Source organism: Mycolicibacterium brisbanense, assembly GCF_001570425.1.
In the GTDB taxonomy this organism is placed as follows: domain Bacteria; phylum Actinomycetota; class Actinomycetes; order Mycobacteriales; family Mycobacteriaceae; genus Mycobacterium; species Mycobacterium brisbanense.
Map to the genome: position 1 here is coordinate 1 of NZ_BCSX01000040.1, position 224857 is coordinate 224857.

Annotated in this window: 227 protein-coding genes and 3 pseudogenes (1 of these 230 cut by a window edge); 105 read left to right on the forward strand and 125 right to left on the reverse strand. The window is 66.7% G+C overall.

Annotated elements, in window-relative coordinates; all coding sequences use genetic code 11:
• Nucleotides 1–167 precede the first annotated feature (167 nt).
• Together RMCB_RS22520 and ggt are read left to right on the forward strand one after the other, a co-directional pair.
• A pseudogene (locus RMCB_RS22520) lies at nt 168–650 on the forward strand (aldo/keto reductase); the annotation flags it as partial.
• A 20-nt stretch (nt 651–670) separates the two neighbouring features.
• A complete protein-coding gene (gene ggt, locus RMCB_RS22525) occupies nt 671–2257 on the forward strand; it encodes a gamma-glutamyltransferase (protein ID WP_062830555.1) in 1587 nt (528 codons plus the stop codon).
• Here the strand turns inward: ggt and oxc are convergent.
• Nucleotides 2254–3948 carry an oxalyl-CoA decarboxylase gene (gene oxc / locus RMCB_RS22530; protein ID WP_109784391.1) on the reverse strand — a complete coding sequence of 565 codons (1695 nt, stop codon included), beginning with the start codon at nt 3946–3948 and terminating at the stop codon, nt 2254–2256. The two genes, ggt and oxc, sit on opposite strands and share 4 nt — an antisense overlap.
• Before the next feature lie 333 nt (nt 3949–4281).
• Here oxc and RMCB_RS22535 point away from each other — a divergent pair, with 333 nt between their 5' ends.
• Both RMCB_RS22535 and RMCB_RS22540 read left to right on the forward strand, forming a co-directional pair.
• A complete protein-coding gene (locus tag RMCB_RS22535; RefSeq protein WP_062830557.1) occupies nt 4282–5832 on the forward strand; it encodes a FadD7 family fatty acid--CoA ligase in 1551 nt (516 codons plus the stop codon).
• A 114-nt stretch (nt 5833–5946) separates the two neighbouring features.
• Nucleotides 5947–6204, forward strand: coding sequence for a hypothetical protein (locus RMCB_RS22540; RefSeq protein ID WP_072278527.1), 258 nt, complete (start codon nt 5947–5949; stop codon nt 6202–6204).
• 16 nt (nt 6205–6220) lie between these two features.
• Here RMCB_RS22540 and RMCB_RS22545 read toward each other — a convergent pair whose 3' ends face one another.
• Nucleotides 6221–6538, reverse strand: a complete 318-nt coding sequence (locus RMCB_RS22545) for a hypothetical protein (protein ID WP_029366327.1) — start codon at nt 6536–6538, stop codon at nt 6221–6223.
• A 97-nt stretch (nt 6539–6635) separates the two neighbouring features.
• On the opposite strand from RMCB_RS22545, the gene RMCB_RS22550 reads away from it, so the two are divergent.
• A complete protein-coding gene (locus RMCB_RS22550) occupies nt 6636–8258 on the forward strand; it encodes a fatty acid--CoA ligase (protein ID WP_062830559.1) in 1623 nt (540 codons plus the stop codon).
• A gap of 15 nt (nt 8259–8273) precedes the next feature.
• Here RMCB_RS22550 and RMCB_RS22555 read toward each other — a convergent pair whose 3' ends face one another.
• Complete coding sequence (locus RMCB_RS22555; protein WP_062830560.1) at nt 8274–9104, reverse strand: alpha/beta fold hydrolase; 831 nt, start codon at nt 9102–9104, stop codon at nt 8274–8276.
• Between the two features lie 62 nt (nt 9105–9166).
• Here RMCB_RS22555 and RMCB_RS22560 point away from each other — a divergent pair, with 62 nt between their 5' ends.
• On the forward strand, nt 9167–9772 hold the full coding sequence (locus RMCB_RS22560; protein WP_062830561.1) for a TetR/AcrR family transcriptional regulator: 606 nt from the start codon (nt 9167–9169) through the stop codon (nt 9770–9772).
• A 90-nt stretch (nt 9773–9862) separates the two neighbouring features.
• Here the strand turns inward: RMCB_RS22560 and RMCB_RS22565 are convergent, their stop codons facing one another.
• Nucleotides 9863–11053 carry a lipid-transfer protein gene (locus RMCB_RS22565; protein ID WP_062830724.1) on the reverse strand — a complete coding sequence of 397 codons (1191 nt, stop codon included), beginning with the start codon at nt 11051–11053 and terminating at the stop codon, nt 9863–9865.
• A gap of 76 nt (nt 11054–11129) precedes the next feature.
• Here RMCB_RS22565 and RMCB_RS22570 point away from each other — a divergent pair, with 76 nt between their 5' ends.
• Nucleotides 11130–12179 (forward strand): NAD(P)H-dependent amine dehydrogenase family protein, encoded by a 1050-nt coding sequence (locus RMCB_RS22570; RefSeq protein ID WP_062830562.1) that lies wholly within the window; start codon nt 11130–11132, stop codon nt 12177–12179.
• A gap of 3 nt (nt 12180–12182) precedes the next feature.
• On the opposite strand, the gene RMCB_RS22575 is transcribed toward RMCB_RS22570, so the two are convergent.
• Complete coding sequence (locus RMCB_RS22575; protein WP_062830563.1) at nt 12183–13226, reverse strand: zinc-binding dehydrogenase; 1044 nt, start codon at nt 13224–13226, stop codon at nt 12183–12185.
• Between the two features lie 75 nt (nt 13227–13301).
• Between RMCB_RS22575 and RMCB_RS22580 the strand changes: the two genes are divergently transcribed.
• On the forward strand, nt 13302–14162 hold the full coding sequence (locus tag RMCB_RS22580) for a class II glutamine amidotransferase (RefSeq protein ID WP_062830564.1): 861 nt from the start codon (nt 13302–13304) through the stop codon (nt 14160–14162).
• A gap of 30 nt (nt 14163–14192) precedes the next feature.
• Nucleotides 14193–15050: a patatin-like phospholipase family protein gene (locus RMCB_RS22585; RefSeq protein WP_062830565.1), complete on the forward strand. Its 858-nt coding sequence runs from the start codon at nt 14193–14195 to the stop codon at nt 15048–15050.
• A 1-nt stretch (nt 15051) separates the two neighbouring features.
• On the opposite strand, the gene RMCB_RS22590 is transcribed toward RMCB_RS22585, so the two are convergent.
• On the reverse strand, nt 15052–16035 hold the full coding sequence (locus RMCB_RS22590; RefSeq protein ID WP_062830566.1) for a patatin-like phospholipase family protein: 984 nt from the start codon (nt 16033–16035) through the stop codon (nt 15052–15054).
• Between the two features lie 29 nt (nt 16036–16064).
• Nucleotides 16065–17693, reverse strand: a complete 1629-nt coding sequence (locus tag RMCB_RS22595; protein WP_062830725.1) for a SulP family inorganic anion transporter — start codon at nt 17691–17693, stop codon at nt 16065–16067.
• Nucleotides 17694–17742: 49 nt separating this feature from the next.
• On the opposite strand from RMCB_RS22595, the gene RMCB_RS22600 reads away from it, so the two are divergent.
• Nucleotides 17743–19470 carry a SulP family inorganic anion transporter gene (locus RMCB_RS22600; RefSeq protein WP_062830567.1) on the forward strand — a complete coding sequence of 576 codons (1728 nt, stop codon included), beginning with the start codon at nt 17743–17745 and terminating at the stop codon, nt 19468–19470.
• Here RMCB_RS22600 and lpqV read toward each other — a convergent pair.
• A complete protein-coding gene (lpqV, locus tag RMCB_RS22605) occupies nt 19467–19919 on the reverse strand; it encodes a lipoprotein LpqV (RefSeq protein ID WP_062830568.1) in 453 nt (150 codons plus the stop codon). The two genes, RMCB_RS22600 and lpqV, sit on opposite strands and share 4 nt — an antisense overlap.
• Before the next feature lie 121 nt (nt 19920–20040).
• Here lpqV and RMCB_RS22610 point away from each other — a divergent pair, with 121 nt between their 5' ends.
• Nucleotides 20041–20565: a cysteine dioxygenase gene (locus RMCB_RS22610; protein ID WP_029366340.1), complete on the forward strand. Its 525-nt coding sequence runs from the start codon at nt 20041–20043 to the stop codon at nt 20563–20565.
• Between the two features lie 2 nt (nt 20566–20567).
• Entirely contained in the window at nt 20568–20936 is a 369-nt protein-coding gene (locus tag RMCB_RS22615) for a rhodanese-like domain-containing protein (protein ID WP_029366341.1), read from the forward strand.
• Here RMCB_RS22615 and RMCB_RS22620 read toward each other — a convergent pair.
• Genes RMCB_RS22620 through RMCB_RS22630 form a run of 3 tightly spaced genes read right to left on the reverse strand, consistent with a single transcriptional unit; the run spans nt 20933 to nt 24459 of the window.
• Nucleotides 20933–22633, reverse strand: coding sequence for an alpha/beta hydrolase (locus RMCB_RS22620; RefSeq protein WP_062830569.1), 1701 nt, complete (start codon nt 22631–22633; stop codon nt 20933–20935). The genes RMCB_RS22615 and RMCB_RS22620 overlap by 4 nt on opposite strands.
• A gap of 9 nt (nt 22634–22642) precedes the next feature.
• Nucleotides 22643–23416: an enoyl-CoA hydratase gene (locus RMCB_RS22625; RefSeq protein ID WP_029366343.1), complete on the reverse strand. Its 774-nt coding sequence runs from the start codon at nt 23414–23416 to the stop codon at nt 22643–22645.
• 11 nt (nt 23417–23427) lie between these two features.
• Complete coding sequence (locus tag RMCB_RS22630; RefSeq protein ID WP_062830570.1) at nt 23428–24459, reverse strand: enoyl-CoA hydratase/isomerase family protein; 1032 nt, start codon at nt 24457–24459, stop codon at nt 23428–23430.
• Nucleotides 24460–24634: 175 nt separating this feature from the next.
• On the opposite strand from RMCB_RS22630, the gene RMCB_RS22635 reads away from it, so the two are divergent.
• Both RMCB_RS22635 and RMCB_RS22640 read left to right on the forward strand, forming a co-directional pair.
• On the forward strand, nt 24635–25468 hold the full coding sequence (locus tag RMCB_RS22635; RefSeq protein ID WP_029366345.1) for a Bax inhibitor-1/YccA family protein: 834 nt from the start codon (nt 24635–24637) through the stop codon (nt 25466–25468).
• A 324-nt stretch (nt 25469–25792) separates the two neighbouring features.
• The gene (locus RMCB_RS22640; RefSeq protein ID WP_062830571.1) at nt 25793–26650 is read left to right on the forward strand and encodes a DUF559 domain-containing protein; all 858 of its coding nucleotides are present in this window, start codon (nt 25793–25795) and stop codon (nt 26648–26650) included.
• Nucleotides 26651–26804: 154 nt separating this feature from the next.
• On the opposite strand, the gene RMCB_RS22645 is transcribed toward RMCB_RS22640, so the two are convergent.
• Nucleotides 26805–28022 carry an acetyl-CoA C-acetyltransferase gene (locus RMCB_RS22645; protein ID WP_062830572.1) on the reverse strand — a complete coding sequence of 406 codons (1218 nt, stop codon included), beginning with the start codon at nt 28020–28022 and terminating at the stop codon, nt 26805–26807.
• 33 nt (nt 28023–28055) lie between these two features.
• Nucleotides 28056–29042 (reverse strand): SGNH/GDSL hydrolase family protein, encoded by a 987-nt coding sequence (locus RMCB_RS22650; protein ID WP_062830573.1) that lies wholly within the window; start codon nt 29040–29042, stop codon nt 28056–28058.
• 194 nt (nt 29043–29236) lie between these two features.
• Between RMCB_RS22650 and RMCB_RS22655 the strand changes: the two genes are divergently transcribed.
• The 5 genes from RMCB_RS22655 to RMCB_RS22675 all read left to right on the forward strand — a co-directional run bounded on the left by RMCB_RS22655 (nt 29237) and on the right by RMCB_RS22675 (nt 34965).
• Nucleotides 29237–30274 (forward strand): alpha/beta hydrolase, encoded by a 1038-nt coding sequence (locus tag RMCB_RS22655; RefSeq protein WP_029366349.1) that lies wholly within the window; start codon nt 29237–29239, stop codon nt 30272–30274.
• 29 nt (nt 30275–30303) lie between these two features.
• The gene (locus RMCB_RS22660) at nt 30304–31698 is read left to right on the forward strand and encodes a cystathionine beta-synthase (protein ID WP_062830574.1); all 1395 of its coding nucleotides are present in this window, start codon (nt 30304–30306) and stop codon (nt 31696–31698) included.
• Between the two features lie 245 nt (nt 31699–31943).
• Complete coding sequence (locus RMCB_RS22665) at nt 31944–32978, forward strand: DUF2189 domain-containing protein (protein WP_029366351.1); 1035 nt, start codon at nt 31944–31946, stop codon at nt 32976–32978.
• An 85-nt stretch (nt 32979–33063) separates the two neighbouring features.
• Nucleotides 33064–33798, forward strand: coding sequence for an Rv1078 family RDD domain-containing protein (locus RMCB_RS22670; protein WP_063979659.1), 735 nt, complete (start codon nt 33064–33066; stop codon nt 33796–33798).
• A 12-nt stretch (nt 33799–33810) separates the two neighbouring features.
• Complete coding sequence (locus RMCB_RS22675; protein WP_029366353.1) at nt 33811–34965, forward strand: cystathionine gamma-synthase; 1155 nt, start codon at nt 33811–33813, stop codon at nt 34963–34965.
• 113 nt (nt 34966–35078) lie between these two features.
• On the opposite strand, the gene RMCB_RS22680 is transcribed toward RMCB_RS22675, so the two are convergent.
• The 3 genes from RMCB_RS22680 to RMCB_RS22690 form a co-directional block, all read right to left on the reverse strand.
• Nucleotides 35079–35744, reverse strand: coding sequence for a GOLPH3/VPS74 family protein (locus RMCB_RS22680; protein ID WP_062830576.1), 666 nt, complete (start codon nt 35742–35744; stop codon nt 35079–35081).
• A 36-nt stretch (nt 35745–35780) separates the two neighbouring features.
• Nucleotides 35781–36275, reverse strand: a complete 495-nt coding sequence (gene greA, locus RMCB_RS22685; RefSeq protein WP_029366355.1) for a transcription elongation factor GreA — start codon at nt 36273–36275, stop codon at nt 35781–35783.
• A gap of 215 nt (nt 36276–36490) precedes the next feature.
• Entirely contained in the window at nt 36491–36913 is a 423-nt protein-coding gene (locus RMCB_RS22690; RefSeq protein WP_062830577.1) for a DUF4307 domain-containing protein, read from the reverse strand.
• 90 nt (nt 36914–37003) lie between these two features.
• On the opposite strand from RMCB_RS22690, the gene mca reads away from it, so the two are divergent.
• From mca to RMCB_RS22710, 4 genes are read left to right on the forward strand one after another with little or no spacing between them, the layout of a single operon-like run.
• Nucleotides 37004–37870, forward strand: coding sequence for a mycothiol conjugate amidase Mca (mca, locus tag RMCB_RS22695; RefSeq protein ID WP_062830578.1), 867 nt, complete (start codon nt 37004–37006; stop codon nt 37868–37870).
• Nucleotides 37870–38172: a hypothetical protein gene (locus RMCB_RS22700; RefSeq protein ID WP_029366358.1), complete on the forward strand. Its 303-nt coding sequence runs from the start codon at nt 37870–37872 to the stop codon at nt 38170–38172. The genes mca and RMCB_RS22700 overlap by 1 nt, the downstream gene beginning before the upstream one ends.
• On the forward strand, nt 38156–40165 hold the full coding sequence (locus tag RMCB_RS22705; RefSeq protein WP_062830579.1) for a thioredoxin domain-containing protein: 2010 nt from the start codon (nt 38156–38158) through the stop codon (nt 40163–40165). Before RMCB_RS22700 ends, RMCB_RS22705 begins: the two co-directional genes overlap by 17 nt.
• 10 nt (nt 40166–40175) lie before the next feature.
• Nucleotides 40176–40550 carry a nuclear transport factor 2 family protein gene (locus tag RMCB_RS22710; RefSeq protein WP_062830580.1) on the forward strand — a complete coding sequence of 125 codons (375 nt, stop codon included), beginning with the start codon at nt 40176–40178 and terminating at the stop codon, nt 40548–40550.
• An 8-nt stretch (nt 40551–40558) separates the two neighbouring features.
• On the opposite strand, the gene trhA is transcribed toward RMCB_RS22710, so the two are convergent.
• Nucleotides 40559–41329, reverse strand: coding sequence for a PAQR family membrane homeostasis protein TrhA (gene trhA, locus RMCB_RS22715; protein ID WP_062830581.1), 771 nt, complete (start codon nt 41327–41329; stop codon nt 40559–40561).
• A gap of 82 nt (nt 41330–41411) precedes the next feature.
• On the opposite strand from trhA, the gene RMCB_RS22720 reads away from it, so the two are divergent.
• From RMCB_RS22720 to RMCB_RS22735, 4 genes are all read left to right on the forward strand, one after another.
• Nucleotides 41412–42203: a (2Z,6E)-farnesyl diphosphate synthase gene (locus tag RMCB_RS22720; protein ID WP_062830582.1), complete on the forward strand. Its 792-nt coding sequence runs from the start codon at nt 41412–41414 to the stop codon at nt 42201–42203.
• A 21-nt stretch (nt 42204–42224) separates the two neighbouring features.
• Entirely contained in the window at nt 42225–43595 is a 1371-nt protein-coding gene (locus RMCB_RS22725) for a hypothetical protein (RefSeq protein WP_062830583.1), read from the forward strand.
• A 118-nt stretch (nt 43596–43713) separates the two neighbouring features.
• Entirely contained in the window at nt 43714–44142 is a 429-nt protein-coding gene (locus RMCB_RS22730; protein ID WP_062830584.1) for a hypothetical protein, read from the forward strand.
• Nucleotides 44143–44238: 96 nt separating this feature from the next.
• Nucleotides 44239–44643: a hypothetical protein gene (locus tag RMCB_RS22735; protein ID WP_062830585.1), complete on the forward strand. Its 405-nt coding sequence runs from the start codon at nt 44239–44241 to the stop codon at nt 44641–44643.
• Between the two features lie 71 nt (nt 44644–44714).
• Here RMCB_RS22735 and coaA read toward each other — a convergent pair whose 3' ends face one another.
• Nucleotides 44715–45653 (reverse strand): type I pantothenate kinase, encoded by a 939-nt coding sequence (gene coaA / locus RMCB_RS22740; RefSeq protein ID WP_029366366.1) that lies wholly within the window; start codon nt 45651–45653, stop codon nt 44715–44717.
• A gap of 30 nt (nt 45654–45683) precedes the next feature.
• Between coaA and RMCB_RS22745 the strand changes: the two genes are divergently transcribed.
• Genes RMCB_RS22745 through RMCB_RS22755 form a run of 3 tightly spaced genes read left to right on the forward strand, consistent with a single transcriptional unit; the run spans nt 45684 to nt 48935 of the window.
• Nucleotides 45684–46931: a hypothetical protein gene (locus RMCB_RS22745; RefSeq protein ID WP_062830586.1), complete on the forward strand. Its 1248-nt coding sequence runs from the start codon at nt 45684–45686 to the stop codon at nt 46929–46931.
• 9 nt (nt 46932–46940) lie between these two features.
• Nucleotides 46941–47447: a hypothetical protein gene (locus RMCB_RS22750; protein WP_062830587.1), complete on the forward strand. Its 507-nt coding sequence runs from the start codon at nt 46941–46943 to the stop codon at nt 47445–47447.
• 24 nt (nt 47448–47471) lie between these two features.
• Nucleotides 47472–48935: a glycine hydroxymethyltransferase gene (locus RMCB_RS22755; protein WP_029366369.1), complete on the forward strand. Its 1464-nt coding sequence runs from the start codon at nt 47472–47474 to the stop codon at nt 48933–48935.
• 7 nt (nt 48936–48942) lie between these two features.
• On the opposite strand, the gene RMCB_RS22760 is transcribed toward RMCB_RS22755, so the two are convergent.
• Nucleotides 48943–49203 carry a hypothetical protein gene (locus RMCB_RS22760; protein ID WP_062830588.1) on the reverse strand — a complete coding sequence of 87 codons (261 nt, stop codon included), beginning with the start codon at nt 49201–49203 and terminating at the stop codon, nt 48943–48945.
• 132 nt (nt 49204–49335) lie between these two features.
• Here RMCB_RS22760 and RMCB_RS22765 point away from each other — a divergent pair, with 132 nt between their 5' ends.
• The 6 genes from RMCB_RS22765 to RMCB_RS22790 all read left to right on the forward strand — a co-directional run bounded on the left by RMCB_RS22765 (nt 49336) and on the right by RMCB_RS22790 (nt 56057).
• Nucleotides 49336–50163 (forward strand): acyl-ACP desaturase, encoded by an 828-nt coding sequence (locus tag RMCB_RS22765; RefSeq protein ID WP_062830589.1) that lies wholly within the window; start codon nt 49336–49338, stop codon nt 50161–50163.
• Nucleotides 50164–50372: 209 nt separating this feature from the next.
• Entirely contained in the window at nt 50373–51686 is a 1314-nt protein-coding gene (locus tag RMCB_RS22770; RefSeq protein WP_029366372.1) for an RNA 5'-3' helicase PhoH2, read from the forward strand.
• Between the two features lie 74 nt (nt 51687–51760).
• Nucleotides 51761–52636, forward strand: a complete 876-nt coding sequence (locus tag RMCB_RS22775; protein WP_062830590.1) for a polysaccharide deacetylase family protein — start codon at nt 51761–51763, stop codon at nt 52634–52636.
• Nucleotides 52637–52704: 68 nt separating this feature from the next.
• Nucleotides 52705–53685, forward strand: a complete 981-nt coding sequence (locus RMCB_RS22780) for an Acg family FMN-binding oxidoreductase (protein WP_062830591.1) — start codon at nt 52705–52707, stop codon at nt 53683–53685.
• A 50-nt stretch (nt 53686–53735) separates the two neighbouring features.
• Entirely contained in the window at nt 53736–54371 is a 636-nt protein-coding gene (dosR, locus tag RMCB_RS22785) for a hypoxia response regulator transcription factor DosR/DevR (protein ID WP_029366375.1), read from the forward strand.
• A gap of 9 nt (nt 54372–54380) precedes the next feature.
• A complete protein-coding gene (locus tag RMCB_RS22790) occupies nt 54381–56057 on the forward strand; it encodes a GAF domain-containing sensor histidine kinase (RefSeq protein ID WP_062830592.1) in 1677 nt (558 codons plus the stop codon).
• Nucleotides 56058–56081: 24 nt separating this feature from the next.
• On the opposite strand, the gene fdxA (RMCB_RS22795) is transcribed toward RMCB_RS22790, so the two are convergent.
• The 3 genes from fdxA (RMCB_RS22795) to glpX form a co-directional block, all read right to left on the reverse strand.
• The gene (gene fdxA, locus RMCB_RS22795; protein WP_062830593.1) at nt 56082–56426 is read right to left on the reverse strand and encodes a ferredoxin; all 345 of its coding nucleotides are present in this window, start codon (nt 56424–56426) and stop codon (nt 56082–56084) included.
• Nucleotides 56427–56575: 149 nt separating this feature from the next.
• Entirely contained in the window at nt 56576–57991 is a 1416-nt protein-coding gene (locus tag RMCB_RS22800) for a class II fumarate hydratase (protein ID WP_029366378.1), read from the reverse strand.
• 38 nt (nt 57992–58029) lie between these two features.
• Nucleotides 58030–59058, reverse strand: a complete 1029-nt coding sequence (gene glpX, locus RMCB_RS22805) for a class II fructose-bisphosphatase (RefSeq protein WP_029366379.1) — start codon at nt 59056–59058, stop codon at nt 58030–58032.
• A gap of 53 nt (nt 59059–59111) precedes the next feature.
• On the opposite strand from glpX, the gene RMCB_RS22810 reads away from it, so the two are divergent.
• The gene (locus RMCB_RS22810; RefSeq protein WP_029366380.1) at nt 59112–59765 is read left to right on the forward strand and encodes a DUF4245 domain-containing protein; all 654 of its coding nucleotides are present in this window, start codon (nt 59112–59114) and stop codon (nt 59763–59765) included.
• A gap of 16 nt (nt 59766–59781) precedes the next feature.
• On the forward strand, nt 59782–60615 hold the full coding sequence (locus RMCB_RS22815) for a dienelactone hydrolase family protein (RefSeq protein WP_062830594.1): 834 nt from the start codon (nt 59782–59784) through the stop codon (nt 60613–60615).
• Here the strand turns inward: RMCB_RS22815 and RMCB_RS22820 are convergent.
• Together RMCB_RS22820 and RMCB_RS22825 are read right to left on the reverse strand one after the other, a co-directional pair.
• Nucleotides 60590–61786: an AI-2E family transporter gene (locus RMCB_RS22820; protein WP_062830595.1), complete on the reverse strand. Its 1197-nt coding sequence runs from the start codon at nt 61784–61786 to the stop codon at nt 60590–60592. The two genes, RMCB_RS22815 and RMCB_RS22820, sit on opposite strands and share 26 nt — an antisense overlap.
• Before the next feature lie 100 nt (nt 61787–61886).
• Complete coding sequence (locus tag RMCB_RS22825; protein ID WP_062830596.1) at nt 61887–62957, reverse strand: cholesterol dehydrogenase/isomerase; 1071 nt, start codon at nt 62955–62957, stop codon at nt 61887–61889.
• A 397-nt stretch (nt 62958–63354) separates the two neighbouring features.
• Here RMCB_RS22825 and RMCB_RS22830 point away from each other — a divergent pair, with 397 nt between their 5' ends.
• Nucleotides 63355–63630 (forward strand): hypothetical protein, encoded by a 276-nt coding sequence (locus RMCB_RS22830; protein WP_029366384.1) that lies wholly within the window; start codon nt 63355–63357, stop codon nt 63628–63630.
• 3 nt (nt 63631–63633) lie between these two features.
• On the opposite strand, the gene RMCB_RS22835 is transcribed toward RMCB_RS22830, so the two are convergent.
• The gene (locus RMCB_RS22835; RefSeq protein WP_062830597.1) at nt 63634–64827 is read right to left on the reverse strand and encodes a cytochrome P450; all 1194 of its coding nucleotides are present in this window, start codon (nt 64825–64827) and stop codon (nt 63634–63636) included.
• 166 nt (nt 64828–64993) lie between these two features.
• On the opposite strand from RMCB_RS22835, the gene RMCB_RS22840 reads away from it, so the two are divergent.
• Nucleotides 64994–65545 (forward strand): TetR/AcrR family transcriptional regulator, encoded by a 552-nt coding sequence (locus RMCB_RS22840; RefSeq protein ID WP_062830598.1) that lies wholly within the window; start codon nt 64994–64996, stop codon nt 65543–65545.
• On the opposite strand, the gene RMCB_RS22845 is transcribed toward RMCB_RS22840, so the two are convergent.
• The 5 genes and pseudogenes from RMCB_RS22845 to RMCB_RS22865 form a co-directional block, all read right to left on the reverse strand.
• The gene (locus tag RMCB_RS22845) at nt 65542–66783 is read right to left on the reverse strand and encodes a DUF1214 domain-containing protein (protein ID WP_062830599.1); all 1242 of its coding nucleotides are present in this window, start codon (nt 66781–66783) and stop codon (nt 65542–65544) included. The two genes, RMCB_RS22840 and RMCB_RS22845, sit on opposite strands and share 4 nt — an antisense overlap.
• Complete coding sequence (locus RMCB_RS22850) at nt 66780–67658, reverse strand: formylglycine-generating enzyme family protein (protein ID WP_029366388.1); 879 nt, start codon at nt 67656–67658, stop codon at nt 66780–66782. Before RMCB_RS22850 ends, RMCB_RS22845 begins: the two co-directional genes overlap by 4 nt.
• Nucleotides 67651–68544, reverse strand: coding sequence for an HAD family hydrolase (locus RMCB_RS22855; protein ID WP_062830600.1), 894 nt, complete (start codon nt 68542–68544; stop codon nt 67651–67653). The genes RMCB_RS22850 and RMCB_RS22855 overlap by 8 nt, the downstream gene beginning before the upstream one ends.
• The gene (locus tag RMCB_RS22860; RefSeq protein ID WP_062830601.1) at nt 68545–70086 is read right to left on the reverse strand and encodes an arylsulfatase; all 1542 of its coding nucleotides are present in this window, start codon (nt 70084–70086) and stop codon (nt 68545–68547) included. It lies immediately after the preceding gene.
• Between the two features lie 53 nt (nt 70087–70139).
• A pseudogene (locus tag RMCB_RS22865) lies at nt 70140–70318 on the reverse strand (arylsulfatase); the annotation flags it as partial.
• A 162-nt stretch (nt 70319–70480) separates the two neighbouring features.
• Between RMCB_RS22865 and RMCB_RS22870 the strand changes: the two are divergent.
• Complete coding sequence (locus tag RMCB_RS22870; RefSeq protein ID WP_029366392.1) at nt 70481–70756, forward strand: dsRBD fold-containing protein; 276 nt, start codon at nt 70481–70483, stop codon at nt 70754–70756.
• A 2-nt stretch (nt 70757–70758) separates the two neighbouring features.
• On the opposite strand, the gene RMCB_RS22875 is transcribed toward RMCB_RS22870, so the two are convergent.
• The 4 genes from RMCB_RS22875 to RMCB_RS22890 all read right to left on the reverse strand — a co-directional run bounded on the left by RMCB_RS22875 (nt 70759) and on the right by RMCB_RS22890 (nt 73978).
• Nucleotides 70759–71874: a 3-beta-hydroxysteroid dehydrogenase gene (locus RMCB_RS22875; protein WP_062830726.1), complete on the reverse strand. Its 1116-nt coding sequence runs from the start codon at nt 71872–71874 to the stop codon at nt 70759–70761.
• Between the two features lie 63 nt (nt 71875–71937).
• The gene (locus tag RMCB_RS22880) at nt 71938–72150 is read right to left on the reverse strand and encodes an exodeoxyribonuclease VII small subunit (RefSeq protein ID WP_029366394.1); all 213 of its coding nucleotides are present in this window, start codon (nt 72148–72150) and stop codon (nt 71938–71940) included.
• Nucleotides 72147–73400, reverse strand: coding sequence for an exodeoxyribonuclease VII large subunit (gene xseA / locus RMCB_RS22885; RefSeq protein WP_062830603.1), 1254 nt, complete (start codon nt 73398–73400; stop codon nt 72147–72149). Before xseA ends, RMCB_RS22880 begins: the two co-directional genes overlap by 4 nt.
• Entirely contained in the window at nt 73397–73978 is a 582-nt protein-coding gene (locus RMCB_RS22890; protein ID WP_062830604.1) for a lipid droplet-associated protein, read from the reverse strand. The genes xseA and RMCB_RS22890 overlap by 4 nt, the downstream gene beginning before the upstream one ends.
• 53 nt (nt 73979–74031) lie before the next feature.
• On the opposite strand from RMCB_RS22890, the gene RMCB_RS22895 reads away from it, so the two are divergent.
• Nucleotides 74032–75033 carry a 4-hydroxy-3-methylbut-2-enyl diphosphate reductase gene (locus tag RMCB_RS22895; protein WP_062830605.1) on the forward strand — a complete coding sequence of 334 codons (1002 nt, stop codon included), beginning with the start codon at nt 74032–74034 and terminating at the stop codon, nt 75031–75033.
• A 6-nt stretch (nt 75034–75039) separates the two neighbouring features.
• Here the strand turns inward: RMCB_RS22895 and RMCB_RS22900 are convergent, their stop codons facing one another.
• Complete coding sequence (locus RMCB_RS22900; protein ID WP_062830606.1) at nt 75040–76248, reverse strand: DUF6542 domain-containing protein; 1209 nt, start codon at nt 76246–76248, stop codon at nt 75040–75042.
• Nucleotides 76249–76332: 84 nt separating this feature from the next.
• Here RMCB_RS22900 and ychF point away from each other — a divergent pair, with 84 nt between their 5' ends.
• Nucleotides 76333–77403 carry a redox-regulated ATPase YchF gene (gene ychF / locus RMCB_RS22905; RefSeq protein WP_062830607.1) on the forward strand — a complete coding sequence of 357 codons (1071 nt, stop codon included), beginning with the start codon at nt 76333–76335 and terminating at the stop codon, nt 77401–77403.
• 224 nt (nt 77404–77627) lie between these two features.
• On the forward strand, nt 77628–78374 hold the full coding sequence (locus RMCB_RS22910) for a DUF5131 family protein (RefSeq protein WP_062830608.1): 747 nt from the start codon (nt 77628–77630) through the stop codon (nt 78372–78374).
• Here RMCB_RS22910 and tcmP read toward each other — a convergent pair.
• From tcmP to RMCB_RS23005, 21 genes are all read right to left on the reverse strand, one after another.
• Nucleotides 78371–79399: a three-Cys-motif partner protein TcmP gene (tcmP, locus tag RMCB_RS22915; RefSeq protein ID WP_062830609.1), complete on the reverse strand. Its 1029-nt coding sequence runs from the start codon at nt 79397–79399 to the stop codon at nt 78371–78373. The genes RMCB_RS22910 and tcmP overlap by 4 nt on opposite strands.
• 102 nt (nt 79400–79501) lie before the next feature.
• Complete coding sequence (locus RMCB_RS22920; protein ID WP_084388582.1) at nt 79502–81016, reverse strand: terminase large subunit domain-containing protein; 1515 nt, start codon at nt 81014–81016, stop codon at nt 79502–79504.
• A complete protein-coding gene (locus RMCB_RS22925) occupies nt 81013–81282 on the reverse strand; it encodes a hypothetical protein (RefSeq protein WP_062830610.1) in 270 nt (89 codons plus the stop codon). Before RMCB_RS22925 ends, RMCB_RS22920 begins: the two co-directional genes overlap by 4 nt.
• A 79-nt stretch (nt 81283–81361) precedes the next feature.
• The gene (locus tag RMCB_RS22930; RefSeq protein WP_062830611.1) at nt 81362–81964 is read right to left on the reverse strand and encodes a hypothetical protein; all 603 of its coding nucleotides are present in this window, start codon (nt 81962–81964) and stop codon (nt 81362–81364) included.
• Between the two features lie 28 nt (nt 81965–81992).
• Nucleotides 81993–82154: a hypothetical protein gene (locus RMCB_RS36080; protein ID WP_165606310.1), complete on the reverse strand. Its 162-nt coding sequence runs from the start codon at nt 82152–82154 to the stop codon at nt 81993–81995.
• A complete protein-coding gene (locus tag RMCB_RS22935) occupies nt 82151–82372 on the reverse strand; it encodes a hypothetical protein (protein ID WP_062830612.1) in 222 nt (73 codons plus the stop codon). Before RMCB_RS22935 ends, RMCB_RS36080 begins: the two co-directional genes overlap by 4 nt.
• Entirely contained in the window at nt 82369–83202 is an 834-nt protein-coding gene (locus tag RMCB_RS22940) for a hypothetical protein (protein ID WP_234792215.1), read from the reverse strand. Before RMCB_RS22940 ends, RMCB_RS22935 begins: the two co-directional genes overlap by 4 nt.
• Entirely contained in the window at nt 83199–83453 is a 255-nt protein-coding gene (locus RMCB_RS22945; protein ID WP_062830613.1) for a hypothetical protein, read from the reverse strand. The genes RMCB_RS22940 and RMCB_RS22945 overlap by 4 nt, the downstream gene beginning before the upstream one ends.
• Nucleotides 83454–83632: 179 nt before the next feature.
• A complete protein-coding gene (locus RMCB_RS22950; RefSeq protein ID WP_062830614.1) occupies nt 83633–84322 on the reverse strand; it encodes a recombinase family protein in 690 nt (229 codons plus the stop codon).
• Nucleotides 84323–84355: 33 nt separating this feature from the next.
• A complete protein-coding gene (locus tag RMCB_RS36085) occupies nt 84356–84514 on the reverse strand; it encodes a hypothetical protein (RefSeq protein WP_165606311.1) in 159 nt (52 codons plus the stop codon).
• A 2-nt stretch (nt 84515–84516) separates the two neighbouring features.
• Nucleotides 84517–84696 carry a hypothetical protein gene (locus tag RMCB_RS22955; protein ID WP_062830615.1) on the reverse strand — a complete coding sequence of 60 codons (180 nt, stop codon included), beginning with the start codon at nt 84694–84696 and terminating at the stop codon, nt 84517–84519.
• Between the two features lie 13 nt (nt 84697–84709).
• Complete coding sequence (locus tag RMCB_RS22960) at nt 84710–85243, reverse strand: hypothetical protein (RefSeq protein ID WP_062830616.1); 534 nt, start codon at nt 85241–85243, stop codon at nt 84710–84712.
• The gene (locus RMCB_RS22965) at nt 85240–85689 is read right to left on the reverse strand and encodes a hypothetical protein (protein WP_062830617.1); all 450 of its coding nucleotides are present in this window, start codon (nt 85687–85689) and stop codon (nt 85240–85242) included. Before RMCB_RS22965 ends, RMCB_RS22960 begins: the two co-directional genes overlap by 4 nt.
• A 504-nt stretch (nt 85690–86193) precedes the next feature.
• Nucleotides 86194–88620, reverse strand: a complete 2427-nt coding sequence (locus tag RMCB_RS22970; RefSeq protein WP_062830618.1) for a bifunctional DNA primase/polymerase — start codon at nt 88618–88620, stop codon at nt 86194–86196.
• A 126-nt stretch (nt 88621–88746) separates the two neighbouring features.
• Nucleotides 88747–88962 carry a helix-turn-helix transcriptional regulator gene (locus RMCB_RS22975; protein WP_062830619.1) on the reverse strand — a complete coding sequence of 72 codons (216 nt, stop codon included), beginning with the start codon at nt 88960–88962 and terminating at the stop codon, nt 88747–88749.
• A gap of 121 nt (nt 88963–89083) precedes the next feature.
• Nucleotides 89084–89422, reverse strand: a complete 339-nt coding sequence (locus RMCB_RS22980) for a hypothetical protein (protein ID WP_062830620.1) — start codon at nt 89420–89422, stop codon at nt 89084–89086.
• Nucleotides 89419–89688 (reverse strand): hypothetical protein, encoded by a 270-nt coding sequence (locus RMCB_RS22985; RefSeq protein WP_062830621.1) that lies wholly within the window; start codon nt 89686–89688, stop codon nt 89419–89421. The genes RMCB_RS22980 and RMCB_RS22985 overlap by 4 nt, the downstream gene beginning before the upstream one ends.
• Nucleotides 89689–89833: 145 nt before the next feature.
• Nucleotides 89834–90040 (reverse strand): hypothetical protein, encoded by a 207-nt coding sequence (locus RMCB_RS22990; RefSeq protein WP_062830622.1) that lies wholly within the window; start codon nt 90038–90040, stop codon nt 89834–89836.
• A complete protein-coding gene (locus RMCB_RS22995) occupies nt 90037–90633 on the reverse strand; it encodes a hypothetical protein (RefSeq protein WP_062830623.1) in 597 nt (198 codons plus the stop codon). Before RMCB_RS22995 ends, RMCB_RS22990 begins: the two co-directional genes overlap by 4 nt.
• The gene (locus RMCB_RS23000; RefSeq protein ID WP_062830624.1) at nt 90630–90935 is read right to left on the reverse strand and encodes a helix-turn-helix domain-containing protein; all 306 of its coding nucleotides are present in this window, start codon (nt 90933–90935) and stop codon (nt 90630–90632) included. The genes RMCB_RS22995 and RMCB_RS23000 overlap by 4 nt, the downstream gene beginning before the upstream one ends.
• 283 nt (nt 90936–91218) lie before the next feature.
• Nucleotides 91219–92706: a recombinase family protein gene (locus RMCB_RS23005; protein WP_062830625.1), complete on the reverse strand. Its 1488-nt coding sequence runs from the start codon at nt 92704–92706 to the stop codon at nt 91219–91221.
• A 156-nt stretch (nt 92707–92862) separates the two neighbouring features.
• On the opposite strand from RMCB_RS23005, the gene RMCB_RS23010 reads away from it, so the two are divergent.
• The gene (locus RMCB_RS23010; RefSeq protein ID WP_062830626.1) at nt 92863–93204 is read left to right on the forward strand and encodes a DUF1801 domain-containing protein; all 342 of its coding nucleotides are present in this window, start codon (nt 92863–92865) and stop codon (nt 93202–93204) included.
• Between the two features lie 25 nt (nt 93205–93229).
• Here RMCB_RS23010 and arr read toward each other — a convergent pair whose 3' ends face one another.
• Both arr and RMCB_RS36300 read right to left on the reverse strand, forming a co-directional pair.
• Entirely contained in the window at nt 93230–93640 is a 411-nt protein-coding gene (gene arr, locus RMCB_RS23015; RefSeq protein ID WP_062830627.1) for an NAD(+)--rifampin ADP-ribosyltransferase, read from the reverse strand.
• A 9-nt stretch (nt 93641–93649) separates the two neighbouring features.
• Nucleotides 93650–93832 carry a gamma-glutamylcyclotransferase family protein gene (locus tag RMCB_RS36300; RefSeq protein WP_201028337.1) on the reverse strand — a complete coding sequence of 61 codons (183 nt, stop codon included), beginning with the start codon at nt 93830–93832 and terminating at the stop codon, nt 93650–93652.
• A 260-nt stretch (nt 93833–94092) separates the two neighbouring features.
• On the opposite strand from RMCB_RS36300, the gene RMCB_RS23025 reads away from it, so the two are divergent.
• Nucleotides 94093–94491: a VOC family protein gene (locus RMCB_RS23025; RefSeq protein WP_062830729.1), complete on the forward strand. Its 399-nt coding sequence runs from the start codon at nt 94093–94095 to the stop codon at nt 94489–94491.
• Nucleotides 94492–94804: 313 nt separating this feature from the next.
• On the opposite strand, the gene RMCB_RS23035 is transcribed toward RMCB_RS23025, so the two are convergent.
• A complete protein-coding gene (locus tag RMCB_RS23035) occupies nt 94805–95185 on the reverse strand; it encodes a nuclear transport factor 2 family protein (RefSeq protein ID WP_062830628.1) in 381 nt (126 codons plus the stop codon).
• A gap of 64 nt (nt 95186–95249) precedes the next feature.
• Between RMCB_RS23035 and RMCB_RS23040 the strand changes: the two genes are divergently transcribed.
• Together RMCB_RS23040 and RMCB_RS23045 are read left to right on the forward strand one after the other, a co-directional pair.
• Entirely contained in the window at nt 95250–95615 is a 366-nt protein-coding gene (locus RMCB_RS23040) for a hypothetical protein (RefSeq protein ID WP_062830629.1), read from the forward strand.
• A gap of 49 nt (nt 95616–95664) precedes the next feature.
• Nucleotides 95665–96411: a class I SAM-dependent methyltransferase gene (locus RMCB_RS23045; protein ID WP_062830630.1), complete on the forward strand. Its 747-nt coding sequence runs from the start codon at nt 95665–95667 to the stop codon at nt 96409–96411.
• Nucleotides 96412–96419: 8 nt separating this feature from the next.
• On the opposite strand, the gene RMCB_RS23050 is transcribed toward RMCB_RS23045, so the two are convergent.
• The 3 genes from RMCB_RS23050 to RMCB_RS23060 form a co-directional block, all read right to left on the reverse strand.
• A complete protein-coding gene (locus RMCB_RS23050) occupies nt 96420–97001 on the reverse strand; it encodes a DUF4232 domain-containing protein (RefSeq protein WP_084388583.1) in 582 nt (193 codons plus the stop codon).
• A gap of 71 nt (nt 97002–97072) precedes the next feature.
• Nucleotides 97073–97597 carry a sigma-70 family RNA polymerase sigma factor gene (locus tag RMCB_RS23055; protein ID WP_062830632.1) on the reverse strand — a complete coding sequence of 175 codons (525 nt, stop codon included), beginning with the start codon at nt 97595–97597 and terminating at the stop codon, nt 97073–97075.
• Between the two features lie 105 nt (nt 97598–97702).
• On the reverse strand, nt 97703–98398 hold the full coding sequence (locus RMCB_RS23060; protein WP_062830633.1) for a hypothetical protein: 696 nt from the start codon (nt 98396–98398) through the stop codon (nt 97703–97705).
• A 26-nt stretch (nt 98399–98424) separates the two neighbouring features.
• Here RMCB_RS23060 and RMCB_RS36090 point away from each other — a divergent pair, with 26 nt between their 5' ends.
• On the forward strand, nt 98425–98592 hold the full coding sequence (locus RMCB_RS36090; protein ID WP_165606312.1) for a hypothetical protein: 168 nt from the start codon (nt 98425–98427) through the stop codon (nt 98590–98592).
• A gap of 63 nt (nt 98593–98655) precedes the next feature.
• On the opposite strand, the gene RMCB_RS23070 is transcribed toward RMCB_RS36090, so the two are convergent.
• Complete coding sequence (locus tag RMCB_RS23070) at nt 98656–99438, reverse strand: adenylate/guanylate cyclase domain-containing protein (RefSeq protein WP_062830634.1); 783 nt, start codon at nt 99436–99438, stop codon at nt 98656–98658.
• Nucleotides 99439–99492: 54 nt separating this feature from the next.
• Nucleotides 99493–99789, reverse strand: coding sequence for a DUF4193 domain-containing protein (locus RMCB_RS23075; protein ID WP_062830730.1), 297 nt, complete (start codon nt 99787–99789; stop codon nt 99493–99495).
• Between the two features lie 239 nt (nt 99790–100028).
• Here RMCB_RS23075 and RMCB_RS23080 point away from each other — a divergent pair, with 239 nt between their 5' ends.
• Nucleotides 100029–100733 (forward strand): PAS and ANTAR domain-containing protein, encoded by a 705-nt coding sequence (locus RMCB_RS23080; protein ID WP_062830635.1) that lies wholly within the window; start codon nt 100029–100031, stop codon nt 100731–100733.
• A gap of 18 nt (nt 100734–100751) precedes the next feature.
• Here the strand turns inward: RMCB_RS23080 and RMCB_RS23085 are convergent, their stop codons facing one another.
• Both RMCB_RS23085 and RMCB_RS23090 read right to left on the reverse strand, forming a co-directional pair.
• Entirely contained in the window at nt 100752–103685 is a 2934-nt protein-coding gene (locus tag RMCB_RS23085; RefSeq protein ID WP_062830636.1) for an aminotransferase, read from the reverse strand.
• Nucleotides 103682–104542 carry an alpha/beta fold hydrolase gene (locus RMCB_RS23090; RefSeq protein ID WP_109784396.1) on the reverse strand — a complete coding sequence of 287 codons (861 nt, stop codon included), beginning with the start codon at nt 104540–104542 and terminating at the stop codon, nt 103682–103684. Before RMCB_RS23090 ends, RMCB_RS23085 begins: the two co-directional genes overlap by 4 nt.
• Before the next feature lie 116 nt (nt 104543–104658).
• Here RMCB_RS23090 and RMCB_RS23095 point away from each other — a divergent pair, with 116 nt between their 5' ends.
• The 5 genes from RMCB_RS23095 (at nt 104659) to RMCB_RS23115 (ending at nt 108491) form a co-directional block, all read left to right on the forward strand.
• A complete protein-coding gene (locus RMCB_RS23095) occupies nt 104659–105096 on the forward strand; it encodes a VOC family protein (protein WP_062830638.1) in 438 nt (145 codons plus the stop codon).
• Between the two features lie 104 nt (nt 105097–105200).
• Entirely contained in the window at nt 105201–105806 is a 606-nt protein-coding gene (locus RMCB_RS23100) for an Rv1363c family protein (protein WP_062830731.1), read from the forward strand.
• Complete coding sequence (locus tag RMCB_RS23105) at nt 105803–106321, forward strand: hypothetical protein (protein ID WP_062830639.1); 519 nt, start codon at nt 105803–105805, stop codon at nt 106319–106321. Before RMCB_RS23100 ends, RMCB_RS23105 begins: the two co-directional genes overlap by 4 nt.
• Nucleotides 106318–107232, forward strand: a complete 915-nt coding sequence (locus RMCB_RS23110; protein ID WP_062830640.1) for an alpha/beta fold hydrolase — start codon at nt 106318–106320, stop codon at nt 107230–107232. Before RMCB_RS23105 ends, RMCB_RS23110 begins: the two co-directional genes overlap by 4 nt.
• Nucleotides 107232–108491: a WS/DGAT domain-containing protein gene (locus tag RMCB_RS23115; protein ID WP_062830641.1), complete on the forward strand. Its 1260-nt coding sequence runs from the start codon at nt 107232–107234 to the stop codon at nt 108489–108491. Before RMCB_RS23110 ends, RMCB_RS23115 begins: the two co-directional genes overlap by 1 nt.
• Here RMCB_RS23115 and RMCB_RS23120 read toward each other — a convergent pair.
• The 3 genes from RMCB_RS23120 to RMCB_RS23130 all read right to left on the reverse strand — a co-directional run bounded on the left by RMCB_RS23120 (nt 108481) and on the right by RMCB_RS23130 (nt 110581).
• Nucleotides 108481–109212, reverse strand: a complete 732-nt coding sequence (locus RMCB_RS23120; RefSeq protein WP_062830642.1) for a DUF899 family protein — start codon at nt 109210–109212, stop codon at nt 108481–108483. The genes RMCB_RS23115 and RMCB_RS23120 overlap by 11 nt on opposite strands.
• 8 nt (nt 109213–109220) lie before the next feature.
• A complete protein-coding gene (locus RMCB_RS23125) occupies nt 109221–109877 on the reverse strand; it encodes a maleylpyruvate isomerase N-terminal domain-containing protein (protein WP_062830643.1) in 657 nt (218 codons plus the stop codon).
• 104 nt (nt 109878–109981) lie between these two features.
• Nucleotides 109982–110581 (reverse strand): TetR/AcrR family transcriptional regulator, encoded by a 600-nt coding sequence (locus tag RMCB_RS23130; RefSeq protein ID WP_062830644.1) that lies wholly within the window; start codon nt 110579–110581, stop codon nt 109982–109984.
• Between the two features lie 24 nt (nt 110582–110605).
• Between RMCB_RS23130 and RMCB_RS23135 the strand changes: the two genes are divergently transcribed.
• From RMCB_RS23135 to RMCB_RS23145, 3 genes are all read left to right on the forward strand, one after another.
• Nucleotides 110606–111355 carry an SDR family NAD(P)-dependent oxidoreductase gene (locus tag RMCB_RS23135; RefSeq protein WP_029366431.1) on the forward strand — a complete coding sequence of 250 codons (750 nt, stop codon included), beginning with the start codon at nt 110606–110608 and terminating at the stop codon, nt 111353–111355.
• A 22-nt stretch (nt 111356–111377) separates the two neighbouring features.
• Nucleotides 111378–111899 carry a DoxX family protein gene (locus RMCB_RS23140; protein WP_062830645.1) on the forward strand — a complete coding sequence of 174 codons (522 nt, stop codon included), beginning with the start codon at nt 111378–111380 and terminating at the stop codon, nt 111897–111899.
• Between the two features lie 105 nt (nt 111900–112004).
• A complete protein-coding gene (locus RMCB_RS23145) occupies nt 112005–113735 on the forward strand; it encodes a DUF3556 domain-containing protein (RefSeq protein WP_062830646.1) in 1731 nt (576 codons plus the stop codon).
• Between the two features lie 18 nt (nt 113736–113753).
• Here RMCB_RS23145 and RMCB_RS23150 read toward each other — a convergent pair whose 3' ends face one another.
• On the reverse strand, nt 113754–114545 hold the full coding sequence (locus RMCB_RS23150; protein ID WP_029366434.1) for a FadR/GntR family transcriptional regulator: 792 nt from the start codon (nt 114543–114545) through the stop codon (nt 113754–113756).
• 239 nt (nt 114546–114784) lie between these two features.
• Between RMCB_RS23150 and RMCB_RS23155 the strand changes: the two genes are divergently transcribed.
• The 3 genes from RMCB_RS23155 to RMCB_RS23165 are packed head-to-tail and all read left to right on the forward strand — an operon-like array spanning nt 114785 to nt 117864.
• Nucleotides 114785–115933 carry a thiolase family protein gene (locus RMCB_RS23155; protein ID WP_062830647.1) on the forward strand — a complete coding sequence of 383 codons (1149 nt, stop codon included), beginning with the start codon at nt 114785–114787 and terminating at the stop codon, nt 115931–115933.
• Complete coding sequence (locus tag RMCB_RS23160; protein ID WP_062830648.1) at nt 115930–116718, forward strand: crotonase/enoyl-CoA hydratase family protein; 789 nt, start codon at nt 115930–115932, stop codon at nt 116716–116718. Before RMCB_RS23155 ends, RMCB_RS23160 begins: the two co-directional genes overlap by 4 nt.
• 3 nt (nt 116719–116721) lie before the next feature.
• A complete protein-coding gene (locus RMCB_RS23165; RefSeq protein WP_062830649.1) occupies nt 116722–117864 on the forward strand; it encodes an acyl-CoA dehydrogenase family protein in 1143 nt (380 codons plus the stop codon).
• 78 nt (nt 117865–117942) lie between these two features.
• On the opposite strand, the gene RMCB_RS23170 is transcribed toward RMCB_RS23165, so the two are convergent.
• Both RMCB_RS23170 and RMCB_RS23175 read right to left on the reverse strand, forming a co-directional pair.
• On the reverse strand, nt 117943–118677 hold the full coding sequence (locus tag RMCB_RS23170) for a fasciclin domain-containing protein (RefSeq protein WP_029366438.1): 735 nt from the start codon (nt 118675–118677) through the stop codon (nt 117943–117945).
• 141 nt (nt 118678–118818) lie between these two features.
• The gene (locus RMCB_RS23175; protein ID WP_062830650.1) at nt 118819–120138 is read right to left on the reverse strand and encodes an MFS transporter; all 1320 of its coding nucleotides are present in this window, start codon (nt 120136–120138) and stop codon (nt 118819–118821) included.
• A gap of 38 nt (nt 120139–120176) precedes the next feature.
• Here RMCB_RS23175 and RMCB_RS23180 point away from each other — a divergent pair, with 38 nt between their 5' ends.
• Together RMCB_RS23180 and RMCB_RS23185 are read left to right on the forward strand one after the other, a co-directional pair.
• A complete protein-coding gene (locus RMCB_RS23180; RefSeq protein ID WP_062830732.1) occupies nt 120177–121136 on the forward strand; it encodes a GlxA family transcriptional regulator in 960 nt (319 codons plus the stop codon).
• A gap of 43 nt (nt 121137–121179) precedes the next feature.
• Complete coding sequence (locus RMCB_RS23185; protein ID WP_062830733.1) at nt 121180–121692, forward strand: gamma carbonic anhydrase family protein; 513 nt, start codon at nt 121180–121182, stop codon at nt 121690–121692.
• A gap of 79 nt (nt 121693–121771) precedes the next feature.
• On the opposite strand, the gene tet(V) is transcribed toward RMCB_RS23185, so the two are convergent.
• Both tet(V) and RMCB_RS23195 read right to left on the reverse strand, forming a co-directional pair.
• A complete protein-coding gene (gene tet(V) / locus RMCB_RS23190) occupies nt 121772–123043 on the reverse strand; it encodes a tetracycline efflux MFS transporter Tet(V) (protein ID WP_062830651.1) in 1272 nt (423 codons plus the stop codon).
• 53 nt (nt 123044–123096) lie between these two features.
• A complete protein-coding gene (locus RMCB_RS23195; RefSeq protein WP_029366443.1) occupies nt 123097–123924 on the reverse strand; it encodes an enoyl-CoA hydratase in 828 nt (275 codons plus the stop codon).
• Nucleotides 123925–124043: 119 nt separating this feature from the next.
• Here RMCB_RS23195 and RMCB_RS23200 point away from each other — a divergent pair, with 119 nt between their 5' ends.
• Genes RMCB_RS23200 through RMCB_RS23210 form a run of 3 tightly spaced genes read left to right on the forward strand, consistent with a single transcriptional unit; the run spans nt 124044 to nt 126966 of the window.
• Complete coding sequence (locus tag RMCB_RS23200; protein WP_062830734.1) at nt 124044–125129, forward strand: CaiB/BaiF CoA transferase family protein; 1086 nt, start codon at nt 124044–124046, stop codon at nt 125127–125129.
• 53 nt (nt 125130–125182) lie between these two features.
• A complete protein-coding gene (locus tag RMCB_RS23205; protein WP_062830652.1) occupies nt 125183–125935 on the forward strand; it encodes a 3-hydroxyacyl-CoA dehydrogenase in 753 nt (250 codons plus the stop codon).
• Nucleotides 125936–125952: 17 nt separating this feature from the next.
• Nucleotides 125953–126966 (forward strand): NAD(P)H-dependent flavin oxidoreductase, encoded by a 1014-nt coding sequence (locus tag RMCB_RS23210; RefSeq protein WP_062830653.1) that lies wholly within the window; start codon nt 125953–125955, stop codon nt 126964–126966.
• 94 nt (nt 126967–127060) lie between these two features.
• Here RMCB_RS23210 and RMCB_RS36865 read toward each other — a convergent pair whose 3' ends face one another.
• On the reverse strand, nt 127061–127192 hold the full coding sequence (locus RMCB_RS36865) for a hypothetical protein (protein ID WP_018598896.1): 132 nt from the start codon (nt 127190–127192) through the stop codon (nt 127061–127063).
• Nucleotides 127193–127307: 115 nt separating this feature from the next.
• Nucleotides 127308–127841 carry a DoxX family protein gene (locus RMCB_RS23220; protein WP_062830654.1) on the reverse strand — a complete coding sequence of 178 codons (534 nt, stop codon included), beginning with the start codon at nt 127839–127841 and terminating at the stop codon, nt 127308–127310.
• Nucleotides 127842–127999: 158 nt separating this feature from the next.
• Here RMCB_RS23220 and RMCB_RS23225 point away from each other — a divergent pair, with 158 nt between their 5' ends.
• From RMCB_RS23225 to RMCB_RS23235, 3 genes are read left to right on the forward strand one after another with little or no spacing between them, the layout of a single operon-like run.
• The gene (locus RMCB_RS23225) at nt 128000–130276 is read left to right on the forward strand and encodes an MMPL family transporter (RefSeq protein ID WP_062830655.1); all 2277 of its coding nucleotides are present in this window, start codon (nt 128000–128002) and stop codon (nt 130274–130276) included.
• Complete coding sequence (locus RMCB_RS23230; protein WP_062830656.1) at nt 130266–130964, forward strand: TetR/AcrR family transcriptional regulator; 699 nt, start codon at nt 130266–130268, stop codon at nt 130962–130964. Before RMCB_RS23225 ends, RMCB_RS23230 begins: the two co-directional genes overlap by 11 nt.
• The gene (locus RMCB_RS23235; RefSeq protein ID WP_062830657.1) at nt 130961–131599 is read left to right on the forward strand and encodes a class I SAM-dependent methyltransferase; all 639 of its coding nucleotides are present in this window, start codon (nt 130961–130963) and stop codon (nt 131597–131599) included. The genes RMCB_RS23230 and RMCB_RS23235 overlap by 4 nt, the downstream gene beginning before the upstream one ends.
• Here RMCB_RS23235 and RMCB_RS23240 read toward each other — a convergent pair whose 3' ends face one another.
• From RMCB_RS23240 to RMCB_RS23270, 7 genes are all read right to left on the reverse strand, one after another.
• Nucleotides 131600–132472 carry a PfkB family carbohydrate kinase gene (locus tag RMCB_RS23240; RefSeq protein WP_062830658.1) on the reverse strand — a complete coding sequence of 291 codons (873 nt, stop codon included), beginning with the start codon at nt 132470–132472 and terminating at the stop codon, nt 131600–131602. It abuts the gene before it with no gap.
• 3 nt (nt 132473–132475) lie between these two features.
• The gene (locus RMCB_RS23245; protein ID WP_062830659.1) at nt 132476–133363 is read right to left on the reverse strand and encodes an arginase family protein; all 888 of its coding nucleotides are present in this window, start codon (nt 133361–133363) and stop codon (nt 132476–132478) included.
• Nucleotides 133363–134808, reverse strand: coding sequence for a purine-cytosine permease family protein (locus RMCB_RS23250; protein WP_062830660.1), 1446 nt, complete (start codon nt 134806–134808; stop codon nt 133363–133365). Before RMCB_RS23250 ends, RMCB_RS23245 begins: the two co-directional genes overlap by 1 nt.
• A 22-nt stretch (nt 134809–134830) precedes the next feature.
• Nucleotides 134831–135595, reverse strand: coding sequence for a glutamine amidotransferase (locus RMCB_RS23255; protein WP_062830661.1), 765 nt, complete (start codon nt 135593–135595; stop codon nt 134831–134833).
• A gap of 18 nt (nt 135596–135613) precedes the next feature.
• Nucleotides 135614–136438 (reverse strand): N-acyl homoserine lactonase family protein, encoded by an 825-nt coding sequence (locus tag RMCB_RS23260; RefSeq protein ID WP_062830662.1) that lies wholly within the window; start codon nt 136436–136438, stop codon nt 135614–135616.
• A gap of 48 nt (nt 136439–136486) precedes the next feature.
• Nucleotides 136487–137500 carry a LacI family DNA-binding transcriptional regulator gene (locus tag RMCB_RS23265; RefSeq protein WP_062830663.1) on the reverse strand — a complete coding sequence of 338 codons (1014 nt, stop codon included), beginning with the start codon at nt 137498–137500 and terminating at the stop codon, nt 136487–136489.
• A gap of 90 nt (nt 137501–137590) precedes the next feature.
• Complete coding sequence (locus RMCB_RS23270) at nt 137591–138304, reverse strand: NAD-dependent deacylase (RefSeq protein ID WP_029366457.1); 714 nt, start codon at nt 138302–138304, stop codon at nt 137591–137593.
• 37 nt (nt 138305–138341) lie between these two features.
• Between RMCB_RS23270 and RMCB_RS23275 the strand changes: the two genes are divergently transcribed.
• On the forward strand, nt 138342–138707 hold the full coding sequence (locus RMCB_RS23275; protein ID WP_029366458.1) for an Rv1152 family transcriptional regulator: 366 nt from the start codon (nt 138342–138344) through the stop codon (nt 138705–138707).
• Here RMCB_RS23275 and RMCB_RS23280 read toward each other — a convergent pair.
• A complete protein-coding gene (locus RMCB_RS23280) occupies nt 138683–139897 on the reverse strand; it encodes a PucR family transcriptional regulator (protein ID WP_062830664.1) in 1215 nt (404 codons plus the stop codon). The two genes, RMCB_RS23275 and RMCB_RS23280, sit on opposite strands and share 25 nt — an antisense overlap.
• 130 nt (nt 139898–140027) lie before the next feature.
• On the opposite strand from RMCB_RS23280, the gene RMCB_RS23285 reads away from it, so the two are divergent.
• The 3 genes from RMCB_RS23285 (at nt 140028) to RMCB_RS23295 (ending at nt 145632) form a co-directional block, all read left to right on the forward strand.
• Nucleotides 140028–141542, forward strand: coding sequence for a flavin-containing monooxygenase (locus tag RMCB_RS23285; RefSeq protein WP_062830665.1), 1515 nt, complete (start codon nt 140028–140030; stop codon nt 141540–141542).
• Nucleotides 141543–141591: 49 nt separating this feature from the next.
• Nucleotides 141592–144744, forward strand: coding sequence for a bifunctional cytochrome P450/NADPH--P450 reductase (locus RMCB_RS23290; RefSeq protein WP_062830666.1), 3153 nt, complete (start codon nt 141592–141594; stop codon nt 144742–144744).
• Nucleotides 144745–144810: 66 nt separating this feature from the next.
• Entirely contained in the window at nt 144811–145632 is an 822-nt protein-coding gene (locus RMCB_RS23295; protein ID WP_201028339.1) for an MBL fold metallo-hydrolase, read from the forward strand.
• A gap of 32 nt (nt 145633–145664) precedes the next feature.
• Here RMCB_RS23295 and RMCB_RS23300 read toward each other — a convergent pair whose 3' ends face one another.
• The 4 genes from RMCB_RS23300 to RMCB_RS23315 are packed head-to-tail and all read right to left on the reverse strand — an operon-like array spanning nt 145665 to nt 148356.
• On the reverse strand, nt 145665–145991 hold the full coding sequence (locus tag RMCB_RS23300) for a hypothetical protein (protein WP_062830667.1): 327 nt from the start codon (nt 145989–145991) through the stop codon (nt 145665–145667).
• 19 nt (nt 145992–146010) lie between these two features.
• Nucleotides 146011–146526: a DUF1697 domain-containing protein gene (locus RMCB_RS23305; protein WP_062830668.1), complete on the reverse strand. Its 516-nt coding sequence runs from the start codon at nt 146524–146526 to the stop codon at nt 146011–146013.
• Between the two features lie 4 nt (nt 146527–146530).
• Nucleotides 146531–147487, reverse strand: a complete 957-nt coding sequence (locus tag RMCB_RS23310; protein ID WP_407662139.1) for an alpha/beta hydrolase family protein — start codon at nt 147485–147487, stop codon at nt 146531–146533.
• A 47-nt stretch (nt 147488–147534) separates the two neighbouring features.
• Nucleotides 147535–148356 (reverse strand): class I SAM-dependent methyltransferase, encoded by an 822-nt coding sequence (locus RMCB_RS23315; protein ID WP_062830669.1) that lies wholly within the window; start codon nt 148354–148356, stop codon nt 147535–147537.
• Nucleotides 148357–148387: 31 nt separating this feature from the next.
• On the opposite strand from RMCB_RS23315, the gene RMCB_RS23320 reads away from it, so the two are divergent.
• Nucleotides 148388–148831, forward strand: coding sequence for a PPOX class F420-dependent oxidoreductase (locus RMCB_RS23320; protein ID WP_029366812.1), 444 nt, complete (start codon nt 148388–148390; stop codon nt 148829–148831).
• Nucleotides 148832–148848: 17 nt separating this feature from the next.
• A complete protein-coding gene (locus tag RMCB_RS23325) occupies nt 148849–149019 on the forward strand; it encodes a DUF5302 domain-containing protein (protein WP_109784387.1) in 171 nt (56 codons plus the stop codon).
• A 9-nt stretch (nt 149020–149028) separates the two neighbouring features.
• Here the strand turns inward: RMCB_RS23325 and RMCB_RS23330 are convergent, their stop codons facing one another.
• A complete protein-coding gene (locus tag RMCB_RS23330) occupies nt 149029–149721 on the reverse strand; it encodes a TetR/AcrR family transcriptional regulator (RefSeq protein WP_165606313.1) in 693 nt (230 codons plus the stop codon).
• A gap of 182 nt (nt 149722–149903) precedes the next feature.
• On the opposite strand from RMCB_RS23330, the gene RMCB_RS23335 reads away from it, so the two are divergent.
• Both RMCB_RS23335 and RMCB_RS23340 read left to right on the forward strand, forming a co-directional pair.
• The gene (locus RMCB_RS23335) at nt 149904–151322 is read left to right on the forward strand and encodes an APC family permease (RefSeq protein ID WP_062830671.1); all 1419 of its coding nucleotides are present in this window, start codon (nt 149904–149906) and stop codon (nt 151320–151322) included.
• Complete coding sequence (locus tag RMCB_RS23340) at nt 151322–152758, forward strand: serine hydrolase domain-containing protein (RefSeq protein WP_062830672.1); 1437 nt, start codon at nt 151322–151324, stop codon at nt 152756–152758. Before RMCB_RS23335 ends, RMCB_RS23340 begins: the two co-directional genes overlap by 1 nt.
• A gap of 8 nt (nt 152759–152766) precedes the next feature.
• Here RMCB_RS23340 and RMCB_RS23345 read toward each other — a convergent pair whose 3' ends face one another.
• The 9 genes and pseudogenes from RMCB_RS23345 to RMCB_RS23385 all read right to left on the reverse strand — a co-directional run bounded on the left by RMCB_RS23345 (nt 152767) and on the right by RMCB_RS23385 (nt 162031).
• Entirely contained in the window at nt 152767–154095 is a 1329-nt protein-coding gene (locus tag RMCB_RS23345) for an acyltransferase family protein (RefSeq protein WP_062830673.1), read from the reverse strand.
• A gap of 35 nt (nt 154096–154130) precedes the next feature.
• The gene (locus RMCB_RS23350; protein ID WP_062830674.1) at nt 154131–155354 is read right to left on the reverse strand and encodes an MFS transporter; all 1224 of its coding nucleotides are present in this window, start codon (nt 155352–155354) and stop codon (nt 154131–154133) included.
• A gap of 68 nt (nt 155355–155422) precedes the next feature.
• Entirely contained in the window at nt 155423–157054 is a 1632-nt protein-coding gene (locus RMCB_RS23355; protein WP_062830675.1) for a monocarboxylic acid transporter, read from the reverse strand.
• A complete protein-coding gene (locus tag RMCB_RS23360) occupies nt 157051–157398 on the reverse strand; it encodes a DUF485 domain-containing protein (RefSeq protein ID WP_029366475.1) in 348 nt (115 codons plus the stop codon). The genes RMCB_RS23355 and RMCB_RS23360 overlap by 4 nt, the downstream gene beginning before the upstream one ends.
• 226 nt (nt 157399–157624) lie before the next feature.
• Complete coding sequence (locus RMCB_RS23365) at nt 157625–159355, reverse strand: sodium/solute symporter (protein ID WP_062830676.1); 1731 nt, start codon at nt 159353–159355, stop codon at nt 157625–157627.
• On the reverse strand, nt 159352–159663 hold the full coding sequence (locus RMCB_RS23370; protein ID WP_109784388.1) for a hypothetical protein: 312 nt from the start codon (nt 159661–159663) through the stop codon (nt 159352–159354). The genes RMCB_RS23365 and RMCB_RS23370 overlap by 4 nt, the downstream gene beginning before the upstream one ends.
• Nucleotides 159664–159736: 73 nt before the next feature.
• Nucleotides 159737–160516, reverse strand: a complete 780-nt coding sequence (locus tag RMCB_RS23375) for a LytR/AlgR family response regulator transcription factor (RefSeq protein WP_062830678.1) — start codon at nt 160514–160516, stop codon at nt 159737–159739.
• The gene (locus RMCB_RS23380; protein ID WP_062830679.1) at nt 160513–161694 is read right to left on the reverse strand and encodes a sensor histidine kinase; all 1182 of its coding nucleotides are present in this window, start codon (nt 161692–161694) and stop codon (nt 160513–160515) included. The genes RMCB_RS23375 and RMCB_RS23380 overlap by 4 nt, the downstream gene beginning before the upstream one ends.
• Nucleotides 161695–161728: 34 nt before the next feature.
• Nucleotides 161729–162031 (reverse strand): annotated as a pseudogene (locus RMCB_RS23385) (DUF732 domain-containing protein).
• Between the two features lie 98 nt (nt 162032–162129).
• Between RMCB_RS23385 and RMCB_RS23390 the strand changes: the two are divergent.
• Entirely contained in the window at nt 162130–162708 is a 579-nt protein-coding gene (locus RMCB_RS23390; RefSeq protein ID WP_062830680.1) for an HhH-GPD-type base excision DNA repair protein, read from the forward strand.
• A gap of 95 nt (nt 162709–162803) precedes the next feature.
• On the opposite strand, the gene RMCB_RS23395 is transcribed toward RMCB_RS23390, so the two are convergent.
• Entirely contained in the window at nt 162804–163457 is a 654-nt protein-coding gene (locus RMCB_RS23395) for a nitroreductase family protein (RefSeq protein WP_029366484.1), read from the reverse strand.
• 35 nt (nt 163458–163492) lie between these two features.
• On the opposite strand from RMCB_RS23395, the gene RMCB_RS23400 reads away from it, so the two are divergent.
• Nucleotides 163493–163642: a DUF1059 domain-containing protein gene (locus RMCB_RS23400; RefSeq protein WP_063827611.1), complete on the forward strand. Its 150-nt coding sequence runs from the start codon at nt 163493–163495 to the stop codon at nt 163640–163642.
• Nucleotides 163643–163729: 87 nt separating this feature from the next.
• Here RMCB_RS23400 and RMCB_RS23405 read toward each other — a convergent pair whose 3' ends face one another.
• Together RMCB_RS23405 and RMCB_RS23410 are read right to left on the reverse strand one after the other, a co-directional pair.
• Nucleotides 163730–164812 (reverse strand): Rv1157c family protein, encoded by a 1083-nt coding sequence (locus RMCB_RS23405; RefSeq protein ID WP_029366485.1) that lies wholly within the window; start codon nt 164810–164812, stop codon nt 163730–163732.
• 43 nt (nt 164813–164855) lie between these two features.
• On the reverse strand, nt 164856–165515 hold the full coding sequence (locus RMCB_RS23410; protein WP_029366486.1) for a hypothetical protein: 660 nt from the start codon (nt 165513–165515) through the stop codon (nt 164856–164858).
• 276 nt (nt 165516–165791) lie between these two features.
• On the opposite strand from RMCB_RS23410, the gene RMCB_RS23415 reads away from it, so the two are divergent.
• A complete protein-coding gene (locus RMCB_RS23415) occupies nt 165792–166985 on the forward strand; it encodes a mannosyltransferase (RefSeq protein ID WP_062830681.1) in 1194 nt (397 codons plus the stop codon).
• Here RMCB_RS23415 and RMCB_RS23420 read toward each other — a convergent pair.
• Nucleotides 166930–167214 carry a 4a-hydroxytetrahydrobiopterin dehydratase gene (locus RMCB_RS23420; RefSeq protein WP_062830682.1) on the reverse strand — a complete coding sequence of 95 codons (285 nt, stop codon included), beginning with the start codon at nt 167212–167214 and terminating at the stop codon, nt 166930–166932. The two genes, RMCB_RS23415 and RMCB_RS23420, sit on opposite strands and share 56 nt — an antisense overlap.
• A 27-nt stretch (nt 167215–167241) precedes the next feature.
• Here RMCB_RS23420 and RMCB_RS23425 point away from each other — a divergent pair, with 27 nt between their 5' ends.
• Together RMCB_RS23425 and RMCB_RS23430 are read left to right on the forward strand one after the other, a co-directional pair.
• A complete protein-coding gene (locus RMCB_RS23425; RefSeq protein ID WP_062830683.1) occupies nt 167242–167634 on the forward strand; it encodes a (deoxy)nucleoside triphosphate pyrophosphohydrolase in 393 nt (130 codons plus the stop codon).
• 215 nt (nt 167635–167849) lie between these two features.
• A complete protein-coding gene (locus RMCB_RS23430) occupies nt 167850–168293 on the forward strand; it encodes a pyridoxamine 5'-phosphate oxidase family protein (RefSeq protein ID WP_029366490.1) in 444 nt (147 codons plus the stop codon).
• On the opposite strand, the gene RMCB_RS23435 is transcribed toward RMCB_RS23430, so the two are convergent.
• The 4 genes from RMCB_RS23435 to RMCB_RS23450 all read right to left on the reverse strand — a co-directional run bounded on the left by RMCB_RS23435 (nt 168280) and on the right by RMCB_RS23450 (nt 172576).
• Entirely contained in the window at nt 168280–169608 is a 1329-nt protein-coding gene (locus RMCB_RS23435) for a helix-turn-helix domain-containing protein (protein WP_234792219.1), read from the reverse strand. The genes RMCB_RS23430 and RMCB_RS23435 overlap by 14 nt on opposite strands.
• A gap of 43 nt (nt 169609–169651) precedes the next feature.
• Entirely contained in the window at nt 169652–170977 is a 1326-nt protein-coding gene (locus RMCB_RS23440) for a metal-dependent hydrolase family protein (protein ID WP_062830685.1), read from the reverse strand.
• A 3-nt stretch (nt 170978–170980) separates the two neighbouring features.
• Nucleotides 170981–172159: a polyamine ABC transporter substrate-binding protein gene (locus tag RMCB_RS23445; RefSeq protein WP_062830686.1), complete on the reverse strand. Its 1179-nt coding sequence runs from the start codon at nt 172157–172159 to the stop codon at nt 170981–170983.
• A gap of 153 nt (nt 172160–172312) precedes the next feature.
• Nucleotides 172313–172576 (reverse strand): hypothetical protein, encoded by a 264-nt coding sequence (locus tag RMCB_RS23450; protein WP_029366495.1) that lies wholly within the window; start codon nt 172574–172576, stop codon nt 172313–172315.
• 306 nt (nt 172577–172882) lie between these two features.
• On the opposite strand from RMCB_RS23450, the gene typA reads away from it, so the two are divergent.
• Together typA and RMCB_RS23465 are read left to right on the forward strand one after the other, a co-directional pair.
• Complete coding sequence (typA, locus tag RMCB_RS23460; RefSeq protein WP_029366496.1) at nt 172883–174796, forward strand: translational GTPase TypA; 1914 nt, start codon at nt 172883–172885, stop codon at nt 174794–174796.
• Nucleotides 174797–175012: 216 nt separating this feature from the next.
• On the forward strand, nt 175013–176857 hold the full coding sequence (locus tag RMCB_RS23465; protein WP_062830687.1) for an ABC transporter family substrate-binding protein: 1845 nt from the start codon (nt 175013–175015) through the stop codon (nt 176855–176857).
• A 67-nt stretch (nt 176858–176924) separates the two neighbouring features.
• On the opposite strand, the gene RMCB_RS23470 is transcribed toward RMCB_RS23465, so the two are convergent.
• The gene (locus RMCB_RS23470) at nt 176925–178184 is read right to left on the reverse strand and encodes a hypothetical protein (protein ID WP_062830688.1); all 1260 of its coding nucleotides are present in this window, start codon (nt 178182–178184) and stop codon (nt 176925–176927) included.
• 524 nt (nt 178185–178708) lie between these two features.
• A complete protein-coding gene (locus RMCB_RS23475) occupies nt 178709–179944 on the reverse strand; it encodes a chloride channel protein (protein WP_062830689.1) in 1236 nt (411 codons plus the stop codon).
• A gap of 86 nt (nt 179945–180030) precedes the next feature.
• On the opposite strand from RMCB_RS23475, the gene mshB reads away from it, so the two are divergent.
• On the forward strand, nt 180031–180897 hold the full coding sequence (gene mshB, locus RMCB_RS23480; protein ID WP_109784400.1) for an N-acetyl-1-D-myo-inositol-2-amino-2-deoxy-alpha-D-glucopyranoside deacetylase: 867 nt from the start codon (nt 180031–180033) through the stop codon (nt 180895–180897).
• 120 nt (nt 180898–181017) lie between these two features.
• Nucleotides 181018–181467 (forward strand): hypothetical protein, encoded by a 450-nt coding sequence (locus RMCB_RS23485; protein ID WP_029366505.1) that lies wholly within the window; start codon nt 181018–181020, stop codon nt 181465–181467.
• A 1-nt stretch (nt 181468) separates the two neighbouring features.
• Here RMCB_RS23485 and RMCB_RS23490 read toward each other — a convergent pair whose 3' ends face one another.
• Nucleotides 181469–182767 (reverse strand): hypothetical protein, encoded by a 1299-nt coding sequence (locus tag RMCB_RS23490; RefSeq protein ID WP_131805567.1) that lies wholly within the window; start codon nt 182765–182767, stop codon nt 181469–181471.
• Nucleotides 182768–183014: 247 nt separating this feature from the next.
• Between RMCB_RS23490 and RMCB_RS23495 the strand changes: the two genes are divergently transcribed.
• Both RMCB_RS23495 and RMCB_RS23500 read left to right on the forward strand, forming a co-directional pair.
• Nucleotides 183015–185585 carry a bifunctional FO biosynthesis protein CofGH gene (locus RMCB_RS23495; protein WP_062830691.1) on the forward strand — a complete coding sequence of 857 codons (2571 nt, stop codon included), beginning with the start codon at nt 183015–183017 and terminating at the stop codon, nt 185583–185585.
• A 487-nt stretch (nt 185586–186072) separates the two neighbouring features.
• Nucleotides 186073–186621 carry a YceI family protein gene (locus tag RMCB_RS23500; RefSeq protein WP_029366511.1) on the forward strand — a complete coding sequence of 183 codons (549 nt, stop codon included), beginning with the start codon at nt 186073–186075 and terminating at the stop codon, nt 186619–186621.
• 158 nt (nt 186622–186779) lie between these two features.
• Here RMCB_RS23500 and RMCB_RS23505 read toward each other — a convergent pair whose 3' ends face one another.
• A complete protein-coding gene (locus tag RMCB_RS23505; protein WP_201028342.1) occupies nt 186780–188795 on the reverse strand; it encodes an NADPH-dependent 2,4-dienoyl-CoA reductase in 2016 nt (671 codons plus the stop codon).
• A gap of 19 nt (nt 188796–188814) precedes the next feature.
• On the reverse strand, nt 188815–189372 hold the full coding sequence (locus tag RMCB_RS23510) for a PadR family transcriptional regulator (RefSeq protein ID WP_029366514.1): 558 nt from the start codon (nt 189370–189372) through the stop codon (nt 188815–188817).
• Nucleotides 189373–189623: 251 nt separating this feature from the next.
• Between RMCB_RS23510 and fdxA (RMCB_RS23515) the strand changes: the two genes are divergently transcribed.
• Together fdxA (RMCB_RS23515) and dapC are read left to right on the forward strand one after the other, a co-directional pair.
• Complete coding sequence (gene fdxA, locus RMCB_RS23515; protein WP_029366515.1) at nt 189624–189947, forward strand: ferredoxin; 324 nt, start codon at nt 189624–189626, stop codon at nt 189945–189947.
• A gap of 26 nt (nt 189948–189973) precedes the next feature.
• Nucleotides 189974–191074 carry a succinyldiaminopimelate transaminase gene (dapC, locus tag RMCB_RS23520; protein ID WP_062830693.1) on the forward strand — a complete coding sequence of 367 codons (1101 nt, stop codon included), beginning with the start codon at nt 189974–189976 and terminating at the stop codon, nt 191072–191074.
• Nucleotides 191075–191113: 39 nt separating this feature from the next.
• Here dapC and RMCB_RS23525 read toward each other — a convergent pair whose 3' ends face one another.
• The 3 genes from RMCB_RS23525 to RMCB_RS23535 form a co-directional block, all read right to left on the reverse strand.
• Nucleotides 191114–192559 carry a gamma-aminobutyraldehyde dehydrogenase gene (locus tag RMCB_RS23525; RefSeq protein WP_062830738.1) on the reverse strand — a complete coding sequence of 482 codons (1446 nt, stop codon included), beginning with the start codon at nt 192557–192559 and terminating at the stop codon, nt 191114–191116.
• A 14-nt stretch (nt 192560–192573) separates the two neighbouring features.
• The gene (locus RMCB_RS23530; protein ID WP_062830694.1) at nt 192574–194514 is read right to left on the reverse strand and encodes a primary-amine oxidase; all 1941 of its coding nucleotides are present in this window, start codon (nt 194512–194514) and stop codon (nt 192574–192576) included.
• 107 nt (nt 194515–194621) lie between these two features.
• Complete coding sequence (locus RMCB_RS23535; RefSeq protein ID WP_084388586.1) at nt 194622–195812, reverse strand: serine hydrolase domain-containing protein; 1191 nt, start codon at nt 195810–195812, stop codon at nt 194622–194624.
• Nucleotides 195813–195872: 60 nt separating this feature from the next.
• Between RMCB_RS23535 and RMCB_RS23540 the strand changes: the two genes are divergently transcribed.
• From RMCB_RS23540 to RMCB_RS23560, 5 genes are all read left to right on the forward strand, one after another.
• Nucleotides 195873–197111 carry a serine hydrolase domain-containing protein gene (locus RMCB_RS23540; RefSeq protein WP_165606314.1) on the forward strand — a complete coding sequence of 413 codons (1239 nt, stop codon included), beginning with the start codon at nt 195873–195875 and terminating at the stop codon, nt 197109–197111.
• Between the two features lie 374 nt (nt 197112–197485).
• A complete protein-coding gene (locus tag RMCB_RS23545) occupies nt 197486–199069 on the forward strand; it encodes a biotin carboxylase (RefSeq protein WP_264029569.1) in 1584 nt (527 codons plus the stop codon).
• Between the two features lie 346 nt (nt 199070–199415).
• On the forward strand, nt 199416–200768 hold the full coding sequence (gabT, locus tag RMCB_RS23550) for a 4-aminobutyrate--2-oxoglutarate transaminase (protein ID WP_062830696.1): 1353 nt from the start codon (nt 199416–199418) through the stop codon (nt 200766–200768).
• 24 nt (nt 200769–200792) lie between these two features.
• Nucleotides 200793–202238: an aldehyde dehydrogenase family protein gene (locus tag RMCB_RS23555; RefSeq protein WP_201028340.1), complete on the forward strand. Its 1446-nt coding sequence runs from the start codon at nt 200793–200795 to the stop codon at nt 202236–202238.
• The gene (locus tag RMCB_RS23560) at nt 202235–203341 is read left to right on the forward strand and encodes a CaiB/BaiF CoA transferase family protein (RefSeq protein WP_062830698.1); all 1107 of its coding nucleotides are present in this window, start codon (nt 202235–202237) and stop codon (nt 203339–203341) included. The genes RMCB_RS23555 and RMCB_RS23560 overlap by 4 nt, the downstream gene beginning before the upstream one ends.
• Here the strand turns inward: RMCB_RS23560 and RMCB_RS23565 are convergent.
• Nucleotides 203338–204894, reverse strand: a complete 1557-nt coding sequence (locus tag RMCB_RS23565) for a PucR family transcriptional regulator (RefSeq protein WP_062830699.1) — start codon at nt 204892–204894, stop codon at nt 203338–203340. The genes RMCB_RS23560 and RMCB_RS23565 overlap by 4 nt on opposite strands.
• 110 nt (nt 204895–205004) lie before the next feature.
• Here RMCB_RS23565 and RMCB_RS23570 point away from each other — a divergent pair, with 110 nt between their 5' ends.
• Nucleotides 205005–206201, forward strand: coding sequence for an acyl-CoA dehydrogenase family protein (locus RMCB_RS23570; RefSeq protein WP_062830700.1), 1197 nt, complete (start codon nt 205005–205007; stop codon nt 206199–206201).
• A 15-nt stretch (nt 206202–206216) separates the two neighbouring features.
• Here the strand turns inward: RMCB_RS23570 and RMCB_RS23575 are convergent, their stop codons facing one another.
• Nucleotides 206217–207797 (reverse strand): PucR family transcriptional regulator, encoded by a 1581-nt coding sequence (locus tag RMCB_RS23575; RefSeq protein WP_029366530.1) that lies wholly within the window; start codon nt 207795–207797, stop codon nt 206217–206219.
• An 84-nt stretch (nt 207798–207881) separates the two neighbouring features.
• On the opposite strand from RMCB_RS23575, the gene pruA reads away from it, so the two are divergent.
• Entirely contained in the window at nt 207882–209519 is a 1638-nt protein-coding gene (pruA, locus tag RMCB_RS23580) for an L-glutamate gamma-semialdehyde dehydrogenase (RefSeq protein ID WP_062830701.1), read from the forward strand.
• A 1-nt stretch (nt 209520) separates the two neighbouring features.
• On the forward strand, nt 209521–210504 hold the full coding sequence (locus RMCB_RS23585) for a proline dehydrogenase family protein (RefSeq protein ID WP_062830702.1): 984 nt from the start codon (nt 209521–209523) through the stop codon (nt 210502–210504).
• A 103-nt stretch (nt 210505–210607) separates the two neighbouring features.
• Here RMCB_RS23585 and RMCB_RS23590 read toward each other — a convergent pair whose 3' ends face one another.
• Nucleotides 210608–211093 carry an Rv2253 family sensor-like surface protein gene (locus tag RMCB_RS23590; protein WP_407662140.1) on the reverse strand — a complete coding sequence of 162 codons (486 nt, stop codon included), beginning with the start codon at nt 211091–211093 and terminating at the stop codon, nt 210608–210610.
• 13 nt (nt 211094–211106) lie between these two features.
• Complete coding sequence (locus RMCB_RS23595; RefSeq protein ID WP_029366537.1) at nt 211107–211652, reverse strand: NUDIX domain-containing protein; 546 nt, start codon at nt 211650–211652, stop codon at nt 211107–211109.
• A 50-nt stretch (nt 211653–211702) separates the two neighbouring features.
• On the opposite strand from RMCB_RS23595, the gene RMCB_RS23600 reads away from it, so the two are divergent.
• From RMCB_RS23600 to RMCB_RS23610, 3 genes are read left to right on the forward strand one after another with little or no spacing between them, the layout of a single operon-like run.
• Entirely contained in the window at nt 211703–213109 is a 1407-nt protein-coding gene (locus tag RMCB_RS23600; protein ID WP_062830703.1) for an acyl-CoA synthetase, read from the forward strand.
• A complete protein-coding gene (locus RMCB_RS23605) occupies nt 213100–213447 on the forward strand; it encodes a VOC family protein (RefSeq protein WP_062830704.1) in 348 nt (115 codons plus the stop codon). The genes RMCB_RS23600 and RMCB_RS23605 overlap by 10 nt, the downstream gene beginning before the upstream one ends.
• A 43-nt stretch (nt 213448–213490) precedes the next feature.
• A complete protein-coding gene (locus tag RMCB_RS23610; RefSeq protein WP_062830705.1) occupies nt 213491–214735 on the forward strand; it encodes a glycoside hydrolase family 27 protein in 1245 nt (414 codons plus the stop codon).
• 538 nt (nt 214736–215273) lie between these two features.
• Here the strand turns inward: RMCB_RS23610 and RMCB_RS23620 are convergent.
• The 5 genes from RMCB_RS23620 to dapD form a co-directional block, all read right to left on the reverse strand.
• Nucleotides 215274–216704 (reverse strand): 9-bladed beta-propeller domain-containing protein, encoded by a 1431-nt coding sequence (locus RMCB_RS23620; RefSeq protein ID WP_131805568.1) that lies wholly within the window; start codon nt 216702–216704, stop codon nt 215274–215276.
• 39 nt (nt 216705–216743) lie between these two features.
• On the reverse strand, nt 216744–217247 hold the full coding sequence (locus RMCB_RS23625) for a hypothetical protein (RefSeq protein WP_062830707.1): 504 nt from the start codon (nt 217245–217247) through the stop codon (nt 216744–216746).
• 25 nt (nt 217248–217272) lie between these two features.
• A complete protein-coding gene (locus RMCB_RS23630; protein WP_062830708.1) occupies nt 217273–217602 on the reverse strand; it encodes a type VII secretion target in 330 nt (109 codons plus the stop codon).
• A 29-nt stretch (nt 217603–217631) separates the two neighbouring features.
• Entirely contained in the window at nt 217632–218633 is a 1002-nt protein-coding gene (locus RMCB_RS23635) for an EspA/EspE family type VII secretion system effector (RefSeq protein WP_062830709.1), read from the reverse strand.
• 187 nt (nt 218634–218820) lie between these two features.
• Nucleotides 218821–219765 (reverse strand): 2,3,4,5-tetrahydropyridine-2,6-dicarboxylate N-succinyltransferase, encoded by a 945-nt coding sequence (gene dapD / locus RMCB_RS23640; RefSeq protein WP_062830710.1) that lies wholly within the window; start codon nt 219763–219765, stop codon nt 218821–218823.
• Nucleotides 219766–219799: 34 nt separating this feature from the next.
• On the opposite strand from dapD, the gene dapE reads away from it, so the two are divergent.
• On the forward strand, nt 219800–220867 hold the full coding sequence (dapE, locus tag RMCB_RS23645) for a succinyl-diaminopimelate desuccinylase (protein WP_062830711.1): 1068 nt from the start codon (nt 219800–219802) through the stop codon (nt 220865–220867).
• Here the strand turns inward: dapE and RMCB_RS23650 are convergent.
• Nucleotides 220852–222003, reverse strand: coding sequence for a DmpA family aminopeptidase (locus RMCB_RS23650; RefSeq protein ID WP_062830712.1), 1152 nt, complete (start codon nt 222001–222003; stop codon nt 220852–220854). The two genes, dapE and RMCB_RS23650, sit on opposite strands and share 16 nt — an antisense overlap.
• Complete coding sequence (locus tag RMCB_RS23655; protein WP_029366551.1) at nt 222000–222683, reverse strand: TetR/AcrR family transcriptional regulator; 684 nt, start codon at nt 222681–222683, stop codon at nt 222000–222002. Before RMCB_RS23655 ends, RMCB_RS23650 begins: the two co-directional genes overlap by 4 nt.
• Before the next feature lie 102 nt (nt 222684–222785).
• Between RMCB_RS23655 and RMCB_RS23660 the strand changes: the two genes are divergently transcribed.
• From RMCB_RS23660 to RMCB_RS23670, 3 genes are all read left to right on the forward strand, one after another.
• Nucleotides 222786–224228: an APC family permease gene (locus tag RMCB_RS23660; RefSeq protein ID WP_062830713.1), complete on the forward strand. Its 1443-nt coding sequence runs from the start codon at nt 222786–222788 to the stop codon at nt 224226–224228.
• 66 nt (nt 224229–224294) lie between these two features.
• Nucleotides 224295–224660: an Hsp15 family ribosome-associated heat shock protein gene (locus tag RMCB_RS23665; RefSeq protein ID WP_029366554.1), complete on the forward strand. Its 366-nt coding sequence runs from the start codon at nt 224295–224297 to the stop codon at nt 224658–224660.
• 163 nt (nt 224661–224823) lie between these two features.
• A protein-coding gene (locus RMCB_RS23670; RefSeq protein WP_062830714.1) for an ABC-F family ATP-binding cassette domain-containing protein crosses the window boundary here: on the forward strand, nt 224824–224857 show its start. The gene runs 1577 nt beyond the window's last position; 34 of the gene's 1611 nt are visible here — the first part of the coding sequence; it begins with the start codon at nt 224824–224826; its stop codon lies off the right edge, out of view.

The window sequence follows — 224857 nt, forward strand, 5'->3', positions numbered from 1 at the left end:
GACACCCCCTGCGCGGCAAGCCACCCGCGCTTCTGCCCATGAGGCTGCAGGTGATACCGATCGACAAACGCACGAACCTCCGCCGCCGAAAACCCCGGGCTGATCGACATAACCCTCCATCCCAAACAGGTAGATGAATGACTCACAACCAGCCTGGCAAAGAGGGGACGTGGCACGTACTGGAGGAATTCGCCAAAGACGGCCGCGCCCGCAGCATCGGGGTATCGAACTTCCAGCCGCCACACCTGGAGCGACTGCTGAAGGAGTCCGACACGGTGCCGTCGGTCAACCAGATCGAGGTGCATCCGTACTTCACCAACGAAGAGGTCCGCGCGTACGGGCGCGAGCACGGTATCGCGACCGAAGCCTGGTCGCCGATCGCGAAAGGCCGGGTGCTCGACGATCCGGTTGTCACGAGGATCGCCGACGCCGTGGGCCGGTTTCCCGCACAAGTCGTGCTGCGCTGGCATATTCAGCGTGGGGACATCGTGTTTCCGAAATCGGTTTCGCCAGAACGGGTCAGATCCAACTTCGAGCTGTTCGACTTCGAACTCACCGACTCCGACATGGAGGCGATCTCGGCCCTCGACCGCGGCGAACCCGGACGGACCGGTCCCAACCCCGACACCTTCGACCGGATCCCATCCTGACGCGGGCCTAGCGTGCGAACATGAGCGTGCCGTTCTCCTGGGATCTGCCGTACGCCTGGCCCAGAAAGCCTGTCCTGGCGCGCAACGTCGTCTGCACCTCGCAGCCACTCGCCGCGCAGGCAGGCCTGGCGATGCTCGCGGAAGGCGGAAACGCCGTCGACGCGGCTGTCGCGACGGCGATCACGCTTTCCCTGGTGGAGCCCGTTTCCAACGGGATCGGCTCGGATGCTTTCGCAATCGTCTGGGACAGTGGGCAATTGCACGGCTTGAATGCCTCCGGGCGCTCGCCCGCGGCGTGGACACCCGAGTACTTCCGCGGCGTGCAGATTCCCGCGCTGGGCTGGAATGCGGTGACCGTGCCGGGCGCGGTCGCGGCCTGGGTCGCGTTGCACGACAGGTTCGGCAGGTTGCCGTTCGCGCGGCTGTTCGAGCCGGCAATCCCCTACGGCCGCAATGGGTTTCTGGTCTCGCCGACTGTCGCAGGACAATGGGCGGCGCAAGCACCGGTACTCGCATCGCAGCCCGGCTTCGCCGCGGCGTTCTTGCCGGGTGGCCGGGCACCGGCGCCGGGCGAGCTGTTCACATTCCCCGAACACGCTGCCAGCCTTGAGCTCATCGCCGCAACGCACGGCGAAGCGTTCTACCGTGGCGACCTCGCCGAGAGGATGGTGGCGCACTCGGACGCCAACGGCGGCGCGATGGCCACCTCCGACCTGGCCGCGCACCGCGTCGAGTGGGTCGACACGATCGATGTCGACTACCGCGGTTACACGGTCCACGAGATCCCGCCGAACGGTCAGGGCATCGTGGCACTCGCGGCGCTGGGCATCCTCGAGAACTTCGACATGGCTTCGCTTCCCGTCGATTCGGTCGAGAGCGTGCACCTGCAGATCGAGGCGGTGAAACTCGCGTTCGCCGACGCGCTTTCCCATGTGGCCGACAGCGAGCACATGACACTGCCGCCGAGCGAGCTTCTCGACGCCGAATACCTGCGGGAGAGAGCGGGGCTCATCGACCGCGCCAAAGCCCAACATTTCACAACAGGGCGCCCACCCGCGGGAGGCACGGTTTACCTGACCGCCGCCGACGACTCGGGAATGATGGTCTCGATGATCCAGTCGAATTACCTCGGTTTCGGCTCGGGTGTGGTGGTGCCGGGTACCGGGATCTCGCTGCAGAACCGCGGCACTGGCTTCGTCCTGACCCCGGGGCATCCCAACCGCGTCGGGCCGCGAAAGCGTCCGTTCCACACCATCATTCCCGGCTTTCTCACCAAGGCCGGTGCTCCCGTGATGAGCTTCGGCGTGATGGGCGGGACCATGCAACCACAGGGCCATCTTCAGGTCGTGGTGCGGATCGCCGACTACGGGCAGAACCCGCAGGCCGCGTGCGACGGACCACGCTTCCGCTGGTTGCAGGGCACGCGAGTGTCCGTCGAGGACGGTTTCCCGGCCGCGACGCTGGCAGGCCTGCGCGACCTCGGCCACGACCTGGTCACCGTGGGCGACTACCAACAATTCGGTAGCTGCCAGGCGATTTGGCGACTGGGTGACGGGTATCTCGCTGCGAGCGATCCGCGCCGGGACGGCCAGGCTGCCGGCTTCTAAGCCCCGTGACCGATACCGACCGGGTTGAGATGGGTCAGGTGACCGCTCTCGGTGCCGTCGGTGGGATCGATGACACAGTCGATGAGTGACGGCCCACGGGAGGCAAGGGCGTTGCGCAGCGCAGCCTCGAGTTGTTCCGGTGTGCTCACGTGATACCCGACACCGCCGAACGCGGTGATCAGCCGGTCGTGGCGGGCTGTGGGCATGAGAGTGGTGGGCGAGGGGTCGGTCGACGCGGGATTGGCCCCGTCGCCCCGGTAGACGCCGCCGTTGTTGAGCACGACCACGACGACGGGAAGCCGATAGCGGCAGATGGTCTCCAGCTCCATGCCGCTGAAGCCGAAGGCGCTGTCGCCCTCGATCGCCACCACCGGGTCGCCGCTTTCGACGGCCGCTGCGATGGCGTAGCCCATCCCGATACCCATGACGCCCCAGGTGCCGCTGTCGAGCCGGTGTCGCGGCACCGTCATGTCGATCACGTTGCGCGCCAGGTCGAGCGCATTGGCGCCTTCGTTGACCACATACACCTCGGGGCGGTCGCGCAGCACGTCGCGAATCGCGCGCAGCGCCCCGTGGAACCGCATCGGATGCGCCTGCTCGCCAAGTCGCTCGGCCATCGCCGCGGTGTTGCGCGCCGAACGTGCGGCGAGCTGGTCGCGCCACGACGACGGTGCCGTGATCTCACGGGTCCGCCGGGCGAGTGCGGTCATCACCGAGCCGATATCGCCGAGCAGGGGTGCCGCGATCGGTGCGTTGCTGTCCAGCTCGTTCGGGTCGATGTCGACCTGGATGAACTTCACGTCCGCGCTCCACTGTGGTGGCTCGCCGTGCCCGAGCAGCCAGTTCAGCCGTGCGCCGACGAGCAACACCACGTCGGCGTTGCGCAGTGCCAGCGACCTCGCCGTGGCGGCCGACTGCGGATGGCCGTCGGGTAGTAGGCCTTTCGCCATCGACATCGGCAGGAACGGTATGTCGGTGTTCTCGACGAACGCGCGAATCGCGTCGTCGGCCCGGGCGTACGCGGCACCCTTACCGAGCACGACGAGCGGACGCTCTGCCCCGGCGAGCAATTCGACGGCGCGGTCGATCGCAGCCGGTGACGGGACCTGGTCGGGAGCCGCGTCGACCACCGTCCGCAGTGACGCGCGCGCCTGGTCGCCATCCATGACGTCACCGAGCACTGCCGCGGGAATGTCCAGGTAGACGCCACCGGGGCGGCCGGAGGACGCGATGCGGACGGCGCGCGCGACGGCCAGGCCGATGTCCTGGACCCGGTTCACCCGGAAGGCGGCCTTGGTGTAGGGCCGCGCGGCGGCGAGCTGGTCGAGCTCCTCGTAGTCGCCGCGTTGCAGGTCGACGATGTGGCGCTCACTCGATCCCGAAATCTGCACCATGGGAAAGCAATTCGTGGTCGCGTTGGCGAGGGCGACCAGCCCGTTGAGAAAACCGGGTGCGGACACCGTGAGGCAGATGCCGGGCTTCTTGGTGAGGAACCCGGCTGCCGCCGCAGCGTGTCCGGCGTCGCTCTCATGGCGGAATCCGATGTAGCGCAGGCCTTCCGCCTGGGCCACGCGGGCGATGTCGGTGACGGGGATGCCGACCACGCCGTAGATCGTCTCAATCCCGTTGAGTTTGAGTGCCTCGACCACCACGTGATACCCGTCGGTGGCCGTGGCGGTCGAGGATGCCATCGCGGCTGCCGTGCGCTGTTGTTCGATGGGAGGTGCGGAAGTCATGTCGGAATTCCTCTCGACGCTGGTGATCTCACTGCCATCGTCGTCGCCCGTGGTGATCGCCGTCAGCAGCGCTGGCGCCCATTGCCCGGTTGGGGCAGTGTCACCACCGCCCCCCTGCTAGCTGCAAAATCGCGGCGAAACCGAGCAGCGGACGCGACGATCGGGGTCATCCCGCCTACCATGCGAGATGACCGCATTCGAGATGTGCGGCAAATCTGTTGTCAGACAACAGCATTGATGCGTTCAAGGCGGAGCGCTCGACTCACACACTGCAAGAAGGTGATTGCCATGATCACGATGACCGGATTGTCCGACGTGCTCGACGAGCAGCTGCGGATCGCGCCATGGGCTACCGCACTGGTGGCCACCGCCGAGCGCATCCCGGTGAGCTACGGAACGTTGTCCGACCTGGTGGACCAGATCGTCGTGGGCCTGCGCGATGCGGGTTTGCGCCGAGGGGATGCCGTCGGGCTCGTGGGCGCCAACACCGTCGAGTTCGTCGTGGGACTGCTCGGCGCGGCACGGGCCGGTCTCGTGACGGCCCCGCTGGACCCGGCGCTGCCCGCTGCGGAACTGAGAGATCGGCTCGACCGGGTCGGTGCCAGGGCCCTGCTGATCGGTTCGGCGGCAACGGATCAGACGCCGGTCGACGCCGGCCCCGGCCGTGCGGGCATGCGCGTGCGCGTGGAACTCGCCGGTCCGACGGCAGGGACGGCGTGGCTCGAGTTCGGCCCCGCATCGGGTGCCCTTGGCGACCACGCGAATCCCGGCCTCCGACCCGAGGATGCGCTGGTGCTGTTCACCTCGGGCACCACCGGCCAGGCCAAGATGGTGCCTCTGACGCATGGCAATGTGGCCGCCTCGGTGCGGGGAATCTGTGCGACCTACGACCTGGGCCCCGATGACGCGACCGTGGCGGTGATGCCGCTGTTCCATGGCCACGGGTTGGTGGCCGTGCTACTCGGCTCGTTGGCCAGTGGGGGACGAGTGCTGCTCCCGGCACGCGGGCGGTTCTCTGCGCACATGTTCTGGAACGAGATGCGATCCGTCGGCGCCACATGGTTCAGCGCGGTGCCCACCATCCACCAGATCCTGCTGAATCGCCCCGCCGCGGATGTTCCCGGCCCGGACGTGCTGTCGCTGCGATTCGTCCGCAGCTGTAGCGCTCCGCTGGACATCACCACCGCCCGCGCCATCGAGCGGGCCTTCGGCGCGCCCCTCCTGGAGGCCTATGGAATGACCGAGACCACCCACCAGGCGGCCGGCGAGCAGATCCGCGCGCGGACTCCAGACGAACTCGGCTCGGTGGGGCGCGGCACGGGCGCGGTGCGGCTGCGAATCGTCGACGGTGCCGGAAACCCTTGCCCGCCCGGTGTGATGGGTGAGGTGTGGGTGAGCGGCTCCACCGTCGCCCGCGGCTATCTCGCTGATCCGGTTGAGACGGCCAAGAGCTTCGTCGACGGCTGGTTCCGCACGGGTGACCTGGGCATCGTGGATGTCGACGGACGACTGCATCTGACCGGCCGGATCAAGAACATCATCATCCGAGGCGGCGAGAACATCTCTCCCGAACATGTCGAAGGCGTCCTCACGGGGTGTGACGGCGTCGTGGAGGCGGCGGTGTTCGCGATTCCCGACGATACGTTCGGCGAACGGGTCGGCGCGGCTGTGGTGCTCTCCGGCCGACGTGCCGGCGGACCCGAACAGATCGCCCTGGAATGCCGCGCCAAGCTGCCTGCCTTCGAAGTCCCCGAGCGGATCGACGTCGTCACGGCGCTGCCGCATACCGCCAAGGGCGCCATCGACCGCAATGCCGTCAAGCAGCTCTACGCGCATTGACCGGGATTGCAGCTGGCAGGTATCGGCGATTGGAGGTCAGCGCCAAGGATCCCGAGCCTGTGTCGGCGGATCGTGAAAGGGCAAGGACCACAACACTTTCCAAGGAGTGACACCATGCATCGAACAGTCAAGCGCGTTGCGGCCGCAGTGGTGGCGGCCGTCGTCACAGGCGCCGTCGTCGCCGCACCCGCGGCCGCGGCAGTGGACAGCACACCCGCGGAACCCACCCACTCGGTGTCAGCGGCACCGGATCAGGTCGTGCATGCATCCGACGCCGGATACCACGGCTGGCACGGAGGCTGGGGCGATCGCGGCTGGCGCGGAGACTACGGCTGGGGCCATTACCGCCACTGGGGGCCGTGGGGCTGGTGAGCCGAAGCCGGCGTACTCAGCCCTGGCAGTTCAGTGACACCGACACCGTCTGGCTGGTGACCACCTGCACCAGGACGCGGTCGTTGCCGTTGCCGCGGCCCGGGCCGGTATAGGGCACCCACTGCTTGACCTGCTGCGGGTTGCGGACGCTGGTGACCACGCACTGGTCCAGCGGTGCGGTGCCGACGCGATCGATGTTGACGGTATAGCCCTGCGATTGCAGCCGGCTGATGGTTTCCTGCGCTGTCTCGTCGGCGGAGGCAAGGCCCGCGGGGGCGCCCACCAGCCCGATCACAGCCACTGCGACCGCACCCATGGCCCACTTCACCCGCATTGTCGTGCCTCTCGTTCAGCTACTTCACATCTTCCTCTCCTTACATCGTTTCGGGAACCGGATTCGTTCCCACCGGCACCCCGATAGCATCGCGCCCGTGGACAGCACCATGCAGAACTGGCCGTTGACCATCACGGCGATCCTGCGGCACGCCTGTGGCGCCAACGGCGACCGAACCGTCACCACCGCCACCGGTCAGGGTGGATACCGCACCAGCACCTACCGAGAGATCGGCGAACAGGCCGCCCGACTGGCGCACGCACTGCGGGGCTTCGGCATCACCGGCGACGAGCGGGTGGGCACGTTCATGTGGAACAACGCCGAACATCTGGTTGCCTATCTGGCGGTGCCCGCGATGGGGGCGGTGCTGCACACCCTCAACATCCGGTTGTCCCCGGAGCAGATCGCCTACATCGCCAACGAAGCGCAGGACCGGGTGATCATCGCCGACGCGTCGCTGGTGGCGCAGCTGGCTCCCGTGCTGCCCCTCTTGGAGACCGTGCACACCGTGATCGTGGCCGGGGACGGTGACGTCAGTGCGCTGAGAGGGGTCACTGTCGTGCGGTACGACGAGATGCTGGCGGCTCAGCCCGCGCAGTTCGACTGGCCGGATATCGACGAGAGTTCGGCTGCCGCAATGTGTTACACGAGCGGCACCACGGGAAACCCCAAGGGCGTGGTGTACAGCCATCGGTCGAGCTATCTGCACGCGCTGTCCACCTGCACTGCCAATGCGCTCGATGTGGGCACCGGCGATGTGGTGTTGCCCATCGTGCCGATGTTCCACGCGAATGCCTGGGGGTTGCCGTACGCGGCCCTGATGGCCGGGGCGCATCTGGTCATGCCGGACCGGTTCCTCGACGGTGCGTCGCTGATCGAGCTGATCGAATCGCGGCGTCCCACGGTGGCAGGCGCCGTGCCCACCATCTGGAACGACGTGATGCACTGCCTGGAAAAGGCTCCGGGACATGATATTTCGTCGTTGCGACTGGTCGCATGCGGCGGTTCGGCGGTACCGGTCTCGCTGATGCGGACGTTCCAGGAGCGCTACGGCGTGTACATCCAGCAGGCGTGGGGGATGACCGAGACATCGCCGCTGGCGACGGTCGCCAAACCGCTGCCCGGAGTGTCCGAGGAACGGCACTGGGCGATGCGCGCCACCGCGGGGCGAGCGATGTGCGGCGTCGAGGTCCGCATCGTCGACGACAGCGGTGCGCCCATGCCCGCCGACGGTAAAGCCGTGGGGGAGCTGGAAGTACGCGGTCCGTGGATCACCGGTAGCTACTATCGCGGGCGCGACGCGGAGAAGTTCGACACCGGGTGGTTGCGCACCGGCGACGTGGGCTGCATCGACGAGGACGGCTACGTCACCCTCACCGACCGGGCCAAGGACGTCATCAAATCCGGTGGCGAGTGGATCTCTTCGGTGGAGCTGGAGAATCTTCTGATCGCCCATCCCGCGGTGTTGGAGGCCGCCGTCGTCGGCGTGCCCGACGAGCGCTGGCAGGAACGCCCGCTCGCCGTTGTGGTGCTGCACGAGAATGCCACGGCCAGCCCGGCGGAACTACGAGAATTCTTGGCGGACAAGGTGGTTCGGTGGTGGCTTCCGGAGCGCTGGACGTTCATCGATCAGGTACCGCGCACCAGCGTCGGCAAGTACGACAAGAAGACGATCCGGGCCCGGCATGCCGACGGTGCCTACGAGGTGGTCACCATCTAGGACTCGGGGAGGAGATCAGGCGCGGACGGCGATGGTCGACAGCAGATCGGCCAACCGATCCGGCCGGTCGATCATCGAGAAGGTGCGGGCGCCGTCGATCACTTCCAGCCGCGCGTTCGGGATGGTCTGCGCGAGCCGTTCGCCGTCGCCGAGTTCGAAGAACACATCGTCGGCCGACCACGCGATCAGCGTCGGCTTGTCGAATTCGGGGAGCCGTGCGGCCACGCCGGTGGTGACCTCGGTGCGCAGCGACAGGGTGAATTGCCGCAGGTCCTCGGCGATTGCCGGATTCGACCGGGTGGTGTGTACCCATTCCCGAGTGAGGACATCGATGTTCGCGTGAGCCAGGCCCGCGTAGGCCCGCTTGCGCACAGCGGGGATCCGTACCGCCTGAGCGACGCCGCGGAACAGCGCCTTGGAGTGTGCGGCCCGGATCAGCGGTTTGAGGATGGGCGGTGGAAAGTGTTCGAAGGCATCGCAACTCGTCAACACCAGGGCGCCGATCCGCTCGGGGTGATGCACCGCCACCAGTTGCGTGACCACCCCGCCGGTGTCGTTGCCGACCAGTACGACGTCGTCGAGATCCAGCGCGGTCAGGGTGTCGGCGACGATGTTCGCGACGCCGCGGATGCTGCGGTCCGCGCTCGGCCGTAACGGTTCGGGGTGTGCGCCCAACGGCCAGGTCGGGGCGATGCAGCGCAGGCCACGCGCCGCCAGGCGCGCGCTGACCTGTCGCCACAGCTGCCCACCCATCATGTACCCGTGGACGAAGACGACCGGCCTGCCGTCCTTCGGTCCGAATTCCTCGAAATGGACGGTTCCGGCGCTAATCTCAATGATCGACATGGATGACTCCCGGCTCGATAGACATTTACGAACAGTCTGCCGGTAACTTACCAACAGGGTGTATGGAAAACAAGAGACGTACTCAGGAAGAGCGCTCCGCGGCGACGCGGGAAGCGTTGATCGCGGCTGCCCGGCGACTGTGGGGCGAACGTGGATACTCCGAGGTGGGGACGCCGGAGATCGCCACGGCCGCCGGGGTGACCCGCGGCGCGATGTATCACCAATTCGCCGACAAGGCAGCGCTTTTCCTTGCTGTGGTGGAGGTGGTGGAGCAGGACGTGATGGCGAGGCTGGCGACCGAGGTGGCGGCGTCGGGAGCGACCACGCCGGCCGACGCGATCCGTGCCGCCGTCGACGCGTGGCTGGAGGTCTCCGGTGATCCCGAGGTGCGCCAGCTGATCCTGCTCGACGCCCCGAGTGTGCTCGGCTGGGCAGGGTTCCGTGATGTGGCCCAGCGCTACAGCCTCGGCATGACCGAGCAACTGCTCGCCGAGGCAATCAAGGCCGGTCAACTCGCGCGTCAGCCCGTGCGGGCGCTGGCTCACGTGCTGATCGGCGCCCTCGACGAGGCGGCCATGGCCATCGCCACCGCCGAGGATCCGAAGAAGGCCCGCCGCGAGATCAAGCAGGTGTTACGCCGGCTGATCGACGCGATGTTGACGGGCTGACATTCCCGCGACTTTCTCCCACGAGCAGACAGCAGGGTACGCGAAATGCGGCGTGTCGGGTACCCGCACGTCTGCTCGCGAGAAGAAGTCTTACCGCTCGGCGCGCTGGTAGGCCGTCACGACGGCGGCGCCGCCAAGGCCGATGTTGTGCTGCAGGGCAGCGGTGACGCCCTCGACCTGACGCTTGTCGGCGGTGCCGCGCAGTTGCCAGGTCAGCTCGGCGCACTGGGCCAGGCCCGTCGCGCCCAACGGGTGGCCTTTGGAGATGAGCCCGCCGGACGGGTTGACCACCCAGCGGCCGCCGTAGGTGGTGTCGTTGTTGTCGATCAACCGAGGGGCGTCGCCCTCACCGCACAGACCAAGGGCCTCGTAGAGCAGCAACTCGTTGGCGGAGAAGCAGTCGTGCAGCTCGATGACCTGGAAATCCTCGGGGCCGAGGCCCGACTGCGCGTAGACCTGTTGGGCGGCTTGCACATTCATGTCATACCCGATGATGTTGGCGGCGCTGCCGTCAAAGGTCGAGGCGAAGTCGGTGGTCATGGCCTGCCCGACGATCTCGACAGCTGCCGACGCCAGACCGTGTTTGTCCACGAATGCCTCGCTGGCCAGGATCGCCGCACCGGAGCCGTCGGAGGTCGGGGAGCACTGCAGCTTGGTCAGGGGATCGGAGATCATCTTGGCAGCCAGGATGTCGTCGAGCGTGTACTCGTCCTGGAACTGCGCATACGGATTGTTGACCGAGTGCTTGTGGTTCTTGTAACCGATCTTCGCGAAATGCTCGGCCGTGGTGCCGTACTTCTTCATGTGTTCGCGGCCGGCCGCGCCGAACATCCACGGCGCCACCGGAAATGCGAATTCGTCGATCTCGGCCAGTGCCTTGACGTGGCGGCCCAGCGGCGATTCCCGGTCCTGGGCACCGGCCTGAAGCGAGCCGGGCTGCATCTTCTCGAAGCCGAGCGCGATGGTGCAGTCCGCCAAGCCGCCCCGGATGGCTTGTGCGGCAAGGTAAAGCGCCGTCGACCCGGTAGAACAGTTGTTGTTCACATTGACGATCGGGATGCCCGTCATGCCGAGCTCGTAGAGCGCACGCTGACCCGAGGTGGAATCTCCCGAGCAGTACCCGACATAGCCCTGCTGGACTTGGTCGTAGGAGATCCCGGCGTCCTCGAGTGCCTTGGTGCCCGACTCGTTGGCCATCTGCGGGTAGTCCCAGCCTTCCCGACGGCCGGGCTTCTCGAACTTCGTCATCCCCACGCCGACAACGAATACTTTGTTAACCATGTCGAGAAACATACATATCGCGGCGCGCTTAGTGTAGAGATAAATAGAACACGTTCTAGTTCGTCGAGGAGGCGTCGTGGCGTTGCGCGTGGTGCAGTGGGCGACCGGCGGAGTCGGCGTGGCCGCCATCAAGGGCGTGCTGGAACACCCGGACCTGGAACTGGCCGGATGTTGGGTGCACTCGGACGCCAAGAACGGCAGGGACGTCGGAGAACTCATCGGTACCGGGCCTATCGGCGTCGTCGCGACCAACAGCGTCGACGAGATCCTCTCGTTGGATGCCGACGCGGTGATCTACGCGCCGCTGGTGCCCAACCCCGACGAAGTGGCGGCGCTGCTGCGGTCCGGCAAGAACGTCGTCACCCCGATCGGCTGGTTCTACCCGTCGGACAAGCAGGCCGAGCCGCTGCGGGCCGCCGCGCTCGAAGGCGGTGCCACGCTGCACGGCACAGGCATCGCACCCGGCGGCATCAGTGAGAAGTTCCCGCTGCTGGTGTCGGCGCTGTCCACGGGCGTGCGGTTCGTGCGCGCCGAGGAATTCTCCGACCTGCGCACCTACGAGGCGCCCGACGTGGTGCGTCATGTGATGGGCTTCGGCGGTGAGCCGGACAGCGCGCTGAGCGGACCGATGCAGAAACTGCTCGACGGCGGCTTCATCCAAGCCATCAAATTGGTGGTGGACCAGGTGGGGTTCAAGGCCGAGCCACGCATCAGGGCCACCCAGGAGATCGCCGTCGCGACCGCGCCCATCGAGTCGCCGATCGGCGTGATCGAACCGGGTCAGGTCGCCGGGCGAAAGTTCCACTGGGAAGCCCTCGTAGGCGACGAACCCGTTGTCCGGATCACCGTCAACTGGCTGATGGGCGAGGAAAACCTCGACCCGGCATGGACTTTCGGGCCGGCCGGGCAACGCTACGAGATGCAGGTCCGGGGTAATCCGGATTTCACCATGGTCATCAACGGATTTCAGGGCGTCGTCGGCGAGCAGGGTCCCGAACCCGGCGTCGTCGCCACCGCGGCGCACTGCGTCAACTCGGTGCCCGCGGTGTGCGCGGCGGCACCCGGCATCGCCACCTATCCCGATCTGCCGTTGATCAGTGGTAAGGCGGCTCCGGATCTGCGGTGATCGCTAGGGCTGCACCAGGATTCGGATGGGATTACCCTCCTGGCGTTCCAGCCTCTCGATGCCCGTCGCGATGTCTTCCAACGAGACGATGCCGCTGATCGAGCGGGACAGGTCCAGCCTGCCCAACGACACCAGTGTCGCCAACGTCGAGATGTCGACGTTCTGATAGCCGAGATGGCCCAGCACCTGCTTCTGGGTCAGGCCGAACATCGACGTCGGCCCAACCGTCGGCTCCTGTGCGCTCATGCCGACCGATACGAGCCTGCCGCCAACGGTCAACTGTCCCAACGCTTGTTCGAACGTCGACTTGAGCCCTACCGCGTCGAACGCCACGTCGAGCCCGCGGCCGCCCGTCACCTCCGCGATCTTCTCGCCGAGGTGTTCATCACGGGAATCGAACGCGTAGTCGGCGCCGAGTTCCAGTGAGCGGTCGAGGACTTCGGCTTTGATGTCGACGGCGATCACCGGTACGGCGCCAACCAGTCGTGCCAACTGCGCGATATGGGTGCCGACGCCACCGAGCCCCCACACCCCGACCGACTCGCCGATCCCGACCTTGCCGGTGCGCACCACCGCGCCGTACGGCGTCGACACCGCATCGGCCAGGATCGCGGCCTGCTCCAACGGCACGTTGTCGGGTACGCGGGTCAGCCCGAATGCCTGCGCGACGGTGTACTCGGCCCACGCGCCGTCATAGGCGAACGCCATCAACTGGATCCGCATGCAGTTGGCGATGTCCCCGCGCCGGCAGTTGGCGCACGTCAGGCAGGGCCTGCCCGCCGCGACGATCACCCGGTCACCCTCGGCCCACCCAGTCACCCCGGGGCCGAGTTTGGCGATGGTGCCCGACGCCTCGTGCCCCTGGGTCACCACCGGGGCCTGCGCCGGGAACGTGCCGTTGATCAAGCTCAGATCCGAGTGGCAGATGCCGCAGAACGCCACCTTCATCAGAACTTCACCCGGACCGGGCTCGGGAATGGGAACATCTTCCACGACAACCGTTTTGGTGTCGGCGTAGAAGCGCTCGGCCCGCATCGTCGCGGTCATCTCGGTTCCCTTCGTCCGGCGGCTACTATCGGCATCATGTCGCAGTCGCCGGTCGTCGAGCAACGACGCTGACCGATGTGTCGGTTGTTCGGACTGCACGCCGGCCGGCACGCCGTCACGGCGACCTTCTGGTTGCTGAACGCGCCGGACAGCCTCGCCGCCCAGAGCAGGCACAACCCGGACGGCACCGGACTGGGCGTGTTCGGGCCCGACGGCGCACCGCAGATCTACAAGCAACCCATTGCGGCGTGGCAGGATTGCGCCTTCGCGACGGAGGCGCATGACCTCACCGCAACCACGTTCATCGCGCATGTCCGGTACGCGTCGACCGGTGCACTGGAGGTCCGCAACACCCATCCCTTCCTGCAGGACGGGCGGATCTTCGCCCACAACGGCGTGGTCGAGGGACTCGACGTGCTGGACGCGCGGCTGGACGAACTCGGAGTGGCCGACCTGGTCGGCGGCGAAAGCGATTCCGAGCGGGTGTTCGCGTTGATCACTGCGGAGATTCGCAGCGCCGACGGCGACGTCACCGCCGGACTGCACTCTGCCATCGGCTGGCTCGCCGACACGGTGCCGATTTACGCCCTCAACGTTCTGCTGAGTACCGCCACCGGCCTGTGGGCCCTGCGCTATCCGGCGACCCACGAGCTGTACTTGCTGGACCGCCGTGAGCCGGCCCAGGGCCAGATGCGGATGCGCAGCCACCGCATCGCCGCGCACTCCGACGAGCTGTCGCGGCATCCGGCGGTGGTGTTCGCCAGCGAGCCGATGGACGGCGAACCCTGGCAGCCGCTCGAGGCTGGTGAACTCCTGCACGTCGACGCCGATCTGAACATCCACCGCGAGGTGGTCTTTCCCGATCCTCCCAAGCATCTGCTGCGACTGGCCGATCTCACCGAGAAGGCCGCAGCATCGCAACACCCCGCCGGGTGAGCCCGCACCTGGCTGGCACACTGGAATCCCGTGGCAACCAAACGCGCACTGGTCCTGGCAGGTGGCGGCATCGCGGGGATCGCATGGGAGACCGGCATTCTGCGCGGCATCGCCGACGAATCGCCGCAGACGGCCGAGGCCCTGCTGGACAGTGACGTTTTGGTCGGCACGTCCGCCGGTTCGACGGTCGCCGCGCAACTCGGCAGCGGGCTGAGCCTCGACGAGCTCTACCAACGTCAGATCGGCGCGAAATCGGCTGAACTGGACCCCGGGGTCGGCATCGACAGTGTCGCCGACCTGTTCCTCGACGCCATGCTCACGCCGAACACCGACAAGGCCCAGAAGCTCCAGAAGATCGGGCAGGTCGCGCTGGACACCCCGACCGTGTCCGAGGCCGTGCGCCGCGAGGTGATCTCCGCGCGGCTGCCGTCTCACGAGTGGCCGCAGCGGGTGCTGCGGATCTCGGCGGTCGACATCGATCGCGGCGAGCTGGTCGGCTTTGACCGGGATTCCGGCGTCGGGCTCGTCGACGCAGTCGCCGCAAGCTGCGCGGTCCCGGGTGTGTGGCCGGTGGTCACGATCGGCGATCGGCGCTACATGGACGGCGGGGTGAGCAGCAGCGTGAACATGGTGCTGGCCGCCGACTGCGATGTCGCGGTGGTGCTGGTGCCCTCGGGGAAGAACACCCCGTCGCCGTTCGGGGCCGGGGTGAGCGCCGAGATCGACGGTTTCGCCGGCGCATCGCTGGGCGTCTACGCGGACGACGACGCGGTGGACGCGTTCGGCGCGAACCCGCTCGATCCGGCCTGCCGGGTGCCCTCGGCGCAGGCCGGCCGCAGGCAGGGGCAGCGCGTCGCCGCGGCGGTGGCCGCATTCCTAGCCGGCTGAGTCAGCCGTCGAGGGCGCGGGCGGCCAGCTCCTGCCCGATCCCGATCACCTCGCCGGCCCGGTGAAACTCCAGGCTGCGGCACACCGTGCGGGGCACCTCGATCAGCAGATCGGGCGGATAGGCCGCCAGCGTGTGACGGGCCAGCGCGGCCTGCGCGATATCGATGGTGCGGTACATCACCTCGAAGCTGCCCAGCCGCGGCGCTTCCGCGGTCTCGGGGACGTCGTCGGTGGACTCGGCCTCGGCGAGCTCGGTCTCCGGAATCTCCAGCTCGGGAATCGTCGCCCCGAACCGGCTCAGCACCGCGCGGGCCGTCGGCCGGTCCAGCATGCTGCGCACCGACGCCGTATCCAGAACCCCCGACGTGCTGCGCAACATGCGGTTGAGCCATTCGGCGCTCGGCCGTGGCTCGCGATCCTCCGGGGCGGCGGCCGTGCCGGGGTCACCGCCGGACACGCTCACCGCGATGGTCAGGTCGGCGTTGACCGCGGCAATCGGCGCCATCGGCAGTGGATCGAGAATGCCGCCGTCGCCGAGCAACCGGCCGCCCAGCGCGTGCGGGGCGATCACGCCCGGGATGGCGATCGATGCCCGGATCGCCGCATCGACCGGGCCGTGCTGCAGCCACACCGACTTCCCGGCGATCAGATCTGTCGCGACCGCGGTATAGGGGATCGGCAGATCCTCGATGGTGGCCTCGCCGAGGATGTCGCGGACGGCGTCGAGGATCTTCTCCGCGCGCATGATCCCCGCGGCGGTGAGCGACGGATCGAGCAGCCGCAACACCGCACGCTGGGTCAAAGTGCGCGCCCACTCGGCGAAGTCGTCGAGCTTGCCCGCGGCGTGCAGCCCACCGACCAGTGCCCCCATCGAGGATCCGGAGACCCCGACCACCTCGTAGCCGCGTTCGCGCAGTTCGTTGATGACGCCGATGTGCGCGTAGCCCCGCGCACCGCCGCTGCCGAGAGCCAGCGCAACTCGCATGCGTCCATTCTGCCGTGCCGACGGTGACGTCACACCTGGCGGTAGCGCTCCTCGCGTTCGACGTCCTGCCACCACGGCCATCGCCGCGCGAGCGCCAGCGCCGCCGCGGGCATCGCGGCGAACTCCACGCGCACACCCGCCGCAGCCAGGTCGCCATCCAGATCGCGCAAGCCGTCGAGGATCGTGGTGCTGATGGTCAATTGCCGGGAAAGGTCCACTACCAACGTCTTTGGCGGCGGATCGGCCGACAGCGCCATGATGCGGATCATCCTGGTGTTGGCCCGCAGGTTCGCGGTATAAAGCGCCACCTGGGGCCGGAGCACGAGAGGATCGGCCGGGTGGACGAGTTCGCCTTCCGGTCCGTCGGTGCTGATGCCGACGTGGTCGACGACCTGGACCACATGCGGCTGATTTGCGTTGTGCAGCACCGCGTACAGCGTCAACAGCACTCCGACGGCGACGGCAGGCAGCAGGCCCACGGTCAGCGCGACCGTCATCACCAGGATCGCCAATGTGAATTCGCGATGGCTGAACGTCCACAGCTGCCGCAGCGCCCGCACGTTGATCAGCCCGAGCACCGGAACCAGGACCATGGCGCCGAGGGTCGCTTCCGGCAGCTTGGACAACACCGGCGCCAGCAGCAGGGCCACCACGACCGCCAGGGTCGCGGTCACCAACCCCGACACCTGGCTGCGGGCGCCCGCCCTGGTGTTCACCTGACTCTGCGAGAAGCCGCCCGACGGTGGCAGTGCGTGGAAGAACGCGCCCGCCACCGCGGCCAGCCCCAGAGCGCTGAGCTCCCGGTCCGGCTCGATCTGTGCGTCTTCGCGGCGGCGGATGCCGCGCGCTGCCGACACCGTCTCGAGGAATGCCATCATCGCTATCGCCAATGCCCCGGGCAGCAGGTGGCCGACCTGATCGAACGCCGGCCATCCGGGAACCGGAAGTCCTTCCGGCACAGCCGGTATCAACGTGACGCCGAGTCCGGTCAAGCCGCCGAACGTGGCACCTGCGATACCCAGCCCTGCGACCACCAGCGGTCCGGGAACCTTCGGGTAGGCACGGCCGATGAACCACAGCAGCCCGATGCTGGCCAGTGAGAGCACCACGGTCATGACATGGGCATGGCCCAGTTGGCGCAGCGCCGAGGCGAGTACCCGGAAGAAGCCTTCATGGTTCGGATCCGGTGTCACACCGAGGAGTTTCGGTAGCTGACCGGCCGCGATGGTCAACCCGACACCGGCCTTCAGGCCGAGCAGGGTGGCCTCGTTGATGTTCTCCACCACCGATCCCAGCCGCACCACCCGAGCGACCAGCAGGATCACCCCGACGAGCAGTGTCAAGGTCATCAATTCCGAAGGGGCATGCGGTGATCCGGACAATACGCCCGCACCGAGCATCGTCGACGCGGTCAGCGTCGCGACCGTCGATGTGGTGCTGACGCTGACGCTGCGCGAACCGCCCATGAACGCGTAGACCACCATCGGCAGCATGCAGCTGTAGAGGCCGAACTCGACGGGCATGTTGGCCACCGTTGCGTACGCCATCGCCTGCGGGATGACCACAGCGCCGGCCGCGAGTCCGGCGAACACGTCGCCGCGCAACCATTGTCGTTGGTAGGGCACGAGCCCGGGGCTTGGCGCAACGCGAAATCGCACGGCGCAAGTATGGCGCGCGCAGACCGCTGCCGTGGCAGGGTTGTTGACCATGAGTGCGCCACCGGCTTCGAAAGTGTCGGGGGCGGTGCGCAGCCTCGGCCGTCCCAGCCCACGCGATATCGTCGCGGGCCTGGTGACCGGGCTGTTCTCGATCCCGGAAGGCATGGCTTACGCCAGCATTGGCGGATTCAACCCTGTGGCCGGGCTCTACGCGGGCGTGGTACCCGGCATCATCGGTGCCCTGTTCGCCCGCACGGTGCTGATGGTGACGACGTTGACCAGTGCCATCGCGCTGTCGTCGCGCAGCGTCCTCAAAGAAGCCGGGCTGGACCCGCAGGATCCCGCCAACGTCGCGGCCCTGGCGCTCGTCGTCGGTGTGGTGATGCTGCTGTTCGGACTGCTGCGGTTCGGCACGATCATGAACTTCGTCTCCAACGCGGTGATGACGGGCTTTTCCACCGGCATCGCGCTGCAGATCGTGGCGGGCGTGCTAGGTGACGCCACCGGTTACAAGCCCCAGAGCGGCAACACCATCGGCAAGTTCATCGACTCGCTGGCGCACATCGGGTTGTGGCACGGCACGGCCGTCGCTGTCGCGGTCGGAACCGTCGCGGTGTGGGCGGTGTTCCACTTCGTCAAGCCGCTGGAATCGTTCGCCACGCTGATAGCGCTGGTGGTCGTCACCGCCGTCGTGGCCGTCGCGCACATCGACGTCGAAACCGTTGGCGATATCGCGTCGATCACCAATTCCCTTCCCCCGCTGACCATCCCGAATTTCTCCGCGGTGCCGGGCCTGCTCGTCGGCGGTGTCGCCGTCGCGCTCGTCGCGCTGGCCCAGGCGGCGGGAATCTCGGCCGCGGTCCCCAATCCCGACGGCAGCCGCACCAACATGAACGGCGACTTCCTGGCCCAGGGCGCGGCCAACTTCGCCGGCAGCTTCTTCGGTGCGCTGCCGACCGGAGGTTCGTTGTCGCGCACCGGGGTGGCCACCTCCGCAGGCGCGCGCACCCGCTGGACCGGAATCTTCGCCGGTATCTGGCTGGCGGTGCTGGTCCTGGTCGCAGGCTCGGCCGCCGAGATCATCCCGATGCCCGTCATCGGTGGGCTGATCCTCGTGATCGGCGCCGAGCTGGTGGTGGGCCGGCTGCCCGACATCAAGCTGGTGTTGCGGGTCGCGCCGCTGTCGGCGGTGGCCATGCTCATCACCTTCGCCGCCACCACGCAGCTGCCGCTGCACACCGCCATCCTGATCGGTGTCATCACATCGCTGGTGCTGTACTGCGCCAAAGCAGCACAGGCCGCGCAGCTGGTGGCGCTACAACCGGCGCCCGATGGTGGGTGGCAGGAGGCGCCCGTGCCTGCGCGGTGCGCCAGCGACGACGTCACCGTGCTGCACTACGCCGGCGTCGGGCTGTTCGCGGAAGTGGCCCGCATCGACGAGACCTGGCCGCGGGCCGACGGCACCACCAACGCCGTCGTGGTGCTGAGCCTGCGCTCCTTGCCCGACGTGCCGTCGTCGGTGACCATCAAGGCGCTGCGCCGATGGGCCGGCCAGCTGTCCGCGAACAACGGGCGGCTGATCATCTCCGGGGTCAACCCCGGCACCGCGGAGGTGCTGCGGCGCGGCGGACTCGACGACGTGCTGGGCGACGACGGCATCGTGGGCGCCACCGACCGCATCTTCGGCGCACTCGACACCGCCGTCGCCCGCGGACGTGCCTGGGTGGCCGCCCAGCGCGGCGAGAGCGGTGGTTCGGCGCAGCCTGATTCGAACTAGCCGCAGAGCTGATCGGCCGCTGCGCGGACCGCGACGATCACGGCTGCCTGACGGCCGGGCTCCAACTCCGCCCAGGCCTTGTTGTAGGTGCCGGGCCCAGGGATCGCGCCCGGGGTTTGCAGAGACGCCAGATACGGTTCGATCTGCGCCTTGGGGTCGCCGCCCTTCTGGTCCATCCACACCTTGGCGGCATGGCAGGCCTGGAAATACTCCTCTTCGGAGGACTGCGCGTCGGCTCCCACCGCGGTGGTGACCCCACCCGGCGAGACCGCCGCTTGGCCCGGGGCGGCGGTAGGTGTCGCCGTGCGGGTGGAGGCGGTCGAGGGTGTCGCGGAGGACGCGGACGGCTGCCCCTGATCGCCGGACGACGAACATCCCGTCAACAACGTGAGGCCGGTTGCGGCGACGGCGCCGATCGTCCATCGCACGGCCCAGGTGTTACTGCGCATGACGCCAATCTATGCAACACTGGCCGCCGTGACGGAACGGACCAGTTCTCTGCGGTGTTGTCGGGCTCGCTAGCGCGCCCTCGACCCATCCTGTCCGCACGTCATTTCTGGAGTTTCCCGCATGGTTTCCACCCTTGCCCCTGCCGTGGTGCCCGCCGTGTCAGCACCGACCCGGCTGCGCCTGCCCGATCTGCTGCACACCACCGACCGCGCCGCCGACGACGTCCTGTCCGGCCGCTACGACCGGCTGCTGCGCGGCCTACCGCATGACGAACGCTGGTACACCCGGCTCGCCGGCGACGACGAGTTGGACATCTGGCTCATCAGCTGGGTACCGGACAAGTCCACCGAGCTGCACGACCACGGCGGATCGCTGGGGGCGCTGACGGTGGTGTCCGGTGCGCTCACCGAAACCCGTTGGGATGGCGAGGCATTGCGCCGCCGACGGCTGTCGGCCGGTGCGCAGGCCGCGTTCCCGCTCGGCTGGGTGCACGACGTGGTGCGCGCACCCGCGCCGATCACCGGCCCGACATTGAGCGTGCACGCCTATTCGCCGCCGTTGACCGCCATGTCGTACTACGAGGTGACCGAACGGAACACGTTGCGCCGCAACCGGACCGAGCTGACCGACGCGCCGGAGGGATGAGCATGAGCCGGATCGACGCAGTCCTGGCGGCCGCGCGGGAGCGCTTGCAGCGGCTGCCCGCCGACGAATTGCCCGCCGCGCTGGCGGCAGGAGCGGTACTCGTCGACATCCGGCCCGCCGCGCAACGAGCCGTCGAGGGTGACGTGCCGGAGGCCCTGGTGATCGAGCGCAACGTGCTGGAGTGGCGGTGTGACCCCACCAGCGATGCCCGGATTCCGCAGGCCGTCGACGACGACGTGTACTGGGTGATCCTGTGCTCGGAGGGCTACACCTCAAGTCTGGCCGCCGCGGCCCTGCTCGACCTCGGGCTGCACCGCGCCACCGACGTCATCGGCGGCTACCAGGCCCTGAAAGTGGCTGAGCTGGTTTAGGCGTTCTCGTTGTTGTTCAGCAGCGGGCGCAGTCTCTCGGTCTTGTCCGGGGTCCAATCCGGCGGCTGCAGGACCTTGGCCCACCCGTTGGCGACATCCTTGACGTACACGTGGCCGTGCCCGTCGGGCACGTCGACCGCGACCGCCATGTCCGCGGACACCTGCAGGAACGTCACCACCGGGATCCACTGCATACGTCCCGAAACGTCGTACCCTCGCGGCTCCTTGAGCCAATCCGGCTCGGAGAACAGCAGATCCGGGTTCCACCACGCGATCGGGTCGGATGCGTGCTGCAGGTAGACCGCGCGCGGGTTGAGCCACGGATCGGCAGGCCGGTCCAGGTTCTCCGGGCGCGCGGCGAACCGTACGTAGTCGCCCTTTTCGTAGATCGGCAGCCACTCCGGTGAACCGGCGTCGCGGTTGCGGGTCAGATCCGTCCAGATGGTGTTGTTGAACGTCGGGCCCGAGAACAATGCGCCGTCGGTGCGGGCGATCAGGTTGTTCAGGCTCAGGAACGGCGCCTCGCCACCGAAGGAGCCCAGGCTCTCGCCGAACACCACGAGCTTGGGGCGCTTGCCTTCCGGCCGCTGCTTGACCAACTCGTCGACGGCCTCGAACAAGGCCTGCCCGGCCTGGCGTGCGTTCTCCTTGTCCACCAGGAACGAGATCCAGCTGGGCAGGAACGAGTACTGCATCGACACGATGGCGCTGTCGCCGTTGTACATGTATTCCAGTGCCGATGCTTCGGCTTCGTTGATCCAGCCGGTGCCGGTGGTGGTGGCGACTGCGACGACCTTGCGGTCCAGCCCACCGGTACGCAGCAATTCCTGCGCGGCCAGCGCTGCGGTGGCACGGATGCCCTGTGCGGAATGGAGCCCGGCGTAGGCCCGGATGGGCGGCATCGCCGGTTTGCCGTTGAACTTGCTGAGCGCTTCGACACTGGGCCCCGACGAGACGAACACCCGGCCCTGGTGGCCCAGCGTCGTCCACTTCGCCAGCGACCCGGGGCCGCCGGAGCGCAGATTGGATGTGGGAGCGGCGAAGTCGGGGTTGTCCTCGTTGTTGATGTTCGAGAACGTGCTGTTGATCTTGTCCATCGCAACCCGGACCACGACGCCGTTGAGTAGCGCGATGCTGAACGCCAGCAGCAGCACCACCACGACCACCGCCGAAACCCGGGGCGGTGCAAAACGATTGAGTTGACGCACCAAAAACCGGACGAGCCTGCCGATGAGCTGTCCGATCTCGACGAACACGAACAGCAGCACCACCGACAGCACGGCTGTCAGCGGGTGATCCCAGAACGACAGCCGCGGCACACCCATGAGGTCACGGACCTCGTCCTGCCACACGTGGAAGTACACGATCATCAGGATCTGGCCGACGATGCCGACCGCCACCAGCCCGATCCATGCCCACTTGGGTGCCTTGGGGCTGGTGTCCCTGGAGCCCATGTACCGCACCAGCCAGACTCCGAAAACGCCGAGGCCGTATCCGATTGCGCCGGCGGCTCCACTGACCAGACCCTGAAACAGGGGACCGCGCGGCAGCAGCGACGGCGTCATGGACAGCCACAGGAACACCAGGCCGACCGCCGTCCCGAAGAACGTGTAATGACGCTGCCACCAGTCGGGCTTGTCCGTGTCGCGTGACTGGGCTTCAGGCGTCTCGGCTTCGGGCTCGGCGGTCTCGGTCACCCGTTGACTTTAACGATGCGTGAAGTTGGGGGCGCGCTTCTCGGTGAAGGCCGCCATGCCTTCCTTCTGATCGGCCGTGGCGAACGCCGAGTGGAACAGCCGTCGCTCGTAGAGCAACCCCTCGGTGAGCGACGATTCGAAGGCGCGATTGACGGCTTCCTTGGCCATGCGCGCCGCCGACAGGGACATCCCCGCGATCGTCTCCGCAACGGCGAGAGCCTCGTCGATCAGTGAGTCCGCAGGCACCAGCCGCGACACCAGCCCGGCCCGCTCGGCCTCGACCGCGTCGATGGTGCGCCCGGTGAGGATCAGGTCCATCGCCTTGGCCTTGCCGATCGCACGCGTCAGCCGCTGACTGCCGCCCATCCCCGGCAGCACGCCCAGCTTGATCTCCGGCTGACCGAACTTCGCGGTGTCCGCGGCGATCAGGATGTCGCACATCATCGCCAGCTCACAGCCGCCGCCCAGGGCGTACCCGGCGACCGCAGCGATGGTCGGGGTGCGGGTGGCGGCGAACTTCGACCACTGCTCGAAGAAGTCGGCCGAGTACACGTCGGCGAACGACAGCTCGGCCATCTCCTTGATGTCCGCGCCGGCGGCGAACGCCTTCTCGTTGCCCGTGACGATGATCGCGCCGATGCCCGGGTCGTTGTCGAGTTCGGCTGCGGCCGTGGTGACTTCGTTCATCACCTGGCTGTTGAGCGCGTTGAGCGCCTTGGGCCGGTTCAGGGTGATGGTGGCGACGCGGTCGACGCGGGTCACCAGGATCGTCTCAAAGCTCATCGAATGTCCTCTCAGAACGTCAGGTCAGGATCCGCCGGAACAAAGTATGCGTCGACATCGGCCTGGGTGACCTCTGCATTCGACGCCGGAGACCACTGCGGGTTGCGGTCCTTGTCCACGAGCTGGGCGCGGATGCCTTCGACGAAGTCGTGCGAGCGCACCGATGCGCACGAGGTCCGGTATTCCTGCTGGAGAACCTCTTCGAGGGTGTCCAGCTTGGCGGCCCGGCGCACTGCTTGCAGGGTCACGGCCAGCGAGACGGGCGAGCGGGTGGCGATGAGATTGGCGGCATCTCCGGCGGCGGTGCCGTGCTCGCGCAGCGCGGCGAGGATGTCGGCGACCGTGTCCCCGGCGTAGCACGTGTCGATCCAGTCCCGTTGTGCCAGTAGGGGACTGGCCGGCGGCTCGATGGCGTGGGCGGCCAGGGCATGCTCGACGCCATCGTTGACGACGGCCTCGGTGAACTCGGCCAGGCTGTCGTGGGGTACGTAGTGATCGGCGAAGCCCATCGCGATCGCGTCGGCTCCGCTGAACGGCGCCCCGGTCAGCGCGGCATGCAGGCCAAGAGCACCCGGAGCGCGCGACAGCAGATACGTGCCGCCGACGTCGGGGATGAAGCCGATGCCGACCTCGGGCATCGCCATCATGGTGCTGTCGGTGGCCACCCGGACGCTGCCGTGGGCCGCGACCCCTACGCCGCCGCCCATCACGATGCCGTCCATGAGGGCCACATACGGCTTGGGATAGCTGCCGATGCGGGCGTTGAGCCGGTATTCGTCGTACCAGAACCTGCGGGCGTCGGCCCCGCCCACCTTGGCGCTGTGATAGAGCGCCACGACGTCGCCGCCTGCGCAGAGACCGCGCTCGCCCGCGCCGGTGAGCAGAACGGTGTGCACGGTGTCGTCGTGCTCCCACGCGTCGAGCGCCGCGGCCATGCCCGACACCATGGCCTCGTTGAGCGAGTTGATCGCCTTCGGCCGGTTCAGGGTGAGGATGCCGACGCCGTTGCGGACGTTTACTAGGATGTCCTCGTTTTCGGTCACGGATGCAATCTAGTTCGGTGCCCGTCGGCCGCTTTCGCCGGGTAGGGTTTGCCTCGATATCCAAACCTGTACGTTTCCTGGGAACTCATTCGGTTTTGCGGGAACCTGTGCAGATCGCCGAACGTTGACCCAGTAGTTCACTGCCGAACAACGGCACATAGGAGAGGACCCGACGGTGCGCGAGACCAGCAACCCGGTATTCCGGTCTCTGCCCAAGACGCAGGGCGGATACGCACAATTCGGTACCGGAGCCGCCGGATACGGCGCTCAGCAGGTACATGCACAGCCCTATACCGAGTACCCCGAACAGCGGCAGACCGGTGTGTCGCGTCCGCTCACCATCGACGACGTCGTCACCAAGACCGGTATGACGCTCGCGATCGTGTCGATCGTGGGTGTGCTTTCCTACTTCTTCGCCGCCGCCAACCCGGCGCTGATGTTCCCGATGTTCATGGTCGGCAGCATCGGCGGCCTCGTGCTGGTGCTCATCGCCACGTTCGGGCGTAAGCAGGACAACCCGGCCATCGTGCTGTCCTACGCGGCATTCGAGGGCGTGTTCGTCGGCACCGCGTCGTTCCTGTTCGCCAACCTGGTGTCCACCGGCGGACCGGCCATGATCTTCCAGGCCGTGGTCGCCACCTTCGGCGTGTTCTTCGGCATGCTCGTCGTCTACAAGACCGGCGCCATCCGCGTCACCCCGAAGCTCACCCGCATGATCGTCGCAGGCATCTTCGGCGTCGTCGCGCTGGCCATCGTCAACATCCTGTTCGCGATCTTCACCGGCAACGCTCCGCTGACCGACGGAGGCCCGCTGGCCATCGGCTTCTCGCTGCTGTGCATCGGCCTGGCCGCGTTCAGCTTCCTGATCGACTTCGACGCCGCCGACCAGATGATCCGCGCCGGCGCGCCGGAGAAGGCTGCATGGGGCATCGCCCTCGGCCTGACTGTCACCCTGGTCTGGCTGTACATCGAAATCCTGCGACTGCTGAGTTACTTCAACAACGACTAGCAGTCCTACCCGAGAAGGGCGTCCGCGATTGCGGGCGCCTTTTTCTTTTGTGTTGGCTCTGCGGTGAGGGCGCTGGCGGCGTTGGCTCTGCGGTGAGGGCGTTGGCTTCTCGGGCGTTTGCGCCGTGGGTGCAGTGTCAATGCGCTGCCGAGTTGTCCCGTGGTTGGCTCTGCGGTGAGGGTGTTGGCTTCTTGGGTGTTTGCGCCATGGGTGCAGAGCCAGTGCACGGCTGAGTTATCCCCAATCCAAGGTTCATCCACAGTCGGCTGCCTGGCGTGTCTCGGAGCGGCACAACTCGTCGGTAGTGGAAACCAGCCTGTCGCCATGGAGATTGGTTACGAACCGTTCATCGGCAGCGAGGCTCTGGCATGCGGGGCATTGAACCGCTACGAGCTGCGTCGTTACTACCGGCCGATGATGCCAAATGTGTACCTGGACAAACGGATTGCCCCGACACTACAGCTGCGGACACAAGCGGCATGGCTGTGGTCACAGCGACAAGGCGTCGTCGCAGGGCTCTCCGCATCCGCGCTGCACGGGGCGAAATGGATTGGTGACGATGCTCCGATCGAGTTAATCTGGGCGAACGCGAGAGCGCCGAAATCCGTGATCACCCGTGCCGAGCTGTTGTTGCCGGGGGAGTGTCAACGACTCGACGAACTCAGCGTGACGACGCCCGAGCGGACGGCCTTCGACCTCGGCCGGCGCGGTTCACTGGGCGAGGCGGTGGCTCGGCTCGACGCGCTCGGTAACGCGGCGGAGTTCAAAGCTCTTGATGTTTTGGAGTTGGCCGAGCGTCATCGGCATGTGCGCGGGCTACGCCAACTCGAATCTGCGCTAGACCTCTACGATCCCGGTGCTCAGTCGCCCCAAGAAACATGGCTTCGGCTGATGATCATCGATGCCGGATATCCGCGGCCGCAGACGCAAATTCCAGTGCTGGGCCCAAACGGCCAGCCGCGGTACTACCTCGACATGGGGTGGGAGGAGTACAAGCTCGCGGCCGAATACGACGGTGCACAGCACGCCGATGCGCTTGGTTACGACATCATCCGCCACGAGTACATCGCTCAGCTGGGTTGGACCACGATCCGGGTGGCGGCCGGACACCGTCGGCCGGACATCATGCGGCGCCTTCAGCTCGCATGGGATCGGGTTGCCCCGCCATTGGCTCTGCGGTGAGGGTGTTGGGTTCTCGCACTTGTGCGCCTCACGCGCAGAGTGAATGTGGGATCGGGTTGCCCCGCCGTTGGCTCTGCGGTGAGGGTGTTGGGTTGTCGCACGTGTGCGCCTCACGCGCAGAGTCAACGCGGGAGCAGAGTCAACGTGGGAGCAGTTAGGAGAGCCGCTCCACGACCATGGCCATACCCTGGCCGCCACCGACGCACATGGTTTCGATGCCGAAGGTCTTGTCGTAGGTCTGCAGGTTGTTCAAAAGCGTGGCGGTGATGCGGGCACCTGTCATGCCGAACGGGTGGCCCAAAGCGATTGCGCCACCGGAGACATTGAGCTTGTCGGGGTCCATGCCCAGCGCGCGGGCAGAGCCGAGCACCTGCACGGCGAAGGCCTCGTTGATTTCGTAGAGGTCGATGTCGCCGATGGTCATGTTGGCGTTGACGAGCGCCTTCTTGACGGCCTCGATGGGGCCGAGGCCCATGATCTCCGGCGACAGGCCGGACACACCGGTCGACACGACGCGGGCCAGCGGTGTGAGTCCGAGCTCGCGAGCGCGCACATCGCTCATGACCACCAGCGCGGCGGCGCCGTCATTGAGCGGGCAGGCGTTGCCGGCGGTAATGGTGCCGTTGGGGCGGAAGACCGGTTTGAGCTGGCTGATCTTCTCGTAGGTGGTGCCGGGCCGCGGGCCGTCGTCCTTGGAGACCACGGTGCCGTCGGGCAGGGTCACCGGCACGATCTCGCGCTCGAAGAAGCCGTTGTTGATGGCCTCCTCGGCCCGGTTCTGCGACCGGACACCCCAGTGGTCCTGGTCTTCGCGGCTGATACCGGTGTGCAGTGCGACGTTTTCGGCGGTCTGGCCCATGGCGATGTACACGTCGGGTAGCAGGCCGTCTTCGCGGGGATCGTGCCACTCCTCGGCACCGGTGGCCGCCTGGTCCGAGCGGGCCATCGCGTCGGCGTAGATCGGGTTCTTGGTGTCGGGCCAGCCGTCGGCGTTGCCCTTGGCGAACCGGGACACGGTTTCGACGCCCGCGGAGATGAACGCATGGCCCTCACCGGCTTTGATCGCGTGGAACGCCATGCGCGTGGTCTGCAGAGACGACGAACAGTAGCGGTTGACGGTGGTGCCGGGCAGGAAGTCGTAGCCGAGCTGAACCGCGACGGCGCGACCGATGTTGAACCCCGCCTCACCACCGGGTTGGCCGCAACCCATGATCAGGTCGTCGATGTCGCGGGGATCGAGAGCAGGCACTTTGTCCAGCACGGCCTTGACCATCTGTGCGGCCAGGTCGTCGGGACGCATGTTGACGAGTGAGCCTTTGCCTGCGCGGCCGATCGGCGAGCGGGCAGTGGCAACGATGACAGCTTCAGGCATGGCAGGCTCCTAGATCGTGTTCTAGAAACGAACCTAGCCCGCAGGCACCACGATGGGTGCGGGCACCCCGGTCGGTCGCCGCCAGAGCCTGCTCACACCGCCCAGCCGCGACAGCAGCGACGTGTCGTCCGCGGACCCCGTTTCCAGGGCTTCGGCACCGTCCCAGTCGCCCAGGGCATTACAGAGCGCGGGCAAGAGCTGGCTGGCCGCAAGCGCATATCCCGCTGCGGACGGGTGGAACATGTCCTGCGAGAACAGCAACTCCGGGGCCTTGTAGAAGTCCGGCGCCAGCAGGTCTGAGAAGGGAACCGGCACGCCGCCCGCGGCACGCACAGCGCCGGCCTGCGCGCGGGCCAGCCGCAACCCGCGGCTGCGGGCCACCATGCGCAGGGGCTGGGGTATCGCGGTGATGACCCCGAAGTCAGGGCAGGTGCCGACGACCACGACCGCGCCCGCCGACCGCAGCCTGCGCACCGCGGCGCCCAGGCGTCGCGCCGACGGGCCGATGCCGTTCGGTTTGGTGATGTCGTTGGCCCCGATCATGATGACGGCCGCGTCCGGCGGTGGGCCCGCAACGAACATGGCGTCGATCTGACCGGACAACCCCTTCGAGGTGGCGCCGACAATTGCCTTGGTACTCAGGCGAATCCGCTTGCCGAACTGCTCGGCGACGCCGCGCGCGATCACGACACCCGGTACCTCGTCGGCCTCATGGCAGCCGTATCCCGTTGCGGTCGAATCTCCGAACACCATCAGGTGGATGTCGAACGGAACCCCGCGCTCCCAACGCTGCACCGGCCCACCGCCGGGCGAGTACACGCCATCGGCACGCGGCGGGATGTCCCAGGATTTTGGAATGACTCGGCGGGCCTGGTCGGCCTGCCCGGACAGCAGATTGCGTGCTCCGATGTAGGCCGTGCCGGTTGACGCCAGCGTCGCAGCGGCCGCCAGGGCGACGGTGGCTCGACGTGGCGCCCGACTACGGCTGCGGACGCGAGGAGCATCGCTACTTAACCCCACACCGCAAGTTTAGGTGCGACACACGGGGTTTTGCGCGCGGCGAACGCGGATCAGCGATTACGTTGCGGTATCAAGTCCGGTATCAATTCAGATTATTTGATTGTTGAACTGATTGGCCGTGTCAAGCTAAGTTACCCGGGTTGTCTGAGTGACGTAGCACACCTAGCACTACAAAGACGTAGGAAGTGGTGGCGATGACTGCACCGAGTAAGGTCTCGAGGTCCCATCGTGCTGGGATAAGCCCAGCTAGCCTGCACCGCGCGCGCAAGTACCCGGTCAGTGACCTGGCACCGGTAGAGATCCTTGAAGATGGCCCGAGCCTGGGTGGCCGACTGGCTTCGCTGGCGGCCATGCTGACAATCCGACCGGTGCTGGCAATTGGTAGCCATGCTCCACGTCTGCCGTGGCCATTCGGCATGGTCGAATTCGCGGCTCGGACGCTGCGTCCGTCTCCCGGCACCATCCGGGCGACGATCGGGTTGCCGAACTGCACTGCCCAGCTCGTGCGGGCAAACGGGGTGCTGCCGGCCGACGGCAAGCGCAGCGTCGTCCTGTATCTGCACGGCGGCGCGTTCATCGCGTGCGGTGCGAGCACCCACTCCGGCATCGTGTCGTCGTTGTCGCAGTACGCCGACAGCCCGGTGCTCGTGGTCAACTACCGGATGATCCCCAAGCATTCGGTGGGCACCGCGCTGGACGACTGTTACGACGCCTACCACTGGCTACGGCTCACGGGTTACGAGCCCGACCAGATCGTGCTTGCGGGCGATTCCGCAGGCGGCTATCTGGGCCTCGCGCTGGCCCAGCGGCTGCTGGCCGAAGGCGAAGAGCCGGCGGCCCTGGTCACCATGTCCCCGCTGTTCGAGATCGACAACCTCACGCGCGCCAACCATCCGAACATCCGGCGGGACGCCATGTTCCCGGCCCGCGCGTTCGAAGCTCTGGTCGAACTCGTCGAGCACGCGGCAGGGCGCAAAGACGAAGAAGTCTACGAACCGCTCGACCATATCGAGCCGGGCCTGCCGCGCACGCTCATTCACGTGTCCGGTTCCGAAGTTTTGATCAGCGATGCGCGGAAAGCCGCCCGCATGCTCGCCGCTGCCGGTGTTCCGGTGGAGGTTCGCGTTTGGCCCGGTCAGATGCACGTCTTCCAGCTCGCGTCGCCTCTGGTGTCCGAAGCGACGCGCTCGCTGCGCCAGATCGGCGACTACATTCGAGAGGCCACCTGGTAACCCGCGCGCGGGCCTGAGACGATGTGACTATGCGCATCGCCAAGCACGTCAGTGAGCTCATCGGCAATACCCCTCTGGTACAGCTGAACTCGGTTGTCCCAACAGGTGCGGGCTTGGTGGCCGCCAAGATCGAGTACCTCAACCCGGGTGGGAGCGCCAAGGACCGCATCGCCGTCAAGATGATCGACGCGGCAGAGGCCAGCGGCGAACTCAAGCCCGGGGGCACGATCGTCGAGCCGACGTCCGGTAACACCGGGGTGGGGCTGGCCTTGGTGGCTCAGCAACGCGGCTACAAGTGCATCTTCGTGTGCCCCGACAAGGTCAGCGAGGACAAGCAGAATGTGTTGCGCGCGTACGGCGCTGACGTAGTCGTGTGCCCGACGGCGGTGCCGCCCGAGCATCCCGACAGCTACTACAGCGTCTCCGACCGGCTGGTCAGGGAGATCGACGGGGCGTGGAAGCCCGACCAGTACTCCAACCCGATGGGGCCCGCCAGCCATTACGAGACGACGGGCCCGGAGATCTGGGCCGACACCGAAGGCAAGGTCACCCATTTCGTCGCGGGCGTCGGCACCGGAGGCACCATCACCGGGACCGGCCGGTACCTCAAAGAGGTGTCCGGCGGGAAGGTGAAGATCATCGGAGCCGATCCCGAAGGGTCGGTGTACTCCGGCGGAACCGGCCGTCCGTATCTCGTCGAAGGTGTCGGCGAAGACTTCTGGCCCAGCGCCTACGACCCCACCGTGCCCGACGAGATCATTGCGGTCTCCGACGCGGATTCCTTCGACATGACCCGCAGGCTGGCGCGGGAGGAAGCTCTCCTCGTCGGTGGATCCTGCGGGATGGCCGTGGTGGCCGCCATCGAGGTGGCTCGCAAAGCCGGGCCCGACTCGGTCGTGGTGGTGCTGTTGCCCGACGGCGGACGTGGTTATCTCTCAAAGATTTTCAACGATGCGTGGATGTCGTCGTACGGCTTCCTGCGCAGTCGCCTGGACGGCTCGATCGAGCAGTCGACCGTCGGAGATGTGCTGCGCGGCAAGTCCGGTGCACTGCCCGACCTGGTGCATACGCACCCGTCGGAGACCGTCCGCGATGCCATCGGGATCCTGCGCGAATACGGGGTGTCTCAGATGCCGGTCGTCGGTGCCGAGCCACCCGTGATGGCCGGCGAGGTTGCCGGCAGTGTGTCGGAACGTGAACTGCTCTCGGCGGTATTCGAAGGCCGGGCCAAACTCGCCGACGCCGTCTCCGAGCACATGGGCCCAGCGCTGCCGCTGATCGGCGCGGGAGAGTTGGTGAGCACGGCGGCGAAGTCGCTGCGGGACAGCGACGCGGTGATGGTCGTCGAAGACGGCAAGCCCGTCGGCGTGCTGACCCGTCACGACCTGCTCGGGTTCCTTTCGGAGGGAAACGCGCGGCACTGAACCGCAGGTGAGAAGCGCTGCAATCGACCACTTCTCGGGTAGTGTCAGCGAGCGCTAACCAGCAAACTCGACTGCGGAGGGGGTCCGCGACCGATCTACTGATACCGCCTTTGTCGCGACGGGCATGTGAACACGCCCTGTGGTGCGTAATCTCCCCAGTGAGCCGTTCCGCTCGCTGTACATCTAGGTGCTGGCAGTCAGTGGTGACCGGGTGACGGTCGCTACCCGAGATAGGAGCCATCAACGTGAGTAATCAACCGCCGCCCGGAAACTACCCGCCGCCTCCGCCCGGAGGATTCCCGCCGCCGCCTCAGGGCGGTGGCGGCTACCAACCGCCCCAAGGTGGTGGCTACCAGCCGCCGCAGGGCGGTGGATTCCAGCCACAGGGTGGTGGGTTCCAGCCCCAGGGTGGTGGCGGCTATCCGCCCCCTCCGCCTCCGCAGCAGGGTGGCTATCCGCCGCCTCCCCAGGGTGGTTACCCGCCGCCTCCGCCTCCGGGCGGACCGGGCGGCTACCCGCCACCGCCGCCTCCCGGTGCGCCGGGCTACCCGCCGCCGGGTTACGGCCAGCAGGGTGCTGCCTACAGCGTCGGTGAAGCGTTCTCCTGGGCGTGGAACAAGTTCAGCAAGAATGCGGCCGCCCTGATCGTCCCGACGCTGGTGTACGGGTTGATCGTCGGTGTGATCGCCGGCGTCGCGTACGGCCTGGCCATGGCGATGGCCACGAGCAGCACGTCGTCGTACGGCAGCTACGGTTCGGACTACGAATACTCCGCGAGCTACAGCCTCGGTGCGGGCAGCATCGCAGTTCTGCTGCTCGGTGGTCTGATTCTCATCGTGGTCATGGCCGTGGTGTCATCGGCGTATCTGAGCGGTGTGATCGATATCGCGAACGGGCAACCGGTGACCATCGGTTCGTTCTTCAAGCCGCGTCAGCTCGGCAATTTCATCATCGCCGGTCTCATCGTCGGTGTGCTCAGCGCGATCGGCTCGTTCTGCTTCATCGGCAGCATTGTGGTGGGCATCTTCACGTTGTTCACGCTGCCCGCGATTCTGGACCGCAACCTGTCCGCGATCGACGCCATCAAGACCAGCTTCGAGCTGGTCAAGTCGAACTTCGTCAACGCTCTGGTGGCCTACATCGTCATCTTCGTGACCATCTTCGTCGGCGAACTCCTTTGCGGCATCGGCCTGCTGGTCGCTGCACCGGTCGCGGCGCTGTTCCTGATCTACACCTGGCGGCGGCTCACCGGCGCCCAGGTTGCTCCGCTGACCCCGTAGTAATCGTCAACAACACTGTGCCCACGGTGCACCCGGCCGACAGGTCCGCACCGTGGGCACCGTGCTCCCATGGCATCATCTGGCAATGACCGCGATGCCGCCCAACCCTTACGGACCCGGATACGGCGCTGGCCAGCCCGGCCCCGGACAGCCGAATTATGGGCAGCCGGGCGCACCACAGCCGAGCTATGGCCAACCCGGTTACGGTCCTCAACCCGGATTCGGCTCACCCCAACCGGGTTTCGCGCCGCAGCAGGGTTATTACCCGCAGGTGCCCAACCCGAATTCCTACACGCCCTGGTCCGACCGCGCGGTGGCGTTCCTCATCGATCAGCTGCCCATCGCGGCCATTCTGGTGGTCGCCTACGGTGTCGTGCTGATCGGTGGACTGGCACTCGTCGGAACCTCCCAGCCGCAGTGCACCAGCACCGGCAGCTATGTCGACTGCTCCAGCAACACCGGGCCCTCGGGAGCCGTCGCGGTCGTGATGGGGCTCGTGACGCTCGTGATGTTCACCCTGCCGCTGGTCTTCGCGATATGGAACTACGGTTACAAGCAGGGCACCACCGGCCAGAGCATCGGCAAGAAGGTGATGAAATTCAAGGTGGTCTCCGAAAGCACCGGCCAGCCAATCGGTTTCGGCATGTCACTGGTTCGTCAGATTGCCCACATTGCCGACAGCGCCATCTGCTACGTCGGTTACCTGTTCCCGCTGTGGGACGCCAAGCGTCAGACTTTCGCCGACAAGATCATGTCGACGGTCTGCGTACCGGCGAGTCCCGCACCGGTCGCGGGACGATACCCGGGATGGTCCGGATAGGCTCAACGGGTTATGAGTGAACAGCGCAAGTGGCACGGCCTGGCCACAAAAGCCATCCACGCCGGTTACCGTCCCGACCCGGGTACCGGAGCCGTCAACACCCCGATCTACGCCAGCTCGACCTTCGCCCAGGACGGCGTCGGTGGGTTGCGCGGCGGGTTCGAGTACGCACGCACCGGCAATCCCACCCGCGCCGCGCTCGAAGCGTCGCTGGCCGCGGTCGAGGAAGCCGACTACGGGCGGGCGTTCAGCTCAGGCATGGCCGCCACCGATTGTGCCCTGCGGGCGGTACTGCGGCCCGGGGACCACGTCGTGATCCCCGACGACGCCTACGGCGGCACGTTCCGACTCATCGACAAGGTCTTCTCACACTGGGGCATCACTCACACCCCGGCGCCGCTGTCGGACCTCGACGCCGTCCGTGCGGCGATGACTCCGCGCACCCGGATGATCTGGGTGGAGACGCCCACCAACCCGCTGCTGTCCATCGCCGATATCGCGGGGATTGTGCAGATCGCCTCGGCATCGGGGGTGAAGGTGTTGGTGGACAACACATTTGCTTCACCGGCATTGCAACAGCCGCTGCTGCTCGGCGCGGATATCGTGCTGCACTCCACCACCAAGTACATCGGCGGGCACTCCGACGTGGTGGGTGGTGCGCTGCTGACCAACGACGAGGAACTCGACACGGCATTCGCGTTCCTACAGAACGGGGCGGGCGCGGTGCCGGGCCCGTTCGACGCGTATCTCACGATGCGCGGGCTCAAGACGCTGGTTCTGCGCATGCGTCAGCACAGTGAAAACGCTGCCCTCATCGCCGAATTCCTCGTCGGCCATCCCGCCGTCGAATCGGTGCTGTACCCGGGATTGGAGACACACCCCAACCACGACGTCGCTGCGCGGCAGATGAGCGGTTTCGGTGGCATGGTGTCGGTCAGGCTGCGCGGCGGCCCGGATGCTGCACGTGAATTGTGCTCGCGCACAGAGATTTTCATCCTCGCTGAGTCGCTCGGGGGAGTGGAGTCGCTGATCGAGTACCCCGGTGCCATGACGCATGCTTCGACGGCGGGTTCGCAGTTGGAGGTGCCGGACGACCTGGTGCGGCTGTCGGTCGGTATCGAACATCCCGCCGACCTGCTGGCCGACCTGGAGCAGGCGCTCGCCTGATATCGCGAGCAGACATAGGGGTTCGCGAACTCCGGCGTGTCGCGTACCGCAGTGTCTGCTCGCGGGGAAGGTGACCTGACGCGGGGCAGGTGACCTGTCGCGGGGGAAGGTGACTAGCTCGTCAAGGCTGGGCGCAGGGTCGACGTCGTCACTGCCAGGTTCATCTCGGGTAACCCGGCGGCGGTGTCGTCGATCCATGCGCCCGTGGTGATTTCGGTTGCCCGGGCATGCACCCAGCGCCAGCCCCGCTCGTTGAGGCTGAGCACGGCGCCAAGCCCGTCGACCGCGTGCAGCAAGCAGATGATGGCGGCGATCGTCGGCGCCGGGCTCTGCCCGTCGAACAACGCGCCCAGCAGCGCTGCGCGGGCCAACCCGGCACGTTCCCGATTGGCCAGCGGCCAGCAGTATGTGGCGCGAAAACCCTTGCCCGGCATGCGAACCCGGTGGATCTGGCCAGTTTTCTCCAGGTGCAGTTCAAGCGCGGGCTGGGTTGACTTGCCGAGCTTGGCCAGCGCCGACTCAGGCGAAAGCGGACGTCGCCGCAACAGCTGGAATGCCGGGTCGGTGACCGGATCGGCCGGCCAATTGCCTTCGAGGGCGATCAGCAGACCCGGCTCGATGGGCTCGTCGGCCAGTGCCGGACGGATCCGGCAGGCGTAGGCAAGGTCGAGGAGGACGGCGGCGGCCAAGACTCGTTCACGGCGCCGCCGGTCCAGACCAGGCTGCGCGGAGGCATTGTCCAGCAACAGCAGAAAGAGATCTTCGGCGATTTGCGCCATTGCCCCGACTGTAGTGCTTCCCCCGCGAGCCGTACGTTACGAGTGGTACGGCTCAGCGCTGACGAGCGTGACCTTGACGGTGTTGCCGTTGGGCACGGTGTAGGTGCGGGTCTCGCCGACCTTGGCGTCGATCAGGGCCCCACCCAGTGGCGAGTTGGGCGAGTACACCTCGAGCTTGCCGTCGCTGATGCCCTCCTGGCGGGTGGCGATCAGGAACGTCTCGGTGTCGCTCTTGTCGTCGTCGTAGTAGACCTTGACCACCGAACCGGGCAGCGCAACGCCGGACTGCTTGGGGGCCTCGCCCACCTTGGCGTTGTTGAGCAGTTCCTGCAGCTGGCGGATGCGGGCCTCCTGCTGGCCCTGCTCTTCGCGGGCAGCGTGGTAGCCGCCGTTCTCGCGCAGATCGCCCTCTTCGCGGCGGTCGTTGATCTCGGCGGCGATGATCGGCCGGTTCGCGATCAGCTGATCCAGTTCGGCCTTCAGCCGGTCGAAAGCTTCCTGGGTGAGCCAGGTGACCTGGGTGTCGGTCATGTCTTCGCGCTCCTGTCGTTGTTGCCTCGCATGCGAAAGCCTCGGTTTCGGGCCGGGAGTGTTCCGCGTGTATTGCCGCTAGCGCAAGTGATTTCTGCGGGCTAATGCAGCAATACACGGCCCCAGCGCGGAACCGTGTATCCGACCAGCTTAGCACCGAACAGACAGCCGATCTTCATGTATTCGCAGTTCGGCGTTTGTTGCGGCGGCTCAAATCAAGGCGCTACCAGGTACGATGGCACGTCCGTCCCACAGCCGTAGACATCACCGACGACGGGCGGTTTGCTCGATTTCACCACCGCGGTGACCTGAACCGTATTCTGCGTCGAAGGACCCACCAGGATTTCGCGCCTGCCGGTCTCCCCGCCGTCGATCGAACGGGCCCGCACTATGCAGACCACCGGCCGCGACGGGTCAGGACGGGTCACCCCGATGGTCACCGAGACGGTGTCGTCGCCGACCAACTCGTAGGCTGTGAGCTCGCCTTTCACGTCGTTGTTGGCGAATTTGTGCCATGCGGCGACCGCGAGAGCGACGCCGGCCACCACCACGAGAGCGACGAGGGCGGCAAGGATCCAGCGACGGTTCCGGCGGGGCATGGACTGCCGTCCGTACCGGGCGGCGGGGCGTTCGATCATCAGAACTGGAACTATAGGCGGGGACAGCCTTCGGCCAACCGGCGCAGGCATTGGATTACACAAGAGGTCGCCGTAGTTAGATGAGACGAAATGAGTGAACTGCGGTTGATGGCGGTGCACGCCCACCCGGACGACGAGTCCAGCAAGGGTGCGGCGACCACCGCGCGCTATGCGGCCAAAGGTGTGCGCGTCATGGTTGTCACACTGACCGGCGGCGAGCGCGGAGACATTCTGAACCCGGCGATGGACATCCCGGAGGTGCACGGCCGGATCGCCGAAGTCCGGCGCGACGAGATGGCCAAGGCCGCCGAGATCCTCGGCGTCGAGCACCACTGGCTGGGCTTCGTCGACTCCGGACTACCCGAGGGGGACCCGCTGCCGCCACTGCCGGAAGGTTGCTTCGGCCTGGTGCCCCTCGAAGAGCCGGTGTCCCGGCTGGTGCGGGTGATCCGCGAGTTCAAGCCGCACGTGATGACCACGTACGACGAGAACGGCGGATATCCGCACCCCGACCACATCCGCTGCCACCAGGTGTCGGTCGCCGCATACGAGGCCGCCGCCGACTACATGCAGTTCCGCGATGCCGGTGACCCCTGGAGTGTATCCAAGCTGTACTACAACCACGGGTTCCTGCGGGAGCGCATGCAACTGCTGCAGGACGAGTTCGCCAAGAACGGCCAGGAGGGTCCGTTCGCCAAATGGCTCGAGCATTGGGATCCCGAGCACGACGCGTTCGCGGGCCGGGTCACCACCCGGATCGAATGTTCGGAGTACTTCAGCCAGCGTGACGACGCGCTGCGTGCACATGCCACCCAGATCGACCCCAACGGTCACTTCTTCCACGCGCCGATCGAATGGCAGCAGCGGTTGTGGCCGACCGAGGAGTTCGAGCTGGCCCGGTCCCGGGTGCCGGTGAGCCTGCCCGAGGATGATCTGTTCAGTGGGATTGAAAAGTGATGGACACCCTGACGGCCGTCGTGACGTTTCTGGCCGACGAGCCCCGCAACACCGGACCGGATTTCGGTAAGGCCAGCCCGTTCGGCCTCCTGATCACGGTGGCGCTGCTGGTCGGGACGTTCGCCCTGGTCTGGTCGATGAACCGGCACCTGCGCAGGCTGCCGGAATCGTTCGACCCTGAGCATCCCGAGCCGGACCAGGCCGTCGACGACGGTACGGTGGAGACCACGGAAGACGAACAATCCGACGACACCTCGGAGGAGAGATCCGACGACCGCCAGCCCCGTGAGTCCGGGGGGTAACACCCTCGCGGGGGCCACCAGCCCCTACCTGCGCCAGCACGCCGACAATCCGGTGCACTGGCGACAGTGGTCGGCCGAGGCACTGGCAGAGGCGGCCGCACGCGACGTCCCGATCTTGTTGTCGATCGGCTACGCGGCATGTCATTGGTGCCATGTGATGGCCCATGAATCCTTCGAGGATCCCGAGGTTGCGGCTGCGGCGAACGACGGATTCGTCTGTATCAAGGTCGACCGCGAGGAACGCCCCGACCTCGACGCCGTCTACATGAACGCGACCGTGGCGTTGACCGGGCAGGGCGGCTGGCCGATGACATGCTTCCTGACCCCTGACGGGCGGCCGTTCTTCTGCGGTACCTATTACCCGAAGCTGGGTTTCCTGCAGCTGCTGGCGGCGGTGGCCGAGACCTGGCGCGACCGCCGAGACGAGGTCGAGCGGGCGTCGGAGCAGATCGCGACGGAGCTGCGGTCGATGTCGGCCGGGCTGCCCGGTGGTGGTGCGCCGGTGGGACCCGAACTGTGCGATCACGCGGTGGCCGCGGTGCTGCGCGACGAGGACACCGCGCACGGCGGATTCGGCAAGGCGCCGAAGTTCCCGCCGTCCGCGCTTCTGGAAGGCCTGCTGCGGCATTACGAACGCACGGGATCCGACGCGACGCTGCAGGCGGTCGCACGCACCGGTGCGGCCATGGCCCGCGGCGGCATCTACGACCAGCTGGCAGGCGGGTTCGCCCGGTACAGCGTGGATCCGTACTGGGTGGTGCCGCACTTCGAGAAGATGCTCTACGACAACGCGTTGCTGCTGCGGGCGTATGCGCACTGGGCGCGGCGCACCGGTGATCTGTTGGCGCGCAGGGTGGCCGATGAGACGGCGGGCTTCATCATTGCCGGGCTCGGGGCCGCCGGGATGTTCACGTCCTCACTGGACGCGGATGCGGCCGGTCGCGAGGGCCTGACGTATGTGTGGACGCCCGGTGAATTGGCCGAAGTGCTCGGTGACGACGACGGAGATTGGGCGGCTTCGGTTTTCGCTGTCACCGCCGACGGGACCTTCGAGCACGGCGCGTCGGTGCTGCAGCTGCCCGTCGACCCCGACGACGCCGCCCGGTTCGCATGCGTGCGCTCGAAGTTGTTGGCGCACCGCGGTTCCCGTCCGCAACCCGCACGCGACGACAAGGTGGTCACGGCGTGGAACGGGCTGGCCATCACCGCGTTGGCCGAAGCCACGGTGGCCTTGGACAACCCCGAATACCTCACTGCCGCTTCAGAATGCGCACGCCGGCTGCTGGACCTGCACGTCGTCGAAGGGCGGCTCCGCCGGGCGAGCCTCGGCGGCCGGGTGGGGGACAGCGCGGCGATCCTCGAGGACTACGCCGCACTGGTGACCGGGCTGCTGACGCTGTATCAGCTCACCGGATTGTGGCTACCGGAGGCGCTGGGGCTGCTGGACACCGCACTGCGTCACTACGCCGATCCGCAACGGCCGGGGCGCTGGTTCGACACCGCCGACGACGCCGAGCAGCTCATGGTGCGGCCCGCCGACCCCGTCGACGGCGCAACGCCGTCGGGTGCGTCGCTCATCGCGGAGGCGCTGCAACTCGCTGCGCATCTGACCGCGTCGGAGACCTACGCGGCGGCCGCGCAGGACACGCTGGCTTCGGCGACACCGATCCTGGCTCGGGCGCCCCGCTCGGGTGGACACTGGCTGACGGTGGGCGAGGCGCAGATCCGTGGCCCTATCCAGGTCGCGGTGGCGTGCGACGCGTCGTCAGCCGAATTGCTCACCGCCGCACGCGCGCTGGCGCCGGGCGGGGCCATCGTCGTCGGCGGCCCAGCGAACTCGTCCACCTTGCTGGAAGGACGTGACCGGGTCGACGGAGCCGACGCGGCGTACGTGTGCCGCGGCCGCGTGTGCGACCTGCCCGTCACCACGGTCGGGGATCTCGCAGTCTCACTGGCCGGTCAACCCGAGGACGGCCGACGCGGTGCCGTGTAGCCTCGCGGCCATGCCGAACGTCGAGCACATCACCCAGACCGTCAACCGCTATCTCGAGCTGGTCGCCAACGGAAGTGCTGATGAGATCGCCGAACTCTACGCGGACGACGCGACTGTCGAGGACCCGGTGGGCGGCGGCGAGGTGCACATCGGGCGGGCCGCCATCCGCGGGTTCTACGCCAACGTGGAGAACATCAAGAGCAAGACCGAGCTGGTGACCCTGCGGGTGGCCGGCCACGAAGCCGCGTTCCATTTCCGGCTCACATTGGACTTCGGCACCAGCGGCATGCGGATCGAGCCCATAGACGTCATGGTGTTCGACGCCGACGGCAAGATCTCTGCGATGAAGGCCTACTGGTCTCCGGCTGACACCGTCAAGCTGTAGGCCGGGGCTCAGAACACCGCGAACCACATGGCGATGTAGTGGCAGATCGCCGCCACCGCCGTGCAGGCGTGGAAGAACTCGTGATGGCCGAACGTCGTCGGCCAGGGGTTTGGCCATTTCAGTGCGTACAGCACGCCACCGATGCTGTACAGGGCACCGCCGACGATCAGCAGTACCACCGCTGCCACACCTGCGCCGTTCATGATCGGGCCGATGAACCAGGCCGCCACCCAGCCCAGCAGGATGTACAGCGGTACACCCAGCCAGCGGGGTGCCGACGGCCAGAACATCTTCAGCAGCACACCCGCGATGGCCCCGCCCCAGACGATCCAGAACAGCACCATGCCTTTGGATTCCGGAAGCGCCAGCAACGCGAACGGGGTGTAGCTGCCCGCGATGAAGATGAAGATCATCGAATGATCCGCGCGCTTCATCCATTTGCGCGCGTTGGCCGACTTCCAGTTCACGCGGTGATACGTGCCGCTGACCGTGAACATCGCCACGATGGTGAAGGTGTAGAGCAGAGTCGCCAAACCGGCGCGGGTGGATTCGACCGACCACGACACCGACACCAATGCGGCGCCGGCGATGAACGCGACGACCGCCGAGTAGACGTGAATCCAGCCGCGAGCGCGTGGCTTGCCGAGGAACTGTGCGACACCGTCGGCAACCGCGGCGGGCAGATCTTCGGCGGGCCGGTTCACTGCTGCCGCTGAGCGGTAGGGCTTGGTGGCATCGATCGGCGGGGCCTGATCGGTGCTCGTCGCGTCCGCGGTCATATTGGAGCTCCTCGCGTCCGCGGTCATCTCACCTCCGTTAACAGCGATGGGTTCCCTGGCTATGACAGTAGTCTGGATTCTCGTGGACATCATTCCCCCGCGCCTCAAAGAACCGGCCTACCGGCTCTACGAGATGCGGTTGCGTCAGGAGTTGGCGCAGTCCAAAGCCCAACTGCCCCGCCATATCGCGGTTCTGTGCGACGGCAACCGGCGGTGGGCGCGTGAGACAGGTCACGACGACGTCAGCATCGGCTATCGCATGGGCGCGGCCAAGATCGCCGAGATGCTGCGGTGGTGTCAGGCCGCAGGCATCGAGATGGCGACGGTGTACCTGCTTTCCACCGAGAACCTGCAACGCGACCCCGAAGAGTTGTCCGGGCTGATCGAGATCATCACCGACGTGGTCGAGGAGATCTGCGCGCCGGTCAACAAGTGGAGCGTGCGCACGGTCGGCGATCTGTCGTTGCTCGGCGACGAACCGGCCCGCCGGTTGCGTGAGGCAGTGGAGAGCACCAACGGCAACGGCGGCAAGTTCCACGTCAACGTGGCGGTGGCCTACGGCGGCAGGCAGGAGATCGTCGACGCCGTGCGGTCACTGCTCAACAAAGAGCTGGCCAACGGCGCCACCGCCGAGCAGCTCATCGATGCCGTCACCGTCGAGGGCATCTCGGAGAACCTCTACACCTCGGGCCAACCCGATCCCGATCTGGTCATCCGGACCTCGGGGGAGCAGCGGTTGAGCGGATTCCTGTTGTGGCAGAGCGCCTATTCGGAGATGTGGTTCACCGAGGCGTACTGGCCCGCGTTTCGGCGCGTGGACTTCCTGCGCGCGCTGCGTGATTACACCGCGAGGCACCGCCGCTTCGGCAAGTAGGCGCGTGCCACACTGGGATTCATGGCTGCGCTGTCGGCGGTGGTCTTCACGCTCAGCTGGTGGCTGGGGCTCTACCTGCTTGCCCGCGACCCGCGCAAACCGGTCCTGGTGTGCGCCGCGATCGGGCTGACCAGCTTCGCCGTCGTCGTCGCCCTCGATGCCGTGCGGCTCGTCAGCGGGTCGGACGTGCTCAGCCGCGTCGAGATCTATCTGGTCGCGCTGCCGGGCATCGCCTGGTTCGCGGTGATGATCGAGCTGTCCCGGCCGAGTGACACGTGGCGCGCCAGAGCCGGGGAGTTCGCCGCGATCTTCGCCGTCGCAGTGGCCGCTTTCGCCGGGGCCGCACTGGCCGGCAGTGTCGTCGGGCCGCTGCGCCCAGGGCACTGGGTGATGTTCGCCGTGATATCCCTGGCCTCGCTCGGCGCGATGATCAAGGCTGTCGTCGGCGGGGCCAAGCCCGGATCCGTGGTGGGCTTCATCATCGTCGCGACGCTGTTCTTCGCACTCGGCAACGCGATCATCGTCATCCCGCTCGGGCTGCTCCCCAGCTGGCTGGCATTGGCGTCCACCGGTTTTGACGTCGCACTGCTGGGTATCGCGGTGGCCATCTGGGACGCGTTCGACGAAGGACAGGCACTGCGCGCCGACATGCGGCGGTCGATTCTCGGGACATTGGTGATCGCGGTGCCGTTCGGTGCCCAGGCGCTCATCGGGGCGGCCGTGCTCGCCGGAAACGGCCGGGTGGCCATGACGGTGCTGTTGTTCACCAGCCTCGCCGTCGCCGTCGCGGTGGAGGTGCTCGCCGATCCGCTGGCCGGGTTGCTCGACCGGCTGGCGTTCTCGCGCTCGCCGGCCCTGCGCGCCGATCGCGAGGCGCTGCGCCGGACGGAGGCCGCGCTGCCGCTGCGCTCGGGCAGCCCGCTCGACGATGTCGACGACGACGCGTTCGCCCGGCTCACCCGCCGCGCGCTCGGGCATTACGGTGACCTCTCCAAGCTGATGGCCAGCCCGCTCACTGCGCTGCCCGCCATCGACGCCCGGTTGGCCGAACGGGGCGCGGCCGATCAACCGCTCGAGCGGGCAAACGAACTCAAGGCCCTGCTCGCCGATCGCATCGCGGCCCTCAAGCCCCGCGACGGCGGTGACTTCGGCACCACCGAGCAGTGGCGGCACTACAACTCGCTGTACTTTCCGTACGTCGTCGGAGTGCGTGCCTACGCGCAGAACGCCACTGCGGCAGGCCTCGACCCGGTCGCCCGGCAGGCCTGGCAGTGGTTGGTCACCGAAGTACCTCAGCGGTCGTTGCACAACTGGCAGAATGCCGCGGCCAAGGTGATCGCCGCAGACCTGCGCGGGAGCTTGGTCCCCGCATCGGGCCAGGCGGCGCAATAGGGCCTGACCTGCGGTTGGCAGTACTTGGCAGCGTCCGGCGTCGATCTGGCAGTGCGCCATGAGCAATGTCGGAGGTGTTCGAAAAGCTCGACACCGCCTCATTGCCGAGGAGCCAGCCATGACCGCCTTCGCGACCCGACCACTTCACGAATCCGCCCGGACAGGCGGTACCGCGGACACCGCGCTGCTGCGGTTCGCCCTGCGCGCCGATGCCACGGTGTGCGCGGCGGTGGGCCTACTCGGCGCCATGGTGGCCGATCCACTGGCCCGGCTTGCCGGCCTCACCGCGACAGCCGGTTGGCTCGTCGGCGCCGCCCTCGTCAGCTACGGAGCACTGCTGTACGCGTTGGCCGCGCTACCCGACATCCGCCGCGTCGGCACCGCGGTGTTCGCAGGCAACGTCGCGTTCGGGGCGGTGGCGGTCACAGCGGTCCTGGCCGGATGGCTGCCGCTGACGGCGCTGGGCACGGATCTGCTGCTGGGGTTCGTCGCCATCACGCTGGGCCTGGCCTGGCTGCAATACCGCGGAGTGCGCCGTCTGGCGTGACCCGTTCCAGCCGGTGCGGGGGTCGCATCCGTAGAGGTTGCGGCTGTGGTCCTCGCACCGTGCTCACCCTCAACACCCACCATCGAAGGAGAGAACATGACCGCCATCAGTACGCCCCGTACCGCGAGCGCATCCGATAGCCTGCTGCGGCTGGCCATGCGGGTCGACGCGATCTTCGTCGGCATCACCGGCATCGTCCTGCTCGCCACCGCCGGGTGGTTCTCGGATCTCACCGGCCTGCCGAAGTCCATCGAATACGGCGTCGGCATCTTCTCCGTCGGCTACGGCATCGTCGTCTTCGCGCTCGCGGCCATGGATCGGGTGCGCCCCGCGGGGATCGGCACCGCGGTGGCCAACGCGCTCTGCACGGTGATCGCGGTGGCCGCCGTGCTCACCATGACCCTCACCACGGCAGGCGGAGTGATCGTCATCGCCACCGGTATCTACACCGCGGTGATGGCGGAATGGCAGTTCATCGGGGTCCGCCGCATCCCGGCGTGACACACACTGCCCAGTGGCCCGTTGTCGCACGCGAAGCGCGAGAATGCGTGCGGCAACGGGCCTTTCGGCGGTCAGAGTTTCCGCAGCCGCAGCCGGTTGATGGCGTGGTCGGCGTCCTTGCGCAACACCAGGGTCGCGCGCGGCCGGGTCGGCAGGATGTTTTCGATCAGATTGGGCCGGTTGATGGAATGCCAGATGTCGCGCGCTGCGAAGACGGCCTGCTCGTCGGTCAGCGTCGAGTAGTGGTGGAAGTGCGACGCCGGGTCGGCGAATGCCGTCGAGCGCATGGTCAGGAATCGTGAGATGTACCACTTCTCAATATCTTCGATGCGTGCGTCGACGTACACCGAGAAGTCGAAGAGGTCCGACACCATCAGCGCAGGCCCGGTCTGCAGGACGTTGAGCCCCTCCAGGATGAGGATGTCGGGATGGCGGACGACCAGCTTCTCGCCGGGCACGATGTCGTAGAGCAGGTGCGAGTAGACCGGTGCACAGGCCTCGTCGGCCCCTGACTTCACCGCGGTGACGAACCGCATCAACGCCCGGCGGTCGTAGCTCTCCGGGAAACCTTTGCGGTGCATCAGGTTCCGGCGGTTGAGCTCCTTGTTCGGGTAGAGGAATCCGTCGGTGGTGACCAGGTCGACGCGCAGATGGTGTTCCCAGCGGGCCAGCAGTGCCTGCAGTACACGCGCGGTGGTGGACTTGCCGACCGCCACGCTGCCCGCCACCCCGATCACGAACGGCACGGGCCGGTCCGGGTTCTGCTGCGGCTCACCGAGGAACTCGGCGGTGGCGGCGAAAAGCCGCTGACGCGCCGCGACCTGCAGGTGGATCAGTCGGGCGAGCGGCAGGTAGACCTCTTCCACCTCGAGGAGGTCGAGCTTCTCGCCCATGCCGCGCAGGCGCACCAGTTCATCCTCGGTGAGTTTCAGCGGCGTCGACATGCGCAGCGAACGCCATTGGATTCGGTCGAACTCCACATAGGGGCTCGGCTCGCTGGGCCGCGGCATTCGGTCAGTCTTACATTTACGGTTGAGGGCATGGACTCCGGTATCGACATAGGGGCGCCCTCAGATGCGTTCATCCGCGAATATCTGCTGCTCGGTTTGCGCTTCGACCGCGTGGAGGAGGGCTACGTCGACTCGTTCACCGGCGACCCGGCGTTGCGTCGCGCCGTCGAGAACGAGCCCGCGCCCGACCCCGCGGACCTGGCCCGGCAGGCGGACCGGCTGCTCGGTGAAATACCGCAGGATCTGGGCGCCGACCGCGCCCAATATCTCGCCGCGCACCTGCGCGCGCTGAACTGTGCGGGGCGCAAGTTCGCCGGTGAACAGGTCGGCTTTGTCGACGAGGTGCAGGCCTACTTCGACGTCCGGATCACCAAGGGCGATCCCGAGCGGTACCGCGAGGCGCACGCCAAGCTCGATGAGGCGCTCGGTGGGACGGGCCCGCTGGCCGAGCGCATCCAGGCGCACCGTACCGGCGACGAGATCCCCCCGGAGCGTCTCGAGGAGTGCATCCATGCGTTCTCCTCGGCGCTGCGGGACCGGGTGCGTGCCGAATACCCGCTGCCCGACACCGAAACCATCACCTACGAGGTGGTCACCGACAAGCCGTGGTCGGGCTTCAACTACTACCACGGTGACTATCGCTCGACGGTGGCCGTCAACGCCGACCTCAAGCAGCAGATGGCCAACCTGCCCCGGTTGGTCGCCCACGAGTCCTACCCCGGTCACCACACCGAGCACTGCCGCAAGGAGGCCGGGTTGGTGGAGCGGCAGGGCCAGCTGGAACAGACGATCTTCCTGGTCAACACCCCGCAGTGCCTCATGGCCGAGGGCCTGGCCGATCTGGCGCTGTACGCCGCGATCGGGGATGGGGCGAGCGCAGCGACGGGGAAGAAGCATGGTTGGGGCGCCTGGGCGTCGGAGATCTACGCCGACTTGGGCCTGCGCTTCGACGGCGAGCGGGCAGAAGCCGTGTCGGAGGCGATGGCCGGGCTGGCCGATGTGCGTCAGGACGCGGCGCTGATGCTGCACGACGAGCACCGCGACGTCGACGACGTCGTCGCATTCCTCAAGCGGTGGCTGCTGGTCAATGACGAGCGGGCCCGGCAGATGCTGCGATTCCTGTCGTCGCCGCTGTGGCGGGCGTACACCAGCACCTACATCGAGGGCTACCGGCTGCTGCGGGCGTGGCTCGATGCCCGGCCCGATGGTGTGACACTGACTTCGCGGTTCGGCAGGCTGCTCGATGAGCCGCTGATCCCGTCGACGTTGCGGGCTTAGGCTCGGTAGGTGTCAGAACTTCGGCAGGATATCCCTGCGCTGGCGATGCCTCTCAACGTGCTCTTGGTGCTGTGGATGATCGTGGGTCGGGGGCTGTTCGTGCCGATGGGCTGGATGGTGATTTTCGGCGTCCTCGCATCGCCGATACTGCTCTTCCTCCTGTGGCTGACGACGCGGCTGATGCGTGAGCGTGGCCGCCGGGAGCTCACCTCCGGGCAGGCCTGGGCTCAGATGGTGTTGTGGGCAGCGATGTTGGTGTTCGGACTCACCTGCGTCGACGCAGGCGACAGCCCCATCCCGTTTCCGTCGGTGCTGATGAAGATGTTCGGCGAGGGGCCGGGCATGAAGACCGTCAGCGACGTGCTGTCTGCCGTATCGGTTTTCGTCGGGATCGGCGCGTGGATCGTGTTGCACGGCAAGCTGACCAAGGACATCGCGACGGCGACACCGGCTCAACAGCCGTATCCGTATCCCGGTTACCCGCCGGGCCAGCCCGGCCCGGGACCGTTGACCTGACCCGCCACGACTAGGCTGAACGCCATGGCAGCAGACTCGTCCTCCACCTTGCCGGCGGCTTCGGGCGCCGATTACGCCGACACCGCCAGCGCCGCCTATCAGGCCGCACTGCAGGTGATCGAGTCGGTTGAGCCCAGAGTGGCCGCAGCCACCCGCAAAGAGCTTGCCGATCAACGGGATTCGCTCAAGCTGATCGCGAGTGAGAACTACGCGTCGCCGGCCGTGCTGCTGACCATGGGTACCTGGTTCTCCGACAAGTACGCCGAGGGCACGGTGGGGCACCGGTTCTACGCGGGCTGCCAGAACGTCGACACCGTCGAGGCGCTGGCCGCCGAGCATGCGCGCGAGTTGTTCGGCGCGCCCTACGCCTACGTGCAGCCACATTCCGGTATCGACGCGAATCTCGTTGCGTTCTGGGCGATCCTGGCCACCAAGGTAGAGGCCCCCGAGCTCGCCAACTTCGGCGCCAAGCACGTCAACGACCTGTCCGAAGCGGACTGGGAAACCCTGCGCAACAAGCTGGGCAATCAGCGGCTGCTCGGCATGTCGCTCGACGCCGGTGGCCACCTGACCCACGGCTTCCGGCCCAACATCTCCGGCAAGATGTTCCACCAGCAGAGCTACGGCACAAACCCGGAGACGGGGTTCCTCGACTACGACGCCGTGGCCGCAGCGGCCCGCGAGTTCAAGCCGCTGATCCTGGTCGCCGGATACTCGGCGTACCCGCGCCGCGTGAACTTCGCCAAGATGCGGGAAATCGCCGACGAGGTGGGCGCGACGCTGATGGTCGACATGGCGCACTTCGCAGGTCTGGTGGCGGGCAAGGTGTTCACCGGTGACGAGGATCCCGTGCCGCACGCGCACGTCACCACCACCACGACACACAAGTCCCTGCGCGGTCCGCGGGGCGGCATGGTGCTGGCCACCGAGGAGTTCGCACCCGCGGTCGACAAGGGGTGCCCGATGGTGCTCGGCGGCCCGCTGTCACACGTGATGGCCGCCAAGGCCGTCGCGCTGGCCGAGGCCCGCCAGCCCGCGTTCCGCGCTTACGCGCAGCAGGTGGCCGACAACGCCCAGGCGCTGGCCGACGGCTTCACCAAGCGCGATGCCGGGCTGGTCACGGGCGGTACCGACAACCACATCGTGCTGCTCGACGTGCGCTCGTTCGGGCTCACCGGCCGTCAGGCCGAATCAGCGCTGCTGGACGCCGGCGTCGTCACTAACCGCAACTCGGTCCCCGCGGACCCGAACGGCGCCTGGTACACCAGCGGTGTGCGGCTGGGTACCCCGGCGCTGACCAGCCGCGGATTCGACGCCGATGATTTCGACCGGGTCGCCGAGTTGATCGTCGAGGTGCTGTCCAACACGCAGCCCGACGGCTCGTCCAAGGCCAAGTACAAGATGGCCGACGGCACCGCCGAGCGTGTGCACGCCGCATCGGCTGAGCTGCTCGATGCCAACCCGCTGTACCCCGGACTGACGCTCTAGGAGTCGGTCAGCGGTGACCGCCGCCCCCGCCGCTGTGGCCGTTGTACCCGGGCTGGGCGATCTCGTCCTCGGTGAGCTGATCGCTGGTGTCGGGGATCATGGTCGGCACGCAGGACAGGGAGTAGCTGTCCTGCACGTCACTGGACGTGCAATCGTCGGCGAGGGCGCGCGGTGGCGAGCCCGATACGGCGGCGGTGACGGGCACGAGGACGAGGCCTGCGGCTGCGGTGGCGACAAGCATCCGGCGTGCTTGCAGTTGGAGTGTCATGGTTCAGCGTAGAGCGCATTTACGCAGCTAGATTGCATAATCAGGAGACTCACAGGAGCTGTCGGCGTGGTGTGCGACACGCCGTCCGGCCCCAATTTCAAGGAACCTGTGTACTAGGGTTACAGTTACTTCATGGCACAGAAACCTGTCCCTAATGCGCTGACCCTCGAGCTGGAGCCGGTGGTGAGCGCCGAGCTGCGTCGTCACATCGATTCCGAGGATCTCTGGTATGCCCACGATTACGTGCCGTTCGACCAGGGCGAGAACTTCGCATTCCTAGGTGGACGGGACTGGGATCCCTCCCAGGTGACCCTGCCCAAGAAGGTCACCGATGCCTTGGAGATCCTGCTGATCACCAAGGACAACCTCGCCGGGTACCACCGCGAGCTGGTCGAACACTTCATCCTGGAGGAGAAGTGGGGCCGGTTCCTCGGCCGCTGGACCGCCGAGGAGCATCTGCACGCAGTCGCGCTGCGCAACTACCTGGTGGTCACCCGTGAGATCGACCCGGCCGCCAACGAGGACGTCCGCGTCGAGCACGTGATGAAGGGCTACCGAGCCGACAGCTTCAGCCAGATCGAGACGTTGGTGTTCATGGCGTTCTTCGAGCGGGCCCACGCGGTGTACTGCCGCAACTTGCAGGCGCAGGTCACCGAGCCGGTGCTCGCATCGTTGTTGGGCCGGATCGCCGGTGACGAGGAGCGTCACGAGGAGTTCTTCGCGAACCTGGTTTCGTTCCTGCTCGAGGGGCACCGCGACGAAACCGTCGCCGCGATCGCCGCCCGCGCGGCCGAGCTCGACGTGATCGGCGCGGATATCGACGCCTACGGCGACAAGGTGGCGCTGGTGGCCGAGGCCGGCATCTTCGACAAGGCCGCACTGCGCAAGGTGATCGCCGATCGCATCGCCGCGTGGGGTCTGGCAGGCGAGGCCGAGCTCCAGCAGTTCATCAACACTTAACGTGCCGGCGGGTTAGCTACGGCGCGCCTGTCAGGCGCATTCGGCGCGGCGGGGGTAGCGTCGATTCCGATGGCTAGCGACATGCTCTGCTGTCCGGGCGGTACCGATCGTATCGATTGCGAGAGGACCGGCCCCGGTCCTGGTGCCGCAGCGTCCACCGAGAAGTTCGTGTGGGGCCGCGTAACGAGCTTCGCCTCTAGGAGCGCCACGTGACTGATTCGCCTGTCCGTACCTACGTGCTCGACACCTCCGTGTTGCTGTCCGATCCCTGGGCCTGCAGCCGGTTTGCTGAGCATGAAGTGGTGGTTCCGCTGGTTGTCATCAGCGAACTGGAAGCCAAACGGCACCACCACGAGCTGGGCTGGTTCGCCCGGCAGGCACTGCGGATGTTCGACGATCTGCGTCTCGAACACGGACGGCTGGACCAGCCGATTCCGGTTGGGACACAGGGCGGGACGCTGCACGTCGAGCTGAACCACAGCGATCCGACTGTGCTGCCGCAGGGCTTCCGTACCGACAGCAACGATTCCCGCATTCTGACCTGTGCGGCCAACCTGGCCGCGGAGGGCAAACGAGTCACGTTGGTGAGCAAGGACATTCCGCTGCGGGTCAAGGCCGGCGCGGTGGGCTTGGCCGCCGACGAGTACCACGCCCAGGATGTCGTGGTCTCGGGTTGGACCGGGATGACCGAGATGGATGTCGCCGCGGAGGACATCGACGCGATGTTCGCCGAGGGTGAGATCGACTTGGCCGATGCCCGGAACCTTCCGTGCCACACGGGAATTCGTCTGCTCGGCGGAAACTCGCATGCGCTGGGACGGGTCAACGCCGACAAGCGGGTGCAGCTGGTCCGTGGTGATCGCGAAGTGTTCGGCCTCCGGGGAAGGTCAGCCGAACAACGCGTCGCACTGGATCTGCTGCTCGACGAATCCGTCGGCATCGTCTCGCTGGGCGGCAAGGCAGGCACCGGCAAGTCGGCGCTGGCGCTGTGCGCGGGCCTGGAGGCGGTGCTCGAGCGCCGCACGCAGCGCAAGGTCGTGGTGTTCCGTCCGCTCTACGCCGTCGGTGGCCAGGATCTCGGCTACCTGCCCGGCAGTGAGAGCGAGAAGATGGGCCCGTGGGCGCAGGCCGTCTTCGACACGCTGGAGGGCTTGGCCAGTCCGGCGGTGCTCGAAGAGGTGCTGTCGCGCGGCATGCTCGAAGTGCTGCCGCTGACCCACATCCGTGGCCGCTCGCTGCACGATTCGTTCGTCATCGTCGACGAGGCGCAGTCGCTGGAGCGCAACGTGCTGCTGACCGTGCTGTCGCGGCTGGGCGCCGGCTCACGCGTGGTGCTCACCCACGACGTCGCACAGCGGGACAACCTGCGGGTCGGTCGCCACGACGGCGTCGCGGCGGTCATCGAGAAGCTCAAAGGCCACCCCCTGTTCGCGCACATCACTTTGCAGCGCAGCGAACGCTCGCCGATCGCCGCGCTGGTCACCGAGATGCTGGAGGAGTACAGCCCCGCTGCGCTTCCCTGAATGATTCATGTGCACCTCCCGTGACGGTGGGCGTCACGGGAGGTGCACAAATCCTCAGCCGGTAGGCTGCCGGAGTGGTGAGACTCCCCAACAGCCAGGCGTGGCGATGGACCGTGATCGGCATTTTCGTCGCCGTCGTGGTCGTCGTGGCTGGTGCGGTCACCGGGCACATCCGGCGCGCGTCGGCCGACGACGTCAACTGCGCAGTGGAGAAGTGCGTCGCTCTGACGTTTGACGACGGCCCCAGTCCGTACACCGACCGGCTGCTGAAGATCCTGCAGGACAACGACGCCAAGGCGACGTTCTTCGAGATCGGCAACAAGGTCGCCGCCAACCCCGAGGGGGCCAAGCGGGTGGTCGAGGCAGGCATGGAGCTCGGCCAGCACACCTGGGAACACCCCAACATGACGACCATTCCGCCGGAGGACATCCCGTCTCAGCTGTCCAAGGCCAGCGATGCCATCGAGCAGGCGACGGGCCAGCGGCCGAAACTGCTCCGCACCGCGGGCGGGCTGATCAACGACCAGGTATTGTCGGAGGCCAAGAAGCAGGGTCTGGCCGACATCAACTGGGACGTCATCCCGTTCGACTGGGCCAACGACTCGAACACCGCGGCCACCCGGTACATGCTGATGACCCAGATCAAACCCGGCTCGGTGGTCTTGTTCCACGACACCTACTCGTCCACCGTCGATCTGGTGCAGCAGTTCATCCCCGTGCTCAAGGCCAACGACTACCACATGGTGACGGTCAGCCACCTGCTCGGCCCGCGCGAGCCCGGCACGAGTTACGGCAGCCGCGAGAACGGCCCGCCGGTCAACGGCCTGCAGGACATCCCGCCCGCCAGCATCCCGACGCTGCCGCCCACACCGTCGCCGCCGCCCATGCCGAACTTCCCGATCAAAGACATCCCGGGCGCCAACTCCGGTGGAGTGAACAACGGGGCGTGACGCGCGTCGCGCCCGGTTGAGGACCAAAGACCCTAACCGGATAAGCCTTGCGGGACGACGCTGGTGGCATGCCCGACACCATGTTCGACAGCGCCACCATCACCACAGCCGTCCAGCTGGCCTCGCGCGCACCGTCATTGCACAACACCCAGCCCTGGCGCTGGGTGTACACCGACGAGGCCTTGCAGCTGCACCTCGATCCCGAACGCGTCGTGCGTGCCACGGACCGGTCGGCGCGTGAAGCGGTCATCAGCTGCGGTGTGATGCTCGACCATGTCGTGGTCGCCATGGCCGCCGCGGGCTGGAACAGTGACGTCGAGCGGTTCCCGGACCCCAACCATCCCGACCACCTGGCGACGCTGCAGTTCAGCCCGCTCTCCTTCGTGACCGACGCGCACCGCAGGCGCGCCGACGCGATCCTGGCGCGCCGCACAGACCGGCTGCCAATGGCCGCGCCTGCTGACTGGGAGTCCTTCGAACCGTTGATGCGGGCCTGGCTGGCCGCCGGGCCGGTGCACCTCGACGTGCTGACCGACGAGATGCGCCCGCAGCTGGCCGAAGCGGCCATGCTCAGTGAGTCGCTACGGCTGTACGACTCCGGATATCACGCCGACCTGGCTTGGTGGACAACGCCTTTCGCGACAACCGACGGGATTCCGCAGAGCGCGCTGGTGTCCGCGGCGGAAAGCGACCGGGTCGCGGTGTCCCGAGCGTTTCCGGTGACCGCTCACACCGACCGTCGTCTGGCGATCGGCGACGATGCCGCGCGCATCGTCGTGCTGTCCACCGACGGTTACAGTCGCGCCGACGCGCTGGATGCCGGTGAGGCGTTGTCGCAGGTGTTGCTGGAGGCCACGATGGCCGGCTTGGCGACCTGCCCGGTGTCACAGGTGACCGAGCTGCACGCCAGCCGGGACATCGTCGCCAACCTGATCGCGCGGGACGCTTGCCCGCAGGTTCTGGTGCGGATCGGGCTGGCTCCGGCCCTCGACGACGTGCCGCCGCCCACCCCGCGCCGGCCCGTCAGCGACTTCCTCACCATCGCTTAGGGATTGGTGATGTGTTTGCGCTCGACGCCGACTGCGGCGAGACTCAGGAGATGATCAGAGTTTTCCTGGTCGACGACCACGAGGTGGTCCGCCGCGGCCTCATCGATCTGCTCAGCGCCGACCCCGAACTGGACGTGATCGGCGAGGCCGATTCGGTGGCCCAGGCGCTGGCCCGGGTGCCCGCGAGCGCACCCGATGTCGCGGTGCTCGATGTGCGGCTGCCCGACGGCAACGGCATCGAGCTGTGCCGGGAGTTGTTGTCGCGCATGCCCGATCTTCGGTGCCTGATACTCACGTCGTTCACCTCCGACGAGGCGATGCTGGACGCGATCCTCGCAGGCGCCAGCGGCTACGTGGTCAAGGACATCAAGGGGATGGAGCTCGCGCAGGCCATCAAAGACGTTGGGGCCGGCCGGTCACTGCTGGACAACCGGGCCGCCGCGGCGTTGATGGCCAAACTGCGCCACGACGCCGAGCATGCCGACCCGCTGTCGGGGCTCACGCAGCAGGAGCGGGTGCTGCTCGAACTCCTCGGTGAGGGCCTGACCAACAAGCAGATCGCGGCCAGGATGTTCCTGGCCGAAAAGACCGTGAAGAACTATGTATCCCGGCTGTTGGCCAAGCTCGGCATGGAGCGCCGGACTCAGGCTGCGGTCTTCGTCTCCAAACTCGACCGTCCCGGCTAGGTTGAGCCGGTGGCCGACGATCTGCGAGGGACGCTCTCGCAGTTGCGATTGCGCGAATTGCTGACCGAGGTGCAGGACCGGGTCGAGCAGATACTGACCGGACGTGATCGGCTCGACGGACTGGTCGAGGCGATGTTGGCGGTCACCTCGGGCCTCGAACTCGACGTCACGCTGAAAACCATCGTGCACACCGCGATTCAGTTGGTCGACGCCCGCTACGGTGCGCTGGGTGTGCGCGGCGAAGGCCATGAGCTGACGCAGTTCGTCAACGAGGGCATCGACGACGCCATGCGGGAGAGCATCGGGCACCTGCCCGAGGGGCGCGGCGTGTTGGGTGTGTTGATCGACGATCCGAAACCCATTCGGCTCGATGACATCCGGCTGCATCCGGCGTCGGTGGGCTTCCCGCCGAATCATCCGCCGATGCGCACATTCCTCGGTGTTCCGGTGCGCATCCGCGACGAGGTGTTCGGCAATCTGTACCTCACCGACAAGACCAACGGCCAACCGTTCAGCGAGGACGACGAGGTGCTGGTGCAGGCGCTTGCGGCGGCCGCGGGCATCGCCATCGAGAACGCCCGCCTCTACGAACAGTCCAGGGCTCGGCAAGCATGGATCGAGGCCACCCGCGACATCGGTACGGAACTGCTCGGCGGTACCGACCCGGCCAGGGTTTTCCGGCTGGTGGCTGACGAAGCACTCAAGCTGACCGGAGCCGACGGCACGGTGGTCGCCGTGCCGGCAGACGCCGACGCCGACCGCGGTGATGTCGCCGCGCTCATGGTGGCTGCCACCGCGGGGACGGTGCGCGACTGCGGCACCACGTCGATCCCGGTGGCGGGGACGTCGGTGGGCGAGGTCTATCGCGCGGGCGTCCCGCAGCGTCCCGAAGAACTGGAGCTGTGTGGGTTCACCGGACCAGCACTGGTGCTTCCGCTGCGGGCCACCGACACCGTGACCGGTGTGCTGGTGGCGCTGCGCACCCAGGGCGGCCGAGCCTTCACCGACGAGCAGCTGGACATGGCCGCGGGGTTCGCCGACCAGGCCGCCCTGGCCTGGCAGCTGGCCAGCTCGCAGCGCCGGGTGCAGGAACTGGAGATCCTCTCCGACCGTGAGCGCATCGCGCGTGATCTGCACGACCACGTCATCCAGCGGTTGTTCGCCGTGGGATTGTCGTTGCAGGCCACCATTGCGCGGGCCCGCTCAACGGACGTGCAGCAGCGGTTGGCCGGCAGTGTGGATGATCTGCAGGCGGTCATCCAGGAGATCCGCACCGCCATATTCGACCTGCATGGGCGTTCGGCAGGGACGACGCGGTTGCGGCAACGGCTCGATGAAGTGCTCACGCAGTTCGCCAGCAGTGGCCTACACACCACCACCCAGTTCGTCGGCCCGCTGTCGGTTGTCGACGCCGTGCTCGCCGACCACGCCGAGGCAGTGCTGCGCGAGGCGGTCAGCAACGCGGTAAGGCACGCAGCGGCAACAGAACTCGTCGTTCGCGTGGAAGTGGCCGATGATCTGAGCATCACGGTGACCGACAACGGCAGCGGCATCACCGGTGCGGTCACCGAGAGCGGGCTGGCGAATCTGCGTGACCGGGCCAAGGCCTCCGGTGGGCAGCTGAGTGTCGAAAGCCGTTCCGGCGGTGGCACAGTGGTGTGCTGGACGGTACCCCTGCCGGCTTAGACCCGCAGCGTCACGTTTGGCCGGTCAAGGGTTTCGTGGCGCCAGGGCACTCACCAGTGGCGTGTCCACGCCCAACCGGCCGAGTGCGGTGGCACCACCTGGGGAACCGATCGGTGCGTCCCTGCCCGGCAAGATCTCGCTGAAGAATGCGGCGTTGTCTGCCAGGTGCGGGAGTTGGTCGTCGGGAAGATCGGTTTCGTAGTAGATCGCGCCCGCGTCGCACTCCAGCCGGCATGCACCGCAATCCACGCACTCGTCGGGATTGATGTACAGGGACCGTGCGCCCTCGTAGATGCAGTCCACCGGGCATTGCAGGACACAAGCTTTGTGCATGACGTCGACGCATGCTGTTCCGATCACGTACGGCATGGTGACACCGTACGTAATCAGACGTAGCGAGGGCGTCGGGCGAAAGTCCTTGTCGCAGAGGACCAAAGTCACTTTCAGTGCCGCGTTCGGCGCGAGGTCCCCGGCGAACACTCCCCCGCTTGCGGGGGACTGCTCGCGGAAGGGAAAAGTTACTCGCCGTCCTTGACTTTCGCCATGGCGAGAACGTCGAGGCGCTTGTCGAGTTCGGCCTCCGAGAGCTTGTCGCCGATGAGACCGCGGTCGATCACGGTCTGGCGGATGGTCTTCTTCTCCTTGAGGGCCTGCTTGGCGACCTTGGCGGCCTCCTCGTAACCGATCGCCGAGTTCAGCGGGGTCACGATGGACGGCGAGGACTCGGCGAGCTCGCGCAGATGCGCCTCGTTGGCCACCAGGCCGTCGATGCAGCGCTCGGCGAAGAGCCGGGACACGTTGGACAGCAGCGTGAATGACTCCAGCAGGTTGCGCGCCATCATCGGGATGTAGACGTTGAGCTCGAATGCGCCAGAAGCACCGCCCATCGCGATGGCGGCGTCGTTGCCGACCACCTGGCAGGCCACCTGCGTAACCGCCTCGGGCAGAACAGGATTGACCTTGCCCGGCATGATGGAGCTACCCGGCTGCAGGTCGGGCAGCTGGATCTCGCCGAGACCGGTCAGCGGCCCGGAGCCCATCCAGCGCACGTCGTTGGCGATCTTGGTGAGCGACACCGCGATGGTGCGCAGTGCGCCGGACGCTTCGACCAGCCCGTCGCGCGCCGCTTGAGCCTCGAAAGAGTCGACGGCAGTGCGCAATTCAGCAAGGCCGGTTTCGTTGACCAACACCTCGACCACCTTGGCGCCGAAACCGTCGGGCGCGTTGAGGCCGGTGCCGACGGCGGTGCCGCCGATGGCGAGCTCACCCAGGCGGGGGAGCGTGGCCTTGACCCGCTCGATGCCGGCCTCGACCTGGCGGGCATAGCCGCCGAACTCCTGGCCCAGGGTCACCGGCACGGCATCCATCAGGTGCGTGCGGCCCGACTTCACGGTGGTCCGCCACTGCTTGGCCTTGGCGGCCAACGATGCGTGGAGCACTTCGAGTGCCGGAATCAGATGGCGCACAGCGGCTTCCGTTGCCGCGATGTGCGTGGCGGTCGGGAACGTGTCGTTGGAGCTCTGCGACATGTTCACGTCGTCGTTGGGATGCACCGTCACACCGTCGCGCGCGGCGATCGACGCGATCACCTCGTTGGTGTTCATGTTCGAGCTGGTGCCCGACCCGGTCTGGAACACGTCGATGGGGAACTGGTCGTCGTGCAGACCGTCGGCGATCTCACCGGCCGCGGCGATGATCGCGTCGGCCTTCTCCGGTGCCAGCAGGCCCAGGTCCTTGTTCACCTGGGCGCACGCGGCCTTCAGCAGGCCCAGCGCCCGGATCTGGGTGCGCTCCAGCCCGCGGAACGAGATGGGAAAGTTCTCCACCGCGCGTTGGGTCTGCGCCCGCCACAGGGCGTTGATCGGCACCCGGACTTCGCCCATGGTGTCGTGCTCGATTCGGAATTCACCTTCGACTGCGCTGTCGGCGGACATGTGCTCCCTTTTGTGTGCGGTGGAGTTGTTCGGGTGGATTACGGCAGGGGTCGGACGGCGGACGCGTCACCGATGAAATCGATGGAGGAGTATTCGTTGAGCTTGGAGAGCCGGTGGTAGGCCTCGATCATCCGGACGGTGCCGGACTTGGACCGCATGACGATCGACTGCGTGGTGCACCCGCCGCTGGCGTAGCGCACGCCCCTGAGCAGGTCACCGTCGGTCACGCCGGTGGCGCAGAAGAAGACGTTCTCGCCGGACACCAGCTGCTCGGTGGACAGTATCGCGTCGAGGTCATAGCCACGGTCGAGGGCCTTCTGCCGCTCGTCGTCGTCCTTGGGCGCGAGTTTGGCCTGAATCGCGCCGCCCATGCAACGGATGGCGGCCGCGGCGATGATGCCCTCGGGGGTGCCACCGATACCGGCCAGGATGTCGGTGCCCGAGTCGGGCCGGCAGGCCGCGATCGCGCCGGCGACGTCGCCGTCGGTGATCAGCCGGATCCGGGCGCCGGCCTCGCGGACATCGGCCATCAGCTTCTCGTGGCGGGGCCGGTCGAGGATGCAGACCGTCACGTCCTCGACCGAGAGGCGCTTGGCCTTGGCGACCTTGCGGACGTTCTCACCGATCGGGGCAGTGACGTCGATGACGTCGGCAGCTTCGGGGCCGACGGCGATCTTGTTCATGTAGAACACGGCCGACGGGTCGAACATCGCGCCGCGCTCGGCGACCGCCAGCACGGAGATGGCGTTGGGCAGGCCCTTGCTCAGAAGGGTGGTGCCGTCGACCGGGTCGACCGCGAAGTCGCAGTTGGGGCCGTCGCCGTTGCCGACTTCCTCCCCGTTGTAGAGCATCGGGGCGTTGTCCTTCTCGCCCTCGCCGATCACCACGACGCCGCGCATGGAGACCGAGTTGACCAGCTCCCGCATGGCGTCGACGGCGGCGCCGTCACCGCGCTCTTTGTCGCCGCGGCCGACCCACCTACCTGCGGCCATGGCTCCCGCCTCGGTTACCCGGACAAGTTCGAGGGCAAGGTTGCGATCCGGGGCTTCGCCGCGAGTGGGACTCATGGGCTGATTCTCCCAGAACCGGCCGGCGCTGTGCGAGCTGGGATACTGCAACCATGACCACCCAGCCCACCCCGGTTCCACGCAGGCCCGAAGCCGCCGGCAGGCCGGCACCGGCGGCCAAGTCGCGCCTGCTGCAGGACGGCCGGGACATGTTCTGGTCGATGGCGCCGCTGGTACTGGCGTGCGTCGTCCTTGCAGGCATGCTGGGCATGTGCTCGCTGGCGACCGACGGGCCGGGCCGCGGACCTGCGCCGGTGTATGACGCCCCGGCTGGGCTGCGTGCCGACGCCGACGCGCTCAAGATCCCGCTGCGAGTGCCCCAGTTGCCAGCCGGCTGGCAGGCCAACTCCGGTAGCCGCGGCAGCATCGACGGCGGCATGACCCTGCCCGACGGGCAGCGCGGGCGTGCGGTGTGGTCTCGGGTCGGCTACCTCACACCCACCGGCGCGTACCTGAGCCTGACCCAGAGCAACGCCGACGAGACCGCATTGGTGTCCTCGATCAAGGCGGGCGGGTATCCCTCGGGTACCCAGAACGTCGACGGGGTGACCTGGGTGGTGTACGAGAGCGAGAGCCCCGAGTCGGTGTGGACGACGCGCCTGAGCGGTCCGGTGCAGATCGCCATCACGGGAGCCGGTGGTACGGATGAGTACCGTACGCTGGCGGAAGCGACGCAGAAGCAGTCGCCACTTCCCGTCAAGCGATAACGGATGGAGCTGGTCAATGACCGCACCCAAGCCCAATCTCGCCGCCGGAGCGGCTCCGGCAGCTGATCTCACCGGTTGGACCGTCGCACCGTTCTCGGCGGCCGACCAGACCTACGACGTGTACCGCAAAGGGGAGGGGCCAGGCGTCGTCCTGATCCCGGAAATCCCCGGCCTTCATCCCGGCGTGCTGGCGCTGGGTAATCACCTGGTGGACAACGGGTTCACCGTCGCCGCCCCGTCACTGTTCGGCACCCCGGGGGCGCCCGCGGTGCGTCCTGGCGCGGTCCCGGTGATGCTGAAAGCCTGTGTGACAAAGGAATTCGCGGCCTTTGCGACCAACGCCGACCGACCCGTCGCGCACTACCTGCGGGCGCTGGCCCGGGATCTCAACGCGAGCACACCCGGCAAGGGCGTCGGAGTGATCGGGCAGTGTTTCACCGGTGGGTTCGCGCTGGCCGCCGCCGTCGACGACAGTGTGCTGGCCCCGGTGCTGAGCCAGCCCTCGGCGCCGATCGCGCTCACCGCGAAGATGCGCCGGGATCCCGGGCTCTCGGAGGACGAGCTCAAGATCGTCGAGCAACGCGCCGCCAACGACGGCCTGTGCGCTCTGGGCCTGCGCTTCAGCGAGGACCGCATGGCACCTGGGGCGCGGTTCGGCACACTCAAGTCACGGCTCGGCGATGCGTTCGAAGTCATCGAGATCGACTCGAAAAAGGGCAATCCGCACGGGATTTCGCCGATGGCCCACTCGGTGCTCACCGACCAGGTCCGCGAGGTCGACGGGCATCCGGCCTACGAGGCGCGCAAGCGAGTGGTCGAGTTCCTCAAGACTCGTCTGACGGCGGCGTAGCGGGGCCGGTGGCCGGGGCCGTCTCCTCAGGCGCAGCGGCGGTCTCGGTGGCGCGGGTACGGAACCGGGACCACAACCGCTTGCGGGGCGCCTCGGCCTCGTACGCCTCCAGCTCGACGCCCTTGTAGACCGCCAGATAGACGCTCACGGTGGTGACGATGATGATCATCAGCACCGGGCCGATCACCAGGCCGAAGAAACCGAACATCGAGATGCCTGCGAAGACCGCCAGCAGCATCAGCGCCGGGTCCAGCCGCGCGGTCTTCGGTACCAGGAACGGGCGCAGCACGTTGTCGATGTTGGTGACGACCAGCAGATGCCACGCCACCACGAAGATGCCGCCGGTGACATTGCCGAAGAACACCATCCCGATGCCGAACGGGATGGTGACGATGCCGCCGCCGAGCGGGATCACCGACAGCGCGGTCAGCAGGATCGCGAAGATGAAGAACCCTTCGTGGAAGCCGCCGATGTAGATCGAGATCGCGCCTGCGACGCCTTGGCACAGCGCGATGACGAACTGGCCTTTGACCGTGCCCTTGACCATGGCGCCGGTCTTGGCCAGATACAGGTCGGTGATCTCCTCGCCGAGCGGGTTGAGCCGGCGGATCAGCGTGAGCACGCTGTCCTGATTGACCAGCAGCGATATGAACACGTACAGGAAGATGATCGACGACGTGATGGCGCCGACCATCCCGCCGACAGCGCCCTGCAGGACGCTGAGCAGCCATTCGCCGATCCGCTGCGACAGCGTGACGATGGTGCCGCGCAACGATTCCGCGGTGACGTGGATGTGCAGGAACGGCACGCGCTCCAGCAGGGAGTTGACCAGGTCGAGGGTGCGGGTGCCCAAGGTGCTCAGATCGGTCGCGCCCACCCAGTTGCTGACTGCGTTGACCATCTGGGTGACCTGCACGATGCCGAGAAAGACCAACAGCGACACCGGCACGATCAACAGCAACAGTGCCCACAGCAGCGTCAGCGTGGCCGACAGCCCGGTACCGAACCGGCGCAGCAGTCGGTGATACAGCGGCGAGAACAGGTAGGCGCCGACGGCGGCCATCACGATCAGGATGAAGAAACTGCGCAGGAAGTAGGCGCCGAGCACCAGTGCGATGACGGTGGTGACCGCCAATGCGCGTCTCTGGGTGAGCGTGAATTGGTTGTCCATGCCGCCTTTCCCGCCGTTGCGCTGACCTTATCGTCCGGCGGGCTCGTCGTTCGGCGGCTACGCTCCGGCGAGTTTCATGACATGGCCCGGCATGGCGGGGTCACGCATCGGCCATGTCCGGACTCGGGTCGCCCCACTTCTTCGCTATCGCGTTCCACACGTCGGCGTACCGGCCGGGATAGTCCTTGTATGCCGACTTCGATCGCAGGAAACCGCGGATCAGCGGTGCGGCCACGCCGATCGGCACGCGTTTCCATCCGGCGTTGGCCCGGGTATCGGCCAGCAGCCGGCTCCACGAGTGATGCTGGAAGCCGAGCACTTCCTGCGCGCGGTCGGTGTCCATCCAGTCGGTGGCGAACCACGCCGTGTCACTGTCGGGGTCGCCGGGCCGGCCGATCGGCAGGCCGCCCCTGATTCCCATGGCGGCGGCCGCCTGGGAGCCCACTGCCGACTGGGTGTGCCGATGCGTCGGATCGCCGCCGATCAGCAGGACTTCACGGTTGGCGTCCACGGTGGTGGCCTTTGCGAACGCCTCGGCGACGTCGCGCACGTCGACTGTCTGCAGCCGTCCGTCGGCGGGCAGCACGCTCTCGAACGAGATCAGGTCGACGTCGATGTCCAGACTGAACTCGCAGCTCATCACCCCGCCCAGCCGCAGGATCAGCCAGTCCAGGGTGGAGGCCCGGACCAGGGATTCAGCCTCGACCTTGTGGGCGCCGTAGATGTCGGAGGGGTTGGTCGGGGTGTCCGCGGTCAGCACATCGGCGATCCGATGCGGATTGCGGGCACCGTAGACCGCGACGCTGGAGGCCTGCACGAACCGTGGCGGTTGGGCCTGCACCTCGGCCGCTCGCAGCAGTGCTGCGGTGGCCTCGACGTTGACCTTGCGGGCCAGTCCGCGGCGCATGTAGCAGAACGGCGGGATGATCGCCGCGAGGTGGATGATCGCGGCGGGGGAGATCTCGGCGACGAGGGAGTTCACCGCCGCCGCGTCGGTCAGATCGGCCCACCGCAGGCGCACGTTGGTAGGTAGCTGAGCGGCGGCTTTCCGGTTGGCCGGTATGTCGAGATCCGTTGCCACGACCTCGCGTCCCGAGGCGGCCAGCGTCTGTACGACCTTCGACCCGACCAGCCCGAACGCTCCGGTCACAAGAACGGTATCTCCCGACATGGGTCTCCTCGTTAGAACGTGTTGCAACAGTAGCGAACCGTGCTGTGGTGCGCGTCACCGCCGATGGCGCCGATTCGGCGGAACACCGAGCAGCCATTCGCTTGCCCCTCGGCAGCAACCTGCCGACATGGACTGGGCTGGGTGGGAGATGAGTACGGCGAATGCTGCTGGGGTTGCCAACCTTGCGTGAGATCTAGATCACTTTCCGCGCCCGGATGTGATGGTCGATCCTTCGGCGGCGTTTCTGTGACGATTTGCCCGACGACCATTCATATTTCGATTTGTCAGTTTGCCTGAGGTGTCTGCATTGTGGCTGTGGAGAAGAAAAGAAAACGAGCAGATCGCAGGTGATTGTGATGTACTCGGTTGCACTCGTCGACAATTGGGGAGGTGCGGAATGTCAGAAGATGTCGTAGCGGGGGTTAACGACAGCGGATCGGAACAGGTTGCCGGTCAGATAGCTGTGGGCACACCGGTCACGGTGTATCCCGGAACCGACGATGCCCTACATGGGGTCGTCGTCGAGGACTTCGCGGATCTGGCAGGCACCGCCGTCGAGATCGCCGGCGAGCGGATCGTGGGGCCGGCCCGACGCTGGGCCGTCAACCTCGATGACGGTGGCCTCGTGTTCGTCGACGACGACAGCATCGCCGCCGACCCGCAACGGGCCTGAGCCTCACCGCACAGTCAGTGGCAGCCGGCTCAGCCGGCGCACCAGCAGGCTGGGGAGCCACTCGGGGTCCCCGGTTGGCTCGATGACGCTTCCGGCCGCCAGCAACTGCGATATCACGACCCGCGCCTCAAGCCGCGCCAGCGCGGCGCCCACACAGAAGTGCGCACCCCTCCCGAACGCCAGGTGGCCCTTGGCGTTGGCACGCTCCATTCGGAATTCATGCGGATTCTCGAACGTCGCCGGATCCCTGTTGGCCGCACCCCACAGCAGCAGGAGATGAGATCCGGCCGGCATGGCCGTCCCCGCCAGCGCCGTATCTGCCAGCACGTGCCGGAAATGGCCCCGAAACGGTGACTCGTACCGCAGCACCTCCTCCAGAAACACGGGGAGCAGGCCCGCGTCGCGGCGCAGCCGGTCTGCGACCTCCGGCCGTTGCGCCAGGATGTGCACAGCGCTGCCGATCAGCGACGCCGTCGATTCCGCGCCGGCGCTGACCAACTGGATCAGCATGAACACCGCGGTGTCCGAACCGAGCCGCTCCGCCGCGCAGTAGGTGGCGAAATCGCCCAGCAGGTCGTCTCCCGCTTTCGCCGAAGCGCGCCCGAACTGTTCGACCAGGTAACCCCCGAGCTCGACCGCCGCGATACCCGACGCCGTCAGCTGGTCCGCGTCGACCAGACCGTCGAGCAACTGTGTGCTGGCGTATGCCCAGGTGACCAGCTGATCGGCATCGGCGGCCGGCAGCCCGAGCAGGCGCGCCACCACCAGCATGGGCAAGCGATCGGCGATGGTGGCCATCCAGTCGAAGTCTCCGGTCGGCAGTAGGTCCGCCGTGGTCGCGGCGACGAACGGCTCAAGTTCGCGGATTCGTTTGGCCGCCAGGCGGGGCAACACCAGCTTGCGGTGGGCGGCGTGGATCGGATCGTCGGCGGTCGCCAGCACGTGCGTGGCACCGCCCGGGCCGTCCATGGCGAACTCGGTGATGGTGCCGTCCGGTTGATGCCACATGGCGGCGGTGAGATTCGACGAGAAGTCTTGCGGGCGACCGGTGGCCTCGACGACGGCTTCGAATGACGTCGCGGCGTAGAAGGCCGATTCACCGATGCGAGTTACGGCGTTTTCGGCGCGCATCCGGTCGTAGAGGGCGTAGGGGTTCTGCAGGTAGGCCCGGTCGAAGAGGTCGTGTGCCAGGAGCATTCGCCCAGGTTGTCGGGCTGTTCCCGGCGTCGTCAACGGGCTGGGCCGAAGTTGACATGCCGGTTCGGCGACGGGCAGCGGCCGCCGTCTCAGCAGGGCGCGGTACGCTGCGGCGATGCTGAGATAGAAGTCTGTTTTTGTCTCAAGATGAGATACGGTAGCTATTGTGTCTCCGCGCGGTGACGACTGGTTGGTCGGTGGTGACCGGCGTGCGCACGCCGCTGAGCGCATCTATGCCGCGGCCACGGAGTTGGTGGCCCGCGACGGTCTGGACTCGCTCGACATCGACGCCATTGCCGCGCGGGTGCACTGCTCGCGCGCGACGGTGTACCGGCATGCGGGCGGCAAGTCCGAGATCCGCGACGCTGTGTTGTCCCGGCTGGCGGCCAGGATCGTCGAAGAGGTCCGGCGTCAGGTGGACGGGCTCTCCGGGGCGGACCGGGTGCTGACGGCGGTCGTCGTGGCGCTGCGGCTCATCCGGTCGGATCCCATGGCCGACCTGCTCATGACCTCGCTGCGCAGCGGTAGCGGAGGCGGGTTGACCGAATCGGACGCGGTCACCGGTTTTGCGACCGAGCTGGCCGGGTTGGCCGATGGCGACGGTGCGGCCGCGGACTGGATTGTGCGCGTGGTGTTGTCGATGTTGTTCTGGCCGGGCGCCGACGAGGCGTCGGAGCGACGGATGCTGGATCGCTTTGTCGCGCCGGCGTTCGGCTAGGGCGACCGCACGATGGGCGGCGGCGCCCACTGCCCTGTCCGGACGATGTCCTTGGGCACGTATGCGCGGAATGTCAGAGAGAACCGCTCACCGGGCTGACACGGCAGCCAATTCGATTCCGCCACTCCTGCAGGCACGTTCGCGCCGAGGCCGATCCTGAGTGAGCCGTCGGTCTCGACGGCCAGATCGGAGTGGCTGTTGAAGTTGTAGCGGTTCAAGTGGTTCGGGACGACGCGGAAATCCGGGACCGATACGAGAATCACCGACCAGTAGCCGTCGACGGCGGAGGCTGGCAGCGCGTCGGCCGGGAAGTTCAGGACGTAGCTGCCCGCACCGTCGAGTGGTTTGCCGTCGGCGTCGAGACTGCCGCTGAAGTAGATCACCTCGGATGGGCTGTTGGCCCACAGGCCGATGAGGTTGGCCACCGTGCGTTTGGTGTAGTCGGCGCCGTAGTGTCCGCCCGTATCGCCGACAATCCAGTTGTTCACTACCCGTGCGCTTTTGGTGTACGCGTAGTCGCGGAATTCAGGGATCACGATCTCGGTCAGCAGACGGTCCACCTCGGCGCGGTTTGCGGCACTGCCCGCGACGTGGTCGGCCACCGCGCCCGCCTGCAACTGCATGCCGGCTGCGGCCGGGGACACATCCAGTGCCGACGGCACTACGGTGCGGGCCAAGTCGAAGATCTCCACGCCCAGCAGCGCGGTGTTGTCGAAGCCGGGAACCGGTGGGGGAGCGGGGACGGTGATGTCGCCGAGCGGGGTCAGTGTGAACCGTTTTTGCAGCGCGACCGCGATGTCAGGGTCGTCGCCCAACTCGATGCGGCCGAGCAGTTTGGCCTTGCCCGAGTGCAGGTCGATGCGGCTGGCTCCGGGTGGAATACTCACGGTAGAGCCGGGTTTCGTGAATGCGAACGTGCCCGACGGCTTGACCGGGGTGGCCCGCTCGTTGATGTTGACGATCACCTCACCCCACTCGTCGAGGACTTGGGCGGTGTAATAGCGGCCGGTGATCTCCGGAACCTCGAGCAGCACCGCGGTGTCGTCGTCGACCGCGATCCACGCCTCGAGATACGCGACGTCGAAATTGGGGTTCACGAAATCCGCCGACCCCAACGGGTTGTAACGGACTGTGTTGTAGGCGAATCCGTCGCCGGCGCGGTCGGTCATCTCTTGCCGGATGACCAGCATCCTGCCCAGCAGGTAGATGTACGCGTCGCGGATGCTCTCGTCGTTCATGCCGTTCCCTCCATCTTGACGCAGCGAAAACCGATGTGGCTCATGCCGGTATCCACCATCTGCGGGCGCCGTGCCGCAGGCCGGTACCGCATGCAGTAGCTGTCGGCGCACAGGAACGATCCGCCCTTGATGACCTTGCGGGGAATCCCGAACTGCGGGTCGCGGCTGTCTGCTGCGCAGCAGGGGGTGGTGGCGCGGTCCTCGCCGTACCAGTCTGTGGTCCACTCCCACACGTTGCCCGCCATGTCGAACAAGCCGTAGCCGTTCGGCTCGAAGCTGCCTACCGGTGTGGTTGTGCCGTAGCCGGTTTCGGGTAGGTATGGAAACTCGCCGTGCCAATAATTGGCCATGCGTCGACCCGGCGATTCAGGCTCATCGCCCCACGTGTACGCCGTCCCGGTCAACCCGCCACGCGCCGCGGTCTCCCATTGGGCTTCGGTGGGCAGGGCCAAACCGGCCCAATCCGCGTATGCCGCAGCGTCTTCGAAGGCGATGTGCACCACAGGGTGTTGCTCACGGCCTTTGACCGAGGACCGGGGGCCGCGCGGGTGGTTCCAGCATGCGCCAGGTGTCCAGGTCCACCATTGACTGAGATGCCGTAGGTCGACCGGTCCCGGGGTGCGGTGGAACACCATCGACCCCGGCACCAGGTTTTCCGGTGGGGCGCCGGGGAAGTCGTCGGGATTCACCGGCCGCTCAGCGACGGTGACATAGTCGGTGTCGGCCACGAACTCCGCGTACTGGGCGTTGGTCACCTGGTGCGGCTGGATCCAGAAGCCGTCGACCGACACCTCCCGCGCCGGCGCTTCCTCGGGGTAATGCTGGTCAGATCCCAAGACCGTGGTCTGTGGCGGGATCCATATCAGTTCAGTCAAAGACCCGCGCCCAGTCGTCGCGCATGCTCGCCACCGTCCAGCCGCGGTCAGCGGCCAGCGCCAATGCTCTCTCGGCGCCTGCGGTGTAATCGAATTCGCGCTCAGCGTCGTCGTGGCGCAGCAGCATGCTCAACGACGGGCCGGCACCTGCGCTGGTGTACTCGAGCATCTCGATGTCGCCGTTGGAGTTGCCTGCCGCGAAGATCGGGCGCCTACCGATACGGCCCCAGATACGTACCGGCTTGACCGGACCGTCGTCCAGGAACTCCGGTGTCGCCGTGGTTTTGAGGTGGCCGTCGGCGAAGTCGAGCCCGACCGAACTGCCGATGACCCGTTCCGGTGGGATGCCGTACATCGCGGTGGTGACCGGACGCATGAAGTCGCGGCCGCCGCCGGATGCTATGTAGGTGGTGAAGCCGTTGGCTTCGAGGTAACGCAGCAACTCGACCATCGGACCGTAGCCACAGGAGGTGTACGGCCGCTTCAGTGTCGGATGCTGCGCGTCGGCGAAGAACGCCTTGACACACTCGGCGTGGTCTTCGACCGGCAAACCGGCATATGCCGAAAGGATGCCTCCGGCAAGGACTTTGAGTGCCGAGTCGTCGCCGTTGTAGTGCTTGGTGACGGCGTCGCCGAACCAGTCGAGGTCACCGGATGCGGCTGCGGCGTACGGCTGCCTGGCGGCGAGTGCCGGGTCGGCCGCGGCCTGTTCGGCCAGCCTGCGCACCAGGAAATCCAATTGGATATAGGCGGGTTTCTCACACCACAGCGTTCCGTCGTTGTCGAACACCGCAACCCGTTCCTCGGGGGCGACGTCGGCGGTGGCCCGGCCGGTGAAGTCGACGATCGCCTGCTTCACCGGCCCGTCCTTCCAGGACTCCAGCATCTAGTCGGCCGCCAGGAATGCGTGCAGTTTGGCGACGGCCTGGTTGATGGTGAACGACGCCGCCTCCTGGCGCGGCGGAAACTCCTTGAAGGTCTCGAGGAACTGCGTCACGATGGCTCCCGCGTAGAACGCGATGTAGTCGTGATCGAGCCACCAGTCGTAGTACGTATTGGACGTGATGTCGCCGCGCTCATAGGGATCGGTGCGCAGGTTGTAGATCTTGGGTGCCCGCAGCGGCGTGAACGGCTCGGCCCAGATCTGCAGCGTCCCTTGGCAGCGTTGCTCCTGGAACACGACTTTCCAGTTGTGGAAACGCAATCCGAGCACGTCGCAGTCGTCGGAGAAATAGATGAAGCCTTTGCGTGGGCTCTCGTCGACCTCCCCGGTGAGGTACGGCAGCAGATTGAAGGCGTCCAGGTGGACCTTGAACTCCTTGTCCCCGGCCTTGTGGCCTGCCTTGAGCTTGTCGATGATGTCGGGTTCCCCGGCCGCGGCGAGGAACGTGGGGAACCAGTCGTGGTGCTGGATGATCTCGTTGGAGATGCTGCCCGCCTTGATCTTTCCGGGCCAGCGGATCAGTTCGGGGATGCGGAACGCGCCCTCCCAGTTGGTGTTCTTCTCGCTGCGGAACGGGGTGGTCGCACCGTCGGGCCAGGTGTTGGCATGCGGACCGTTGTCGGTCGAGTAGATGACGATGGTGTCCTCGGCGATGCCCAATTCGTCGACGAGATCGAGCAGCTTTCCGACATGGCGGTCGTGATCGATCATCGTGTCGTGGTACGGCGACTGCCATACACCGGCCTGGCCGAGCGATTCCGGCTTGGTGTGCGTGCGCAAGTGCATGTGGGTGGTGTTCATCCACACGAAAAACGGTGTGTCCGCTGCGACTTGGCGTCGGATGAAGTCGACGCAGGCATCGGTGGTGTCGTCGTCGATGGTCTCCATCCGCTTCTTGGTGAGCGGGCCGGTGTCCTCGATGCGCTGCTTGCCCACCGGGCCGTACTTGGGATCGTCGGGCTCGGTGGAGACCTCGTCGGTGGCCCAGGAGTGGATCACGCCACGGGGCCGCTGCAGATCGGCGAGGATCGGGAACTGTTCTTTCTTCGGGTAGTCCGGGAGCTCGGGCTCCTCCTCGACGTTGAGGTGATACAAGTTGCCGAAGAACTCGTCGAACCCGTGCACCGTCGGCAGGTACTTGTTGAGGTCGCCGAGGTGGTTCTTGCCGAACTGGCCGGTGGCGTACCCCAGCGGTTTGAGGCACTCGGCGATGGTCGGGTCCTCGGCCTGCAGGCCGACGTCGGCTCCCGGAAAGCCGACCTTGGACAGGCCGGTGCGATAGACGCTCTGCCCGGTGATGAACGCCGAGCGGCCGGCGGTGCAACTCTGCTCGCCGTAGGCGTCGGTGAACAGCATGCCCTCTTTGGCGAGACGGTCGATGTTGGGCGTCTGGTAGCCCATCAACCCCATGCTGTAGCAGCTGAGGTTGCTGATCCCGATGTCGTCGCCCCAGATGACCAGGATGTTGGGTTTTCCGTTGGGCATTCGAGGTTCCTCTCCGTCAGTCCTTGGCCAAATACTCGTGCAGTTTCTCGACCACCGGGTCGATGCTGAAACTCGCCGATGAACACCGCCCGACCGGCCGTGCAGCTTTGCTCGCTGTATGAGTCGGTGAAGCCGTCCGGTAGCCCATCAGCCCGTCGCTGTAACAACTCAGGTTGCTGATGCCGATGTCGTCGCCCCCGATCACCAGGATGTTCGGTTTGCCGTCAGGCATGAAAGCCCCCTCGCCACGGATCAACCTGTGTCCGTTGGACTTTATGCGGTGCGGGCGGCCAGCGCTGCGGGTTGGGGAGCACTGGCGGAGAAATTTACGACAATGTCCACTCTGGCGTTGCGGACGACGACGGCGCACGCTGGAATGCGGAGGTTGATCGACATGTACGACAAAGATCTGTCCAACAAGTGGTTCGTCGAAATCGAGTTTTCCGAGGACGACATTCACACCCACGCATCAGCGCACGCACAGCTACATGACGGCGTCATCACAACCACCGGAGATGCCTACCGTAATCCCAAAGACCCGAGCGCGCCGACGGTCGGTGAGGACATCGCGGCGGCCCGTGCGCTGATCGCGCTGGGTACCGAGCTGCTGCACCTGGCGTCAGCTCGCATCGAGCAGGGCACCCACCATCCGGTGCACCTGTATCGCTGAGGTCAGGCGAGGGCCGGCTGCTTGGCCGGGCCGGCCTCCATCTGGCGGAACAACTCGACGTAGTACGGCATGCTCGCCGACATCGCCTGCTGCGTGGTGAACAGCGGCTCGTATCCCAGGTCGCGCTTGGCTTTGGCGATCGAGAAGTAGTTGTTGAGGTAAAGCCGTTCCACGGCAAGGGGTTCGATCAACGGCTCGGGGATGCCGAACTTGAAGTGCAACCGTTGCCACAGCGTCATGGCCTTGTGCACGAGCCGTCCCGACACCCGGACGTTGGGAAGCCTGCGCCCGCACGCCGCGATCACCGGGCGGGCGAACTCGAACATGTTGACCGGATCGCCGTCGTTGATGAAGTAGGCCTGGCCGGGAGCCGTGCCGCCGGGCACCAGATGTTCGGCGGCCAGGATGAAACCGTGAATCAGGTTGTGCACGTACGTGTTATCCAGCTTGATGTTCTTGTTGCCGACCAGCACCTTGACGTGCCCGGCCAACACGTTCTCGAAGACCTTGCGGAACATGGTCTGGTCGCCGCGCCCCCAGATGCCGCTGGGGCGGATCGAGCATGTGAGCATGCCGTGCTCGCCGTTCTGGCTGAGCACGAACTTCTCGGCGACGACCTTGGTCTCGGTGTAGAGGTCGTTGAACCGCTGGGTGTACGGCAGGGTCTCGTCGCCGTTGACGATGTGCTGGCCACCCATGACCACGCTGTTGGATGCCGTGTACACGAACCGTTTGACGCCGGCCGCTTGTGCTGCATGGACCAGGTTCTTGGTGCCCTCGACGTTGACGGCGAAGCTGCGGTTGCGGTATTCGTCGGTGACCGAGGCGCCGCCCATGAGATCGATGATGGCCGCTGTGTGGAACACCGTGTCGATGTCTTTGACGGCCGCCGCCACCGTTTCCGGATCGCAGATGTCGCCCTGCAGCACCTCCAGGCCGGCGTGGTCGCCCAACGTCGACGGCGCCCGATCGAAGGACCGGACGGTGTACCCACGGTCGAGCAGTTCGCTCACCAGGTTGGCGCCGACGAAGCCGGAGCCGCCGGTGACCAGCACCCGGCCGAGATTGCGGACGTGAGGAGCAGAGAAATCCCCGGTGTTGAGAGATGCGTCACCCATGGCGGAGAGCATAACTGAAACATGTTCCAGTTTCGACTGCGTGCCGCAACTTCACTTGCCCGATCAATCGTCGTCACCATCTCTGGCGGCGAGTGCCTGCTCTACTCTGTTGCGAGCTCCGGCTAAGTGTTCTTCGCAACGTTTGGCCAGTTCTTCGCCTCTTTCCCAGAGATTCAGTGAAGCGTCGAGATCGAGGCCTCCCTGTTCCAGTTGCTGCACGACGGCAATCAGTTCGTCGCGGGCCTCTTCGTATCCCAGCTCACTAATGGGCTTCATTCCGATCCTTCTGCCGTGCTCTTCTCGGGGCCTTCGCTCACCGCGGTCACCACGCCGTCGGACACCCGCACCCGCAGCTGCGTGCCCCGCGGGGCGTCATCGACCGAACGCAAAACCGAGGGTGCGCCCGAGGTGGGCACGGTCTGCACCACTGCGTAACCGCGCGCCAGCGTTGCGGCCGGGCCCAGGGTGATCAGCCGGGCGGACAGGTGGCCGATGGTCTCGCTCTCCGCGGAGATCAACCGGGTGATGTCGCGTTGTGCGGTAGCCCGTGCCCGCTGGATCTCGTCCTCGCGGGCAGCCAGTGCGGCTAGTGGCAGAGCCAGTACCGGGCGGCTGCGCAGCTGGTCGAGGTGGTGCTGTTCGCGATGTACCCAGTTGCGCAACGCGCGGGCGCTACGCCTGCGCTGGTCGGCGACCAGGGCCTGCTCTGCTGCGGCGTCGGGCACGATGCGCTTGGCGGCGTCGGTCGGTGTGGCCGCGCGCAGGTCGGCGACCAGATCGCACAGCGGGTTGTCCGGCTCGTGGCCGATCGCACTGACCACCGGTGTGCGACAGGCGGATATGGCGCGGCACAGGGTTTCGTCGGAGAACGGCAGCAGATCCTCGACGCTGCCGCCGCCGCGGGCCAGCACGATGACGTCGACGGCGGGGTCCCCGTCGAGGGCCGCGAGTGCCTCCACGATCTGCGGCACGGCGTTGGGGCCTTGCACGATGGTGTTGCGGACGGCGAACCGTACGGCGGGCCATCGTCCCGCCGCGACGGTGGTGACGTCGTGCTCGGCAGCCGACGCGCGTCCGGTGATCAGCCCGATGGTGTTGGGCAGGAAGGGGATTGGCCGTTTGAGCCGCGGGTCGAACAACCCTTCGGCGTCCAGCAGGCGGCGCAGCCGGTCGATGCGGGCGAGTAGCTCACCGATGCCGACGGCGCGAATCTCGCTGACCCGCAACGAGAATGAGCCGCGGCCGGTGTAAAAGTTGGGCTTGCCGCAGATGATCACCTGGGTGCCCTCGGTGAGTCTGACCGGGGCGTTGCGCACCAGATCGCGCGGGCAGGTCAGGGTCAGGGACATGTCCGCGGCCGGGTCGCGCAGCACCATGAACACGGTCTTGGAGTCGGGGCGCACCTTCAGCTCGGTGAGCTGACCCTCGACCCACACGGCACCGAGCCGGTCGATCCACTTGGCGACGCGGGTCGCGACGGCGCGAACCGGCCATGGGTTCTCCGGTGACTGGCCGGGTTCGGTCACTTCGCGTTCGCGCGGGTGATCCTGTTGGTGAGCAGCGTGACGAACGGTGCGCGGGCCCGACCAGCCTCCTCATAGGCCAGCAGAGCCTCGAGATCGGCGACGCGCAGCGAGGTCAGCCGAGCCCGCAGCTGCGCGAGCGTCAGGGCGTCGTAGTCCACCTCGCCGACGATCGCGGGCGCGGTGCCCGTCGCGGCCGGCTGGGGGGCGCCCGCCCGGCCATTGCCCGCGACGCTGCCTGCGCCCGGCTCACCCGTGCTGTACAGAGCGAACCTGCCCTCGGTCCGGCGTTCGCCTTCGGTCTGCGGGGCGGAGTCGTCCTCGCTACCGGTGTCGAGGTCTTCGTCGAACGTGGCCCACTCGGGCTGTTCATCCTTGGGAGGAAACAGCTGCTCGAGAGTTTCGTCCCCCTTGATCACCAGCTCGGCGAGGTTCTGCTGCACGTGCATGAAGAGGTTGGCGGCCTGGCTGGCCACGGTCATCGGGTACGTGAGAATGGTGTGGGGCAGCCTGCGGGTCTCCTCGATCGCCGTCACCGCCGCGCCTACGAGCAGCCGGACCCCATACGGTGCAGTTCCCATGGCCACCAGACTACGGCTGGCTCACTCAAGGCGGCTCCCCGTACCCTGGTGACATGCCGCCAACAGTGAATATGGGTATCCCGGGTGCCTCCAGCTCGGTGAGTTCCGGCGTGGCAGGCAAGCGTGTCCTGCTGGCCGAGCCGCGGGGCTACTGCGCAGGCGTGGACCGCGCCGTGGAAACCGTCGAGCGGGCGCTCGAAAAGCATGGGGCGCCGGTGTACGTCCGCCACGAGATCGTGCACAACGTGCATGTGGTGCAGACCTTGGCCAAGGCCGGCGCCATCTTCGTCGACGAGACCGACGAGGTGCCGGAGGGCTCGATCGTCGTGTTCTCGGCGCACGGTGTCGCGCCGACCGTGCACGAGTCGGCTGCCGACCGCGACCTCAAGGTCATCGACGCCACCTGTCCGCTGGTCACCAAGGTGCACAACGAGGCCAAGCGGTTCGCCCGCGACGACTACGACATCCTGCTGATCGGCCATGAGGGTCACGAGGAAGTGATCGGTACCGCAGGCGAGGCGCCCGACCACGTCCAGCTCGTCGACGGCCCCGACTCGGTGGACAACGTCACCGTCCGCGACGAGGACAAGGTGATCTGGCTGTCGCAGACCACGCTGAGCGTCGACGAGACCATGGAGACCGTGCAGCGGCTGCGGGAGAAGTTCCCCAAGCTGCAGGATCCGCCGAGCGACGACATCTGCTACGCCACGCAGAATCGCCAGGTGGCGGTCAAGGCCATGGCACCCGAATGTGAGTTGGTCATCGTGGTCGGCTCGCGGAACTCGTCGAACTCAGTGCGGCTGGTCGAGGTGGCGCTCGGCGCCGGCTCCCGCGCCGCTCACCTGGTGGACTACGCCGAGGACATCGACCCGAGCTGGCTGGATGGCGTCACCACGGTCGGCGTCACCTCCGGGGCGTCAGTGCCCGAGGTGCTGGTCCGCGGTGTGCTGGAGCGGCTCGCCGACTATGGCTTCGACACCGTCCAGCCGGTCACCACGGCCAACGAGACGCTGGTGTTCGCACTTCCACGCGAAATCCGTCCGCCGCGCGCCTGAGCGCCTTCAGCCGTCGTATTCCCAGGTGCTGTCCCGGCCGCGCGTTGATGAGCGCGGCCGGCTCCTGTACTCCCTGCGCTCGTCTTCGTCCTCGGCGCCGCGGTAACGCACCCGCGAGACCGGGTGGTGAGTCGGGCGGCCATTCGAACTGCCGTTGCCGTTGCGGGGCGCTTCGAACGGGTCCTCGAACGGCTGATAGTCGTCGAAGCGACGCCGACGCGGCTGTGCGGCACTGTTCCGCTCCGGCGGAGGCTGTTTACGAGGCTCACGCGGCTGGGTACGCACCCTGCGGCGGGCGTCGGTCGGGGGCACCAGAGGCGGCTCGGCGGTTCGCGGCGCCCGTGGCCTGCGGGGCCGCTCAGGCAGCGGCTCACCGAACTCGTCGAGCGGCGGACGGCTGGGTCGAGGTCGCGGCGCGGTGGTCCGCTTGGTCGCCCGGCGCTCAGTGCCGGCCTCCTCGGCCGCCGCCGCGGGACGTCGCCGCCTGGGCCGGTCGGTGCGGTCGGGCCGCTCAGGTCGGTCGGCGGTGCGGTCCGCACGGCTGGTTCGGCTTGCACGATCAGGCCGCTGCGAACGGTCAGCGGGCCGCCGCCGCGGTGGTGCCTCATCGGCCGACGCCTGCGCCGACGATCGTCGCGTCGCGGGTTTGCGGAGTATCAGGCCTGACAGCTTCGTTGTGACAGCCGCCACAATTCCGGTTTTGGCCGCGGCGACGGTCGCTTTTCGCGTGTTCGCGCTCTCCGTGCCGTCGGCCTTCTCGGCCTTCGCGGCGCTGTGTCGGGTCGCGAGGGCGAAGTACCAGCGAGCCAGGCCGATCAGCAACACCGCAGCCGTGGTGAACAGCATCAACGGGAAGCGTTCGATCAGCGGGTAACCACAGTTGATGGCCAGGTCCTTGACCCCGCCCAACTGGCCGCCGTGGAACAGGAAGTAGGACCCGGGTACCGCCACGAACAGGATCAACGGCGGCTGGATCACCGCCGTGAACACCCCGGATTGCCGCACCGCGAGCACGGCGCCGAGGCAGCCCAGGACGTAGCAGACCGCGAAGAATGTGCTGAGTTCCCGGTCACCGGATCCGGCGTCGAACGCGAAGCCGATCGCGGTAGCCGTCACAGCCAGCAGCACAGCACCCCACCACGGCACACCAGGCCATTTGGGGTACACAGAGCGGTGGTCAGCCGGCACTGCCGACTGTGCGCGCTGTCCGGACACAGGTAGACCGTACCGGCTCGATGGCACCGCGCGCCGCCAGCGCGCGCTGGCGTGCCCCCGACACTCTGGCAGACTGTGGTTCCTGTGAGCCTGAACCTGGGAATCGTCGGTTTGCCGAACGTCGGTAAGTCGACTCTGTTCAATGCCCTGACACGCAACAACGTGTTGGCGGCCAACTACCCCTTCGCGACCATCGAACCCAACGAGGGTGTGGTGCCGCTGCCGGATCCGCGCCTCGATGAACTCGCGAAGATGTTCGGCTCGGAGAAGCTGGTTCCGGCGCCGGTCACGTTCGTCGATATCGCCGGAATCGTCAAAGGCGCGTCCGAGGGTGCGGGGCTGGGAAACAAGTTCCTGGCCAACATCCGCGAATGCGACGCGATTTGCCAGGTCGTCCGGGTGTTCACCGACGACGACGTGGTGCACGTGGACGGACGCGTCGATCCACGCTCGGATATCGAGGTCATCGAGACCGAGCTGATCCTCGCCGACATGCAGACGCTGGAGAAGGCGGTGCCGCGGCTGGAGAAGGAAGCCCGCACCCACAAGGACCGCAAGCCCATCTACGACGCCGCAGTGGCCGCCCAAGAGGTGCTCAACAGTGGCAAGACACTCTTCAGCGCGGGCGCCGACGCCGCGCTGCTGCGTGAGCTCAATCTGCTCACCACCAAACCGTTCCTCTACGTGTTCAACGCCGACGAGGGTGTCCTGACCGACGAGGCCCGCAAGAACGAACTTCGTGAGCTCGTCGCTCCGGCCGACGCCGTGTTCCTCGACGCCAAGATCGAGGCGGAACTGCTCGAGCTCGACGACGAGTCCGCTGCCGAACTGCTGGAGTCGATCGGCCAGACCGAACGCGGGCTCGACGCGCTGGCCCGGGCCGGGTTCCACACGCTGCGCCTGCAGACCTACCTGACCGCAGGGCCCAAAGAAGCACGCGCCTGGACGATCCACCAGGGTGACACCGCACCCAAGGCGGCCGGCGTCATCCACAGCGACTTCGAGAAGGGCTTCATCAAGGCCGAGGTGGTGTCCTTCGACGACCTCGTCGCGGCCGGTTCGATGGCTGCGGCCAAGGCCGCCGGCAAGGTCCGCATGGAAGGCAAGGACTACGTCATGGCCGACGGGGATGTCGTCGAGTTCCGGCACGGATAAACGTCTACTAGCGACGGCGGCTCAGGGCCGCTGCATATCCGGCTTAGTCGGCACAATGATGCCGCGCGTGTGAGCCTGAGGCCCCACTTTTTGCGGCGATTGATGGAAGAGTCTTGGCGCGTACGGTGCTTGACCGGGGCGGTGTGTCGTGACCTGCAGTTAGTCTCCGAGCACGTAGGGTATCGAACGAGCGTTCGAGTTACTAGTGAGGCTGGTGTGACCTGATGGCGGACCGATCAGCAATCGAGTGGACCGAGGCGACGTGGAACCCGGTTACGGGGTGCGACCGGGTTTCCGCTGGGTGTGACCACTGCTACGCAATGACGCTGGCCAAACGGCTCAAAGCAATGGGGTCGGCGAAGTACCAGAACGACGGCGACCCGAGGACGTCCGGCCCAGGCTTCGACGTCACCATCCATCCTGAAGCCCTTGACGAACCCACCCGCTGGCGCGCTCCGCGTGTCGTGTTCGTCAACTCGATGAGCGACCTGTTTCACGCTCGGGTACCGCTCGATTTCATCCGCGATGTCTTCGATGTCTGTCGAGACACTCCGCAGCACACGTACCAGGTACTCACGAAACGCAGCCTGCGCCTTCGTCGTGTGGCCGAAAAGCTGGACTGGCCTAGCAACCTCTGGATGGGCGTTTCCGTCGAGAACGCCGCCACGCTGCAGCGGGTCGATCACCTTCGTGACGTGCCCGCTGCTGTCAGGTTTCTATCCTGCGAGCCACTACTTGGGCCGTTGACGGGCTTGAACCTCGACGGCATTCACTGGGTTATCGCAGGGGGCGAATCCGGACCTAACCACCGCTTCATCGACGCCGACTGGGTCCGCGAGATCCGTGATGCGTGTCAGGACGAAGGTGTCGCATTCTTCTTCAAGCAGTGGGGCGGACGCACGCCCAAAGCACATGGTCGCGTGCTTGACGGTCGACGCTGGGATGACATGCCGACCTCAACGCTCGTCTAGTGGCCGAACTCGTCATAGCCGTAGAATTCTGGCACCTGGGGCGGCCCGAGTAGCTCGATCTCGGTCGTCCGATCGGCCTTGCCGATCGCCTCATCCGGCGTCAGGTCGAACAGACCGGACTGGCCGGTCGCTGCACCGAGCTTGTCCGCACGCGCCAAAACGTCGCGCGCTTTCCGAAGCCGAACCATTCTGTCGAGAGCACCGGTCGACGCCTTGAATATGTGGCGCATGATCTTCTCCCCGACAGGGTGATCGGTTGCGAATATGACCGTGTAGAGGCCGCCGCCGCGCTCGTTGATGAACTCGAGCGGGACCGTGACGGCGTACCCGAGTTCTTTTTCGAGTTGCCAACGCATCAGGTTGACCAGCTCAGCCTTGAGGGTCTTGCCGGAGATCACGTCATCATCGCGAGCCTGTTTGATGTAGCGCCAGTTGGGGTTGCCGTACATGCGGTCGATCCGAGCGGCGATTGCCTCGGCCTCGCCGGGCTTCTTCGATCCGAGGCCGCGTGGGATGAATGAGTCGCCGAAGTACAGCCACAACTCCGTCTTGCGTTCGGGCCGATCTGGTGCTGAGCGAAGCCGGTGACTGGCCAGCGCGCAGATGCTATCCCAGTGGACCTCCGCCATGAACTGGTCGATCATGGCGAAGGTCGGCTTCTTGCGCCAGTAGACGTCCATGCCCTTGAGCACTGCGGGCGCGGTGAGGTTGCAGTCGCCGGGCGTGATGACGATGTCGCGGCCGGGGAATTCACCGCGCAACTTCACTTCCAGCTGCTTGGCGGTTCGCTCCTGCTTCTCGAATCCATAGACCTTGCTGAAAGGCGGTGTGACGCTGAGAGCGCGGTACGGGGAACCCATTATCGGTGCGCCAGTCAGCCGGTCGGTGTTGGAGAAGGCACCCGCGAACAGATCGAGATACACGGTGCCGTTCGCGCGCTGCGACGCCTTCGTAAACGCGCTGAGGTAGTCCTCAAGTGCGTCCAGCTTGATCTGTGTCCACGGACCCCACCCGCGAGCGGCCATCGCAGCCCTCCCACGACGACTCGTTGGGCACTCACCGTCGAGGCCCGGTCAATCCATGACAGCACATCGGACAGACGTTCGATGTGTTTGACGCGCCGCCACTTAACCGCCCAGACGGCGAGTCATCCACGCCGGAGGCGGCGCACCCCGCCCTTCACGCATCCGGCGTTCGGTGTCGATCGGCGAGACGAAGCGGGCGACACCCGCCCCGGCGGCGAGCACGTCGTGAGCCACGACCGCCGCCGCGAGGCTGTCGGGCTGGTGCTGCCCGCTCTGCCACGCGACCGCCTGCGCCTCGAACGACGGGAGATGTCCGGCGACGCGGCATGTGCCGACTTCGAGGGCCTGGCGCAGCGCGGCGCTGCGGGCCTCGGCGTCGCCCTTGCCGCGCCCTGAACCCTTGGGAGGCCAGGCGGTTACGCGGATCGGGCGGTCGGGACGCATCCGCTTGATGACGTCGGCGACGACTGCGCGGTACGTCGTCCCGGCGGCGAACGACTCGATCGCGATTTCGGATGCTCCCGTGCTGATCGCCAGCTCGACCGCCCGCCGCGCCCACCGCTCGGAGGTCATCGGCTCGGAGACGTCGGCGATGAGCACGACGGTGCCGTCGGCGTAGGACGATGCGGCGATGAGCCCGCAGCTGTCGCCGCTGCCGGAGTCGGACGGGTCGACCCCGATCACGGTTCTGATCGGACCCGCCGGGGCGACCGGCAGACGCCAGCTCTCGATCCACGAGGCCTTGATCAGACCGCCCTCGGGGGTGGTCGGATTGCCCATGTACAGCGCGTACCAGGCACGCTCGCCGGAGGTGCGGCGGTTGGCGGCGTAGTGCTCCGGCGTGAAGCCGAGCGCGGAGATCATCGCCACGCCCGGCGCACGACCCAGCGCGTCGGGTATGCCGGTCTCGGAGACGGCGGGAATGTTGGTGCGGGTCCACACATCCGGTTCGCTGTCGATCAGCTCCCCGGCCAAGTCGGCGGGATGCCACCGCGTCATCACGAGCAGCGTCGACCCGCCGGGGTGAACGCGCGGGGCGAGGGTCGAGCGATATTCGCTGGCGACGCGGCGACGGTGCGCGGCGGAATCGGCCTCCTGCGCATCCTTCACCGGGTCGTCAATCACGAGCAGGTCGGCACCGAAACCTGTTACGCCGGAGTTGATGCCGGTCGCGAGCAGCCCGCCTTTGCGTCCCTCGACCTGCCACCGCCCCACCGCTCGCGCGTCCTGGCTGAGGCGGATACCGAGGTAGTCGGCGTGTTCCTTGATGATCTGCCTCGCAGCGCGGCTGTGCGCCTGGGCCAGCTCATCGGAGTAGGAGACGATCACCACTTCGAGGTCGGGATTCCGCGACAGCGCCCACACCGACGTCCAGATGGCGAGTAGCTGCGACTTGCCGGTGCGGGGCGGGGTGGTGACGATGTCGCGTTCGTCGGGTTGTTCGACGGTGCGTACCGCGATGTCTGACAGCAGCCGAATCGTCGGGGTGATGACGAATTTCGGGTCGAGCCGCCGCGCCAGATCGGCGGGCGAGGCGGGCTTCTGACGGTCCCGACCGGCCCGCAGCGCACGGGCAGCGGTCAGGGCGTGGATCGGGACGAGAGTCGCGGCGCTCATGCGGCAGTCCTCCGTTGCTTGGGACCGAACCCGGCCTCCTGCGCGCCCCACAGGTCGGTGCGCGTCCACTGGTGCCCGCAGCCGTCGCAGCGGTACTCGCAGCTCGCGAACCGGCCACCGCCCCACCGGACCTCGGTCGGCTCGGTCAGCGAGGCCATCCGAACGGGGCGGTCGGCCTGGTCGCCGAGGGGGTTGCAGTGCGGGCAGTAGTCCGGCAGGTAGTCGATGCTCCGGCTGCCGGGTCGGCGGTCGATGGTGGTGATCATGAGGGTCTCCTCGGCGTTGGTGTTGCGTCGTTGGGGAGGTTGCGGGGGAGGCCTTCGTGGTTGTGGACGGTTGAGGGGGTTATGCGGGCGGGCTGATCGGGGGCACGCGGCGCAGACCGGCCTTGAGGCTGGCGAGCTGCGAGCTGCCCGGCCCGCCGCCGTCGGTGATGCCGAGAGCGGCGAGGACATGCTCGTGGCGGGCCTCGCCTTCGCGATGGACCACCTGGGCGAGGTTGATCACCGCAGGCCAAGCGCGGTCCAACAGCGGCGGCACGCGTCGGCGGGCCTCTGCTGAGGTGTTCCCGGTGCCGTACACATCCGCCGACGCCGCAGCCGCGCAGAGCGCCCGATGGTCCCCGCCGCCGCTGCCGCGCATCAGGGCGAACATCAACCGTTGGGAGGGGTGTCGGCCTCCTTCAAGCCAGCGAGCCTCACCGTACGGCCCCGCATAGGCGATCAGAGGCGCACTATCCCTGGCGGTCTCCTCGAACGTCGTCAGACCGTTGACGCCGAACATGCGCCCGACTGACAACACCGCCGACCGGACCCGACCGCCGAGCAAGGTGCCGACGATGGCGTGCGAACTCTCGTGGACAGCGGTACGCAGCCCCATTTGTTCGCGGGGGGTCAGATCACCGAATGTCAACGGGTGCTTGGACTTACGGGCATTTGTGACGGTCATGTCTGGTCCTTTCGGGTGGTCATTACGGTCATGTCCTCGGATTCGCCGAGGCCTCCCCCGGCGGGGTGACGTCGGGACGGTGCTGCGGCACATAGCGCAGGTCCAGCACCGCCCCGACGGTTACCACCGAAACGAGGAACGTTGTTGTGAAGAGGGCGACGAACTGCACCGGGCTGTCAACAGGGCTCACGGGGTCGCCTCCCGCCGCTTGCGGGCCATTCGTTGCCGGTCGACCCGCTCGTGCTCGTCGGCCCGCGCCGCCGCCTCGGCGAGGTGGGCGTTGATGCAGGCCGTGCACGTGTAGCCCCAGACGTCGCCCTTCCAGCGGATGCACGGGCCTCCGCAGCTCCGGCAGCGCGGACCGTCGTAGGCCTCAGCCTCGGCGCGAGATGTGGTGTCGGCGCTCATATCTCGACTCCCATCGCTTCCAGCTCGGCGCGCGCCGCCTCAGCCTTGGCGAGGGCGCTCGGCTTCGCGGCCTCGCGGTCGGCACGATCGAGACGGCGAACAAGTTCTGCCACCGGACGGTCGAGCGAGTCGCGAAGTAGCTTTTCCAGTCGCTCCGACCTCGACAGCGCACCCCGCAGCTCAGGCGCGCCCGGCGGATAGGCGCGGCGGAGCAGATCAGCCAGCGGACCATCCAGCGGCGCAACCATCTCCGTCAGCGCCGCCGCCCACGAGCCGTCAGCGATCATCGCGTCGGTCACCTCGGGCAGCGCCGGGCGCGGAGCCAGGTCGCACAACGTCGTCATCGCGTACCGCCGCTTGCCGGGATCGGCGGCGAGGTGCTTGGTCTTGGCGCGGGCATCGGCCTCGGCGAGCCAGCCGGTGATGTCACCGGCGATCTCGTGGACGCCCTCGACCAGATCGTGGACGCCGACCTGCGACCCTCGCCAGGAGAACCGCCCAGGCCGCTCGGCGGCAGCGATGCGCTTTGCCAGCGGTCCGATCCGCTCGGCGACCTCGGCGACGGTCGACCACCCGCCGCTCACGCTGCCGTAGTTGACCGTCGGGAGACCGGCGAGCCGACGGCGACGGGTCTCGGCCTGCGAGACGGGCAGAGCACCACCCGGCTGCGGACGCTGCGCCGCTCGACCGGCGGGCGTGTTGTTGGGGATCACGAGGCGCTCCGGCTGGCGGTCGTGGGGCTCCTCGATGCGTCGCCGGAGCTGATCAAGCTGAGCGTCCGAGACGCCGGGCTGAGGCTGCTCCGCGTGCGAGACCTCGGGCGCGCTCATCGGGCCACCGCCTCAGCGGCCTCCGCTGTCTGCTGCGGGTAGATCACTTCAAGCAACGACTCACCGCGTTCCTCGCCGAACTCGTTGACCAAGAACTCTCGGGCTCTCCACCACGACAGCGCGGCCTTGGCTTCGGCGACCCTCGGGCCGTCGGTCTCGCCCGCAGAGGCGAGCAGGCCCAGACGGGCGCGCCAGCCCTTGGCCGAGCGGGTTCGAGGGTCAGCGTGCCGATCGGGTGCAGCGGTAGTCATGCCGCCGACGATACCCCGCTTAGGTGCAAGCGCTTAGCCGTAAGCGCTTGGGGTGCAAGGGATTACGGTATAACTTGCTATCCCGGTTATACGGTCGAAACGGTCTCGGGCCAGGGCAAACGCAAAGACCCCGGTCGACTAGAAATTGACCGGGGTCTGTCGGGCGCGTCGCGTCGCGGTTAGGCTGCCGCGCGCTTGTGGATGCGAGCGACTGTGTTGGGGAACCACTTTGAGCCGCCCTGGCCGGTGGGGGTGCCGTCGGCGTTGAGTCCGTCGGCGATGGCTGCCCAGGTTGCGCCTGCAGCGCGCTCGGAGGTGATGCGCTCGACCACCGACTGCGGGACGGTCGTCGGACGACCGAGGCGCACGCCCTGCGCCTTGCGGACGGCGAGCGCGGCCTTGGTCCGATCGCTGATGAGTCCGCGCTCCAACTCCGCGACGCTGCCCATGATCTGAGTCGTGAACCGGCCTGCCGCCGTACTGGTGTCGACCGTCCCATCGACGGCGACAACCACGCCGCCCGCGCGCTCGGCGCGGTCGATGACGTGCAGCAGTGTGCCCAGGCTGCGGGCCAGCCGGTCGGACTTGGCGACCATAAGCACCGCCGCCTCGGACGACTCCACGGCGTCGAGCGCGGCGGTCAGGGCCGGGCGTGCGTCGAGCGCCTTGCCGCCGCTGACGCCCTCATCGGCGTGCCAGCCGACCACGGTCCAGCCTCGACGCTCGCACTCGGAAGTGATTGCGGCGCGCTGCGCTTCGAGCCCGGCACCGCTGGCGGCTTGCTCCTCGGTGGAGACGCGGATGTAGGCAACGACGGTGCCAGCGGGCGCGGTCTGAGTGCGTCGGCGGCGGGTGCGGGGCGCGGTCATACCCCGATCTTATAACGCAATCGACCGTTTGGGTTAAACGGCTGGTGCGTCTCCGGCGAGCGCGTCGAGTGCAGCCGCCGCGCCCTCAAGCCGGGTGCGCTCGGTGGCGCTGGCCTCCAACTCACCCCGCTCGATCGCGCCGAGGATCAGCCTCAGTTGGCTTGCCGTGGCGGCGATGTCGGCGCGCTTCACGGTCAGCGGGTCGGACGCCAACCCGGCGCGCCCGTCGAGGCGGGCGGAGCCGTGAACGCCGACGTCGAGGCGTTCGGTTGCCAGTCGGTGCCGAGGTCGGCGGTCGGCGGAGCCGTCGAGCCGAGGTTCGGGCGCGAGGCGCGCCAGGGGGTGGTGTCCAGACCGCTGTCGTTTCCAGCCATGTGATTGATCCTCTCAGAGTCGCCGGGTGTTGCCCGGCTGCCAGCCGCGCGTCGCGTCGTAACCCTCACCGCTGGGCTGCGGTGCGGGGGTCGGGGTCGGCTCCACGTGTGCCTGTTGGGCGGCGGAGGCGAGCGCGGCCAGAGCCGTCACAATCGACACGCCCTGCAGCGGAGCAGGTTCGGCGTCGTCAGCGGCCTCCGCGTCACCGGAATCGTGGCTCTCTGCCTCGCTCGCCAACGATTGGGCCGGCAAGGGGTCATCGTGAGGGCCGGACGGTTCTAGCGGCTCTCCGGCCCGACGGCGCATGACAGCGGCCCACTCGGTGAGTTCGTCGGCGCTGAGTGCACCGAGGCCGACAGCTTGCCGGGCGACGTTGGCGTGCAGCTCCCAGAGCGGGTCGCCTTCGCCGACGACGGTGCCGAACAGCTCGCGCAGCTCGGAGACCGCCTGAGCCTCAAGGTCGCTCGGCGACAGTCGGCCCTCGGCGACGTCGTCGGCCAGCGACATCGCCGCCTCGACGGCATCGCGCTTGGTCATCGTGGTCATCGTTCGATCTCCTTCTGGTCGACTACCTCGGCGTCGAGCACCGCCAGCAGACGCTCGCGGTTCTCGGCGATCACCTGCGGCAGGGACGTGGTCACGTTGACGTTGACGGTCTCGCTGCCGATACCGAACCACTTGGCGAGGTCGGCATCGTTGGCGGCGAGGGCGCGGATCAGGGTTGCGACGGTGGAGTATTCGCGCGCCGCCATCGCCCGTTCCAACGCGAGCGTGCCCTTCTGGGTCCGGTACTGCTGGCGATCGCGCAGCCCGGCGAGCACCGCCTCACCGCCCGGCAGGGGGTTGCGCTTCTGGTGGGACTTGTAGGCCTGCTGCACCGCGCCGATCGAGCGGAACCCGAGTTCGTCGCGGATCACCGACCACGAGGCTCCCGCGACGTTGCGGAGGTACGCGACGCGCTCGGCGCGAGCCTGGCTGTCGGCGCGAGGCATGACGGGGGGCATACCTGATGACTACCTGATTTCGGCCCGTTCCTCTAGTACCCGACGCCGTCGGGTAAGTCGTTGAGCGGCAGTCCTTCTCGCCGCTCTCGCAGCTCTCCCGGCCCCGCTCCGCGACAGCGCGCCGAGGTCGAGAGCGGGAGCGAGACGGTCGCCGACCTCACCGCTCCCGCCCTGGTCGGTCTCGCGCACGCGCGCGCGACCCCTTTCCGTTAGGGGTTTAGGTTTTCTCCGAGGGCAAAAACCACTTCTGAGCTGTGTGAACAGGCAAATCTCGGAGAAAACCTCGGAGAAAACCTCTGACCGGGGCTTTTGCTTCGCGACCTGGGGAAATGCGCGGAAGCTCGGAGAAAACCTCGGAGAAAACCTCCGATACCTAGGGGTCGAGGTTTTCTCCGAGGGGCAAGACCGCCTCCGACCAGCGGAAACAGCGCCGACGACAAAACCTCGGAGAAAACCCCCTGCCGAGGTTTTCTCCGAGGTTTTCTCCGAGGCTCAGCAGGCCTCATCGCGCGGGCCGAAGCTGTCGGGGCACCCGTTGCCCAGCCATCGTTTGGCAGCTGCACGCGGTGCGGGGTTGTCGGTCACCTCGATCGTCTGCAGCGCCGCCTTGATGCTGGGCTTCTTGTCGAACTTCCCGTCGCGCTGCGCCTCGACCAGCAGCCGGTACACGCGGGAGTCCTCGGCGATGTACTCGGCGGAGCCGTCGACCGTCTTGCCGCCCTTGGGCCGACCGCCCTTCCGCGGGTCGGGCATGTCCACCCCGCCCGGTGCGCCGTGCAACCCCTTGGGCGGGCGGATGGTCCACGACAGCGACTCCGCCGCGTACCCTTCCGCGTCGCGCACCAGCACGCCCTCCGCGTCGTGCACGGGCGTGCTGGTCATCTTGAACACGCCCCACCGCCGGAGGTTGTCGCGCTTGATCTCGGCGTCGTCAGCGTCGTCGGAGTCCGGCGGGGCGGTCTCCCGGCGTACCGCACCGGGCCGGTCCTTGTGCACCCACAGCGACGACACCCCGCCCTCGCCGGGGGTGAACTGCTCGACGCGGAACACCCGAACCATCGCCCCGTTGAAGATTCGCGTCTTGCCGTACGCACCGACCGGCCCGAGCCGCCGCGAGTCGGCGTTCTTGGCGAGGTGGTCGATCAGCACCACCGCCGCCCCGGCCTTCGCGAGCGCCCCAGCGGTGAAGTTGAACGCGGTCGTCACCTCGTCGTTGCTGTTGCTGTTCAGGCCCATCAGCGGCAGCAGCTCGCCGACGCTATCCAGCAGCGCCACACCGGGACTCCACCGCTCCAAGTAGCCGATCACCTTGCCGAGGTGTTCTTTGTCCTCCGGCTCGACGTAGAGGAATCGGCTCGGGTCGGCGAGCAGCTCGGTCGGCACGCCCATCATGCGCAGCCGCTCGATAGTGGTGTCGACGCCGTTGTGGTCCATGTCGATGAACACGAACCGCCCACCGCTGCACAGCTCCTCGGCCCCGGCGGCGAGCGCAATCCACGTCTTGGCGGTCTCGGGGTCGCCGAACAACAGGTTGGTCTTGCCCCGGTAGAACAGGCACTTGCCGTCGCTGCGGGTGAGCACGCTCGGCACGGCCTTGGGCGCTCCGCCGCCCCGCAGCAGCGCGCCGACGTCCACGAACAGCCCGCCGCCCGGCCCCGCGTCGGTCTCGTCGCCGACGTCGGCGCTCTCCGCCTTGGCCTTGCGGTAGGTGTCGAGGAACGCGACCTCGGCGGCATCGTCCAGCGCCAGCGTGTCGTGGGCGTCGCTCAGCGCGGCCATCGCAGCCCCCAGGTTGTTGTCGTAGTGAATCGAGGTAACGGCCTGCAGCCGCGAGACCGGGAACGAGGCCTCGCCGCCTCTGCGCCACTCCTCGAACGGGTCGGCGTCGTGGTCGGTCCACACCTGCAGGTGCGGGTCGGGCGAGTCGTTGAAAGCGCAACCCGGCTCATGCGCGGTCGCCGATTTCGTGCTGGCGTGGGTGCCCGGCGCGGTCCACGTCTCGCAGCCGCAGCCGTCGGTCTTGCCCGTCGGGGTCCACTCGGTCGCCGCCAGAATCTCCGCCCAGGTGGTCTGCGCGCCCCACTTCTGCACTGAATCGCCGCCGCCGAGACCGGCCCGGCTCCGGTCGGCGCGCTCGGCACGCAGCCGTCCGGCATCGGTCATCGCCTCAGCCAGCCAATCGGGCAGGCCGTAGACCTCGCCGGTGACGGTGTACGGTCCCTCGGCGCGCACGCTCGGCGGAATCAGCGCATACCGGCGGTTCCACAGCACCGCGAACCCGTCGTCGTCACCGGCCCACGTCATCGCGCCGGGATTGTCGGGCAGCTCAACACCATCCGGCACGACGAACCAGTAGTGCCCGCCGTCGCTGTGCACCATCGTCCCGTCCGGCCCGATCTGGCCGGGGCTGCGCACCGTGGGCGCAGTGTCGGGGTCGACCTCGGCGACCCCGAACCACCGTTCCATCTGAGCGGCGGTGTCGCAGTCGACCACCACCAGCCCCGACCCGCCGACCTCCACAGCCAGGTTCACCGGCACCCCGTCGGGGTAGCGCGACGCGAACACCTTGACGTAGCGGGCCAGGCAGCCGTCGAGCGTGTCGACGTCGGTCGTCGCCAGCGCCAGCCCGGCGGGCGAGCGGACCTGCTTCCAGTCGCGCCGTCCTGCCTCGCGAGCCGCCTCCTGAGCCGCCCGGTCGTCGGCGTTGCGCCGCTGCGGCGTGCGCATGTCGGCGGGCAGCTTCGAGCCGGGGACGATGAACAGCACGGCGCACCCGGCCTCGGCCAGGCGGCGGATGAACTTGCCGACGGCCTCGTGGTCGGTGGCGTCGGCGGGCGCGTCGCCCAACAGCGCCGTCAGCTCAGTGGCTCGATCGGCACCCTTGCCGGTAGAATCGGCCTCGTTCTCCTTGGGAGACATGGTGTTGCTGCCTTTCTGAATTGGTGACTCGGATAGGTGCGCGGAGGCCTTCGTGGTTGTGGGCAGTCGCGAGCAGTTTGGAGACCCGCCCCTACCCCGAGGGGCGGGTCTCGCTGCATCTAGGGGTCAGTCACGTTGGGGAACAACGGTGTTCGCGGCGAGGTACGCCTCAATGTCGGCGACGCGGTACCTGATCCGGTGGGCGATCTTGACGTACGGGAGGCCGACACCCCGGTGCCGGTCGCCCCGCAGCGACGTCTCTTTCACGCCGATCTTGGCGGCGGTCTGCTTCTCGTCCAGGTACTCCGGCGCAACGGCGGCGGTTGTGGTTGTGGTGGTCACGGTCGGTGTCCTCTCGTGTTTGGCCGAACGGGGTTGTGCTATCTGACGTTACGTGTCGAGGGTGCAGACCTCCGCCGGGTCGGGCCGGAGTCACCCGACCTCGACGGGGTTGTGCGAGTGGCTATTTCGAGGGCAAGGGCTGCCCGGCGATGGCCGGAACCATCAGGTCACCAAGGTCGACGGCTGTGGTCACGCGGTAGACGCCGGGCGGTACGCCCTGCGGATTGCCCGGCCCGCAGATGTGATCGCCGTGGCGGCGGCAATCGAACGCCGGGTCACCCTCGACGGGCTCGGTGCCAGTGGCGGCGAACAGCAGATCGGCAAAGGTCAGCGACGTGCCGGTGCTGTGCTCGACGGCGGGTGCAGCCTTGCCGGTGTCGATGGGTGCGGCGATCAGCACGCCGACGGCAACACCTGCGGCGACAGCTGCGGTGGTGAGAATCGCGGCGCGGGCGCTCATCGTGCACCGCCGCTCTGGGCCTCGGCGGCGTAGAGGGCGGCCTCGTCAGCGGTGACCAGCCACGGACTGCCGGTCCCATGTTGTTCGGCAGCCCAGTCCGCAGCCCGCACGAGGTGGCACCCCTCGACGTCGGCCACCAGCGCGAAACCCTGGGCGTCCCAGGCGAGGACGGGCGTCTGATGGACGTAGGTGCTGTCCAGCCTGACGCAGCACGCCACGGTGCCGTTGGACTCATCGATTATCGGACGGGTCGTGTTACCGGCCATGATGTTGATACCCTTCTGTTGCTGGGGCGGGTGGTCTATCCACCCGCCTCTTCCCTTTGCCAGCCAAGGTGTCTCGGCTGATCGCGCCCGATCGGGGAGTCGAACCCCGGTGCCGCTCTGACCATCTCGGGCGGTCGAACTCGGCCTATGGAGCGGCCTCGGGGTCTGTCGGCAGCACGCCGCCGGGCGCGTCGTAGCGGGCGGCGAACTCCGCGTGCACCTCGGGAAACGCGCTGCGGAGCCGGGCGGCGTTGTGGGTGTCGGCCTTGCGGATGGCAGCCATGATCAGCGAGTAGAACGGCGGGTCGGTCGCGCCGATCTGCCGGGACACCTCGTAGTCGTAGAGGCTCATCGGGCACCGCCGCTCAGCACGGTGACGTTGTGATCACTCAGGCCGGAAGGGTCCACGACGTACTCGGATTCGCCCCGGCCACTCCGCTCCCCGATGTAGGCCAGCAGGTGCTCCGGAGCGACGACGGCGGTATAGACCTGCCCCTGCGCACGGCCTCTCAGACCGCCGTACGCGAACCGGCGGGCCATCTCCACGTCAGAGGTCCATGACATGCCGAAGCGGCCTTCGTGGGTGCATCCCCGGTACAGGACGACCGACTCGGTGGGCCGGTCGGCCTTTTCGCCGTCGTGGCTGTAGCCATTGGCGACGAACAGGTGCGTCCATATCTGCGGGTCATCGAACGCCCGCGCGGGGTACTCCGCATCCGACCACACGTCAGCCACGACGCCCGCCATGTCGGACCGGGACAGATCGAGCGTGCGACCGAAGTACAGGTCAAACAGCAACGCCGGGCCGTCGTTCCGGCCTGCACGGCTCACGGTCCGGTCGAACGCCGTGCGGGCGAGGGGCCGGTATGTGCGGCGATACCGGGCGAGATTGCGTTCACTGGTGTCCAGCAGGGTCGTGATCAGCTCAGCGGTCAGCGCGCTCATCGGGCACCGCCACTCAGCACGGCGCGGATGCGCGCGGCCTGGTCGTCGGTCAGCTCGGGCGCGGCGTCGACCAGGCGTTTGATCGCGGCGCGGTGATCGTGCGGTGCAGGCTGGCCGTCTCGTCGGGCGGATAGCCAGGCGTCGACCTCGACAGGATCGAAGTGCAGGCGGCGCTTCACGCGGTGCGCGGGCAGGCCTTCATGGGCGACCCAGATACGGATGGTCTGTTCGGACCGTCGCAGCCGCCGAGCGAGGTCGGCGGTCGTGAGGTAGGCGGGGATGTCAACGGTTGCGGTGGACACGCGGAACTCCGATTGCTCGGTACGGTTCCGCGTGCTTTACCTGGCTCGGCCCCCAGCACAGGCCGACCTCGGGAACACGCGCGGACACCCTCGGGTGCCCCTGAGTCTGAGGCCTCCGCGTCGCCGCATCTGACGGCTTCGCGGAGGCGTGCCGCTGGCTGCTGGGCGGCGTTGTAACGCGGCACGCTAGCGACGACTATAGCTCGCTATCGTTGAGTGCGTCTAGTCGAAAACTGTTGCACCGCAGACAATCCCGACGACGTCGGGATTCTAGTCGTCCTAACTATCGACGCCACTCGACGCGAACGGTGTTGGGGTCAAACGTCTTTGAGCCGCGCGTACCTCGGCGCAGCCTCACCTCGGCGAGCGCCTCGATGACGCTGCGGCGGGCCATGAGTGACGCCGACAGGAACGCCTCGGCGGGGTCGGGCGCGGCCAGCACGTCACCGAGCGCACCGCTGCCCGGCGTCGCAGCCTTGATCTTGCGGTCGACCTCGCTGAGTTGCGCGTTGACCTTCTCCTTGGCGGTGCGCCAACGGAGACCGTCGATGATGCCGTCGTCGTACTCGGCGTCGATCGTGTCCAGACGTGCCCGCAGCCGGTCCTGCTCGGCCCGTAGCGGTGCGGTGTCGACCTCCGGCGGGGCCAGCAGCTCGGCGGCATCGGGACGGCTCAGGCGCTCGGTGACGACCGCCGTGACGAACTCATCCACGCCGCGCGCCAGCGGGGCCTCGTGGTCGTCGTCGGCGACGATCCGCCGCACCCGAACATTGTCGACCGGGCCGTGGGCGCGGTTGACGCACGCGGCCTTGCAGCGATACCGGCCACCGCTGAACGACACGACCGGCTGGCTGCAGACGTCGCACACGAACAGTCCCGAGCCGAGGTGCTTACGGTCGGTGCCCTGCTGGGTGCGGCGGCGAGGGTCGGTGAGACGCGCCTGCACCGCGTCGAACACGTCGTCGGAGACCAGCGGCTCCCAGGTGCCAGGGGTCACCGTTAACGGCTCCACTGTGTCGCCCTTCCGGCGGGCCTCGCGAGCGTCGCGGACGGCGGCGTGGCGGTTGTAGGTCGACCGGCCCGCGTATCGCGGGTTGCTCAAGATGCCGTGGACGCTCGACGGGTTCCACGGCTTGCCGCTGCGGGCGGTGAGGCCTTCGGCCGTGAGCGCGGCGGCGATGCCTCGCAGCGACTCGCCGGAGTGGAACATCTTGAAGATGCGCCGCACCAGCTCGGCCTCGTCGGGCACGGTCTCACCCTTGCCGGTGTATCCGGTCGCTCGCACACCCAGCGGCGGGCGACCGAGCTTGGCGCGCTGCACGGCGGCGACCTTCTGCCGCGCGCTTTTGCGCTCGACCTCGCCGCGCGCGAACGCCATGCGCACACGGACGAACGTGCGGCCCGCGTCGGTCGTCAGATCGGCCTCGCCGTTTGCGGTCACGAGGTCCAGGCCGCGTTGCTCGGCGGCGTCCAGCCAGTCCTCCATCTGCCGGGGCTGGCGGGTGAGCCGGTCCATGTCATAACAGATCAGCGCGTCGAACTCGCCCGCCTCGTAGGCCTTCACCAGAGCGTCGTAGCCGGGCCGGTTCTTGCGGGCGTCGCTGGCACTGATCGAGTTGTCGACGTACTCGCCGACGACGCGCCAGCCGCGTTGCCGGGCGATGCGCTGGCACTCCTTGCGCTGCCGGTCAATTGCCAGCCCTTCGCCGGTGTGGTCGAGGGAAATGCGCAGGTAAAACACGGTACGGCGCGGTGCGGCGGTCGAGGTCATGCGATCAACTATAACGTTTATCGACGCGGTAATTTGGTGGAGTTCCGCTTCAACGTGTAGGACGCCGAGTGTGCAGAAGATGGCGAGAATTTCGCGAAATGTCGCAATCTTCTTCACGTTCGATGTCGGCCAGGTGTGCCTAGTACATTGACGGCTGTGAGTGGGGATTGGCGCAGCGAGCGGGTCGACGAGCTCCGGTCATTGATCAAACAAGCCGAACCCGATGTTGTCGAGGAGACGAAGTGGCGCAAGCCGTCGAACCCTGACGGCGTGCCGACGTTTTCCCTGGACGGCCTGATCTGCACGCTGGAGACGTACAAGGACAAGGTCAAGGTGACCTTCGCCAAAGGCGCGTCCTTGGACGACCCAGATCATGTGTTCAACGCGAGTCTCGACGCGGCAGTCCGGCGGTGCATCGATCTGCACGAAGGCGACGAAGTGGACGCCGACGCGTTCAAAGCACTCATCCGCGAGGCAGTGCGCGCCAACCGCGATTGACGCGCTGCGGTGAATCGCTTGAGGCTCAGTTGATGATCTCGCCGCGGCTGTCGGCATGGATTGCGGCCAGCCTGTCTCGCCACATTTGGAGAGCCTCGGGCGTCAGTCGCGTCCAATCCGTCACCTCGCCGACGATCCGAAGTGGCGCGCTACTGCGGTAGGACCGCGTGGGATTGCCAGGGAACTTCTTGTCGGTGACGTTGGGATCGTTCTCGAATTCCCCGGTCGGTTCCACCACGTAGACCCGCGGTTCACCGTCGCCGGGCGCGAGTTCAGCAGCGAGGCCCGCGCCGTCGCGCAGCGCGGTGAAGTAGATGTGGTTCATCACGATCTCGGGTCGGTAGTTGGACCGGAAACCGGCGGTGAGGTGGTCGCCCACCTGCAAATCCGCCTTTGTGCCGTGAAAGAAGGGTCCGTCGTCCAAAGGCTCGGCCATTCCGACAGGCTACAAACTGGATTGCCGTGACGTTTGTCCCGGATCGTCGACCAGCGCGTACACGTAGGCGCTCACTTCGCCGGCCTCGCTGCTCACCGAAACCGGGACGCGTCGATAGCCGGGCCCCTCGAATTCGTCGAGTCGCCGCCAGTGCGCCGGCAGGTCGGGGGAGACGAAGACGTGTACGGCCACCTCGGGCCTGAGTCGTCCAACACGATTCCCGGGTAGATGCGCCAGCCAGGCTCGTGCAGGTGCCCTCTGACCGATCCGCGGGTCCAGGTCCCGGAGAGCTCCTCGAGCACGTGTGCGTTCGAGCGGCCCGGGGCGAGCGTGCCGTATGTGGCCAGGCGGTGTTCCAGTCCGAGTCGGGCGGCAGGGCTCATCGCACGATTGTCGCCTGCCTGCCGATGGACCGGCAGGGCATGTCAGTGGTCGGGTCTAGCGTGCGCGGCATGAGATTTGTTTCGACCCGGATCATCACCGCCGATGTGTTGCAGCTGGTGACCTTCTACGAATTGGTGACGGGTTCCACGGCGGTATGGGGCAATGAGCTTTTCGCGGAAATCCCCACGGCTGTAGGAACTTTGGCGATCGGCAGCGACAAGACCGTGCCCCTGTTCGGAGCCGGGTCCGCCGAGCCTGCGGCCAATCGCACGGCGATCATCGAATTCATCGTCGACGACGTGGACGCCGAGTACGAACGCCTTCGCGGACAGGTTCCCGAGGTGGTGACCGAGCCGACGACGATGCCGTGGGGCAACCGCGCACTGTTGTTCCGGGATCCAGACGGAAACCTCGTCAATCTGTTCACCCCGGTCACCGAAGCGGCACGCGCAAAGTTCGCGGTCTAGCAGGCAGCCGAAACGGTGAACGCCCAACGCGGGCACTCCGCAGTTTGCGGCGCGCCGACCGCTGGACCTGGCCCGCAGCCACGAAGACCAGCAACGCGACGGCCTGCTGTCCCAGCGCAGACCGAGGTGTGCGCCGCCACCAGGGCGGAGAAGGCGTCACGGTGCGGCGGCCCAGCCGATAGCCGAGCCACATCGCTGCGGCCGCGACGCAGATCAGTTCGAGGGCCACCATGACGTGAGCCTGTCGGGTCACGGTCGCAGGAAGGTCACAGACGAGGCACACCTTGATGCCCGTTCGCGAGCAGCGACCCCGTCATTCGAGGTGTTCGACCCATTGTGCGCGCGATGGCCCTGGTTCGAACGGATCACCGAAATACTGTGTCTCCCGGACAACTTCGCCGTCTTCGAACTCCATGACGCTCACCACGTAGAACGGCTGACCGTCGTAGGTCAAGACGAGTTCGCTGACCCAGAGATCGCCGCCACCGAGGATGCGTCGGACCGTGAAACGTTTCGCGTTCGGCTGGGCTTCGCGCGAGGACTGGATGTTCTCGCGACCTCTGATCCGTTCGCCTGACTGCGGATACTCGAGCACCGCGTCGGCTCGGTAGATCCGGTGCTCGGCGTCGAAGTCGTTGACGTCCGAGGCTGACCAATGGGCTTCGAGTGCGCGCCGCACGTCGGTGTTGTTCATGACGGCAAGTCTCCCGCGGAATGTGAAAACGTCCATGTGACGGCCACGGGGCTATGGTTGAAGTGTGGTTGACGACCGCGCCCGCACGTCTGCTGAGGTTCGACGCGAGTCCGCTGCGCTTGATGAGCGCGAGGAGGCTCTCGATCACCGTGAGGCGGAGGTCAGAAGGCGTGAACTGCTTGCCAACAGGCGAGATTGGATCGCTGACGAGCGGGAACGGATCGCCGACGAGCGTGAACAGTTGGCTGATGATCGTGAGCAGCGTGCCGACGAGCGCGAAGGTACACCCGCAGAGCGTGAGATCAGTCGGCAGCGACGCGTCGACGAACGGCAGGATCGCGACGAGGCCGCGGCCCGGCGCGAGCAAGCCGACATCGACCGGGAGACGGCTGAGACCGAGGCTCTGGTGAATTTCGTTGACACTGACTAGGTGTTGCATCTGCCCCGTCGTGGCGTCATCGGCGACGTAGCATTTTTCGATGGGCTTTGACGTCTCGCCGGAGGCCTACGGACGTTACATGGGCCGCTACGCCGAGCCGCTCGCGGAGGTTTTTGGTGCCTTCGCCGGGGTCGTGGCGGGTACCGCGGTGCTCGACGTGGGGTGCGGTCCCGGGGCGTTGACGGCTCGGTTGAAGGCAATCGGTGCCGATGTCATGGCGATCGATCCGTCGCAGTCCTTCGTAGACGCGATACGCACGCGGTTTCCGGACGTCGACGCGCGTCTCGGCACCGCCGAGCAATTGCCTTACGACAGTGGCACTTTCGACGCGGCACTCGCACAGTTGGTGGTGCATTTCATGTCTGATCCGGTGGGCGGGATCAGACAGATGGCACGGGTGACGCGGCGTGGAGGCGTGATCGCGGCGTGCGTGTGGGACGGGCCGACGGGCGCGTTGGCGCCTTTCTGGGACGTCGTGCACACGATCGACCCTGCTACTCAGGATGAAGCGCTACTGTCCGGGGCGCACAGGGGGCACCTTTCCGAACTGTTCGACGCCGCAGGACTGCGCGACGTAACGGAGGACCCCATCTCGGTCGACGTCGTGCACCCCAGCTTCGAGGAGTGGTGGGAGCCCTACACCTACGGCGTCGGTCCCGCCGGCGACTACGTTCAACGACTCGACGATGACGGCCGAACACGGCTCGCCACCGTCGCCCGTGAACGCCTGGGTGATGGGCCGTTCACCGTGACGGCCACCGCCTGGGCCGCCCGCGGGACGGTGTGAGACGACGCTCAGTCGACCGAACTGACCGTCGCACTGCAGATGGGCAATGCGGCGTTGAGGGTGTGGGGGACATCAATGCCCGGTGCGGTGACCACCACGGTGCCGATACGCGCGCACGATTTGCCGGATGCCGTGTCGATGGCGGACGCCTGGATGTCCGCATTCGCGGTATCACCAGGGTTCAAGGTCAGTCGGTGTGCCGCCGCTGCGGGACGCCGGTCGACGTGAACCAGGACGCCGCCGGCCGCGGTCACCAGATCGACTCCCGGGTAGCCGACGAGGGTGCACGGGTGCGTCGACGTGTTCTTGAAGGACACGGCCAGCCGGCGCATGGTGTCGGCCGATTCGACGTCTCCATTGGCGATCGCGAGATCGGCGTCGGTGCACAGGCCGAGTTCTGCGGGCACGTTGGTCGCAGATGAAGCCGGTGGGGCCGGTGTCGAAGTCGCCGGAGAACTCGCCACAGTCGTAGTCGCCGCGGATTCCGACGAGGGCGACGACGTCGATGAGGTTGGCGTCGGGGTGTTCTGGGGCGACGCCGAACAGCCCGCGATCAGAACGAGCGTCAGCAGGGGCAGCAACCGATTCATATCCCACTCCAGGCCGCGGTTCCGTCGGGTCCGGATGAGTATGTACCTTGCGCGGCTGTCGGGAGCCGGGTTCAGGTGTTGGTGCCGCACCCCATCTCGAGCAGAATGAGCCGCAGCCGCCGCAGGGCGTAGTGCAACCTCGATTTCACGGTGCCCTCGGCGATGCCAAGGTCGTCGGCGATCTGCCGGGTGGTCCAGCCGAGATAGAAGGAGCGGCTGAGGACGGCACGGTGGGTTTCGGGCAGTTGCGTCAGCGCCTCGGCGAGCAACATTCGGTCCAAGGCGGCGTTCACCTCATCGGCTCCCAGTTCATCGGGCAGCTCCGGAACCTCGGGAGAACTGATCTCACAACGAAATCGGGCCGTTCGGCTGCCGTCGATGACGATGTTACGGGCGACAGTGAACAGCCAGGCTCCTACGGGTGGCCCGCCCTCGGTGGACAACATGTGACGCCAGGCCCGCAGCAACGTTTCCTGCACCACGTCCTCGGCCCTGGTGTGATTGTTGGTGAGGCGGAAGGCATAGCGGCGCAACGGGGCGGCGTGGTGATGGTAGAGCTGCATCATCTGATCGCTCGGGCGCTCGGCAGTCAGCATCCGACACCTCCGGTTGGGTTGCTGAACCCAGCCTTCCCGCGGACACGGAGGAATTCCTCGGTGCTGGCCGCAATCCGCTATACCTGCCAGCAGGTATAGCGACGCTCAGTCGAGAGTGACGGAGATCTCATCGCCGAGTTGATAACCGCGCGTGAGCGGCAACCGGTCACCGCTCCAGAACGAGCCCGGGTCGAAATAGTTCTCCCGCTTCTCGGTGTTGATCAGGCCCATTTCCTCGTAGGTGATGGCGACGGTCTCCGCGCAGTACGCGGTCTCCAGACCGGCTTCGCGTTTGCGCGCTTTGTCCCGCTGAGCTGATTCGCGAACTTTCTTGTGCACGAACGGCATTCCACGGGTGAAGTCGCTCACGATCGGCAGCCGCCCACGCATCCACCGGCCCGTCAGCCGTGCGGTGGTCGGAAACGCGGTGCCGTTCATCCGGGCCACCACCTTGAGCAGTCGGTCTTCCTGCTCGCGGGTGGCGAACGGCGTGAGCTGACGCAGCCAGCAGCGCTGCCCGTAGTGGTTCATCCACTGCTCGACCACCTCGCGGGCGTCATTGAGCTGCACACCGCGGTGATGGGTGCCGGTCCAGAGGTCCACCAGCTTCTGGCCGAGTTCGGCATGCCAGATCAGCGGCGGGAGATCGTCGATGGCCACCGTCATCCCGACGTGATTCACCGGGGCGTTGGTCAGCGTCTGGATGGCGCGGTCCGGCCCGGAGCCGCCTCGGAACAGCCAGATGTCGCCGGTCCGCGTCTCCTGCAATGCCCGGCTGAGGGAGACCGTGTGTGCGTTCACCCGGGCAGCTTATGCAGAATCTCGTCATGAAAAGTCTTTGGAAGTGGATTGGTCTGGCCGGTGTCGCCGGAGTGGTGGCCGGCGGCGTGCTGGTCGTCCGCGACCAACGCAAGCGCAACGCTTACACGCCCGACGACATTCGGGCCCGGCTGCATCAGCGGTTGGCCGACGTTGACGCCCCGCCGGCGAGCTGAATCCAAACCGTGAGTTGCGTTCAGGCTGAACCTAACTCACGGCGTCGCAACCGGAGCTGCCGTTCAACCGATGGCATATAGCCGGTGTTGCCCGGCGAAGCCTTTCAGCTCGACGTCGCGACCCTCGGCGAGCGCGATATCGTCGTGGCCGGCAAGGGCGTCCCGGACCGCTTCGCTGACGAGCGTCTCGCCGCCCTGCGCCTGCGCGGCCACCCGTGCGGCCATCGCCACGTTGCGGCCGAACAGATCGTCGCCGCGTCGCACTGACCGGCCGCTGTGGATGCCGATGCGGACGCGGATGCCGTCTGGCTCCCGCCGCATGGCGCGTTGCAGGTCGACGCCACAACGCACGGCCTCGACCGGCTGGGCGAACGCGATCATGTACCCGTCGCCCTGGTTCTTGACCACATGACCGGAGTGGTTCTTGACGCACTTCTGGACCAGTCGGTCGTGCCGGCCCAGTAGTCGGACCCAGGCCCGGTCGCCCATTTGTTCGTTGAGTGCGGTGGAGCCCTCGATGTCGGAGAACAGGATGGTCACCTTGCCGTTGGGCGCCAGCCGGGCCAGGTCGGGCCGTTCGACCTCGGCCCAGTCGGCCAAATCCTCGATGGACGAGCGCACCGCGGCGCCGAACCCCTCTTTGCGCAGGATGTTCGCGGTCTGCCAGACGGTCTTGACGGCTTCGCGGCTGCCGGACAGCAGCATCGCTCGGGTGTCGGTGCGTCGTCGCAGCGCCTCGGCTTCCTCACGGCTGCTCTGCAGCCGCCGCCAGACCATGATCAACGCAACGGCTTCGGCTGCCGCGACAAGGCCGAGTACGACGATGGCAATGAGGGCGAGGCTCACCGCATCAGTATTGGATACCGGAGTGTGCCCGCCGACCAACGGGCGGGGGTGTCGCTACGCGACGCAGTCCCGGCAGATCGGCCCGGCGAGCCCACTGCGGGCGAGCCGGCTGCGGTGTTGCACGAGAAAGCACACCGCGCAGGTGAACTCGTCTTCCTGGATGGGAACGACGTGGACCGATAGTTGCTCGCCGGACAAATCGGCGCCGGGCAGCTCCAACGGTTCCACAGCCTCGGATTCATCTAGATCAAGTTCGCGTCCGTGTGGTGCCGGCCCCGGCAGGAATTCGGGTAGGGCCTGTTCTGAGCCGCCGGCGGTGTCTGCCCGTCGTGCGTCGTAATCGACTGCCATGGCCAATCCCATCTTCTCCATGCCCCAGCTACGGGGCAATCACGCGCCGACCCAACGGGTACCCCTTTTGGCGGAACGGAATCATGGGCCATTGAATCCCGACCCCAAGCGGCGTAAACCGTATGGCAGGGGCTGGCCGCGCGCAGTGGCCGCAGGTGGTGGCGCGCAACGCGTAGGCAGCGTGTGTCTCTCCGAGAAGGGGGCGTGACGTGGGGGCCACCCGACAGCAACTACCCGGTATGTCTGACCCCGGCCCGGGGATTCCTGTCGAGCGGATCGCGGCGCAGGACGGGAACTCACCCCGCGTGGGCCGGTTCTCGTTCTACTTCACCGACGAACGCTGGGAGTGGTCGCCCGAGGTGGCCGCAATGCACGGCTATCCGGCCGCCATCATGACCACGACGACGGAAGTGGTGCTCTCCCACAAACATCCCGACGACTACGAGCATGTGGCGGCCACGCTCGACGCGGTGCGCCACGGCCGTCAGACCTTCAGCTCCCGCCACCGCATCATCGATACGCGCTCCCAGGTGCACCACGTGGTGGTGATCGCTGAACAGCTGACGGATGACACCGGCGTGGTGATCGGCAGCACCGGCTTCTATGTCGATATCACCGCCGCGCTGCAGCAGCAGCAGCGCGAGCAGCGCATCGATACTGCCCTCGCCGCGATCGTCGAGCACCGCGAGAGCATCGAACAAGCCAAGGGCATGCTGATGCTGGCTTACGGGGTGAATGCCGATGCGGCCTTCGACCTGCTGCGCTGGCAATCGCAGCAAAACAACGTCAAACTGCGCCCGTTGGCCGAACAGATCGTGGCCGACTACCTCGAACTGGCCCAGTCCCAGCCACGCCCAGACCGGGCGGACTATGACCGTCTGCTGCTGACCGCACACCAGCGAGTCGGCACCGCTTCCCAGGGGGCCGACCGCCTCCTCGACTAGGCCACCCTGCCGAGTCGTCTACCAGCCTTCGGTCAACACCCGGTCCAGGGCGTCGGCGTAAAAGTCCGCGCCGGCAATGTCAATGCACAACGGAGGCTTGGTTTTCAGGATGTTCTGGTGATCGCCGGTGGGTTGGATGATGACGCCGAGCTCGAGCATGCGATTGCAGATCAGCGTGGTTTCCTCGGTGGCGGGTTCGAGGGTCTCGGGGTCCCGGATCATCTCGACGCCCAGGTACAGGCCGACGCCGTGCACGGTGCCGATGATCGGATGCTTGGCGGCGAGGGCCTGCAAGCGTGACTTGAGATGGGCTCCGACGTCAACCGCGTTCTGCTGCAAGCCTTCATCGTGAAGCACGTCGAGCACCGTCATGCCGATGGTGCACGACAGTGGGCTTCCGCCGGTAGAGGAGAAGAAGTAGCCCTGACTGCGGAACGCCTCGGCGACCTCGCGGCTGGTGACGACCGCCCCCAGTGGATAGCCGTTGCCGAGTGACTTCGCCATCGACACGATGTCGGGCACGACGCCTTGCTGCTGGAAGCCCCAGAACCAGTGGCCCAGACGGCCGTAGCCGACCTGCACTTCGTCGGCGACCGCGTAACCGCCGTTCGCCCGGACCGCGCCGTAGACCTTCTCCAGATAGCCGTCCGGCAGTGCCATGCCGCCGGCATTGCCGTAGACCGTCTCGCAGATGAACGCCGCGGGCGCTCGCCCGTCGCCGGCCAGCTGTTCGATCTGGGCCACCGCCTCGTCGGCGTACCGTCCGACGTCAGCACCCCGGTACTTGCCGCGGAAGCTGTTGGGCGATTCCACGGTGTGCACCCAATTAGGCCGGGTGGCAAGCGCATTCGGGTTGTCGGCCGTCGACGTCGAGACGGCGTCGGTGCCGTAGGTCCAGCCGTGGTAGGCCTCGCGCATCGCCACCACGTCAGGGCGGCCCGCTGCCGCGATGGCCAGGCGCAACGCGAGGTCGCTGGCCTCCGAGCCGGAGTTCACCAGGAACACGGTGTCCAGGGGTTCGGGCAACAGGCCGGCCAGGCGCTCACTGAACTCGACGACGGCGGCGTAGTTGAAACGTGAGTTGGTGTTGAGCCTGCGCAACTGGCGCCCGGCCGCCGCGGCGATCCGCGGGTGGGCGTGCCCGAGCACCGTGACGTTGTTGACCATGTCGAGGTAGCAGCGACCGCTGGTCGCCATCAGAAAGTGCCGCCAACCACGTTCGATCTGCGGCGGCCTGCGGTAGTAGTGCTCCTGCACCGGCGCGAACGACTGGTCGCGACGCGCGATCAGGTCGCCGTCCGTCGAGGCGGCCAGCACGTCCAAGCCCAGGAGTGGACGCGGGTCACGGCTCAGCGCCAGCCATCCCGGTGCGAGGGCCGGTGTGGTCAGCGGCGGTGCCTCCGGTGCTCCGACCGGCCGGACAGCCAACTGCACCCATCGGCCGGCCTCGGCGATGCCCAGGGTGCCGTCGTCGGCCGGGGCAGCGATCCCCGAGACCGTCAACTCGACGTCGCGGCCGCGCAAAGTCACGGAATCCGGTGTGCGGGCAACGATTTCACCGTCGAACGGGGAGGCCAGCGGTACGGATTCGGCGGCCCACAGGCTGATCCCGGTCGGCACCACGGCGGGCTCGGCCTGGCTGAGGGCGGGGGCCCGGGTGATCCGGGGCTGGCCGAACTGGGTGAGCACCAGTCGGGCCCCGTCGGCCACTGCGGCCCTTGCGAGTTCGTCTTCGAGGTCGGGCCGTAACCACGCGCCCGGTACGAATCCGGAATCGAGCGCGTCCGAGGTCACCGACAGGTCCAACGTGGTGACGTCGGCCGGATCGAGTCCGGCGATCAGCGGCGTGGCGGTCTGCAGCGGGGCGACCGGGGCGCTGAAACCCAGATCGGCCTTGATCAGCTCGGTCATCACGTCCATGGGTACCGAGATGGCCTGCTCGAACATCCGCCATTCACCGTCGGATTGCTCGGTGATGTAGGCGTTGTCGGGGTCGAGCGCCGCCTGCTGCGCGCCGCTGACGATCAGGACCGCCGTCCGCAGAACGAGCAAGGGCCACAAGACTTCCGCCTCGGCGGCAGTCAACGGGCGGATCCGGTGGAATGCCCGCACGCCCGGCAGGATGTGCGTCGGGCCGTTGCCGGGATGCTGCAGCACCGAGGACAACGTGATCGCCAGTTCACCGACCGCCCAGCTGTGGGTCAGGTCGCCGAGGTCGATGATCCCGTCCGGACGCACGGTCCCACCGGGCGCGTGCGACACCACCACGTTGGCGTCGGTCAGGTCCATGTGAATGGCTTGTCGGGGCAGCGCGTCGACGTGCGGTTCGACCCGGGCCCAGGCGGATTGGGCCGCGGCGAGGATGCGATCGCGGGCACTGTCGTCGGCGACGTGGGAGGCCAGCGTCGTGACCACCTCAGCCGCGTAGCGCAGGTCCCACTGCAGGATGCGGTCCAGGCCCGGGTGGTCGAACCCGGCCAGCGCGCGGGTGACGCGGGCGGCGACGTCACCCAGTTCGGCGATGGTGTCCGGGGACAGGTAGCCCGCCTCGATCAGTGCGCCTCCGGGGAGGTAGCGCAGCAGCCGCACGTACGCCGTACCCTCGACCAATCCGGTTACCTCAGTGCGTATCTCGCCGCGGATGTTGGGCACGGGGACCGCAACCCTCAGTCCCGGCTCGGTCGTCGCGATCAGGTCGGCTGCAAGATCTTGAGCGGTCAGCTCGGTCTCGTTGAATGCCGGGTTGGCGATCTTGAGCACGCCGACAACAGCGTCACCCTTAGTCACCAGGAAGTTCTTGTCCTGTTGGCTGCCCAGCGATTTCGCCTGTGCCTCGATGCCGAAGTGGGTTGCGAGCAGCTCCTCGGCCTGCGCGTCGGTGACCTGGGGCGCGGGCAGCCCGGACTCGGTCAGGAAGTTGAATCCGACGGTGTTCACACGCTCAGTGGTCATCGGTTCACGAACTCCACGACAACTTCGGTGAACGCGTCGTTGTCGTCGCCTGCGGCGGTGTGCCCCGCTTCGGAAAGCTCGGTGAACTCCGCGGCGGGCACCTTCTCCAGGAAGTCCTGGACCCCTTCGGTGCTCACCACATCCGACAGCTTTCCGCGGATCAACAGGATCGGGACGGTCAGGTTCATCGCTGCATGCTCCAGTTTCTCTACCCGCATGAACGGGTCGTCTTCGGGTTTGGTCAAGAATGCGGGATCCCAGTGCCAGTACCATCGGCCGTCGCGCAGCCGCAGGTTCTTCTTCAGTCCTTCGGCGCTGCGCGGTTTGGTGCGGTGCGGCAGATACTCGGCGACGGCGTCGGCCGCCTGCTCCAGCGAGTCGAAGCCGTGCACGTGGTTGAACATGAAATCGCGGATGCGGGCGCTGCCACTTTTCTCGAACCGGGGCACCACGTCGACGAGCACCAGCTTGGTCACCAGGTCCGGCCCTGCCTCGTGCGCGGCGAGGATCCCCGTCAACCCACCCATGCTCGCGCCGATCAACACCACAGGCCGGGCCAGCTGATTGAGGATCTGCACCACGTCGCCACACAGTGCTTCGATCGAATAGTTCGCGCTGGGGGAGCGGTCACTGTCGCCGTGGCCGCGCGAATCCAGAGCGATGACACGCAGTCCCTGGTCAGCCAGGATCTGGCCGGTGTTCTTCCAGGAGTGCCGGTTCTGCCCGCCGCCGTGCAGCAACAGCACGACTGGCCGGTCGGGGGGTGCGTCGGCGTTCCATTCGTCGCCCACCAAGCTGAGGTCGTCGACCCCGCGGAACGTGACGACGCGTGATTCGCTGTGTTTCCCGGTGCTCACGGACATTCCTCTCGGCCGCCCCCGTGCGTACGTTACCCAGGGCCGCGGTGAGTTTCGGCCGCAGGGAGGGTCTGTTCCGGAAACGACACCCGCCGAGCATGCCAAGGAGAGCTCAAATGCCACCCATCACGCCCGCCCTCTGGTTCGACGGTCATCTCGCCGAAGCCGCCGAGTTCTACCTCTCGGTGTTCCCCAACTCGTCGATCGAAGAGCTCAACGACGTGTCGGTGGTTTTCGTGCTGGACGGCCACCGGTTCATCGGCATCAACGGCGGCCCGCAGTTCCCGTTCACCGAGGCGGTGTCGTTCATGATCGACTGCAAAGACCAGGACGAAGTCGACTACTACTGGAACCGCCTCACCGACGGCGGGGAGGAATCGCAGTGCGGCTGGCTCAAGGATCGCTACGGGTTGAGCTGGCAGGTTGTCCCGGACCGGCTGTTCGAACTGATCGGTGATCCAGATCCGGCAAGGGCGCAGGCCGCGACCAAGGCGATGATGGGCATGCGCAAACTCGTGGTCGCCGAGTTGGAGGCGGCGGCCGACGGCGCATAGCTCCGTGCGCCGACAGCCGCCCACCGGGCACGACGCTGCGGCACGTTACGTTGGACGGCGAGTGTGTGAACTTGCACACGTGGCTGTCCCGCGGAGGAGCGTTCATGGCAGACGACGGCACCGACGAGTCGGTCGAGTCGGCTGAGGCCGAGCAGAAACCCGACCGCGAACCGGAGCCCGAGACCGAAGACTCCGAGCCCGCAGATGCCGGCATGAGCGCGCGGCCGCGGTTATCGCAGGTGCGGTTGGCGGCCCTCGCCGGAGCGGCAGTGGTGGTCGTCTTGGCGGCGGCCACCGGGTGGCTCGGGTTTCGCGCTGTACAGACTCATCTGGCCGACGAGAAGCGCCAGATGTTCCTCGACGCCGGCCGGCAGGCGGCGTTGGCACTGACCAACGTCGACTGGGAACACGCCGACGACGACGTAGCGCGGGTGCTCGACTCGGCCAGTGGTCAGTTCTACGACGATTTCGAGAGACGGTCACAGTCGTATCTCGCGGTCGTCAAGCAGGCCAAATCGAAGTCCGTCGGCACCATCACCGGTTCAGCGCTGGTGTCCGCGTCGGACACCGACGCGCGGGTGATGGTGGCGGTGACGGTCAACTCGAGCAATGCCGGCGTGGCCGATCGGACGCGGTACTGGCGGATGGTGCTGACGATGCAGCAGAACCCGGGTGCGCCGAAGGTGTCCAACGTGGATTTCATCCAGTGACCGGCAAACACGCTTTCGAGCCGACGAGGCGCTCGCGGATCCTGGTGCTCGGCGTGCTGCCTGCACTCGCACTGCTGCTCACGGTGGCCGCCGCAATCTTCAAGTGGCAGGTTGCCGCATCGACCGGGGCCGAGCGGGCCCGCACCGAATCCGTTCAGGCGGCACGGGATATCACCGTCGAGATGCTCTCCTACCAGCCCGACACAGTCGAGCAGCAACTCCACGCCGCGCGCGAGAAGATGACGGGACAGTTTCTCGGCATCTACACGGCGATGATCGAGAACGCCGTCATTCCGGGGGCCAAGTCGCAGGGCGTCACCGCGGTCGCCGAGGTGCCGCAGGCCGGTTCGGTGAGCGCCAGTCCCGACCATGCGGAGGTGCTGCTGTATCTGAACCAGACCGTCACCGTCGCCCAGAAACCGCCGCAGATAACGTTGTCGACGGTGCGGGTCACCATGGTGAACGAGGGCGGGCGGTGGTTGATGTCGAAGTTCGAACCGGTGGTGCCACAGTGACCGAGCCCCGCTGGTGTGACGTCAGCACCCCCGCCGTCCAACTGCGGGCGCTCGTGTGGGGCCCGCAGGACGGGCCGATCGCGTTGTGTCTGCACGGTTTTCCCGACACCGCCTACGGCTGGCGCACGGTCGCTCCCACTTTGGCCGCTGCCGGCTGGAAGGTGGTGGCACCGTTTCAGCGCGGCTATGTGCCGTCGGGAATCCCGGCAGACGGCAGCTACCACGTCGGCGCATTGATGGATGATGCGCTGCGCGTACTCGAATCGGTCGGGCCGACGGGGCGCGACGTGGTCATCGGGCACGACTGGGGGGCCATGGCGGCCACCGGGCTTTCGGCGTTGCCCGACGGACCGTTTGAGCGCGCCGTGATCATGTCGGTACCGCCGTTTGCGTCGTTCCAGCCGCTGGGGCGTGTGCCCGACGGTGCCAGGCTCGCGGCCCAGTTGCCACGTCAGCTCCTGCGTAGCTGGTACATGTTGTATTTCCAATTGCCCTGGCTGCCTGAGCGTTCCGCATCGTGGGTCGTGCCCCGGCTCTGGCATTGGTGGTCGCCTGGATACGCCGCTGACGACGATCTGCGGCACGTCGACGCCGCGATCGGTGCGCCGGCGCGGTGGCGTGCGGCGATCGGCTACTACCGGGCGATGCTCCGCGGAACCACGCCCCCGGCCCGGTACGCGAGCCTGCACCAGCACTGGATGTCCCCACCGCTGATCCCGTCGCTGTACCTGCATGGAGCCGACGATGGTTGTGCCACACCGGATTACGCGCGATGGGTGGAGAGGATCCTGCCCGAGGGCAGTGACGTCGGCATCGTCGCGCGGGCCGGGCACTTCCTGCAGCTCGAACAGCCCGACGCGGTCGCCGGACACATCCTGGACTTCATCGGCACCGCGCGGGCGCCGCAGTAGTGCGTAGGCTGGCGGCGATCGACGCCCAGAACTACTGGATGTCGGCCGCGATTCCGAATAATCAGTTTCTCCTGTACGGGTTCGCCGGTGCGCCAACAGATCTGGATGCGGCGGTGCGTGACGTGCGTCAGCGCGCCCAGTGCTGCCCCGAACTGGGTCTGCGGATCAGAGACGACCACCGGCTGAGATACCCGGTGTGGGAACCCCGCCACGTCGGCGACGACCAGTTCGTCGTGCACGATCTCGGCGAACCGGGCTTCGACGATTGTCTTTCCGCGCTGACTGCTTTGGCCGGTGACCAGCTCGACGCGGCTCGAGCCACCTGGCGGGTGCACGTTTTCCCTCGGGTCCGCGACATTCCCGCGGTCACCGGCGTGGGGACGGTGATCGTCATGCAGACGGCGCACGCGCTGGCCGACGGTGGCCGGTCGGCGGATTTGGCGGGGTTGATGTTCGGCAGGCCGGGCGGTGTGCGTGCCGTCGAGGTGCCCCGCTTGGTGACCGCCAGGCTGCCCTGGCGCGCCGCGCAAGCAGCGCGGTGGCACCGAGTGCTGGTGCGCGACGAGGAGGATGGCCGGGTCCCGCGGCAGGCGGATTCCCGTGCGGCGCTGCGTAGTAACGCCGCACCCGCCGGAGCGATATCGGTGCGCACGATCGTCCGTAACCGCGATGAGCTGGGCGGTCCGACCGTCACGGTCGCGGTGCTCGCCGCGGTGTCCGCGGCCCTCGCTGAGCACCTACGTGAGCTAGGCGACGATCCTGCGGATCTGGGTGCGGAGGTGCCGATGGCCAAAGCCGGTCCCCGCACGGCGAACAACCAATTCGGCAATGTCGGCATCGGGCTGTATCCGACGCTGGACCGGGACGCCCGCATCGGACGGATCGTGGAGGATCTCGCCCAGCGGCGTCGTCGTGCGCAGCATCCCGCGATGCTCGCCGCCAGCCGGGCCTACGCCGCCACGCCGGCCCCGTTGTTACGTTGGGGTGTAAGACAATTCGATGCGTCGTTGCGTTCGCCCACGGTGACCGGCAATACGGTGGTGTCCAGCGTCAACCGCGGTGCGGCAGATCTGCGCTTCGCTGGCACGCCGGTGGTGATGACGGCCGGATACCCGGCGCTGTCGCCGATGATGGGCCTGACGCACGGTGTGCACGGCATCGGCGCCACCGTGGCGGTCAGCGTCCACGCGGCCGAGTCGGCGGTCGGCGATGTCGATGCCTATGTGGCCCGGCTTGAGCGGGCGTTGACTAGCCGCTGAGGTCGTCGGACCGGCCCGCGGCCAACCGGGACCACTGCGGTATCGGCCTGCCGTCGATGCGTGTGTTGGAACCGTCGACCTGCCAGTGCTGCGGCCAGCCCTCAGGTGAGTCCTCCCACGGCTCTTGACGTCCGTACACGGTGAGGTCCATGAGCGCGTAGCTGTAGTCCATCGCTTCCACGCCGCGGCGCGTGGTCCAGTACGTCTCGAAGACCCGGTCACCGTCGCGCAGGTAGCAGACGATGTGCATCATCCCGACGCTGCGCCCGACCAGGAGGGTGTCCAGTGCGGGCAGGGCGGAATACCAGGGCACCTGCCAGCCCATGAACTCGCGGTACCGCGCCGTTTCGGGGTACGGGCCCTGCGCGAAGACCGCGTAGGTGATGTCTCGGGAGTGCAGGTAGGACAGCTCGGCGACCTGCGTCGTCACCCACGTGCATCCCTCGCATTGCTCCGGTGCGGGATGTCCGGTGTGCCACATGAAGTGATACACCAGCAGTTGGCGCCGGCCTTCGAAAGCGTCGAGCAGCGTGGTCGGGCCGTCGGCTCCGATCAACTCCGCTGTCGCATCCACCTCCACCATGGGCAGCCGCCTGCGCGCGGCTGCGATCGCGTCGCCTTCACGGGTGTGCGCCTTCTCGCGCACCCGCAGTGCGGCGAGGTCGACTTCGAACACCGAGCGGTCCACAATCACCGGCCGGCTTGATGTTTCGCTGTTCACAGGTCCTCCTACTCGGTCAGGTCAGCGTCGGCGGGACCGAACAGGTACAGGTGTTCGAGTACCGGGGTGGGATCGGCCGACCAGTCCATGGCTGCGAGTTGACCGCGGCTACGTCGCCCGGTGCGCCACCGCAAAACCTCGAATCGGGTGGTGCGAAGGCCTATCTCGCCGCCGCCCTGCGGGCCGGTGCGGTAGTCCCCGTCCTCGACGGTCACCCGCAACGGCATCGGAGTCTTCAGGATGTTGAGCAGTTGATCGGAGGTTTGCGACACGGCGGCGTCGTGGCGGGCGCCGGGGGCGGCGAGGGCACCCCGGATATCGTGCTCGTGCACCACGATGTCGCCGAGCGGGGGAGCGGTTCCCCGCTCGGCGAGGCGGTGCAACCGGGTTGCCGCGGCGTCCCAGGCGGCCAGCACATCGGTGGTGTCGTGTCCGTCGAAACGTGCTATCTGCGCGGCGGTTTCGGCGTCGGACGGCGGTGGCGTCAGCGTGCCGGCAGCCCAGTCTTCGGCGACCGCGGTCATGTGCGCGACGACATCGCGTACCGACCACAGTGGGCAGGCCGGCACGTTGACCTCCCACGCGTCCTCGGTCATCAGGTCGACGATGCGCTGCCGCGTATCGCGGTAGAGGGTCCAGACGTACACGGGGTCGGCGGTCGTCATGAGCCATCCCTTTCAGTCGTTAAACAAATCTGTTGAATATTTCTCCAGCACATCACGGCGCACGGAAATAGTCAACAAAGTTGTTGAACGATTGTCGGGTTCGCTCAGCCGCGCAGATTCTCGATGCCTAGGTCGAGAGCGGTCTCGAGATACGAGATGTCGCCGGTGGCCAGCAGGATGCCGACGCCGCCCTGGATTCCGGCCAGCAGGGCCGCCGCCGCACGGCCCGCGTCGATGTGTGCCGAGATCTTGCCCTGAGCCTGCATCGCGGTGATCCCTGCTGCGATGTCGTCGTGCCAGCGCCGCACGAGTGTCGCCGTGACGGCCTGCGCGCCCGGGGTGGTGCGCCCGATCTCCGACATCAGCATGCTCATCGGGCAGTTCTGGCCCTGTCGGCGGTAGCGATCGACGACGGCGTCGCGCCAGCGTTGCCACGCCGCCCACGAGGTCAGCGCGCCGAGGTGGGGTTGCTGATCGGCGAGCACCTGATCGGCTTCATGCGACGCGACCTCGAGTAGCAGCTGCTCCTTGCCGCCCGGGAAGTAGTGGAACAGTTGGCTTTTGGAGGTATGCGTGCGGGCCCGGATATCGTCGATCGTGGTCTCGGCGACCCCGCGGCTGCGGATCTCGGCTGCGGCGCCCTCGATGATGCGCTGCCGGGTCGCTTCACCCTTGGCGGTGAATTTCTGGACTTGCAGGTCCATTTTCATGGCAGTACACCTGGACTCATGAGTCCAAAGAGTACGCGGTTGCACGGTCGAACAGCACTGGTCACAGGGTCCACCGGGGGGCTCGGCGTCGCCATCGCCAAAGCGCTGGCCGCCGAGGGCGCCCGGGTCATCGTCACCGGCAGAAACAAGGTGCGGGGCGACGCCGTCGTCGCCGGCATCCGGTCCGCGGGCGGGGCCGCGGACTTCGTCGCCGCCGACCTCGGTGCGGGCGAGGACGAGGTCCGTCGGCTCGCGGCCGCAGCAGGCGACGTCGACATCCTCGTCAACAACGCAGGCGTCTGGTCCATCCCCGAACCCACCGCCGACATCTCCGAAGCCACGCTGCTGGAGTCCTACCGCGCCAACGTCGTCGGCCCGTTCCTGCTCACCGGCGCGCTGGCACCGGGCATGGTGGCGCGCGGCCGCGGCGCCGTCGTCAACATCGGATCCATCACGGGCCTGATCGGCGGGGACAAGTCCGCGCTGTACAACTCGACCAAGGCGGCCGTGCATTCGCTGACCAAGTCGTGGGCCGCCGAGTATGGCCCGTCCGGGGTGCGGGTCAACGCCGTCGCGCCGGGCCCGATCGCCACCGAGCGCGCCGCCGAAGCCGCCGACCATGTCGCACCGGTGCTGGCCCGCATCCCGTCGCGGCGCATGAGCACACCTGAGGAGGTGGCGGCAGCGGTCGTCTTCCTGGCGGGCGACGACGCCGCCAACATCCACGGCGCGATCCTCAGCGTGGATGGTGGCTGGGCGGCCGTTTAACAGATGACCTAGATTCTGTTACATGGCTAGTGACGTTGCGATCCTGATTCTGCGGGTGGTTCTCGGGCTGACCATGGCCGCCCACGGCTACAACAAGTTCTTCGGTGGGGGCCGGATCGCCGGAACCGCGCGCTGGTTCGAGAGCATCGGCATGAAGCCGGGGACGTTTCATGCGCGGGTCGCGGCCAGCACCGAGCTGGCCGCCGGCCTGGGCCTGGCGCTCGGTCTGTTGACGCCCGTCCCCGCGGCCGGGTTCGTCGCGCTCATGTTGGTGGCGGCCTGGACCGTGCACCGGCGCAACGGGTTCTTCATCGTCAAGGAGGGCTGGGAGTACAACCTGATCCTCGCGGTGACCGCGGTGGCGATCGCAGGCACCGGCGCCGGGCGCTACAGCCTGGACTACGCCCTGCTCCACACCTCCGGGTTCTATCACCTGCTGCACGGTTGGTGTGGGCTGGCGATCGCCGTGGTTCTCGGGTTGGCCGGTGGCATCGGACAATTGGCCATTTTCTTCCGCCCGCCGGTCAACGCCGGCACCCCGTAGCGCCCACACTACGGTTTCTGCTGCAATTCCCGCGTTTTCGCGGCAAAAACCGTAGTTTGGGCGTTCGCGTGAGGGCAGACTAGAACACGTTCTAGTCTTGCCGGCATGGGATTTCTCAAACAGGACACCCCACAGATCGACTTCGAGCAGTGGAGCAAGGGCACGCGGGCGGAGAAGATCGTGCCGATGGCCCGGCACTGGGCCGAGGTCGGCTTCGGCACCCCGGTCGCACTGCACCTGTTCTACGTCGCGAAGATCGCCGCCTACATCCTGGTGGCCTGGCTGGTCGCACTCAGCACCGACGGCATCAACGGCTTCACCAACGTCGCGCACTGGTACGCCGAACCGATCGTGTACCAGAAGGTGGTTTTCTTCACGATGCTGTTCGAGGTCGTGGGATTAGGCTGCGGCTTCGGCCCGCTGAACAACCGGTTCTTCCCGCCGATGGGCTCGGCGCTGTACTGGTTGCGCCCCAAGACCATTCGGTTGCCGCCCTGGCCCAACCGGATTCCGCTCACCGCGGGGGACAGCCGCACGCCGCTGGATGTGCTGCTCTACGCCGCACTCCTGGTGGTGCTGTTCGTGGCGCTGTTCTCGCAGGGCACCGGCCCCATCCCGGAGCTCGGGACCGAGATCGGCGTGCTGCCGGTCTGGCAGACCGCGGCCGTCGTCGGGCTGCTCGCGGTGCTCGGCCTACGCGACAAGGTGATCTTCCTGGCGGCCCGTGGTGAGGTGTACGGCTCGCTGGCCGTGTGCTTCCTGTTCACCGGTGCCGACATCGTCATCGCCGCCAAGCTCGTCTGCCTGGTGATCTGGCTGGGCGCGGCTACCTCCAAGCTCAACAAGCACTTTCCGTTCGTCATCTCGACGATGATGAGCAACAATCCGGTGTTCCGGCCCCGCTGGATCAAGCGCAAGTTCTTCGAGCACTTCCCGGACGATCTGCGGCCGGGTCTGCTGTCGCGCTGGTTGGCGCATTTCAGCACGGCGATCGAGGGTCTCGTGCCGTTGGTGCTGTTCTTCTCCGGTGGGGGTTGGCCGACGTACGTCGCGGCCTTCGTCATGCTCTGCTTCCACTTCGGCATCTTGTCCTCGATCCCGATGGGTGTGCCGCTGGAATGGAACGTCTTCATGATGTTCTCGGTGCTGGCCTTGTTCGTCGGCCACGCCGGCATCGGGCTCGGTGACCTCACGAGTCCCTGGCCGCTCGTGCTGTTCGCCGTCGTCGCGGGCACGGTGGCGCTGGGAAACCTGTTCCCGCGCAAGGTGTCCTTCCTGCCGGGCATGCGGTACTACGCGGGCAACTGGGACACGTCGTTATGGTGTATCAAACCATCGGCCGACGAGAAGATCAGCAAGGGCATCGTGGCGATCGCCAGCATGCCCGCCGCGCAACTGGAGCGGTTCTACGGCAGCAAGGAGGCCGCGCAGATCCCGCTCTACATGGGATATGCCTTCCGCGCGTTCAACACTCATGGCCGGGCACTGTTCACCTTGGCGCACCGCGCGATGGCCGGGTTCGACGAGAACGAGTACACGCTGACCGACGGCGAGCGGATCGTGTCCACCGCCATCGGCTGGAACTTCGGCGACGGGCACATGAGCAACGAACAATTGGTTGCCGCGCTGCAGAAGCGGTGCGGGTTTGCGCCCGGCGAAGTCCGCATCGTCATGCTCGACGCGCAACCTATCCACCGGCAGACGCAACGGTACCGGCTCGTCGATGCCGCGACCGGCGAGTTCGAGAGCGGGTACGTCAAGGTCGCCGACATGGTGACCCGTCAGCCGTGGGCCGACGATGTGCCGGTGTACGACGTGAAGTCGTCAGTGCCATGAGGCTGGACCGTGCGGCGCTTAGCGCATGACGTCGCGAACCTTGACGCTCTCGATGTCCTTGAGCATGAGGATGCGCGCGGTGTCGAGATGCTTGCGCCAGTGTGCCTCGGCAGCGTCGCCATCGCCGGAGCGGATGAGTTGAATGAGCTTGCGATAAGAGCGCATCAGCTTGTCGTAGTCGTTCTTGGCGACCGGCCTGCGCTCCTTGAACAGGAAGGCGTGGTGGCGCACGGTGATCTCGTGCAGCATGCCGGCGATGATGCCCAAGGTGGCATTGCCCGACAGCTCCACCACGCGGCGGTGAAAATCTCCGGTGGTCTCGGCCAGACGGTCTGACTGGTAGTCCTTCGGGATGTGCTCGTCGAGCATTCGTTCCAGTTCGGCGATAGCCTCCTCGTCGCCCTTCTCGGCCAGCAGTCGCGCGGCCATCGGCTCGATGGCCGCACGCCCCACCAGCAGATCGGCGATGTCGGCGCCGGAGAGCTCGAGCAGCAGACCCGCCGGGCGCGCGACGATCTCGGGGCCGGGCACCCGGACCCGGGCACCGGTGCGGGAGCCGCGCCGCACCTCGACCAGCCGTTCGGATTCCAGCACGCGCACGGCCTCGCGCAGTGTCGGCCTGCTGACCCCGAAGTGCTCCATGAGCTCGGCTTCGTTGGGCAGGTAGTCGCCTTCTTTGAGCTGGCCGTCGACGACCATGCGGCGCAGGGTGCCTGCCACGAGCTCGGCGGTCTTCGGGGAGCGGACCGGGGTGTGCGGCGTCATCGAGTCCGGCCCGATCATCGGCGCCAGCGGTGTACTTCCAGCCACAACGGTCTCCTGCGAACTCTCCCGGTAACACTGAACGACCCGGCCGCTGCGGCTAGGTATACAACTCAGTAAACCATGTGGAGGGCGGTAGCCGCGGCAAACGGAGCAATCACCGTACCCGAAACCGCAGGCTATGGCCGTCTACCAACCAGTAGGTTGACCTAGTAAACCTTCTGTTCTACGTTCACTTGTAATACAGAGTCTTCGTCAACACCAACCCATCTTCGAAGGAGAAGTCCATGGCTGAAGCTGTCATCGTGGAGGCGGTGCGCTCCCCGGTCGGCAAGCGCAACGGCGCACTGTCGGGCGTGCACCCCGCGGAACTCTCCGCCCAGGTGCTCAACGCGCTGGTGGAGCGGGCCGGCGTCGACCCCGCCCTTGTCGATGACGTCATCTGGGGCTGTGTCATGCAGGCCGGTGAGCAGGCGCTCGACATCGCGCGTACCGCGGTGCTGACGGCCGGCTGGCCCGAGACGGTCCCCGGCGTCACCGTGGATCGCCAGTGCGGTTCCAGTCAGCAGTCGCTGCACTTCGCCGTCGCCGGAGTGATCGCCGGGCACTACGACGTCGTCGTCGCCGGCGGCGTCGAGTCCATGTCGCGCACGCCGATGGGTTCCTCGCTGGCCAATGGCGGACACCCCTACCCTGAGGCCTTCCAGGCCCGCTACGACCACAAGACGCCCAACCAGGGCATCGGTGCCGAGATGATCGCCGAGCAGTGGGGCCTTTCCCGTACCCAGCTCGACGAGTTCTCGCTGCGATCGCACGAAAAGGCCGCCGCTGCACAGGATTCCGGTGCGTTCAAAGACCAGATCGTGGCGATCAAGGATCAGGATGGTGGCATCGTTCTCGAGGACGGCGGCATCCGGCGCGGCGGCACGGTCGAGTCCATGGCCGCCATCAAGCCCGCGTTCAAAGAAGACGGAGTGATCCACGCCGGCAACTCCAGCCAGATCTCCGACGGATCAGCCGCGCTGCTGGTCATGTCGGCCGAAAAGGCAAAAGAGCTGGGGCTCAAGCCGATCGCGAAGGTGCACACCGCAGTGCTCGCCGGTGCCGACCCGGTCATCATGTTGACCGCGCCCATCCCGGCCACCGAGAAGGCGCTGAAGAAATCGGGTCTGAGCGTCGACCAGATCGGTGCGTTCGAGGTCAACGAGGCCTTCGCCCCGGTGCCCATGGCGTGGCTCAAGGACATCGGCGCCGACGAGAACCGCCTGAACCCCAACGGCGGTGCCATCGCGCTCGGCCACCCGCTCGGCGGATCCGGCGCCCGCATCCTCACCACACTCGTGCACCACATGCGGGACAACAACATTCAGTACGGCCTGCAGACGATGTGCGAAGGTGGCGGCCAGGCCAACGCGACCATCCTGGAGCTGCTGTGAGTGACGAGGGCGCCCTTGTCGAGCGCAGAGGCAACGTCCTGCTCATCACCATCAACCGGCCGGAGGCGCGCAACGCCGTGAACTCCTCGGTGAGCATCGCCGTCGGCGACGCGCTCGAGCAAGCGCAGCAGGATCCGGAGATCCGCGCCGTGGTGATCACCGGATCGGGTGACAAGTCGTTCTGCGCGGGCGCCGACCTGAAGGCGATATCGCGCGGGGAGAACCTCTTCCACCCCGACCATCCCGAATACGGATTCGCCGGATACGTCAGCCATTTCATCGACAAGCCGACCATCGCCGCGGTCAACGGCACTGCCCTGGGCGGTGGCACCGAACTGGCTCTGGCCAGTGACCTCATCGTGGCCGAGGAAAGTGCGAAATTCGGTCTGCCCGAGGTGAAGCGGGGCCTCATCGCGGGCGCGGGTGGCGTGTTCCGCATCGCCGAGCAGCTGCCGCGCAAGGTGGCCAACGAGCTGCTGTTCACCGGTGAGCCGATGTCCTCGGCGGACGCGCTGCGGTGGGGCCTCATCAACCAGGTGGTGCCCGACGGCACCGTGGTGGACGCGGCGCTCAAGCTGGCCGAACGGATCACCGGCAACGCACCGTTGGCCGTGCAGGCCAGCAAGCGGGTGGCCTATGGCGTCGACGACGGCGTCATCACCGCGGACAAGGAAGGCTGGCGGCGCACCAACCGCGAATTCAGCACGCTGCTGCAAACCGAGGACGCCAAAGAAGGACCGCTGGCTTTCGCGCAGAAGCGCCAACCTGTCTGGAAGGCAAAGTAATTCATGAAGCGACAGATCTACACGGCCGAACACGAGGCGTTCCGCGAGACCGTCAAGGAGTACATCGACCGCGAACTGGTCCCCAACAGCGAGAGGTGGGAGGCCGAGCGCATCGTCGACCGCTCTGCCTACACGGCCGCGGGCAAGTACGGCGTCATCGGCTTCAACATGCCCGAGGAGTTCGGCGGCGGCGGTTCGGACGACTTCCGGTTCAACGCCATCATCGACGAGGAGATCGCCAAGGCCGGTGTGCACGGCCCGGCACTGAGCCTGCACAACGACGTCGTCGGCCCGTATTTCAAGGAGTTGGCCAACGACGAGCAGAAGCAGCGCTGGATGCCCGGCATCGCCAGCGGCGAGCTGATCATCGCCATCGCGATGACCGAGCCCGGCGCCGGCAGCGACCTGGCCGGTATCCGGACCTCCGCGGTGCGCGACGGCGACGATTGGATCATCAACGGCTCCAAGACCTTCATATCGTCGGGCATCAACAGCGACCTCGTCGTCGTGGTCGCCCGGACCGATCCCGAGGCCGGGCACAAGGGCTTCACGCTGTTCGTGGTCGAGCGGGGCATGGAAGGCTTCACCCGCGGCCGCAAGCTCGACAAGATGGGCCTGCACAGCCAGGACACCTCCGAGCTGCACTTCGAGAACGTCCGCGTGCCGAACGCCAACCTGCTCGGTAAGGAAGGGCGCGGTTTCTATCACCTGATGACGAACCTGCCCTCGGAGCGGCTCGGCATCGCGATCTCGGCGATCTACGGTGCGCGCGCGGTTTTTCAGGAGACGCTGCAATACGCCAAGGACCGCAAGGCCTTTGGTCAGCCGATCGGCAGCTTCCAGCACAACCGATTCCTGCTCGCCGAGATGGAGACCGAGCTGGAGGTCACCGAGAACTACATCGACCGCTGCCTGCAGGGCGTGGTCGACGGTGAGCTGACGGCCGTCGAAGCGGCCAAGGCCAAGTGGTGGGCCACCGAGGTGGCCAAGAAGGTGGTCGACCAGTGCGTGCAACTGCACGGCGGCTACGGCTACATGATGGAATACCGGGTCGCCCGGGCCTATGTCGACGGGCGCATCCAGACGATCTTCGGTGGTACCACCGAGATCATGAAGGAGATCATCGGCCGGGATCTCGGCGTCTAGTTTCTTCGGCGAGCAGACGCGAAAGCCCCCCAAATCACGTGATTTGGGGGGCTTTCACGTCTGCTCGCGCAGGAAAGGTCAGCCGATCGGCGCGTCGGCGGCAGGCGTCGCGGTGGGCGACGGCTTGGGAGCTTCGCTCGAGAGCGTCGTCGGGGTCGTGGACGTGGTGCTGACGCCGGTCGGGGTGAACGGCTCCGGCGGAGAGTTGGGGTCGAGCACCGCGTCGATGATGTAGATCCGGGCGTTCTGGGCCTCGATGCCACCACACACGATCTTGGCGGTGTCGTTGACCTTGATGTCGCCGCCCTTGCCGGTCACCTTGATCTCAGCGCCCTGCTGGGTGGGCCGCTGGCCCTTGACGTCGTCCGGGCCGAGCAGGCCGAGGAACGCGTGGTAGTAGTCCAGGCTGGTGAGCGCGGCGACGTTGCCCTTGAGCGCATCGAGCTTGCCCGGTTCCATCGCGGCGAACGCGTCGTTGTTCGGGGCGAACACCACGTACGGGCCGTTGTCGAGGACCGCGGTGATGTTGACCGCCGGATTCATGCCACCGGCGACCGCGGAGTTGAAGGTGCTGATCTCGGGGATGCTCGCCAGGACCTTGCTCACGGGCTGCTTGGACAGCGCCTTCCAGTCCGGCATTTCCTTCTTGAAGTTGTCGCAGCCGGGGCCCTGCGGGTCCGGGATCTCGACGGTGATGGTCTCTGTCGTCGTCGGTGCTGCCGGATCGGCGTTGGCGGTGATCGACAACGGCAGCGACGCCGCGATGGCGGCGACCGCCGCGGCTGCGCCAAGAGTCTTGGTGCGAGTCTTCATAGGTGGGTTTTCCTCCCGCTCATGCCTGGCCTGTGGTTCGTCGGCAGCCGGTGGCGCGCGTGCCCCATGGGGACACGCGAAGATACGACGGCCTCGGCGTTCCCCGCGGCGCCGCATCGGATGGTAAAGGTAACCGTGCGGTTACGGCAAAGCAGAAGTGTCTACTGCCGCCGGCTCGACTCTACCGACCTGCACCTTTCTGATGCCCGCCGAGAACGCCGCGGCGACGAAGCACAGCCCCGCAGCCAGGTAGAACGCCACGTCGTAGCTGCCGTTCACATCGCGTATCCAGCCCGCGCCTGCTGCCGCGACGGCTGCGCCCAGCTGGTGCGACGCGAAGACCCATCCGAACACGACGGGGGAGCGCTCGCCGAAGTACTCGCGGCACAGCACGATGGTCGGCGGCACTGTGGCCACCCAGTCCAGGCCGTAGAACAAGATGAACACCCACGTGCTCGGCTCGGCGTGTGGCGAGAGCAGTGACGGCAACAGCAGCAGCGAGACGCCCCGGCCGGCGTAGTACACGAGCAGCAGCAGCCGGGGATCCACGCGATCGGTGAGCCAGCCGGAGAACACCGTGCCTGCCACGTCGAGGACGCCGATGGTGGCCAGCAAGCCGGCAGCCACCGTGGTCGGCATGCCGTGGTCGTTGGCCGCGGGGATGAAGTGGGTGCCGATCAGACCGTTGGTGGTCATGCCGCAGATCGCGAAGCTGCCCGCCAGCAGCCAGAAGGCGGGCACCCGCGAGCCGATGCGCAGTCCGTCGATGGCCGCGCTGAAGCTGCCGGTAGCCAGCGGCGTGGGCGGTGCGATGGCGTCGGCGCCGTAGGGGGCGAGGCCTTTGTCGCTGGGGTAGTTGCGCATGAACAGTGCCACCAGTGGTACGACGGCCAGCGCGGCAGCCGCGACGATGAGCGAGGCCCAGCGCCAGCCGTGAGCGGTGGTGACGGCTGCGACGATCGGCAGGAAGATCAATTGGCCGGTCGCGCTGGCGGCCGTGAGCACACCGGTGACGAGGCCGCGACGCGCGTCGAACCAGCGGGTGGCGATGGTGGCGACGAAGCCCATCGAGATCGAGCCGGTCCCGATGCCCACCAGCACGCCCCACAGCAGGACCAGTTGCCAGCTCGCGGTCATCAGGGTGCTGACCGCTGAACCGGTCGCGATCAGCAGCAGCGACACCGTCAGCACCGGCCGCACACCGAAACGGTCCATCAGCGCTGCGGCGAACGGCGCGGTGAGGCCGTACAACGTCATGTTGACCGACATCGCCAGGCCGACCGTGCCGTGCGACCAGCCGAACTCGTGATGCAGCGGATTCATCATGACGCCGGGGATCGAGCGGAAGCCTGCGGCGCCGAGGATCGCGACAAAACTGATCGCCGCCACCACCCAGGCCCAATGGACGCGGATTTTCACCCGACCACTGTGTCCGACGGGCGGCGACCCGGCCAGTGGCATAAATGCCAGCATTCATCAAAAACATGCCAGAATCGGGTATGCACCGCGTGGCCGTCCTGCTGCTGGCGCCGGTGGTCGGCTTTGACGCGGCCATCGCGCCGACACTGTTCGCCAACGCCGTCGATGCCGTGGGCACACCGCTCTACGACGTCGTGATGTGTGGTCTGGGCACCGGACCGGTGCCCGCCACCAACGGTTTCGCGATCGTGCCCGCGGCCGGGTTGGAGGCGCTGGATACCGCAGACACCGTGGTGATTCCGGGCACCCGCTACGCACCGGCGCGCATCGACGGTGTCCTGGACACCGAAGTGTCCGAGGCGCTGGACCGCATTCGTCGCGGCACGCGCCTGGTGTCGATCTGCACCGGGGCGTTCGTGCTGGCCGCTGCGGGCCTACTCGACGGCAGGCCCGCCACCACGCATTGGCGTTTCGCCGCGGACATGCGGCGGCTGCATCCCGCGGTGCGACTCGACGAGCACGTGCTCTTCGTCGACGACGGGGATGTGCTCACCTCCGCGGGCCTGGCTGCGGGAATCGACCTGTGCCTGCACATCATTCGCAGCGATCACGGGGCCGCGGTGGCCAACGGCGTGGCGCGCTACTGCGTGGTGCCACCCTGGCGCGAGGGCGGTCAGGCACAGTTCATTGCCCCGGTCGCCGAGCCCGATGCACCGCACGCGTCGACCGCCGCCACGCGCCAGTGGGCGCTGGCGCACCTCGACGAGGAGCTCACCGTGCAACGGCTGGCGCGGCACGCCCACATGAGCGCCCGCACGTTCAGCCGCCGGTTCCTCGCCGAAACCGGCCAGGCACCCGGAGCGTGGATCCGCAGCCGGCGCGTGGACCGAGCCAGGGAACTGCTGGAATCCCATGATCTTTCGGTTGATGAGGTGGCTCGCCGGGCCGGGCTCGGCAGCGCAGGCAACCTGCGTCATCACCTGCGCCGCGGGCTCGGCATGTCACCGTCGAGCTATCGCAAGGTATTCCAGGGAACGTGAGGCGCACGCGGACATCGGTGGCCGTCTGATTACCATGGCCGTCATGCCTGAGCCGCTCATCGCGTCCGTCGCCGGTCATACCCCCACAGTGGATCCCGACGCCTGGATTGCGCCCAATGCCAATGTGATCGGCCAGGTTTCGCTCGCGGCCGGGGCCAGCGTCTGGTACGGCGCCACGCTGCGCGCCGAGTTCGAACCCATCGTGGTGGGTGCGGGCAGCAACATTCAGGACGGCGTCACCGTGCACGTCGACCCCGGGTTCCCCTGCCGCATCGCGGGCGGGGTGACGGTCGGCCACAACGTGGTGTTGCACGGGTGCACTGTCGAGGAGAACAGCCTGATCGGTATGGGGGCCGTGGTGCTCAACGGTGCCGTGATCGGCGCGGGGTCACTGGTGGCGGCGGGCGCGGTGGTACCGCAGGGCATGGTGGTACCACCGCGGTCGCTGGTCGCGGGCGTGCCGGCCAAGGTGCGCCGCGAGCTCAGCGATGACGAGGTGGGCCACAACCAGCTCAACGCTCAGGCATACCTGCATCTCACGGGCCTGCACCGATAGCTCCCACCATTGACTCTGCGCCTAGGGTGCGAACGTGCGAGTGGGGCCCGCCGTCGGCGCAGAGCGAAACGTCGGCGTACTAACCCAGCGGGTGGGCCAGCTCATCGCGCGGCATGCGAGCCGCGACGAGGGCCACGGTGGCCAGCAGCACCGGTGCCACCCCCGCCACCAAAAAGATCGTGTGCATCGGCACCACCTTCGACAGCGGCCCGACGATCGCGAACGACAAGGGCATGAAGGCCAGCGACACGAAGAAGTCCAGGCTGGACACCCGGCCCAGCATCGCCGTCGGCACCCGACGCTGCAGCAGCGTCCCCCAGATCACCACCGCGGCTCCGTCGGTGACGCCGATGACGAACGTCGCGGCGGCCATCAAGGGGAATGACGTTGTCATGCCGACGATCACGAGAGGGATCGCGCCGAGCCCCCACATCATCATCAGCATGGTCAGATAGCGGCGCGGCATCTGTCGTGACGACACCGCCAAAGCGCCCAGCGCACTGCCGAACCCGAAGAACGCCAGGATGAAACCGTACATGCGGGCGCCGTCGGCGAACCGGTCCTTGGCGATGAACGGCAGCAACACCTCGATGGGGCCGACCACCACCAGCACATAGATGCTGGCGAACAGCAGCGTCCACAGCAGCCACGGTGTACGCACCATGAACCGGAAGCCGTCGCTCAGATCGCGCAGCACGTGCGGCCGCTGATCCGCTTGCGGCGCAGCCGAATCGGTGGCACCGCGGGTGGCCACCAGCAGCACCAGGCCCAGGCCGAACAAGCACGCGACAGCTACTGCGCCGATCGACGGAAGCGTCGCACCCACCACCATGCCTGCCACCGCCGGCCCCACCGAACGCTGGAACACCGGCCGCACGACACCCTCGACGCCGTTGGCGGCCAACAGTTGTTCGGCAGGCAGGACGCGGGGCAGTAGGGCGCTGTATGCGGGGAAGAAGAAGGCCGCAGCGATGCCGAGCACGCCCGCAGCGACCGCCATATGCCAGATCCGAAGGGCGCCAACGAGTCCGAGGACAGCGACGGCGGTGACCGTGAGCAGGTTGACCGACTCGACGGCGATGATGATGGCACGTTGATTGATCCGGTCCGCGGCGATGCCGCCGACGAGCACGAACAGCACCAGCCCACCACCGAGGCAGGTGGCGACCAGTGACAGTGACGCCGGATCGTTGTCCAGGGCGATGACCTGTAGCGCCATCACCACCGACCACATGCCTTCGGCGAAGATCGACAGGCTCACCGCCCCGATCAGCAGCCGGTATTCCCGCACCCGGAACGGGGCGAGCACGCGCCATCGGACCGGTCGGCCGGTGTCAAGCTGCGTACTCATCCCTCGATGGTCGCGGACGGATACCGCCCGCGTCCAACGATTTTCGCCGGGCGTCAGGAGTCGGTGAACTCCGCACGCCGATTCTGCTGGAACGCGCGGGTGCCCTCACGGAAGTCGTTGGACGCCAACAGCCGAAGCTGCCCTTCCCGCTCCAGTGCGAACGCGCTGTCGAGCTCGGTCAGGGTGGCCGCATTGATGGCGTGCTTGGTCTTGCGCAGCGCCACCGCCGGACCCGAGCGCAGTTTGCCGATGACCTTGTCCACCTCGGCGTCCAGCTCGGCAGCCGGGTAGACACCGCCGATCAGGCCGGCGGCGTACGCGTCGGCGGCGCTGAGCCGCTCGGCCAGCAGCGCCATCCGCATCGCGCGGCCCCTGCCGATCGACGCGGCGACCAACGCCGACGCGCCACCGTCGGGCATCAGCCCGATCTTGGTGAAGGCCAGCAGGAAGAACGCCGCATCGGAAGCCAGCACCACATCACCGGCGAGGGCCAGCGAGACCCCGACTCCGGCGGCGGGGCCCTGCACCACGACGACGACGGGCTTGGGCAGCGCCACGATGGACCCGACTGCGCGATTGGCCGCGTCGAGAACGCCTGCGGCGTCGAAGGATTCGGCGCTCTGGTCGTCCTCGCTGATGCCCGCGCCTGAGCTGAATCCGCGACCGGCTCCACCCAGTCGCACCACACGGACCGCGGGGTCGCCTGCGGCGAGATCCATCGCGTCGGCGATGGCGACCAGCATCTCCTGGGTCAGCGAGTTGAGGCTCTCGGGCCGGTTGAGCGTCACCGACAGCACACCGTCGGCCAGGCTCACCGACAGGTCGTCGATGCTGCGGTACTGCGTGGTCGACGGGGCTGCGCTGGTGTCGGTGGATGTCATATCTGCACCTTCGGTCTGGCAGGCGAGGGCCCGCTGTAGGCTACGGCCGGTTGAGAAGGTTATACAAGTAAGCTATGTCGGCGGTCAACCAACGCCGAACACGCGGAGGGCGGATGAGCATGGCAGGACCATTGCAGGGTTTGCGCGTTGTGGAGTTGGCGGGCATCGGCCCAGGCCCGCACGCGGCGATGATTCTCGGCGACCTGGGAGCCGATGTGGTGCGTATCGAGCGCCCGAGCAAGGCCTCCGGCACGCCGAGCGCCGACGCCATGCTGCGCAATCGCAGATCGGTCGAAGCCGACATGAAGAGCAACGAGGGCCGCGAACTGGTACTCACGCTCATCTCGAAGGCCGATGTGCTGATCGAAGGCTTCCGCCCGGGGGTTACCGAGCGTCTCGGCCTGGGGCCCGATGACTGCGCGAAGGTCAACGAGCGCTTGATCTATGCGCGGATGACCGGCTGGGGCCAGGAAGGCCCGCGGGCTCTGCAGGCCGGGCACGACATCAACTACATCTCCCTCAACGGTCTGCTGCATGCCGTCGGGCGGCACGGCGAGCGGCCGGTGCCGCCGCTGAACCTGGCCGGCGACTTCGGCGGGGGCTCGATGTTCCTTCTGGTCGGCATCCTTTCGGCGCTGTTCGAGCGGCAGACTTCCGGCAAGGGTCAGGTGATCGACGCCGCGATGGTCGACGGCTCCAGCGTGCTGATGCAGATGATGTGGAGCTTCCGGGCCCAGGGCATGTGGAGTGACGAGCGCGGCGTCAACATGCTCGACACCGGTGCGCCCTACTACGACACCTACGAGACATCGGACGGAAAGTACATCGCGGTCGGCGCGATCGAGCCGCAGTTCTACGCCGAGCTGCTCAAGGGGCTCGGCCTCGACGCGGCCGACCTGCCGGCGCAGAACGACGTCGCCCGCTGGCCCGAGCTGCGCGAGATCTTGACCAAAACCATTGCGGCACATGACCGTGACCACTGGGTGTCGGTGTTCGACGGCACGGACGCGTGCGTGACGCCGGTGCTGTCGTTCGCCGAGGTGCTCACCGAACCGCACATCGCCGAGCGCGACACCTTCTATGACGACCGCGGCAACCTGCAGCCGATGCCTGCACCACGGTTTTCCCGCAGTGCTCCGGTTCAGCCGACGCCGCCGGGTGCGCGCGGCGCTGACACCGAAGCGGTCTTGCGCGACTGGGTATAGTCCCAACCAACTAGTTGGCCGGTAACGGGCCGGCCGGGAGAGGAATGCGGTATATGGAGATCAGGGATTCGGTGGCCGTTGTCACCGGCGGGGCTTCGGGTTTGGGGTTGGCCACGACGAAGCGGTTGTTGGATGCGGGGGCGTCGGTGGTGGTGATCGACCTCAAGGGTGAGGAGGTGATCGCCGAACTCGGCGAACGCGCCCGGTTCGTGGGCACCGATGTCACCGACGAGGCGGGCGTGACCGAGGCATTGGATGTCGCGGAATCGTTGGGCCCGGTGCGGATCAACGTCAACTGTGCGGGCATCGGCAACGCGATCAAGACCCTCGGTAAAGACGGGCCGTTTCCGCTGGCGGGGTTCCGCAAGGTCGTCGAGGTCAATCTGATCGGCACGTTCAACGTGATCCGGCTGGCCGCGCAGCGCATCGCCGCGACCGAGCCGGTCGGTGAGGAGCGCGGGGTCATCATCAACACCGCCTCGGTGGCGGCGTTCGACGGGCAGATCGGGCAGGCCGCGTACTCGGCGTCCAAGGGCGGTGTGGTCGGCATGACGCTGCCGATCGCCCGGGACCTCTCGCGGGAGCTGATCCGGGTGTGCACGATCGCGCCCGGCTTGTTCAAGACCCCGCTGCTGGGGTCGCTGCCCGACGAGGCCCAGAAATCGCTGGGCGCTCAGGTGCCGCACCCGGCCCGGTTGGGTGATCCCGACGAATACGGCGCCCTGGCCGTGCACATCATCGAAAACCCCATGCTCAACGGCGAAGTCATCCGCCTCGACGGCGCCATCCGCATGGCACCGCGGTAATCAAGAAAGGCGAACATATGGCATTGAAGACGAAGTTCACCGAGACGTTCGGGGTTGAGCACCCCATCGTGCAGGGTGGTATGCAGTGGGTGGGCCGCGCCGAACTCGTTGCGGCAGTGGCCAATGCGGGTGCGCTGGGTTTCCTGACGGCGCTCACTCAGCCGACGCCTGCGGATCTGGCCAAGGAGATCGCCAAGACCCGCGAACTCACCGACAAGCCGTTCGGGGTGAATCTGACCATCCTGCCGACGATCAACCCGCCCCCGTACGACGAGTACCGCCAGGTCATCGTCGACGCCGGTATCAAGATCGTGGAGACGGCGGGCTCCAACCCGGCACCGCACCTGCCGATGTTCCATGACAACGGCATCAAGGTGCTGCACAAGTGCACCTCGGTACGCCATGCGGTCAAGGCGCAGAGCCTGGGTGTGGACGGCATCAGCATCGACGGGTTCGAATGCGCGGGGCATCCCGGTGAGGACGACATTCCGGGTTTGGTGCTGATCCCAGCGGCGTCGGCCAAGATCGACATCCCGATGATCGCCTCGGGTGGGTTTGCCGATGCGCGTGGGCTGGTCGCCGCGTTGGCGTTGGGTGCTGACGGGGTCAACATGGGGTCGCGGTTCATGTGCACGGCGGAGTCCTCGATCCATCAGAACGTCAAGGAAGCCATCGTGGCCGGCTCTGAGCTGGATACCGAATTGATCTTCCGCCCGCTGCGCAACACCGCGCGCGTCGCCAGTAACGCGGTGTCGCGGGAAGTGGTGGACATCCTCAACAAGGGCGGGCAGTTCCCCGACGTCAAGGATCTGGTGGCCGGTGTGCGGGGCAACAAGGTCTATGAGCTGGGTGACCTGGACGCCGGAATCTGGTCGGTCGGGACCTCGATGGGCCTCATCAACGACATCCCCACAGTGGGTGAGCTGGTGTCGCGGATGGTGACCGAAGCCGAGGCTCTCATCACGGGGCGCCTTTTGGACATGATCGGCGCCGATGAGACTGACCTTGAGAAAGAAACAGTCCCCGCATAGCGCGGGGACTGGCCATCACGGCATGAGGTGCTGAGAAGCGCCCTCGCCGGGCAAACTCAACATGGGAAGCGCGCGCCGCGAGGCGCGCGCTTTCTCATACCGCGGTACGGAGCGGCTGGAAGTCGTCAAACTGCTCCGACGTATCACCCTCGACGAGGACATCGCCGTGGTAGAGAGCGTCGAAGTCGACCTTGATGACATCTGCACTGGTGTCGTCGATCCACATGTACTGAACAGTAGGTGTCACCATTAAGGAATCTTTGAGTCACGATTCGGAAAATGGTGGCAATACTTACTTCGCGGTAGGTTTCCGGCCGGTTCGGCGGCTGTGAGGCGGGTTTTCAGCTCCTGCTGTGGGTGAAATGGATCGGATTGGTGCCGTTGAGCGCGATCCAGGTCACGATCGCAACGACGACGCCCGCCACCAACATGGCGACGGCGATCGACCGCGTGCCGCGGGCCCGGCCGAAGACCCGATGATCGATCGACAGGGTTCCGGCGCCGGTGAAGAGCAGGGCCGCGGCGGCGAAGGCCACCATGAATGGAACGTTGAAGGGCTGCGACCAGAACGCGCCGCCCGACACATTCACCGCCCAGGCGTCGACCATCGCCGAGATCACGGCGAAGGCCGCCAGCGGCGTCAGCACTCCGAGTAGCAACCCGATGCCGCCCAGGGTCTCCGCAGCGGTCACCATGAACGCTGCCAGCGGCGGCAGTCGCCAGCCGTCGCTCTGCATGAATCCGGTGACCGTGCCGAAGTCGAAGGCCTTGATCAGGCCCGCCTGCAGCATCGTGGCGCCGGTGGCGACGCGCAGGATCAGCAGACCGATGTCCGTCGTCGTGGTTTCTGTGCGGAGCGCTGTGGTGGTTGTCATGACTAATAGACCCGTCGTCGGCCGGCAATTCATCTCGTGCGCATCAAGTGTGAACGTTTCGCGGTCCTGCGCCGTATGAATCAGCGAGGCCGGTGTTGACGTCCCTAAGTTATCGGAGTTAAGTTAACGTCGGCAATGGGTCGTGGGAAGGAACCGACGTGCTGAACCGGATTGCTCATCTGGCCATCGCCGCGCCCAGGCGCATCCTCGTCGTCGCCGCATTGATGATGGCCGCAGCCGCGATCTTCGGTATCCCCGTCGCCAAGAGCCTGTCCGCCGGCGGCTTCCAAGACCCGTCGTCGGAGTCCGCCCGGGCTGCCAAGCTGCTCTCGGACAAGTTCGACCGCGGTGACATGCAGCTGGTGATCAGCGTGACCGCCGATCACGGCGTACACAGTGCCGCCGCGACGGCTGCGGGCACCGACATCGTCACCGCGCTGCGGAGCTCCCCGGATGTGACGCAGGTCAGCTCGGCCTGGACGGCACCTCCGCCTGCCGCGGCCGGCCTGATCAGCAAGGACGGCCGGACGGGACTCATCGTCGCGGGCATCAGCGGTGGTGAGAGCGGGGCGCAGAAGCACGCCAAGGAACTGACGGACCGTCTCGTGCACGATCGCAACGGTGTGACCGTGCGCTCCGGTGGCGAGGCCATGATCTACGTCCAGATCAACGGGCAGAGTGAGAAAGACCTGTTGATGATGGAGTCCATCGCCATCCCGCTCAGCTTCGTGGTGCTGGTCTGGGTGTTCGGTGGGCTGCTGGCGGCCGCTCTGCCGCTGGCCGTCGGCGGGTTCGCGATCCTGGGATCGCTGGCGGTGCTGCGCGGCTTCACCATGATCACCGACGTGTCGATCTTCGCGCTGAACCTCACCGTCGCCATGGGATTGGCCCTGGCCATCGACTACACCCTGCTGATCATCAGCCGGTATCGCGACGAGCTGGCCGACGGCGCCGCGTCCGAGCAGGCCCTGGTGCGGACCATGACGACCGCCGGACGCACCGTGCTGTTCTCGGCGATGACCGTGGCGCTGTCGATGGTCGCAATGGTTCTGTTCCCGATGTACTTCCTCAAGTCGTTCGCCTACGCGGGCATCGCGGTGGTGGGCTTGGCGGCGCTGGCCGCCATCGTCATCGCCCCCGCGGCGATCGTGTTGCTCGGCGACCGACTCGACGCCTTCGACGTCCGTCGTTTCGCCCGGCGCATCCTCGGCAGGCCCGAACCGGTGCGCAAGCCGGTGGACCAGACGCTCTGGTACCGCATGACGAAACGCGTTATGCGGCGGTCGCTTCCGATCGGTGTCACGCTGGTCGCGGTGCTGCTGTTGCTGGGCGCGCCGTTCCTCGGGATCAAATGGGGTTTCCCCGATGATCGGGTGCTGCCGCAGTCGGCGTCGGCACGCCAGGTGGGCGACGAACTGCGGACGGCCTTCGCGGCCGACGCGGCCACGACGGTGACCGTCGTCCTCCCCGATGCCGCCGGCCTCACGCCCGCCGATCTCGACCGGTATGCCGGTGCGTTGTCGACGGTCACCGACGTGACCTCGGTGTCCGCCCCGGGTGGCACGTTCGTCGGAGGGCGGCCGGTGGGGCCGCCGTCGGCGGCGACCGGGCTCAAAGACGGCAGTGCCTTCCTCAGCGTCGGCAGTAGCGCACCACTGTTCAGCGCCGCGTCCGAGAAACAGCTCGACGCGCTGCGGGCCGTACCTGCCCCGGCCGCGGTGCAGTTGACCGGCACCGCACAGACCAACCGGGACAGTTCCGTGGCCATCACGTCGCGCCTGCCGCTGGTTCTCGGCGTGATCGCGGCCATCACCTTCATCCTGCTGTTCTTGCTCACCGGCAGCGTGGTCCTGCCGCTGAAAGCGTTGCTGCTCAACGTGTTATCCCTGTCCGCGGCGTTCGGCGCTCTGGTGTGGATCTTCCAGGACGGCCATCTGGGCGCGCTGGGCACCACATCCACCGGAACGCTCGTCGCCAACTTGCCGGTGCTGCTGTTCTGCATCGCCTTCGGGCTGTCGATGGACTACGAGGTGTTCCTGGTGTCGCGCGTCCGCGAGTACTGGCTCGAATCCGGCGAGACGTCTCCACGCGCACGGAACGACGAGGCGGTGGCACTCGGCCTGGCCCGCACGGGCCGCGTGATCACCGCGGCGGCACTGCTGATGTCGATATCGTTCGCTGCGCTGATCGCGGCCCAGGTCGCCTTCATGCGGATGTTCGGGCTCGGGTTGACGTTGGCCATCCTCGTCGACGCGACCCTGGTCCGCGTCCTGCTGGTCCCCGCCTTCATGCATGTGTTGGGGAAGTGGTCCTGGTGGGCGCCTGCCCCGTTGGCCCGCCTGCATCGTCGGATCGGCATCAGCGAATCCGGTGCTGCGCCGGCCAAACCCGTCGAACGGGAATGCGCCGCCGCCGGCGTGGCGGATGCTGGGTGATGTGATACAGCCCCTCAAGCGCCGACGCGCCCCGCGCGGTTCCGGCGAGCAACTGCGCGAGGAGATCCTCGACGCCGCCACCGAACTGCTGCTCGAAACGGGTCACGCCAAGGCCGTGTCGATCCGGTCGGTTGCCCAGCGGGTGGGCGTCACGCCGCCGTCGATCTATCTGCATTTCGCCGACAAGGACGCGTTGCTGGACGCCGTGTGCGCACGGTACTTCGAGAAGCTCGACGAGCAGATGCAGGCGGTCGCCGACCAGCCGTCGGCGATCGAGGTGCTCCGCGCCCAGGGCCTGGCCTACGTCCGATTCGCCCGGGAAACCCCCGAGTTGTACCGCATCGCCACCATGGGCGAGGGCAGGCCCGGCAGTGATGTCGACCTGACACTCAACAGTTCGGCGTTCATGCACCTGCGGACCTCCGTGGAAGCGCTCATCGCCGAAGGCGTCTACCCGCAGGGCGACGCCACCGCGATGGCGCTGGAACTGTGGACCGCGGCGCATGGTGTCGCGGCCATGCTGGTCGCCAAGCCGTATCTGCCGTGGGGAGACGCCGACGAATTCGCCGACCGCGTACTGCGCGCGGTGTGTCTCGGGCAGATCGTCGCGGGCATGATCGGAACCGACGTGGCGCCGAGCGACACCGTCGCCCGGTTGAAGGACTTCGCCGAAGGGATTCACCAATGAGCACTCCGACCATCGTCGACAACCCGTTCTTCGCCCGGGTGTGGAAAACGCTGTCGAGCTACGAGCCGGACGCGCTGCGCAGGCTGCGCGCCGAGAACCTGTCCGGGCTCACCGGCCGGGTACTGGAGGTCGGCGCGGGCACCGGCACGAACTTCGCGCTCTACCCCGACACGGTCACCGAAGTCGTCGCCATCGAACCCGAACGCCACCTCGCCGAGGTGGCGCAGCAAGCCGCGGCCGCCGCGTCGGTACCCGTCGCGGTGACCGGTGAGACCGCCGAACAGTTCGCGACCGCCGAACCGTTCGACGCGGTGGTCTGCTCGCTGGTGCTGTGTTCCATCGATGATCCGGGTTCGGTGCTGCGACAGCTGTATTCGGTGCTGCGCCCCGGTGGGCAACTGCGTTACCTGGAGCATGTGGCCAGCTCCGGCTATAAGGATCGGCTGCAACGGATCGCCGACGCCACCGTCTGGCCGCGGCTGCTGGGAAACTGCCACACGCATCGAGACACCGAGCGCACCATCGTCGAGGCCGGATTCGTGATCGACGGGGCCCGGCGCGAATGGGTGCTGCCCACGTGGGTGCCGCTGCCGGTTTCGGAATGGGCGATCGGACGTGCGGCGCGGCCGGCCTGACTATCGGCGGGGTGACGACGCCCTGCGCTCCAGGTAGCACTCGAGCTTGTCCAGACGCGGTTGGGAGCACGGGTCTTCGACCGCGACTGCTGCGACACGGCAGGCGATTTCGAGCGCGGCCCGACGCGGAACAGCCCGGGCGAGGGCACAAGTCAGAGCCGCAAAGAAAGCGTCACCCGCGCCGACTGTGCTCACCACTCGGCTGACCGGGAAGGCCTCCAGCGCTTCGGTTTTGCGTCCCCGCTCCCAGAGTTCGGCTCCTTGCGCGCCCAGCGTCACCGCCACCAGCGCGGCGTCGGCGAGTTCCGGCATGTCCCGGTACTCTTCGGCGTTCACCACGAACAGGTCGGCGCGCTTGAGGAGCGACTCCGGGATACGTTGGCTCGGCGAAGGGTTGACGGCGACGAAGCCCTCGAATTGGTCTGCGGCGCGGACAACTTCCTCGATCGGGATCTCGAACTGCAACATGAGCGCGTCGGCGTCGCCAAGGGTGCTACGCGACGCTGCGGCGTGTGCGTTGGCACCGGGAACGACGATGATGCTGTTCTCACCGACCCGGTCGACGCCGATCAGCGCCATACCGGAAGGAAGCACGTCGTCGAACTCGACGGCGCTCACGTCGACACCGAAGCCCTCCAACTGCTCGCGCAGCCAGATTCCGTCGGCATCGTCACCGACCGCACCGATCATCCTGCTACGGCCGAGCAGCTGAGCGGCGGCGGCGGCCTGGTTGGCGCCTTTGCCGCCGAGCCCACGGACGACGCGATGAGCCAGCACAGTCTGCCCAGGCCTCGGCAGGGTCTCGACCTCGACAGTCAGATCGAGGTTGATACTGCCCAGGACGGCGATGAGTGGTTCGGGGCCTGTCGGCATGGTCTATTCCGCCGACCTTCCGCTGCCCGCGAGGGGTAGCCCGCGCAAGATCGAGCGCAGCGCGACGGCTTCTCGCGGAACGAATTCGGCGACCGTCAGTCCGACCAGATCGAACTCTTCCGCGATGGCCGCAATGGTGCGCAGCGCCGTGGCCTTCGAGATTCCGCCCTTCTCCCATGCCATTCCGAAGGCGAGTTCATCACTGTCGATCACGTCCAGGTCGAAGTGGACCGCCACGTGGCGGACTCCGCTGTCGCGGATCCACCCGAGCACTGCGCCGACGAATGGCTCGGTGTCGGCGGGCGGCATCAGGCGCAGCCCCCAGGACTCATGGGTGTGGCTGTCTTGATCGTCCCACGCGTGCACCCCTGCAAGCAGGATCCGATTCGACGGCAGGGTGGCCGGCATGCGCTCGAGGACATCGTTGTCGCCGCGCCCCGACAGATGGCTGACCACCATGGTGTTGAAGCCCCGGTTCGGGCCACCGGGCAGGTTGCAGTCGGCGTGACTGTCGAGCCAGATGACGACAAGGTCGTCGGCGTACCGTTCGGCGAGGTAGCCGAACGGGGTCAGGCTGACCGCGCACGTGCCACCGAGAGTGAGGATGCGCTCGGCGTCCGCATCGCGAATGTGCGACAGCGCTTCCGCGTGCTGGCGGAGCACCTCGTCCTTGCCGACGATGCCGTCGATCTCAGGGAGGTCGTGGCTGTAGTCGGGCACCTCGACGCGGGCGGTGGGGCCATCGTGCCTGGGAGCCAGCGCGGCTGTCAGTTGGCCGCCGAGGCCGTAGACGGTACGGCTTTCGGCTACGTCGAGGCCGGGGGTGTAGTGGGCCACGGCCTGCGGCTCGCCGCCCTGCCACTGCGGCCATTCCAGTCTCAATGTGGTCATCATCGACCGCCCACCGGGCTGGATGTCGCGGTCACCCGGGTGTCGATGGTGTTGATGGCCGAACGTGCGACCAGTCGGTATTCGGCTTCGCGATCGAAGTCGCGGCTCAGGAACAGGTACAGCCCGCCCGATACGAAAAGCCCTACGGCGAAGGAGAAGTCAGCGCCGCCGATTGCCGCAGCGGCGGGACCAACCCAGACGCTGGTGCTGAAGAACGGGATCATCGCGATGAATCCCACTGTGTAGCTGATCATTCCCGAGCGCCCCCAGCGCCCGTAGATGCCCCCATCGGTCTTGAGGATGTCACTGATGGAGAGAATTCCCCGACGAACGATGTAGTAGTCGATGAGGTTGACGGCGGTCCACGGGATGAGGAAGTAGGTCAGGATCGCCAGGAAGACGCTGAACGCGTTGAGTGCGTTCTCCGGCACGAACAGGCTGGCGAAGATGGCGATCGAGCCGAGCGACACGATCGCTGCCGCCCTGACCTTGAAGGTCGAGGTGAAGCGGCGGAAGCCCTCGACCGCCGTGAGAAACGCGATGGATCCGCTGTAGAAGGCCACCGCGACGGCATTGAGGCAGGTCAGCAGTGACACCACCATCATGACGCCGGCCAGCGCCGGGGACATGTTCCCGGCGAGTTGGTCGAAACCGGCGACCGTGCTGGCATCGGGGTAGGCGATGGCCAGGATGGCGCCGAGAATCTCGATCCAGATCGCCGAGAGCAAGGTGCCGCCGAAGACGGTGGCTGACACCTTCCAACCGGATATCCATTCGGGCAGATAGCGGGTGTAGTCGGAAACCACTGGTGCGACCGCGATCTGGAATGTTGCCGACGCGGCGAACTGCAGCAGGAACGGCGCGAGTCCGAAGTCGGCGACGCCGAGGTAGTTTCCGATGGGCAGATAGCTGAACGCGCATACGCTCAGCACGACCAGCGCGGCGAGCATCAGGTAGGAGACGGTCTTCTCCGCCCGAAGCACCACCTGGTAGCCGATGGTGGCCACCAGCAGCGCGACGACGCCGACACCCAGGGAGAGGACCGGCAGCGCAATCCCGGTGGTGATGACATGAATTGACGCCGCACCGGTCTGCACATAGAAGATCGCGAAGCCGAACTGCACGAGAGTCGCTGCCACGAGCGGCAGTACGGCACCGCGCGTGCCGAACTGCGCCCGGGACTGAATCATCTGGGGCAGCCCCATGCGCGGGCCTTGGGCCCCGTGAAAGGCCTGGAACAGCGTGCCGAAGACGCTGCCGAGCACGATCGCCGTGATCGACCATCGCAGACCGAGGCCGGCAAGCGACCCGAGTGCGCCGGTGGACGCCGTCAGGAACGAGGCGTTGATCATGAACCACAACTGGGTCTGCGACCAGAGGCTTCCCGTTCGTGCCGAGGGCGGCACATAGTCGAACGAACGGTCTTCGACGAGTTCTACGGCCATTGTTTGTCCTTGGTTGCTGTCGTTACCGGGCGTCGACGGTGGTGCGGTCCGCCGCCCATGCCATGAGCGCGAGCCAGAGCGCGGTGTATCCCTCCCAGGCCACGAATGACGGTGGCGCCCAGTGCGGGGACATGTCGGAGGTGAATGCGACTGAGCGACCGGCCTTGACCGAGCGGACCGCGACAAGGGGAGAGCCGTTGATCTCGGCCAGCACCTCGGAATCGGGATGCGGGTTGGTGCGGTTGAAACCGAGCAAGGCGGGCCAGGTTTCGCCGGTGCCGGCGAGGGCCGGGTGGCTTGCCGCGGTCACCGTCGGCACAGCGCCCTCGGGGGTCTCGGCACGGTCGTCGGTCAGCAGGGGCGCCACGGCGAGGATGTCGCCGATCGGGCTGTTGGCGTAGTTGGCCTTGGCGTCGACTCCGGAGAACGACAGATATCCGCCGATCATGGCCAGTCCGCCACCCGACTCGACGTATTCGCGAAGGGCGGCGAGGCGATTGGGCTCGGCCTGACTCCGATTGAACACCGCCCGGGTCAGCAGAAACGTGTTGGCTCCGACATCGCTGATCACGACGACGTCGTACTCGCCGAACTCGGCCGCCGAACGCGGGCAATCGGTTTCGATCTTGTGAGCCGGGACGTGCGTGACGTCCCACCCACCTGAGCGCATGGCGGCGATGAATTCGCCAGCGCCCTCGACATATTCGGTGGTGGTGAAGGTATCGAACCCTTTTTGGTGGATCATGTGGGTGGTCCAAGACTCACCGAGCAGGAGCAAACGTGGCATGGCAGAGGTCCTATCTGATCAAGAGATGGTTCCGGAGGGAAAGTGCTGCAGGAATTTCCAGTCGTGTTCGGGGACGATGATGTCCGCCGAATTTCGGATTCTGTCGTAGCCCGCCATGAGCTCCGGCAGATTCCAGAATGAGCCCATCGGCCAGTTGAGCTCGAGATTGACGTAGTTGTACATCACATCGCTGGTCAAACACACTACGCCCGAGCCGGTTTCGGCCAATACCACCATACATCCCGGGGTGTGACCGCCGATCTTGAGCAACCGGATTCCGTCGGCCAGGTCGTAATCGCCGTCGATCACGCGCAGTCGGTCCCGGATCTGATCAACCTTGTACACGTACTCCGGGTAGTAGAACATGCAAAAATGTGGTGGCGTGGTGGCTTGTGGCAACTCGTCCTTCTGCACGAAAAATGTTGCGTTAGGGAAGAGTTCGTTGTTTCCCACGTGATCGAAGTGCAGGTGGGTCAGCACGACGATGTCGATGTCCTCAGGCTTGACGCCGTAGCGGGCTAGCCCGGCCCGCAGATCCTGATCGTGGCTGCGTGACGCGACGAAGTCGACGCCGTAGCGGTGCTGCATCGCGGCGACTTCGTCGACGTCACCAAGCCCGGAGTCGATGAGGATGGTCTTGTCTCCACCGAGGATGAGCCACACGGGCACGGGGACCATGACGCCTTCGTGTACCGAACCATCAAGGCGCACAATGTCATCGCGGAAGCCGTAGAGAAGTGCCTTGTTGTCGGGGATGTCGGGGTGAATTCCGCTGTTGAGAATGGACACCGACAACGAGCTTTCGAGTTCGCCGGTGACGATGTGGTGGATCTGAAGAGACATGCTGTTCCTTTGTTCGCTGCGGGTCAGCCCGCACAGCTACGACGCCGGTCAGTCGGCGTCGGTCATGCACAGTGACGTCGTGCCACGCACGATCAGTTCCACGGGCTGGACGTGACGTTCGGCCGGTGGCGGGCACGAGGTGTCGATCGAGGCGATGAGTGCCTCCGCGGCACGGAATCCGAGCTGCCACACATCTTGTCTGACGGTCGTCAGGCCCGGATTGGTCATGCCGGCGATGTTGATGTCGTCGAACCCGACGACCGAAACATCTTGCGGGACATGCAAACCGATCTCCATCAGCCGCTTCATCGCGCCGAGCGCCATCAGATCGTTCGTCGCGAAGACGGCAGAGAAATCGATGTCGTGCAGCGGGCCGACGGCTTTGGCCAGCGCCGCGTACCCGCCGTCGTAGGTGAAGTCGCCGCCGATCACGACGGGCTGCGGGAGATCGTGTGACACCCACGCGTCCGAAAAGCCCTGCGCGCGGTCGTCAGAGCTGGCGAGCCCGGCCATGGACAGGATGACTGCGTCTGTGTGACCGAGTCCGATGAGGTGCTCGGCGGCAAGCCGACCGCCTTCGGCGTTGTCGGAAACGAACGAGCAGGTGCTCGACCCGAGCACCTCTTCGTCGACCAGCACCACCGGGATGCTGCCGAGGGAATCGGCCATTTCCCGGTGGGTGGTCGGCGAACCCGCGGCGTAGACCACGCCGTCGACCGCGCGCGAGCGGATGGTCTCCAGGTAGAGCAGTTCGCGGTCGTGATTGAACGCCGAATTGCAGAGCACCATGTTGTACCCGGCATCGATCGCCGCCTCTTCGACGCCTTTGGCCAACTCGGCGAAGAAGCTGTTCGAGATGTCCGGCACGATCAGGCCGAGCAGTCGGGTGCCTCCGGTGGCCAGGTTCTGAGCGGCCCGGCGAGGGCTGTAGCCGAGCTGGTCCATGACCTCCTGCACCCGGCGTCTGGTCTCCTCCGACACCGCGCGCCGACCGCTGAGCGCATGCGACACCGTCGTCGGGCTGACGCCCGCCAGCCGCGCGACTTCAGCGATCGTGGCCATCTTCAACTCCTATGCAAAGCGCTTTGCATGACGCAGATCGCAATCTAGCGCGGACGAACCATCGAGTGCAATAGCGGAACTGCTGCGGCTCTAGCCCAGGAGCGTCGGCAGGCGCTGCAGCAATCCGGGCAGCGCGCTCACCGCGGTCTCCCGCAACGACACCGTCGCGCTGTCCGACAGCGGTGTGCGCTGCGGATTGACCTCGATGACGGGGATGCCGTTGGCCAGCGCTGCCTCGGGAAGACCGGCGGCCGGGTACACGATCGAGCTGGTCCCCACCACGATGACGAGGTCGGAACTGCCCACCGCGGCCACTGACTGGTCCCAGGCCCGCTCGGGCAGCGGTTCGCCGAACCAGACCACATTCGGCCGGATCAGCCCGCCGCAGAAGCACAGCGGCGGCTCGACGGCCTCGACTGGCTCCGGCATCTGCGGCAGCACTCCCTCGAACTGCGATCCGCAAGCATCACAGCGGAATTCGAAGAGACTGCCATGCAGGTGGTGCACGTGGGTGCTACCGGCGCGCTCATGCAGGTTGTCGACGTTCTGGGTCACCACGTGCACGTCGGCGTAGTCCTGCCAGGCCGCCACGGCGCGGTGGCCGGCGTTCGGTTCGACCGCGTCCATCATGTAATGCCGCCACAGATACCAGGCCCACACGCGCTCCGGGTGCCGCTGCCACCCTTCCGAACTGGAGATCTCGTAGGGGTCGACCTTGGCCCAGAGACCCGTCTCGACGTCGCGGAAGGTCGGCACGCCACTTTCCGCCGATATCCCCGCACCGCTGAGCACTGTCAATCGCACGTTCACCAACGTAGCGGCTTTGGGTGATACTGAGCACGTGACCGAGTTGGGGGATTGGGTCCGGGTAGATCCGGATGCTGACAGGCCGTTGTTCGATCAGTTGAGAATCCAGATCATCGACGGCATCAGAGACGGACGACTTTCGCCGGGTACCCGGTTGCCGACGGTCCGGGAACTGGCGGGCCAGATCCGGCTGGCGGTCAACACCGTGGCCAGGGCCTACCGCGAACTGGAGGCGGCAGGCGTGCTGGAGACCCGGGGGCGCTACGGAACGTTCGTCGCCCGGGCCGATCCGGCGGATGCCGCGATGGCCGCGGCCGCGAATTCGTTTGCCGAGGCTGCCCGGGCGCTGGGCATCGGCAAGGTCGACGCGCTGCGCTACCTCGACGCGGCATTCGACTGACCCCGCCAACGCACCACGTCGAGGGCCACCGCGACATCCACGGCGGACTCGGCAAGTGGGCGGGGCAGGAGTTCGTCGGCGCGGGCCAGCCGGCGCAGCAACGTGTTTCGGTGTGTGTAGAGCGTTGCTGCCGCGCGTGACGCGTTGCATTGCTGCTCCACGAAAGTCCTTACGGTTTCCTGTAATTCGGTGCTTGCCGTCTCGAGATCACCCAGCACGCGGCTGACGAAGGCCGCGGCGCGGTCGGCATCGGCGGTGATCAGCGCGACCAGTTCGATCTCGGTGAACGTGGCGATCTGTTGAGGTGAGTGCAGCCGCGCCATCATGTGCTGGGTGGTGAGCGCGCCGAAATGGCTGCGCCGGAAGCCGTCTACGCCATCGGCGGTCGGTCCGATGGCGATCCGGATGTCGGGATCCGCGCGGATGTGCTCACCCAGCGCTGCCACGTCGATGGTGCTGTGTGTCCACACCCAGCGCGTGGCCACGCTGGCCAGCAGGCTCAGGGGGCGCGTCGCGCCGAATGCCTCGGCGGCGCGGTCCAATCGGACCAGGTCGCTGTCCGGGCGTTCGGTCCAGATCACCGCCGCGGTGTGCGCGCCGGTCAGTGCGTAACCGAGTCGCGTCTCGGCGCGCTGGCGCGGGATCGGGGCCCCGTCGAGGATCAGCGCGACGGTCTCGCGACGTTCGGCATGGGTGCCCCGGGTGAGCTCGTCGCGCTCGAGCTCGATCTGCGCGGCAATCCCGGACAGCGTCGCATCGATGAACGCGCTGATCGACCGTGAGCAGACGTCGAGCAGTTCGTGCAATTGCCCGGCGTCCGATGTCAGTTCGAAGGCGATTTCCATGAGGCGCCGCCACGCGACACCCTCGCCGACCCGGTAGGCGTCGAGTGGGAACCCGGTGATGCCGCGCCGCACCATTTCTCGCGCGATGCTCAGTGGTTCGGGACCGGTGTTCGGCGGCACCGGTGCCCCGGGGTCCCGGACATTGGCCGCACCCCAGAAGAACAGATTGGCGCGGTTGCTACGACTGACCGCACCGGCGAGTTCGGGATCCGCCGCGATCACCGGGCTGGCGGCCAGCACGGCTTCGTCGAGCTCCTCCAGCCATTCCGGGCGGGCGTTGACGACGATCTGCGCGCACTGTCGGATCAGGTCCCGCACCGGCGGTGACGGCAGTTTCCACGTCATTCGGCCAGCCTAGGGCGGTGGTGCACAGTGCATCATCGACTCTCGGAAATGGGTTGTTTTGACCTTGGTGGCGCTCTCCGAAACCGCGACGATTGAACACATCTCCACCACACCACCCACGGGAGCCCGAATGACCCACACCGAGCACGTTGACGTCCTGATCGTCGGGGCCGGGATCTCCGGCATCGGCGCGGCCTACTACCTGCAGCAGGAGCACCCGGGACGCAACTTCGCGATCCTCGAGGCCCGCGGCGCGACCGGTGGCACATGGGATCTGTTCCGCTACCCGGGAATCCGCTCGGACTCCGACCTGCACACCTTCGGCTACGAGTTCAAGCCGTGGCGTGACGAGCACGCCATCGCCACTGCCGACAAGATCCTGGCCTACCTGCGCGAGACGGTGACCGAGAACGGCATCGACCGCAATATCCGGTTCCACCACAAGGTGCTCGGCGCGGCCTGGAGCTCGACCGACGCCCGCTGGGTCGTCGACGTCGAGCGCACCGACGAGAGCGGTGAGGACATCGAACTGGTGCAGATGTCGGCGAACTGGCTGTTCTGCGCGGGCGGCTACTACCGCTACGACCAGGGCTACACGCCGTACTTCGAAGGGCAGGAGCGGTTCACCGGTCAGATCGTGCATCCCCAGCACTGGCCCGAGGATCTCGATTACACCGGTAAGAAGGTCGTCGTGATCGGCAGCGGCGCGACCGCGGTGACACTGATTCCGTCGATGGCGCCGACGGCAGGCCACGTGACCATGCTGCAGCGCTCGCCCTCATACGTGCTTCCCGTTCCGGCCAAGGACTCTTTCGCCAACGCGGCCAAACGGCTGCTGGGCGATCGCCGCGGCTACGCCCTGACCCGGCGCAAGAACATCATCAAACAACGTGCCGTCTACACGCTGTGCCAGAAGTACCCCACCGCCGCGCGCCGCCTGATCCGCAAGGTCAACGCCAGCCAGCTGCCCCAGGGATATGCCGTCGACGAGCACTTCGCGCCCCAGTACAACCCGTGGGACCAGCGCTTGTGCGCCGTGCCCGACGGCGATCTGTTCAAGGCCATCAGCAACGGCACCGCCTCGGTGGTCACCGACCGCATCGCGACCTTCACCGAGCGCGGCATCCTGCTCGAGTCGGGCCGCGAGCTCGACGCGGACATCATCGTCACCGCAACGGGTCTCAACGTCCAGCTGTTCGGCGGCATGACGCTCACCGTCGACGGTCAGCCGGTGAATCTGGCCGAGACCGTCGCCTACAAGGGCATCATGCTCTCGGGCGTGCCGAACTTCGCGTTTGCCTTCGGTTACACCAATTCGTCGTGGACACTCAAGGTCGGGCTGCTGTGCGAACACTTCTGCCGACTGCTGAAGTACATGGACGACAACGGCTTTGACTCGGTGTCCCCGGTGTTCGACAATCCGGGTATCGCGACGCTGCCGCTGCTCGACTTCGCCGCCGGCTACGTACAGCGGGCCGCAGACCAGCTGCCGCGGCAGGGCGTCAGCGGACCCTGGGTGATGTCGATGAACTACACCTACGACGCGGACATGCTGCGCAACGGCCCGGTGGTCGACCCGAGCCTGCGGTTCGGATCCCGCCGCGCCCTCAGGAATTCGGCACAGACTCCACAGCTCGTTCTCTGAGATTCGTTCCTCACGGTTCAGCGGCGTCCGGTGGCTATGCTCGGCGCACATGGAGATGTTCTCGCCGGCGCTGCCACCGGACATCGACGACGTGCCCTCGGCCGTCGGCGCCGAACTGCCACCGGGACCAGTGCCCGGTCGGCCCTACGCGCTGCCCGCGGATGTACTCGCCGAGCAGTACGGACCACTGTTCTACGCGGACTTCACCGGCAGCCGACGGCTGTACGCGTGCTCGCTGGCGCTGGTCGACGAACTCTGCGACGAGAGCCGGTTCACCAAGGGCATCACCGATCGACTCGACCGCTTCCGAACCCTCGTCGAAAACGGGCTGTTCACGTCGTATCCCGGTGAAAATGGTTGGCAGCAGGCGCATGACGTCCTGATCCCAGGTTTCAGCTTCAGCGGGCTGCGCAGCTACCACCCGGCCATGCTGGACATCAACCGTCAGCTGCTCGCGCAATGGGACGCGGCCGCGGGGCGGCGCGCCGTCGACGTCGCGGGAGATCTCGCCAAACTCGCCATGGACACCGTCGGCCTCGCCGGATTCGGCGCGCGGTTCGACTCCTACCACCACGACGGGCTCGCCGATATCCCGGCGAGCTTCGCGGCCGCCCTGGCCCAGATCCTCGCCCCGGGCGGTGGCGACCGGACGGTCTTCGCCGCGGAGCGCGACAAGCTCTACGCCTTCATCGACGACCTCATCGCCGGGCACCGCGCGGGGGCAGTTGACCTGGACGATCTGCTGGCGCTCATGCTCGAACCGGACGCCGACGGTCGGCCGCGTCTCGACCACGACGCCGTCCGCAACCAGATCCTGACCTTCCTCATCGCCGGGCAGGACACCACCTCGACGCTGATGCCGACGGCGATGTACAGCATCGTCAAGCACCCCGCGGTGCTGCACCAGGCGTGTCGCGAGGTGGACGCGCTGTTCGGTCCCGATGACGACCATGTGCCGGCATTCGACGAGATCGGCAAACTCACCTACATCCGCCAGATCGTCGACGAAACGTTGCGGCTGTCCCCACCGGTCCGCGAGATCGACCGGATGGCCTTGGCGGACACCGTCATCGGGGGCCGTTATCCGATACCCAAGGGCACCGTTGTCACCATCACCACCTCGGCACTGCACCGCCAGCCCGAGTGGGGGGACAACGTCGACACCTTCGATCCGGACCGGTTCGGTGCCGAGCAGGCGGCCGGGCGGCCGGTGAACCTGTTCAAGCCCTTCGGCACCGGAGCCCGGTCCTGTATCGGTCGGCAGTTCGCGTTGCACGAGGCCACGATGGCGTTGGCGACCCTGCTGCACCGGTACCGCTTCCTCGACGTCGACCATTACCAGCTGCGTACCCACAGCGACCTGCTGCGCAAACCGGTCGGATTTCGTCTTGAGTTGGCGCGCCGGACGCCGGCAGATCGCCGGCACGCAGGTCCCGCCGCGCCGTCGGCGCCCGCGGAACGGCCCCGCGCGGTGGCTGCGCCGGGTTCGAAAGTGACTGTGCTGCATGGGTCCAACCTCGGAAACTGCCGGGCCTTGGCGCAGCAGTTGGCCGACGAGGCCACCGATCTCGGGTATCGGACGACCGTGGCCGCGCTCGACACGGCAGCCGGCGCACTGCCCGGCGAGGGGGCACTGGTGGTGGTCGCCGCGTCGTACAACGGCCAGCCCACCGACGACGCGCGGCGCTTTGTCGAGTGGCTCGATGACGCGGGCACGCCGGCGCAACCGGCCATTCCGTATGCCGTTCTCGGTGTCGGAGATCGCAACTGGGCCGAGACCTACCAGTCCGTCCCGAAGCGTATCGACGAGCGTTTGGCGGAACTTATTGGTCCACCGGTGATTCCGCGTGGCGAGGCGGACACGTCAGGTGACTTTGCCGGCACTGTCGAGGACTTCTCGGCGGCGCTGTGGCAAGCGCTCGCGCCCGCATCGGATACCGCAGCGCTCGACGCCGCCGACAACTCCGAACTGCTCTACGAGCTGCGCGCCATCGACGGGCCGGTCACCTCGGCGATCGACGCGCGCTTCGAGGTGCAACCGGCGACCGTGCTCGACAACGTGGCGCTGGTGGACGTCGATGACGGCGACATGGGAAATGGCAAGCGGCTCATCCGGATTGCGCTGCCCGACGGCGTCGAATACCACACTGGTGACCACGTGACAGTGCTGCCCGACAACAGCCCCGAGGTGGTGCAGGAGGTCGCCGAACTGCTGGAGTTGCGGCTCGACCGCCGCATCTCGGTCAATCCGCGACGCAGCACCCGGCGCGCCATCGCCATCGACCGCGAAGTCAGCGTGCGCGAATTGCTCACCCATTTCATCGAGCTGCGCAAGGCCGCCAGCCGCAGCCAGCTGCTGAAGCTGGCCATGGCCAACCCGTGCCCGCCCGAGCGCGCGGCCCTGGCCGAACTCGCCGAGAACCCAGAGGACCGAGCGCTGAGCGTCACCGAGTGCCTGGCCGAGTTCCCGGCCACCGAGCTGTCGCGTGCCGAGCTGCTCGAGTTGTTCGAGCCGATGGGAACCCGGCACTATTCAATCGCCTCGTCAGCGCGCCGGTCGGCGCGGGAGGTCGAGTTGGTGGTCAGCGTGCTGGAGGGCCCGGCACGCTCCGGGTACGGCGTGTTTCGCGGCGTCTCCTCGAGCTACCTCGCCGATGCCGCACCGGGACAACAGATTCGGATGCGAGTCGACTCCGCGCGTAAAGCGTTCCGGGCCGGTGCCGAACCGGCGAAGAACGTCATCATGGTCGGCGCCGGAACAGGCGTCGCCCCGTTCCGCGGCTTCATCGGAGACCGGCTGGCAGCGCAGGCGGCAGGCGAGCCCTTCACCTCGGCGCTGTGCTTCTTCGGGGTCCGGCACCCGGACGTCGACTACCTTTTCCGCGACGAGTTCGAAGCGGCCGAACAAGCCGGCGTCGTGCGCATGCGCCCGGCATTCTCGCGGCGGCCCGAAGACGAGATCCGGTACGTACAGGACCGTATCGCCGCCGATGCCGAGGAAGTGTGGGCGATGCTGGGTGACCCGGGCGCGGACGCACACATCTACGTATGCGGGGACGGCGCCCGGATGGCTCCCGCCGTGCGCGGTGCTTTCCGCGACATCTACCGTCGTTTCACCGGGGCCGACGAGGAAACCGCCGCACATTGGCTTGCCGACCTGGTGAACACCGATCGCTACGTCGAAGACGTGTGGGCGCAGTGACGATTCCGGCTTAGCGATGCCGGACACGGGCGGAATATGCTGCTGCCCATCAGTGTTCGGTGTGCTGTGTCCTGTGCAGCTGGCCCATCGCCTGTCAGTGTCGGTGACCTCACCGTCATCCCTCTCGTCGACGGTGTGGGGGTCGAGGTCGCCCGCGACATCCTGTCCCGGCCGGGCACGCCCGATGCGTGGTCCTGCTATGAACATCACCTCGGCGAGTCGGGGACCATCGACCTGCCCGTGGGTGGCTTCCTGATCCAGGCCGGCGATCAACTGGTCCTGGTCGACGCCGGAGTCGGCGACTTCGACAACGGCGCATATACCGGAGGGAGCTTGCCGACTGCGCTGCGCACCAACGGCTTCACCGCCGACGATGTCACCGACGTGGTATTCACACACCTACATTTCGACCACATCGGCTGGGCCAGCCATCGGGGACACCCATTTTTCCGCAACGCCACGTACCGGGTGCATCGAGCGGATTGGGATCACTTCGTGTCGACGTCCAACGCAGACGAGCACACGCTGCAAACGCTGACTCCGATCGAACCCCAACTGGAGTTCTTCGACGGAGACACACCGATAGCCCCGGGCGTGGACGGAATCTTCACCCCGGGACACACACCGGGCACAACGATAGTCGTGGTCTCATCACGGGGAGCACGCGCGCTCCTACTCGGTGATGTCGTCCACTCGATTGTTCAGTTCTCAGAACGAGACTGGGAAGTCGTATGGGACACCGACCCCGTGGCCGCCTCCGCTGCCCGCAACCGCATCGCGGACGAGATCGCCGACTCCGCCGACATTGTCGTCGCCGCGCATCTTCCCGGAATGAGATTTGGACGCGTCGTCACGACCGGTGGGCCACGGCGGTTTGTCGGCCTGTAGCCGGCGATGGGCTGATTGCAGGGCTCTGCGGCCTAGTGAGCGACCGCGACAGCAACGATCGCCAGCAGTAGCAGCGCGAGGTAAACGGCTGTCTCGCTGGCTATCCCGTATCTGATCCGGCACGCGACGGCGAGGGCGGCGCTGACGACGATCCAGCCGAGCGCGACGTATCCGAGTCCCGCGGCGACCTGCGTGACGAACGCGTCTTCGGTCGCTGCCATGTCGAGCCGGTTGTGCTCGATGAAGAGTCGGCACATCTGTGCGATCACCGAGAAGCTGATGCTGATCCCGGCGGCGACGTCCGCTATCCACCAGGCGGTTCGGCGGGCCGCTCTCAGGGCGTCCTCTCCATCGGTCACTGCTCGATCCTCTCGACTCTCACCGCAGCACTTTCTCCACGGTGCGCAGGTTGCGCGTGGTGGTCGATGACTTGTACCGCTTCTTGCCCATGGTCTTGCCGATGGTGCTGTCGAGGGTGGCGTTGCGGGCCACCTGCCAGTACAGCACGCCGTCGCCGCGCTGCATCTTCTCCTCGGGCCCCGGTTCGAGGGCCGCGAGTTCGTCGAGCAAATCGGGATCGCTGACGAACGTGATGTACGAGTGGTGGCCTTCGACTTCCCGCTCGAACGGGTAGTTGTCCGACACCGCGCGCAGCTCGTCGACGTCGTACACCAGCACCCAGGCCTCGTAGCCGAAGGCGTCGCGCAGCGCCCGCTCGGCGGCGGACCGGATGGCCTTGGCGCCGGATCTACTGTCCAGCAACACATTTCCGCTGGCGAGGATGGTCTTGACGTTGTCGAAGCCCGCGTCGGTGAAGGTCTTGGCCACCTCGGCCATCTTGAGGTTCACCCCGCCGACGTTGACGCCGCGCAGAAAGACCACATATCGGGGCATGGGCTTACTCCTTGAGCAGGGTGGCCAGTTCCGCCTGTGACGTCGTGGTGATGACGTGCAGGACGTGCTGGTAGTTGGGGGAGCGCGTCGACACGATCGAGGTGTGCGTGTCGCCGTGCAGCAACTCGACCGCGGCCCGCCCGCCGCGCCGCTTGACTGCGGCGACGTAACGCTCGGAGTTGGCGGGGGCGACGACCGTGTCGCGCGTCCCGTGCAGTGCGATCACCGGAACCGTCGGATCGATGTTCTGGATCGGGTCGACGGATGCGTAGCGGTCCGGAACCTCAGTGGGGCGCCCGCCGAGCACCGTGACGATGTGGTCGTCACCGTGGTTGGCGGCGTACACCATGTCGAGCGGCCCGGCCAGCGAGATGACCCGCGTCGGACGGAAAACCGGCCGGGAGCCCTCTTCGTTGGCCTTGAGGTTTTTGCGGGTGCTTGCCCATACCGCGAGTTGAGCCCCTGCGCTGTGGCCGACGACCAGTTCGTCGTCGGTGGTCAGCTGGGGATATTTGCGGTCGACCTCGATGATGTTGTCCAGAGCGTGCGCCACGTCGCGGAAGGTGTTCGGCCACCCGCCGCCTGAGCCGATCCGGCGGTATTCGACGTTGTAGACCGCGAAACCGCGGCCCGCGAGTTCGCGGGCCAGGCCCTCGAATACGTTGGCGCCGAGGGTGCTTTGCCAGGCGCCGCCGTGGATGAGCACCACCAGCGGGATGCTGTCGACCCGCTGCGGGCCTGCGGGCAGGTACAGGTCGGCCCAGTTCTGGCCGGTGTCGGCGGCGGACCCGGGTCGCTCGTCGACGGGGTACCAGAACCGTTCGACCGTGATCTCGGCGAGGCTGACCAGTTCGGGCGCGGGGGCCAGGGCCTTCGGCGCGACCGGACGCTCCGCACACGACGGCGCTATCGTCACCGCCAACACCGCGCCGAATACGGCGGCCAGTTCCCTCCGACGCAATGCCCTCTCCCTTTGCCTGACACCATATTCGGCGCGGGCGGTCGGGGCTAGGCGAATTCCAGAAGCGTGATGCTGGGCCGCGCCCGGTGGAACGCGCCGACCCGGTCCAGCGGCGGCCACGCGGTCACCTTGAACAAGCCGCGTCCAGGCGGCAGCGCGATGTCGTGGGCCGCGCGGACGCCGGGAATGCGCTCGGCCAGGGCCTGGCCTTCGTCGGCGGTCATCCCGAACGGCATCGGTGGCGCGACATATCGGTTGGACAGCCGCAGACCTTTGACGGTCCGGCGGCTGAACCAGTGCGGGACCGAATCGAACATGAACCGGCCACCCGGAAACCGCGCGGCACAGTCGGTGATCAGGTCGATGACGTCGTCGGCCTGCAGGTACATCAAGAGGCCCTCGGCCGTGATGAACACCCCGTGCGACGCGTCGACGCGGTCCATCCAGCTGCGGTCCAGCGCCGATTGGGCCAGGGCCACGATGCGCTCGTCGGCGGGCAGCAGCTGTTCGCGCAACGCCATGACCGGTGGCAGATCGACGGAGTACCAAGTCAATTCGTCGGCAAGGCCGGCCTGTGCCAGCCGCCAGAAGCTGGTCTGCAGGCCTTCGGCCAGCGCGACCACCGCGGCCCGTGGGTGGGTCGACAAGTAGTCGCTTGCCGCGGCGTCGAACGCGCGGGCCCGCAACCCGTGGGACTGGTTGGGCCTGCCGAACTTGAGGTAGTCGTAGTCGATGGCGTCGAGCAGGGTGACCGCCCATGGGTCCCTGATCACGCCGTCGGAGCGCTTGGCCTCAGTGCCGCGGTTGTGCAGGGTCCACAGCGTGGTGGCCGAGACCCCGTCGAGGATATTGCCGTCAATCACAGTCATCGAGTCGATAGTAAGGACGTACGCTCGGTTTATGGGGCGCCACGTATTCGACGACAAGCTCTTGGCACTGATCAGTGGCAACTCGCTGGGCGTGTTGGCCACGATCAAACAGGACGGGCGGCCGCAGCTGTCCAACGTGTCGTACTACTTCGACCCCCGTGCGGTGGCCCTTGAGGTGTCGATCACCGAACCGCGGGCCAAGACGCGTAACCTGCGCCGCGACCCGCGGGCGTCGATCCATGTCAGTTCCGACGACGGCTGGGCGTACGCCGTCGCCGAGGGTGACGCGATCCTCACTCCACCCGCGGCGTCGCCCGACGACGACACCGTCGAGGCGCTGATCGCGTTGTATCGCAATATCGCCGGGGAACACCCGGACTGGGACGACTACCGGCGGGCCATGGTCGACGACCGGCGCGTGAAGCTGACCCTGCCCATCTCACACCTGTACGGAATGCCGCCTGGCCTCCGCTGATTGGCTAGGCTGGCGCCATGGCGGAGACACCGGAAGCAGACGACACCAAGGCCAAGTTCCGGGAGGCGCTGGAACGTAAGAAGGCCCAGGCAACCGGCGGATCGGCGCACAAGGACGGCGGCAACAAGCAGCCCCGTGCGCACGGCCCCGTGGAGAACCGCAGGGAGTTCCGCCGCAAGAGCGGTTAGCGTTGCGCGTCAAACACGTTGCTGGGCAACGTGTTGACCGCGTTTTTCGATGGCGTCGAGTAGAACTTCGACACTGAACTCGAAGACCTCGGCGGTATCCGGGTAGATCGTCGGGGCCACGGTCGCCGACGCCGGGAATCGGCGCGGGTCCAGCGCGGCGTACTGGCGGCGCTGCTCGTCACGCAGGTCGATGTCGGTGAGCCACGGAGACAGAGCCGCGACCAGACCGTTTCCCACCGTGTGGTTATAGATGGTCTGGTGGTACAGGCCCAGCTCGTCCGTACTGACGCCGGCTCGGATGAGCTCGCGGACAGTCCATTCGGTGAGGTGGAAGAGCTGCGGCTCATCGTCGGGTTGACCGGCCATGGCTGCGGCCAGGCCCTCGTGCCGACGATAGATCTGCCACCACTGGATCATCAGCTTGCGCAGGTTGTCACGCCAGTGTCCTTGCGGATCCGGTTCATCGACTTCGATCCGGAACAGCTCGTCGATGAGCGCGGAAATCAGCTCGGCTTTGTCCCGGAAATGCCGGTACATCGCGGTGGCGTCGACGCCGAGTTCGTTCCCGAGCCGCCGGAGGGTTAGCGCGCTGAGGCCGTCGCGGTCGCAGATCTCCTGCGCCGCTCGCAGGATCACCTGACGATCCAACCGAATGGCATCACTGCGGGTGTGCGATGCCCGTGCGCGTCGGTTGCTGTCCACGCCGCCCAGCATCGCACGTGCGGCCCGCGTCGATGCGCAAGCCGCGTCAACACTGCGGACAACACCGTTGTCATCGCTGTTGACATCGCCTCGAAATATCGCCAAGATCACACCGTCCGGTTGCATCCGGATCGCCGACAACGTCGGCGCACCCTTCCAGGTGGCCGTGAGAAAGGCGCCGAATGAGCGAATCGAAGCCCGGCAGTCCCAGGGCGTACAAGCAAGAGCTGAAACGCGATCTCAGCTTGTGGGAGAACACGTCACTCGTCGTCTCCGCAACTACTCCGGCCACCGGTGCGTTCATCATCGCTCCGGTGCTGTTCGGGTTGAACGGCACGGGCGCAGCCATCACGTTCTGCATCGCCGCAGTACTGGGCCTGTCGCTGGCCTACTGCTGGGCGGAGTTGGGCGCGGCCTATCCGATCGCCGGCGGCGACTACACCTTCATCGCCCGCATCCTGGGGCGCGCACCCGGTTTCGTCTCGATGTTCATCACCGGACCCGTCCAGGCGGTGCTCATCCCCGCGGTGGTTGCGCTCGGGATGGCGGAGTATCTACGGGTCGTCATCGACGTGAATGCGAACGTTCTCGGCGCCGTGATCATCATCGGCGGTGCCGTGATCGCATTGTTCGGGGTCCGGCTGAACGCAATTACCGTGACCATCCTGCTCGTGGTGGAGATCCTGGCCGTCGTCCTGGTCGCCGTGGCCGGTTTCATCAACGTGCAGCGACCGGTGACCACGCTGCTGCATCCTCAGGTGATCGACGCAAGCGGCGTCGCCAGTCCGCTCACCCTGAGTGCACTGGTCGCAGGCATCGCGGTAGGCAGCTTTGCCTACAACGGCTTTCAGGGCGCACTCATCTTCTCGGAGGAAACCGTCGGCGCCCGCCGCAACGTGGCCCGTGCTGTGTTCATCGCTTTAGGTGTCGCTGTGGCCTGCGAGGTTTTCCCGGTGGCCGCCGCCACCCTCGCCGCCCCGTCATTGGCTGAGCTGTCGAACTCCGGCAATCCCTGGCGGTATGTCCTCACTGCCATCGGCGGCGACACGTTCAACACCGTGATCAGCCTCGGTATCGCGGTCGCCGTGCTGAACGCCGTCATCGCTCTCATGCCGTACTACGCCCGGATCCTGTACAGCACCGGCCGGGACATGGCGTGGCCGGGCCCGATCAGCCGCGCACTCGATGCGGTGCACCCGAAATACGGAACACCGTGGCTGGCAACGATTTTGGTCGGGATCGGCGGGGCCGTGATGATCCTGTCCTCGGATGTCGCGACCCTGACCACATGGACGGGAGCCCTGCTGGCGGTTGAGTTCATCCTTGTTGCGGCGTCCGCCCTGGTGAGTCGGCTCCGCAACCCCGGCCTCGACCGTCCCTACCGAATGCCGCTGTGGCCGCTATGGCCCGTCGTCGCGATCATCATGTCCATTGCCGTGCTGAGCCAGCAGGTCCGCGCCGACCTCGTCGTCGCCGGGGCGTGTGTTTTGCTCGCCCTCGTCTACTACGTCTTCTATCTACGGCCACGGGGTGAGACCCACTTCCTGATGCTTGCGCCGCCCGACGAGGATCGCCGCGAGTCGGCAGCGGAAAGAGCGTGATGAACATCGACTTCACCGTCGCAGATGACATCGTCCGGCAGTTCCATGATCGTGGGCACGCCCCCGGCCTGCAGCTATGTGTCCTCTCGGACGGCAGGGTGGTGCATTTCGCAGGCCACGGAGTCACCGATCGCGAAACCGGCGCCGCACCGGCGGCGGATCGGGTCTTTCGCATCGCGTCGATGTCGAAGAGCTTCACCGCGGCCGCGATCCTGCAGTTGCGTGATCACGGCATGCTGGGGCTGGACGATCCGGTGGTCCACCACCTCGCAGGGGCGACGGGACTGAGCGGCCCGACCCTCGACTCGCCGGAAATCACTGTGCGCCACTGCTTGACGATGAGTAGCGGGCTGCCCAGTGACGATCCGTGGGCTGACCGGCAGGAGGAGATGACCCAGGCCGAGTTCGATGATCTGCTGAGCCGGCCGGTGGGACGGGCCTGCGCCGCGGGCACCGCGTTCGCGTATTCCAACCTCGGATACGCCATCCTCGGCCGCGTCGTGGAAGCGATCATCGACCGGCCGTTCGTCGATCACGTGACAAGTGAACTCCTGCGACCGTTGGGCTTGGGGGAGACCACCTACGACTACCGCACGGTGCCGGCTGGGCGTCTGGCACGGGGATATCGGCCGACCCCGACCGGGCAGTGGGAGGCGCAGAAGTTCACCGCGCCAGGGAGTTTCTCCGCCATCGGGGGTCTGCTGAGCACCGTGAACGACATCGCGAGGTGGACCGCCTGGCTCGCAGACGCCTTCCCTCCGCGTGACGGTGCCGGTGATGGCGTGCTCGCCCGGGCCTCTCGACGGGAGATGCAGCAACCGCACCGCCTGCTGCCGTTCGCCGTCGCCGAGGGCCCGAACCGGTTGACAAGCAAGGGCTTTGCCTGGGGACTGTCCGGCTACGGCTATGGCTTGTTCGTGGAGATCGACCCGGACCTAGGGGCGATCAGCCAACACCTGGGCGGGTATCCCGGTTTCGGTTCGTACATGGGCTGGCATCAAGACAGCGGTCTTGGTGTGGTGGCATTCGCCAACGGTACGTACGCGCCGGTCGCAGCACCCGCCCGGGCTGTGCTCGGTGCTCTGCTGCGCCAGCGGCGATGCGGCCCGGCCGAAGTTCGGCCCACGGAATATCTGCGGTCGGTCGTCCCGCTGGTGGAACGCGTTATCGCGGACCCGTCCACCCTTCAGGAATCGGTATTCGCCGACAACGTGCTCCTCGACATCCCGCTGGCCGAGCGGATCGCCGTCATCACCGCTGCCCGGCACGCGCTCGGCGAGCGGGATGGCCAGACCGAACTGGAGCTCCGCTCGCCGACCGAGGCGATCTGCCGTATGCCGGGCACGCGCGGGCGGCTTGACGTCACGGTCGCGTTCGCCCCAACGGACCCGCCGCGCATCCATACCTTCGCCGTGGAATCCGTGCGCACCGGTTAAGGCCGGCGTCACCGAGCACTACGCGGTGTTGCCAGCCAGCGGGCAGCGGCCAGCGCGGCCAGCATCACCGCGACGCAGTACAGGCCCTGGTCCTTGAGCCCCCACGCGACGGAGGTGAGGGTGGCGGCACCCGCTGTGCAGAGCAGCAAACCGACTGTGGCGCTGCGGATTCCACGGTGGCCGACCGATCCGCCGTCCCACAGCGGCAGCGGCGAGTTCTCCAGCGGCCGCAGCGCGACGAACGCCATCGCCACCACCGCGGCCATGAGCACCAGCTGCAGCACGGACAACGCGACGAAGCCGGGGGAAGCCGGGTCGTACCGGTCGAAGCCCAGGTAGTCGAACACCAGGTGCATGCCCAGCAGCAGCGGCATGTGCCACAGGTACAGCGTCATCGCGCCGGAGTTGCCGATGGCGGCCAGCCACCACACCCGCGGTCGCCGCGCCCACCGGGCGATCGCGGGCGCCGCGGCAATTGCGAACGCGCACATCATGATCGCGTGCCCGGCCAGCAGCAGCGACGGCGGCGTCATGTTCTTCAGATGCTGGCTCTCGATGCCGACCAGGCTCAATTCATAAGGGCCGAAGACCAGCAGCGCCAGGTTCACACCGAGCATGCCGATGCCGATCGTCAGCGCTGACCGGCCGGGCAGCAGGTTGCGGCGGTAGGCAACGCCGAACATGCCGGGGATCAGCCACACCACGGTGTTGAGATAGCCCAGCGTGGCGTAGCCGTGGACGTTGATCCGGATCGCGTCGATCACGGCGATGAACACATAGGTACCGATCACGGCGGTGGCCAGCTGTGCCGTCGTGGTGATCCGGGACAGCAGTGGCACTGCGGCGAGCACCAGGACGTAGGCGCCGAGGAACCAGAGCAGCTGAATGGAGATACCGGCGACCGGCTCGTACACGTGCACCGGAAGCACGAAGCGCAGCACCGTCAGCGTCACGCCCCAGAACGCGAGGTAATAGAACACCGGCCGGTACAACCGGGTGCAGCGCTTCAGCAACCAGCCGCCCCACGGCTGCCCGGGCCGCCACGACCCGACCGATGCCGCGACCCCGGCGAAGAAGAACAACGGCATGATCTGGAACACCCAGGTGAGCGCCTGGAACACGGTCGAGGCCGTGAGCAGGTTGCTCCAGATGAAGACATCGTCACGGATGGTGCTGGTGGCCATGACGGTGTGCCCGAACACCACGCCCACCAGGGACACGATGCGGATGACGTCGATGGCCCGGTCACGGCCGGCCGGGGTGGCCGCCTCGACTTCGGCGGGGCTAGGGAACAGCGATGCGGCTCTGGCGGCCGGTGTCGCGACAGCACTGGTCATGGCAGTAACGCTAAGGGCGTGACGGCCGCGCCGATCTAGGTAATTGCACTCAATTCAGCCTCGCGGGCCTGCCGGGATTCCTGCCACAGGATGGCTGCCAGACAGATGACGGCAAGCACGCCGATCGCGATGGCGAACGCCACGCCCGCGGTCCGCAGACCCCAGACGCGGGCTGCCAGACCCTCGCCGACCACGGGCAGCGAGATGGCCACATAGGCGACGACGAAGTAGGTGGAACTGACCTCGGCGCGCCGTTCGGGTGGCGTCAGCTCGGCGACCGCGGCCAGCCCGCGGCTGAAGCTGATGCCCTGCCCGACGCCCGCCACCACAGCCGCGACGATCAGTCCGAACAACGACGAAAAGTACAGCGCGACAGCCAGAACGGCCATGCCCGCCGCGAGGATCGCGCAGCCGATCGCAACCGCGCGTTGCGGCGGGATGAGCGTCGCGGCGATCTGCGCGACGGCGGATGCCGCGAAGATCGAGCACGCGATGGCACCCGCGATCGCGTGGTTGTCGATGCCGACGACATTGGCGAGAAACGACGGCGCCACCGCGGTATAGAGACCGGTGACGGCGAAACCTGCGAACGCCGCCAGTGCCGCGATGACGAACACTGCGCGCACCTCGGCTGGAACGGACAGGCGCTGCACACCGATGCTGCCGCTGCGTTCCGAGGTCTCGGGAACGACCAGAACGGCGATGCCCGCGATGACGGCGAGCACGATATGGATCAGGAACGGCAGCTGCAGCGGATGCGGTGCGTACTGCACCAGCAGGCCTGCCAGCAGCGGGCCTGCTCCGAGCCCGCCGATGTTGGCAACCGTCGCAATCGTGGCGGCACGCGTGTGCCAGCGCGGCGGTGCGGCCTCGATGACGGCGGCGGTGGCGGTGCCGGTGAACAGACCCGCCGACAAGCCGGACAGCACCCGGCCGATCAGCAGCACCGGCACCGAGTCGGCGACCAGGAACACCACGGCGCTGGCCAGAGCAGCAATTACCCCGGCCAGCAACATCGGTCGTCGGCCCACCGCGTCGGACCACCGTCCGAACACCAGCAGCGCGAACAGCACGCCGCCCGCGTAGGTCGCATAGATGACCGTCGTGGTGAGCACCGCGAAATGCATACGCTCGCCGTAGAGGGCATACATCGGGGTGGGCAGCGTCGTGCCGATCATGATGGCCGCGAACGCATAGGCGAGCAGGCCGAACGCGAATGCGGAACGGTTACGTGGCTCGGTACGGCGGGAGTCGGACATGCGCCAGTTCAACGTTGCCGAGGCGGTTCGCCATCCCCGAATCGGGCTCGGGGATGGCGAAAGGCACCTCAGTGTGCGATGGCCTTCTCGGCACCGACGCCGGTCAGCGACCGCACCTCCATCTCGGCATTGAGTTCGGGATTGCCGCGGTCGGACGAGGTCAGCGTGCCGACGACGCCCAGCAGGAACGCCAGCGGGATGGACACGATGCCGGGGTTGGCCAGTGGGAACCACGCGAAGTCCAAGTTGGGGAACATGGCTTTCGGAGTACCCGATACGGCCGGGGAGAACACGATCAGCACGATGGTCGACACCAGCCCGCCGTACATGCTCCACAGCGCGCCGCGGGTGTTGAACCGGCGCCAGTACAGCGAGTAGACGATGGTCGGCAGGTTGGCGGCGGCCGCGACGGCGAACGCCAGCGCGACCAGGAACGCGATGTTCTGCCCGTTGGCCAGGATGCCCAGCACGATCGCGAACACGCCCAGGACCACCGCCGTGATCCGGGAGACCCGCACCTGTTCTTCTTCGGTCACCTTGTGGGACTTGAGTACCGAGGCATACACGTCGTGGGCGAACGACGCCGACGCGGTGATGGTCAGCCCGGCGACCACGGCCAGGATGGTCGCGAAGGCCACCGCGGAGATGATGCCGAGCAGCACCACGCCACCCAGCTCGAGGGCCAGCAGCGGGGCCGCGGAGTTCTCCTTGCCCGCGGCCGACAGGATGCGGTCGGGACCGACGATGGCCGCCGCGCCATACCCCAACACCAGGGTGAACAGGTAGAACGCCCCGATCAGCGAGATGGCCCAGACGACGGAGCGGCGTGCCTCCTTGGCGGTGGGAACGGTGTAGAAGCGCATCAACACGTGCGGCAGGCCCGCGGTACCCAGCACCAGCGCCAGGCCCAGCGACAGGAAGTTGATCTTGGACGTGGTCGACCCGCCGTACTGTGCGCCGGGGGCCAGAACGTCTCGGTTGGCGACACCTTTGGTGGTGGCATCGGAGATCGCGGACTGCGCCGAGCCCAGGATTTCGGAGAAGTTCAGCCCGAACCTTGCCAGCACCATGAACGTCATCAGCGCAGCACCCGTGATCAGCAGCACGGCTTTGATGATCTGCACCCATGTGGTGCCCTTCATGCCGCCGACCAGCACATAGATGATCATCAGCACGCCCACCACGGCGATCACGAGGGACTGCCCGGTCTTGCTGTGCACGTTGAGCAGCAGCGCGACCAGGCCGCCGGCACCGGCCATCTGGGCCAGCAGATAGAACAGCGACACCGTCAGCGTCGTGGTGGCCGCGGCCAGCCGCACCGGGCGCTGCTTGAGCCGGAAGCTCAGCACGTCGGCCATGGTGAATCGGCCGGTGTTGCGCAGCAGTTCGGCGACCAGCAGCAGCGCCACGAGCCACGCCACGAGGAAGCCGATGGAGTAGAGGAAACCGTCGTAGCCGTAGACGGCGATGGCCCCGGCGATACCGAGGAAGCTGGCCGCCGACAGGTAATCCCCGGCGATTGCGATGCCGTTCTGCGGGCCGGAGAAGGCCCGCCCGCCGGTGAAGAACTGGTCGGCGGAGCGGTTGTTGCCGCTGGCCCTGATCACCACGAACATCGTGATGACGACGAAGGCGCCGAAGATCGCGATGTTGGCGATCGGGTTGCCGACCGCATCCGCCGCTGCCGTGAGCGTGGTCACTGGTCTTCGCCTTCCAGTTCGGCGCGGATCGCCGCGGCCCGGGGGTCGAGCTCGCGGTTGGCGAACCGGACATAGACGCCCGTGATGACGAACGTCGTGACGAACTGGCCCAGACCCAAGAGCAGCCCGACGTTGACGTTGCCGAACACCTTGGTCGCCATGAAGTCGTGTGCGAAGGCGCCCAGTACGACGTAGAGGCCGTACCAGAGCAGGAAGAACGCCGTCATCGGGAAGACGAACCGGCGCAGCTTGCTGCGGAGCTCCTGGAACTCCGGACTGGCCTGGGTGGCGAGGAATTGTGCGCCGCTGGGCGCGACGCGTGGCGGAAGGTCGGTTTCGGGCACCAGGGCTCCTTGAGGTTGTCTGTGAGGCAGCTGGGAATCGAACCTAGATGAGATGTGAGTCACAATCGAGGCGATACGCCGAAGCCGGGTGTCGGTGCGCCGAGTGGTCGGTCGGCCACGGTGAGCGGTGCGTCCCCCTCTCCCGCCGAGCAGACACGCGGGTACGCGACACGCTGCGGTTGGCGGACCGCGATGTCTGCTCGGCAGGAAAATCAGCCTGGAGAAATCAGCCCCGCGGCACGCGCTCGACGCCCATGCCGAGGCGTTCGGGCACATGCATGCGGGCGAAGATCTGCGCGACGTTCGGCGTGGCCCGCGTGAAACGGCTGACCACGACCATCGTCAGGAACGCCAATGGCACGCTGACGGCGGCGGGGTAGCCCACCATGACGGCCGGCCAGCCACCCAGCACGTCCTCGTCGACGCCGCCGGCGATGGCCACCGTCACCGCGCCGCCGCACACGCCGCCGCCCACCACCAGCCCGCATGCGGCGCCGGTCACCGTCAGCCCGCGCCACCAGATGCCGAGTACCAGCAGCGGGCACAGCGTCGACGCCGCGACCGCGAAGGCCAGGCCGACGCTGCGGGAGAGCTCCAGTCCGGACACCACCAGCGACAACGGGATCGGGATCAGCCCGCCGATCACCGCGGCCACCCGGAAGTCCCGCACCCGCCCGCGCAACACATCGGTGGCCAGCGCGCCGGCGATGCTGACCAGAAGTCCCGACGACGTGGCCAGGAAGGCCGCGATGGCCCCGGCCGCCACCAGGGCCGCCAGCAGCTGTCCACCGACGCCACCGATCGCGGCGCCGGGCGCCAGCAGCACCGCCGCGTCGGCGGTACCCGTGATGAGCAGCTGCGGAACATACAGCCGGGCGAACACGCCCAGCAGCGTCGGGAACAGATAGAACAGCCACAGCAGCGCGACCACCGCAAGCGCGGTACGCCGGGCCGCCCGGCCGTCGGGGTTGGTGTAGAAGCGCACGAGCACATGCGGCAGGCCCATGGTCCCGAGGAACGTGGCGACGATGATCGACACCACCTGGTAGAGCGGATGACCGCCACCGAGCCCGCCGCCGGAGGCGATCCATTCGGTGCCGGTGCTCGGGGCGCCTGCCACCACCGGGGTCGCGGTGCCTGCGGCCAGGGTGAGCGTGGTGCCGGCGCCGACGGTGTGCTCGCCTGCGTGCCCGATCGCGACGGCCTCGACGGGCCTGCCGTCCAGCGTGCCCGTCACGGTGATGCCTGCCGGTTCGGCGACGTGCACCACGACATCGGTGTCGACGGCAACGGTCGTCTGCTGATGCACGGTCGGCGGCAACGGGCCGCCGAGTTCGCCACCACCGCCGACGAACAACCCCAGCAGGGCCAGCGCCGGGACGGCGATCGCGGTCAGCTTCAGCCAGTACTGGAAGGCCTGCACGAACGTGATCGAGCGCATGCCACCCGCCACCACGTTCGCGATCACGATCGTGCCGACCAGCAGTGGCCCGACCCAGACAGGAACTCCCAGTAGGGTTTTCAGAGCGAGACCGGCGCCCTGGTATTGCGGCGCCAGGTAGAACACGCAGATCACCACCACCACGAGCATGGCCAGCTTGCGCAAACGTGCTGAGCCGAGCCGGAATTCGGCGAAGTCTGGCACGGTGTACGCGCCGGAGCGGCGCAGCGGCGCCGCGACGAACAGGAGTAGGCCCAGATAGCCCGCGGTGAAACCGACCGGATACCACAGGGCGTCGGCACCGTATTTGGCGATCAACCCGGCCACACCGAGAAACGATGCCGCCGAAAGGTATTCACCCGATATGGCGGCGGCATTCCACTGTGGGCCGATGCTGCGGGAGGCCACCAGGAAGTCGGAAGTGGTGCGCGACAACCGCACTCCGTAGGTACCGATGGCGACGGTGGCGACGGCCGCAGCCAGCAGCGCGGCGGCGGTGAGCGGCGAGCCGGTCATGGTTCGCTGTCGACGACGCGGACGAAATCACGTTCGGCCTGTTCGGCCAGCCGCACGTAGAGCCGCCCGATGCTGTACAACAGGGGATAGGCCAGGCCCGCCAGGATCAGCCAGTTGAGGCGAATGCCGAACACGCTGTGCGCGGTCAACTCTGGGACCGCCGCGGTGATCACCAGCAGTGCCACCGCGACGGCCACCACCACCGCGGCCAGTCGCAACGCCAGCCCGAGCTGGGCTCGCACCAGGCCGCGCACCAGTGCGTCACCGACCTGGGTCTGCTCCTGCACCTCGACGCGGGTGCGCACCATGCGCGCACCGCGGCGGTGGGCGAGTACGACGCGCTGTCGTGCGCCGGCGGGCCGCCCAGCGGGCCCCGGCCGGTCACTCATCGGCCGGTTTCAGGTTGCGCATCGGGTCGCGTACCACTCGGTCGCGAAGCTCACGGGCCTGGCGGCGACTGACCGGCAGCTCGACCGCGGGCGAGGAGCCGTTGGCGCGCAGCCGGACGAGCACGGCACCGTCGGCAGTGCGCAGCCCGGTGACCATCCGCAGCGATACCAGGTATGACCGGTGGATGCGTTGAAAGCCGTGGTCGCGCCAACGGGTTTCCAATGTGCTCAAGGGTATTCGGACCAGATGTGCGCCCGTCGCCGCATGCAGCCGGGCATAGTCGCCTTCGGCCTCGACCCAGCTGATGCTGTCGCGGCGCACCAGCTGGGTGATCCCTCCGAGCTCGGCCGGGATCACGTCGGAGTCCTGGTCGTCTTGCGATGTCTCAGCGGGTCTGGAGACGACCCCCTCGGCGACGCGTCGCACCGCCTCATCGAGCCGGTTCTGCCGGATCGGTTTGAGCAGATAGTCGACCGCGCCCACGTCGAACGCCGCCACAGCCTTGTCGTCGTGCGCGGTCACGAACACCACCGCCGGCCGGTTCGCGAAATTGGTGAGTACGCCGGCCAGTTCGATTCCCGAGAGCCCCGGCATGTTGATGTCGAGGAACACGGCGTCGATGGGGTGCCGGTTGAGTTCACGCAGGGCCGAGGTGGCGTCGCCCGCGGTGTACACGTCGCCGACGCACGGGTGACGGCCCAGCAGATACGCCAGCTCGTCGAGTGCGGGTGCCTCGTCGTCGACCGCCAGCACCGTCAGCGTGCGGCTCACGCGCGCACACCCGAGCGGAACTTCGGTACCCGCATCATGACCTTCGTGCCTGCCCCGATCGCCGTCTCGACCACCAGACCGTAGTCGTTGCCGAATGCGGCTCGCAGCCGATGGTCGACATTGGTCAGCCCGACGTGCGCGGACTCGTCGACGCGGTGTGCCAACGCATCGCCGGGCCCGGCCCGAAGCGTCTCCGGGTCCATGCCTGCGCCGTCGTCCTCGACGGTGATCACGCAGTCCGAGCCTTCGTCGCGAGCGATGATCTCGATCGATCCACCGCCCTGACCGGCCAGCCCGTGCCGCACCGCGTTCTCCACGAGAGGCTGCAACGCGAGGAACGGCACGACCACGCTGAGAACCTCGGGCGCGACCTGCAGCCGGACGGTCAGCGCGTGGCCGAACCGGGCCCGTTCCAGGGTCAGGTAGCGGTCGATGTTGCGGAGCTCCTCGGCCAGCGTGGTGTACTGGCCGGCCGCGCGGAACGAGTACCGGGTGAAATCGGCGAACTCCAGGATCAATTCGCGGGCCCGGTCGGGATCGGTGCGCACGAACGAGGCGATGGTGTTCAGCGCGTTGTAGATGAAGTGCGGGCTGATCTGGGCGCGCAGTGCGAGCACCTCCGCGCGGTCCAGCCTGGCCCGGGACGCGTCGAGTTCGGCCAGTTCGATCTGGCTGGCGGCGTAGCGGGCGACCTCGCCGACCGCGCCGAGCATGCCGGGACCCGGCGTGGTGCCGGTGACCACGACGAGAGCACCGAGCACCTCACCTCCCTCGGTCAGCAGCGGCTGCGCGACGATCGTCGTGGTCTGGATCCTTCTGAGCACCCTCCGCTGGCCGGTGATCGACTCGGCGGCGATGGCCGTGCAGCTGTCGATCACGTCGGCAGTCCAGACGGGTCCATCGGCCGGGTCCCGCGACAGCGGCGCCCCGTCGCCGTCATAGAGCGCGACTCCGGCGGCCCCGGTGAGCTCACGCAAAAACGGTGCGGCGGTGTGTGCGGATTCGCTGTCGAGGCCGCGGCGCAGGGCCCGCGCTGCCTGGGCGGCGGTGTGCAATGTGGCGTGCACTGCGCGCTCGGTGGGCGTGGCGACCACCCGGCGGGTACGCACGACCACGACCGCCGCGACTGCCGTCAGCATCAGCGCCAACGTCAGCGCTATCGCAACCTCGCCGGACATCGTGCGGCCAACCTTAAACCGGCGAAACCGCCGATCACTGAACCGGGCAGGCGTACTTTCTGGCGACGTCCATCACGCGCTGTTGTGCTCCCGGGCCGATCACCCCTTGTGCGGCCAGCTCCAAACCGATGTATCCGGGGATGCCGCCGATGCAGGCCTAGTGGGCAACGCGCCACGCGGTGTCGGGATTCAGGTGGTAGCCATTGCGATCGAGCCCCTGCATGTACTCGTCGAACGCCGGGGTGCCCTGGTCCGGCACTGCATTGGCGGTGGCGGCCAGGGCAATCGCGGCGAGCACCGCTGCGAATAGAGGTGCAACCACACGTCTCATGTCCATCTCCTATGGGCATATCCACCGGTCAACGCGTACACGTTTGCACACTGCACCGACAGAGACGGCAAAATCCCGGCATCGTCTGGTCTTAAACTGGCGAGGTGGCGAAACTGCAGCTAGTTCAAGACCCGGCCGCCGATGCCCTGCTCGAGGAGAATCCGTTCGCGTTGCTGGTCGGCATGCTGTTGGATCAGCAGATCCCGATGGAGACCGCGTTCGCGGGGCCCAAGAAGATCGCGGACCGTATCGGCGGCGTCGACGCCGTCCAGATCGCCGAGTACGACCCGGAGGCGTTCGTCGCACTGTGCTCCGAAACGCCTGCGATCCACCGGTTTCCGGGGTCGATGGCCAAGCGGGTGCGGGCTCTGGGACAGGCCATCGTCGACGAGTACGACGGTGACGTGACCAAGCTGTGGACCGCGGGCGATCCGGACGGCAAGGAAGTGCTGCGTCGGCTCAAGGCGCTGCCCGGATTCGGCGATCAGAAGGCCCGGATCTTCCTGGCGCTGCTCGGCAAACAGTACGGTGTGACACCGAACGGCTGGCGCGCCGCGGCAGGCGACTACGGCAAGGCAGGCACCCACATGTCGGTGGCCGACGTGGTCGACGCCGGATCGCTGCAGAAGGTGCGCAGCTATAAGAAGGAAATGAAAGCGGCAGCCAAGGCCGCCAAGGCCTGAGCATCGATTTCCCGTTGGCCCTGCGGCTATGGCGCGGAAGCGCGAGCAGGGAGTGCCGTCACCGCAGAGTCAATGCGGACGCCCAGCGGAATGTACTAGAACGGTTCACCGTCGAAGCGCTCGCGGGTGGCGATCTCGGCGACCGGTCTGCGGGTGAGCTTGGTGAACTGACGCACCGGCTTGCCCATGGGCACCACCGCGGCGACCGCGAACTCCTCGGGTATGCCGAGCAGCGCCTTGACGCGCGGCTCCTCGGGCACCGCCATGGTGGTCAACACGCCGCCGAAGCCTTCATTGCGGGCGGCCAGCAGGATGTTCCACACGAACGGGTACACCGACGCGCCGGACACCACGCCGATCCGGTCGAGGTTCTGATCGAGCGCGGCCACCACGCCGAGGTCGACACAGACCACCAGCACCACCGACGCTTCGAGTAGCTGGGTGGCAGGCGGCACCTCGACAGCCGCGATCTCTTCGTCGGACACGCCGGGGGAGTGCAAAGGGTTCCAAGGGTTTTCGCCGTTGCGCTGTTGTGCGATGTAGCGGCGCGCGCCTGTGACGCTGAGATCGGAGAGCGCCTCGCGGGTGTGCCGGTCGCGGATCACCACCACGCGGGTGCCCTGCCGGTTGCCGCCGCTGGGGGCGAACCGGGCGTTGTCCAGTATGCGTTCGAGCACCTCATCGGGCAGTGGTTCGCCGGTGAACTGACGGGTGGCGCCGGTGGTGCGCATGACGTCGTAGATCTCCATGCCTACATCTAACTCATCTATGCGATGGTGTTGATATGGCGAAGACACATCTCAACTGCCCGTGCGGCGAGGCGATCACGGGAACCGACGAGGACGACCTGGTCGAGAAGGCCCAGGCGCATCTTGCCGAGGCACACCCGGGCCGCGAGTACGACCGGGAAATGATTCTCTTTATGGCCTACTGAGGGGTCAAAAGGGGCCAAACAAAATTCCCGGCCGCCAGCAGGTAGCCGGCGACCGGGAATTCCGTTTCCCCATTTTTCGTGATGTTGTCAGGGCACCACCGTCGACCCGATGGTGGGCATGAACTGGCACTGCTTCTCGGTGGTAGAAACCTGCCCGAAGATCGTCGAGATGATGCTGCCCGAGCCGGTGTCGGCGACGGCCGTCAAGGTGGTCGGGCCTTGCGGGTTGATGTCCGAACGCGGCGTGAGGGTCGCGCTGCCCGACTTCCCGGTGGTCAGGTTCACCCAGGTGACGTTCAGCGGCAGCTTCTGCTCGGCTGCGGGGCCCGGCGTGCCGATCGCGGTGAAGACGTAGGCGGTCTGGCCGGGGCCGGGTCCCGGGGTCGGGATCTTCGCCGGACCGGCAACCGAAATCGCCGTCGCCAGAACGTTTCCGCCGTCCTTCAAGCATCCGTTGCTGATTGACGGATACATGAAGTCCTGGGTGACCGGACTGTCCGGCCCGAATCCCGGGGTGGCTGCCGCGGCGGGAGCCGCCGCCGGTGGCGCCGCAGGATCCGCGGGGGCAGGAGCGGGTGCGGGGGCAGGAGCCGGTGCAGGAGGAGCAGCCTCCGGAGCCGGGGCCGGCGGCGGTGCGGCGTCAGGCGCCGGAGCGGGTGCAGCCGCCGGGGCGGGAGCGGGAGCCGGGGCAGCCGCCGGAGCGGGAGCCGGCGCCGGTGCAGCTTCGGGAGCCGGTGCCGGCGCTGCAAGTGGCGCCGCCTGGGCCGGCCCGACGGCATTGGCCGGGTCGATGCCCGTCGGCAGGTGTGCCTCGGGACCCGCGCCCGCGCCCGGCACGTGGGCCGCCGGCGCCGCTGCTGCCGGTGCCGCTGCGGCAGGCTCGGCGACGAAATGGTTGACCGCTGTCGCGACGTTGCGGGAGTCGTCGGGTGCCGACTTGTTCGCCGCGAACGCCTGCGCCGCCGCCATCAGCAGTTGTGCGGCACCCGCCGGGTCGGCGGCGGCCTGCTGGATGACGGGGCTCAGGCTCTGTATCGCCGACAGCCCGGGCGCCTGTGCACCGTCGATCGGCAGTGGCGCTGGATCAGCGTGGGCGATCCCGCTGCCGAGCAGCACGACGGCCGACGCTGTGATTGCAGCAGCGGTGGCGAACAACGTTTTCGGTGACATGGCTCTCCCTAGGGCGTGTCGGACGGTCAGACCGGGTCGGTGATCAGGGCAGGCCGGCGGTCAAGAGCGGTGCCAGAGCCATCGGCGAGATCGCCGGAGCGGCCGCGGCCGGCGCGGCAGCCACCGGGGCCAGCGCCGGCGCGGTGGCGGTTGCCGCGTGCGCCGCCGCCGGTGCCACATTGGCCACCGAGCTGGCGGCGGGCATCAGCCCGGCCAGGTCACCCGGGATGCTGACCTTCTGGGGCAGCGGGATCGGCATGCCCGGCACCTGCGGGATGTTGATGTCGGCCGACGGAATCAGCGGGTTGGCGGGGGTTGCGGCCGGCGCCGCCGCCGGTGCGGCGGGTGCCGTCAGCGGAGACGGGAGCAGCGGCGAGGTCAGCGGCGACGTGGCGGCCGGTGCGGTGGCGGGCGCGGTGCCCGGCATCTGGGGCAGCGTCACCGACGCGGTCGCTGCGGGGGCCGGAGCAGGCGCCTGCGCGGCGGGGGCTCCTCCGGTGAGTGTCGACGTCACGCCCTGCAGCAGCTGCGGGGCAAGGGCCGGCACGCTCGCCAGCTCGTTGACGATCGGCAGGTTCGGCACTGCGGGCGCCGGCGCCGGAGCCGGATCGGCGGCCGCAGTGGCGCTGAGCGCCAACGCGACCGGGACCGCGCCCGCCGCGGCGATCATGCTGGTGGAAAGTGCTTTCCAGGTGAGCTTCATGGTTCTCCCAATCGGTTGACTGCACGTCTGTGCCCGAAACTATCGAGTTACTGGTGTTACTCAAGTGACACGTGTGGCGGTTATTCAACCGTTACGGCAGTGACTGGAATCGGTTATCGGAGCCGACGCGACTGCGCCCGGCAAACGCGGACGGGAGGAGCGCACCACCGCGGGGGTTGCCGTGCGCCGTCACGCTGCCCTGCCTCAGAAGGGGTGAACGCTAGAGTCAGGGCGGTAGACACGACACCTGACACAACCGAACCGGCCGCATCGAGCATGCGGCTGTACCGCTACGCGTGGTTACTGCTGGCGCTCAGCGTCGCGGCCCGCCTGGCCTTCTCCTACCTGGTGCCCAACGGCACAAACCTCGTCGACCTGCACGTCTATCTCGGCGGTGCGGCGTCGCTCGACCATCCCGGCACGCTCTACCAGTACACGTACGGCGACAAGACACCCGACTTCCTGCTGCCGTTCACGTATCCACCGTTCGCCGCGATGGTCTTCTATCCGCTACAGCTGTTGCCGTTCAACCTGGTTGCGTTCTTCTGGCAGATCGGCACCATCGTCGCGCTCTACGGGGTGGTGCGAATCAGCCAGCGAATGCTGGGTCGGTACACCGATCCGCGGCTCGCTCTGCTGTGGACGGCCGTCGGCATCTGGATCGAACCTCTGCGCGGCACGTTCGACTACGGGCAGATCAACGTGATCCTCACGCTCGCGGTGATCTACGCGGTCTATTCCAACCGGTGGTGGGTGTCGGGGCTGCTGGTCGGCTTGGCTGCCGGGGTAAAGCTGATCCCGGCCGTCTCGGGCTTGTACTTCGTCGGCGCGAGACGCTGGGCCACCGTGGCGTTCTCGGCGGTCGTGTTTGTCGGCTCGGTGGTGTTGTCGCTCGTGGTCGTCGGTGAGCAGGCCCGGTACTACTTCACGGATCTGCTCGGCGACGCCCGGCGGGTCGGACCGATCGGAACGGTGTTCAACCAGTCGTGGCGCGGTGGGATATCACGCATCCTGGGCCATGACGCGGGGTACGGCCCGGTGGTGCTGATCGGCATTGCGGTGACTGCCGTGCTGGCGTTGCTCGCATGGCGGGCCATCGGCGGCAGCGACGGCGACCGGCTCGGCGCCATCATCATCGTCAGCCTGTTCGGCCTGCTGCTGTCACCGATCTCGTGGACGCACCACTGGGTGTGGCTGCTCCCGCTGATCATGTGGCTGTTGCATGGTTCGCTGCGGGATCGGCGCGGGGCGCAGATCCTGGGGTGGGGCTGGCTGGTCCTGACGTTGATCGGCGTGCCGTGGCTGCTCAGTTTCGCGCAGCCGACGATCTGGGAGATCAGCCGGCCGTGGTATTTGGCCTGGGCGGGTCTGATCTACATCGTCGCGACGTTGGCGACGCTGGGGTGGATTGCGACTACAGGCCCAGGATCCGGTCGATTTCGCCCGCCATCTCGACGTCCTTCTCCGTGATGCCGCCGGCGGAATGTGTCACTAATGCGAAAGTGACTGTCCGCCAACGGATGTCGATATCGGGATGATGATCCTTCTGTTCGGCGAACTCCGCGACGCGGCGCACCGCGTCAATGCCGTCGAGGAAAGCCGGAAATTTGACCGATCGGCGCAGGGCGCCTGCCGCACGTTCCCAGTTCGGCAGATCGACGAGTGCGGCGTCAACCTGGTCGTTCGTTAACACAGCCATGCCTTCGACCGTATACCGTCGGGCGCGATGGATGAGCAGATCGTCGTGGCAGGGGCATTGATCTCGCAGGGTGCGCTGCTGGTTGCCCAGCGTGACCGGCCCGCGGAGTTGGCCGGCTTGTGGGAACTGCCCGGCGGCAAGGTCGCACCGGGGGAGGACGACGGCGTCGCGCTGGCCCGGGAGTTGCACGAGGAACTCGGTGTCGAGGTTCGCGTCGGCGCGCGGATCGGCCAAGCCGTTGCCCTGAACGCCACCATGACGTTGCGGGCGTATCGCGTCGCGCTGACCGCGGGCAGTCCGCGGCCGCACGACCATCGCGCGCTGCGCTGGGTCACCGCCGACGAGCTGACCGGCCTCGACTGGGTGCCGGCCGACCGCGTCTGGATCGCCGACTTGGCTGCGGCGATGCGATCCGAATGACCCGTCGCATCTGGGTTGCTCGACGCGAACCGCGGACGCGTACTTCCGTGATCACGCTGTTGGTAGCCCTAGCGAACTAGGGACTTTCGGCACTGTCTGAGCAGGTGGCCGCAGGCGCACAGTAGTTGCATAGAGCAGTTGACGGCACTGGACGCGGGATTCCTCGACCACACGCCCATGGGAACGCTCGAACTCGTACAAGGAGGTTGATCAGCATGACCAAGGGATCTGAACTCGATGTCCTGACCCGTCGACAGTGCCTGGACCTACTGCAGGGCCCGCGGGTGGGCCGGCTGGTGTTCACCGAGGACGCCCTGCCCGCCGTGCAACCGGTCAACTATCGGATATGGCGCGACCAGGTGGTGATCCGGGTGGCCGGTGGGGCCAAACTGGCGGCCGCGACCCTGCACCAAGTGGTGGCGTTCGAAGCCGACGACCTCGACCCCGACCTACGCACCGGCTGGAGCGTGACCGTCGTCGGCCATGCCGAGCCCATCACCGATGTGGATGAACTCGTCGCGGTGGCAGGGACTTTCGTGGAGCCATGGGTCGAGGGGCGGCGTGAGCACTTCGTCCGGATCACGACCGAGAAGGTGACCGGGCGGCAATTCCGCAGTCGCGCCGTGCCGCACTACCAAGGCGCTGTCACGGCATCATGATCGGCTGCACTGTGACGCCGTGCTCGCTGCGCATCGCCGCGACCACTTGGTCGACACCGCTGCGATCATGAAAAGTGCTGTAGGTCAGCCAGATCGGTGGATATCCGGCTGAATCGGATGCCAGGCGGTGCAGGATCGTCCCGAGCAGTTCCCGGGTTGCCGGAACCGAGCTGTACTCGAGAACCAGGCAGGGCTGCGCGGGGACCTGCCGGAACGATGCGAGCCCCTCGACCAGGAAACCCTGGTCCAGATCGGATTTGGTGACCCGGATCGGCACGAGATGCACCGGGTTGCCGGGTCTGTCGCCGACGGGCTGGTTGGCTACGGCGGTACCGGAGCCGGCGGCGAAACCGTCGAGTCGTGAGCCCAGGTTCTTCAGCAACAGCGGCGTGACGCTCAGTCGTGGGCCGTCGGTGGCGGGGGAGGCCACCTGCTGCCGTTGTCGCTGCACCAGCGCATCGATCGTCGATCGGTCGACGGCGTCGAAAATGCTGTCGCACAAAGTATCCGGTTGGTAGCGGCGCCGGTAGTCTGCCGGTGAGAGGTGGAACCAGTCGACGAAAGTCCGGGTGAAGTACTTGACGTCGGAGAACCCGCACCGGGTGGAGATCTCCAGCATGGTGGCATCTGTTGCCAGCAGCTGGTGCTCGGCGTCGGCCACCCGTAGATAGCCGAGCAGATCGCTGAAGCCGACCCCGGATGCTTCTTTGAAGTAGTGCGAAACATACGATTTGGAGTAATGCTGGTCGGCGGCCAGTAGACCCAGGACATCCCGCTGGGTGGCATGTTCCCGGAGGAATCGCAGCATCGCACGGAACCGTTCGCGCTGTGCCGACGACAGCGCGGCGGTGCGGTTGTAGTAGTTCTCCAATGAGTATCCGGCGCAGAGCAACTCCATGAGTTCACGACCCCGGCGTGCAATATCGGTCTTGCCGTCGACGAGGTCGAGGAGCAGCCCGCGCAGCAGCGCTTCCTGACCGCGATGACGGGCCAGATCGAAGGACTCGCACGCGAAGATGAGATGTTCGACGTCGGGGTCCACAGAGCGGTATGCGGACGGGTCGATGTGCACGACGGCGGTGACGGCTTTGTCGTCCGGGCCGGTCAGCTGGTGCGGGTCACCGCGGTTGAGCACCACGAAATCGCCCGCGCGGAGGTCGAACTCCTCGCAGCTGACCCTGACGTGCAGTTCGCCGGACAACACATAGACGATTTCCACAGCGTTGGGGTGCCGGTGCACGTTGGTGCGCCGGATCGACGTCACCTGCGTGCGCACCGGAGCCGATGCACCGAAATCGACGAGTGCTTCGAACATGTCCACGCCAGACGCCTCCCACAGGTGCGCCCAGCGTAGACCGTCACCACACGAAGACGCCGTCCTGCACGGTCAGCCGCCCGTCGCAGAAGGTCAGGTACAGATTGGCGACGTCGTGCACGACCATCGGGTCGACGGTCGGATCTTTGCGCAGCACCAGAAGATCTGCCAGCTTTCCGGGTTCGACGGTGCCCAGCACGTGCGACAACCCGACCGCCTCGGCGCCCGTCATGGTGGCCGCCGAGATCGCTTCGGATGGCGTCATGCCGTACTGCACCATGGCCGCGAGTTCCAGCGCGCTGTACTCGCCATAGGTGGTCAGCGGCTCGTACACGGTGTCCGAACCGAGTGCGATCTTCACACCCATCGCCTTGGCGGTCTGGAAACTGCGCACCGCCTGATCGCTGTAGCGGTCGGCGAACGTGTGGTCGTGGGGTTGCAGAGCATCGCGGTACAGGAACGCGTCGGGCCGGGCCTGGCTGCGTCCACCCGGCTCCATCGGCATGAAATCCCTGTGCCAGTTGACGATCAGTTGCAGTGTCGGGACCAGGATGGTACCGCGTTCGGCCATCTTCGCGGCCAGTGGCTCATCGATGTCCTCACCGTGTTCGATTGTGTCGCAACCGGCTTCGACGGCCAGCTCGATCGCGGCACGGTTCTCGGCGTGACACATCACGATGGTGCCGCGCTGACGGTGCGCCTCCTCCACACAGGCACGGATTTCGTCGAACGAGTAGTGCACGTCGTCGTTGCGGTCATGGGGCCAGTTGTCGCCACCGCTGGCGAAGATCTTCACCGCATCGGCGCCCTCGCGTAGCACGAACCGCACCGCCTTGACGATCTCGTCGGGGCCGTCGGCCAGGATGCCGAAAACGCCGTGGCCCTGCACGAAATCGGCGGGGAACTGGTGCAGGTCGGCGTGCCCTCCGGTTCGGGTGAGCCCGGGCCCGCAGGCCACCACCTTGGGCCCGGGGATGCCACCTTCGCGGAACAGCCGCTTGAGGTAGAGCCCGTTCCACGACACATCGCGTACGGTGGTGAACCCGCGTTTGAGGATCTTCTGCGCTTCGTACACCGAGCGCACGGCACGCATCAGTTTCGGTTCGGCGATGACGCCCATCTCCTGGTCGGTGATGTCGGCCCGGCCACCGGCGAGGTGTACGTGTGCGTCGATCAGGCCGGGCATCACGTAGTGCGAATCGAGTGGCACCTCCTGGACATCGGACGCGCGCCGGTATCGAGCCATCGGTGTCACTGACTCGATGCGGCCATCGGTCACCAACACGGCGTGATCGTCCAGCGGAGCTCCGCCACGGCCGTCGATCACAGAGACCGACAGCAACGCAAACTTGTTGCCGATATTGCGCATTGGTCAGCTTCCGGTCACGGCAGCGTAGGCGGAGGTGTACTCCTTGGACTGCTCGTCGCTCAGCGCCGGCCACTGCTTGACCCGGGCCATCACATCGGCGGGCGGATTGATCAGTGGATTGGCCGCTGCGGTCGGATCGACCTTGTTCAGCGCGTCGGTCATATCGGTCAGCACCGGGATATAGCGGGTGAACGCCACCAGTTTGGCGTAGTTGGCCCGGTCGTAGACGTAGTCGATCCACGCCTCGGCCGCCTTGTGATTCTGTGTCGTATAGGGGATGACCATGCTCTGCAATGTCATGGTGCCGCCGGCGTCGGGAATCACGAACTTCAGGTCGGGGTTGTCAGCCTGCAGCTGCACGACATCGCCCGAATATGCCTGGGCTACAGCGAGATTCCCGGCAGCAAGATCGTTGGAGTAGTCATTGCCCGTGAATCGTCGAACCTGTCCCTTGTCCTTCTGTTCGCGCACCACATCGATCGCCTTCGTGACCGTCGCGGAAGTCGGTTGGGCCGGGGAATTGCCTTGGGACAACATGATCATCCCGAGACCGTCCTGGGCATCGGCGAGCATGCTCACCTTGCCCGCGAACTTCGGGTCCCACAGGTCGTCGATCGTGTGAATGTCGCGGCCCGTGACCTTGCGGTTGTAGGCCAGGCCCACCAATCCGGACATGTACGGCGCCGTGTACTTGCGCCCTGGGTCAATGGCAGCGTTCAGCAGTGTGGGTTGCAGGTTGACTTTGTTCGGCCAGCGTTCCGGGCGGATCTCGTTGAGCCATCCCAGCCGCATCAGGCGCGCGTCGATGGTTTCGGACGGGATCACGAGGTCGCAACCGATGTCCTGTCTGCGTGACAGCGGCTCTTTGTTCTTGGCGAACCACTCCTCGTCATCGTTGTAGTTCTCTTTGTAATCCACCGTCAGTCCGGTGGCCTGCTGGAATGCGGCCACGAAGCCGTCGGCGATGTACAGCGGCCAGTTCGACACCCTCAGCGTCCCGGAGGCGGGGGTGCCGTCGTCGGGTGCCGCGGACGTGGCGCCGGGCTGTGGCGCCGAGCCCGAACCGCACGCGCTCAACGCCGTGGAACCGAACGCGAGGGCGGCCGCTGCGGCGCTACCGCCGAGCAGAAATCGCCTGCGGGACGTCTGGAAGCGCTCGCGCGGGTCTGCGGCGGCTGTCATGCGGTGGACCCTTTCGACTGTCGGCAGTGGCTAGTCCAAGACTGGACTGCGGCACGCTGCCGCGACATGTCGAAAGGGCTGTACCGGCATGACGATCACGCTGGGCCTGCCCGAAGGTATGCCCGACGACGGAGAGCTACAGAACAGGAACTGTCAGTAACGCAGGCGGTCGCCGACCACCCGCACCATTCCGGGGTGCTGCGTGGTGTAGAGCGGATGCAGGATCATCGGGTGCCGGCAGTGTGCACAAGACGATTGCGGTTGATTCACCGATGCAAACGTCAGGTGATGGCACTCACTGCATCGGACGACGTAGCAAGTGCCGACCCAGTTGGCCAGTCCCACATAGATGGCGACTGTCGTCCCGGCCGCCAGCACCATGATCAGTGCAATGGTGAGCACTTCGTAGATCTCCATGACGGGTACCTCCGATCACGATCCCGTGGGATACCTCAAAGGTAGCTCGCGTTGCTTACGCATTCCTGGCTCTTTTGAAGACCTTGTCCAGTTCTTTACCGCGCAATCCGGCGTGCTCGGCCTTGCGGACCTTGTGCAGCACGAGCGGGCAGCGCTTGCAGCGCGGGTTGCTCCGGCAGCACTTCTTCTTGGGCTTCAGACCCGCGATCTTGGCGGACTTCAGTTTGATCGCTCCTCGCGTGCGCAGAACGTGACGGGGCTCTCTCGTTTTCGTGATCGACCGGCCGAACTGCGAGAATCTGGGGTGTGGATTCACGGCCCAGTTTCAGAAACGTCGCCATCGTCGCTCACGTCGACCACGGCAAGACGACCCTAGTCGACGCGATGCTGCGGCAGTCGGGTGCCTTGACGCACCGCGGCGACGACGCCGTTGAACGCCTGATGGACTCCGGTGACCTGGAGAAAGAAAAAGGCATCACCATCCTGGCCAAGAACACCGCGGTGCACCGGCACCACCCGGACGGCACCATGACGGTGATCAACGTCATCGACACCCCGGGCCACGCCGACTTCGGCGGTGAGGTCGAGCGCGGCCTGTCCATGGTGGACGGCGTGGTGCTGCTGGTCGACGCCTCGGAAGGGCCGCTGCCGCAGACCCGCTTCGTGCTGCGCAAGGCGCTCGCCGCGCACCTGCCCGTGATCCTGGTGGTCAACAAGACCGACCGTCCGGACGCGCGGATCTCCGCCGTCGTCGAGGAAAGCCACGACCTGCTGCTCGACGTCGCCTCCGATCTCGACGAGGAAGCCCAGGCGTCAGCCGAGAAGGCCCTGGATCTGCCCACCCTGTACGCGTCGGGCCGGGCCGGCATCGCGTCGACGACGCAGCCTGCCGACGGCCAGAACCCCGACGGGGAGAATCTCGATCCGCTGTTCGACGTGCTGATGGAGCACATCCCGCCGCCGTCGGGTGATCCGGAGGCACCGCTGCAGGCGCTGGTCACCAACCTTGACGCGTCGGCGTTCCTGGGCCGCCTCGCCCTGATCCGCATCTACAACGGCCGCCTCAAGAAGGGCCAGCAGGTGGCCTGGATGCGTGAGGTCGACGGATCGCCGGTGATCACCAGCGCCAAGATCACCGAGCTGCTGGCCACCGAGGGGGTCGACCGCAACCCGACCGAGGAGGCCGTGGCGGGCGACATCGTCGCGGTCGCCGGCATCCCGGAGATCATGATCGGCGATACCCTCGCCGACCCCGATCACGCGCATGCCCTGCCCCGTATCACCGTCGACGAGCCGGCCATCTCGGTGACCATCGGCACCAATACGTCGCCGCTGGCGGGCAGGGTGTCGGGGCACAAGTTGACCGCCCGGATGGTGAAGAACCGGCTCGACCAGGAGCTGGTCGGCAACGTGTCGATCCGCGTCGTCGACATCGGCCGGCCCGACGCCTGGGAGGTGCAGGGCCGCGGTGAGCTGGCGCTGGCCATCCTCGTCGAGCAGATGCGCCGCGAGGGGTTCGAGCTGACCGTCGGCAAGCCCCAGGTGGTGACCAAGAACGTCGACGGCAAGCTGCACGAGCCGTTCGAGGCGTTGACCATCGACTGTCCGGAAGAGTTCGTCGGCGCCATCACCCAGCTGATGGCCGCCCGCAAGGGCCGCATGGAGGAGATGACCAACCACGCCGCGGGCTGGGTCCGGATGGACTTCATCGTCCCCAGCCGTGGCCTGATCGGGTTCCGCACCGACTTCCTCACCGAGACCCGCGGCACCGGCATCGCCAACGCGGTGTTCGAGGGCTACCGGCCGTGGGCCGGCGAGATCCGGGCCCGGCACACCGGTTCGCTGGTGAGCGACCGCAGCGGTTCGATCACCCCGTTCGCGATGATCCAGCTGGCCGACCGCGGGCAGTTCTTCGTCGAACCGGGTGAGGACACCTACGAGGGCCAGGTGGTGGGGATCAATCCGCGTGCCGAGGACCTCGACATCAACATCACCCGTGAGAAGAAGCTGACCAACATGCGGTCGTCCACCGCCGACGTGATGGAGACCCTGGCCCGGCCGCTGGTGCTGGACCTGGAGCAGGCGATGGAGTTCTGCGCGGCCGACGAGTGTGTCGAGGTGACACCCGAGATCGTCCGGGTGCGCAAGGTCGAACTCACGGCGAGCCTGCGGGCCCGGGCCAAGGCGCGGGCCAAGCAGGAACAGGGTGCCAAGGCGTAACAGTTCGCGCCGAGTGGCCAGTTCTGCACCCGTTTTTCGGGTGTGACGTGTAGCAGGTGGCCACTCGGCGGACGACCGCGACTTGTCTGCCTTTATTGGTCTTGGGGGAGGGATGTGCGCAAGCTTCGGCGAGCGTCTCGTGCGGTGCGCGACACCGGAACGGCGGTAGCGGTCGATACCCTGAGTGGCGTGCCGTCACCCTCCCGCCGTGCCCGAATGACCGTCGGCGTGCTTGTTTCGGTACCGTCTCTGCTGCTCAGCGCCTGTACGGTCAGTCCGCCGCCCGCGCCGCAGAGCACTGAAACCACGCAGGTAACGCCACCGCCGCCGGCCAAGGCGATGCAGGTGATCATGGCGATCGACTCGATCGGCCCCGGTTTCAACCCGCATCTGCTGTCTGATCAGTCGCCTGTCAACGCCGCGATCGCCGCGCTGGTGTTGCCCAGCTCATTTCGGCCTGTACCCGACCCCAAGTCACCGACCGGTTCGCGATGGGAACTTGACACGACACTGCTGGAATCGGCAGACGTGACGAGCCAGAGTCCCTTCACGGTCACCTACAAGATCAAGCCCGAGGCGCAGTGGACCGACAACGCGCCGATCGCCGCAGACGACTACTGGTATCTGTGGCGGCAGATGGTCGGGCAGCCCGGTGTCGTCGACCCGGCCGGTTACGACCTGATCACCGGCGTTCAGTCGGTCGACGGCGGCAAGCAGGTCGTGGTGACCTTCTCGCAGCCGTATCCGGCGTGGCGTGAGTTGTTCAACGACATCCTGCCCGCCCACATCGTCAAGGATGTGCCCGGCGGGTTCGGCGCAGGGCTGGCCCGGGCGATGCCGGTCACCGGTGGACAGTTCCGGGTCGAGAGCATCGACCCGCAGCGCGACGAGATCCTGCTGGCGCGCAACGACCGATTCTGGAGCGTGCCTGCCAAGCCCGACCTGGTGCTGTTCCGTCGTGGTGGCGCCCCTGCGGCGCTGGCCGACTCGATTCGCAACGGCGATACCCAGGTGGCCCAAGTGCACGGTGGCGCAGCCACTTTCGCGCAGCTCAGTGCCATCCCGGATGTGCGCACCGCGCGAATCGTCACGCCCCGCGTGCTGCAACTCTCGCTGCGTGCGCAGCAGCCGAAGCTCGCCGACACCCAGGTGCGCAAGGCCATCCTCAGTCTGATCGACGTCGACCTGCTGGCCTCCGTCGGCGCGGGTGACGACAACACCGTGACACTCGCGCAGGCCCAGGTCCGATCGCCGTCGGACCCTGGCTACGTGCCGACGGCGCCACCGGCCATGGGCCGTGACGCTGCGCTGGAGCTGCTGCGGGGTGCGGGCTATCAGATCGAGCCCGCCGCACCGGCGACGCCGGGAAATCTGGTGCCGGACAACGGTCGTCAGCGCATCACCAAGGACGGCGTGCCGTTGTCCCTGGTGCTCGGTGTGGCCTCGAACGATCCGACGTCGGTGGCAGTGGCCAATACCGCGGCCGACCAGTTGCGCAATGTCGGTATCGAGGCCTCGGTGCTGGCCCTGGATCCGGTGGCCCTTTACGGTGACGCGTCGACCAACAATCGCGTCGACGCCATCGTCGGTTGGCATCAGGCCGGGGGAGATCTGGCGACGTCGCTCGCCTCGCGGTACGGGTGCCGCGCGCTGGAAGCCACCTCGGTCTCGACGGCGGTGCCCGGACCTCCGGCGCCGTCGTCGTCGCCGTCATCGAAGACGACGACCCCTCCGCCACCGGTCACCGCGACCACCGCAACGCCTCCGCCGACGCTTCCGGCACCGGGCTCCGGTGATCTGGTGCAGGCCCCCAGCAACATCACCGGTATCTGTGATAGGAGCATCCAGCCGAAAATCGATGCGGCACTTGACGGTAGCGAGAACATCGCCGATGTGATCCAGGCTGTCGAACCCCGGTTGTGGAACATGTCGACGGTATTGCCGATTCTGCAGGACACCACGATCGTGGCGGCGGGTCCGAGTGTGCAGAACGTCAGTTTGTCCGGCGCGGTACCCGTCGGCATCGTCGGCGATGCCGGCAGCTGGTTGAAAACGAAATAGCGGCAGCTGCCGAAACCGAGGGTGGGCCTTCTCGTCATGACGAGAAGGCCCACCCGATAGGTGACGGTCAGGCTGCGTCGTGCGAGCCTGAACCGCCCGACGAGTTGCCGCCCTCGCCGGCACCCGTCGAATTGCTTTGGCCACCGCTCTTGGATGCGGTCTTCTTGCCGCTCAAGCCTTCACCGGCCTTCTTGAGCCCGTCGGTGATGCTCTTGACGGCACCCTTGACCCCATCCTGGGTCTGCTTGAGCCGGTTGGCGCGGGTCGGCTTGGCGGTGCTGGCCGCCTTGTCGCCGGACGTGGTCTTGGCCCCATCGCCGGCCGGAGTTGCGGTCGGCGAATCGGTCGCTGCAGACCCTGCGGCTGCAGATCCCGGTGGGGTGGATTCCGTTGGCGCCGTGGTGGTCTGCTCTGCCGGGGCCGGTGCTACGTCGAGCGTGACGACCTTGGTGGGAGCCTTGGGTGCTGCGCTCAGTTGAGCCACCGCGGCGGTCAATGCCGCAGGCGGCTTGATGTCGTTGGCGATGGCATCGCGGGCCTGCCGCAGTGCGGAGAGCAAGCCGAGGCTCGGTCCGAGCAACCCGCCCCCGCCCGCGGCTTCGGCTCCGTTCAGGAACGCATCGGCGATCTGGCCGGGCCCGGCGAGCACCGCGTTGACGAAGCCCAGCGGATCGCCGGCCTTGATCGCGTCGACCATGTTCTGGCCGACGTTGCCGCTCACCAGCACCGCGGGAAAGACGGTGTTGAGTGCGCCAAGCACCGGAATGAGTACGGCCGTTGGATCATTGATGACGTTGAGCAGATTCTGCACAGGCTGCTTGATGGCGTTGGTGATCGGCTCCAACAGGGGTAGGCCCGCGTATAACACCGGGCTGAGCAAGGCGCTCCATGCGGTACTCACCGCGCCGTTGATGTCCCCGGCGAGGAGCTGGGTGACCGCCTGTTGGAGCTGGGCTGGGATACCGTACGGATTCGACGGGTCCAGCTGCTGGCCGAGCGCCTCGCCCGCGCTCTGCAGCCCGGCGAATATGCCTTGGCCGCTGGTGATCTGGTTGGCAACGACCTGCTGCAGGATCGGGAACGGGTCGGCGATCTCCGTGCTGATGAGCGTCCCGACGTTGTTGACGGTGTTGGTGATTAGCTGGACGTACGCCTCGAACGGATCGACGGCTGCGGAGAGGCTCACCGATGCCGTCGAGACCGCCGGCACGTGGACATCTGGCAGCGGCGGTGCGACGGGACTGACCGCGATGGCGCCAGCGCCGACCAATGCCACGCCCGCCGCCAGATAGGACCGTGCGGAATTTGACCGTGCAGCGATTTGCATAGGTTCTCCTTACCCTCGATGTACCCCCGGCGAGGCAAAAGCTACCTGAGAGTAAGTTAATGAATAAGCACTTTTGGAAAGTTTGCATTCATCGCTCAATGTCTGGCTACTTGTCCGCGTAACCGCCGTAACTAGCTGCTCAAGCGCAGTTTTGACGCCGACGAAAGCGCATTGGGCGCCATTTGCCACATTGTGTCAATGCAAAAATTTGCATCGAAGTGCCCGTATATGGCAAACAAGTGTCAGCGTCTGCAGCCTGTTAACTTGAAAACCCTCATCGGAGCTGGGTGCTGCAGATTTCCGTCGACGCGGCGCGAAACGATGATTTGCGGGCCGGTCGCGGATAACCACCCGATTGCGAAGGTTCTCTATATAGTCCGTCTGTGCGTTCTGGGCGCAGTGCCACGCCTGTGCCCAGTGCCTATGACCCCGTCCGGGGAGTGTTTGCTGGGTGATTCCCGTCGCAACCAGTTGTCGGACGCCGCCACTTTTGGCCGGCCGACTGAACCGCTGCGCTGACGGAACTACTTGGCCCGGGCCAGGTTTCGTCGCTCGCCCAGCACCCGCAGCCCGTGCGCGGCGGTGGCCGCGACGAGAAACGGCAACAACACCCACCACGGTGGTCGGGCCAATTCCCAGACGAACAGTGCCGCCCATACCGGTGCGCGTTGGGTGATGGCCAAGACGCCGGCCGCACACGTCAACGACACCGCCGCGACGCTGACGGGATGCTCGGTCCAGGTGTTGATCGACAGCGCCACAATCGATCCCAGCGCCGACCCGGTGGCCAGCGCGGGGGTCAGCATGCCACCCACGGCTCCGGCCCGCAGGAAGACCGCGGTGAGGATCGGCTTGAGCAGAAAGATCATCGCTGCCGCCGCCAAGGTCATGCCGCTGTCGAGGCTGACGGTGAGGATGCTCTTGCCGTTGCCCGGAAGTTCGGGCCAATGGATCGAGCAGATGCCGATCAGCAGCCCCGCCGCGGCGATCGCCGGGATCAACAACCACGACGTCGGCGTCTTGGTGGGGCGGGCCAGCTCCATGATGCGGTTGAAGGCTAGTCCGGCTCCGAAACTCAACGGCGCGAGCAGCAACGCGAAACCGGTGAGCAGATAAGACAGTTGGGGATCGGGCCAATCGAGGGGCGCCGCGGCGTGCGTGACCGGACTCGCGACGGCGACCGCCAGACTCGACGTGATCAATGCGGCGCCGACGGCCCGCGGATGCCACGTCTTGAGCATGATGCGGACCGCGAAGAGTGCGCCGCCCACCGGCACGCTGTAGACCGCCGCGAGGCCCGCGCCCGCGGCGCACGCCAGCAGGATCTCACGGTCGCGTGGCGTCAGCGCCCACCGCGAAGTCCCGAGATCGCCCAGTACAGCGGCGAATTGACGCGGAGCCCCTTCGCGCCCCAGCGACGCGCCCGAGCCGACGAGAAACACCTGCAGTGCCGCGTCGAGTGTCAACGGCAGCCGCGGTAGGGGCCCATGCTTGGCGATCGCCGCCGACAAACCGGGCACTTCGACCCGGCGGCGCAGCATCCACCAGCCGAACCCGGCCAACGCGCCGCCGATCATCGGCCCGACCGCGCGCCGCACCGGGCTGGCACCAGTGACGCCCTGCAGCAGTGAACCGAACGAGTAGTGGTAGGTCAGATGCTCGACGGCGTGCAACAGCAGCGTCGTCGCCATACCGGCGAGCCCGGCCGCCAACCCGACCACGACGATGCCGCAACCGAACTCGAGGTTCCGCCGATTCACCTTGGTGAATGTAGGGGAACCGGCGTCGTCGTGAGAGCCGAGTGAGTGTGGCCGACCCGGTGGCGACCGGACTACTGTCGCGGTCGATGCCCAACGAAACGCCCCGCCTGCTGTTCGTCCATGCCCACCCGGACGATGAAACCCTCACTACCGGCTCCACAATCGCCCACTACGTCGCGCAAGGTGCGGATGTCCGCGTCGTCACGTGCACCCTGGGCGAAGAGGGCGAGGTGATCGGCGAACGGTACGCCCTGCTGTCCGTGGACCACGCCGACCAGCTCGGCGGCTACCGCATCAGTGAACTCACGCGCGCGCTGGAAGCGCTCGGGCTCGATGCTCCGCACTACTTGGGAGGTCCGGGCCGCTGGCGCGATTCCGGCATGGGCACCCACCATGCCCAGGGCCGGCAGCGGTGGGTCGACGCCGACATGGACGAGGCCGTCGCCGAGCTCGCCGCCGTCATATCCGAGATGCGGCCGCACGTCGTCGTCACCTACGACCCCGAGGGCGGCTACGGTCACCCCGACCACATCCAGACTCACCGGGTCACCACGGCCGCGGTCGCTGCCGCCGCCGACAACGGCTGGACAGTGCCGAAGTTCTATTGGACGGTGACCGCCACCAGCGCGATGGGTGCCGGTTTGCGTGCGCTGTCCGAATTGCCCGAGGGGTGGATCAGAGTCGACATCAAGGATGTGCCGTTCGGCTATCCCGACGACCGCATCGATGCCGTCGTCGACGCGACCGACCATCTGCCCGCCAAGATCGCCGCGATGCGGGCCCACGCGACCCAGGTCACCGTCGCGCCCGACGGCCGCGCGTGTGCGCTGTCGAACAACATCGCGTTGCCGATCATGGGGGAAGAGCATTATCTGCTGGTCTCAGGCGAGGCCGGACCGCGCGATTCCCGTGGCTGGGAAACCGATCTCCTTGCCGGGCTGGTTCTGGAGTAGCGTCGCCCGCGCGGGGTAAGCTCCGAAAAATCCGGCAGTAGTCAGCGGCGAAGGGAAACCCATGGACCCCGATATGGATCCGAACCTGCAGCACTGGCAGGACCGGGCGGACAACTTCCAGTGGGTGGTCGGTTCGATGGTCGCGTTGCTCGACAGCATTCCGACCTGACCACGACCAGACCGCGCGTCGACGCCGCGCCGGCATCCCGTCCGGTCTTCGACCGCATCGTCCTTGCCCTGCTCGCCGTCGATGGCGTCATCTCGGCTGTCCTCGGTGGGCTGTTCCTGCCGTCCTACCTCGGCGTCGTGCCGTTTCCGATCAGCGCGTTCCTGAGCGGGGCGCTCAATGCCGCCCTGGTCTGGGCCGCGATGCAATGCACGCAGTCGTTTCGGTTCGCGGCACTGCCGTTGTTGACGTGGTTGGCGACTGTCGCCGTGATGACGCTCGGCGGCCCGGGCGGGGACGTGATCTTCACCGGCCACGGCATCATGGCCTACAGCGCGCTGCTCTTCATGGTGGTCGGGGCGCTGCCGCCGGCGCTGCTGCTGCGCCGACGGCTGACCCGCTGACCTACTCGCTGCCCGAGTTGTCCGACTTGTCCTTCGACGGCTTGTCGGTCTTGCTCACCTTGGTCTTGGTGTCGGCCGTGGTCTTGGTGTCGGCCGTGGTCTTGGTGTCGGCCGTGGTTTTGCCTGCGCCCTTCACCGCGTTACGCAGACCGTCGGTCGCCTTCTGCACAGTGGACTTGAGGCCGTCCGTGGCGTCGCGGACGCCGTCGCGGACGTCTTTGATGCGCGTCTGACGTGATGTGCTGACCGACTTGTCGGAGGTCGCCGGCTTCTGCGACTGCAGCGACTGCTGCACCGACTTGGGAACAGTGGTGACCTCGTCGGTCTGAGTCGTCGTGGTCGTGCCGGGAAGCGTCTCGCTGACGCTTTCCGCCGCGTCCTTCACCAGATCGGCGGCCCCGGATGCGGCGGTCTCGACGTCGGTCACGACAGTCTGCACCGGGTTCTTCAGCTCGCCGGTGACGCCGGTCGTATCGGTGGCGTCGGCGGTGGGCTTGGTTTTAACGTCAGCGACGTTGAGCAGTGAGACGCCCTCGGTGAGGCCCTTGAACGCGCTGGCCAGCCTTTCGCCCACGCCGTCGAGCGTCGTCGACAACGTCTGCGTCGTCGCCGCCAGCGATGTCGTCTGCGCCGTCGCGGCGAACGGGAGACCCGGCGGCAGGGGCGGCAGCGGAGGCAGCACCCAGCCGAGGAAGTAGTTCGCTTCCGCGACGACGGTGTTCCACGCCGCTGCGGCGACACTCCAGCCGACGTCGACGATGCCGTTGGCCCACACCCCGAGATTCAGCGGTGCGTTGAGCACCGGATTGATCAGGTTGTACACGACGCTGTCGGAGATGGGCCTGATCAATTGGTAATAGAAGATGTCGGTCTGCGCACCGATCAGGCCGGCGAACGGTACGCCCCAACCGCCGAGCCAGTACGCGATGTCGACGCCGTAGTTCACGCCCCAGTCGACCCACGACTGGATGTATTGATATGCCGAGGTGACGAAGTCGCTGGCAGCGTTCTGCGGGGTCACCACTGCGTTGGGTGTCGCCAGGGCGGGCGCGGCACCCGTCGTCGGCCCGCTGCCCGGGACCGGCGCCGGTTTCGGCGGTGTCGGCACCGCGGCTGTCATGCGGCTCGCGGCGGCCAGCAGCTCGACCATGGCCTGCGTCAGTTGCGGTTGGGTGGAGGACGTCGGATGGGCGGGAACTGCGATATCTGCGGGCGTCACCTGAACCGGGGTCAGCGCGATCGTCGTGGCGGTAGCCGCGGCTGCTCCGGCGATGAGATACGAGCGCACAGATACAGTCATGAAAGCTCCCTGGAAGTTCACAGCCCAACCCGGCCCTTAACCTATCGCGCGGCGCGTCAATAAACATCTGGAATATCCGCGTGTCGTAGCGCTCGGGCGCGTCGAAACAGGGCGCGACGGTAGGTTCCGTGGTAGCAGGAACGCACTGCGGCAGCGGCCAGTACTACTGTGACCTCTATGGCAGGCGCCAAGGTTTCAGAATGTGAGACGCGTGGATGATTGACGACATCGCCGGGGTTACAGGGGAGTGGCTCTGAACCCCCAGCACGGCGCCGATCTGCCCAGCCCGGTGGTCCCACCGACCGTCAGCACGGCCGCGTTGAGACGCGTGTTGCGTCGGGCGCGCGACGGTGTGGCGCTCAATGTCGACGAGGCGGCCATCGCGATGACGGCCCGCGGCGACGATTTGGCCGATCTGTGTGCGAGTGCGGCTCGGGTTCGCGATGCGGGTCTGGTATCGGCGGGGCGGCGTGGTGCTACCGGCCGGCTGCCGGTCAGCTATTCGCGCAAGGTGTTCATCCCCGTCACTCATCTGTGCCGCGACACGTGCCATTACTGCACTTTTGTCACCGTGCCGGGAAAGCTGCGGGCACAGGGCATGGGCATGTACATGGAGCCCGACGAGATCCTCGATGTCGCCCGCCGCGGGGCCGAACTGGGCTGCAAGGAAGCGCTATTCACCCTCGGTGATCGCCCCGAGGCGCGGTGGGACGAAGCCCGCCAGTGGCTCGACGAGCGGGGTTACGACTCCACCCTGGACTACGTGCGGGCGATGGCCATCCGGGTTCTGGAGGAGACCGGCCTGCTGCCGCATCTGAATCCCGGGGTCATGTCGTGGTCGGAGCTCTCGCGGCTCAAGCCGGTCGCGCCGTCCATGGGGATGATGCTGGAGACGACGTCGCGGCGGCTCTTCGAAACCAAGGGCCTGGCGCACTACGGCAGCCCTGACAAGGACCCGGCGGTCCGGTTGCGCACGCTTGACGACGCGGGCCGGCTGTCCATTCCGTTCACCACCGGCCTGCTGGTCGGCATCGGTGAGACGCTCACCGAGCGTGCCGAGACGATGCACGCTATCCGCAAGTCGCACAAGGAGTTCGGCCACGTTCAGGAAGTGATCGTGCAGAACTTCCGGGCCAAGGACCACACCGCAATGGCGTCGACACCGGACGCGAGCGTCGATGATTTCCTGGCCACCATCGCGGTGACGCGCTTGGTGCTCGGACCGAAGATGCGCATCCAGGCACCGCCGAACCTGGTGTCGCGGGAGGAATGCCTGGCGCTGATCGGCGCCGGCGTCGACGACTGGGGCGGGGTGTCGCCCTTGACGCCCGATCACGTCAACCCTGAGCGGCCGTGGCCCGCACTCGACGATCTCGCCGCGGTGACCGCCGAAGCGGGCTACGACCTGGTGCAGCGGCTGACCGCGCAGCCGGCCTACGTCCAGGCTGGGGCAGCATGGATCGATCCGCGGGTGCGTGGGCATGTCGATGCGCTGGCCGACCCCGATACCGGGCTGGCCCGCGACGTCAATCCGGTGGGCCTGCCGTGGCAGGAGCCGGATGAGGCATCGGAATCGTTGGGGCGCACCGATTTGCACACCGCGATCGATGTGGAGGGACGCCGCACCGAGACCCGCAGTGACCTGGACAGCGCGTTCGGCGACTGGGAGTCGATCCGGGAGAAGATCTCCGAGCTGGCCGCGCGGGCGCCCGAGCGCATCGACACCGATGTGCTGGCCGCGTTGCGGTCCGCGGAGCGGGATCCGGGCGGCTGCAGCGACGACGAGTACCTGGCGTTGGCGACTGCCGACGGCCCGGCATTGGAAGCCGTTGCCGCGCTGGCTGATTCGCTTCGCCGGGACACCGTCGGTGAGGACGTGACGTTCGTCGTCAACCGCAACATCAACTTCACCAACATCTGCTACACCGGCTGCCGGTTCTGCGCGTTCGCGCAGCGCAAGGGCGACGCCGACGCCTACTCGTTGTCCACCGACGAGGTGGCCGACCGGGCGTGGGAGGCACACGTCGCCGGGGCCACCGAGGTCTGCATGCAGGGCGGCATCGATCCGGAACTACCCGTCACGGGGTATGCGGATCTGGTGCGGGCGGTCAAGGCGCGGGTGCCTTCGATGCACGTGCACGCGTTCAGCCCCATGGAGATCGCCAACGGTGTGACGCGCAGTGGGCTGTCGGTGCGCGAGTGGCTGATCAGCCTGCGTGAGGCCGGGCTGGACACCATCCCCGGCACGGCCGCGGAGATCCTCGACGACGAGGTGCGCTGGGTGCTGACCAAAGGCAAGCTGCCCACCTCGGAGTGGATCGATGTGGTGACCACCGCGCACGAGGTGGGGCTGCGTTCGTCGTCGACGATGATGTACGGCCACGTCGACACCCCCAAGCACTGGGTGGGGCACCTCAATGTCCTGCGCGGTATCCAGGACCGCACCGGCGGTTTCACCGAGTTTGTGCCGCTGCCGTTCGTGCATCAGTCCTCGCCGCTGTATCTGGCCGGCGGTGCGCGGCCGGGGCCGACCCATCGCGACAACCGGGCCGTGCATGCGCTGGCGCGGATCATGTTGCACGGCAGGATCTCTCACATCCAGACGTCGTGGGTGAAGTTGGGCGTCGAGCGCACCCAGGTGATGCTGCGAGGCGGCGCCAACGATCTCGGCGGCACCTTGATGGAAGAGACCATCTCGCGGATGGCCGGTTCGGAGAACGGCTCGGCCAAGACCGTCGAGGAACTCGTCGCCATCGCCGAAGGCATCGGCCGCCCCGCGCGTCAGCGCACCACCGACTACTCGCCGCTGGCTGCCTGACGCGGGTCGCGTCTCGTCGCAAGGCGGGTGTCTCTGCACCGCGAGCGTGCGTGTCTGTCCCTCGACACGCCGTGTCTGGTCAGCACTTCGCGCACGCTCGCGCTTGCCGAGCGTGCGCGGGCAGCGGGGCGGGACTTTCCGTTGGCGTCGTGGCGTCATTGATGCCGCCCGGCTTTTCCTAGACGGCGTCGTGGCGCCATTTGTGTCGCCCGGGTTCCCTAGACGGAGTCGTAGCGCCACTCCGTTTAACTCTGTGTCCCGCTCGCCAACTCCGCGCCGCGCGACATATCCGCACGCGCGTGCCCGCTGACCGTGCACAAATTGCTGGGATTTTGCGGCGTGTCGAGGGACAGACACGCACGCTCGCGGTGCCACCCGAGGCAACCGGGAAAATTTTTTCACGAACCCGGGAATGTATGCGGACCGTGGTCCGGTTATCTTTGGCGAAGGCGCCGGAACGGCCGGCCCGCCAGACCAAGGAGACATCATGACCGCTGCAACCGCCACTGATCTGACCGCCGGCACCTGGGTCATCGATCCGGTGCATTCCTCGATCAACTTCTCTGTGCGGCATCTGATGGTGAGCAAGGTTCGCGGCAGCTTTGAGACCTTCAGCGGCACCATCGTCGTCGCAGAGGACGGCACCCCGTCGGTGACCGCCACCATCGACGTCAATTCGATCAACACCCGCAACGAGCAGCGCGACGCGCACGTGCGGTCCGCTGACTTCTTCGACGCCGCGAACTACCCGACCGCCACGTTCGCCTCGACCGGTGTACGCCGCGACGGCGACGACTATGTCGTCGACGGCGACTTCACCCTCAAGGGCGTGACCAAGCCCGTCTCGCTGAAACTGGAGTACAACGGCGTCAACCCGGGCATGGGCCAGGGCCCGGTCGCCGGCTTCGAGGCCTCGGTCGTGTTGAACCGCAAGGACTTCGGCATCGACATCGAGCTGCCGCTGGAGACCGGTGGCACCGTCGTCGGCGACAAGGTGACCATCACCCTCGAGATCGAGGCGCTCAAGCAGGCCTGACTCTCCCCGCATCGACCACCGGCGTGACGCCCGAGCGTCACGCCGGTGTCGCGTTCCGCGGCCATGGCAGCGCAGGCCCATCCTGTGGCTGATGACGGTGGACGCTCCCGAACTCGACGCCTACGACCGGGACGAACCGGCGACGCTAGTCCTGACACTTACAACCGTGCGGCCAATTCTGTGCCTTGCCTGATCGCACGTTTGGCGTCCAGTTCGGCGGCGAGCGCGGCACCGCCGATGACGTGAGGCTCGATACCGTTGCGGCGCAGGCCCTCTTCGAGATCACGCACCGATTCCTGGCCTGCGCAGATCACGACGTTGTCCACCGCGAGTACCCGCGCATCGGAGTGGTCGGGGCCGAAGCTGATGTGCAGGCCCTCGTCGTCGATCCGCTCGTAGTTCACCCCGGAAAGCTGCTGCACGCCTTTGGCTTTCAGTGACGCGCGATGCACCCAGCCGCTGGTCTTACCCAGCGTGCGGCCTTGCGGACCCTTGGTACGTTGCAGCAGGTACACCTCGCGCACCGCGGGTGCAGGCAGCGGCGTGGTGAGCGCGCCGCGCGCCTCCTGCGGGTCGGCCGCACCCCACTCCGCCTTCCATTCCTTGAGGTTGAGTGTCGGCGATTGATCGGTCGTCAGGAACTCGCTCACGTCGAATCCGATCCCGCCTGCGCCGATGACGGCCACCGACGCGCCGACCGGCGCCCCGGTGACGGCCTGCGCGTAGGTGAGCACCTTGGGATGGTCGATGCCGAGAATGTCGGGCAATCGTGGCGTCACCCCGGTGGCGAGTACCACGTCGTCGAATCCGGTCAGTTCCTCGACGCCGGCCCGTGCGCCCAGCCTGAGATCGACGCCGTGCTTGTCCAGCATGCGGGTGTAGTAGCGGATGGTCTCGTTGAACTCTTCCTTGCCGGGAATCCTTCTGGCCAAATCGAATTGACCGCCGATCACACTACCCGCCTCGAAGAGGGTGACCCGGTGACCGCGCTGGGCTGAGCTCACCGCGACGGCCAAACCTGCCGGGCCCGCCCCCACCACGGCCACCGATCGCGCGCGCCGCGTCGGGCCGAGCACCAATGACGTTTCCCGTCCCGCTCGCGGGTTGAGCAAGCACGACACGTTCTTGTGGACGAAGGCGTGGTCGAGACAGGCCTGGTTGCACGCGATGCAGGTGTTGATCTCGTCGGCGGTGTCGGCGGCGGCCTTGTTCACCCAGTCCGGATCGCTCAGCAGCGGTCGGGCCATCGAGATGAGCTGGACGTGGGTGTCGGCCAGAATCTGTTCGGCGGCCTGCGGCATGTTGATCCGGTTGGACGCGACCACGGGAATGGTGACGTGTTCGGCGACCGCGCTGCTGATGCCGACGAATGCCGCGTTGGGTACCGACGTGACGATCGTCGGCACCCTGGCCTCGTGCCAGCCGAAGCCCGAGTTGATCATCGTTGCCCCGGCCGCCTCGATTTCGGTTGCCAGCGCGACGATCTCGTCCCAGCTCTGACCGTCCTCCACATAATCGGCCATCGACATCCGGTAGCACACAATGAAGTCGGTACCGACGGCCTCGCGCACCCGCCGCACGATCTCGACCGGGAATCGGCGCCGCTTCTCCGCGGTGCCGCCCCAGGAATCGGTGCGTTTGTTGGTGCGTGGCGCCAGGAACTGGTTGAGCAGATAACCCTCGCTGCCCATGATCTCGACACCGTCGTAGCCGGCTTCCCGGGCGAGCAGCGCGCAGCGGACGAAATCGTCGATGGTGCCTCGGACATCACGCAGGGCTCGGGGCCGGAATGGGTTGATGGGCGCCTTGATCGACGACGCGCTGACCGAAAGCGGGTGGTACGCATAGCGTCCCGCGTGCAGGATCTGCAGAAGGATCTTGCCGTCGGCGTCGTGGACCGCCCCGGTGATGCGGCGGTGCCTGCGTGCCTCGCCTGAGGACACCAACTGCGATCCCAGCGGCAGCAGCCAGCCGGTCCTGTTGGGGGCGTAGCCACCGGTGATGATAAGCCCGACGCCACCGCGGGCCCGTTCGGCGAAATACTCGGCGAGCTTGTCGGTGTCGCGGGCGCGGTCTTCCAGGCCGGTGTGCATCGAGCCCATCACCACCCGGTTGCGCAGCGTGGTGAAGCCGAGGTCCAGCGGGGACAACAGGTTCGGATAGCTCATCGGGATCCTTCCGGAACGACGGGGACTACAGGGCTTCGAGGACTTCATCGAGCCACGCGAGTGAGCTCTCCTCGGCACGCATTCCGCCGCGCAGCACCAGATACTGGTGCAGTGCACTGCCCTGCAGCGCCGACGGATCGGGGAACTGCCGCTTTTGGTACCCGCGGTAGGTGTCGAGCAACGCGGCTCGCTCGGAGCGCAGTGCCGAGATCTGCTCGCGCAGTGCGGTGAGATCCCCGTGGGCCGCGCCGCGAACTTTCACGGCCAGATCACGTGTGCGGGTGTCGGCAGTCGAACCGGCCCTGCCCGCCGGGGGTTTCGGCAGCGGTTCGGCGATCCAGCGGGCCAACTCGGCGCGTCCGGCGTCGGACACGGTGTACACCTTCTTGTCCGGCCTGCCGTACTGCACGACGGGGGTGACATGCACCCAGCCGTCGTTCTCCATGGCCCGCAACGTTCGGTAGATCTGCTGGTGGGAGGCGGCCCAGAAGTAGCCGATCGAGCGGTCGAAGCGGCGGGTCAGCTCATAGCCCGAACCGGACTGCTCACTCAACGACACCAGGATGGCGTGGGGGAGACCCATGCCTGGAGCCTAGGTGGGACCGGCGGTCCTATGCAACTGGGTGCAATGGGGTGGAGTGCATAGGCGTGGCGACTGGTCGAGCTGTATCTGCAACGTTTAGTATCAGTAACCGCGAGCCACCCTTAACTGATGGCGCGCAAAGTTAGGACACACTGAGACGAGCGTCCCGGAATGTGTAACGCATACTGGCGCGCGGGATCACGAGTCCTCAACGAGCCCGACCAGCAGCCCACTGGACAGGAGACACATCAGTGACGTACGTCATTGCCGAACCCTGCGTCGACGTCAAAGACAAGGCGTGCATCGAGGAATGCCCTGTCGACTGCATCTACGAGGGTGGACGCATGCTGTACATCCACCCCGACGAGTGCGTGGACTGCGGTGCATGCGAACCGGTCTGCCCGGTCGAGGCCATCTACTACGAAGACGATGTGCCGGACCAGTGGGCCAGCTACACGCAGAGCAACGCGGACTTCTTCGCCGAGCTGGGCTCGCCGGGCGGTGCTTCCAAGGTCGGACAGACCGACAACGACCCGCAGGCCATCAAGGACCTTCCGCCGCAGGGTGAGGACTGATCCTGCCGTTCCCGCCCCGCTCTGACGTGGCGCGCACGCCGCGCTCGGCCGCTCTGCCGGAGTTCCCCTGGGACACCCTGGCCGAGGTGACGGCCCGCGCCCGTTCACACCCCGACGGCATCGTCGACCTGTCGGTGGGGACCCCGGTGGACCCGGTGGCCCCGCTGATCCGTGAGGCACTCGCGGCGGCGAGTGCCTCGCCCGGGTATCCGGCCACCGCTGGTACGCCCGCGCTCCGAGCGTCGGCGACGGCTGCGTTGCGGCGTCGCTACGGCATTACCGATCTGGCGCCCGACGCCGTGCTGCCGGTCATCGGCAGCAAAGAATTGATCGCGTGGCTGCCGACGCTGCTGGGCCTCGGTTCCGACGACGCAGTCGTGGTGCCCGAACTGGCCTACCCCACCTACGAGGTCGGTGCGCGGCTGGCGGGCGCTCAGGTGATTCGGGCGGACGCGCTGACCCAGCTCGGGCCGCAGATGCCTGCTTTGATCTATCTCAACTCGCCGAGCAACCCGACCGGCCGCGTACTGGGGGTCGACCACCTGCGCAAGGTGGTGACATGGGCGCGGGAACGCGGCGTCCTCGTCGCGTCCGACGAGTGCTACCTCGGGCTCAGCTGGGACGCCGACCCCGTCAGCGTGCTGCATCCGACGGTCAGCGACGGTGACCACACCGGGCTTCTGGCCATCCATTCACTGTCCAAGACGTCGTCCCTGGCGGGCTATCGCGCAGGGTTCGTCGCCGGGGATCCTGCGGTGGTCGCCGAGTTGCTGGCGGTGCGTAAGCATGCCGGCATGATCGTCCCGACGCCGGTGCAGGCGGCGATGGTCGCGGCCCTCGACGACGACGAACATGAGGCCGTGCAACGGGATCGGTACGCGCGTCGCCGGGCGGTGCTGTTGCCGGCCCTGCAGTCGGCCGGGTTCACGGTCGAGCACTCCGAGGCCGGACTCTACCTGTGGGCGAGCCGCGGTGAACCGTGCCGGAACACCCTCGCGTGGCTGGCCGAACGCGGCATCCTGGTGGCGCCCGGCGAGTTCTACGGCCCGGCCGGCGCGCAGCATGTGCGGGTCGCGTTGACGGCCACCGACGAACGCATCGACGCGGCCGTCGCGCGCCTCGCCTGACCTCTGCGCTGAGCGGCCGAGAGGTCAGGCGGCTGCCGGCTATCCCTCGAACCCGTGGTAGTTCATCACGTGCTTGATGCGGGTGTAGTCCTCAAGCCCGTACATCGACAGATCCTTGCCGTAGCCGGAGTGCTTGAAACCACCGTGCGGCATCTCGGCCACCAGCGGGATGTGGGTGTTGATCCACACGCAGCCGAAGTCCAGCCGGGCCGACATCCGTGCTGCCACATCGGCATTGCGTGTCCACACCGACGAGGCCAGCCCGTACTCGGTGCCGTTGGCGTAGGCCAGTGCTTCGTCCTCGGTGCTGAATTTCTGTGCGGTGACGACGGGCCCGAAGATCTCGGTCTGGATCAATTCGTCGTCCTGGCGCAGATCGGCGATCAGGGTGGGCTCGAAGAAGAATCCGGCGCCCTCTTTCTTCTTGCCGCCGGCCAGCACCCGGGCATGCTCGGGGACCCGTGAGACCAGACCGGAGACGTGGGCCAGCTGGTTGGGATTGTTGATCGGGCCGAACAGGATGTCTTCGTCGTTCGGGTCGAAACCGGTCTTGGTGGCGGCGACCGATTCGGTCATCGCCGCCAGCAGCTCGTCGTAAATGCCGTCCTGGACGATCATTCGGGTGGCGGCCGTACAGTCCTGGCCTGCGTTGAAATAGCCTGCGGCCGTGACGCCCTCGACGACTGCGGCGATGTCGGCGTCGTTGAAAACCACCACGGGAGCCTTGCCGCCGAGCTCCAGATGGGCTCGCTTGAGGTCTTGTGCGGCGCTCGTGGCGACTGCGACGCCGGCCCGGGTGGACCCGGTGATCGACACCAGCTGCGGTACCGGGTGTGCCGTGAGCGCGGCCCCGGTGTCACGATCGCCGCAGACCAGGTTGCAGACCCCGGGCGGGAAGATCTCCTGCATCTTCTCGACCATCCAGTACGACGACGCCGGGGTGGTGTCCGACGGTTTGAGCACCACGGTGCAGCCGGCGGCGAGTGCCGGGGCGAACTTCCACACTGACATCATCATCGGGTAGTTCCACGGCGCGACCTGGGCCACCGGACCGACCGGCTCACGCCGGATGGACGACGTGTGACCGCGCATGTACTCACCCTGCGAGCGGCCCTCCAACACCCTGGCGGCACCGGCGAAGAACCGGATCTGATCGAGCATCGGCGGGATCTCCTCCGACGCGGTCAGCGAGACCGGCTTCCCGGTGTTCTCGCACTCGATGGCGATGAGTTCGTCGGCGTTCTCCTCGATGACGTCGGCGAGCTTGAGCAGCGCCCGCTGCCGCTCGCTGGGAGTGGACCAGCGCCACGTCTCGAAGGCCTTACCAGCGGCTTGGAATGCCAGATCCACGTCCGCTGCAGACGAATTCGGCGCTGAGGCGAACACCTCGCCGGTGGACGGGTTGACGATGTCCATCATCTGGCCATCCGAGGCGGTCTGGATTTCTCCGTTGATGATGTTGTGGATGACTTTCTTGTCCGACATGTACATAACTCCGATCAGTGAGGGTGGTGACAAGCGGAAGGTGGGGTCGGCTCGACGTCGAGAGCCGGATTGCGGTCGAAGAAGCCGGCTGGTTTGAGCCAGAAGGAGACGGCGTCCACCGGCATGATGGGCCATTCCTCCGGCCGCGGGATGTGATGGATCCCGAAGGTGTACCAGAGCACGACGTCGGTGTTGTCGATCGGCCGGTTGGCGGCGGTCCACTCCGGCAGACCCAGGCCCGGGCCGCTCTGGTTGACGAATTCGCCTGAGGGCCAGCGTTCCTCGGGGTTATTGGGGGTGACCCAGAGCGTGTGGGCGATGGCCTCGGCCCGCCGGAAAATGGGCGAGGCGGGATCGAACATCGCAGGGAAGGCGGCGCCGGGCACCAGCTTGTAGGACGGGTGGGTGCCCAAGCCGTTGGTGGTGTTCTCGTTGACCACTTTCCAGGCCCGCTGGGTGTGCCAGTTGTAGTCCTGCTTGGCCTCCGACTCGGTGCGCAGCGCAGTGCTCTTCTGCCGCAACGACAATCCGTACGGATTGTCCGGACCCATCGGTTCGATCTCGGTTTCGGTGGCGTAGACGGTGTTGTCTGCCCCGTCCACGTCGAGGTCGAGCCGGGCGGTGATGAAATGCTGGTGGAACGGCGCGTAGGTGTTGGTGTCCACCAGCGTGCCGTGCGGGTGGTCCTCGCCGTCGCGCAGATGCGTGGTGACCATCAAACCTGTTGCCCGGATTTCACATTCGATATTGCCGTCCTGGTAGAACCGCCAGTACACGAGATATTCGTAATTCGCGACGGTCACGTGGCTGGACACCGTGAGCCTGCGCATGCGTCGCACATCGGCGCTGCCTCCGTGCTCCACGTGCTTCCACAACACCGCGTTGTCTTCCTCGTGGATGCAGATCGCATTGCGGATCGTGTACGGCTCACCCTTGGTGTTGTGCAACACGGCGTCGAGGTAGCGGATCTCACCGAGGCAGTCGCAGCCCAACTCCAGTGAGGTGGTCATGAACCCGATGCCCCACTCACCGATGTCGAAGGCGGTACGCCGGTAGTGATCCGGGCAGTGGTCGCGGTAGGGGACCGCCATCTCGGCCAGTGACATCCGATGCGCGATGGGCCGCATGCGGCCGTGGTCGTTGTAGCTGACCGTATGCAGCGTCATACCCTCGCGGTAGTTGAAACCGACTCGCAGCGACCAGTTCTGCCATTGCAGCAGGTTGCCGTCCAGGGTGAACGACGGCCCTTCGGGCTGCGTGATGTCCAGTGGCTTCAGCGGTGGGCGAGTGCTGGACTCGCGTAGCTGTGCGGGGATGTTGGCGGGTCTGTACTCGGCCATCACCTCCGGGATGTCGATCGGTTCGCCTTCTTCGATCTCCAGCAGCTCCATCGTGTTCATGTCGACGAGGCAGTGGAACCCCCGCAGATGGTGCGCGTAGATGTTGGCGCCGCCGGGGGAGCGCAACCAGGTGTCGGTCCAGCCGAGTCGCCTGCCCTTGTACCGCTCCGGGATCAGGATGTCGCCGTAGGTCCAGACGTCCATGAAGACCATGTCCATGTCGGTGACACCACGCCGGGCCAGTGCGGCGATCACGTCGGGGTTGTTGCGCATCGCCTGGTCGCACTCGTCCCATTCGTCGACGGTGAAATTGGCTTGCACACCCGGCAGATGCGTCCAACTCAGTACGGCGTCGTCGGTGAGTGAGACCGTGGCCTTGTAGGTGGTGTTGGAGTCACGGTGGAAGCACACGACGAGCGCGTGGCGGTCCGGCGGGGTACCGGTTGTCTCGTAGGTGGCGAGCTGTTGTTTGTCGGGTTCGACCAGTTCGATGGAGGCGAACCGCCACCGGTCGTCCACGCCGCGGTCACGTCGCACGATCGCGGCCACCTGCCGAAATTCGTCCGGGCCGAGTGGATCAAGTGGGTGAAACGTCCGAACGACGGTGTCAGTCATCGACCCTCCGATGTGATGCAGTTCACGATCTGGTCAGTATGCGAGGGGTGCGATGTTTGCACAGCTGCCGAATTGGCCAATCGGCTGTGCGGGTATAGACGTTCCGTCTACACAGCGAGAGCAGCGCAAGCGCGCAGCGTTGCGGCCAGGTACGTCGCGTCCTGCGGCACCGGCCACGACGACATCTTGACCACGACGGTGCGTGACGCCCGATCGACGTACACCAACTGCCCGTGAATGCCCAGGCACAGCAGCACCGGCCCGGACGGCTTGCGGTAGAACCAGAATTGGTTGCGGTACCAGCCGCCGGGCAGCATCGGCTCGTTGTCGGTGAGCGCAAACGCTTCCCGGACATCCGGTGTGGGATCGAAAGTCTCGGCGAGCCAGCGGGCGGGGATGACCTGGCGGCCGTCGGGGGCGACTCCGTCGTCGAGAATCAGCTGACCGAAGCGGCCGAGATCGCGCAGGGTGGCGCAGATTCCGCCGTCGTGTACCGCGGTGCCCACCGGGTCGCACACCACCTCGGCGTCGTACTCGGCGCCCATGGGTCGCCAGATCAGCGTCGAGATCAAATCGGCCATGCGAACGCCCGCAGCGCGTTCGCACATCCAGCCGAGCATGTCGGTGTCGCAGGAGCGGTAGGTGAACTCGCCGCCATGCGAGCCGCCGGAACCGATTTGGCGCAGGTACGCGTATCCGCCTACGACATCGTCGGGTTGTAGCGGGGCCCATCCCACCGAACGTTCCATCTCGCGCACCTCGGAGTCGGGCGCCGTGTACGCCTCGCGGAACGCGACGCCGGTCCGCATGTCGAGCACGTTGCGCAGCGTCGCCCCGGCATACCCGCAGTCGGCGACCTCGGGCACGTATTGGGTCACCGGGGCGTCCGGGTCGAGAAGGCTGCGCTCGACCAGGACGCCGGCGACGCATCCGACGATCGACTTCGACACCGACATCAGCAGATGCCTGCTGGATTCGGTCATCGCTCCGACATATTGCTCAGCGACGATGTGCCCGTCCCGCAGCACGAGCAGGCCGTCGGTGTGGGTCGCGGCGAACACCTCCGAGGCGGTGACCTCCCCGCCTCCGGGCCAGACGACCTTCGGATCACCCAGCGGCGAGTCGTGTTTCGGCAGCGAAGAGTGGTGGGCGTCGGCTGATATGCGGTGCGTCGGCAACAGCTCACGCAGATGTTGGAAGGCCCACCGCAGATACCGCGGATCCTGCCAGTTGGCGATGGTGACCTGATCTTCGGATGCCGGTGGGAACCCCGTCATGGGCTCGGCCTCGTCGTGCATGGCAGGAGATGGTACTGCCGGATTGGATTTAGGATGCGCGCTCTCGCCTACGATCGGCCTGTGGAGGTCAACGCCGACAACTGGCAGCAACCGCCGTTCAACCGGTGGGCGTACTGGCATATCGAAGACATCCTGCCGACTCAGCCGATACTTCGTGGCGACGGTCCGGTGCGCGCGCTGCCTGCCGTAGAGTCCGTTGATCCCTTGGATGTCAACGTGATTCGGTCCGACGGCGAAGAGGCCACGGTCGGCGACGTGTTGGCGGACACCTACACGGATGCCTACGTGGTGCTGCAGGACGGCGGGTTGGTCGCAGAATGGTACGGCGCGGAGGGCGCCGCCGACCGCCCTCACGCGACCATGTCGATCACCAAGTCCGTGGTGGGCGCGGTGGCCGGCGTTCTGGTGGACCGTGGGCTGCTCGACGTCGGCCGGCCTGTCGCCGACATCGTCGGTGAACTGGCGGGCAGTGGCTACGCCGGTGCGACGGTGCGCGACATTCTCGACATGCGCAGCGGTGTGCGGTTCCGCGAGGACTACACCGACCCGCAGTCGGAGGTTCGGCTCCTCAGCGATTGGCTGGGGGCGCGCGGCCTTTACGAGTATCTGGTCGGGTTGTCGGCCGAGGCGCCACACGGACAACGATTTTTGTACCGCTCAGCGGAATCCGATGTTTTGGGCTGGGTGTGTGAGCGGGTATCGGGCACACCGATGGCCGAATTGATCTCGACGCTGATCTGGCAACCGATGGGCGCCGAGTTCGATGCCGAGATCCTTTGCGACACAGTAGGTACCGCGATCCACGACGGTGGGCTGTGCGCCACCGCGCGGGATCTGGCGCGCTTCGGCCAGCTGCTCCTGGACGGCGGTGTGGTTCCCGATGACGGCGAGGACGGAGTGCGCACCGTGATCGGGCCGCGCTGGCTGCGGGAGGCCTGGGCGGTCGACGCCGACGCCCGGTCGGTGTTCATCGAATCGCCGAACGAGGTGTCGATGCCGGGCGGCTGGTATCGCAATCAGTTGTGGTTCCGCCCGGGTCTATTTGGAGATGTGTTGCTTTGCTTGGGAATTCACGGGCAGATGATCCACGTCAGCCGGCGTACCCGGACGGTGTGCGTGAAATTCTCGACGTGGCCGCAGGCCCAGGAACCGCGCTTCATGCAGGACACCCTGCGGGCATTCGACGCCGTCGGAGGGACGTTGAGCGGCCGCCAGCGGATGGGGGACAAGCACCGTCTGCCGGGCATCGTCTCGGGCATGACGCGGCGATCCGGCGCAGGCAATCCCGACCAGTCGTGAACGGTTCTGCCGAATGTCCGCCCACGACGCCGTGTTCGTCTTAGTCTGAGCGTCCGTCACACGTGAATCGAAGCCGGCTGGCGATGCGGGAGGTTGCAATGGCGAAACGGGTACCTACGGCGAGTAAGGCCGCCAAAGCACCCGCGGCGCGTAAAGCTGCGAAAGCGCCTGCGGCGCAGAAGGTCACGAAACCACCGGCGCGCAAGGCAGCCGCCAAGAAAGCGCCCGCGGCCAAGCGAGAACCGGCTCGTACCGCGCCGGCCAACAAGGGCACCGCCACGGCTGCTGCTGCCAAGAAGTCTGCTGCGACCAAATCGGCTGCCAAAAAGACTGCAGCCAAGACCGCGCCGGCCAAGAAGGCGCCCGCCAAAAAGGTGACCGCCAAGAAGGCACCAGCCGCCAAAAAGGTGACTGCGGCCAAGAAGGCGCCAGCCGCAAAGAAGGCACCGGTCCGCAGGACCACCAAGGCGACCGCCGCCAAGAAAGCGACCAAGGCGCCTGCGCGCAAGGGCCCGCTCGGTGGCAAGCCGCTCAACGGAATCTCCGAGATCCGTACCTTCTTCCGCACCAACACCCAGCCGATCTATTTCGTCGGGCCGACGGCCTTCAATCTGCTCGGCATCGACCGCTGGGTGCGCAACTTCCAATACATCACCTACTACGACTCTTGGGACGGTGCTCATCCGCGGGTGTTCGCGCCGAAGAACAAGCCCTACGTCGAGTTCGAGTCCAGCGAACACATCAACAACTACCTGCTGCGTGATCCGGAGGTGCGCGCGTACCTGAAGCGGCGCGGCGGCACGCCGATGGTCGCGATGGTGTTCTTCGACGAGGAGACCGAGCAGATCTGTGAAGAGCTCGGCTACAAGCTGATCCTGCCGCCGGATTCACTGCGGCGGCGGCTGGACTCGAAGATCGTCACCACCCAGCTGGGTAATGAGGCCGGCGCGCCGTCGGTGCCCAACGTGCTGGGCAAGGCGAGCAACTACACGCAGCTGCGTCGCCTTGCAGGCAAACAGCGGCTGGGTTCGGATCTGGTGGTGCAGACGCCCTACGGCGACTCCGGCAAGACCACGTTCTTCATCAAGTCGAAGGCGGACTGGGACAAGGACGCCGCGGACATGGTCGGCCAGGAACTCAAGGTGATGAAGCGGATCAACAACAAGGCCGCCGCCGTCGAAGCGTGCATCACCAGACATGGCACGATCGTCGGACCGTTCATGACCGACCTCACCGGATACCCCGAGCTGACGCCTTACAAGGGCGGATGGTGCGGCAACGACCTTTTCCCTGAAGCGCTTTCGGACGAGCAGCGCGCGACCGCGATCAGCCATGTCCGCAAGATGGGGGACCGGCTGGCCAAAGAGGGATACCGCGGCTTCCTCGAGATCGATGTGCTCATCGACCTCGACACCGACGAGGTGTACCTGGGTGAGATCAACCCGCGCATCTCAGGTGCCTCGTCGATGACCAACGTAACCGCGGGGGCCTACGCCGACGTACCGCTGTTCCTGTTCCACCTCCTCGAGTTCATGGACGTGGACTACACCATCAACGTCGAGGAGATCAACGACCGGTGGCGCGATCTCGCCGCGGTGGACGTGTGGTCCCAGCTGATCATGAAGGAACCGAACAAGACCGTCGAACGGATCCTGGCCGCACCCAAGACCGGGACCTGGCACCTCGACGACGATGGTGTGTTGACCTTCGCTCAAGTGGTCAACGACTGGCATGACATCACCGGCGAGGACGAGGCCTTCTTCCTCAGGGTTTATGGCGAAGGGGATTACCGGTTCAAGGGCGCCGATCTGGGGATCCTGGTGACGAAGGGCAGGATGCAGACCGCCGAAGGATTGACGCCGCGTTGCCTGCACTACATCGAAGGCATCCGCGGCGCTTACCAATCCGAACCGTTGCCCGATCCGCCGGCCGTTCACCCTGTCGCCTACGTGAAGTAGGGGCGCTCGATTCGAGCGTCCGCCAGTTTGCGCCGTTCTCGGCGAAGCTGTCGTTGCGTTGTGGCCCGCATTCGATGCGGGAGATGGTGGTGGGCCCGGTGCGCTTTCGGTGTCGAGTCGCGGGCGCGATCACCGAGACTGACCACAGGGACAAATTCCGCGGAGCTTTTGTCCCTGACGTGAATGTCGGTGTCCCGGGCCGAGCCGACTCGTGGTGGTACCCACCATTCCAACCCCAACCGCCACCCTCGATGAACTAGGTTCTGTACGAATCGTCGCGGATGGACATGAATACCTTCCATTTTGTACATCCAGTGATGGGGCGTCTCTGCCTAAAGTCAGGGACATGACTGTCGTTGACACTCGCCAGGACCGCCCGAGCAGCGTGCGTCGAATCGTCACTGCGATCCCCGGCCCCCGCTCGGTCGAACTGGCCGCGCGCCGCAGCGCGGCACTGCCCGCCGGCCTCACCAGTTCGTCGGTCGTATACGCCGAACGGGCCGGCGATGGCGTCCTGGTCGACGTGGACGGCAACTCGTTCATCGACCTCGGCAGCGGTATCGCCGTCACCACCGTCGGCAACAGCGCGCCGCGAGTCGTCGAACGTGCCGCCGCGCAACTCGAGCGGTTCACCCACACCTGCTTCCTGGTCAATGGCTACGAGAGCTATGTGGAGGTGTGCGAGACGCTGAATCGGCTCACGCCCGGCGACCACCAGAAGCGCACCGCGTTGTTCAACACCGGCGCCGAGGCAGTCGAGAACGCGGTCAAGTACGCACGCGTCGCCACCGGCCGGCCCGCCGTCGTGGTGTTCGACCACGCCTTCCACGGCCGCAGCCTGCTGACCATGACCATGACGGCGAAGAACATGCCGTACAAGAACAACTTCGGGCCGTTCGCGCCTGAGGTGTACCGGGTGCCGATGGCCTACCCGTACCGGTGGCCGAGCGGGCCGGACAATGCGGCCGCCGAGGCGTTCGAAGAATTCCGGCTCGTGGTCGACACGCAAATCGGTGCCGGTTCGGTCGCCGCGGTGGTGGTCGAGCCGATCCAGGGTGAGGGTGGATTCATCGTTCCCGCACCGGGATTCCTGCGTCAGGTCGCCGAATTCTGCGCCGAGCGGGGCATTCTGCTGATCGCCGACGAGGTGCAGACGGGCATTGCCCGCACCGGCCACTGGTTCGCCAGCGAACACGAAGGCATCGTTCCCGACCTCATCACGACGGCCAAGGGCCTGGGCGGCGGACTGCCGTTGGCCGCGGTGACCGGACGTGCCGAGGTGATGGACGCCGCGCATGCCGGAGGCATCGGCGGGACCTACAGCGGTAATCCCGTCGCCTGTGAGGCGGCACTGGGCGTCTTCGAGACGATCGAATCCGAGGACCTGCTGGGCCGCGCCCGCAGGATCGGCGAGATCCTGCAGTCCGAGCTCACTGATATCGCGGCCGGCACCAAAGTCATCGGCGACATCCGCGGCCGCGGCGCGATGATCGCCGCCGAGTTCGTCACTGATGACGCCGTGACGCCCAACCGGGACGCGGTGGCAGAGATCGTGCGCTACGCCCAGGACAACGGGGTGCTGACACTGACCGCGGGCACATTCGGCAACGTGCTGAGATTCCTTCCCCCGCTGACCATTCCGGATGACCTGCTGCGCGAAGGCCTCGGCGTGATCCGCGACGCAGTGGCCCGGATCTGATCCGGATCTGAAAGGACTATCGACGTGATACAGCTGCTGAACCACATCGACGGCGCATGGACCGACGGCGCTGCTGCGCAATTGGTCGACAACAATCCGGCATTCCCCGAGCAGACGGTGGCCACCGGCACGCTCGCCGACCACGACCAGCTGGACCGGGCCGTGCGTGCCGCGAGTGACGCGGCATCGCGATGGGCGCGCGAACCCATGCACGCCCGCGCGGCCGTACTGTCACGCGCGGCCGATCTGGTCGACCGGTCCGCCGAAGAGTGGGGCGCCGAGCTGACCCGCGAGGAGGGCAAGACGCTCGCGGAGGGCATCGGTGAGGTGCGCCGGGCCGCGCAGATCCTGCGGTACTACGGTGGTGCCGCCGACCGCGAAGCCGGAACCGTGTACTCGTCGCCGCGGACCGGCGAGCAGATTCTGGTGACGCGCAAGCCAATCGGTGTCGTCGCCATCGTCACGCCGTTCAACTTCCCGATCGCGATCCCGGCATGGAAGATCGCGCCGGCCCTGGTATACGGCAACACCGTGGTGTTCAAGCCCGCCAGCGTGGTGCCTGTCCTGGCGATGCGGTTGACCGAGGCGCTGGTCGAGGCGGGCCTGCCGCCCGGGGTGCTCAACCTGGTGATCGCCGGCGGCGCTGTCGCTTCGGCTCTGGCCGAGCACCCGGGCGTGGATGCCATCAGCTTTACCGGATCGACCGCAGTGGGGCGGGGCATCGCCGCCACCGCGGCCGCTCGAGGGGTTCCGGTACAGGCTGAGATGGGTGGCAAGAACGCCGCGGTCGTCCTGGAGGATGCCGATCTGGACCTCGCCGCCGAGCAGGTGATGCTGGGCGCCTTCCGCTCATCAGGACAGAAGTGCACGGCCACATCACGTCTCATCGTCGCCGACGCCGTGGCCGACGACTTCCTGGCGGAGCTGGCCATCCGGGTCAAGGGTCTTGAGGTCGGCGATCCGATGCAGGCGTCGGTCGCAGTGGGTCCGGTGGTCAACGAATCCGCCTGCCGCTACATCAAGCAACGCAGCGACGATGCGGTCTCCGACGGTGCCCGCGTGATCGCCTCCGCGGAGGATCACCAATCCGGTTCTCGCGACGGCTACTTCGTCACACCCACGGTCTTGCAGCTGCCATCGGTGCAGGCGCCGCTGTGGTCGGAGGAACTGTTCGGCCCGGTGCTGTCAGTCCTGCGCGCGTCGAGCACCGAACAGGCCTTCGCGCTCGCCAACAGCGGTGACTACGGACTGTCCGCCGCTGTGTTCACGACCGATCTGGGCCGCGCCCTCGCTGCCGTCGACGATCTCGATGTTGGTGTGCTGCATGTCAACTCGGAGTCGGCAGGGGCGGACCCGCACGTGCCGTTCGGCGGCGCAAAGCGCAGCGGTTACGGCCCGAAGGAGCAGGGCGAGGCGGCCCGGGAGTTCTTCACCCACACCACCACGGTGTACCTGCGTGGGGGCCGGTGATGGCCGGAGCGCTCGATGGCGTCGTCGTCGCGGATTTCAGCCGGGTACTGGCCGGGCCCTACGCGACGATGATGCTGGCCGATCTCGGCGCCGACGTCATCAAGATCGAGCGGCCGGGTTCCGGTGACGACACCCGAAGCTGGGGGCCGCCGTTTGACGCCGACGGGCAGGCGACGTACTTCAACTCGGTCAACCGCAACAAGCGATCTGTCGTCCTGGACCTGCAGACCCCGGAAGGCGTCGAGCGGGCTCGCGAGATCGTGCGTGGCGCCGATATCGTGGTCGAGAACTTCCGCACCGGCACCATGGAACGTCTTGGGTTGGGCTATGACGACCTCATCGAGCATCGGCCGGGCCTGATTTACTGCTCCATCACGGGTTTCGGTTCCGGTCAGGGTGCCGACCTGCCGGGCTACGACCTATTGGTGCAGGCTGTCGGCGGGTTGATGAGCGTCACCGGGCCGCATCCCGGCGAACCCACCAAGGTGGGTGTGGCTTTGGTCGACGTGCTGGCCGGATTGCACGCCGCCACAGGTATTCTCGCTGCGCTGCACCACCGCACTGCCACCGGGCAGGGCCAGAAGGTGGAGACCAACCTGCTCTCGACCTTGCTGTCGTCGCTGGTGAACCAGGCGTCGGGATACCTCGGCGCAGGGGTGGTTCCCGGGATCATGGGCAACCGGCATCCCAGTATCGCGCCCTACCAGGTGTTTTCGACCGCAGACCGGCCATTGGTGTTGGCCGTCGGCAACGACAAGCAGTTTCGCGCCCTGTGCAGGGCGCTGGGCTGTGAATCGCTGGCCGATTCGGAAGACTACGCCGACAACACGTCTCGGGTGCGTAACCGGGATGCGCTCGTCGCAGCACTGACCGAACGGCTCGTCACCCGCGGCTGCGACGAGTGGTTCTCCGTGCTGACCGAGGCGGGTGTTCCGGTTGGCCCGATCAACGACATCGCCCAGGCCTTCGATCTGGCCAAGCGTCTCGAACTCGACGCCGTCGTCGATGTGCCGGGCACTTCGGTGCCGCAGGTGGCCAACCCGATCCGCATGTCGGTCACCCCACCGCAATACCGCAGTGCACCACCGAAATTGGGTGGTTAGGGCCGCGGCGGGCGTTTAGGCACGTCCTGAGCCAGCAGCTCTCTGGCCTTGAGCGCGATCCACATCTCCGAGCGGGTGTGCGCGGAATCCAGGTCGCGGCCGGTGAGTTCGGCCACCCGGACCATCCGGCCCCGCAGGGTGTGGCGGTGGACGCCCAGTTCGGCCGCTGCGGCCTCCCAGTGCCCATTGTGGTGCAGGAACGACTCCAGGGACTCCACCAGTTTGGCACCGGTCTCGGCGTCGTAGTCTTCCAGCGCACCGAGCCAGCGGTTGGCGATCGACCGCAGCACCGTGTCAGGCTGGGTGCTCAGCAGCAGACTGAACGTGCCCAGTTCGTCGAACCCGACCAACCGATGCCCGTTGGCCTCGGCCACCCGGACCGCTGAAAGCGCTTGCTGCAGGCTCAGTCCGGCGTTGGCAATGGGTGCCGGTTCGCCGAGCCCGCCGTTGATGGCGCGACGGAGGCCGGCCCGGGCCCTGTGATAGACGCGGTCGAGTTCGGCGCCGGCGCCGTCGGCGTGGACGACCACCGCCAGCCCCTCGCCGTTGCGGACGCCGGACATCAGATACGGCTGAGGATCCAGCGCGGCTGCCAGTTGATGTTCGGCAGGCAGGGCGGGGCCGATGTCGGTGAACACCGCCACCACCACGGAGTCGTCGGGCGCGAATCCGAAATAGCGCAGCAACGCCGGATCCACTTCGAGCGAGCTGTCCAGCAGTGCTTGCGTGACCCCGGTGCGCAGGCGTTGTTCGGCGTCGATCACCCGTGCGGGCTTGGCGAGTTCGATGGACAGCAGGGCCAGTGCGTGACCGACCAGCAGGCGCTCGCCGGCATCGAGTGGATCGGCCGACGACACCGCCAGGTAGCCCTGCTTCTCGTCGGCCCCGGGAATCTGCTGGATGGTCAGGCTGCCCCGGTCGTCGACCACCACGCGGCTCACCCCGCGTCGCCGCTTCTGATCCTTGTCCAGTTGCTCCTGCACGCGTTCGACGACACCGACGGTGTCGACCCCGGCTTCGGCCAGCACGACGCGGGAGCGGTCCATTACGCACACCGCGCAGTCCAGCGCGGACGCGAGAGTGTCCACCAGCGCGGGGATGCCTCCCCGCATGGTCACCCGTGCCAGGTTTTCCTGGCCTTGCACGACCTTCTGTACGAGGCGTACCTGGTCGGCGGTGATCTCGTCGATCACGGCTCGGGAGATCGCGATGAACGGCGTGCTGGGCGATACGGCCAGCACCGGGATGCCGTATTCGTCGGCGGCCGCACACACCGCGTCGGGCACCCTGCGGAAGCGCACTCCGGTATCGAAAGCCAATGCGGCACTGCCGGATTCGACGATGCGGCGCACATAGTTGCGTTGCTCGTCAGCTGACTCTGGCAGGTGCAGGCCCGTCGTCATCACCAGCTCGCCCCCCGAGAGCCAGGGGCTGGGATCGGTCAGTTCGATCGCGTGCGCCCAGGTGATCACGCGGTCGATCCCGTCCCGCCCGGCGACCAGCGACAACGCCAGATCGTTGACACCGATCAGCCGGCGTACCGTCATCGCCATCGTGGCGTTCCCTCTCCGCGCTGCGACTATACAAAATGTCGACCCTATCCGAAGGGGCTAGACATTACTGACATATCTCGCCGCAAGTTTCGGCTCGTAGAGTTTGTGCCATGACCACGACGACCACCCCGGCTGCGTCCACGAACCTGCGGCCGCTGGAGATGTTCGGCATCGACAACCTGCTCGATGACGACGAACGTGACATTGCTGCCACCGTGCGCCGGTTCGTCGACACCCGGCTGCGCCCCAACCTCGCCGAATGGTTCGAGAAGGGCGAACTGCCCGGCCGTGAACTCGCCAAGGAGTTCGGCGACCTCGGTCTGCTCGGTATGCACCTGCAGGGGTACGGCTGCGCGGGCACCAACGCCGTGAGCTACGGCCTGGCGTGCATGGAGCTCGAGGCCGGCGACAGCGGTCTGCGCAGCTTCGTCTCGGTGCAGGGCTCCCTGTCGATGTTCTCGATCCACCGGTGGGGATCGGAGGAGCAGAAGCAGGAATGGCTGCCACGGCTGGCCTCCGGCGACGCCATCGGCTGCTTCGGCCTGACCGAGGCCGACTTCGGCTCCAATCCCGGTGGCATGCGCACCACTGCACGCCGCGACGGCTCCGACTGGATCCTGTCCGGCACCAAGATGTGGATCACCAACGGCAACCTCGCCGACGTCGCCACCGTGTGGGCACAGACCGACGAAGGCATCCGTGGCTTCGTGGTACCCACCGACACCCCCGGCTTCAGCGCGAACGTCATCCACAAGAAGCTGTCGCTGCGTGCGTCGGTCACCTCGGAGCTGGTGCTCGACAACGTCCGCCTGCCGGCGTCGGCTCAGCTGCCCGAGGCCGTCGGCCTGCGTGGCCCGCTGTCCTGCCTGAACGAGGCCCGGTTCGGCATCGTGTTCGGCGCGCTGGGCGCGGCCCGCGACAGCCTCGAGGCCGCCATCGATTACGCCGGTTCGCGTGAGGTTTTCGACCGCCCGCTCTCCAGCTACCAGTTGACCCAAGAGAAGCTGGCGGACATGACCTTGGAGCTCGGCAAGGGCATGCTGCTCGCGCTGCAACTGGGGCGGCTCAAGGACACCTCCGGGGTGACGCCCGACCAGATCAGCCTCGGCAAGCTCAACAACGTCCGGGAGGCGCTGGCCATCGCGCGCGAATCCCGCACCATCATGGGCGCCAGCGGCATCACGCTGGAGTACTCGCCGCTGCGCCACGCCAACAACCTCGAGTCGGTCCTCACCTACGAGGGCACCAGCGAGATGCACATGCTCTCCATCGGCCGCGCACTGACGGGGCAGTCGGCGTTCCGCTGACCGCTCACGGCTGTGTCATGGTTGCGTGGCTCGCAGGCTGAGCGAAAGTAGCAGCCGCACATCGGGATCGGTGAGCGCGGTGGCCAGTAGCTGCTCGATGCGGCGCACCCGGTAGCGCACCGTGTTGGGATGGACGTGCAGCCACTGCGCCGCGGTCGCGACATCACCGAAGCTGTCGAGATAGGCCCGCAGCGTGTCGGCGAGGACGGGATCGTTGTCCCGCAACGCCCGCACGCGCGGGTCGATCAGCCGCTCGTCGGCGGCGATGGCCGTGACGATCTCGTCCAGCAGCACAGTGGTGCGGGCCTCGGCAAGTGACGTCACCTGTCCCAGGGCTCCCGGATGGCGTTCGGCGCTGTCGAGCACCCGATCCACTTCGAGACGGGCGGCCGCGGCGCCGGCCAGCCCGTTGACGGGTGTGGCGATGACGGCGTGCAGCTCCAGGCCCAGCTCGGTGCGCAGCGCCGCCACCGTGCCGCGGATCCAGGAGGTCACCGCGGCGGGTTTTCCGGTGCTGGGGAACAGCACGTAGACGCGGGTACGCGCCGACGCCACTTGAGCATCTTGGCGAAAAGCGCTGGCGCTCAACGAGAGAATGTCCGAGAGCCGCGATCCCGGGATGCTGCCGTCGAATCCGATCAGGGCGGCGCGCCCGTCGACCGCGATACCGAGCTCGCGCGCGATGAGGTCGATGTCGGGCGGACCGTCACCGGGGCGCAGGCCCAGCAGCTCCTGCACGCGCACCATGTGCGTCGACGGGGTCGCCGCCAGCCGGGTCATGATGCGGGCCGCCAGCACCGCTGCGCCGCGCAGCACGTCGTCGGCGTCGTCGGCCAGGGGCCGACTGCCCTGCTGCACCCAGATCGTCCCGGCGAACGCCGGGGCCCGGCGCTCGTCGGGAGACGGCTGGAAGATCCCGATGGCCGAACGCGGCTGCAGCCCGAGCTCTGGCCGCTCGGCGACATGCACGACATCCGGTTTCGCGCGGATCGCATCGAAGATGCCCCACTGCGCGATCCAGGCGAGGTGCTCCGACGGGCCGGCCCGGCCCAGGATCGACAGCCGGCGCAGATCGTCGGCCTCGTCGTTGGACGCCGAGTAGGCCAGCACGTGCGATTGCGCGTCTTCGATGCTGACCATCCCGTGGGTGCGGTCGGCGATGGACTGCGCGAGGCTGAAGAGGTCCGTGCCGGAGTCTTCTGACTCGCGGTCGCCGTGATGCTCGAAGACGTGGTTGACCAGTCGGTACAGCCGTTCCCACCGGGCTCGCGGGTCGACGGCGACGACGGCGGTGCCTGCCGAGGTGGCGCGGGCGACCACGGCCGCTGACGGCTCCTTGATGAAGATCGCGGTCGGTGGGCGCCGGGCGATCTGTTGATCCACCCACTGTCGGGCGTCGGCGTCGGGAATCCCCAGCAGGAAGAACACGTCGGCCGACCCTGCCGACGGGGCCAGGCCCAGCCGTACGTCGTCGGAATCGATGAGTGCCGCCGATGCCACCGGGAGGTCGAGCCCGCGTGGGGCCTGCACCAGCTGGACCAGCGTCGCGTCCAGGGCCAGCAGCAGTTGACCGAGGCTGACACCGCTTGTCGCCATGTTGTCCGATCGTACTGGTCGTCGGCCAAAGTGTTGTCGGATCGGACAACAGTTGCGTGGGTCACGTCGGGGATTCTTAAGCCTATGGATGCCATCACCAACGTGCCGCTGCCAGCCAACGAACCGGTCCACGACTACGCCCCCGGCTCGGGTGAACGCACCCGGCTGACCGCCGCCCTCGCCGAATTCTCCGGCCTCGCCGACGCCCCGATCGACCTGCCGCACGTCATCGGCGGCACCCATCGCATGGGCAACGGCGCGCGCGTCGACGTGGTGCAGCCGCACCGCCACGCCTCCCGTCTCGGCACCTTCACCAACGCCGAGCATGAGGACGCCACGGCGGCGATCGACGCCGCTCTGGCTGCCAAGAACGACTGGGCGGCATTGCCGTTCGACGAGCGCGCAGCGGTGTTCCTGCGTGCCGCCGACCTGCTGTCGGGCCCGTGGCGGGAGAAGATCGCCGCCGCGACCATGCTGGGTCAGTCGAAGACCGCCTACCAGGCCGAGATCGACGCGCCCTGCGAGCTGATCGACTTCTGGCGCTTCAACGTGGAGTTCGCCCGTCAGATCCTCGCCGAGCAGCCGATCAGCAGCCCCGGCGTGTGGAACCGTACCGACCACCGGCCGCTCGAAGGCTTTGTCTACGCCATCACCCCCTTCAACTTCACCGCGATCGCGGGCAACCTGCCGACCGCGCCGGCCCTGATGGGCAACACCGTGGTGTGGAAGCCGTCGCCCACCCAGGCCTTCGCCGCGTACCTGACGATGCAGCTGCTGGAAGCCGCTGGCCTGCCGCCCGGCGTCATCAACCTGGTCAACGGCGACGGCATCGCGGTTTCCGATGTCGCTCTTGCCGATCCGCGGCTGGCGGGTATCCACTTCACCGGCTCGACGGCCACGTTCCAGCACCTGTGGCGCGAGGTCGGCACCAACATCGACCGCTATAACACCTATCCGAGGCTGGTCGGTGAGACCGGCGGCAAGGACTTCGTCGTCGCCCACACCTCGGCACGCCCGGATGTGCTACGCACGGCGCTGATCCGCGGGGCCTTCGACTTCCAGGGGCAGAAGTGCTCGGCCGCGTCGCGGGCGTTCATCCCGCGGTCGGTGTGGCAGCAGATGGGCGACGACTTCCTGTCGGCCACCGAAGCCCTGACCTACGGCGACGTCACCGATTTGAGCAACTACGGCGGTGCGGTCATCGACAGCCGGTCATTCGCCAAGAACGTCAAGGCGATCGAACGCGCCAAGAGCGCCGCCGGGGTGACCGTCGCCGCCGGTGGTGAATACGACGACAGCGAAGGCTATTTCGTGCGTCCGACCGTGCTGCTGTCCGACGATCCGACCGATGAATCGTTCTCCACCGAATACTTCGGCCCGATCCTGTCGGTGCACGTCTACCCGGACAACGACTACGAGCGGGTCCTCGGTGTCGTCGACTCCGGATCGCGCTACGCGCTGACCGGTGCGGTCATCGCCGACGATCGTGCCGCGGTGGTCACCGCGCAGGACCGGTTGCGCAACGCCGCAGGCAACTTCTACATCAACGACAAGCCCACCGGCGCCGTGGTCGGCCAGCAGCCGTTCGGCGGGGCCAGGGCGTCGGGCACCAACGACAAGGCGGGCTCTGCCCTGAACCTCTTGCGCTGGACCTCGGCTCGCTCCATCAAGGAGACCTTCGTGCCGCCCACCAACCACACCTACCCCCACATGGAGGCCTGACATGGCGAGTACGCGAGGTGCCTTGGAGTCCGCGTTCCAGCGGGCCGCCCGGCCGGCGATCCTGGCTGCCGCGCGCTCTGCGCGACTGCGGCGGACCGCCGAGCGACTGCCGGTGACCCGCAGTGTCGTCGACCGGTTCGTCGCGGGCGACACCATTCCCGACGCTGTGGATGCCGTTGCGGCCCTGCGGGCTTCGGGCCGTATGGTCACCATCGACTACCTGGGCGAGGACACCACCCGCATCGAGGACGCCGAACAGACCGTCAAGGCGTACTTGGCGCTGCTGGACCTGCTCGGCGAGCGCGACGAGGCCGCATCACCGGTGCGGCCGCTGGAGGTGTCGCTCAAGCTGTCCGCGCTGGGCCAGGCGCTGCCGCGCGATGGCGAGAAGATCGCGCTGGAAAACGCGCACACGATCTGCACCAAGGCCCGTGACGTCGGCGCCTGGGTGACCGTCGATGCCGAGGACCACACCACGACCGATTCCACCCTGTCGATCGTGCGTGATCTGCGTACCGAATTCGATTGGCTGGGCACGGTTTTGCAGGCATACCTGCACCGGACCGAAGACGACTGCCGCGAGTTCGCCGAAGCCGGCGCGCGGATTCGGTTGTGCAAGGGCGCCTATGACGAGCCCGCCACGGTGGCCTACCGCGACGCCGCGGACGTCACCCGAGCCTACCTGAACTGCCTGCGGATCCTCATGGCCGGATCGGGATACCCGATGGTCGCCTCACACGATCCGGAGATCATCGAAGCCGTGCCAACTTTGGCTCGCGAATTCGGCAGGGACGTAAACGGATTCGAGTACCAGATGCTGTACGGCATCCGGGACGCCGAACAGCGCAGGCTGGCCGACGCGGGCAACCACGTCCGGGTGTACGTCCCGTTCGGCAACGAATGGTACGGCTACTTCGTGCGCAGACTCGCCGAACGCCCGGCCAACTTCGGGTTCTTCCTGCGGGCGCTGGCCGAGCGTCGGTAGCCGCGGCACCCTGCAGTGCGGCACCTTGCACCGCGAGCGTGCGTGTCTGTTGCCCGACACGCCTGGAAAAGTCAGCACTTCACGCACGCTGGGCGGCAGCGGCTCAGGCCGGGAACGCCGCCACATCCATCTGCACGGTGCCACCGCACGGACCACCCACGATCTGGGTGAGCCAGGTGCCCCGCAAGGTTCCGTCGCCTTGGGGTGCGTAATACGCCCAAGACCGGGCCGGCGCCCACACTTTCGGAACCCCTTCTCCCATATAGCAATCCCACTGCCAATCGTAGATATGCACCCAACGGGTGCCGTCCCAGGTGTAGCGGGGCGGCAGCGGCAGCGTGGGGTTCTTCGGGGTGGGGCCGTCGATCACGGTGGAGATGCAGGTCCCCGAAGAACAATCGGTGGAGAACGTATACACATCGCTGAACGTCGGCTCGGACTGCCGGGCGGCCAGGCTCGTGCCCGTCTTCTGGGCGGCGTATCGGACCAACGAGTACCGGCCGTTCCACACCTGACCGGCGGCATGCGACGCCGGCGCGGCGGTCAGGGCCGCGACGATCAACATGCCGAGCGCGACGGGTCGCCTCATCGTGGCGCCAACGCTAACCCGTCGGGCGCTCGTTGAGCAGGAGCAACGCCCAGGCCGCGATCGACTGGGCGTCGGTGATCTCGCCCTCGCGCATCATCCGCTCGACCTCGGCGCGCTCGAACCAGGCGCTGTGCATGTCCTGCTCTTCGTGTTCGCGTTCGTGCTCACCTTCGCTCAGCCCGGTGGCCAGGTACACCCATCCGCGCTGGCTGCTCATTCCGGCGGCCACGTCGAGCTGGCCCAGCCGCCGCATGCTCGTCGCCCGCAGCCCCGTCTCCTCGCGCAGTTCCCGGTGCGCCAGCGCGTCGGGATCGAGGTGCAGCCGATCGGGTGCGGTGCCCTGCGGGAACTCCCATCTGCGCAGGCCCAGCGGATAGCGGAACTGCTCGACGAGGTGGTAACGCTCCTCCTCGCGCGCGATGACCAGTGCATACGTCGGCTTGTCGATCACCGAATAGATGCCCTCGGTGCCGTCCGGGCGACGGATGGTGTCCTCCCGCAACGTCATCCAGTTGTTTCGATACACCTCACGTGACTGCAATTGCCGGATGACACCCATCGGCCCAGTATCGCCGATCGGAATCGGCGGGCCGGGGTAGCCTCACAGGCGTGCTGCTGGCCTCATTGAACCCCGCAGCGGTTGCTGCCGGTGCCGACATCGACGACGCCGTCCGTATCGACGGCGCGGTACTCAGCCGTAGTGACGTGATCGGGGCAGCCACCTCGGTGGCCGAACGGGTGGCGGCGGCCCGGCGGGTCGCCGTACTGGCCAAGCCGACCGTCACGACTGTGCTGGCGATCACCGGTTGCCTGATCGCGGGTGTCCCGGTGGTACCCGTGCCCGCCGATGTCGGTGCCGCCGAGCGTCGCCACATCCTCGCCGACTCCGAAGCCCAGGCGTGGCTGGGGGAGATGCCCGAGGAGAACGAGGGGCTGCCGCATATCCCGGTTCGCGTGCATGCGCGATCGTGGCACCGGTACGCCGAACCGGCACCCGAATCGACCGCCATCATCATGTACACCTCCGGAACCACCGGGCCGCCCAAAGGCGTGCCGATGACCAGACGAGCCATCGCCGCGGACATCGACGCGCTGGCCGCGGCGTGGAACTGGACGGCTTCGGACACCCTGGTGCACGGCCTGCCGCTGTTTCATGTGCACGGGCTGGTGTTGGGCCTGCTCGGATCCCTGCGCATCGGAAACCGATTCGTGCACACCGGAAAACCGACGCCGGCGGCGTACGCGGAGGCGGGCGGGTCGTTGTATTTCGGTGTTCCGACGGTGTGGTCGCGGGTGGTCAAAGACCTCGATGCCGCGCTGGCGCTGTCGTCGGCCCGCTTGCTGGTGTCGGGCAGTGCACCCTTGCCGGTACCGGTGTTCGACGAGTTGGTGCGGTTGACCGGACACGCGCCGATCGAACGCTACGGCAGCACCGAGTCGTTGATCACGCTGAGCACGTCGGTCGATGGCGAGCGCAGACCCGGCTGGGTCGGTCTGCCGCTGGCGGGTGTGGAGACCCGGTTGGTCGACGAGAACGGTGCGCTGGTGCCGCGGGACGGCGAGACCATCGGGCAGTTGCAGATCAAGGGCCCGATGGTGTTCGAGGGTTACCTCAACCGACCCGACGCCACGGCAGCAGCTTTCGATGCCGACGGGTGGTACCGCACCGGCGACGTGGCTGTCATCGACGCCGACGGCATGCATCGCATCGTGGGTCGCGAATCGGTCGACCTGATCAAGTCCGGAGGCTTCCGGATCGGTGCGGGCGAAATCGAGACCGTGCTGCTGGGACACCCCGGCGTCGCCGAGGTCGCGGTGGTCGGTGTGCCCGACGACGACCTCGGCCAGCGCATCGTGGCATTCGTCGTCGGCGACGCCGAGCCTGCGGCGTTGATCGACTTTGTGGCACAGGAGCTTTCGGTGCACAAGCGGCCTCGGGAGGTACACCTGGTGGAGCGCCTGCCGCGCAACGCGATGGGGAAGGTGTTGAAGAAGGAACTGGCGCAATGGCATTGAGATTCTCCGAGATCTGCATCGACGCGCATGACCCCAAGGCGCTGGCAGCGTGGTGGGGCCGGGTGCTCGGCTGGCCGCATCACACCGACTCCGACGGCGACGTGGCGCTGACACCGCCGTCCGGGCAAGGGCCGCTGTGGCTGTTCCTCGCGGTGCCCGACGCCAAGGTGGTCAAGAACCGCCTGCACCTCGACTTCACGCCCGATGATCAGCAGGCCGAAGTTGACCGGCTCATAGGCCTGGGTGCGCGCCACGTCGACATCGGTCAGGGGGAGCAGACCTGGGTGGTGCTGGCCGACCCGGAGGGTAACGAATTCTGCATTCTTGCCGCGAAATGAGGACTTTCGGGTAGTTGCCAGGTGACGATGCCACCATGGCCGCATGCGCCGACTGACTTGCCTGGCGGTATGCGCCGGTCTGCTCGCCGCTTGCAGCACACCCAGTCCGTCGCCGTCGCCGCCGCAGCTCCCGCCGTTGGGCTGGAATTCCTGGAACTCCGGAATCCCGCTGACGGAGCGAACCGTGCACGAGACGATCGATGCGATGGTGTCCTCGGGAATGCGGGACGCCGGCTACCGCTACGTCAACCTCGACGCCGGCTGGGCTGCACCCACCCGTGCCCATGACGGCTCGTTGCGGGCGGATCCCGACCGCTTCCCGCACGGTATCGCCGCGCTGGCCCGATACGCGCACGACCACGGCATGCTGCTGGGGATCTACCACAGTCCGTTCAACCAGGGCTGTGGCCAGGATCCCCGGATCGGCGGTGCAGGCCACGAGCAGGCTGATGCCAAGACCTTCGCCGATTGGGGCGTCGACTACCTGAAGTACGACTGGTGCCGCGCCGAGGCCGACCACGACGACCAGGTGCGCTATTTCACCGCCATGCGGGATGCGTTGCGCGACAGCGGCCGTCACATCGTCTACAGCATCAACCCGAATAGCTCGGGTGATCCGGTCGCAGGCCTGGAGTATGACTGGTCGCACATCGCCGACGTGACGCGCGACGCGGTCGACCTGGTCCCGGCGTGGGGCGATACCGCGCTGTGGCAGGAAGGTCTGGCGGGTGTGGTCCAGGCGTTTGCCGAAGCGGGTTCGCTTGCAGCGCGCAGTAATTCGAAACACGTCAACGATCCCGACATGCTCGTCGTCGGCATCGGTTGGAAGCAGTTCGCCAGCGGGCATCCGACCATGGTGCTGGGTGCGCCGCGGGCCGACCTGACCGACACCGAGCAGCGCGCTCACTTCTCGCTCTGGGCCATGCTGGCTGCACCCTTGTTGGCAGGCAACGACATTCGCGACATGACCGAGCAAACCCGCGACATCCTGACCAACCGGGACGTGATCGCCGTCGACCAGGACCCGCTGATGGTGCAGGGGCGCCCGCTCAGTAGCGATGCGCGGGTGGTGATCAAACGGCTCGCCGACGGCGCGGTGGCCGTGGCACTGTTCAATCAGTCGGCCGAGACTCAGACCATCCGAACGACGCTCGACGCCATCGGTTTTGGCGGCCACACCCACGCGACCGTGCGAGATCTGTGGCAGCACAGCGACAGCACCGGCTCCGGTGACATCGAACGACAGGTGCCGGGGCACGGCGTGGTGATGCTGCGGGTGACTCCGTAGCTCGCGCCCAACGTGAAACCCAACGTGAAGAAGATGGCGAACTTTTCGCGAAAGTTCGCCATCTTGTTCACGTTGGGCGAGCCGGCGCTGTGTGGTCACAGGCGTATCGTGGGAAACACACACGTTGCGTGACGACTCGGGAGGAGACGTCCGGTGAATGTGAAGAAAGTTGCGGGGACGGTAATTCTGGCCGGCGCGCTCGCTGCTGGACCCATCGGATTCGGTGCTGCCTCGGCGCAGGCTGACCCTGGTTGGGGTCCCGACCTGCCGTGGATACCCGGGCCGGGATGGGTTGACTGGAACGGCGGAGGCAACTGGGCCCCGCCCGGGCAGGTCAAGAAGCTATGCCCGTGGAACGCTCCGCCGGGTCACTGGGTTGGCGGTCCCCACGGGGTGCCCTGCACCTGAGTGTTCGGGCGGATCGAGCTATTTGGTACCGCAGGTGCAGTCCGACCCGCAGTTGCAGTTTTCACACGTACAGTCCGGGTTGCCGCAGCCCGTGGACTCGGTATTCGTATCGCTGCTCATGCATATGAGTTTATCCGGGTGCCACCAGTGAGTGGAGTTCTTTGCCGTCGTCGGAGAGCTCGACGAGGGTGTTGTCGATTCTCCACAGTTCGTGAAACGAATCGGGATTAACCGGTGTGGTCCACAGCTTCTCGCAGCTGTTCAGGTCCATCGCGAATGTTGTTGCACCGGTGGTCTCATAGCGGACGGTCTCGAATACGCCGACGCGTCCGTCATTGGCGACATAACCGGTCATGTTGGGCCGGCACGCATTGCCTTCCTTGCCTGTCGTGAGGTCGAACTGCCTCCACCGCCTCACCTTCACCGGCCCCTCCCACGTGGACTCGGGCGCGTACAGGCGGTGGCCGATCACACGTGCGTTCTGCCCCAGTTGCTGATCCGGAAATTGGATGAGCCCTGCCCCGTTGGCGCCGAAGACCGTAGATTCAGGTGCTTCCAGGGTCGGGAGGATCATCGACAATGTCGTCAACGTTCCCCAAATGTCGGTCTGGCCAACACGATTGCCCGCATTGTCGAAAAACACGACGATGTCCGGTATCGACAACTTCATGTCGGAGGTGGCCTCGACTGCGAAACCTCCGGGATAAACGACGGCCTGGAGAGGGCGTAGCCCATCGCCAAGCTTGGGCGTGATCACTTTGCCATCGATCAGCGAGAACACGGTCATGCGATCTGACCCTCTGACCGAGTCCTTTGCCGCTGCCAGCGTTGGCGGTGTGGCATCGGAGGTCCATCTTGTGGTCCCTATCCCGACGCCAGGAACAAACCACGTGGTTTCCGCACGGGGACCGATGCCGTAAATGCCCTCGCCTGGTACTCGTGCGACTGCGTAGGCACCCACCTGCTCGACGCTGGGACCGTCGCTCGCGTTCGCGTGAAGTTTGGTCGGACCGTGGAACAAGACATCGCCGGTGCGGGTGTCGATCGCCCAGGCGACGCTCTCCAAATTGCCTTCGCGGACGGCGTCTGAGATGCATAGGACGGAGTCGGGTCCGTTCACGAAGCAGTCGAGGAAATCCGCGCCAGCATCGATCCTCACTGGGGCAAATAGTTGTTTACCGGTGTGGACGTCCAATCCGACCAGCCGTCGTTCTGAGTCTGGGGAGTCGGGGCTTCTCGCGAGGAAATAGCCCTTCGCGCCTACGGTCCCAATGAGCGGCGTAGACCAGACATGCGGTTCGTTGGTTCGCCCGAAGATACTGTTCTCCGGAAGGCCCAGATCCTCAACGCTTGTGCGCCAGCCTGGGACCGGGCGCGCTCGCATGGACGATTCGAGCACCGTCTGTTCTGGTGGCTGCCAGTCCCCTCGGTGGAACGTTGGACCGGCGCTGTCGCTCATCAGCCGTTTGGTCATGACCACGCTGACGATGATCGCGGCAGCTACGGAAACGACCGCGGCCACAACCAAACCGATCGTTGCCCATCTCGCATAGCGCGGCATGGGGCGGCGGTAAGGACTCCTCGTCATACCGGGGTCGTTCTATTCGGTGCCGGAATAGTAGTCGGCAAGCATCCGCGCCTTCTCGCTGATCACGGTCTCAGGGGTTGGCAGCCCGATGGTGTGTTCCAGGAAACTGCGCGTACTCGCGGGATCTTGTCCGAGTTCTCGCATCCAAGTCGCAAGGAGATAGTGCTGCGCCGCCTCGGCCTGCCTACTCGTGAGAGCGCAGGTTGTGACGACCTCGTCCGCGAGTTCTGCCTCGGTCAGACTCGTTACCTGCGTCGACAAAGCCACCTGAATCACTCTGCCGTCCATGAGGCCAGTAGCCGTGACAGCGCCACTTGGACTGACCGCAGTCACCAGTAGCGTTTCGACCATATCGTCGCTGTCACCGGCTGCCGACTCTGGATTGTCGTCCGCGACATCTATCCAATCGCCTTCAAAATTGTCGTCAATCGAACTAGAACCGGGAATTTCGTCGTATTCGAATGGATCGTCATCGTCATCCCAGGAGTCTGTTGAGTGCGACCAATCGTCAGTCACGTCCGTCGTCCCGTCAGTCGCGGCATCACGCTTGACACGCCGTGCCAGCCTCCCCGATTGTCCTGCCTTCCCGGTAGTCGACGTTGTTGTAATTGGTGGCGGCCCGTCCCAGCTTCTCGTGAAACTCTGCCGCGACTTTGGCCAACGTCTCTCCGGCGATCTGTCGGGGTTCACCGTTCGACAATGCCTGGATCGTGGCTGCACAGACCAACCCATGGGAGCTTTCAATCTTGGTCGCGACGTCCGCAGCTTTGCGATTCGCCCCCGCGATGAGGTCGCCCGCCGTCTGATGTTTAGCTCCGAGTTCGTCCAGGAATTCGGTCAAGACAGCCAAGTTCAGTTCCAAATTCGACATAGGTCGTCCTTAGAGCTCTCGAGTGGACATCACTTGGGGAGGCCCGCGGGTGGATGGCTCGGTGGGGTGATATGTGGCAACGGTAGATCTGCAGGCAGGTCATAGATTGGCGGCGCTTCGGATTCAACAGGTAGCGGGGTTGCCGGCGGCCCGTAAATCGGCGGTCGCTTGCGCGGCTCGTATGGCGATTCAGCTTTGGCGTGGGAGGGCAGGTCTGCCTGATCCTGCAGAGGATCTACGAACGGGCCGCACCCACCGGCCTTTCCCGATGTGTCGCTCTTGGCTTCTTCGTAGCCAACGGAAACTCTCCGAATATCCGCCGCATTCTGCAACGAGTTGCTGAGCATGATCCCCATTTGGGTTGACGTGGTACCGAGGGCCGCGGTGGCTGCCGCCGTATCGGCGGCAATCAATTTTGCGATATTCACCCCGGGAATGAGAAGTAGGGCCCGAGTTGCGAGACCGTAGTCGGACAAAGCTTGTGACGTCGAATCCAAAACTTCACGAGTCTGCCGAACCTGGTCCGCTTCTGTTTTCAATACGCGGCCGATTTCTCGATCTGCAGCCGAGACTGCAGAAACGTGCTTCCGATGCGCAACCGTGACGGTGTTGTACGCCTTAGCTGCTGCCCCATCCCACGTTTTGTCGTCGTCTTCTAACTCCGCACCGAGGAGTGTCTCCAGTGCCTTTTGGAGGTAGATCGCTGACTCCCAATATTCGCTGCCTTCTTCGAGGCGGCCCGACCCTGTCAGCTTCTTTTCGCTTTCGATCACTAGTTGAGCTGCGGCTATGATCGGTGAATCTGCCAATTTGCCAAGTTCGCCCAGGAATTTGAGCGGAGTCGGGACGATGTCGATACCGAGGCCGGCAAGTCCGCCTACTACGTCCTTGGCGTCCCCGATCACCTTGCGGCCGTCGGTGGCGACGCCGTGCATGTCCAGCTCTAGGACATCCTTGACCAGGCTCGGCACGTCGCCGATACCGCTTCTGATGCCATTGCCGATGTCGAACAGATCTTTGAGAATGCCCAACGCAACAACCCCCTCGCGTCACAGTCTAGCCGTGGTTGCACAGGAAACGATCAGCAGTTTCGCAGCTGATTCCAGGGTTTGCTAGGGCGGTGTCAGTGCGTCAAGGACGGCGAATCGCCAAACCTGAACTTGTGTGTCATGTTTCCGCGAGTTTTGGCACACAAGCTCAGGTTCGGCGATGGAGAAACTAGTTGGCGTGCAGTGCCTCATTGAGCGTGATGCCGGTGCCGTCGCGCTTGACGACCTCGACCGCGCCCGACAGTGAGTTACGCCGGAACAGCAGGTTGCTCGCGCCGGAGAGCTCCTTGGCCTTGACGGTCTGACCGTCGGCGGCAGTGACCTTCGTGCCACCCGTGACATAGAGACCGGCCTCGATGACGCAGTCGTCGCCCAGGGAGATGCCCAGTCCGGCGTTGGCGCCCAGCAGGCAACGCTTGCCGACCGAGATGACCTCTTTGCCGCCGCCGGAGAGGGTGCCCATGATGGACGCGCCGCCGCCGACGTCGGAACCGTCGCCGACCACCACGCCGGCCGAGATACGGCCTTCGACCATCGAGGTGCCCAGCGTGCCCGCGTTGAAGTTCACGAAGCCCTCGTGCATGACCGTGGTGCCTTCGGCCAGGTGCGCACCGAGGCGGACGCGGTCGGCGTCGGCGATGCGCACGCCCTTGGGCAGCACGTAGTCGACCATGCGCGGGAACTTGTCCACGCCGTAGACCGCTACCGCGCCACGACGACGCAACCGGGCCCGCACGCTTTCGAAGCCTTCGACCGCGCACGGCCCGAAGTTCGTCCACACCACGTTGGCCAGCAGGCCGAAGATGCCGTCGAGGTTGGCCTCGTGCGGTTTGGTGAGCCGGTGGGAGAGCAGGTGCAGCCGCAGCCACACGTCGTGGGTGTCGACGGGCTTGTCGCCCAGGTCGGCGATGGTCGTGCGCACCGCCACCACCTCGACGCCGCGATCGGCATCCGGACCGGTGAGTCCTGTGAAATCGGCGGGGACATCGTCGCCGGTCAGCCGCACCGTGCCGGACTCGCCGGAGCCGGCCAGTTCGGGAGCAGGAAACCAGGTGTCCAGGACGGTTCCGTCGGCGGCAATGGTGGCCAGGCCGACGCCAGATGCGGCAGTCACGGAGCTACAGGGTACTGGACTAGCCTCGACGTTCATGGGGCTAGACCTGCGTGCCGATCCGATCACATTGACCGCGGCGCTGGTGGACATCCCCAGCGAGTCCCGTCACGAGCAGCGCATCGCCGACGAGATCGAGGCTGCGCTGCGCGCGCAGGCTCCGTCCTTCGAGGTCATTCGCAACGGTGACGCCGTATTGGCCCGTACCCACCTGGGTCTGCCGTCTCGGGTGATGCTGGCCGGCCACATCGACACCGTGCCCGCCGCGGACAACGTGCCCAGCCGCGTCGTCGACGGCGACATGTATGGCTGCGGCACCTCCGACATGAAGTCGGGCGACGCGGTATTCCTGCACCTCGCGGCCACCATCGCCGAACCTGCGCACGACATCACGCTGGTCATGTACGACTGCGAGGAGATCGAGTCGAGCGCCAATGGCCTCGGACGCATCGAGCGCGAGCTGCCCGAATGGCTCGCCGCGGACGTCGCGATCCTCGGCGAACCGTCGGGCGGCTACATCGAAGCCGGCTGCCAGGGCACCATCCGTGTCGTGGTCAGCGCCACCGGGACGCGCGCGCACTCTGCGCGATCCTGGTTGGGGGACAACGCCATTCACAAGCTCGGCGCCGTGCTGGACCGGTTGAGCACCTATCAGGCCCGCAGCGTGGACATCGACGGCTGCGTGTACCGCGAAGGCCTCTCGGCGGTCCGCATCAACGGCGGGGTCGCAGGCAACGTGATCCCGGATGCCGCGTCGGTGACCGTCAACTTCCGGTTCGCCCCCGATCGCAGCGTGGAACAGGCCCTGGCACATGTGCATGAGGTGTTCGACGGGCTCGACGTGTCGATCGAGCTCACAGACGCGGCCGCGGGCGCACTGCCCGGCCTGACCAAGCCCGCCGCCGCGGCGCTGGTGGCTGCCGCCGGGGGAGCGGTGCGGGCCAAGTACGGCTGGACCGACGTGGCCCGCTTCGCGGCGCTGGGCATTCCCGCGGTCAACTACGGGCCGGGCGATCCGAACCTGGCCCACAAAGTCGATGAGCGAGTCGAGATCGCGCAGATCACCGCGGTCACCGACATGTTGCGGGCCTATCTGACCAGTTGAACGCTCTTGAGTAGGGATCGGACCTGGTCGTGTGGCAGCGCCGGTGATCGGTGGGAGTCGCGTCCGATCATTGTCTCGTTGGCTACGAGTGCATTGAGCACCGCTTCCTCGACGGCGTAGACAGTGGCCGCGTAGAAGGGGTCGATGCGGTTCCACGGTAGGTGCCGGGCGGTGTAGATCTCGTCGCTGGACGGTGCGCCGCTGGGGAACCCGGTGCGCGACGGGCCGTTGTCGGCGGTCGAAAGCGCGAGGAAGAGATCGCCACTGAACAGGCTCCCCGTTGTTCCGGTGCGCGCAAGGCCGAGCGGGACCCGGCGGGTCAAACCCTTGCACTGCCCGGGGCTCAGAGGGGCATCGGTGGCCACGACGACGATGACCGATCCGGCGCCTGCTGGGGCGCGCAGGTCCTGCTCAAGCCAGTCCGTGTCCTCCATCGGGTTCTCCACCGCCACAAGCTGCCCGACCGACGCGCCGCTGATCGTCAGCTCGTCGCGCGACCCGAAGTTGGCCTGTACGAACACTCCGACGGTGAAAGTGGTGTCCCCGAACGCGACAAGTCGCGATGAGGTGCCGTTACCACCTTTGAAGCCATAGCAATTCATGCCCGTACCGCCGCCCACGGAACCCTCTTCGATGGCCCCGCCGTGGGCAGAGTCGAGTGCCTGTCGCACCACCGCCGGGGTGACGTGACCGCCGTTGATGTCGTTGAGATAGCCGTCCCAGGTCTCGGCGCACACCGGAAGCAACCACTGGCGGGCCAGTAGAGGATGCACGGCGTTGATCCATTCGATGACGCCGGTATGGCATGCGCCGATGGCGTGGGTATTGGAAATGGTGATGGGCAGCGACAACTCCCCGACCTCGTCGATCCAGGCCGACCCGGTCATCTCTCCATTGCCGTTGAGGCTGAAATACCCTGCTGCACAGGGTTTACCGACGTCATCGCGACCGCGCGGCAGAATGGCCGTGACGCCGGTGCGCACGGGCCCCTGGCCCACCGTCAACGCGCCCTCGCCACGGATGAGCGTGGCGTATCCGACTTCGAGTCCGGTGACATCGGTGATGGCGTTGTGCGGACCGGGAGTTCCGCGCAGATCGATGCCGAGGTCGCGGGCGCGGATGCTGTTCGTGGTCACTTGCGGTTCCTTCTGATCGGTTTGCCAGTTGGCGGTTTGCCGGCGCCGGCCGGTGGTTCGGGGGGCTGGGTACACGCTGGGATGTCCGGACACCCGGTAGCCATGACGGCGAAGGCGTGAATCAGCGCCGCAGCGCGCTGCGGGGGCAGTGTGCGATTGTCGGTGACGATGTGCAGGCCGTAGGCATCTTCGAGAGCCACGAGATTCTGAGCGATATCCAGCGGATTGCCCCGCAGCGCGAAATGCCCTTGAGCTTGGCCGGTTTCGAGGATACCGAGATAGAGCGCCACCTGCTTGTCATACAGTGAGGTAATCAGCGCCGAGTGCGTCTTGCGGAAGGCCAGGTAGGAGTCCAGGCGATAAAGGGCGGTCACCAGGGCATCGTCCGAGGACCACGGTATGCCTGAGCCAGTCATGGCTGACAGCTTCAGTCGGGCGTCGGAAAGTTCGGTGACCGCCAGCATGCGGTCGTGGTAGAACCGCTCGCTGGCGCGTTGGTAGACCTCGGTGAGCAGGCCGGCGAAGTCGGTGAAGTAGTAGTGAATCGTCCCCGGTGAGACGCCGGCGATCTCGGCGATATCGCGGATCCGCAACCCGTCCAGGCCGCGATCACGCATCGCCACCAATGTTGCGGCGATGATCGCGTCCCGAGCTGCGTCCTGGTTCTTGCGGCGGGCCATGGATATCCAACTCTCTGTTAAGAACCTATTAACTCAAATCCTGTCCTTGACAATAGGGTATGTGGTTTTCTTTGATTGGGAATCAAAGAAAGAAGGTTCGCGATGACCGAACAAGATCCAGCCCCGTTCGCGGTCGGAGTGCCCGGGCCGACGCCCGCGGGACGTGTCGCCTACCAGCAGGAACTGCACCGCGCACTGTCGATGAAAGAGAACATCCTCATCACGCTGTCGGCGGTCACGCCGGCTTCCAGCGTGTTCATCATCGTGCCGACGATCCTGCTCGGCGTGGGTGGGGCGTCGGTGTTGACGATGCTCGTCGGTGGCTTCGCGGCCGTCTTCGTCGCACTGTGCTACGCCGAACTTGCCGCCACGTACCCGATTACCGGCGGCGAATACACCTGGGCAGCAAGACTTTTGGGAAAACCCGTCGGTTTCGCGATCTTCATGCTGACCCTCGTCAGCGCCGTGTTGATCATCGCGGTGATCGCGCTGGGAACCGGTGAATACCTGGGCGTCGCCTGGGAAGGGCTCGGCGGCAAGTGGATCGGCGTCGCCGTGATCGTGGTGACGACGTTCGTGGCATTGCTCAACATCCGCACCAACGCCTGGGTTACCGGGATCTTTCTGGCCGTGGAGATCGCCGCGGTCGCGGTCGTAGCGGTCCTCGGTTTCGTGCATGTCGAGCGCGGACCGGCCGAGTTCCTGCACGCGCAGGTCGCCACTGGAGGTGTGCTGGCCAATGTGGGAGTCGGCGCGGTCGTCGCCCTGGTGCCGGTGGCGCTGTTCGCCTACAACGGCTACGGCGCGGCCATCTACTACGTCGAGGAAACCAAGAACGCCGCCAAGAACATCGGACGCGTGATCATCGTATGTCTGTTCGTCACTGTCGCTGTCGAGATCATTCCGCTGGCCGCGGTGGTCCTCGGTGCGCCGTCGATGACCGAGTTGCTCAGCAGCGACGCACCGATGAACTACTTCCTGGTCGCCCGCGGCGGCGCGACGCTCAACGTCGTGGTCAGCATCGGCATCGCGATCGCCATCATCAACGCCGTCATCGCGATCATCTTGCAAGTCGCGCGCCAGTTGTTCGCCTCGGCGCGGGACCGGTCCTGGCCCGACCCGATCGATCGGGTACTGAGCGCTGTTCATCCCAAGCTGCACACGCCGGTCGCGGCGACCTTGGTGGTCGGCGCGTGCGCGGTCCTCGCCGCGAGCTTCGTCCCTCTCGACTGGCTCATCACCGCGACGGGTGCCGGCGTGGTGGCGATCTACCTTGCGGTGGCGCTGGCGGCGCTCCGACTGCGCCGCCCCGGCGCACGGACCAGTGCGGGCTACCGGATGCCGCTGTGGCCGTTGCCGCCGATCGTGGTGATCGCGATGATGGCCTATGTCACCTACCAGTTGGCGGTCTCGGCGCTCAGTCAGCTGATCGTCGCGGCAGCGACCATCGTCATCGGGGCGGTGTACTACTACGCATTCATCCACCCTCGTCGCGGCGAACGCTGGCAGCTGGCCGACCCGATCATCGAAGTGGACGACCTGTAGCAACAGGCCGGGCGAGTCCGAACCTCGCCCAGCAGTGCGACGAGCTGAGCGGGCTACCGTAAGGGCGTGAGCAGCGTTCGCGTCGACAGCTGGATCTGGGCCGTGCGAATCACCAAAACCCGGTCCATGGCAGCCGCTGCGTGTCGCGCCGGCCACGTCCGCGTCAACAATGTGACCGCCAAACCGGCGCAGCTCGTCGGGCCCGGTGATGAGGTCCGGGTCCGCCTCGACGGGCGCGAGCGCATCGTGGAGGTCCTGCGTCCGATCGCCAAACGGGTCGGCGCCGCGATCGTGCCGGAATGCCTCATCGACCGCACTCCGCCGCCTCCGCCCAAGGAGATCGTGGCGGCAGTGCCGGTGCGCGATCGGGGAGCCGGCAGGCCCACCAAACGGGAACGGCGGCAACTGGATCGGCTGCGCGGCCACTCCTGAACCCGTTAATCGGTTGCGCTCGTCGGTATTGTGGGTAACGCATCTGCTGTCGACCGAGGTGGGTTGAATCATGCTGGGAGACGACGACATCTCCGGGTGACCGGTGAGAGTCGATTCGTTCCTGTCCATTCTGCGCTGTGCGTAGCCCTTTTGGAGTTCCCGCATGTCTATTGTCTTTTCCCACGTGTCATTCGCAT

Excerpts from the sequence above, each read along its gene's own strand:
- RMCB_RS23380 (WP_062830679.1), bottom strand. The coding sequence starts at position 161,694 with ATGTCCGGCGAGGTTGCGATAGCGCTGACGTTGGCGCTGATGCTGACG.
- RMCB_RS23430 (WP_029366490.1), top strand. The coding sequence starts at position 167,850 with ATGACCAAGGGATCTGAACTCGATGTCCTGACCCGTCGACAGTGCCTG.
- RMCB_RS23290 (WP_062830666.1), top strand. The coding sequence starts at position 141,592 with ATGGAGATGTTCTCGCCGGCGCTGCCACCGGACATCGACGACGTGCCC.
- RMCB_RS23100 (WP_062830731.1), top strand. The coding sequence starts at position 105,201 with ATGGCAGACGACGGCACCGACGAGTCGGTCGAGTCGGCTGAGGCCGAG.
- RMCB_RS23660 (WP_062830713.1), top strand. The coding sequence starts at position 222,786 with ATGACCGAACAAGATCCAGCCCCGTTCGCGGTCGGAGTGCCCGGGCCG.
- RMCB_RS23250 (WP_062830660.1), bottom strand. The coding sequence starts at position 134,808 with ATGGCCGTAGAACTCGTCGAAGACCGTTCGTTCGACTATGTGCCGCCC.
- RMCB_RS23205 (WP_062830652.1), top strand. The coding sequence starts at position 125,183 with ATGGAGATCAGGGATTCGGTGGCCGTTGTCACCGGCGGGGCTTCGGGT.
- RMCB_RS23260 (WP_062830662.1), bottom strand. The coding sequence starts at position 136,438 with ATGTCTCTTCAGATCCACCACATCGTCACCGGCGAACTCGAAAGCTCG.
- RMCB_RS22930 (WP_062830611.1), bottom strand. The coding sequence starts at position 81,964 with ATGACCGTCACAAATGCCCGTAAGTCCAAGCACCCGTTGACATTCGGT.
- RMCB_RS23570 (WP_062830700.1), top strand. The coding sequence starts at position 205,005 with ATGACCACGACGACCACCCCGGCTGCGTCCACGAACCTGCGGCCGCTG.
- RMCB_RS23075 (WP_062830730.1), bottom strand. The coding sequence starts at position 99,789 with ATGGCAGTCGATTACGACGCACGACGGGCAGACACCGCCGGCGGCTCA.
- RMCB_RS23525 (WP_062830738.1), bottom strand. The coding sequence starts at position 192,559 with ATGTCGGACAAGAAAGTCATCCACAACATCATCAACGGAGAAATCCAG.
- RMCB_RS23605 (WP_062830704.1), top strand. The coding sequence starts at position 213,100 with ATGGCATTGAGATTCTCCGAGATCTGCATCGACGCGCATGACCCCAAG.
- RMCB_RS23085 (WP_062830636.1), bottom strand. The coding sequence starts at position 103,685 with ATGACCACTGAGCGTGTGAACACCGTCGGATTCAACTTCCTGACCGAG.
- RMCB_RS23655 (WP_029366551.1), bottom strand. The coding sequence starts at position 222,683 with ATGGCCCGCCGCAAGAACCAGGACGCAGCTCGGGACGCGATCATCGCC.
- RMCB_RS23420 (WP_062830682.1), bottom strand. The coding sequence starts at position 167,214 with ATGGCTGTGTTAACGAACGACCAGGTTGACGCCGCACTCGTCGATCTG.
- RMCB_RS22950 (WP_062830614.1), bottom strand. The coding sequence starts at position 84,322 with ATGACCGCGCCCCGCACCCGCCGCCGACGCACTCAGACCGCGCCCGCT.
- RMCB_RS22800 (WP_029366378.1), bottom strand. The coding sequence starts at position 57,991 with ATGTCCGCCGACAGCGCAGTCGAAGGTGAATTCCGAATCGAGCACGAC.
- RMCB_RS36865 (WP_018598896.1), bottom strand. The coding sequence starts at position 127,192 with ATGTGGATCGACGACACCAGTGCAGATGTCATCAAGGTCGACTTCGAC.
- RMCB_RS23035 (WP_062830628.1), bottom strand. The coding sequence starts at position 95,185 with ATGAACAACACCGACGTGCGGCGCGCACTCGAAGCCCATTGGTCAGCC.
- RMCB_RS23405 (WP_029366485.1), bottom strand. The coding sequence starts at position 164,812 with ATGTCACCGAAAACGTTGTTCGCCACCGCTGCTGCAATCACAGCGTCG.
- RMCB_RS23410 (WP_029366486.1), bottom strand. The coding sequence starts at position 165,515 with ATGAAGCTCACCTGGAAAGCACTTTCCACCAGCATGATCGCCGCGGCG.
- RMCB_RS23125 (WP_062830643.1), bottom strand. The coding sequence starts at position 109,877 with ATGACGACCGCCGACCCCGTGTACGTCTGGACCCTCTACCGCGATACG.
- RMCB_RS22655 (WP_029366349.1), top strand. The coding sequence starts at position 29,237 with ATGACTGCACCGAGTAAGGTCTCGAGGTCCCATCGTGCTGGGATAAGC.
- RMCB_RS22535 (WP_062830557.1), top strand. The coding sequence starts at position 4,282 with ATGATCACGATGACCGGATTGTCCGACGTGCTCGACGAGCAGCTGCGG.
- RMCB_RS23200 (WP_062830734.1), top strand. The coding sequence starts at position 124,044 with ATGGCAGGACCATTGCAGGGTTTGCGCGTTGTGGAGTTGGCGGGCATC.
- RMCB_RS23585 (WP_062830702.1), top strand. The coding sequence starts at position 209,521 with ATGGCGAGTACGCGAGGTGCCTTGGAGTCCGCGTTCCAGCGGGCCGCC.
- RMCB_RS22660 (WP_062830574.1), top strand. The coding sequence starts at position 30,304 with ATGCGCATCGCCAAGCACGTCAGTGAGCTCATCGGCAATACCCCTCTG.
- RMCB_RS22870 (WP_029366392.1), top strand. The coding sequence starts at position 70,481 with ATGTACGACAAAGATCTGTCCAACAAGTGGTTCGTCGAAATCGAGTTT.
- RMCB_RS23370 (WP_109784388.1), bottom strand. The coding sequence starts at position 159,663 with ATGGTGCGCACCCGCGTCGAGGTGCAGGAGCAGACCCAGGTCGGTGAC.
- RMCB_RS23170 (WP_029366438.1), bottom strand. The coding sequence starts at position 118,677 with ATGAAGACTCGCACCAAGACTCTTGGCGCAGCCGCGGCGGTCGCCGCC.
- mca (WP_062830578.1), top strand. The coding sequence starts at position 37,004 with ATGAGTGAACTGCGGTTGATGGCGGTGCACGCCCACCCGGACGACGAG.
- RMCB_RS22855 (WP_062830600.1), bottom strand. The coding sequence starts at position 68,544 with ATGCTGGAGTCCTGGAAGGACGGGCCGGTGAAGCAGGCGATCGTCGAC.
- RMCB_RS22895 (WP_062830605.1), top strand. The coding sequence starts at position 74,032 with ATGCCGCCAACAGTGAATATGGGTATCCCGGGTGCCTCCAGCTCGGTG.
- RMCB_RS23395 (WP_029366484.1), bottom strand. The coding sequence starts at position 163,457 with ATGGAGATCTACGACGTCATGCGCACCACCGGCGCCACCCGTCAGTTC.
- RMCB_RS22545 (WP_029366327.1), bottom strand. The coding sequence starts at position 6,538 with ATGCGGGTGAAGTGGGCCATGGGTGCGGTCGCAGTGGCTGTGATCGGG.
- RMCB_RS22990 (WP_062830622.1), bottom strand. The coding sequence starts at position 90,040 with ATGAGCCTCTACGACTACGAGGTGTCCCGGCAGATCGGCGCGACCGAC.
- RMCB_RS23130 (WP_062830644.1), bottom strand. The coding sequence starts at position 110,581 with ATGGACCTGCAAGTCCAGAAATTCACCGCCAAGGGTGAAGCGACCCGG.
- RMCB_RS23320 (WP_029366812.1), top strand. The coding sequence starts at position 148,388 with ATGGGGCGCCACGTATTCGACGACAAGCTCTTGGCACTGATCAGTGGC.
- RMCB_RS22935 (WP_062830612.1), bottom strand. The coding sequence starts at position 82,372 with ATGAGCGCCGACACCACATCTCGCGCCGAGGCTGAGGCCTACGACGGT.
- RMCB_RS23610 (WP_062830705.1), top strand. The coding sequence starts at position 213,491 with ATGCGCCGACTGACTTGCCTGGCGGTATGCGCCGGTCTGCTCGCCGCT.
- RMCB_RS23155 (WP_062830647.1), top strand. The coding sequence starts at position 114,785 with ATGGCTGAAGCTGTCATCGTGGAGGCGGTGCGCTCCCCGGTCGGCAAG.
- arr (WP_062830627.1), bottom strand. The coding sequence starts at position 93,640 with ATGGCCGAGCCTTTGGACGACGGACCCTTCTTTCACGGCACAAAGGCG.
- RMCB_RS22590 (WP_062830566.1), bottom strand. The coding sequence starts at position 16,035 with ATGCGAGTTGCGCTGGCTCTCGGCAGCGGCGGTGCGCGGGGCTACGCG.
- RMCB_RS23080 (WP_062830635.1), top strand. The coding sequence starts at position 100,029 with ATGTCTGACCCCGGCCCGGGGATTCCTGTCGAGCGGATCGCGGCGCAG.
- RMCB_RS23575 (WP_029366530.1), bottom strand. The coding sequence starts at position 207,797 with ATGGCGACAAGCGGTGTCAGCCTCGGTCAACTGCTGCTGGCCCTGGAC.
- RMCB_RS23145 (WP_062830646.1), top strand. The coding sequence starts at position 112,005 with ATGGGATTTCTCAAACAGGACACCCCACAGATCGACTTCGAGCAGTGG.
- RMCB_RS23425 (WP_062830683.1), top strand. The coding sequence starts at position 167,242 with ATGGATGAGCAGATCGTCGTGGCAGGGGCATTGATCTCGCAGGGTGCG.
- RMCB_RS23140 (WP_062830645.1), top strand. The coding sequence starts at position 111,378 with ATGGCTAGTGACGTTGCGATCCTGATTCTGCGGGTGGTTCTCGGGCTG.
- RMCB_RS23510 (WP_029366514.1), bottom strand. The coding sequence starts at position 189,372 with ATGGGTCTCCCCCACGCCATCCTGGTGTCGTTGAGTGAGCAGTCCGGT.
- RMCB_RS23365 (WP_062830676.1), bottom strand. The coding sequence starts at position 159,355 with ATGACCGGCTCGCCGCTCACCGCCGCCGCGCTGCTGGCTGCGGCCGTC.
- RMCB_RS23230 (WP_062830656.1), top strand. The coding sequence starts at position 130,266 with ATGCTGGGTGATGTGATACAGCCCCTCAAGCGCCGACGCGCCCCGCGC.
- RMCB_RS22820 (WP_062830595.1), bottom strand. The coding sequence starts at position 61,786 with ATGGACAACCAATTCACGCTCACCCAGAGACGCGCATTGGCGGTCACC.
- RMCB_RS23565 (WP_062830699.1), bottom strand. The coding sequence starts at position 204,894 with ATGGCGATGACGGTACGCCGGCTGATCGGTGTCAACGATCTGGCGTTG.
- RMCB_RS23440 (WP_062830685.1), bottom strand. The coding sequence starts at position 170,977 with ATGCGCAATATCGGCAACAAGTTTGCGTTGCTGTCGGTCTCTGTGATC.
- RMCB_RS22560 (WP_062830561.1), top strand. The coding sequence starts at position 9,167 with ATGGAAAACAAGAGACGTACTCAGGAAGAGCGCTCCGCGGCGACGCGG.
- RMCB_RS22780 (WP_062830591.1), top strand. The coding sequence starts at position 52,705 with ATGCCCGACACCATGTTCGACAGCGCCACCATCACCACAGCCGTCCAG.
- RMCB_RS23590 (WP_407662140.1), bottom strand. The coding sequence starts at position 211,093 with ATGAGGCGACCCGTCGCGCTCGGCATGTTGATCGTCGCGGCCCTGACC.
- lpqV (WP_062830568.1), bottom strand. The coding sequence starts at position 19,919 with ATGCGCAGTAACACCTGGGCCGTGCGATGGACGATCGGCGCCGTCGCC.
- oxc (WP_109784391.1), bottom strand. The coding sequence starts at position 3,948 with ATGGCATCCTCGACCGCCACGGCCACCGACGGGTATCACGTGGTGGTC.
- RMCB_RS22690 (WP_062830577.1), bottom strand. The coding sequence starts at position 36,913 with ATGATCGAACGCCCCGCCGCCCGGTACGGACGGCAGTCCATGCCCCGC.
- RMCB_RS23195 (WP_029366443.1), bottom strand. The coding sequence starts at position 123,924 with ATGACATCCACCGACACCAGCGCAGCCCCGTCGACCACGCAGTACCGC.
- RMCB_RS23240 (WP_062830658.1), bottom strand. The coding sequence starts at position 132,472 with ATGCCGACAGGCCCCGAACCACTCATCGCCGTCCTGGGCAGTATCAAC.
- RMCB_RS23235 (WP_062830657.1), top strand. The coding sequence starts at position 130,961 with ATGAGCACTCCGACCATCGTCGACAACCCGTTCTTCGCCCGGGTGTGG.
- RMCB_RS22810 (WP_029366380.1), top strand. The coding sequence starts at position 59,112 with ATGACCACCCAGCCCACCCCGGTTCCACGCAGGCCCGAAGCCGCCGGC.
- RMCB_RS22985 (WP_062830621.1), bottom strand. The coding sequence starts at position 89,688 with ATGGCCGGTAACACGACCCGTCCGATAATCGATGAGTCCAACGGCACC.
- RMCB_RS23185 (WP_062830733.1), top strand. The coding sequence starts at position 121,180 with ATGCCTGAGCCGCTCATCGCGTCCGTCGCCGGTCATACCCCCACAGTG.
- RMCB_RS22815 (WP_062830594.1), top strand. The coding sequence starts at position 59,782 with ATGACCGCACCCAAGCCCAATCTCGCCGCCGGAGCGGCTCCGGCAGCT.
- RMCB_RS22965 (WP_062830617.1), bottom strand. The coding sequence starts at position 85,689 with ATGCCTCGCGCCGACAGCCAGGCTCGCGCCGAGCGCGTCGCGTACCTC.
- RMCB_RS23325 (WP_109784387.1), top strand. The coding sequence starts at position 148,849 with ATGGCGGAGACACCGGAAGCAGACGACACCAAGGCCAAGTTCCGGGAG.
- RMCB_RS22540 (WP_072278527.1), top strand. The coding sequence starts at position 5,947 with ATGCATCGAACAGTCAAGCGCGTTGCGGCCGCAGTGGTGGCGGCCGTC.
- RMCB_RS22845 (WP_062830599.1), bottom strand. The coding sequence starts at position 66,783 with ATGAACGACGAGAGCATCCGCGACGCGTACATCTACCTGCTGGGCAGG.
- RMCB_RS23400 (WP_063827611.1), top strand. The coding sequence starts at position 163,493 with ATGGCGAAGACACATCTCAACTGCCCGTGCGGCGAGGCGATCACGGGA.
- RMCB_RS23255 (WP_062830661.1), bottom strand. The coding sequence starts at position 135,595 with ATGCCACGTTTGCTCCTGCTCGGTGAGTCTTGGACCACCCACATGATC.
- RMCB_RS22680 (WP_062830576.1), bottom strand. The coding sequence starts at position 35,744 with ATGGCGCAAATCGCCGAAGATCTCTTTCTGCTGTTGCTGGACAATGCC.
- RMCB_RS22970 (WP_062830618.1), bottom strand. The coding sequence starts at position 88,620 with ATGTCTCCCAAGGAGAACGAGGCCGATTCTACCGGCAAGGGTGCCGAT.
- RMCB_RS22760 (WP_062830588.1), bottom strand. The coding sequence starts at position 49,203 with ATGACACTCCAACTGCAAGCACGCCGGATGCTTGTCGCCACCGCAGCC.
- RMCB_RS22555 (WP_062830560.1), bottom strand. The coding sequence starts at position 9,104 with ATGTCGATCATTGAGATTAGCGCCGGAACCGTCCATTTCGAGGAATTC.
- RMCB_RS22700 (WP_029366358.1), top strand. The coding sequence starts at position 37,870 with ATGGACACCCTGACGGCCGTCGTGACGTTTCTGGCCGACGAGCCCCGC.
- RMCB_RS22920 (WP_084388582.1), bottom strand. The coding sequence starts at position 81,016 with ATGAGCGCCGCGACTCTCGTCCCGATCCACGCCCTGACCGCTGCCCGT.
- ggt (WP_062830555.1), top strand. The coding sequence starts at position 671 with ATGAGCGTGCCGTTCTCCTGGGATCTGCCGTACGCCTGGCCCAGAAAG.
- RMCB_RS22890 (WP_062830604.1), bottom strand. The coding sequence starts at position 73,978 with ATGGGAACTGCACCGTATGGGGTCCGGCTGCTCGTAGGCGCGGCGGTG.
- RMCB_RS23305 (WP_062830668.1), bottom strand. The coding sequence starts at position 146,526 with ATGCCCCGATATGTGGTCTTTCTGCGCGGCGTCAACGTCGGCGGGGTG.
- fdxA (WP_062830593.1), bottom strand. The coding sequence starts at position 56,426 with ATGCCGTACGTGATCGGAACAGCATGCGTCGACGTCATGCACAAAGCT.
- RMCB_RS23135 (WP_029366431.1), top strand. The coding sequence starts at position 110,606 with ATGAGTCCAAAGAGTACGCGGTTGCACGGTCGAACAGCACTGGTCACA.
- RMCB_RS23210 (WP_062830653.1), top strand. The coding sequence starts at position 125,953 with ATGGCATTGAAGACGAAGTTCACCGAGACGTTCGGGGTTGAGCACCCC.
- RMCB_RS23595 (WP_029366537.1), bottom strand. The coding sequence starts at position 211,652 with ATGGGTGTCATCCGGCAATTGCAGTCACGTGAGGTGTATCGAAACAAC.
- mshB (WP_109784400.1), top strand. The coding sequence starts at position 180,031 with ATGCCCAACGAAACGCCCCGCCTGCTGTTCGTCCATGCCCACCCGGAC.
- trhA (WP_062830581.1), bottom strand. The coding sequence starts at position 41,329 with ATGACCGCGGACGCGACGAGCACCGATCAGGCCCCGCCGATCGATGCC.
- RMCB_RS23180 (WP_062830732.1), top strand. The coding sequence starts at position 120,177 with ATGCACCGCGTGGCCGTCCTGCTGCTGGCGCCGGTGGTCGGCTTTGAC.
- RMCB_RS36090 (WP_165606312.1), top strand. The coding sequence starts at position 98,425 with ATGAAAAGTCTTTGGAAGTGGATTGGTCTGGCCGGTGTCGCCGGAGTG.
- RMCB_RS23630 (WP_062830708.1), bottom strand. The coding sequence starts at position 217,602 with ATGTCGAATTTGGAACTGAACTTGGCTGTCTTGACCGAATTCCTGGAC.
- RMCB_RS22575 (WP_062830563.1), bottom strand. The coding sequence starts at position 13,226 with ATGACCGCGACGATGCGGGCCGAGCGCTTCTACGCCGACACCAAAACG.
- RMCB_RS22580 (WP_062830564.1), top strand. The coding sequence starts at position 13,302 with ATGTGTCGGTTGTTCGGACTGCACGCCGGCCGGCACGCCGTCACGGCG.
- RMCB_RS22710 (WP_062830580.1), top strand. The coding sequence starts at position 40,176 with ATGCCGAACGTCGAGCACATCACCCAGACCGTCAACCGCTATCTCGAG.
- RMCB_RS22980 (WP_062830620.1), bottom strand. The coding sequence starts at position 89,422 with ATGAGCGCCCGCGCCGCGATTCTCACCACCGCAGCTGTCGCCGCAGGT.
- RMCB_RS23220 (WP_062830654.1), bottom strand. The coding sequence starts at position 127,841 with ATGACAACCACCACAGCGCTCCGCACAGAAACCACGACGACGGACATC.
- pruA (WP_062830701.1), top strand. The coding sequence starts at position 207,882 with ATGGATGCCATCACCAACGTGCCGCTGCCAGCCAACGAACCGGTCCAC.
- RMCB_RS22755 (WP_029366369.1), top strand. The coding sequence starts at position 47,472 with ATGGCAGCAGACTCGTCCTCCACCTTGCCGGCGGCTTCGGGCGCCGAT.
- RMCB_RS23470 (WP_062830688.1), bottom strand. The coding sequence starts at position 178,184 with ATGCAAATCGCTGCACGGTCAAATTCCGCACGGTCCTATCTGGCGGCG.
- RMCB_RS22745 (WP_062830586.1), top strand. The coding sequence starts at position 45,684 with ATGGACTCCGGTATCGACATAGGGGCGCCCTCAGATGCGTTCATCCGC.
- RMCB_RS22925 (WP_062830610.1), bottom strand. The coding sequence starts at position 81,282 with ATGATCACCACCATCGACCGCCGACCCGGCAGCCGGAGCATCGACTAC.
- RMCB_RS23315 (WP_062830669.1), bottom strand. The coding sequence starts at position 148,356 with ATGACTGTGATTGACGGCAATATCCTCGACGGGGTCTCGGCCACCACG.
- RMCB_RS22945 (WP_062830613.1), bottom strand. The coding sequence starts at position 83,453 with ATGACTACCGCTGCACCCGATCGGCACGCTGACCCTCGAACCCGCTCG.
- RMCB_RS22610 (WP_029366340.1), top strand. The coding sequence starts at position 20,041 with ATGGTTTCCACCCTTGCCCCTGCCGTGGTGCCCGCCGTGTCAGCACCG.
- RMCB_RS23500 (WP_029366511.1), top strand. The coding sequence starts at position 186,073 with ATGACCGCTGCAACCGCCACTGATCTGACCGCCGGCACCTGGGTCATC.
- RMCB_RS23490 (WP_131805567.1), bottom strand. The coding sequence starts at position 182,767 with ATGACTGTATCTGTGCGCTCGTATCTCATCGCCGGAGCAGCCGCGGCT.
- RMCB_RS23280 (WP_062830664.1), bottom strand. The coding sequence starts at position 139,897 with ATGACGTGGAAACTGCCGTCACCGCCGGTGCGGGACCTGATCCGACAG.
- RMCB_RS23045 (WP_062830630.1), top strand. The coding sequence starts at position 95,665 with ATGGGCTTTGACGTCTCGCCGGAGGCCTACGGACGTTACATGGGCCGC.
- RMCB_RS22830 (WP_029366384.1), top strand. The coding sequence starts at position 63,355 with ATGTCAGAAGATGTCGTAGCGGGGGTTAACGACAGCGGATCGGAACAG.
- RMCB_RS22600 (WP_062830567.1), top strand. The coding sequence starts at position 17,743 with ATGAGTGCGCCACCGGCTTCGAAAGTGTCGGGGGCGGTGCGCAGCCTC.
- RMCB_RS23025 (WP_062830729.1), top strand. The coding sequence starts at position 94,093 with ATGAGATTTGTTTCGACCCGGATCATCACCGCCGATGTGTTGCAGCTG.
- RMCB_RS23620 (WP_131805568.1), bottom strand. The coding sequence starts at position 216,704 with ATGCCGCGCTATGCGAGATGGGCAACGATCGGTTTGGTTGTGGCCGCG.
- RMCB_RS22725 (WP_062830583.1), top strand. The coding sequence starts at position 42,225 with ATGGCTGCGCTGTCGGCGGTGGTCTTCACGCTCAGCTGGTGGCTGGGG.
- RMCB_RS22645 (WP_062830572.1), bottom strand. The coding sequence starts at position 28,022 with ATGCCTGAAGCTGTCATCGTTGCCACTGCCCGCTCGCCGATCGGCCGC.
- RMCB_RS23245 (WP_062830659.1), bottom strand. The coding sequence starts at position 133,363 with ATGACCACATTGAGACTGGAATGGCCGCAGTGGCAGGGCGGCGAGCCG.
- RMCB_RS23285 (WP_062830665.1), top strand. The coding sequence starts at position 140,028 with ATGACCCACACCGAGCACGTTGACGTCCTGATCGTCGGGGCCGGGATC.
- coaA (WP_029366366.1), bottom strand. The coding sequence starts at position 45,653 with ATGCCGCGGCCCAGCGAGCCGAGCCCCTATGTGGAGTTCGACCGAATC.
- RMCB_RS22880 (WP_029366394.1), bottom strand. The coding sequence starts at position 72,150 with ATGAAGCCCATTAGTGAGCTGGGATACGAAGAGGCCCGCGACGAACTG.
- RMCB_RS22875 (WP_062830726.1), bottom strand. The coding sequence starts at position 71,874 with ATGGGTGACGCATCTCTCAACACCGGGGATTTCTCTGCTCCTCACGTC.
- RMCB_RS22825 (WP_062830596.1), bottom strand. The coding sequence starts at position 62,957 with ATGTCGGGAGATACCGTTCTTGTGACCGGAGCGTTCGGGCTGGTCGGG.
- RMCB_RS23005 (WP_062830625.1), bottom strand. The coding sequence starts at position 92,706 with ATGACCTCGACCGCCGCACCGCGCCGTACCGTGTTTTACCTGCGCATT.
- greA (WP_029366355.1), bottom strand. The coding sequence starts at position 36,275 with ATGACCGACACCCAGGTCACCTGGCTCACCCAGGAAGCTTTCGACCGG.
- RMCB_RS22860 (WP_062830601.1), bottom strand. The coding sequence starts at position 70,086 with ATGCCCAACGGAAAACCCAACATCCTGGTCATCTGGGGCGACGACATC.
- RMCB_RS23415 (WP_062830681.1), top strand. The coding sequence starts at position 165,792 with ATGCGGCTGTACCGCTACGCGTGGTTACTGCTGGCGCTCAGCGTCGCG.
- dapE (WP_062830711.1), top strand. The coding sequence starts at position 219,800 with ATGGGGCTAGACCTGCGTGCCGATCCGATCACATTGACCGCGGCGCTG.
- dosR (WP_029366375.1), top strand. The coding sequence starts at position 53,736 with ATGATCAGAGTTTTCCTGGTCGACGACCACGAGGTGGTCCGCCGCGGC.
- RMCB_RS23175 (WP_062830650.1), bottom strand. The coding sequence starts at position 120,138 with ATGCCACTGGCCGGGTCGCCGCCCGTCGGACACAGTGGTCGGGTGAAA.
- RMCB_RS22910 (WP_062830608.1), top strand. The coding sequence starts at position 77,628 with ATGGCGGACCGATCAGCAATCGAGTGGACCGAGGCGACGTGGAACCCG.
- RMCB_RS23350 (WP_062830674.1), bottom strand. The coding sequence starts at position 155,354 with ATGTCCGACTCCCGCCGTACCGAGCCACGTAACCGTTCCGCATTCGCG.
- RMCB_RS22670 (WP_063979659.1), top strand. The coding sequence starts at position 33,064 with ATGACCGCGATGCCGCCCAACCCTTACGGACCCGGATACGGCGCTGGC.
- RMCB_RS22960 (WP_062830616.1), bottom strand. The coding sequence starts at position 85,243 with ATGACCACGATGACCAAGCGCGATGCCGTCGAGGCGGCGATGTCGCTG.
- RMCB_RS23450 (WP_029366495.1), bottom strand. The coding sequence starts at position 172,576 with ATGGAGATCTACGAAGTGCTCACCATTGCACTGATCATGGTGCTGGCG.
- RMCB_RS22735 (WP_062830585.1), top strand. The coding sequence starts at position 44,239 with ATGACCGCCATCAGTACGCCCCGTACCGCGAGCGCATCCGATAGCCTG.
- RMCB_RS22765 (WP_062830589.1), top strand. The coding sequence starts at position 49,336 with ATGGCACAGAAACCTGTCCCTAATGCGCTGACCCTCGAGCTGGAGCCG.
- glpX (WP_029366379.1), bottom strand. The coding sequence starts at position 59,058 with ATGAGTCCCACTCGCGGCGAAGCCCCGGATCGCAACCTTGCCCTCGAA.
- RMCB_RS22615 (WP_029366341.1), top strand. The coding sequence starts at position 20,568 with ATGAGCCGGATCGACGCAGTCCTGGCGGCCGCGCGGGAGCGCTTGCAG.
- RMCB_RS22995 (WP_062830623.1), bottom strand. The coding sequence starts at position 90,633 with ATGAGCGCGCTGACCGCTGAGCTGATCACGACCCTGCTGGACACCAGT.
- RMCB_RS23335 (WP_062830671.1), top strand. The coding sequence starts at position 149,904 with ATGAGCGAATCGAAGCCCGGCAGTCCCAGGGCGTACAAGCAAGAGCTG.
- RMCB_RS23165 (WP_062830649.1), top strand. The coding sequence starts at position 116,722 with ATGAAGCGACAGATCTACACGGCCGAACACGAGGCGTTCCGCGAGACC.
- RMCB_RS23055 (WP_062830632.1), bottom strand. The coding sequence starts at position 97,597 with ATGCTGACTGCCGAGCGCCCGAGCGATCAGATGATGCAGCTCTACCAT.
- RMCB_RS22675 (WP_029366353.1), top strand. The coding sequence starts at position 33,811 with ATGAGTGAACAGCGCAAGTGGCACGGCCTGGCCACAAAAGCCATCCAC.
- RMCB_RS23465 (WP_062830687.1), top strand. The coding sequence starts at position 175,013 with ATGACCGTCGGCGTGCTTGTTTCGGTACCGTCTCTGCTGCTCAGCGCC.
- RMCB_RS23345 (WP_062830673.1), bottom strand. The coding sequence starts at position 154,095 with ATGACCAGTGCTGTCGCGACACCGGCCGCCAGAGCCGCATCGCTGTTC.
- RMCB_RS22835 (WP_062830597.1), bottom strand. The coding sequence starts at position 64,827 with ATGCTCCTGGCACACGACCTCTTCGACCGGGCCTACCTGCAGAACCCC.
- RMCB_RS23265 (WP_062830663.1), bottom strand. The coding sequence starts at position 137,500 with ATGGCCACGATCGCTGAAGTCGCGCGGCTGGCGGGCGTCAGCCCGACG.
- tcmP (WP_062830609.1), bottom strand. The coding sequence starts at position 79,399 with ATGGCCGCTCGCGGGTGGGGTCCGTGGACACAGATCAAGCTGGACGCA.
- RMCB_RS22940 (WP_234792215.1), bottom strand. The coding sequence starts at position 83,202 with ATGAGCGCGCCCGAGGTCTCGCACGCGGAGCAGCCTCAGCCCGGCGTC.
- RMCB_RS23095 (WP_062830638.1), top strand. The coding sequence starts at position 104,659 with ATGCCACCCATCACGCCCGCCCTCTGGTTCGACGGTCATCTCGCCGAA.
- RMCB_RS23435 (WP_234792219.1), bottom strand. The coding sequence starts at position 169,608 with ATGTTCGAAGCACTCGTCGATTTCGGTGCATCGGCTCCGGTGCGCACG.
- RMCB_RS23050 (WP_084388583.1), bottom strand. The coding sequence starts at position 97,001 with ATGAATCGGTTGCTGCCCCTGCTGACGCTCGTTCTGATCGCGGGCTGT.
- RMCB_RS22640 (WP_062830571.1), top strand. The coding sequence starts at position 25,793 with ATGGAGATTGGTTACGAACCGTTCATCGGCAGCGAGGCTCTGGCATGC.
- gabT (WP_062830696.1), top strand. The coding sequence starts at position 199,416 with ATGACTGTCGTTGACACTCGCCAGGACCGCCCGAGCAGCGTGCGTCGA.
- RMCB_RS23535 (WP_084388586.1), bottom strand. The coding sequence starts at position 195,812 with ATGCACGACGAGGCCGAGCCCATGACGGGGTTCCCACCGGCATCCGAA.
- RMCB_RS23530 (WP_062830694.1), bottom strand. The coding sequence starts at position 194,514 with ATGACTGACACCGTCGTTCGGACGTTTCACCCACTTGATCCACTCGGC.
- RMCB_RS23445 (WP_062830686.1), bottom strand. The coding sequence starts at position 172,159 with ATGACAGCCGCCGCAGACCCGCGCGAGCGCTTCCAGACGTCCCGCAGG.
- RMCB_RS22625 (WP_029366343.1), bottom strand. The coding sequence starts at position 23,416 with ATGAGCTTTGAGACGATCCTGGTGACCCGCGTCGACCGCGTCGCCACC.
- RMCB_RS23340 (WP_062830672.1), top strand. The coding sequence starts at position 151,322 with ATGAACATCGACTTCACCGTCGCAGATGACATCGTCCGGCAGTTCCAT.
- RMCB_RS22565 (WP_062830724.1), bottom strand. The coding sequence starts at position 11,053 with ATGGTTAACAAAGTATTCGTTGTCGGCGTGGGGATGACGAAGTTCGAG.
- RMCB_RS22955 (WP_062830615.1), bottom strand. The coding sequence starts at position 84,696 with ATGGCTGGAAACGACAGCGGTCTGGACACCACCCCCTGGCGCGCCTCG.
- RMCB_RS22730 (WP_062830584.1), top strand. The coding sequence starts at position 43,714 with ATGACCGCCTTCGCGACCCGACCACTTCACGAATCCGCCCGGACAGGC.